Origin of the sequence: Staphylococcus sp. ACRSN (assembly GCF_022346615.1) — a bacterium.
Taxonomy (GTDB): Bacteria; Bacillota; Bacilli; order Staphylococcales; family Staphylococcaceae; genus Staphylococcus.
Genome location: NZ_JAKRNS010000002.1, coordinates 173,015 through 359,329, shown reverse-complemented (window position 1 = coordinate 359,329; position 186,315 = coordinate 173,015). Strand labels below are relative to the sequence as shown.

Sequence of the window (186,315 nt, the reverse complement as noted above, 5' to 3'; positions counted from 1 at the left end):
AAACTCTCCATAAAAAATTATGATGTTTGATTAGCTCATAAAATACTAATTTGTGTTATCATTAACACGTTTTTGAACCAACGAATTATCGTTGTGTTCGGAATTAACGTTGACATATTGCAATTCAGTTTTCAATGTTCATTTAAATAGTTGCTTTATTACTTTAACACAACCGTTAATGTCTTGTCAACAAAAGATTAATATTTTGTAACAATCAATTAACATTACTTTAATAATACTAAACTATTATTTAAAAGTTAACAAGTATATTTTTTACACTTTTTTTGAAAAGATATTAAATAATGTTTTTGTCGTTTTTTGCGACTTTTATATAATATCAATGATTTCAATGAAAGTCAATAACTAATTTATTATCTTTTTACTTGTACGCTATTGCGATTGTGGCACCTGTTCTCCAGGTCACAAGATATAATTCTAACACCATTTTCAATAAATGCAAGAAAAAAATGAAGAGAAATTAAATTAATTTCTCTTCATCACCAGAACACTTCTATTTCACTGTTTTTTTAATGATTTGTTTTGCTATAGATTGATATATTTCACCTAAACGATCATCAACTTGATATATTGAAGGCGCAAAATCTTTTGGATTCCACGATGGTTGTTCTAATGGAAGTTGTCCTAACAAATCAGTTTGCAATTCGTCTGCTAGTTTTTCTCCACCACCTGATCCAAATACATATTCTTTATTTCCCGTTTCTTTGCTTTCAAAATATGACATATTTTCAATAACACCTAATATAGAATGTTCAGTATGTTTTGCCATTGCACCTGCTCTTGCTGCTACAAAAGCTGCGGTTGGATGTGGTGTTGTTACAATTATCTCTTTACTTGATGGCAACATTGAATGAACATCTAATGCAACATCACCTGTACCAGGAGGTAAATCTAATAAAAGATAATCGAGCTCACCCCATTGTACTTCCATAAAGAAATTCGTTAACATTTTACCTAACATAGGGCCACGCCAAATAACAGGTGCATTTTCTTCTACAAAGAATGCCATTGAAATGACTTTGACACCATGACGTTCTACCGGAATAATTTCTTTTCCTTGAACACCTGGTTTTTCATCGATGCCCATCATATCCGGTACACTAAATCCATAAATATCTGCGTCAACCAATCCAACCTTCTTACCTTCCCTCGCTAGTGAAACTGCTAAATTAACTGCAACAGTTGACTTACCAACGCCACCTTTACCTGAGGCTATTGCAATAAATTCTACAGGATTATCTTTAGAAAGTAAGCCTTCGATAGTTTGTGGCTGATCATCACTAACACCTCTATAAGCTTCAACCTTTTCAGAAGGCAATTCTTCAAAACGGATACCAACAGTATTAGCACCATTTTCTTTAAGTGCTTCAACAATTGCCATTTGTAACTCTAATTGTGGTTGTCCACCTAACTGCGCAATTGCAATTTTTACACTAACATGTTCGATTTCTTCCTTAATCTTAATATCAACTATACCTTCAGATTCTTTTAATGGTACTCCAATAATAGGATCCTTAATCTCTCCAACTATTGATTTAACTTGCTCGATCGTTAACACAATGCGTCCCCCTTAAAGTTACATACTTTAATAATTAATATATTAATTCTAACAAACTAAACATACATTTGCTTTTAAATCGTTGTCTTAAGTATAAATATAAATTTAATAATAAAAAAGGAGTTAGCTCAATTTATTTTTATTAAACAAAAAATAAATCGAACTACTCCTAATTAGTTCATATCATAACGTGTTTATACTTCTCTGGTATTCCCCTTACTTTCCTCTTTATTTTCTTTAATGAAGAAAGCAATAATTAATCCGATAAATACCAATACACTAACAACTGCGAAAGATAGGTCAACGCCAGTAGCAATTGCTTGTCTTTGAATCATTTCTTGTGATTCATTTGCACTCGGCTTTGGTGCAAAGTTTTTTGAACCAATAGACATAATAGTTACCATTAAAGCAGTGCCTAATGAGCCAGCAGTCACACGACCAAAATTACTAATTGCTGTTCCGTGTGAGATATTTTTATTACTTAATGAATTAATGCCAGCAGTATTTAACGGCATCATTAACAGTGAAACAGAAAACATTCTTAACGCGTATACTACAATTAAGTATGCATAAGAAGTATCTGCTTTTAAAAAGCATAACATTATCGTAAACAGCGTTAGTAGTGAAAAACCTGTTAAAACCAATGGTCTTGCGCCATATTTATCATAAAATTTACCAGTAAAAATAGACATAATTCCATTTATTATTGCGCCTGGCATAATGACAAGACCAGACAACATTGCTGATAAACCTAAAGCATTTTGAACATATAATGGAATTAATAATGCAGGGCCTACCATAGATAACATTACAATCATTGATGATATTGTCGTCAAAGTAAATACTTTATTTTTAAATACAACCAAATTTAGTAGCGGGTTACTAATATTTAACTGTCTTCTAATAAATGCAGCAATTATAACTAAACTAATTACGAGAGATATTAGAACAATAGGATTATGAAATCCTAGGTTACCTGCACTACTAAATGCATAGAGCATCATACCAAAACCTAATGTTGAATATACAACAGAACGTTTATCTAGCTTAGTATCTTTTGTTTCATTATAACTTTTTAGAAATATTGCTCCAAAAATAAAACCTAGTAATGCAACTACTACCACGATTACGAAAGGCATTCTCCAACTCATACTATCAACGATTATACCTGAAAGCGTTGGACCAATGGCAGGAGCAAATTGAATTACTAGTCCTGCTAAACCCATTGCAAAACCACGCTCATCTTTTGGGAATAACATAAACAATGTAAATTGCATTAATGGCATAATCACTCCTGCACCAATCGCTTGGATTACACGGGCTAACATTAATACAGGAAATGATGGCGCTAAAGCAGCTACTATGGATCCAATTAAAAAGATACCCATTGCCATTAAGAAAAGTGGACGTGTTTTAATTTTGTCCATTAAAAATGCTGTTAGTGGAATCATAACACCATTAACCAGCATAAATCCTGTAACTAACCATTGCGACGTGTTCTCTGTAATATGAAGGCCTTTCATAATATGAGGCAATGCAGTATTCAATAAAGTTTGATTTAGTATTGCAACAAAAGCACTTACTATCATAACCGCAACAATCATATTTCTTTGTGACTTTGGTAAAGTAGTAGTTGTCATATCGTCACTCCTTCAATTTCAATAGTAAGGCAAATAGCATTTTAATTACTCGATAACTTATCATCATCGTTTCCTTACTTTTTTTGATTTAAATCCTCACTATCGGGATAAAATATTTCTTTACATATAAATAGTATTCCCATTATAAAAACAATCACCCAAAAATCAATATTAATATAGGTATAATGTATATGCACAATAAAGTAGAATAATAATGTAGTTACAGTAAATGTAATTAAATGATAGGTTATCCCCTGAAAATATGGATTGTCTGGTAATTTCTTTCTAAAATAATCCATTAAATTTTCAATAATAAATAGTGTGAAATAACCTAATACAATGTAACTACCATAATAGAACAAATTGTCATAAAAACTTTTATTGTAACCAAAATAAGCCAAATGAAAATATATTAATATTCTACTAAGGCCATATAAACCGAAGCCTAAAAATGCTAGAAATATGGCACCAGAAATAATAAATACAGAAAGTACAATAAGCGTTGTGATTAGGTATTTTATATATTTCATTGCTTACTGTCCTCCCTTTTAAATTGATTTAGCCTCTTAATACACATTTTAAAGTATTTAATAATATCAATATACTATCATTATAACAACTAGTACCCAAATTAAAAAAACAAGAGTTAAAAATCTCTATCCATTTTCAACTCTTGAATTAATACATGTGTACTATAAACGTTTTTACAATTAATATCTGGGATTATTTTCAGTCTTTGGTTTATAAATAAATGACCATAAAATAATTAAACCTATAAGTATCATACAAGCTACTAATAGTACATTATGAATATTTAATCCTAAAAAAACAATTGACATTGAATATACATATCCCATTATCGTTGATCCGAGGGAATTACCTAAACTTTTCGTTAATGTGTATAGTGACATCATCCGCTTCATATGTTCTGGCGAAGTTTCCTCTTGTGTAATTACGCTATTTTTTGTATAAACAGTACCAAAACTTACTCCAGCAAATAACAAACTAAATGCAATAAAAATTGGATAATCAGTTCCGATAAATATTAAAATGCTACTAATCATAAGTGATGTAAATGCTGCTAAGTATAATGTCTTTCTCGCAAAATGTGCTTCTATTTTACCTAAAGAGAAGTTTAATAATAACCAAGCAAGTGAAATCGGAAATATTACAAAACCACTTTGTAGTGGTGACAGTCCTAATTCTTCTTGTAAATAAACAGGCATATAAAGGTTATACCCCATTAACATAATCGCAAATAAAAAATCTGTAGCAAACACAAGTACAATCATTTTATTAAATTCTTTGACAGGTACAAATGGGTTATTGATTCTTTTTTCATTTTTATATAATACGATCGCAATCAAACATGCCACAATAAATGAAACGATATTTATAAATAAGTTTGTTGTATTCATAACAGTCAAAAGTAAAAATAATATAAAGATATAGAATAAAGTCAAACCTTTAACATCTAATTTATTATTAGTATCTTTCTCTGTTTGTTCATCATCAAAATGAAAAGTTATTAATACCAATATCATTGCTAGTATGGCAATTGGAATATTAACAAAAAACAACCAATGCCAAGTAGCGAACTCGAGAATACCTCCACCTAATACTGGTCCGATTATACTTGATATTCCCCAAACGCTACCTACAATTCCCATAATTTTATAACGCAACGGAATTTCAAATGCTAATTTAGGTACAATTTGGCAAAGTGCCATCATTATACCCGCGCCTAACCCTTGAATGAATCTCGAAACGATTAAAATAGTAAATGTTTCGCTTAATCCAGAAAACAAGCTTCCTATTAAAAAACACAATAGCCCAAATATTGTTATATAAATCATCTTCGTTCGTTCTAATAATTCACCAACAATTGGATTAGCGATTACAATTGCAATAAAGTATACTGCAAAAATTAACGAAATTGATGAAGTCACATTTAAATCATCTTTTATTGTAGGTAATGCCAATGAAACAATAGAAGTTTCTATTGCTGACATAAACATTATTAATAACAATGCAATTACAATACCAATTGATTTTATATTCATTACATCCCTCCGTTCATGTTGTTTTTCTTATATGTCTTTTATCAATAAACCATTAATTAAATATAAGTTCAATAGCTTCAAATTAAATTACATCATCTGACCGATAAATTTCGTGAATGATAATGTCAAATCAATCAGACGACTTTTATAGATTATAGTTTTTTTGATTTAAATAACTGTATTTGCAGTCTAAAATAAAAGCCTTTAAATGAAATTTAAATTCATTTAAAGGCTTTTCTCATCAATATCTTATTTAAATTCATTTTCTCATTTGAAAATGAATGATTATAAAATTTTATTAAATCAAAAATATAATTGCTATGAAATGGAAAGCCGAAGCAAATATAATAAATATGTGCCAAATCATATGAAAATATGGTCTCTCTTTTTGAGCATAAAACCAAGCACCTATCGTATAAGCTAATCCACCCAGTACTATAAATACCATAAATATAATAGATGATTTCATTATGATTAATGGAGAAAATAGAATCCCCATCCAACCCATTACTAAATACATTGTCAAACTTAATTTGTCGTTTACATATTTAGCTAGTGATTTATATAAAATCCCCCAAATCGTAATTGCCCACAATACTGCCATAGCTATCCAACCTAACCACCCACCAACTATAATTAAAAAAACAGGTGTATAAGTGCCTGCAATAGCAATAAAAATCATACTGTGATCAATAATACGTAATACATACTTGTGTGGAGAATCATTTTGCATTGCGTGATAAATCGTTGAAGATAAAAACATTAGAAATATACTTATAATATATACAGAAATACTCAAAGTACCTAATGTACCATTATTAATATAGCCTTGAACAGCTGCATACGGCAATGCAAATAAGACTAGCATTGCACCTACACCGTGAGAAATAGAATTTCCTAATTCTTCCCCAAAAGTTAAAGGTATGATTTCTTTAAAAGATTTTGTCATCTTTTTATTTACTTTAATTGTATCTGTCATATGAAGACCACCTTTTATTAAATCAAGTTCATGTTTTTTAAATCAGCTGTAGCTGTCTCAACACTGTCCTTACCTTCTTTATTCTTTAAGGGAGAGAACTCTTGATTTCGTTCCACTTGTAATGTGATAAAACTATTTGCATACTTAAATATATCAAAATAAAACAGTTCAAACTTTAATGTAGGTTGTTCAATAACACCAAAGTCTTCATCTAATTGTTTTAAATTTTTAATTGCCAGATGATATGGTAAATCATAGTCTACAACATCATTGATGAATAACAGTTTGAAGGCATGGATGCCAATATTAGCATTATTAAATTGATTAGCCGCTTGTTCATCTAACTCTGAATATTCATACACAGTATCTTTTTGATTCACATGTACTAGACGCCCAACGCTTTCTCCTTCTTTTGGTTGAATTGATTTTGTAGTAATTTCTTTGCCATTTTTATAAGTATAACCTGCAAATACTGGATCAAGTACTTTAACTAATACATTATCTATATTATTTAAGAAAATATATTCAACACCATTTTCTAACATTTCAGCTAAATAACCTGCTTTTTTAAGTGATTTGAATACGCCACCGTTACCATTCGGTGTTTCTAAAATATTGCCATCAGCATCTAAGACAAGTTTACCTTCTTCAGATAGCGCAATAATATTGTCTTGTTCAAAGAAATGAATGTGCTCTGCGTTATAACCAAAATAACTTTGATCCTCAAAATATAGTTGCGTTTCTCTATTATTAATCTTACTTGTCATAATATACCAGTCTACATAAACACCGGTCGCTTCGTATAATGCAATTAACTGTCGGGCTTGTAATTCAAATAAGCTGACACCTTCAATTTCAAATGAACCCTTAGGTCCTTTGTATCCTAAACGTGTCCCTTGACCACCAGCCATCAATAAAACAGCAAATTTACCATTTTTAATAGCTTCTAATCCAATGCTTTCATATTCATTTAATATATCATCAGAAAATGAAGGTTTAACTTCATATTTTACCTCTTCTACTTCAGTAACATCTTCTATAACTTTCTTATTAACATATAACGCTTCATACATATCTTGAATACTGGCTAAATTTAATGATTCAACTTTGTTTGCTAATTGTTCTTTTTCATTTGAACTCATCATTTTTTCAAACTCAATTAAATGTTCTTGATTATACTTTTCTAACCCTTTCTTGTCTAGCATATTTTCGCTCCTTATGGACTAAAGATTATATAAAAAAATATATTGTTTATACAGTAATTTTCTAAATACGGTATTTTCACTTTATATGATAACTAAAGTATATACAACAATTATCATAACAATTGGCTAATTAAATCATTAAAAAATGATTTGAAAAATAAGTAAAATGCACCGATTGATAAAGCACTAGCAAGAGATAAATCTACCATACCACCAGTCTTAAATACAATTGGGAACTTCACACTTATTGGTACTGGATAAAATAATTTAACTCCTCTAGGCGTTAACATATCTAGTATAACATGTGAAGTCATCCCACATACAATTGCAATCAAATAATGACTCGGTGTTTGGATAAAATATAATAAACATACCACTAACGAGATAAATAATATTGAATGGGTAAAGGTTCGATGACCAAATAACATTCTAATAATTAGACTTATTAATTTAAATCTTCTACCGACCTTACTTTGCGCATGACAAATATCAGGTAATAAGCTTGAAATAATGGCAAGCGTTATAACAGTAATAGATGTAAATAAATCAGTATTGTAATATTCTGTAGTTAAAGCGCCTACGAGTAAACCGCATGAGGCATGGGTTTTACCTGTCATATTTATCACTCCTTATTCCTCTTTATTTTATCACAATAGCTGACAAAACGCGAACATACTTTCGGTTATCATTAGTATAACCTATTGTAAATAAGTATCACCTAATCACTTGAAAACGATTTCAAATTATTGTATGATATAGCTACAAATTATTTAAAGGATGTGTTCATTTATGGCAATGACAGTAAAAAAAGATAATAATGAGGTACGTATTCAATGGAGAGTAGCAGATATTAAAATACCAACAAGCGAAATTACAAATATTTCACAAGATCAAAATATTCATGAAGTACCTAAATTAGACAGAGATAAAGTGTCTCGTATTGGATCAACATTCGGTAAAACTAACCGAGTAGTTATTGATACTAAAGACCATGAATACATTATTTATACGCAAAATGATCAAAAAGTTTATAATGAAGTAACAAAATAACAATTTTAAACTGCCTTTAAAATAATAATATCGTAACTATAAATTAAATATTAGTTTTACTAAGAAGACGCAATCTCAATTATTTGAAATTGCGTCTTTTTTAGTTGAATATTATTTTCAAACCTATTCTTTAAACTATTTAATGTACACAAAAAGTCGCTACGCAATAATGTTGGGTAGCGACTTTTATTAAATAATGATTTATATAGCTAAACTTGGTGGTAATTTTGAAAAACATCTGGTTAATACCATTAAATATCCAAAACCAATACAAGTCCAAGCTGTCCCTAATATCAATGCATGCGAATCCAAACTTACAAAAAGACTGATATCAAGAACAAAACCAATTGCAGGAATTATTAAGTAAAAAAGTAACTGCATTCCTTTTCTTTGCTTTAATTTAACAAAATAATATGCAATCACAGATATATTTACAAGGGCAAATGATATAAATGCGCCAAAGTTTATAAATGAAGTAGAAGTACTAATAGTCATAAATATTCCTATGATACCTATAATACCGATGAAGACCAAATTGAAAATAGGTGTATGATGTTTTTTTTCAACAAAACCAAAAATTTTCTTATTGAGTACGCCATCTCTCCCCATTGCATATAAGATTCGTGCCCCACTTGTTTGTGCAGAGAGACCAGATGCAAATTGAGCTAGAATTAATCCACTTAAAAATATTGCAGATAACAGATTTCCGCCTACAATTTTAGCAATTTCAAATGCTGCAGATTCAGTATTATGAATAACTCCAAAATTTGGTACAGTAATCGATAATATATAAGCTACAGATATAAAAATTAATCCGCCTATAATTGTAATCAGCATAATTGCTTTAGGTATAGTTTTACTCGGATTTTTAGTTTCTTCAGCAAGTGTCGTTACTGCATCGAAACCTAAAAAAGAGTAACAAGCGATGGAAGCACCAGCAAGTACTGGTGTTATATGATTTCCATCAAATGACAAAATACGGTGACTTACCAAACTGCCTTCTCCCATACCATGTTTCACATTCCAAATACATAAACCAATAAAGATAATAATAACTAGCAACTGAAATAGCATAATTAGTAAATTCATCGAAGTAGTTGTGTTAATGCCTATAATATTTATTAAAGTCGTTACTACTATAAAAATAATAATCCAAGACCAATTAGGCATGAATGGAAATGCTGTTGTTAAATACTCTGCACCAATTAACCAAATAACCAATGGTAGAAATAAGTAGTCTAACATAATAGTCCAACCTACCATAAATCCCAGTGAAGGGTGGATACTTTTCGAAACAAACGTATATGCAGAACCGGCTGACGGAAATGCTTTGGCCATTTTTCCATAACTAAATGCAGTAAATAGCATTGCAATCGTTGCAAATAAATATGCATAAGGTACAAATCCATTTGTAGTAGCATAAAGTGTGCCATAAGTACCGAATACAATCATTGGCGCCATATATGCTAATCCAAACATAACAACTTGATATAAAGATAGTGATTGCTTTAATTTACCTTGTTCCATTTAAATCACGCTCCCCTTTAGCATGACTTAGTTGTTGATAAATATTTTGATGTAACTGATTAATATAATCTAATTGTGGATCTCTATCTACATCTAATTCAAACTTAACGCGATCGACTGTGGCATTATCTTCTAGTTGTAATAAGCAATTAGCATTATGATCATACACTGCACTGTGTCCAAAAAATACGAATTCTCCATTACTACCATATTGATTTGCAATGGCAATCGGTATTTCATTTTCTAATGCCCTACTCGCAATATACACATCTTGATGTTTTGCGTATGGTTCCATATTTGCAGTAGAAATGAGAATAAATTCAGCACCTTTTAACTTCAATATACGTGCGACCTCGGGAAATTCTAAATCATAGCAAATCATTAAGCCAACATTTCCAAATCTTGATTCAACAATAGGATACGAATGACCTCTATGAAATAGATTTTGCTCATCAGAAAATAGATGTGTCTTTCTATATTTACCTAATATTTCACCTTTATGATCAATATAAAGAGAACTAATAAAATACAGTGTGCCCTCCACTTCAGGAAAAGATACAACAGTGTCAATATTATAATCAGCACAAGTAGTTTTTATTTTTTGAAGTATTCGTGAAGTATCTGTAAAAGCTACTCGATCTAATAATTCCGCTTCTTGTATGTAACCTGATATTGAAAGTTCTGGAAATAGTACTAAATCTGAATATAATTCACTTTCTTTAATTAAAATGTCGCAAATAGAATCAATATTGTGCTTTAAGTCTCCTAAATTCGGCTCAAATTGAGCTAATGAAATTATCATCGACATATCCCCTTTGTATTAAATTAATGAACCTCATGTTTTTACATAAATTTGGTTATTCCACCATTTCATAATAAAAACATATATTATTTAATTATCTGAATTTTACTACAATTCTGGTAAGTTAAGAAAGAACCAGTTCCCTTATTTTTAAGGTACCAGTTGAACTCATTATATTTTTACGATTAATGTTATAATGAGAAGACAATTATTGAAAGAAGGTGCATGTCATGTATGTAGTAACCAATCGAATCGATTTAAAAAAAGGATATGCTGAAACAATGGCTCCCCATTTTACTAAAGGTGGAAAAATCCAAGAACTAAATGGCTTCATTAAGATTGAAGTATGGCAAATTGAAGATGATGCAGATTACGATCAAATGTATGTGAATACTTGGTGGGAAACGGAAGAAGATTTCAAAGCTTGGTTAACTAGCGATGCATTTAAAGAAGCTCACAGTGGTAAATCTAAAAATTCTGAAGATTCACCAGTATTAAACAATAAAATAGTGAAAGCTAACGTATTATCAAAATTAAACTAAATACAATACTTAATACTTATTATTTAATAAAATAGGACTGATTTAAGACAAACCCATTATTATACTATCCGTGGTTTGTCTTTTTATTTTTCTTTAATTTTTAAATGAATCAAAAATATGCATAAAAAAACTGTCGACACACGCTAACATTGGTCGACAGTTTAAATAATGAAAAAGCAATATATTGTAATTAATTAAAATAAAGATGTGCCATCAATGCAATAATCGGCAACGAAATAATTGTTCTAATTAAAAAGATTATAAATAATTTAAAAATACTAACAGGTATCTTTGAACCTAGTATAACCCCACCTACTTCTGATAAGTAAATTAGCTGCGTTATACTTAAAGCACCTATCACAAATAAAGTGATATTATTGCCAACTCCTTCTATTAATATAGAAGGTAAAAACATATCGGCAAAACCAATCAAAACAGTTTCCGATGCTTTAGCCGCCTCAGGAATCTGTAGCAACTCTAAATAAGGGACAAATGGTTTTCCTATAATTGCAAATAATGAAGTATAGTTCGCAATAATTGTTGCAATCGTTCCTATGGCCATTACAACCGGTAAAATTACAAACCACATATCAATTACTGTTTTCAATCCAGCTTTAAAGAACGCTAAAAATCCAGGTGCTTTTATACCTACCTCAGTAGCCATATCAAAGCCATGGCCTAATGCAGTCTTATTTTCTGGTAATCGCTCAGTTCTTGTTTCTTCCGAGACTTCCTTTGCATATTCATCTTTAATTGTATTTAATGGCCAAATTCTAGGTAAAATAAATGCACAAACTAAACATGATATGATTACTGCTAAATAGAAATAGAAGAAATGTTTTTCCATGTGCACAGTTGAAGCAACTACAATTGCAAATGTAAGTGAAACAACACTAAAAGTTGTAGAGATCACTGTAGCTTCACGTCTCGAATAAAATCCTTCCTCATATTGTCTACTTGTAATCAAAACGCCAACTGTACCATCACCGATAAATGACGCTAAATTATCCACGGTTGAACGTCCTGGTAATGTAAATAATGGACGCATAATCGGTCTGAATACTGGACCAAGTAATTCTAACAATCCATATTCCATTAATAATGGTAAAAATAATGCTGCAAATAAAAATACCGTCACTAATGTTGGTAATAAGCTATCAAATACTAAACCACCAGTATCACTTGAATATATTACTTTACTTCCCACTTTTAAGTATGTCATCCACACAAATATAACTGCGACAACTCTTAACAAGAGCCAAACCCATCTTACATTAAATGCGTTATTCATTAGGCCATCAGGTTTTAATTTATTTTTTAGTATAGTAGAACAAATAACAGTTAAAATTCCAGATAATGTTATTATAATGACAATAATCGTTGGCATAGCCCCACCAATTAAATCTTTTAATACGCCTGCTAAAAATGCTACTGGCAACGTTTTTTGTTTTTCACCATCAACTGTTGCTGTAACAGGAACTAAGAAAAGGATAATTCCGATTAAAGACATAATTATAAATTTCATTCTTCCCCGAATGATTTGAGATTTATTATATTGATTCATTAAGTAACCTCCTTTTACATAATTTATAATTCGTACAAAAACAACAGCAATAATTATAACCTATAATGTATAATTATGTAAATGTAATTTCTATGACATTTTTTTATATTATATACAAAATAAAAAGTTGATACATCAATTTACTAACATAGTAAATCAACGACCAACTTTTATTGTTTTATTTGAATTTTGTTATCGCTAAATATTGTAATTAGATTTTTCTCAATAAGAATAAAAAGTATGGTACACCTACAATTGCGACAACAACACCTACAGGAATATCAATCGGCGGATGAATACCTCTAGCTAGTCCATCACTAATAACTAAGATAAGCGCCCCAATCAAACCTGACATTGTTGTAATATGAATATGTTTATGACCTACCATTCTTCGTGCTATATGAGGTGCAATTAATCCTAAGAAACTTAATCCACCTACTACAGAAATTGATGCACCGGCCAATGTTACAGCTAAGAATAATAAGATCATTTTTATCATTTTAACTTTGGTACCGAGTGCAATAGCAATGTCATCACCCAAACTTAAAATATCGAGTTGATGACAGAAATAAAAAATAATTGGTAATGATAAAATAAACCAAGGTAATATAACATAAACATTAGACATATTATGACCATATAAACTACCTGTTAACCATACGAGTGCTGTATTAGCATCTTGTGGATTACGAATTAATAAAAACTGTACGATTGCCGTACATATCGCTCCTATAGCCAAACCAATTAATGCTAATTTTGAACCTTGTACATTAAATTTAGAAATTAATGTTGTAAGTATTAAACTTATAAATAACGCTCCAAGAAATGAACCAAAAGGCAAAACAAATAATGGCGCAGATGGAAATAACATTATAATTGTAACCGCTGATAAACTTGCACCTTTAGTAATACCTATAACATCTGGTGAAGCCAATGGATTTCTAACAACACCTTGTATTAAAGCACCTGATATGGCTATACTACAACCCACAATTAATGCCAGTAACATTCTTGGTGTTCGATATTCATTTAAAATAAAATTATCATGTAACCATAAACTTTTTATAACATTGATAGGATTTATAAATACTGCACCAACTGATAATGAAACAATAGAAGCAACAATTAACAATATAATAACGATTGTATATTTAAAAGATAAACGTTGAATCATATTCGGTCCACCCCTTTAATCGTTATAGCTAAGAAATATAATGCCCCTATGAAAGATGTCACAATACCAACTGGAGACTCAAATGGATATGTAATGAGTCTAGAAAGAACATCTGATAACAATAATAAGTCAGCACCAATTATCATAGTTAATGGCACCATTAATTTATAATCTGTACGGATATAATGTTTAACAATATGTGGAACGATTAATCCAACAAAACCTATAGGTCCTGCAATTGAGACTGATGTACCCGCTAAAATAATAACCAATAACCCTGTAACAATTCTAATCAGTTTAACATTTTGTCCCAAAGCAGTAGCAAGATCTTCTCCCAACTCCATGATTGTCAATTGTCTAGATATAATAATCGTACCTACAAATGCCATTATTAACCATGGCAAAATCCCAATAATTTGTGCCCATTTTATACTTGATAATGAACCAACTAACCAGAACATAACAGTTGTTGTTGAATCTTCATTTAGTAATATAATGCCTTGCGTCAAACTAGAGAAAAATAGATGTATTGCCATACCTGCTAATGCTAATTTTACAGGGGTCATTCCTCTAGAAGACCCTGATAACATATAAACAGTCAAACCTCCGATAAAAGCACCAACAAAAGCTAGAATTGTTGAATATGCAGTTAACGCTGGGATTACCATCGTTATTGTAACAATAACAAAAGATGCACCTGCATTAACGCCAAAAATTTGAGGAGATGCTAATGGATTTCTAGTCATTGCTTGCATGAGTAGTCCAGCTAAACCAAGTGCAGCTCCAATTAATAAACCCGCTAACATTCTTGGCATTCTCACATTATGTATTAAAAATGTTTGCTTTGTATCAATATGATCAATAAAATAGTTTTTAAAATCTCCCAATTCTATGTGCGACGAGCCAACACTGAGATTAAAATAAATAATGACAAAAAGCGCACATACACTCACTAAAAAAGTGAATGTTGTGCGTTTTTGCATTTTATTATCTTTTGTGTTGGTCTGACTAACATCTGTTAATTTAGTCATTTACCATTCACCTTACTTTTGTTGTTTATCTTCTTTTTGCTCTTTAGAAATTTCTACTAATTCTTTAGCAATTTGTTCCGAAGAAATAATACCACGTGCTCTTGCCCATGTATTTCTATCTACAACTGATACTCTGTTATTTTTAACTGCATCTAAATCTTGCCAAACAGGGTCTTTTTCTTGCTTTTTCAAGTTAGGATCATTTTCACCTTTGTCAGCCATAATAAACATACGACCAGGATTTATATCTGAAAGTACTTCAGAATTTAATTGTAAGTATGGTCCTTTAAGATATTTAGAAAGATGATCTGTTTTTGTTTTGTTTAATGCATTATTAAAACCTAATTCTTTTAATAATTGACCAACGTAAGTATTATCAGGATGTGCTAATAAACCAGATTTAGCAATAACTGCAGGTAGTACTGGTTCTTTTTTATCCATCGTAATTTCTTTACTGTATTTGTCCATTAATTCATTATGTTCTTTTAATCTTTCTTTACCTTTATCTTCTTTACCTACCGCTTTAGCTATTGTTTTAAACGCTTCAAGATTATCTTTGTAATCACTGTCAAAACTTGGAAGCATAATCGTTGGCGCTATTTTTTCAAGATCTTTCTTGATACCTTTATGTCTATTGCTATCAGCGATAATTAAATCCGGTTTCTGGTTACTGATTTCTTCTAAGTTTGGTTGCTTACGTGCACCAACTGAAGTATAGTCACCAATTTTGTTTCTGATTGGTTTTAAAATTCTATTTTTATCTCCATCATCAGCAACACCGACAGGTTTAATATCTAAAGCTGCTAGTGCATCAACAAATGAAAATTCTAATGCCACAACACGTTTTGGATTTTTTCCAACTTTTGTTGTTCCACCGTCATTTTTAATTGAAACGGTTTCTTTGTCAGATTTGTCGCTTTTAGATTTTCCAGAATCATTATTGCTAACACTACCACAAGCTGCTAACAAAGCAACAGTTAATGTTAATAATAAGATTCCCATAATCTTATAGCTATGTTTCATTGTCTTCACTCCTTAAATATGTATCATTACATATTTATTTTATTGATAATAATTATCACTGTCAATAAGAAATTGAATGAATATTAAGATATTTAATACTCATTTAATTTTTGAGCACAAATCTGATGATTGACACTTTGAACGACTTCATCATAAACATAAGTCTTATGGAGATTTGGCATATACATACTATGTGATAATGCCTTATAACCAAGACTAAATTGAATTTTATCGCCTACTTGATAATGATCATGGTTTTCTAAATCTAACATGACATGATCACTCGTTGAACCTAGTACTTTAATCTGATGATGCAATGGTTTGATTTCAGAAATATGCGTATCTAAACTTCCTATGTCTACAATTGCTTGTAAATAATGTTTTCCAGTAGCAATATTTACACGTGGTTTAATTTCTACTATTTCCGTTTCTAATATAATTGCATCTTGATACAACGATGCAATAGGTTGGTTTGTAGTTGTTTCTACACCTCTAAACAGTGTTTCACCAACTCTTAATTCATTTATTTTCCCCAAATCTGCATAAAGCATTTGGGGAATTAAACTAGAATTCCCACCAGAAATAATTCTGAAACGGACTTGTGTTTCCATTTCAACTGAACCTACAAATTGGTTAATCATTTCAACATCTAAATCAGTTGGCACAATCGATTGAAAGCACATGAAATTAAATGAAAGCCCAACAATACTTACATGGTGCATTTTTATTATTTCATTTATATAATCCACAACATCATAGGTAAGCACACCCTCTCTTGCATCTTTCCAATCAACCATCAATAAAATTTTATGCTTTACTTGTTGCTTTTTAGCGATATCATTGATTCGTCGTATCGTTTCTAATTCTGTCTGAATACTTATTTCTGTAAAACGAACAATGTCTTCTAATTCTTGTTGATTTCCAGTACGAATCATCATATAAGTTAAATCTTCATCTATTGCTTTAGTGATATTATCAATTCTTGCGTCTGCAAAATGCGTAATACCTATATCCTTTAATGTTTCAACTATACGTTTATCGCCACCGACACATTTTACAACGGGTGTGAATCGAATATTGTGACTTGTAAACATTGATTGCAATACACTTGCATTATATTGAATTTTAGATAGATTGATTTTTACTTGTGCCATTTTTTACACCTCTTTAAATATCGGGTTACGTAAATCTATAGTGACATATTGTTTAACCTTGCTCTCCATTCTCATTCGAAGTAATGCCTTTACAGTTATTTTCTCTCCAAATAATACTTCTTTCAAAGCTTGTGCATGTGGTTTGTTTGGATCAATTGCTTCATATAAAATGTCACCGACAATTTTATACATTCTTGATTCTTCAACTTGTTCGTAATTTGAAAAATGATGTATCAATTCAGCAATTTGATTTTGAATAACTGCATGTTGGAATTTTCCTATAACCGCTTCAATGTTGTCTGACAGTAAACTAGTATTCGTTACATCGATACCCGGTTTAATACTTTGTAATGTTGCTAAATCTATTCGTGAACCACCTAAATCTCTAACAATAAATTTCATTTGATAATTTGGTCCTAAATTTACAATTGTATTTTGCATATGTGCTTCTAATGCAATACCGTAATCTTGTATATAAGCAATTAATGGTTCGATGAGTGTACGAGCATAGCTTTCTATAAATTTTTCAATGGATGATACATTTAAACCTTCTCCTAACCAATCTAAATAACTATCAACGATTACACTATTATCTACTGGATTTTTATTGACTAAACTTGCAGTGACAAGTGTAGTACCATTATCTGCTAGTACCGGTTGATAACGTACAATACAACCTAGTTGACGCGCAATGTCTTGTTCTGTTTTGGCATGAATACCGTATGGTTCCATAGAAACCTGTAACTGTGGATATATATCTAACATATCTTGAAGTTCATAACTTAACTTTGGACCATCTACAGTTGTTACTGGAGATACAGTTCTAATTGCGCTAGTTGCTTGAACATTGATTGGCAATTTAATATGAAATGGTTTGTGTATAAGTTCCATTGTTCTAAATGATAATGTTGCTTTTGATTCTATTTCAAATGGCGTTGGAAGTAATTGTCTATTTTTAATCCAATCAGAAAATTGCTTCACTATTACATTTTCATATTGCCATGGATGAACTAATACTACGTTGTAATCTTTCAATTCTAATTGATAAGGTTCTAAAAAAGCTTTGAGCTTGTATCGATACTCTGGAATGATAAAATCTAAAATAAATTGTTCATCATCTTCCATTGATGTTGCCACACTGTCATTTTTATGAATAAGCATTACCTTTAAAGGAATTATTTTTTCAAATTCAGGTGCATATAATTTCACTTCATCATCCGTTAAAGGTAACTTTGTTTTAGACAATGGATGCGTTGGATGACCTTCAACAACTAAGCTTTCAGAATAACTCAAGTCATTCATTTGACCTGAATCTATCATATGTTGAATCCATGAAAAGAAATTAATTGTTTCAGGCATTCTTGAAAATTTTAATGTAGCATCAATCAAAGATTGTCTATTGCAAAAATGTTCATATGTCATTACGAAACCATCACGACATGAAATCAACTCTTCAGTTAGTCTTGAACTGACAGGAATATCAAATTTTCCAGCTAGTACTTCCAACAATTGTTCCACTGAATTAATTTCAAAAGCTTCCTCGCCTTTGATATAACTTAATGGTCCTTTAAAATCATAGCGTGCCAAAGAACACTTTCTAATTTTTCGAACCTTTAACAATTGCCCTTTATACTGTAACTCTAGTAAATCCTGATATTCATTTAAACGCATGCCTTCGGGAAAAATTTGTTCTTTAATAATCGCATTGATAATACGATATTGCACATTTTTATCTGCACATTTCCATGTTTGATGCTTCATACGACTTTGCCTCCGTCTTTCCTTTGTCTGTTAACAATACCGAATAATAATGAAATGACTAATGTACAGATTCCCATAGTAATAAAAGTTTCTATAACCCCTATTAATTCAGCTGAAAAACTCATTAACATTGCTCCTAATGGAATCATACCTCTATCCATCATTATTACACTCAATATTTTACCTCGGTGTTGAGGTTCAACCCTATGTTGGAAATATATTCTATTAGTAGTCCGTGCCCACTGGCTAAACAGACCAATAAAAAATATAGCTATAAACAATAATATTGTATTACTTGTAATTGTTCCAATTAATGAAACGCCAAATAATGCTGAACTTAGGTAATACATTTTTACCATTGAAATTTTTTCTAATATATTCGGTAAAATCATAGTTGCGATAATACCACCTATTGCACAACATGTCATAGCACTACCAAAAATTGCTACTTGATTAGGAAATGTTTTATCAGTTAATACTGGTAGCAATGTTGTATATGAAAAACCAGTAGCCATAATCAATAATGACGTAATAAAAATGCGTGCACCGACATTGTTTTCTTTGAAATAATCACGTACAAATTTAAAGCTCACTTGTGTATCGGCTTTATCCATTTTATGTGTTTCAAAAGTTAATGGTAAACATAATAATAATGAGATAAAATAACACAGTGCCTGTAACCCAAAACTTATTTCTGAGTTATATGTAGCAACCACAAATCCAGCAATTGCCGGACCAATTGATCGACAAATATTTATGATAAATGAGTGATATGACACAGCTTGCGTAGTTGTTAATCTATTTGTTAAATCAGGTAATACCGCCTGTCTAACTGGTGTTTCAATTGCACTCATAATTCCTCTACCTAAAGCATAAATTAAGAATACAATAATTGGTAACTCTTTACTTTGAAACGTTAAAATACAAAGTATGGTAGTTAATATAAAGGATGCTGAAATGGAAATACGTAATAGCTTTCCTCTATTACATCGATCAGCCAATGCTCCGGCCCATACACTTATTAATAATATAGGTACTAAACGAAAAAAATTAATTAAACCTAGGTAAATTGCATTATGATAAATGCTAAATACATACCAGTTTAATGTAATTTGTCCAATCCAATTTCCTAAAAACAATAAGAAAGAGCTTGGAAAAAAATACTTTGCCATGAAATTTCACCCGACTTTTTAATTGATAATAATTATCATTATCGTTATTATAGATTATACAAATATCTTATGCTTTTGTAAAATAATTTTTTAGAGGTGCTTTTATGTATTTAAAAAGAAATAGACACAACTTAATTGAGAATCTTACTATTGATGAACAAAATGCTTTTGATTACTTAAGCACAATACATAATGACTGGGCTACTCACTTTAAGTCAGTGCTATTAGACAGTAGAGACAAAATCTCACAACGTTTAATCACTTCTTTACACAGAGAAAATCTAGTGAAAAGTCGTGATTTCAGTCAAATTATTGCTACACATTCAATACATAATGATTTGAGTATTGAAACTTCAGAAATATTAAGCATTGATTTTCCTGCATCATCATGCTCATTATTAGCGCCAATAACTGGACATCATGCCTTTGACCGCATTGATGTAGCAGGGCCTTTTTATTTTAAAAAAAATGATATGTTTGAAAGAGTCTTACATCCTAGCGCTATATTAGAATGTATATTAAAAGAAGCACCTGAATTAAATAATGCAGCAAGTGCTCAATTTTTAGAGGATATTAACAACAGTGCAGCAAATATGGCTATTGCATTAAGTTTTCAGCATTACACATTATCTGAAACATACACACCTTTATGGGATTTGATTGAAACACACAATGATAGCTACTTACGTTCTGAACAAGCCGTTGTTGAAGGTCACCCGCTTCATCCAGGTGCAAAGCTAAGAAAAGGTATGACACCTGAAACCGCAATAAACTATTCATCTGAATTTGCACAACCCATTGGTATGAAATTTATATTAATTGACAAAAATATTGCTAATATTAGCGCATTAACTGAAACATTTAACGAAACAGTATTCAAATTGTTTGATGGTTTATATGACAAAGCAATTGAATCTGTTGGCTCTCAAGCGTTAAATAATTATTATGTAATGGTTGTTCATCCTTGGCAATTCAATGAAATAATCATTAATGACTATGCTCATGAACTTAAGACTAAAGAAATAATCCCACTTAATTATCAATTAAACTACTTTGCTGGATTATCTTTTAGAACCCTTATGCCAAAATTTCCTGTAACGTCACCACATATCAAATTATCAACAAATGTACACATTACTGGAGAGATTAGAACATTATCCGAACAGACTACTACTAATGGTCCAAAAGTGACAAAAATACTAAATGATATAAAACGGAATGATTCATTATTCGAAAATATCAATGCCAACACTATTGATGAGTTGGCTGGTATCCACTTCCATAAGCAAAGTGATTCAGAGGAAGCCAAAACATTGAGAAGTGAACAATTGGGCACTTTATTTAGAAAAAATATCTATGAAATTATTGATGATCAATCAATACCTATCATCCCTTCCAGTTTGGTCGCACATTATCCAAACAATAAAGAAACACCTATTATTTCGCTGATAAATAAACTATCAACTTCATATAAGATTGATAATTTTAACAGTGCCAGTTTGGAATGGTTTAAACAATATAGTCAGGCGCTTATCGATATAGCAATACCGCTATTAGTTAAATATGGCATTGCATTAGAAGCACATTTGCAAAATTCAATCGTTTCATTTAATAAAGACGGTTCACTCAATACATTGTATGTAAGGGATTTTGAAGGGTTGCGAATTGACGAAGCATTCTTAAATCAAGCAGGTTACAGCACAAGTGATTTCCACGAAAAATCACTAATATTAACAGATAAATCACAGACAGTATTTAATAAAGTTTTCTATTCAAGCATTCAAAACCACCTTGGAGAGTTAATAGTTAACGTTGCAAAACATAGTGACTCAAGTGATTTAGAACAAACTATATGGCATATGATAAGTGATATTATCGATGAAAAATTATCAGATATTGAAAATACAATGTCTGATCGTAACAGAATAGCTGAATTTAGAAAAATAATCTTCTCAGAGAAAATTGATTATAAATGCGTAACAACAATGCGACTTGAAGATGAAGCTGATTATTATACTTATATACAAGTAAATAACCCGCTTTACAAAAAATAAAATGATATAGAATTACTAGCTAATTGGTAAATAGTTACATTCAGTTAATAAAAATTATCAACAAAAAAGATTCGATTGAAATGTAAATTTCAATCGAATCTTTTTAAGTAAATAGCTTAATATAATTAATTTCAGTTAATAACATTCAGCTAATAGTAATTTAGTTTATTGTAACCCTTTTTGTTCTTTGTTTGAACTCTCACTTTTTTCATTTTTTTGAGCCCATTCTTTCTTAGTCATTACATCTTCAACTCGCATGTTAACTTCTACAACATCTAAACCAGTGATATATTTAACTTGTTCTTTAACTAAGTCCGTTACTTTACGGAAAATTTTAGGAGCTGACTCACCATATTCTAACACTACTTTTAAATCGACAGCTGCTTGTTTTTCGCCTACTTCAACACTCACACCTTGAGTAACGTTATTGTTACTACCGAATGAACTTGAAATATTGTCAACGAAGCCGCCTTTCATTTCTAAGATACCGTGCACTTCACGTGCTGCAATACCTGCAATTTTTTCTACTACTTCATCTGAAAACGATAATTTATTTGAAAATTGAGGTTCTTGGTTTTGTTGTTGTTGCTCTTTTTGTTGTTCTCTTTCTTTTTCGTTAACTCCTGTTTGGTTGTCATATGCTTGTTTTGCTTTATTGTTATCTACTGCCATAATAAATTCTCCTTTATTATTTAAGTTTTTTGTATTTCAATTCACTAACACATTATAAAAATTTTTAACTCCATCGATTTAAGAAATTTAAAAAATCTTGCTTACGGTCTTTGGTATACCCTATACCTACGCCAATCAAACATAATATTATAATAAGTATTGTACTCCAGAAACCTAAAGTTAAAAATAAAATAGCAATTATTAAAAATGCTAAAAATCCAATGATTCTCCATTTAAAAGTTTTGAAGAAATCAATAACTTGTTGCGTTGAATCTTGACTATTTTGGTTATTATTTTGAGCCATAATTACCCTCCCTTACAACACGCGTTTGCCTGAGGTTTTTTGATCTCTAACATTAACCTCTAATTTTGATACTGGTAATTCTGTAAAATGTTCAACATTTTCTTTAATGTCATTTCGAATTTGTTCGGTAAGTGTTTTAACTTGCACGTCACCTGGAACAAAGAAATCTGCTTTCAATGTAATATGCGATTTTTTCTTTTTATTATATAATTTAGCAATTACATTAGGTTGGCGAACTTCATCATACTTCACAATCGTATCGTATGCTGATTTTTCAACTGCTTTTCGTGTCACAAAAATGTGACCATCTTCGAAATCTTTATAAAGTCCAGGTTTTCTATACGTAGGTTTAAACAAACTAAATACTAAGATTAGACCTATTAATAATAGTAGTGCTGCTAAGCCAATTAATGTCGGTACGAACCAATTAAATTGCATGAAGTAATCTTGATATTTCGTAATGCGAGAATCTTTAATAAACATGAATAATAAAAATCCTACTATAACTACGATTAACAGACCTAAAATAAAATTCTTTATGCGTTTCACCTCGTATGACACCTCCTATGCTTGTGTATTTATGTACTTGTCATACAAAAAAGATACCCTTAATTTTTAATTAGAAACATTTTATTATATTAATTTTTAATTGCCTATGATAAAACTTGTTCACACTAAATATTTTAATAACATCATTAGCTATTCTCTTTTTTCAATTTCATTTTTTGTCTGCCAAATCGTTTGTTTTACTACTATGAAATGAGTGATTTCCTCTTGGTTTTTCCTCAGAGATCGCTTTAAACAGTGAAAATATCATAACAATTATTACTATTGAAAACGGCAATGCAGCAATAATTAATAAATTTTGTATTGACTGTGTACCACCTGTATAGATCATTATCATTGCAAATAATGCTAAAATGACACCCCAACTTACTTTGATGAAACCTGTAGGATTTATACTGCCTTTTGCACTTAACATGCCCAAAACATACGTTGCCGAATCTGCAGACGTAACAAAGAAAATCATAATTACTACTAAGGTCACTATACTTAATATAAAGCCTAAAGGATAATGTTGTAATGTACTAAAGGTTGCAGTTTCAGTAGCTTCTTTTGCAATATTAGCTATATTATGTTGCTGTAAGTAAATCGCTGAAGTGCCAAATACTGCAAAAAATAAAAAACATACAACAGCTGGTACAAATAACACACCCAGTATGAATTCCTTTATTGTTCTACCTCGTGAAACTCTCGCAATAAATATACCTACAAATGGTGCCCATGAGATCCACCATGCCCAATAAAATATTGTCCATTGTTGTAACCATTGATATTTTTCTCCTCCATTTTGAGGAATACGTAAACTCATTTTAAAGAAATTAGCAATATAATCACCTAATGAATTTGTAAAAGTATTTAAAATACTTAAAGTAGGTCCAACACAAAATAAAGTAATTAAAACAATAAATGCAAGTAGCATATTTATATTACTTAAACTTTTAATTCCCTTATCAATACCTGACCAGGCAGACCATGTAAAAAGTATGGTAGCAATAATAATGATAATCACCTGTGTTCCAAAACTAGAAGGTATATTAAATAAAAAATTAAGACCTTCATTTATTTGTAATGCTCCAAAACCAAGCGTTGCTGCCACACCTGTAACAGTTGCTATAATTGCTAACACATCTATTGCTCCACCTAATGGTCCTCGCATTGCTTTGCTACCTAAAATTGGTGTTAACGTTGCACTTACTAACCCTGGATAGCCTTTATGAAAATTAAAATAAGCAAATACTAATCCAACAATGCCATATACTGCCCATGCGTGAATTCCCCAATGGAAAAATGAAAATTGCATTGCTTCATTTATAGCAGTTTGTGTACCTGCTTTATGTAAAGGCGTTAACGTAAACGCATGGCTGATTGGTTCGGCAGTAGTCCAAAAAACTAATCCAATTCCCATACCAGCACTGAATAACATTGCAAACCACGATTTCAATGAAAATTCTGGTTCTTCATTTTCATCGCCTAGCGTGATCGTTGCAAATCTTGAAAAAAGTAAATAAATACATACAATTAAAATGAATAATACAAGTAATAGATAATACCAACCAAAGTGTACAGCAATAAAATTTGTAATTGTCTGTGTTACTTTTTCTAATTGCTTTGGTAAGATTGCACCATAAACGACAAATAGTGTACAAATCGTCAGTGCGCACCAAAATACAATAGTGAATTTCTTACCATTCATTGAATGATTCCCCTCCTTTTAATCTATAATTTTATTACCCTATCTGATATTTGTTATGCGCAACTTACTGTCACTATATTTTCATTCAAAAAAATACCATCTACTTGACTATAAACTTTAGTCAAGTAGATGGTATTTGTATTATCAATTATGTTTTATCTGAAACTTCAATCACCAACTTGCCAATCATTGAATGACTTTCAAGTAATTTATGCGCCTCATATAAGTTTTCCACGGTTAATCCATGTAACACTTTATTGCTCGTTGGTTTATACTTTCCAGATTCAATTTTTTCAGTGATGTCTAATAATAACTCTTGATGTCGTTGCATATCTTCAGTTTCATGTAAAGGGCGTGTATACATATATTCGTGTGTAAAGGTAACACTTTTATTTTTTAGTAAATTCAGATCTTGATTTTCTTTAAATGCTACTATTGTAGCAACTTTCCCTCGTGGTTTTACTAATTCAATCATTTTCTCAAAATAATAATCTGTATCAAAGGTACAAAATATATAATCTACTTCTGATATTTCATATTTCTCAAATTCTGAACTTAAATCATTTTTATGATTAAGGACAATTTCTGCCCCCATCTCTTTGGACCATTGATATGTTTCTTCACGAGATGCTGTAGTTATGACATGTAAGCCATGCTGTTTAGCAATTTGCGTTGCAATACTTCCAACACCACCTGCACCATTGATAATTAAGATTGACTTACCTTTATTATCATCCGGGTTATGTGAAATATTGAATACATCAAATAGTGTTTCTGAAGCCGTTAAACCAGTGAGTGGAATACTTGCCGCTTCAATCGCAGTTAAATTTTTGGGTTTTCTTGCTACCAGACGACTATCTACAAGTTGGTGTGTCTGATTTGAACCTTGATAAGTTGGTGAACCAGAGTAATAGACCTCGTCACCAACTTGGAAATTTTTAACTTTGTCACCTATTGCTTCTACGACACCTACAGCATCAAAGCCTAACACACGTGGTGCATGAGTCACCGATGATTGTCTAATTTTAGTGTCCACCGGATTTATACTAATTGCATCTATTTTCACCAATAACTCGTATTGCTTTGGTTCCATTGATGTTACTTCAAATTCGTAAAATTGATTACCATCAGATAAATTAAAAGCATTATCCGCTCCAATTGCTCTCATTACATGCACTCCTTCAATATTGTTTAGTTAATCTTTAATCTTAACTACTTGTTTACCGAAATTATCACCTGTAAATAAATTGCGAAATGCTTGTGGTAAATTTTCAAAGCCTTCTTCAACAGTCGTCTTAGTTTTAATTTTATCTTCAGCAATCCATTGGGCCAAATCTTGACTTGCTTGTTTATAATCATCTGAGTAATTTGCTACCACAAACCCTTTCATAAGTGCTTGAGCTTTAATTAACGTCGGTTGAATTCGAGGTCCATATTCAATTTCAGTATCATTATAACCAGAAATTGCACCACAAACTGGAATTCTAGCAAATTGATTTAAATGTTTAAATACTTCATCTGCTATTTCACCACCAACATTTTCAAAATAAACATCGATACCATTTGGCACTGCTTCACTTAATGCAGAAGCAAAATTTTCATCTTTATAATCTAGTCCAACATCAAAACCTAGCGTTTCAGTTAAATAAGTTGTTTTTTCCGATCCACCTGCTATGCCGATGACATGAGCACCTTTTAATTTAGCAATCTGACCTACTACTGAACCAACAGCACCTGATGCCGCAGATACGACTACAGTTTCACCTTCTTTAGGTTCACCAATTTTAAGTAAACCATGATAAGCTGTCTGCCCTGGCATACCTAAGACACTTAAATAAAGATAAAGTGGTACATCGGTATTTGATACTTTAATTACCTTATCACCTGGAATATTTGCAACTTTTTGCCAAGGTAATCCACCTGTGACGATGTCTCCTTTTGTAAATTTACTATGATTGGACTCCGTTACTCGTGCTACCACATGGCCGTTTAGAGCTTCATCTAATTGGAATGGTTGAACATAAGATTCACTATCACTCATTCTACCTCGCATATAAGGATCTACTGAAATATAAAGTGATTCAACTTGAATCTCACTTTCACTTGGCTGATCTATTTCAACAGTTTCATATCGAAAAACCTCATCTGTAGGTAAACCTACGGGTCTTTTAGCTAATACAATTCTTTCTGTTTTCATTTTATAGCCTCCATTCATTTATTTTATATTGATTATCTAACTCAAGCAATCAAATCGCTTATAATCTATTTTATGTTCATGTTATGATTTACTGGATTAGTTAGTGGCTGTAAAACAGATATAAAGGGGGATAACTCGTGAAACTGAGCATCTTGGACTATGTACCCATCTTTCAAGATTGCAATGCTACAGAAGCATTTAACCATGCAATTGAACTCGTACAATTAGCAGAACAATTAAACTTTGAAAGATATTGGGTTGCAGAACATCATCAAGTATATTCAGTGGCCTCAAGTGCACCTGAAATAGTCATGATGTCACTCTTAGAACAAACTCGTTCAATACAAATTGGCAGCGGTGGCGTAATGTTAGGACATTATAGTCCTTATAAAATCGCAGAGCAATTTAAAATCATGGAAGCACGTCATCCAGAAAGAGTAAATATTGGTACTGGTCATTCACCTAGTTTTAAAAATGTAAATCAGGCTTTAAACGAGCATAAATTACAACGCGCCGATTATGAAACACAAATTGAAGATTTAATTCAATATTTTAATGGTGACACAGAACATCATCGGTTTAAAAATATCGCTGTAACGCCTATAGTTGAAACTAAACCTCCAATGTTCATTTTAGGAATGAGTAAAAATAGTGCCTCACTTGCAGCGGAAAAAGGATTACCTTTTGTCATTGCTTTAATGGGACAATCCACTGATCAAATCAAAAATGTAATTGCACATTATCGGCAACAGTTTGAAGCATTACATCCTAATAATCAAGGTTATGTGATTGTTTCCACCTTTGTAGTGACCGCCGATAATCAAGAAACTATTAATGATTTAGAGTTAGCATTACATTTTTGGTTATTACGTATTAATTATATTGACCAACCGCAATTCTATGCTTCACCACAATTTGTAAAAGAAAGACACTTATCAGATAGAGAAATAAATAAAATGAAGCAAAATAAAAAGCGTGTTATTTCAGGTTCACCTAATGATGTATACCAACAACTGCAACAAATTGAATCACTATATGGCGCTGATGAAATCATGATTCAACCTCATGTTTATGGTGAAATAAATCGAAAACAATTACTTCAACTTATTGCAAAAGAAAATAAAAAATCAACGTAACCTATGTGTTAGTTACGTTGATTTTAACTTCTATGCTATTTATTCCAAATAAATGCATTAATTTCATCCGCGACAACTTTATAATCATGTAAAGCACTATGCTCCCCATTTTCCCCTTCTACTTTAAATGTTCTATAAGAATTTACATAACCATTTAAAAGAGATTTAAGAGATAATGAAGATTGATTTGTCACCTTTCCATCTGAATGTGTTCCGTCTTGTAGATCTCCATAAACATTTAACACATCCACTGACTTTTTAGGATAGTTATATTTCATCTGTTGTAAATCTTTATATTCTTTTTTCATTTTATCAGGCTTGCTATTTTCATCTAATTTCACTTGATTAGGTTCATCATTTCTACCTAAAATACCATTATATGGAGCACCTGTATTTACTTGTTTATTTAGTTTTGGTAATGATTTATCGTCACCATAATTTAACATATAGTAGCCTAATGTTAAATTCCCCATGGAATGCGCAACCATATTGAATTTACTATAATTTATCTGATTATTTGTTTCAGTAATTACATTCTTAAACCATTCGGCATTTTTATTATAATCCCAATTTTTATTGTCTTCTAATATAATTTGAACAATAGGATGTGGATCATTTTTATCAAACTTTCCATCAAATGTAACTTCTCCATTTGAAGATACATGTGCCTTTATAACCTTATCTGTCACACCTTTATCAATTGCAGAATTTACTAAGTATCGTTCTGACTTTTCAGAGCCTGAATAGCCATGCAAATAGAAAGTGGGCTCTGGTTTTTTTTGAGCTTCTTGTACTTCAGCTTTAGCTTGGTTATGTGTTGTTAACAAATATAATAGTGACATTATAATAAGTATGACAATAAAGCCACATATAAATAATCTTCTAAACATACTATTTTTTTGCAATATCAACTTTAAAACACCTCTTATAAAAATATTAGTATATAATTATGCTATACACTATTTATTTCATACCCGAGAATGTTGTGATTACCCTTTTCATATAGAATATTTAAACTAACTACATATCATATTAAAAAAGTTTACAAAAAAAGCCCCCAACAAAGTTGAGAGCTTCTGGAAACATCGTTGTTCGTATGAACCAACAATTAACGTTTTGAGAATTGTGGAGAACGACGTGCTTTTTTAAGACCTGGTTTTTTACGTTCTTTCATACGTGGGTCACGAGTAAGTAATCCAGCGCGTTTTAAAGAACCTCTGTATTCAGGATCTGCTTCTAATAATGCACGAGCAATACCATGACGGATTGCTTGAGCTTGTCCAGTGAATCCACCGCCAGAAACGTTAACTAATACATCATAGTTACCTTTAGTTTCTGTAACATCAAAAGCTTGGTTTATATCTAAAATTAATGATTCGAATGGTAAGTAGCTACGTACATCACGGCCATTAACTGTAATGTTACCTTCACCTGGTACTAAACGTACACGTGCTACTGAGTTTTTACGACGGCCTGTGCCTTTATATTCAACTTGTGCCAATGTAATTTCCTCCTTTTAATTAACCACGTAACTCGTAGTTTTCTGGTTGTTGTGCAGCGTGTGGATGTTCAGCGCCACCATATACAAATAATTTTTTACCTTGTTTTTCGCCTAAACGAGTACTTGGTAACATACCTTTAATTGAGTTTTCAATTAAACGTTCTGGGTTTGATGCTTTTAACTCACCAGCAGTGATTGATTTAATACCGCCTGGGTGGTTTGAGTGACGGTAATAAACTTTATCTTGTTCTTTATTACCTGTAAAATGAATTTTTGAAGCGTTAACGATGATTACATAATCACCAGTATCAACGTGTGGTGTATAAGTTACTTTATTTTTACCGCGTAAAATAGATGCTACTTCTGATGATAAACGACCAAGTGTTTGACCTTCAGCATCAATAACATACCATTTGCGCTCAATGTTTGATTCATTTGCCATAAATGTTTGACGCATTATATTGTCCTCCTAGAGTAAATAAACAAGATTTTTTGTTTAATAGTAGTATACTTTTAAATCATAAATTTCATTTATTTTATTAATTTTGTTCTACGTGCTTCTATATCTTGTGACACAATAAGATTCCGGGGCTTATCGTGGGTGATATAAAACAATACCGTTAGTAATCGTATAATTTTTAAGTCATTTTGTCAATGTAAATTAGGAATTTTCTAAAGAAAAATTTTATAGCATTTTCATGCTAAACCTCATATGTCTCAATGAGTTCATCCAATGTGAGATAGATGCGCTCTAAGTACAACCCTTCCGGGGGTGCGGTGAAAGGAATTTTATTTCTATCCTTAGCTTCTAAAAGGTGTGGAATTTCTTCAGGTTCCCTTTTGCCTTTCCCAACTTCAATTAAAAATGCTACTAACACTCTCACCATATTATAAAGAAAACCTGAACCAGTTACAACGTAATCAAAACCATCTGTAGTTTTAATTATTTTGCTACCGAATAAAGTACGAACTCTACTTTCAGTTTCTGTTTTTTGTGAACAAAAACCAGTAAAATCATGTGTACCTATAAAATATTGTGCTGCTTTGTTCATTTTTTCAATATCCAAATCTGCAGGTATATGTGTTTTTAATCCACTTTGAAACGGATCTTTAGTTTCAGATTGATAAATCTTATAGCGATAAGATTTTCCTACACAGTCATATCGACAATGAAAATGATCATTCACTATACGTACATCATTAACTAAAACATCATCTGGCAAGGCACGGTTCATTGCATATTTCCATTGATGTGTTGGGATTTGAAGCTCTGTATCAAAATGAAAATACTGTTCGAGTGCATGAACGCCACGATCAGTTCTACTTGTTGCATGAATTCTTATATGGCGTTTATGAATTCGTTTTAGAATTTTTTCAAATAATTGCTGTACCGTTCTACCATTTTGTTGAATTTGAAATCCTAAAAATTGGCTTCCTTGATATGAAATATTTACCAAAACACGCATGCTTTTACACTCCTAAAATTTTCAATGCAAATAGTATTATAGCAATTGGAATTAACAGTAATAACACTACTGTATCTTTCCATTGCCAGTGTAATCTTCTATAACTAGTACGTTGCTTTGTTGTGTCATAACCTCTCACTTCCATAGCAATCGCTAAGTCTTCAGCTCTTTGAAAAGCTGAAACAAACAATGGTATTAATAAAGGTAGAAACGCCTTAATACGATTTACAATTCCTCCAGAACTAATCTCAGATCCTCTCGATTTTTGCGATAAGATAATCTTGTCTAATTCATTCATTAAAGTTGGTATAAATCGTAAAGCAATAGACATCATCATACTGAGCTGATGAACTGGTACTTTAATCCATTTTAATGGTGTTAATAACTTTTCAAAAGCATCTGTTAAATCGATAGGACTCGTAGTTAACGTCATCACTGTAGATATCATAATGATAAACATTAATCTTAAAACGATGTAAATACCTTCTAAGACCCCATGCGTATCAATTGAAATAAAACCAATTTCTATAAGGCGCGTACCACCTTTAGTCAAAAAGAGATGCATAGCAAAAGTAAAAATTAAAAATATCCAAATTGGCGTTAAACCTTTAACTAAAAACCATAGCTTAATTCTAGAAAGACGTACAAATATCAAAATTAATAGTAATAACCATAGATATGTAGAAAAGCTATGTGCCATAAATATCAAAATAATAAATACCATTACAAAAATTAATTTAGCTCTTGGGTCTAAACGATGTACCAACGTATCAAGTGGAAGATAACGGCCTATAATAAATTTATCTTTCATTTTGAGCCCACTCCTTATACATCTCTACAAATTCGTCTTCAGTTAAAGATACTTTATTAAATTTGATTTGATGTTTTGCTTCAATATCACGTTGTAATTTCACGATATTTGGCACATCCAAATTTAATGACTCAACATAATTTGAATTACTAAACAGTTTTCTCGGTGAGCATGATTCAACGATTTGTCCGTCTCTCATAATCTTTACTTCATCAGAATAACGTGCAACATCATTCATTTCATGCGTTACTAAAATTATTGTTTTGTTGTGTCTCATTTGCAAATTTTTAATCATTTGCATAATTTGTTTTTGACTCTTTGGGTCTAAACCTGCAGTAGGCTCATCAAGAATCACAATATCTGGATTCATTGCCAAAATAGATGTTATCGCAATCTTTCGCATCTGCCCGCCCGACATCTGAAATGGGGACTGTTGTAGCACATCTCGACTAAAGCCAAATTCTAACAACAATCGAAATGCTCTTTCTTTCACTTCTGAAAGTGGCATATTGAAATTGTTAGGACCAAATAAAATCTCTCTTTCAACTGTATCTTCAAATAGTTGTGCTTCAGGAAATTGAAATACAACACCTACACGCTTACGTAAAGGCATCAAATACTTATCTTTTGTCTTTGGCGTAATCTTTATATCATTAATAGACATTGTCCCTTGAGAGGGCTTTAAAAGGCCATTAAAATGTTGTATTAAAGTTGACTTTCCAGAACCTGTTTGACCAATAATTGCATAATATTTACCTTGCTCAAATTCGGTCACAATGTCTCTAAGCGCACGATGTTCAAATGGAGTTCCTTTTTGGTAGACATAACTCACTTTATTAAAATTAACTGTCATAGTTCACTTAACAACCCTTCATAAGTGATATACTCAGATTCTTCTCTTAACATTTGGTTCATTCTCATTGAAAATGGCAAATCGAGTCCTATTTTAGTTAGTTCTTCTCCATGGCTAAATACTTCTTTTGGTTTACCAATTTTAAAGATACTACCCTCATTTAATACAATCATTTGATCCGAATCTGCGGCTTCTGATAAATCATGAGTTACTGATATAATCGTTACATCTTTTTCAATGTTTAAATGTCTTATTAAATTGAGCAATTCAGTTCTACCCGCTGGATCAAGCATTGAAGTTGCTTCATCCAATACAATTACTTTGGTATTCAGTGCTAAAACACCAGCAATGGCGACACGTTGCTTTTGACCTCCAGATAAAGATTGTGGCTCATAATCTAATCGATCTAACATATCCACATCCTTTAATACTTTGGGAACAATCTCACGCATCACATCATGTTCTATTGCATGATTTTCTAAACCAAATGCAACATCGTATTCTACAGTTGCACCTACAAATTGATTTTCCGGATTTTGAAAAACAATGCCAATATGCTCTCTTAAATTATTCAAATGCTCAGGCTCCATACGTTGGTGGTCAAAATATATATCACCCTCTAATGGTTTTTGAATACCTATCATCAATTTAGCAATCGTAGATTTTCCAGAACCATTGTGACCGACAATCGATGTCCATTTACCTTTAGGTATATCAAAGGATACATCATTTAATGCGAGCGGTTCATCACTATTATATTTAAAAGATACATGATTAAATTTAATAATATTATCCTGTGATTCCATATCGATTGCCTCCTTAACATTTAAATTTTATATACTCCATCTATTTTACATGAAAATGATACATATTGCATATAACAATATTGGAATCTCCAATCCCTAAGTACTTCTTATGCATGCAAATTGTGCATGCATTCCTTTTTCACTCTAAAGAGTTAAGGTTCTATGGTTCGCTATTGCTTCGCAATTGCATAAGTCCCCCTAAACTCTAAAGAGTTAAGGGGGACTAAACAAAAAAAGCGCGCACCCCATCATTTATTTTTTGAGTTCACGCTTTAAAATTTATTAAGTTTGATGGGGTACTCTGAGCTAGACAATATTTGTATGTGGCAAACATTATCGTTGCACTCATTTGCTTTATATATAGTAGTACGTATATTTAAATTAAACTAATTCGATAATTACTGATTCAGCACCGTCTCCGCGACGAGGACCTACTTTAAGAATACGAGTGTAACCGCCTTGACGTTCGTTATAACGTTCAGCAATTTCACCAAATAATTTTTGAAGTGCAGTTTGCGTAGTTTCATCTTCATTTAGGATTTCAACGTTACGTAAAGTTTTAGCTGCTTGACGGCGTGAAGCTAAATCTCCGCGTTTACCTAAAGTGATTAATTTTTCAACAACACTACGTAATTCTTTCGCACGAGCTTCTGTAGTTTCAACACGCTCACTAACGATAAGTGAAGTAGCTAAGTCGCGTAACATAGCTTTACGTTGATCAGAAGTACGACCTAATTTTCTGTAACCCATGAGTTAACCTCCTTTATATTAATCTTCTTTTCTTAAGCCTAAACCTAAGTCTTCAAGTTTATATTTAACTTCTTCTAATGATTTACGTCCTAAGTTACGAACTTTCATCATATCTGCTTCAGATTTATCAGCTAATTCTTGAACAGAGTTTATGCCAGCACGTTTTAAACAATTATAAGAACGAACAGATAAGTCTAATTCTTCAATTGACATTTCAAGCACTTTTTCTTTTTGATCTTCTTCTTTTTCAATCATGATTTCAGCATTTTGTGCTTCATCAGTCAATCCAACAAAGATATTTAAGTGTTCTGTTAAGATTTTTGCTGCTAAAGATACAGACTCTTGTGGTGTGATTGAACCATTAGTCCAAACATCCAAAGTTAATTTATCAAAATCACTACTTTGACCTACACGTGTATTCTCAACTGTATAGTTTACACGTTCAACAGGTGAATAAAGTGAATCCACTGGAATTACACCAATTGGTAAATCACTAGTGTTATTTTGTTCTGCTAATGCGTAACCTCTACCCTTGTTAGCAACAAGACGGATTTTTAAATGTCCACCTTTAGATACAGTTGCAATTTTAAGTTCAGGATTTAGAATTTCAACATCACTGTCATGAGTAATGTCGCTTGCAGTAACTTCGCCTTCATCTTTTACATCAATTTCTAAAGTTTTATCTTCTTCTGAATAGATTTTTAACGCTAAGTTTTTGATGTTCATAATGATTGTTGAAACATCTTCAACCACATTGTCTATTGCTGAGAACTCGTGTAATACTCCTTCGATTTCAATGTACTTGACGGCTGCACCTGGTAATGAAGATAGTAGGATACGACGTAAGGAGTTTCCTAGTGTAGTACCGTAGCCACGTTCTAGTGGTTCAACAACGAACTTACCGAATTTAGCATCATCACTAATTTCAATTGTTTCAATTCTAGGTTTTTCGATTTCAATCATTTACAAATATCCTCCTTGATTACGTCGACTTGATTTGTACTGTATTTCTCAGTGACCTGCGACAATAACAATAAAATTAAACGCGACGACGTTTTGGTGGACGACAACCATTATGTGGTACTGGAGTAACGTCACGGATCGCAGTTACTTCTAAACCAGCTGATTGTAATGCACGGATAGCTGATTCACGACCAGGACCAGGACCTTTAACAGTAACTTCTACAGATTTCAAACCATGCTCCATAGCTGATTTTGAAGCTGTTTCTGAAGCCATTTGAGCCGCAAATGGTGTTGATTTTTTTGATCCTTTGAATCCAAGTGCACCTGCTGATGACCATGATAAAGCATTACCAAATTCATCAGTAATAGTTACGATTGTATTATTGAATGTTGAACGAATGTGTGCCACACCGTTTTCAATATTCTTTTTCACTTTACGTTTACGAGATACTTGTTTACGTGCCATTTAAATTTTGCCTCCTTTACCTATTATTTTTTCTTGTTAGCTACAGTTTTAACTGGGCCTTTACGAGTACGAGCATTGTTTTTAGTTTTTTGTCCGCGTACTGGTAAACCACGACGGTGACGGATACCACGGTATGATGAGATTTCCATTAAACGTTTGATGTTTAAGTTTTGCTCACGACGTAAGTCACCTTCTACTTTATAGCTGTCTACTACTTCACGGATACGACCTAATTCGTCGTCAGTTAAATCTTTAGTACGAGTATCTGCTGATACATTAGCTTGCTCAACAATTTTGTTAGCTGTAGTTGTACCGATACCGTATACATATGTTAATGAGATAACAATACGTTTTTCACGTGGAATATCTACTCCTGCAATACGTGCCATAATTATTTACACCTCTCTTTATTAGCCTTGTCTTTGTTTGTGCTTAGGATTGCTACAGATTACCATTACTTTACCTTTACGTTTAATGACTTTACATTTTTCGCAAATAGGTTTTACTGATGGTCTTACTTTCATTTTAATACCTCCCTATATTATGGAGTGACGATTATTTATAACGATAAGTAATTCTTCCGCGTGTTAAATCATACGGAGACATTTCTACTGTTACTTTGTCGCCAGGTAGAATACGAATATAATTCATTCTGATTTTACCACTTACGTGTGCAAGAATCTCATGACCATTTTCTAATTCTACTTTAAACATTGCATTTGGTAAAGTATCTAATACAGTACCTTCTAATTCAATTACATCTTGTTTAGCCATTTATTAACTTCCCCCTTTTTGCGGTAGTTGGTTATCGTCAATAATCAACTCTAACCATACGAGTCTATTAGTGTTGTTAATAAGTTTAACAAAATCAAAATGAATTACTTAATCGCATTGTCACTCTTATTTAATTATACTTTTGGCATTTCATAGACCGTACAAAGTTGAATTTGATTATAGTTGCTCTAAAATATTAATAACGTCTTCAGTAACTACATTAATATCTCTAGAGCCATCAATGTTCTTCAATACGTCTTTATTATCATAGAATTCTAAGATAGGTTTAGATTGCTTAACATTGACGTTTAAACGATTAGCAACTGTTTCTGGGTTGTCATCTTCACGTTGATATAATTTACCACCGTCTAGATCACAAATGCCCTCAACTTTTGGAGGATTAAATACAAGATGATAAGTCGTTCCGCATTTTTCACAGATTCTACGACCAGTAAGGCGGTTCATTAGTTCTTCTTCAGGTACCTCTATATTGATAACAGCATCAATTTTTCTATCTAATTCTTGCATGATTTCACTTAATGCTTCAGCTTGTTCAATAGTACGAGGAAAGCCATCTAACAAGAACCCTTTTTTCGCATCGTCTTCAGAAATTCTTTCTTTAACGATACCCACAGTAACTTCATCAGGGACTAATTCTCCACGATCCATGTATGATTTAGCTTCTTTACCTAAATCAGTTTCATCTTTAATCGCTTTTCTGAACATGTCGCCAGTAGATATGTGTGGAATTGGGAATTTCTTTACAATTTCACTCGCTTGAGTTCCTTTACCTGCTCCAGGTAAACCCATTAAAATGATATTCATAAGTGCCCTCCTACAATTTATCTACCACCAAAGCCTTTATAATCTTTCTGACTTACTTGTGCTTCAAGACTCTTCATTGTTTCAATTGCAACACCAATTACAATTAGTAAACTTGTACCACCAACTTGAATGGTTTGCGGTAAGCTCATTACTTTTGTAGCAATGATTGGAAGAATTGCAATAACAGCTAAGAATATAGAACCAACAAACGTCAAACGATATAGAACTTTAGTAATATATTTTTTAGTTTGCTCGCCAGGTCTAATGCCTGGGACATAACTTCCTTGTTTCTTCAGGTTGTCTGCCATCTTTTCAGGATTAACTTGAATAAATGCATAGAAATAAGTAAATGCTATGATTAATATCACATATACAACCATACCATAATTATTTGACGGGTTAGCGACGTCTGCCACTTTTTGAGCCCAACTAGCATCAGGGAAGAACAATGTTAATGTTCTTGGTAACAAGAAAAACGCCATTGAAAAGATAACTGGTATTACCCCTGCAGAGTTAACTTTTAAAGGTAAATAAGTTGCTTGTGAACCTAAACGCTGTGTTGATTGTTTTTTAGCATATTGTATCGGAATTTTACGAACAGCTTGTAAGACGTAAATCGCTCCAACTGTTAATAATATCATTCCAACGATTAATCCAATTACTTTCAACCAAGCCATTGTAACATCATCTTGTCCAACAAATGCTTGTTGATAGAACTGAATTAATGCTGAAGGTATTGACGATAATATACCTGCAAAGATAATTATTGAAATACCATTACCAACACCGAATTGAGTTATTTGTTCACCTAACCAAATTAAGAATGCTGTTCCAGCTGTTAAAACAATAGCAATTAATAAATAACTCATTATCGATTGATCCATGATCAATTGACCTTTAAGATAATTATTAAATTGGAAAGCCATTCCTATTGATTGGATAAAAGCAAGTACAATCGCAAAATAACGTGTGACGTTATTTAGTTTCTTTCTACCTGCATCACCTTGTTTCGCCCACTCTGAAAACTTCGGAACAATATCCATTTGTAATAACTGCATAACGATTGACGCAGTAATGTAAGGCATTATACCCATAGCAAAGATAGAAAAGTTCTTCAAGGCTCCGCCACCAAATGTGTTTAACAAATCAGTGACACCTTGAGAACCTTGTTGACTGTCAAAGGCAGCTGGGTTAACCCCAGGTGCTGGAATATAAGTACCTATTTTAAAAATCACTAACATTGCGAGTGTAAAAAAGATCTTGTTACGAACTTCTTTAGTTTTAAAGAAGCTCACAAGCGTTTCTAACATTAGATCACCTCGTGTGCTCCACCTTTAGCTTCGATAGCTTCTGCTGCAGTTGCAGAGAATTTGTGAGCTTTCACTGTTAACTTTTTGTCTAGTGAACCTTTACCAAGTATTTTAATACCTGATTTTTCACTCTTAACTACACCAGATTCTACTAATAAAGCAGGAGTTACTTCAGTACCATCCTCAAATTTATTAAGTTGGTCTAAGTTAACAATAGCATATTCTTTACGGTTAATGTTAGTAAAACCTCGTTTTGGTAAACGACGGAATAATGGTAATTGACCACCTTCGAAACCTGGTCTTACACTTCCACCTGAACGAGCTTTTTGACCTTTTTGTCCACGACCACTTGTTTTACCATTACCTGTAGCTGCACCACGACCTACGCGGTTACGAACTTTACGAGAACCTTCTGCTGGTTTTAACTCATGTAATTTCATTTCGGCACCTCCTTAATTATTTTTCTTCTACTGTCACTAAGTGACTTACTTTGTTGATTTGCCCACGAATAGCAGGGTTATCTTCAACAACTACTGAAGAGTTTGTTTTTTTCAAACCTAAAGCTTCAACAGTTTTACGTTGTGTTTCTGGACGACCTATAACACTACGAGTGAGGGTAATTTGTAATTTAGCCATAACTTATTTTCCCTCCTTAATTGTATAATTCTTCTACTGATTTGCCACGTAATTTCGCAACTTCTTCAGCATTTTTAAGGTTTTTTAATCCATTGATTGTAGCACGAACCATGTTGATTGGCGTATTTGAACCTAGAGATTTACTTAAGATATCAGTGATACCAGCTAATTCTAATACGGCACGAACAGGGCCACCTGCAATAACACCAGTACCAGGTGCAGCTGGTTTCATAAATACGCTTCCTGAACTGAATCGTCCAGTGATAGTGTGAGGTGTAGTACCTTCAACACGTGGAACTACAACTAAATCTTTTTTAGCTGCTTCTACAGCTTTTTTGATTGCTTCAGGTACCTCTTGTGCTTTACCAGTACCGAATCCGACGCGACCATTTTTATCTCCAACTACTACTAAAGCAGTGAAACGGAAACGACGACCACCTTTTACAACTTTTGCAACACGATTAATCGTTACTACGCGTTCTTCAAATTCTTTCGCTTCTTCTTCTCTACGAGCCATGTAAATGTCCCTCCTTTAAATTAAAATTCTAAACCATTTTCACGAGCTGCATCTGCTAAGGCTTTAACACGGCCATGGTATAAATATCCTCCACGGTCAAATACGATTGTTTTAACGCCTTTTTCGATAGCTCTTTTTGCTACAGTTTCGCCGACTTTAGCTGACAATTCAACTTTTGATCCATTTTCACTAGCTAAGTCTTTATCTTGTGTAGAAGCTTGAGCTAATGTTTGGCCGTTTACATCATCGATTACTTGAGCATAGATATGCTTGTTTGAACGATAAATGTTTAAACGAGGTTTTTCAGCTGTGCCAGATAATTTAGTACGGACACGTGCATGTCTTTTTAAACGCACTTTGTTTTTATCAATTTTGCTGATCATTTTATTACTCCTTTCTTTTGAAAGTTATTTATTATTTACCAGTTTTACCTTCTTTACGGCGAACGTATTCACCTTGGTAACGAATTCCTTTACCTTTATAAGGCTCTGGAGGTCTTACTGAACGGATGTTTGAAGCGATTGCTCCAACTTGTTCTTTAGAAATACCAGCTACTGTAACTGTTGTGTTTTTCTCAACAGAGAAAGTAATACCTTCATCAGCTTTCATCTCAACAGGGTGAGAGTAACCAACGTTAAGTATTAAGTCATTACCTTGCATTTGAGCACGGTAACCAACACCAACTAGTTCAAGTGTTTTTTGGTATCCTTCAGATACGCCTTGTATCATATTACTGATTAAAGCACGAGTTGTACCATGCACTGTTCTATCATCTTTAGAATCAGTAGGTCTTACAACTTCTAATGTACTTTCGTCTTGTTTATATGTCATTCTTTCGTTAAATGTTCTTGATAATTCGCCTTTAGCACCTTTAACAGTAATTGAATTTCCTTCAATAGTTACTGTTACGTCGCTAGGGATGTCAATAATTTTTTTACCAACACGACTCATGTTATCGCACCTCCTTATTTATTATTACCAAACGTAAGCTAAGATTTCTCCGCCAACATTACGTTTTCTTGCTTCTTTGTCAGTGATAACACCTTCTGAAGTTGATACTAACGCAATACCTAAACCGTTAAGTACTTTTGGTACTTCGTTTGCTTTAGCATAAACACGTAAACCTGGTTTAGAAATACGTTTCAATCCAGTGATAACGCGTTCGTTGCTTTGACCATATTTAAGGAATAAACGAATTACACCTTGTTTATCGTCTTCAACGTATTCTACGTTTTTAATGAAACCTTCACTCTTTAAAATTTCAGCAATTTCTTTTTTAATGTTTGATGCAGGTAATTCTAATTTATCGTGACGCACCATGTTTGCGTTTCTTACACGAGTTAGCATATCTGCAATTGGATCGTTGATTGTCATTGATTGTTGCCTCCTTTCAGACTTTTATATATTACCAGCTAGCTTTACGAACGCCAGGGATTTGGCCTTTATAAGCTAATTCACGGAAACAAATACGGCATAATTTGAATTTACGGTAAACTGAATGTGGACGTCCACAACGTTCACAACGTGTATATTCACGTACTTGGAACTTTTGTTTTTTTTGTTGCTTAGCAACCATTGAAGTTTTAGCCACTTAATTAGCCTCCTTTAGAGATTATTTTTGAAATGGCATACCGAATTGTGATAACAATTCACGAGCTTCCTCGTCAGTGTTAGCAGTCGTTACGATAACGATATCCATTCCTCTAACTTTATTTACTCGGTCATAGTCGATTTCAGGGAAAATCAATTGTTCTTTAACACCTAGTGTATAGTTACCTCTACCGTCGAATGCTTTTTTAGATATTCCACGGAAATCACGTACACGTGGTAATGAAACAGAGATTAGTTTATCTAAGAAATCATACATTCTTTCTCCGCGAAGTGTTACTTTCGCACCGATTGGCATACCTTCACGTAAACGGAATGTTGCAACTGATTTTTTAGCTTTTGTAACAAGTGCTTTTTGACCAGTGATTGCTTCTAATTCTTCTACAGCATCATCTAATACTTTAGAGTTTTGAACAGCATCACCAACACCCATATTTACAACGATTTTTTCTATTTTTGGAACTTCCATTACTGAGCTATAGTCAAATTGTTTAACTAAGTTTTGAGTAACTTCAGAGCTATATTTTTCTTTTAAACGGTTCACAGTGGATCCTCCTTTCGATTAATTATTAATTATTAGATTTGATTTCTTCGCCAGATTTTTTAGCGATACGAACTTTTTTACCATCTACGAATTTGTAACCTACGCGAGTTGGTTCATTCGTTTTAGGGTCTAATAATTGTACGTTAGAAACATGGATTGCTGCCTCTGTTTCTAAGATTCCACCTTCAGGATTAAATTGAGTTGGTTTTTGGTGTTTTTTAATAACATTAACACCTTCCACAACGACACGGTCTTTTTTAGGTTCAGTTGAAACAACTTTACCTTCTTTACCTTTGTCTTTACCTGCGATAACTTTTACGTTGTCACCTTTTTTGATATGCATGCGTGGCACCTCCTTAAATTTATATATTTATAAATGATTTATTAAAGTACTTCTGGAGCTAATGATACAATCTTCATGAAGTTGCCTTCACGTAATTCACGAGCAACCGGTCCAAAAATACGAGTACCACGTGGGCCTTTGTCGTCACGAATGATGACACATGCATTTTCATCAAATTTGATATATGAACCGTCGTTACGACGTACGCCTGATTTAGTACGTACAACAACAGCTTTAACTACTTCACCTTTTTTGACAACGCCACCTGGTGTAGCATTTTTAACAGTAACTACGATTACGTCACCAATATTCGCTGTTTTACGACCAGATCCACCTAATACTTTGATTGTAAGAACTTCACGTGCACCAGAGTTGTCTGCTACTTTCAAACGTGTTTCTTGTTGGATCATGAGTTAAACCTCCTTTATCTTCACTATTTCTTAAATAATAACTGATTCTTCAACAATTTCTACCAAACGGAAACGTTTAGTTGCTGATAAAGGACGTGTTTCTGCAATCTTAACGATGTCCCCTAATTTAGCTGAGTTGTTTTCATCATGAGTTTTGTATTTTTTAGAGTATTTTACTCGTTTACCATATAATTTGTGCGTTTTGTATGTTTCAACAAGTACAGTTACAGTTTTGTCCATTTTATCGGAAACGACTCTACCTACATAAACTTTACGATCATTTCTTTCGCTCACTTTTGTAACCTCCTCTTTCAATTAATTATTGATTCGCTTTACCTTGTTCAATTTCTCTTTCACGAGCAACAGTTTTTAGACGTGCAATCGTTTTTCTTACTGTGCGAATACGTGCAGTCTCTTCTAATTGACCTGTAGCTAACTGAAAGCGTAGGTTAAAAAGCTCTTCTTTTGAAGATTTGATTTGTTCTTCGATTTCTGAAGTGGTTAAGTCTCTAATTTCCTTAGCTTTCATTTGTTTCACCACCCAATTCTTCACGTTTTACAAACTTAGTTTTAACTGGAAGTTTGTGACTTGCTAAACGTAATGCTTCACGCGCAACTTCTTCGTTAACGCCTGCGATTTCAAATAAAATTCTACCTGGTTTTGCTACTGCAATCCAGCCTTCAACTGCACCTTTACCAGCACCCATACGTACTTCTAAAGGTTTTTTAGTGTAAGGCGTATGTGGGAAGATTTTGATCCAAACTTTCCCGCCACGTTTCATGTAACGTGTCATTGCAATACGAGCTGATTCGATTTGACGAGATGTGATCCAAGAAGTTGTAGTTGCTTGTAAACCATACTCACCAAATGTTACATAGTTACCGCCTTTTGAACGACCAGTTGTTTTAGGACGATGTTGACGACGATATTTTACACGTTTTGGTAGTAACATTATTATTTTCCTCCTTCACTAGTGTTCTTAGTAGGAAGAACTTCTCCACGATAAATCCATACTTTGACACCTAATTTACCGTAAGTAGTGTCAGCTTCTGCATGTGCATAACCAATGTCAGCACGTAATGTATGAAGTGGAACAGTTCCTTCTGAATATTGTTCAGCACGAGCGATGTCAGCTCCGCCTAAACGGCCTGATACTTGAGTCTTAATACCTTTAGCTCCAAGTTTCATTGCTCTTGTAATAGCTTGTTTTTGTACACGACGGAATGATGCACGGTTTTCTAATTGACGTGCAATGTTTTCTGCAACTAATTTAGCATCTAAATCAACTTTTTTGATTTCGATTACGTTGATGTGTACTTTTTTGTTTGTTAATGAGTTTAATTTGTTACGTAATTTCTCAATTTCTGAACCGCCTTTACCGATTACCATACCTGGTTTACCAGTATGAATAGCGATGTTGATACGATTCGCAGCACGTTCGATATCTACGTGAGAAACTGATGCTTCTTTTAATGCGTTATCAATAAACTTACGGATTTTTAAATCTTCGTGTAATAATGATGCGAAGTCTTTTTCTGCATACCATTTAGCTTCCCAATCACGGATTACACCAACACGAAGTCCGATTGGATTAATTTTTTGACCCACAGTGTTCCCTCCTTAAAAATTGATTAAGCTTCTTTAGCTTCTTCTTTACCGTCACTTACGACGATTGTAATGTGGCTTGTACGTTTGTTAATCGCACTTGCACGACCTTGTGCACGTGGACGGAAACGTTTTAATGTTGGTCCTTCATTAGCGTAAGCTTCTTTAACTATTAACTCATCAGTGTTCATGTCATAGTTATGTTCAGCATTAGCTAGAGCGGACATTAATAATTTTTCTACTACAGGTGATGAAGCTTTGTTTTTTAATTTTAAAATCGCAATCGCTTCACCAGCGCTCTTGCCTCTAATTAGATCTAATACTAATCTAACTTTACGAGGTGCGATTCTTATTGTTTTAGCAACCGCTTTTGCTTCCATTCGGATTTCCTCCTCTACTTGTTAGAAATTATCTTCTAGTTTTTTTGTCGTCAGCTACGTGACCTTTAAATGTACGTGTAGGTGCAAATTCTCCTAATTTATGTCCAACCATATCTTCAGTTACGAATACAGGTACGTGTTTACGTCCATCGTATACTGCGAATGTATGACCTATGAAATCTGGGAAAATCGTTGAACGACGTGACCAAGTTTTGATCACTTGTTTTTTCTCGCTTTCGCTTTGAGCTTCTACTTTTTTCATAAGATGATCATCAACGAAAGGTCCTTTTTTAATACTACGAGCCATAGTGGCGCCTCCCTTCTTATTGTGTGCGTGCAGCGATTACGCCGCACACCCAAATAAGTTATTTTTATTTTTTCTTACGTCCACGAACGATAAGCTTGTCAGATGATTTTTTACCACGACGAGTTTTCTTACCAAGCGTAGGTTTACCCCATGGTGACATTGGAGATGGTCTACCGATAGGAGCACGACCTTCACCACCACCGTGTGGGTGATCGTTAGGGTTCATTACAGAACCACGAACTGTTGGGCGGATGCCTTTCCATCTAGAACGACCTGCTTTACCAACGTTAACTAATTCGTGTTGGATATTACCAACTTGACCAATAGTAGCACGGCAAGTTGAAAGAATCATACGTACTTCACCAGAACGTAATCTGATTAAAACGTATTTACCTTCTTTACCAAGTACTTGTGCACTAGCACCAGCTGAACGAGCGATTTGTCCACCTTTACCAGGTTTCAATTCGATATTGTGAACAACTGTACCTACTGGAATGAATTGTAATGGCAATGCATTACCTACTTTAATGTCAGCATTTTCTCCACTTTCAAGAACTTGACCTACTTGTAAGTTCTTTGGAGCAATGATATAGCGTTTTTCTCCATCAGCGTAAACAAGTAAAGCGATGTTTGCTGAACGGTTTGGATCATATTGGATTGAATCAACTTTAGCGTTGATACCATCTTTATTACGTTTGAAGTCAATAACACGGTATTGACGTTTATGTCCTCCACCATGATGGCGAACTGTCAATTTACCTTGGTTATTTCGTCCCGCTTTTTTCGGTAGCGGTTGTAATAATGACTTTTCAGGAGTCGTTTTAGTGATTTCAGCGAAATCTAAAGAAGTCATATTACGACGACCATTAGTAATTGGCTTATATTTTTTTAGAGCCATTGTCGTTTACCTCCTTATTGGTAATTTTTTTTAGTTGAATAGATCGATTGATCCTTCTTTTAATTTAACAATTGCTACGCGTCGTTTGTTTGTATAGCCTTGGTAACGGCCCATACGTTTTTTCTTTGGTTTATAGTTAATGATATTTACTTTATCAACTTTTACATCAAAGATTTCTTCAACTGCGATTTTAACTTGTGTTTTGTTTGCACGAGTATCTACATCAAATGTGTATTTATCTTCTGCCATAGCTACTGAAGATTTCTCAGTGATTACGGGGCGCTTAAGAACGTCTCTTGCTTCCATTATCCGAGCACCTCCTCAACTTTTTTAGCAGCTGTTTCTGTAATTAATACACTGTCAGCGCTTGTGATATCTAGAACGTTTAAACCTTGAGCAGTAGTAACTTGTAAACCAGGGATGTTACGTGCTGATAATTCAACATTTACATCTTCAGATTCAGTAACTACTAAAACTTTTTTAGGTTGTTCTAAATTAGAAAGAATTGATTTGAATTCTTTTGTTTTTGGAGCTTCTAAGTTAAATGAATCAACAACAGTTAAGTTGCTTTCTTGAACTTTGAAAGATAATGCTGAGCGTAATGCTAAACGGCGCATTTTCTTAGGCATTTTGTAAGCATAACTTCTTGGTGTTGGTCCGAATACGATACCACCACCACGCCATTGTGGAGCACGGATTGTACCTTGACGCGCACGTCCTGTACCTTTTTGTCTCCATGGTTTGCGTCCACCACCACGTACTGCTGAACGATTCTTAACAGCATGTGTACCTTGGCGTAATGAAGCACGTTGTAAGTTAATTGCTTCAAAAAGAACATCATTATTTGGTTCGATTGCAAATACTGAATCATTTAATTCAACTGAACCTGCTTTAGATCCGTCTACTTTTAATACATCATAATTAGCCATTATGCATTTTCCTCCTTTCGCTTTTATTATTTATTACCTTTAATTGATGAAGTGATTTCTAAAAGACCTTTTTTAGCTCCAGGTACGTTACCTTTTACTAAAATAACATTGTTTTCAGCGTCAACTTGAACTACTTCTAAGTTTTGAACTGTTACAGTATTACCACCCATACGTCCAGGCATTTTTTGTCCTTTAAAGACTCTTGAAGCATCTGACGCCATACCTACTGAACCAGGTGCTCTGTGGAAATGAGAACCGTGAGACATTGGTCCACGTGCTTGATTATGACGTTTAATGGCACCTTGGAAACCTTTACCTTTTGAAACGCCTGTTACATCAATTACGTCGCCAGCTTCAAATGTATCAACTGAGACTTCTTGACCTACTTCGTATTCATCAACGTTAACGTTTTTGAATTCACGAATGAAGCGCTTAGGTGCTGTGCCTGCTTTTTTAGCATGTCCTTCAGCTGGTTTGTTAGCATATTTACTTGTTCTGCTATCTTTTTTGTAAGCTTTTTTATCTTCATAGCCTACTTGAATTGCGTTGTAACCGTCAACTTCTTCAGTTTTCTTTTGTAATACAACGTTTTGGCTTGCTTCTACTACTGTTACAGGGATTAAATCACCGTTTTCTCCGAAAACTTGTGTCATCCCGATTTTTCTTCCTAAGATTCCTTTGGTCATCGAAAGTCCACCTCCTAAATTTTCTATTATAATTTGATTTCGATGTCTACACCAGATGGTAAGTTTAAGCCCATAAGTGCATCAACTGTTTTTGGTGTTGGGTTAACAATATCAATTAAACGTTTATGTGTACGTTGTTCGAATTGTTCACGTGAATCTTTATACTTATGCACGGCACGAATGATCGTGTAAACTGATTTCTCAGTTGGTAACGGAATTGGTCCAGAAACATCTGCACCAGAACGTTTTGCAGTTTCAACAATTTTCTCTGCTGATTGATCGATTACTCTGTGATCATAAGCTTTTAATCTGATTCTGATTTTTTGTTTTGCCATAATTTTCCCTCCTTATTCGTCTACATTTAAGTGATAGACTTCTCCACGAAAACTATCTCACACAGCGCCATGGCAAAGCGGCCGGGTGTGTCAGTAACCTTTCGCTTCATCGCGTGTTCTTAAAGTCCAACATTAGATATGTTACATGAAAAATCGTGATTTATCAAGCTTTTTCATAAAAGTTTTTCAACTTTTTGTCTAACACATACTTTGTTATTGTACTTTAATTGTATTGACAGTTCAACCTATTTCGTAAATTTTTTCATTTTTTTAATTCTATCCAATGTGATACTTAACCTTTTTATTATATATATGGTTTATTATGTTTTATAATATCATTGTTAGGTGGTGACTATTTTATAATGAAACATGGGATTAGAACGATTTTACTTGTTATAAGTTTACTATTAATTATTGCAGAATTTGTTTATGGTATTCCATTTCTTGGGGGAAGTATAATTTTAAGCTTTGGTTGGCAACCGTTACTTATTAATATCGTATTATATTTAATTATAATGATAATATTAATAGTAGATAAACAAAACAGCATTCGACCTATGTCCATAATTCCACTGTTAGGTATTATTGGAACGGTTATTGCTTTTATTCCTGTATTAGGTATGATTATTCACTGGATTTTATTCTTTTTATTATTATTTTTTATATTTATATTGTTATCAACACCCATTTATGTACCCAATAAAAATGCAAAAGTTGTATACACCCAATATAAAGATGAAGATAAATAATTTTCTAAAAGTACATTACTGCTATATTAGAAGCTATCTCTTCACATTATAAATAATTAGTTCAAATAGGATCAAAATTCTATATAATGAAGAAACTAGAAAACACCCTAAGACATCTGTGATGTCTTAGGGAGTTTTTCTTTGTACAGAAATTAGATTGCTTTTACAATTTAAACCCATACTATTTAATAATTAACCATGAACGAATATAAAGTATAAAATGAATAATACCATTAATCCATACATAATAGGATGTACTTCTTTGTGTCTTTTAGAAATTAACATTGTAATTGGATAGAAGATGAAGCCACATGCAATACCTGTTGCAATAGAATAAGATAAAGGCATCATAATAATTGTAACAAATGCTGGTACTGCTACTTCAAATTTTTTCCAATCTATTTCAGCAAAATTCGCTGCCATTAATACACCTACGACCACTAACGCTGGTGTCGTAACTGCACTTGTAACTATTTCCATTAGCGGGCTAAAGAATATAGCCAACAAGAAACAAAATCCTGTTACAATGCTGGCAAATCCCGTTCTCGCGCCTACCGCTACTCCTGAAGTCGATTCAATATATGATGTAGTGGTTGTTGTACCAAATATTGCACCGACAATGGTAGCTAAAGAATCAGAAAATAATGCACGACCTGCACGTGGCAATTTATTATCCTTCATAATACCAGCTTGAGATGCAACCGCGACTAATGTACCAGCCGTGTCAAAGAAATCTATAAATAAGAAAGTCAAAATAACAATTAAAAATTGGACAGTTAATAATTGACTTGGATCTTTAAACGCTTCAAATGCTGCACCAAATGTTGGTTCGATACTTGGTACATGACCAATAATACCACTTGGCGCATGAATTAAACCAGTAATCATTCCCAAAACAGAAGTAATAACCATTCCTATAAATATAGCGCCTGGTACTCGAACTGCATATAATATCACCGTTACAATAATACCAATAATAGTTAATAATACTGGTCCATCTGTGATATGTCCTAATGTCACTAATGTTGATTTATCTTTAACTATTATTCCCGAACTTTGTAAACCTACAAATGTTATAAATAATCCAATACCAGCAGAAACTGCCATTTTCATCTGGTAAGGAATAGCATTAATTATCGTTTCCCGCAAACCTGTCATTGTAAGTATTGCAAAGACAATGCCGGAAAATAGAACACCTGTCAAACCAATTTGCCATGGAATACCCATCGTTAATACTACTGTAAATGCGAAAAATGCATTTAATCCCATTCCTGGAGCTAGTGCAATTGGATACCTAGCTATTAGTCCCATAAATAGCGAACCAACAAACGCTGCAAGTGCTGTAGCTACAAAAATTGCGCCTTGGTCCATCTTCATATCATCAGAAACACCATTCACACCAGCTAAACTTAGTACTTGAGGGTTAACAGCTAAAATGTATGCCATTGACAAGAAAGTTGTAAGCCCACCAAGTATCTCTTTCTTATAGTTTGTGCCATGCTTATCAAACTTGAAATACTTTTTCACGGTTAGTTCTCCTTTTTTTGAAAATACCTTAATATTTTAATACCATTTGTAGTATTTTACAATAGCAAACACGAACTTTGTTAATTAAGTTTTGCGTTATATTCAATAAAACTAGAACTTTAGTCCTTTTAAAGCATCTTGGAACGGGTTATTCTCGATTGTTTCTTTTTGATTCATATATTTCTTCATGTCTTTCTTATTTACTTTATCTGATTTTTTATGCTTGTGACGTTTATCCATTTGAGCTTGTGTTTCCGTATGACCACATGAGCAACGATAAACAGCTTCTTTTCCTCTGCCAAATAATGTCATCTTTTTAAGACAATTTGGGCATCTGGCGTTTGTTTTTCTCTGTACATTTTTCTTTGTTTTGCAACTTGGGTCCTGACAAACAAGCATTTGTCCATTTTTTGTTTTAACTTTGATCATAAATTTACCGCAAGTTGGGCATTCTGTTGCTGTTAAATTATCATGTTTATATTTTTTTTCATTGTCTTTGATTTCGTTGACTACATCATTCGTAAATTGTTTCATCTCAGATATAAATTTATGTGAATCATATTTACCTTGTTCTATAAGTGATAGTTTTTCTTCCCATTCAGCTGTCAGTAATGGAGAAGTTAATTGTTGTGGTGCTAATTCAAGTATCTGCTTTCCTTTTGAAGTTACTTTGATTTTACTATCTCTCACTTCGATTGCATTCATATTAAATAACTTTTCAATGATATCAGCTCTTGTAGCAACAGTGCCAATTCCACCAGTTTCTTTTAATGTATTTTGATGTTTTTTATCATTTAAATTAAAGAATTTCTGCGGACTTTCCATCGCTTTTAATAATGTTCCTTCATTAAAATACGCTGGTGGTGTTGTTTCATGTTCTTCTATAGAAACTTGATCAACTTTGATGCTACCACCTTGTTTTAAACCATCTATAAGTTCTACAGATTTTGTGTTGTCATTTGCTATTGCTTTATAGCCCAATTTAGTAGTCACTTTATCTTTAAATAGAAATACTGCGTCTTTAACTCTTACTTCCATCGATAAAGCTTCATATTCATGTGCTGGCATTAAGTTTTCAAGGAACCTTTCTGCAATTAACATATACAATTTACTTTCACGCGGACTCAATGCATCCAAATCTGGACGTACTTCAGTCGGTATAATCGCGTGATGGTCCGATACTTTATTGTTATTGATGAATCGTTGTTTTGGTGAAAATGTCTGAGTCATTTGCTGTTTCGCAACATCTTTTAACGATGTTCCCATAATTGCTCTCAATCTATCTTTTAGCGTGTCTACCATATCATCTGTTAAATAATTAGAATCAGTTCTTGGATAGGTAACAACTTTATGTCTCTCATAAAGAGCTTGTAATGTATTTAATGTTTCTTTTGGACCTATATGAAAACGTCTATAAGCCTCTTGTTGTAAATCTGTTAAACTGAATAATTGATGTGGGTAAGATTTTTTGTGAGCACGCTTAATTGATTCAATTGTGCCTGTTTGACCTACCACGTTTTTCTTTATATCTTCGAATACATTTTTATCTTTGTGAGATTGTGGTTTAACAGAATGGAGTGTTAATCCATTTGCTCTGATAGACATTGTATAATAAGTTTCTGGTTTAAATTGATTTATTTCATTTTGTCTCATTTGTACAAGTTGTATTGTTGGGGTTTGAACACGACCTAATGATAGCTGTGCATCATATTTTGTTGTTAACGCTCTTGTTGCATTGATACCTACAATCCAATCAGCTTCACTTCGTGCAAGTGCAGCTTGATATAAATGATTATATTTACGTCCGTCTTGTAATTTATTAAAACCCGCTTTGATTGCTTTTGTTGTAACCGAACTAATCCATAAACGTTTAATCGGCTTTTTATTATGTGCTTTATCTAATATTAATCGCGCAACAAGCTCCCCTTCTCTACCTGCATCTGTTGCGATAATAATGTCACTTACTTTATTATTATTTATTAAAGACTGAATTATTGAAAATTGTTTTCTTGTTTTAGATATAACAACAGTTTTCATTTTATTTGGTATAATAGGTAAAACATCTAATTTCCATTCTTTATATTTTGCATCATATTGTTCTGGTGTTGCATTAGTAACTAAATGACCAAGTGCCCAAGTCACAATATATTTATTATTTTCAAAATAGCCATTACGTTTTTCGTTTATATTTAAGCTATTTGCTATGTCTCTTCCAACTGAAGGTTTTTCAGCGATTATCAGTGATTTCATAATAACGTCCTTTCAAAAATCGATATCTTTTCTAATTGTAACACGTATATATTACATCATAACTTCCATTTATCCTAAAAAGTTCTTATAATTAAGGAAATAGTTCATCTGACGGAGGTAGCTATATGAAAACTATCAAAATAAATGATTATGACCAAATTAAAAGTTTTATAAATGATGCCGATTATCACTCGTCTTCTTATTTATATAAACTCCCTCAAGCAAGAGATGCAATTAAATCTAAAATTGAAGATGCAATTATAGATCCAGGAGTATTCGCTTATATTGATGCGTCTAATCAAATCACGATGCTTATAATGGCTTTTAAGTATGAGGAAAATAAATACAAAGTACTTGGGCCGTTTATAAAGAAAAATACATCGCCAGATATTCAAATATATAAAGATTTATTCAATGCTCTCGCAGAAAGCAAACCAAATACGGCGAATTTTAATTTTTCATTTGAAGAAAATGAACAAAATTATAGTAAATTCATGAAACAAATACAAGCGTCTTATAGTTTTACAGACTATCATCTGATTACAACTCAAGATATCGGTGAGATTGAACACGCGCAAAACATTACAGAATATAAACCGGCTTATTATCGTGCATTTGCTAAATTGCATCAACGAACATTTAAGCACGATGTCATGACAGCTGATGAAATTATTGAGTCTTTAAATAAAAATAATCGCCTCTTTATTTTCATGTCAGAGGGTTTATTGAAAGGTTATTTATATTTACAAGTATTCGAAGAAAATCGTAATGCTGAAATAAAATACTTTTCATCGCACAGTGACTACAGATTAATGGGAATCGCCTTTGATTTATTATCACATGCATTACATTATGCATTTACGCATTATGACGTAAGTAAAATATATTTCAAGATACGTAGTAAAAATAATACATTAGTAGAACGATTTAACGAACTTGGATTTAATATTAATTACGAATATAGAAAATTCAAATACGTAGCTAGCCATTTAGATTAATATTTTCACTAAGAATGAGATCACTTTTAAATCTCATTCTTTTTTTGTGTGTTTTTACTCTTCAGAAAAGAAACTTATATAAATTAAAATGTAATTTTACTTTTATTTTTGAACACATGTTTTTACTATCTTAAAGATTTGATTTAGAATGTATTCTTGGAGACAATTTTAATGGTTGTTTTTATTGGGGAAGGAAGTAAAAAATAAATATAGAAAGAGTGAGTGTAGTATGGATTTATTAATTGCCTTATTACCTGCACTATTTTGGGGTAGTGTAGTATTAATTAATGTATTTGTCGGTGGAGGTCCTTATAACCAAATTAGAGGTACCACATTCGGTGCATTAATTATTGGTGTTATCTTATTACTAACTGGTAATGCAAAATTTGACGACATTACCGTTATTATTGTCGGTTTGATCTCTGGTGCTTTTTGGGCTTTAGGTCAAGGTTACCAATTGAAATCGGTAAGTTTAATTGGTGTTTCGAAAACAATGCCGATTTCAACAGGTTTACAATTGGTTGGTACAACGTTATTTAGTGCAATATTCTTAGGAGAATGGAGCACAAGTACGCAAGTCATTTTAGGTCTTGTCGCTATGGTTTTACTTGTAGTAGGTATCACATTAACATCTATTAAAGGTAAAAACGAAGCTTCAGAAAATAACAGCAACTTTGGTAAAGCAATGCCAATCCTATTAATTTCAACGGTTGGTTATGTCGTATATGTTGTTATTGCACAAATTTTTGGCGTAGATGGTACGAGTGCATTATTCTTCCAATCAATCGGTATGGCGATTGGTGGACTAATCTTATCAATGAAACACGAAACATCAATTAAAAGTACTGTATGGAACTTAATCCCTGGTGTCGTTTGGGGTATCGGTAATCTATTTATGTTCTATTCACAACCAAAAGTTGGTGTAGCAACAAGTTTCTCATTCTCACAATTACTTGTTATTGTCTCAACACTCGGAGGTATCTTCTTATTAGGCGAGCGTAAAGACAAACGTCAAATGATTGGTATTTGGGCAGGTATCGTATTAATTATCGTTGCTGCCTTTGTACTAGGTAATTTAAAAGGTTAAGTTTAATCACTAGACTTACAAATTAAAACAGGCGTATGATGTCTCATTGGGACGAATTCAATTATCTTTAGATAAGAGAATGACAATATACTAGGAGGAGTCAAAATTATGTTCACAGATTTAAAAGATAAAGTCGTTGTAATCACTGGTGCAGGTAGCGGAATTGGTAAATCATTCGCTGAAGCATTCGGAAAAGCAGAAGCAAAAGTAGTAATGAACTATCGTTCAGAACACCATGTTGAAGATGTAGATCAATCTATCAAATTAATTGAAGAAGCTGGTGGTCAAGCTATAAAAGTACAAGCTGACGTTTCAGTAGAAGCCGATGTTAATCTTTTAGTACAAACAGCTGTAGAAACTTTTGGTACATTAGATATCATGATTAACAATGCAGGATTTGAAAAACCAATTCCAACACACGAAATGCCTTTAGAAGAATGGCAAAAAGTTATTGATATCAACTTAACTGGTGCTTTCATTGGTTCAAAAGCAGCTGTTAATCAATTCTTCAAAGAAGATAAAAAAGGTGTAATTTTAAATACTTCAAGTGTTCATGACACTATTCCATGGCCAAACTATGCTAACTATGCAGCTAGTAAAGGCGGATTAAAATTAATGATGGAAACAATGTCAATGGAATACGCGCAATACGGTATTAGAATTAATAACATTTCACCAGGGGCAATTGTTACTGAACATACAAGAGAAAAATTCTCAGACCCAACTACACGTGCAGAAACATTAGAAATGATTCCTGCAAAAGAAATTGGCGAAGCTGATCAAGTAGCAAATGTAGCATTATTCTTAGCATCAGATTTAGCTAGTTACATTCACGGAACAACAATTTATGTTGATGGTGGTATGACTAATTATCCAGCATTCATGGGTGGTAAAGGTTAATCGCTATTAACTTTAAATACAACTATGACGTTTACTTTTTCTATATTTGATTAAATCAAAAATTTAAAAAGTGAGCAGACTAAAAAGGCGAGTGAGATTTTAATTATCTCACTCGCCTTTTATTATCATCGTGTGATTTATTTTACCTTTTACAAAATTGAATTTAAAATAAAACAAAGATTTAGTGATGTATGTCTAAACACATCACTAGATCTCATATACGCTTAACTATAATGTTTTCTAATCGTTAATTTCATATCCTACTATATTTCTAAACAAATATAGCTTGATAAATATAGAGTATAATAATACTAATCACTATTGTTAAATTAGTAACCATACCAACTAACGGTAGCGTCTTATATTTAAACTGTATGGAGTATGGTATAATCGCGACACCAACTGGTAACAACCATGCTACTTGTAATGTTGTTTTCACCATATTATCGCTAACAGGTAAGAAATAGTGAACTAATAAACCAGCTACAATACCTAAACCATAATGTATAGCGATATATTTAAGTGCTATAGGTAAGAAGCGCTTATCTATACTAAAATTCAGCATTAATCCCAGTAAAATCATAGATAGTGGCATATTTGCACCTGAAAGCACTGTAAAAAAATCGATGACAGGTTTTGGAAAATGAATATTAGCCATATTAAGTATAAACATAATGATATAGGTCATTAATGGTACAGAACGCAATAAATTTTTTCCTAAATATTTGAAGTCAAAACTGTCACCGCCACTGCTAAAGTAACTACCGACAAAGTAAGTTACGCCAAACATAATAATAGCCCCACCTATATCAGCCATACCAAAATAAATCATTCCAGAATTTGGCCATATTGCCTCGACAAGAGGATACGCAAATAAACCAATATTCAAGGAAGCCATCATCATACCTGTAGCGCCTCTTACGTGGTTATCATATTTAACAAAAAACCAGATAACTATGATTTTAGCAATGACCCCATATGCTATCATCATAATTGGTAAAATTGATAACGACACATCCAAATCTGCTTTATTTAAATTTACGATAACCAAAGAAGGAAGCGTGACATTTAGAACGAGTGTAGAGAAAACTTGACTATCATTTGCCTTAAAATAATTAATTCTTTTAAGCGAATAGCCTAAAGCAATCAGTAAAATGATAATGATAAATTGTTGCGTCACAATAATCCTTCTTTCATTTTATTTTTTCAAATTAATTAACAATCTATTTTCATACTTTAACATATAATTTGGTGATTTTAGAAGCTTTCAGTTTCATGTTATACTAACTATGAATTTAAAATTTTATTTATTTAAACATAAAGGAGCACATATATATGGACTTAAACCAAAAATTAATTGAGCTCAAGCATGATTATGTAAGATTACAAGGTGACCTAGAAAAGAGAGAGTCTGTAAATCAGCAAACAGATCCCCTATTGAAGCAATTGGAAGAAATAGAACAAGAAATTGCTACTATACGTTCAGAAATTAGTCAAAAAGAACATAAATAATATCCTAGTAAATCTATTTTTTACATGCTAAGATTAAGAGCGAATTATAGAAAGGATGTTCTTTAATGCAACTCTATCTAATATTTTTACCCGTACTATATTTAATAGTTAGTTACATAAGTATTTTTAAAATGGATACGATAATTACACGTATATTGCGTATAATTATGGCTCTCTTATTATTATTTGTAGTTGCTATCACAACATTATCTTTCCCAGCTGTAAACTGGTGGGTATTTATTATACTCTTACTAATTGTTGGTAATGTTGAAATCACAGCGTTTAAACATATCAAACAAGATAAAAAAGCAGTACAAATATTAAATATGATTAGCGTAGGTCTATTGATTATTTATATTATCTTAACTCTTGTACTTTATTAGTACTTACATGATTTATAAAATGAGACTGGATATAAATTGCCATTCTCAAAAATAAGAGAGCAAATCCGTAATAGATTTGCTCTCTTTTTATATTTAAAATTTTACGATTTTGACCGTACATGTTTCCCCTGGAGTATGGCTCGATCCTGTAGTCCCTCACTCTTACTATTCTCCCCCTAATGTAATACGTACAGAATCGGTACAATAACTTTATTAATATAGAGAAAGTAAGTGCGTTTCGTATTATTTTAATGTAAAAACACATACATTTGCGAAATAATTTGACGATACTTTCTAAGGAAGTAATGTCAGTCGAAGACTAAGGCTAAAAAGTATCCTAAGCAAACAATCAAACAATAAATAAAAGACCAGTAAATGAGTGATATAATCCCTTCAAAGTAGACATTTAAAAGCTCATTTACTGGTTGTTTTTCTAGGATTTATATTTCCCCAGACTTATTTTTTATAATTATATTTTATTTTGATGTTTTATTTTGATGTTTTATTTTTACGTTTAAACAACTTACTTTTCAATGTGAATAATACTTCATAAATTACTGGAACCACGATTAATGTCAATATTGTTGATGATATAAGCCCGCCAATTACCGTTGCAGCCATAGCTTTTGAAATTAAAATGGAACTATTTTCCCCAAATAACATAGGTAAAAGTGCTGCTATTGTTGCTAGAGCAGTCATCAATATCGGTCTTATACGTGTCACCCCTGCTTCTTGTAAAGCAGATTGCATATCTAATCCTTGTTTCTCTTTATTAATAACTCTATCAATGAGTACGATTGCATTGGTCACTACAATACCGATTAACATTAACATACCTATCATACTCGGTACAGATATTGTTTCTCCCGAAATAACAAGTGCGATCACAACACCAATAATCGTGTAAGGTAATGAAAATAGTATTGCAAATGGAGCTAAACCACCTTTAAATGTTAATACAAGTACTAAATAAACAATAATAATCGCCGCTAACATGGCAACAGAAAGTTGTACAATTGCATTAGAAATATCTTCATTTGCACCACCAACGCTTGCCTTCACATTATGTGGTTTGTCTAGTTTATCTACTTTAGTAAGTACATTTTTCGATACAGAACCAACATCATTTTGTGTGACTTTAGCAGAAACTTTTGTGGTATAGTCCCCTGCTTTGGTTTCTATTTTATTCGGTGTGGATGATTTTTCTAATTTTGCAATGTCACTTAAGCGAATTGATTTTCCTGTAGGTGCTTGTAATTTTGTATTTTCTAATTTTTCTTTTGTCCAATGTGTTTCTTTTTCTTTTTTCACTTTCACATCGATTGATTTACCGTCTTCTTTAACCTTAGTAACGGACTGTTCTGGTGTGTTTTGACTTAATGTCATCGCAACTTGTGATGCTGATAAGCCATTATCACTCGCTTTATTTTGATTAACTTTTACATTGTATTGTTCATATGTTTCAGTTAAATCTGATTTCACATTCGCTAGACCTTTTGTATGTTCCATTTCGTGTTCAATGGATTTAACAGTTCCTTTAATCGCTTCTAGTGATGGGCCTGTTACTGTGATTTCTAATTTATTATTTGATCCACCCGTGCCCATGTCTTGATTAGACCATTCGCCTGGATGGTGATAATGCTTAATATGTTTCAATACTTTATCCGGTTCTTTATCGAAATTCGGAGTATTCGAATCATATTCAACCATTAAAGCTAAACTATTTGAACTTCCTGTTGGATCTGTCGGGGTTTCTCCACCTACAGAATATTGTACAGTTCTGACTTTATCTTTTTTATTTAAATAGTCTTGTACTTTTTCTGCATGCCTTAAAACACTTTGCTTTGTCTCTCCTGGTTTCGGTGTATATGTTAATGCCATGTATTTATCTTCACCTGTAGAAATAAAACTTGTGCCTAATTTAGCAGCACCAAGTCCAATACTTAAGACAAGTAACAATGTACTTAGTATCAACACAATCCATTTATGATTAAGTGACCAATGTAATATTTTTTTATATTGTTTACTTATAAAGCCTAATTTTTCTGCTTTCTGTTGCTTTATTCCATTTTTAAATAAACTAGCACTTAACGCTGGTACAATTGTTATAGAAACTAATAAAGATGCAAGCAAACTAAATGCAATTGCTAATGCAAATGGTCTAAACATTTGTCCTACTGAGCCTGATACAAATGCCAGTGGTAAAAAGACGATTATTGTAACAATCGTAGATGACATAATTGGTTTAAACACTTCTTTAGTAGCGTCAATAATTAAATTATCACCCCTAAGTGTTTCTCCTCTATCTGATAGTCTTCGATAGATGTTTTCCACTACTACAATCGAATCGTCAATCACACGTCCTATTGCGACCGTTAATGCACCTAATGTTAATATATTTAATGAAACATCACAAAGCTTTAGCGCAATCATAGCTATTAATATCGACATTGGGATAGACACAATAGAAATTGCCGTTGTTCTAATATTTTTTAAAAACAGTAAAATAATAATAATCGCAAAAATTGTACCCAATATTGCTTTTTCTATCATTGTATTTATAGCGTCTTCAATTGGTTTAGCCGTATCCATAACTTTGGTATCTTTTAAATCTGGATTTTCTTTAACAAATTGATCTATTTCTCTTTTTGTATCTTTGGCAACTTGTACAGTGTTCGCATCCTGTGCTTTGATGATTTGTACATTGATTGCATCATTACCATTCGTTTTTGAAATAGATTTTCTTTCGTCTCCAATTGTTACATTAGCAACATCAGCCAACTTAACAGATGACATTTGACTCGTTTGTTTCATTCCAGAAGTGCTAGACATTCCACTTCCTTCATTTTCTGATTGTTGTGATGTTGTCCCTTGTTGACCACTGTTTCCAGCTGACGATGTCCCTGATGCGGATAAGGGAATTTCCAAATTACGTAGGCCCTCTACAGAACTAAATTGACCATCAATCACTACTGATTTTTCTTTATTATTAAACTGGAATAATCCCAATGGTGTTTCACTTGTAGCATTTTTTATGTATTGCTGTGCGCTATCTACAGTTAAACCATTTTTTTCTAATGCCTTTTGTTTAAATTGTATAGAAACTTCACGTGAAGTTTGTCCATTGAGTTGTGCGTTTTGCACACCATCGATTGTCTGTAACTTTGGCAATAATTGTTTTTCTAATTTTTGAGTTGTCTTTTTTAAATCGTCATTATTTGATGTAAATGAATATGCAACGATTGGAAAAGCGTTCATAGTACTACGCTTCAATTCTGGTTCTTCAATATTTTCACTAAATTTAATTTTATCTAATTCTTTTTTCAGCTTATTTTCTGCGTTGTCTAAATTTGTGCCTTCTCTATACTCTACAGACACTATTGATGCATTTTGAATTGACTGAGCACTTACATTTTTAACATCGGCCATTGATCGAATTTGCTCATCAATTTTATCACTTATCTCAGTTTTTGTAGTGTTCGGTGTAGCACCAGGCATCGTTGTTTGAACAGTTATCATTGGTGTTTCAACGTCTGGCAGTAATTCTAATTTCATTTTAAAACTTGAGTATATTCCACCTAATATAACTAATAATACCATTAAAAAAATTGCAAATTTATTCCCTAACGAGAATTGTAGCATTCTCTTTATCATTCCCATATCTCCTCTCAATTTCCCTAACAACATCAATTTACCACAATTTCAAATTGTACAATATAGCTTTATTGAATTATTTTATAATTATGATTATTAGTGTCAAATTCATTTGCTTTTATTAAATGATTAAGAAAAATTAAAAATCCCTAACGTTACAGTTAAACTCAAATTTAGCATGTAATTTCACCATGCTAATAATAAACTTGAATTTAACACGTCAGGGATAATGACTAGATATTTTCTTTACTATTTTCTTTTTAGTTTTCTAGATATATTAATTTTAGCTTTTGTTAACTTCGGTTTTACATTTTCAATCACTTGATACAATGGCTTGTTTAGCACATAATCAAATTCACCAACTTTTTCACTTAAGTATGTTCCCCATACCTTTTTAAAAGTCCATAAACCATAATGTGATGAATCTTTATCCGGATTATTGTCTGTTCCACCAAAATCATATGTTGTTGCACCGTGTTCTCTAGCATATTGCATCATAGAAAATTGCATATGGTGATTTGGTAAAAAATCTCTGTAATCATTTGAAGATGCACCATATAAGTAATATGATTTCTTACCAGCAAACATAAGTAATGCACCTGATAAGTATATACCATCTGGATGCTTCGCTTCTAAAGCTTCCATTTCTTCAATTAATTCATTCGTTTTTGTCATTTTATTTTCAACATCGTTGATTTTATTTAATGTTTTCTTATCTTGTTTCTTTTCTGCTAATTTTAACTTCTCAGCTTCTAAATCTGCTAAATCTTTACGTAAATCTTTTAATACTGGTTTGGGTTCCAATTTCACAAGAAATAATTCAGCATCACCATCAGGATGTAAAGCATCATAGATATTTTCAAAGTAACTGATATCACGTGTTAAAAACCCATCGCGTTCACCAGTAATTTTCATTAAATTACTGAATGTTTTTAATCCTTCACGATTTGATCGTTCTACTGTAGTCCCACGTTTAAGTGCTAATCTTACTTTAGAACGATTTCTTCTTTCAAAACTTTGAATCAATTCTTCATCAGTTTTATCAATCGGTGTAATCATCGTCATTCGTGGTTGTATATAATCTTTTGATAAACCTTCTTTGAATCCTTTATGTTTAAAACCTAACGCTTTTAAATTTGTTAATGCATCTGTTCCATGTTCAACTTCAACATCTGGATCAATTTTTATGGCATAAGCCTTTTCTTCTTTTGCAATTTGCATCGTGTATTCTAGAAGTGATTCTAAAGCAAGTTTATTGCTGTAATCTGTTACAAAACCTCTAGAAATATAACATAAAGTATAAGGTAGTTTAGGCACTTTCTTAAATAAAAGTTGTGCTACTCCAACGATTTGTCCAGCTTCCCCAACTGCGACTCGTTTTGAATACCAACCCGTTAGTCGTTTTGTTTCTGCCCATTTTGTCAATTGTAATAAATCACCTTGGGGATGCGATTTTACAAATGCATCATGTTCTTGATTTGTGATATTCATCTTTTCCATAAAACTGATGTCTCCTTTATCATTACAGTACATTAAGTATTATACATTGCTTCAAACATTCTTTCACATATTTACCATTCATTTGCTATACTATATTAAAAATTAAAAAAGAGGTATAAACTATGCGTATTATTATTTTAAGTTTATTGCTAATCATTAATATTATTTTTATTTTTCACGATGTAACTCAGTCACTAACCGTTTCTTTCTTAAGTTTAAGAATTATATTAGCATTTTTAACGTTCGTTCTTTCTATTTTTCTTTTGTTGCTAAGAGTTAATAAATACATTACCTTACTAACATTCATTACATTAATCATATCACTTATTCATATTTGCTTTATAGCACATAGCGTATACATGTATATTTATTAATTCGCTTCAAATTGATAATTAGCACCTCTAATAATTAACGTATACGAAGAAGTTGTCTTTTTATCTGTTAATTGTATCGTTTTATATCCCGAATGATCAGCATCACATATTCTATAAATAATGGCATCTTGGTCCAATTTCAAATCGGTATACGTACTCGTCTCATTTACAATCGTCATATCAAACCATTTTTGCCATTTTTCAACAGTATGTGTGCGCTCAGTACTATTAATAATCATCCATTTAACTAAAAATTCCTTTTGCTTAAAGGGTTCAATCTTTTTATTCCTAACTTCATCTGGATCATCCCATTGAATAAAGAATGGTGGTTTCACTCTATAATCAGGATCTGCAATATATAATAGCCTCCATGATGTTTTATTCCCTTTTTTATTCTCTCGTTGCATATTTACTGGTCCAATCACTTCGACGTGCTTCTTTTCTAGCGTTTCTTTCACTTTATCAATATCAGATGTACTAAATGCGATTGTTTTCAAACCTTGTTTATAGTCATCTTGCACAATTTTTGAGGGGAATGCAACACGCCCTTCTTCAGTTTTTATTACTTTTTGTAAAACTTCCGGCTTATAAACATCTAACAACTCAATATATGTATTATCGAGATACGCTAATCGATTAAATGTACCTAAACGATCGTGTTGGCCACCTGGATTTAATTTTAAAATATGTCCAGGAAATTTAAAGTCATCAAGTTGCTGTATATAATGAATAATATGGTCTAGTTTCAATTCCCTCATAAACAATCCCCTTACATTTTAATATCTTATTAATTTTAACAAATTCTCTCTTTCATTACTCGTCAGAACAATATAAATCAATGCTTTAATTTCACGTAATCTTTATTTCTAATCAATTACCCTTCTTCTAGATTGAATAATCGAGTGTTGCTTTATTTTAAAAATAGGTATACAATATTATTTGTTATAAAAAGTTAGCTAAGCTAACTATTAGGAGAGGATCTTATGGATACAAAATTACTATTTAATCAATTAACTGGGGTATATAGACCTTATATAAAATTATTTCAACCTGTATTTGATGAATTTGAACTCTTTCCTGCACAATGGCTTGTACTAAAAGATATAGCTCAAAACACACCAACAACATTGGTCCAAATTTCTAAACGACGAGCAATTGAAAAGCCAACAACACGAAAAATCCTTAAAGCACTCTCTGAAAAATCTTTGCTCACTATCGAACAAGGACAGGATAAACGAGAAAAGATACTGTCTTTATCAAATGAGGGTGAATTACTATTTTCACAAATGAATACTCGTATTGAAGGTATTCAAGATGAAATTGTCAAAGACGCTGGTATCTCACTAGAACAACTTTCCGAAACATATCATACAATTCGTCTCATTCACGAACAAATCAATAAAATGGAGGAATCTTAAAATGTCTCATAGTTCAAATTTAAAAACACCAATTTGGACAAAAAGCTTTAATATCAACTTTATTACTAACTTTTTAGTCTACTTATGTATGTATTTACTTATCGTTATTGTGGCTAGTTATACTAAAGAACAATATCACGCTTCAGATAGTGTTGCTGGTCTTGTATCAGGGTTATTTATCATTGGATCGCTTATAGGACGTTTTGCCACAGGAAAATATGTCAATAAAATAGGACCTAAACGTATTTTACTTATAGGGCTTGCGTTTTTACTTATTACTCAGCTTTGTTATTTTATAGAAGGCTCACTTTCATTCTTAATGTTCACAAGATTAATTAACGGTATCGCTACCGGTATTACAACTACTGCGACAGGTACTATTGCCGCTTATGTCACACCTTCTGAAAGAAAAAGTGAAGGTATCAGCCTATTCTCTTTAAGTTTAGTTATTGGTGCTGCTATTGGTCCATTCTTCGGTTTACTTTTAATAAACAGCTTTCCTATTAAATTATTATTTTTAATCTGTTTAATCTGTGGGATTGTAAGTTTTGTAATTTCATTTTTTGTTAATTTAAAATTTGAAATCACACCAGAAGATAGCGCAAACACTACATCTAGTACAAATCGTAAAAAATTCAACATTAGTAATTATATTGCAAAAGAAGCAGTACCAGTTGCTATTATTATGTTGATTTCTGGTTTAACTTATTCATCTATATTGACGTTCCTACAATTTTTCGCAAAAGAAATCAATTTAGTTTCACTGGCTAGTTATTTCTTTATATTTTATGCAATTGCCTCTCTAATTACGAGACCTATTGCGGGTCGTTTAATGGACCAAAAAGGTGAAAATGTCATTGCTTATCCAGCATTTATATTTTTATTCTTTACATTCTTAGTACTTAGTTTAACTCATAGTGGATGGATGTTAATTTTAGCTGGACTGTTATTAGGTGCTGGATACGGTAATATTTCATCTTGTATGCAAGCCATTGCTATTAAAGTATCACCACCAACCAAATACGGCATTGCTACATCGACTTACTTTATTGGTTTGGATTTAGGTCTTGGTTTTGGTCCTTATGTACTTGGTTTTGCTACATCGTCCGTAACTTATGCTCAACTTTATGGCATTATGGCTGTGATTGTAGCCATTACATTATTCATTTACTACTTGGTACATGGAAGAAAAGTTAAAGCGATGCAATCCTTTTAGTTTTATGTAAAAAAAAACAGATTATGACATTATCATTGTCATAATCTGTTTTTTATTTTAATCCACAATATATCCCGCATATAAAGTGAATGACTTTAATTTAAAGTGATACATTTCAATTATCCCTATTATGGAATATTGATATGTTCAATTTCTTTAATGATCTCATGTAATGCCTCATGTTGCGGCTCATTATAATAATAGAATACTTGACGCTCATCTGTCTCAGAACGTACTTTTGATAATAATTCTTTCTTATAAATCTTTCTAATAATCACATCAATTTTACTTGTGTCCCATAACATTTCAAAATGTAATGTATCTCGTAACTCCTTACCACTGATTTTTGTAGCCTCATAAACTTTATATAACACTACAAATTCCTCAATAGACAAGCCATGCACCGACTTTAGCCAGTGTTTTAATTGACTTAACGCCCTTTCAGAAGTTATAAAATAGGATACTTTACTTTCCATAATAAGTGCCTCCTCATTGTCTACTCTAGTTGTATTATTGGCTGATTTTAATGAATAAGCTTTTTAAATATTATATAACACTTTCTTCAATAAATCTATTATTTTAATTCAAACAAATAATTAAATTCTACTATTGGATTCTATTTATATACCCTGTTATTCATATCACAATATTTTTGTATTACTTAAAATCTTTAAATTTTATGATAAACTATTACAAATTATGTATACATATATTCTTAGGATTCTTTAATTTTAATGTCTATCAATATAATAGGTGAATAGAACAATACTAATCACTCATTTACATATTATTTACTTTTTAAAATCACTATTTAATAAGTAATCCATAAAAATAAAATGGAACATCTCGCGTTTCATGAGATGTTCCTTATTTAAGTTATAATCTTATTTTACCAATTCAATATTTATCGTGATTATATCGGAGATTGATTATTAGTCAACCTCCGATATAATTCATATTTATTTTATTCCGCTTACGATTAGCAACTGTTTGTTCAGTGCGTTCATCTGAATAACGGTTATCTCGTAATTTCCATAATGATTTAAATTGCTCTAACAATACCTGATTTGAAGCACCTGAGCGCATAAGTGATTTCACATCAAAGCCATCTACTTCACTGAACAAGCAACCATAAAATTTACCATCAGAGGAAAGTCTTGCCCTTGTACATGAACTACAAAATGATTGCGATACACTTGTAATTAAACCAAATTGGACACCATTATCCTTGTGTTTATAATATTTCGCTACTTCCCCATAGTATTTGGGTTCTACAGGTTCTATATCGAATTCATGGTTAATCATCGCTAACATTTCATCTTTGGTCACTACCTTACTAAAGTCCCAACCATTGTCATTACCAACATCCATAAACTCTATAAATCTAATTTCAATGTTTCGTTGTTTAAAATAATCAATCATCGGTAGAATTTGATCATCATTAACTCCTTTTTGAATAACCACATTCACCTTAATTTTGAATCCTATTGAAATTGCATAATCAATTTGTTCCAAAATAGTTGATGCTTTAATATTTCTATTATTTATACTTTGGAATACTTTATCGTCAATCGCATCTAAACTGATATTTAGTCGTCTTAACCCTGCATTGTATAAGTTTAATCCGTGTTTTTTTAATAATAAACCATTGGTAGTCAAACCAATATCTTCTATGCCATCAATTTCCATAAGTTTAGCTATTAATTTATACAAATCACGTCTTAACAGTGGCTCACCACCTGTGATTCTAATTTTTTTCACACCTAATTTTGTATAAAGTGATGCAATTCGTACCATTTCATCGAAAGTTAATAGTTCATCCTTAGGTAAAAACACAAAATCATCACCAAATATTTCTTTTGGCATGCAGTAATCACATCTAAAATTACAACGGTCAGTAACTGACAACCTTAAATCTCGAATGGGACGACCGAGTTTATCAGTGATTTGTTCAACCATATTTATAGGCCTCCTTACCTATTCAGTATACGAAATTTTAAAGAGTCCAAATCTTGTTGATAGTTTATATTTTTATACCAATAATCTGTAGAATTAATCTTTTTAACATCCAACCAGTCAGAAACAACTCGTTTATATACATGCTTTAAACTATAATCATCAGAAGCTAATGCCGCTTCAATATGTTCAAATGTGCGTGGATGATAAAAAGCCATCGTAGGAATTGGATAATTTTCTTCCTTAAATCCAGCAATATCCAGTTGATCCTCTATTAGATGTTCAACCATAAATTGATATAGTTTGCTAATTGCTTTTTGAGTAATCATTGGCGTATCAACTGAGATTACGAAAAATAATTCCTCATCTCGATATGTTTTCATCACAGCATGAATACCTGCCAAAGGGCCTTTATTTTTATGCTTTGTTTCATCAACTACGATGTGTGGATAATCAAACTGACTCCTAAGCGTTTCATTCGTACTGATAATTATTTGATTAAACATATTAGTCGCTTCCAATACATCGATAATTCTTTGATAAAATGATTGTGAATCTATCTTTGCAAAAGCTTTAGGTTCACCGAATCTTTCTGATTGTCCTCCGGCAAGTATTATTGCTTTCATCTCTCTCTTAACCTCCGCTAACTGGTGGAATTAATGCGACTGTATCATTTGAACGTACAATGTCGTCATCTTTTACAAATTCTTCATTTACTGCGATTTGAAACTTTATATTAGCTATTGATGGATAACGTTCTATTATATGTTGTACAAACGATTCAACAGTTATATCATAACTTAAATCAATTTCTTCAGAGTCTTTATTTAAAAGCTCCTTTATTTCTGCAAAATAGAGCACTCTCATCAGTTTAACCCCTTTCAATTACATCTTGATAATTCCCACGTTGATCGCCTTGCCATTTTGAACCATCTTCCCAAATCTCTTTCTTCCAAATCGGAACAATAGCTTTAATTCGTTCAATAGCATACTCATTAGCTTCATATGCATCTTTCCTATGTGGTGAAGATACGCTAATTAACACTGCAATGTCTGAAATGTTTAAAGGGCCAATTCTATGCACAATCGCCGTATTAGTTCCAGGCCATTGTTGTTCAATTTCGTCACCGATTTGTTTTAATTTTTTCTCTGCCATCGGTATGTACGCTTCATATTCAAGATATTCAGTTTTAATACCTTTCGTCCATTCACGAACATGGCCCGTAAATACAACGACAGCACCTTGATTTTCATTTAATACAAAGTCACGATATTGTTCTGTCTTAATAGGTTGAGTTACAATTTCGAATTGCTTCATTCTATTTCATTCCTTCTTGTATAAAAGCTAATAACCACTGATTGTATCGATCTAAAGCATTTTGTTCATGTAAATTGATACGGTATTTAATATTTGATAAATGATTCAATTGCTTTAATTCTTCTTTATCTTTATAGACTAATACTTTAGAAAAATCTGCATCTTTATATCCCTCTACCAATATAATGTTAGTGTCTATTGTAACAGATTTTTGAATAATTTCAGTTAAAGTTTGCTTAGGACTTCGACTTACCGATTGTTGATAATTTAAACCTTGAACAATACTTTGGTCTGCACCTGCTTTAAAGTGTTTCATATGGTCTACATCGGCGTTTTGTAGTTCTATATCCTGTACTTGATCATTACATACATCACCATGATGTTTAATTGTTGCAACTTTATAATTGTTTAACTTTAACTGTTTAATTGTATGAGCCATCAATGTTGTCTTACCTGATTTTTTATATCCAACTATTTGTAATATCATAATGTTAAATCATGCTCTCTACTATTCGTTTCCGTCAATAAGACATCAACAGTAAAACCTTTTTGGTAACCTCTTGTTCCTCCTGGTAACATAATCATTGCGTTACTATGCGCAATTGCAACAACAGCACCAGATTTATTAAATCCTGAAGGCGTAACTGTCATTTGATTTCCATCGAATGTCGTAATCGCGCGTATAAATCGTGTGAATGGATTTGCTTTTGTGAAATCCTCCATCAATGTTGCTTGTACAACTTGAGGATAAACAGCTTGTGCCCCCGTCATCTTCAAAACGGCTGTCCTTACAAATAATTCAAAGCCTGTATAACAAGCGGATGGGTTCCCTGAGAGGCCGAATAAGTATTTTCCTTCGGCTACTGCAACAGTTGTTACACTACCGGGTCTCATTGCAACTTTGTTAAATAGAACATTCGCATTTAAATATTCATAAATCTGAGGTAAATAATCGAAATCACCCACAGATACACCGCCCGTAGTGATAATAATATCGTGCTCCTTCAAGGCAGTTGAAACGGTTTTGATACTTGTGTCTAAATCATCCTGTTGAATTTTATACGTTTCTATTGTTAAGCCAAGACTTTGTGACAATGCACTTATCATTGGACCATTTGAATTTCTAATCTTACCTGGCTCTAGTTCATCCGCTACATCTAACAATTCACTACCTGTAGCAATAATTGCCACACTCGGTTTATTATAAACAGACACCTCTGTATAACCATACGTTGCTAGTACTGCGATTGCGCCGGCATTGATACGTTGACCTTGTTGTAAGACAATATCACCAGTCTTCGTTTCCTCTCCCTTTAAAGAAATATTTTCTAATGGAGAAAAATGCTTACGAATCGTAAATCCAGACGCATGCTCCTTAGTTTGTTCTAACATAACAACGGCGTCTGCACCCTTTGGAATAGCTGCACCAGTCATTATACGTACAGCTTCATACTCTCCTACCGTTACGTTAGATACTGATCCGGCCCCAATATGATCTATCACTTTAAAATCAACTCTATAATCACCTGATGCCTCAATTGTGTCTTTACTTCTAATTGCAAAACCATCGTAAGGAGATTTGTCGAACCTCGGTATATCGTATGTAGCAACAATATCTTTTGCAAGTATATAATCCAAGCTTTCAGTTAAATCTACTGTTTTGATATCCATTATAATATCCTCATTAACAATGCGCTCTATCGCCTCACGAACAGGGATAGGCGTTCTTTTTTCTACTGGCATACAATCTACTCCTTATACTTTATAATTTCATGGTATACTAAAAATGTTTAGGAGGGATAACAGTGTCTCAATTTACACATATAAACGAACAAGGTAATGCTAGAATGGTAGACGTATCAGACAAAACAATTACAAAACGTACTGCTACCGCACACTCTAGTATCACAGTAAACGAAGCAATCTATACACAAATTGTAGAACACACGAACGATAAAGGGAATGTCTTAAACACTGCACAAATCGCAGGTGTCATGGCAGCAAAACAAACTTCAACTATCATTCCGATGTGTCATCCTCTACCTTTGACTGGCATCGATATTCAATTTGATTGGCAAAAAAACCAAGCAGATTATACATTAAATATTCAAGCTACCGTTTCTACTACTGGTAAAACTGGCGTAGAAATGGAAGCACTCACTGCTGCCTCTGTAGCGGCTTTAACGATTTATGATATGACTAAAGCGCTAGACAAAGCTATGGTTATTGGTGAAACTTACTTGTTAACCAAGACAGGTGGTAAGTCCGGTGACTTTCAACGTAATCAATAACTTAATATAAATATTTATACCCCGACAATATTAATCGGGGTATTTTATTTCGTCACTTCTTTAATTAAATGAGTGAGTTCAGGTTTGATTAGTTCCTCGATGGCCAATTTCACAGCTCCAGTAGAACCCGGCAAGCAAAAAATCAACTTGTCCTTATGTGTTCCGGCAATCGCCCTTGATAACATCGCTCTCGTACCGACATCTTTGGTATAACTTAGATACCTAAATAATTCTCCAAAACCTTCAATTTCCTTCGTGATATAAGGTGCAACAGCTTCAATTGTTACATCTCTTTGTGCAATTCCTGTCCCACCCGTAATCACGATAACGTCTAAATCATTGTCCAACCAGTCCTCTATTTGTGTCGCTATAGCATTTTTGTCATCTTTGACAATTTTGTAACTATTTGTAGGAATCGTTACATCTATTTCACTTAGCAATATTTGAACTAATTTTCCACCTTTATCTGTATCATAATTTCTCGTATCCGATACTGTTAATACACCGCATTTAATTACCCTATTTAACTTTACATTTGTATGCATAAGCCTATTCCTCCTATGTTAGCCGAACAGCTGATTAATGAGGGTTTTCGCATCGTTTGGATTTGTCATTCCATGAATGAGCATACGACCACCCTTAAAGCTCACTATTTGATGCCCGTTATATTTAAACCGTATCATATATGGATTGCTTTGATAGCTAATATGATTTTTTATTAAAAATGACTCTAATATTTCCTGGGTAATATCACTATTTTGATATTGTATAGTATCTCTACCACACAACGTTGCAAAATTGCGGTTGTTAGCATGTAAATATGGATATGTTGGTCTTTCACCACAAGTTGGACAGGTAGCGCGCCTCATTTTCGAAAAGCCAAATGAATGATGCGAACCTTCCCATAAATCACCATAAGTTAATTTGGTTGGTAATTCGGAAGTTAACATAATCTTTAAAGCATCTTTCATCTGCAAACTCGTCGTCATAGTGACCGCTGGTTGTATAACGCCTACTGTATCACAGGTCATATTTATAGTCGGTATGTTCGGAACAAGGCAATTAAAGCATGGTGTTTCTCCGGGTATAAAAGCAGCTTCAACATATGTACTTTGTACCACGCCCCCATAAATCCACGGCACTTTATTTGCATATGCAAAGTCATTGATTAGCTGTCGTGTCTCAAAGTTATCTGTAGCATCTAAAATCAAATCTATATTTTTTGCATTCGTTTCTAAAAAATACGCATCAACATGATCGATGTGTTGATGAATCACAATATCCGACCGAATTGCTTTAAGGTGTTCACTTGCGGCCACTACTTTAGGCATATATGACATAGCATCCTGTTCAGTGAACAATGTCTGTCGTTGCAAATTACTAGGCTCGATATAGTCCCTATCTACAATTGTTATTTCACCAACACCAGTACGTACTAAACTTTCCGCTAAATGTGTTCCTAATGCGCCCATCCCTATGATCAATACATGTTTGTTCAATATCTGAGCTTGGCCTTGTTGGCCAATATGCTTATATAAAATTTGCCTAGAATATCGCTCTAAATCCACTATTATAAACTCCTCTATACATCAATTGTATCTATTATAAATCTTGCACTTCAATGTAACAATGTTTAGCAATAATATGTTAGAAAAATCAGTGAATTCCCTAATAAAAGTGATACAGAATTTCCTTATACATCTATGATTCAGCAAAATAATAGATGTCGCTATATTTACATCGTCTATTACCATTTATTTTATATAACAAAAGTAAAAATGTATTAAATTGTTCGCTTTAAAGAATATCTTTTGAATAACTGTTCATGGTACAATATATTAGATTTGATATGGAGGTGGATAAATGGCACGTTCAAAGGGCTATGAAGAACAACTAGAAAAAGCAAAAGATATTGTTATTAATTCTATTGGTGAAACAATGGATTTATATGGTGTAAACAGAAGTGTTGGCAATTTATATGGAACAATGGTTTTTGAACAAAAAAGTATGACATTGGATGAAATGCGTTACGAATTGCAAATGAGTAAACCAAGCATGAGTGCTGGAGTCAAACGTTTGCAAGAATTTGACGGCGTGAAACAAGAATTTATTAGAGGAAGTAGAAAACAACATTTTACTGCCGAAAAAGATTTCTTTACCTTTTTTGGAAATTTCTTTTCTCAAAAATGGAAACGAGAAATCAAGCTAAATTTAGAAGCAATACATAAAGCCGAAGCCATTCTTAATCCAATCATTCATTCAGAAACAGTTGCGGTAGAAGTAAAAGAAGAAGCACTTGAAGTTTTAGAACAAATTGAACATTCAAAGGTTTACTATGACTGGCTTTCAACGCTTAGCCAAGCACTAGCATCAGGTAAAATATTCGATTATTTTCCAATTCCTGAGAGCGATCAAGAATAAACACTCACTACCTTACAAATATAATTTCAGCACAATTAATATATGCTAACAACTGTATCACTATCTTTTTAGTTACATTGATTTCAAGAGATAGTAAATACAAAAAAGCCCTTGAAATGAAACTTTGAATTCATTTCAAGGGCTTTTTATTCACATGTTTAAGAAGTTAGATATCAGTACATGCCGGATCATGATTTAACTTAATCATTTCATCAGCCAATGTTTCTGCTTCATAATTTGAATGTGTAACAAAGATAATTGGTATTTGCCATAGTTTAAAAATTTGTTTGACTAAAGCAATGCTTTCTTCTTTTGTATTATCATCTAAACTTGAAAAAGGTTCGTCTAATAAAATCAAATCTGGTTTCGTACTTAAGGCGCGTGCAAGTGCCACTCTTTGTGCTTCTCCGCCCGACAATCTACGAGGAAATTGATCTTTTAGATGTTCAATATTTAATTGCGCAAATAATTCTGATATATGCGTTGAATACTGAGACATAAATGTTATATTTTGTGCTACTGTCATGTTTGGAAATAACTGATAATCTTGGAACAAATATGCAATGTTTCTTTGTTGAATTTTCACTTGTATACCATGTTTAACATCCGTTAAAACCCGACCATTAATTTTAATATAACCATCTTCTGGTCGTGTTAGTCCGGCTATGATATTTAAAATTGTTGTTTTACCAATACCAGATGGACCCTTTAGTGCATATATTCGCGGCTTGTCATCACACCTATGAACTTTCAATGTATTGCCTCTTATCGTCTGTGTTATACGAATATCTAACAATTAGGTTTCCTCCCTATAACGCTCTCTATGCATAAGATTTATCGTCCCAATTACAGTAATGGCGAAGGCTACTAATACAATGACCCATAACCATGCTTGATTTTCCTTCCCTTGTTCTACTAAAAAGTATATTTCAAGAGGCAATGTATTGGTCTTATTAGGAATATATCCAGCAACCATGAGCGTTGCACCAAATTCACCAATCGCACGTGCAAAGCTCATCATAATACCTGATAATAATGCACGTTTAGACAATGGTAAAATCAATCTAAAAAAAATTTTCAATTCACTTGCGCCCATTGTCCTAGCTGTATTTATCATCTTAGTATCTATATTACGGAATCCTTGCACCGTATGCTGATACATCAATGGTAAACTGACAATCGTAGATGCTATGATTGCCCCTGTTAATGTAAAAACGACAGGTATATGTAGTACTTGTGAAAAAAAATGACCAATTGGATACTTTGGCGAAAAAATAATGAGTAACATAAATCCCATAACTGTTGGAGGTAAAACGATTGGTAACACTATCAAACTTTCGATTAATCGAGCCATCACACCATGTCTTTGATATAGCCACCTAGCAATTATAATACCTAGTATCGTAACAATCAGTGTACTAAATATAGCTACTTTTAAGGATATCCAAAATGGAGTAATGTCTAGCATCTCGTTGACCTCCCATACTATACTTCAAATTTATATTTCTTCAAAATCGATTTTGCTTTCTCTGTTTTTAAGAAATCTACCCATTCTTTTGCCATTTTGTTATTTGATGTGGTAGCCGCTTTATAGATAATTGGATTTTTTAGCGGTGCATCTTCAATCTCTTTCACTTTATCATTACCATTTTTTTGGTTTTGATATAAATCTGTTTTATAAACATAACCTAGCTGTGCATTTCCTTTATCAACATAATTTAATACTTGTCTCACGTCTTTTGCATAAACAATATGATCCTGAATTTTTTTATATAAACCTTGATCTTTTAAATATTGTTCAGCATATTTTCCAGCAGGTACAGACTTCACTTCACCAAGTGCCAGTTTATCGTCTTGCTTCAAATCACTAACTTGCTGATATTGTTGCTTGTCATCTCCTATTAGAATTAACTTGTTTTTAGCATAATTATATGTATGGTGCGCTTTGTTTTTTTCAGTTAAAGCATCGACATCTTTTGTATTAGCAGACATAAGCACATCAGCTGGAGCACCTTTTTCTATTTGTTGTCTTAATGCGCCAGATCCACCATAGTTAAAACTTACATTTACATTTTTATGTTGCTTCTCAAAAGCTTCCTCTAAATCTTTCGTAACATCCGTTAAACTGGCAGCAGCAGATATTTGTAATGCTTGTTTTTTAGTTGCTTTCCCCTTTGAATCACTACTTTTTTGTTCCGTTGAATTTGAACAGCCAGCCACTATAACACTTAGTATGATGACCATTAACAAAAATGGTTTACAATATTTATTCATCTTGAATTACACCTTCCTTTGTAAATTATTATATTCCTGTTTATAAAAAAACAAAAGGGTAACTAAATTGTTAATATATATATAAATTGTAACTAAATTTATTTTTTAATAAAACATAAAATACCAGCTCATACGAAAATGATACACAAAAAGCTTGTCAAAACACGTTTCGACAAGCTTTTTGTGTATCATAATTAATTTTTTTCTAAAGTTAGAATAAACCGTTTAAATGCATTTTGCCCTTCTTCTGATTGCTTAAATACACCAGCATCTTCTAATACTCGTTTAAATTTATAGCCTACTTCGTTATCTACTATTTCATCAACATTTGTCTTATTCACTGTATATTTTTCTAGCATTTCATCTGCCCAATGTTGATGTACTCCTAACTCAACGGCTTGTTTACCTAACAGATAATTTTTAACATCTTGAATCTCTTGTTTCAATCTACCTGGAAGTATAGCCGTTCCCATAACTTCAATCAGTCCAATGTTCTCTTTCTTAATATGTTGGACATCTTGATGTGGATGAAAGATACCATCTGGATATTCATCAGAAGTTTGATTATCTCTTAATACAACGTCAAGTTCATAAAGATTATTACGATATCTAGCAATTGGTGTTATCGTATGATGTCTTTCTCCGTCATCACTAAATGCTTTAATTTGAACAGACTCATCGGAATAATGATTCCATCTATCCATAACGAACGTAGCCGCTTCAACAATATCATCTTTGTTTGAACCTTTTAATCTTATAACACTCATTGGCCATTTTAAAATACTGGCATTCACACTTGGGAATTGCTGAATCTTAAAATCATCAATTTCTATTGCGTTATCCATCGGAAATATATGCTTTCCAGTTTGATAATGGTTATGTGACAATATTGAACCACCAACTAATGGAATATCTGCGTTAGAGCCTATAAAATAATGAGGAAATTGATCGATAAATGCTAATAAATTTATAAAAGTTTGTTTATTAATCTTCATCGGTTCATGCTTTTCAGATAATACGATACTATGCTCTTGAAAATAAGCATATGGTGAATACTGAAAGCCAAACGGCTCATTATCTAATGTTATTCTAATTATGCGATGATTCGTCCGTGCTGCTTGTAACACAGAACCTTTATAACCTTCGTTCTCTATACATAGTGCACACTGTGGATATTCTGAACTTTTCGCTTCTTTCGCTAAAGCAATTTGTTTAGCATCTTTTTCCGGTTTCGAAAGATTAATCGTCACTTCTATATTGCCGTATTCCGTTGTTACTTCATAATTAATGTTATTCGCTATAGCATCTTCTTTAACATAATGATTAAGTTTTGATATTTCATAAAAATAATCTGTAGCTTTATCGGCTGATTGGTTATATGCATCAAAAAATTGTCTATTAATAGCTGAAGGTCTTGGTGTTATTAAATCTAATATTTGCGCTTCAATAATTTCTTTATTATATAAGGTATCTTCAATCACATTATGTTTTATTCCTTGTTGAATCCAATATTGCGTTATGTCATTAGGAGTCGGATTATTTTTAAAGTCTATAGGAATTTCGGTAGTATGTTCAAGCCCATCAGCATTTAAAATTGCCAACAAACGATTTTGTAGATAAATCGTATCTTCAATTTCGAAATCACCATACTTCATTGCAAATGATACAAAGCGTTCAACAAGTTGTTGTTCTAATAACATCATTTATCCCTCCGTATCTTCTTGATAACCATTAGGGTTTGCGTTATGCCAAGTCCATGCTGAACTAATAATTTCATTAATGTCATCATGTTGAGGCTTCCAACCAAGTAATGTCTGAGCTTTATCACTTGAAGCAATTAACTTACTAGGATCACCTGCTCTTCTTTGACCTACTACTGCTTTAATTGGTTGTTTTGTTACCTCTCTAGCCGCTTTTAAAATTTCAAATACTGAATATCCTTGACTGCTACCTAAATTAAATGCACCTGATTCCCCACCATTTTGTAAATATTTGAATGCTAATATATGTGCGTCAATTAAGTCCACTACATGTAGATAATCTCTTATACATGAACCATCAGGTGTATCATAATCATCACCAAAAATAGTCAGATGCTCTCTTTGACCAAGTGCCGTTTCAAGAACAATTGGAATAAGGTGTGTCTCAGGACGATGGTCTTCACCAATTGATCCATCTGCTTTAGCTCCTGCAACATTGAAATAACGAAGTGCTGCATAATTGACACCATATGCTTCATGACTCCAGCGCATCATTTTTTCCATCATCAATTTACTTTCACCGTATGGACTTGTAGGTGTTTTTGAATCATTTTCAGTTATCGGTACATTATCAGGTTCTCCGTATACTGCTGCAGTAGATGAAAACACAATATTTTCTACTTGATAATCATACATTACTTCTAACAGCACTTGTAAACCTTGTACATTATTATTGAAATAAGCTAACGGCTTTTGTACGGATTCTCCCACTAAAGAATATGCACAGAAATGAAATACACCTTCTATTTTATGTTGTGAAAAGACATTATCTAAAAATGGTTTATCTCTAATATCTCCTTCATAAAATTGAGCATCATCGTGAACAGCTGCTCTATGCCCAGTTCCTAAGTTATCTACTACAATGACTTCATATCCTTGTGAAATTAGCTGATCAACAGCATGACTACCAATATAACCAGCACCACCCAATACTAATACAGACATAATAAAAATCCTCCTATTTATATAGTTAGTTCCTTAACACCTTCGCTAATTCCTACATGATAAAACGATGGTAAATATCCAATCTCATCTTGGTATTGCTTTGATACTTCTGCTTCAAGTTGCTTAATACTATCTTTATGTACAAGCGCAATCGCACAGCCAGCAAATCCTGCACCAGTCATTCTCGCTCCTAATACGCCTTCGACTTGTTGCGCAGTTTCAGCTAAAGTATCTAATTCTTTACCAGTTACTTCATAGTCATTTTTAAGTGATGCATGAGATGCATTAAGTAATTGACCAAAGGAAACGAAATCACTCTGTTCTAATGTTTTAAAAGCTTTTTTAGTTCGCTCATTTTCTGTAACTGCATGTCTAGCTCGTTTCAATTCAACATCATTTTCAATTAAATGTTGATATACTTTAAATTGGTCTGTCGACAATTCACCCAATGCCTCAATATCCAATTCTTTTTGTAATGCCTTAAGCGCCGATTCACATTCAGCACGGCGTTCATTATACTTACTTTCTGTTAAATTTCTACGCTTATTCGTATTCATAATTGATATAACATAATCCCCAAATTTTGCTGGTACAAAATCGTAATTTAATGTTGCTGTATCTAGCATAATCGCATGTTCTGCTTTACCCATACCTATAATAAATTGATCCATAATCCCTGAATTTACACCCATAAATTCATTTTCTACTTGTTGACCTATCTTTATTAATTCTAACCTTGCTAAATCTAAATTAAATAATTCTTTAAGCAACCAACCTGTTAATAATTCAATCGAAGCAGATGAAGATAAACTTGCTCCATTTGGTATGTTACCTTCGACTAGGATATTAAAACCATTAGTGATGTTAGAATATTTTTCCTTTAAATACTTAATAATTCCTTTTGGATAATTCGCCCAATCATGCGCTTGGTTAAACTGTAATTCATTAAGCGTAAAGCGTATGATTCCATTTTCTTCGAAATTATTTGAATATAACTGGACAATATCATCTGAACGCTTTGACACTAAACCATAAGTACCTAACTCAATTGCAGCAGGAAATACATAACCACCATTGTAATCTGTATGTTCACCGATCAAATTAATTCGACCAGGTGCAAAAGCAGCTTTATCTGCCGACGTATCAAATAGCTGTTCAAATTGTTTATGCATTGCTTGTAACATCATTCATCCGCTCCTTGTTTTATTACACACATTCGTCTGTAACCATTATTTAATCTTCACCTTTAGTAAACATAATAAAAGTTTACTTGTTTACTAAATGTTTTGTCAATTAACTTCATTCACTCGTTTTAAATGTTGTACGCTCAATTAATTGAGCCTCTACTACAACATGAATTGCAATTTTACGTGTCTTATTAATACGTTCTTCAGCCATACGTACAGCAGTTCTCCCAAATTCATCAACCGGTATATGTACACTACTAACTGAAGGGACAGTGTATTGTATAATTTCTAAATCATTAAAACTTACTAATTTTACTTCATCTGGAATCCGAATATTTTCACTTTGTAATTGTTGTAACATCCCTATTGCAACCATATCGTTACCAGCAACCAACACATCAGGCAATTTATCATTTTCTATAAAGTGTTGAATTGCTGATTTACCATCTTCTTGCTCCCATCCACTCATAATCGCTATATTCTCAACTTGATGCGTTTCGCACCATAGTTTGTATGCTTCAAACCTGGGATCCGTATTATATAATTTTGCAGCGCCTGTAAGATTTCTTACCGTATGATTACCACCTATGTATGCAACTTGTTTCAATTTTAATTTTTCAATTTCATTTAATAGCTTTGTCATAGCATAGTGTAAATCAGAATATACTGCATCTATAGATTTCGGCGTATTAGGATTATTTATGACTACAATATTATTATTGTGTGCTTTTAATTCAACGATTGCTTCCTCTGAAAAGTTTCCTACAACAATAATGGCCCCTGCTTTTTCAACTTTGTCGAAATCTACATCACCACTATTTCCATCAATTCGAATTGTACGTTTTAATGATAGGTTTAACCTTGTTGTTTCCGCTTCTATAGCCAATCTAATTTCTCTATAATATGGATCTGACATTTCTTTAGCTCTAGATGCATATGTAATAATTTGAATTGTTTTATTTTTACGCGATACCTTTTGATATTGCATACGTGTTGCAACTTCATGTATTCTTTCTCTTGTTGCAGAGGCAACAGAAAGTGTTGGATCATTATTTAATACTCTGGATACTGTTCCTGGACTAACATTTGCTTCTCTTGCAATATCTCTAATACTTGCCATTTGATCACCTCTATTGTTTACCATGAGTTTACTTGTTTACAATTTGGATATCAACTTATTTAATGATTGTTTATTTACTTATTAATTTTTCTTTAATCTGTTTAATTTTTTTACCATGAAAAATAAGTTACACTAAGTAAGTGAAATAGAAATGAGGTGTGCTTATGCATGAGGATATACTTACCAATCAACCTATTGTTCGCTACGAGCAAGGAACACTAAAAGAGACGACTGATCAGTATGTAACAGAATTCCCTTTGACAATTATGGTAAATGGCGAAGAATTTGCTACTGTCATATGTAGTCCAAATCATTTAGAAGAACTTGTACTAGGATTTTTAGCATCAGAAGGTGCTGTTTTTAAGCGAACAGATCTAAAATCAATTCAAATCGATGATAGTAAAGGCTTCGCTCATGTCCAATTAAATAAAGAACTTGGTGAACGTTTCGAATATTCAACCAAAAGAATGATTGCCTCATGTTGTGGAAAAAGTCGCGCGTTTTATTTTCAAAATGATATGGCTGTGGCCAAGACCTCACTCTCAGATATTACATTAACACCTAAACAAGTATTAAATATGATGACAAGACTTCAAAGTGCAAGTAAAGTCTTTATGCAAACTGGCGGATTACACAATGCCGCAATTAGCGATGGAGCGGAATTTTTTGAGCATCGCCAGGATATTGGCAGACATAACGCATTGGATAAACTTTATGGATATTGCATGCAGAGGCATATACCTGTACGCAATAAGGTTTTGATATTTAGTGGTAGAATTTCTTCAGAAATATTAATTAAGGCTGCTAAAATTGGTGTAGGCATCATACTTTCTAAATCAGCTCCTACAACATTAGCTATTACATTAGCTCAGGATTTAAACATAACAGCAATTGGCTTCATTAGAGATGGTAATTTTAATGTATATAGCCATCCTGAACGCATAAAAGCTGTAGATTCAAGTGAAATATAATTTCTACTCGTTTCTACAGCTTTCTTCATGCTCAAAGTTGACATTTTCTTTTAATATTTGATATTTAAAACTTATAAACTGATAGCCTTGCTTTATGTACATATCTTTAGCTGTATCTTCACCATCTGCAACCAAGATTATCGTTTTTCCGTCTGCATAACGTGCCACAAAACTTTGCATCACTTTTCCAATTCCTTGCTGCTGATATTCTGGCAATACACCAAAACCATCAATTTCGACTACACTTTCTGAAACAATTAAATCCAATATACCTATAGGCTTTTCTAATTTGTAAGCAATAATTCTCTCTTTATTATCCGATATGTAACTGTTTCTTAAAGTTTGTATAATTTCATTTGCATATGCTTCACCATAAGGTAAAGCAAACGTTCTATAAATTTGTATATAATCCTCTAACGACTGAGACGTTACAAACTGAATATCAATAGCCTCGTTATAAAATTGAGGAAAATCACTAGCTTCAATAGCATACAACTCCATTATACCTAGCTCAAAATGATAACTTTCTAATAAATCTAGCCAATTTTTAGAAAGCAAAATATTTTCTGGAAAAACAAATGCTAGATGTTGTGAACTTTGGGATCTATGCAATTGACTTTGTTCTACTATGTCGTGCTTAAATTGTGTAATTGTAGGTAAATATTTATATTCCCATTTATTAGTATCATAGACTAGCGGTTCATTCGGAGTTAAATAAATTGTTTTGTAAATATCATTTATAAATATTGTACCTTGCTGAAATACATTATCCATTGAGATTTCCAACTCCGTCACCCACCTATCGATTAAACATTTATTTTTAATAATTGTTGGAAGCGACTATGATTTAACAATATATTTCCAATCAAACTTGCAATAATTGCTTTTATTATATCACCAGGCATAAATGCAAATGATAAAAGTATAGATTTAGTAATAGGTATATTCGTAATCATCCCCATTATAATAGTTCCAACTATATCTAATAATACTACCCCAAATAAAATAGTTATAACTAATAATAAAATGAAATTAATCTTTTTAAAATATATGTCTCTTACTAGACCAATGAGAAATGCAATAATTGGATACATAACTAAGAAACCAGCAGAAGGACCAGCGAAAACACCTATACCTCCTCTACCACCAGATAATAATGGAAGACCTGCAGCAACTAATAATAATAAGACAACAACACTTAACGTTCCATACTTTCGACCTAAAATAATAGCTGCTAAAAATATACCGATGTTCTGCAAGACAATAGGTACAGGCATAATCGGTAATGGTACAGCCGGGACAAAACCTAATACAGCTATAATTGCAGTCATTAATGCAGTATATACTAAATATTTTGTAGACATTTTGCTTCCTCCTTGATTTCGAAAAAATACAACAATGTAAACATGTTTGATTAAATAGTTTACATTAATGAATGATATAGTTACTTTTAAAAAATTGCAATATCTTTTTAAAATTCATAATTTAAAATAAAAAACCTAGCAGATATAATTTCATCTACTAGGTCAAAAATAATAATAGGTATAATTGTCATGTGAATACGTATATTCAGTCTATGATACTAATTGAAATTCCCTATATGTGTTACTGATAATACATTTCCTACTATTATATTATTTTAATAATTTTTCTTTTAAATCTTTTCTCATGTATTCTAATGTGTACGGATCATTATACCAATATGTTTCAGCTTGAACTTTAATTACATTATCGTTCTTAACTGCTGGAATATTTTTCCATAAATCTGTTTTTGCATATGATGGCGTAGCTTTACCTTCACTTGTTGAAACTATATAATCACCAGCGTAATCAGCAAGTTTTTCTTGCTTAACTTCAGCCCAACCTTCTTTTTTAACAAGTTCATCTAATTTTTCAGGCATTTTCAGACCGAAAGCTTGATATAATACTTCACCGCCGCGTCCCCAGTTTGGACCATAACTGTATAACTTTTTGTCATATTCATCAAAGATTGAAACTGTTGAATCAGATCCAATTTTTTCTTTGATTTCTTTACCATCTTTTTTAGTTTTAGCTTTCCATTTTTCTTCCCAAGTTTTAACTTTATCTTCTTTACCTAATAGTTTACCTAATTCTTGTTGTTGATCTAAATATTTATGTTTACCGTAGTCAAATACAACTGTAGGTGCAATTTTTTTGTACTTTTTGATATTTTTATCAGTAGAATACACAACAATTAAATCTGGTTTTGATTTTGCAATCTTTTCGACATCATTGTCTCCAACTTTTGTAACACCTTTGAATTTATCTTTTAATAATTTACTACTATCTACTTGCTTGTTAACAGCAACAATATTCCCACCAAGGTATTTAATCCCCCCAGCATATGTTGGTGCAACTACAGCAATACGTTTCGGTGATTTAGGTACATCGATTTTTTTACCACTGTCTAATTTAAAAGACTTGGTTTCTTCTTTCTTTGAATCGCTATCCGATTTATTACCGCAAGCTGCCAAAATCAAGACTAAGGCAATTAGCGGGAACAATAATTTCTTCATGTATTTCCCTCCATTGAAAACGATTATCAGTTACAAAGTAATTATATAGCTTCTAAAGTAATTTTACAATAGCAATATTTACAAGTATTGGGTTAATTAATAACTTTAAAAAGTAACTATAAAATATCTATTGTAGTTTAAAAATAATGTTAATAAATATATTTTAAATTGCAAAGACAATTCCGAAATGCTCACAAATTATATTACACTTCCAAATTTATGAAGCATCAAAATAATATAGTGTTATCGAAAACTAAATATAAAAAACTGTCGATAACTTCAAAAATATTACCGACAGTTTTACTAATTATTTTGTAAATACAACTTTTTCCGTTTTAATATTTCAGGCAAATATATCTATAATTTAAAATACTACCAGTTATTTAAACAAATCTAATACTGATTTTGCGATATTAGTATAAGCCATATCTTCCATTGGTGGGTTATGCAAGCCAGCGCGCATATCTCGATAATAGCGCTGTAATGGTCGTTCCATTTCAAGGCTTTTGGCACCTACTATTCTCATAGCTATATCAATAACTTCAAGTCCTTGATTCATCACTAAAACTTTTGATGCAGCAGTTTCATTCCAAACTGTAGGTTCGTCATCTAATGTATAGAGACGTGCTGTACTCCATAAAAAATGTCTAGCAGACAATAATAAGGATTCCATTTTCCCAATATTTTGTTGTACAGTTGGTAATTCTCCAATACTTCCATCTATACTATTTGGACTATGCGTTTTAGCAAAATCAACTGCATAATCTCTAGCAGCTTGTGCAATACCAAGATAAACACTAGGTATATGTAAAATCCATCCATTAGGTTGTTTACCGCCAGTACTTCTTGTTTCCACAAAATTTTCTTTAGGTATTTGCACATCATTTAATACTAAATCATGACTTTCAGTCGAACGCATACCTACCATATTCCAATTATCTGCAATTTCTACGCCGTCCATATCTTTAGTTACTAAATAATATCCTACTTGTTCAAGTGTTTCACTATAAGCGCTTACTACAAAATGTGTCAGCCCCTTACTCATTGAAGTAAACGTTTTTACACCATTTAATACATAACCATCTTTTGTTTCAACAGCATTTGAAGATGGTCTACCACCACGTGTAGGACTCCCTGTTTCTGCCTCACTTATCGCTCTATTTACTAGCGCACCATTTTTAATAGCTTCAGCAAAGTCTTCTAACATAGATGTTTCCCATAATTCATGTTCATACAGTTGCCCTACGACACTCAAATGCCATCCAATTGACAACGCAGTGGCACCATCTATTGCACCTAGATGACTTTGTAATATCACCATATCTTCAATTGTGGCACCTTCACCACCATAACGTTTAGGCAAGGTTAGCTTCGAATAACCTTCTTTAACTAACCAATCAATGTTTTCATAAGGAAAGCGGGAATTAATATCATTATATGCCGCTCTTGACTGAAATTCATTTTTTATACTTTCAAATTTATGAATCCACTTTTTTTGTATATCTGAATGTATTAATGCGGAATCATTCACCTTTATCACCTCATAATTGATCTCATACTCTGGATAAACTTAGTTTAACACTCGACATTATGTAAATAAAGCCATTAAAAATTTTAATCCTTACTTTACCGATAAGATATATTGTGATAGTTTTTAATTATTACATATATGGAGGACAACAAAATGATTTCGGTAAATAATCTCAAACTTCAATATAAAGATCATAAAGTATTAAATGATGTTAGCTTTTCCCAAAATAAAGGAACGGTTACAGCTATTATTGGTCCCAGTGGTTCAGGTAAAACAACATTACTTCGTACACTTAATGCACTTGCTATACCTAAATCTGGAACAATTAAAATAAATAATACTATGTTTGATGCTGGTCAATTTACCAAAAAAGATATAAAAAATTTACGTAATAAATCCGCGATGGTATTTCAAAACTATAATTTATTTAAAAACAAAACAATATTAGAAAATATTACTGAAGGTTTAATATATGGTCAAAAATTCAATGTAAAAAAAGCAAATGAAATTGCAGAATCCTACCTTTCTCAAGTTAATTTATTAGAACATAAAGATAAATATCCTATACAACTTTCAGGCGGGCAGAGCCAACGTATCGGAATCATTCGTGCGCTTGCGTTAAATCCAGAAGTATTATTACTTGATGAACCAACCTCAGCCTTAGATCCAGAATCAATTAGAAGCATTTTGTCACTGATTAAATCTATTGCTGATCAAGGTATGACTATGGTATTAGTCACTCATGAAATTAGCTTTGCAAAAGCCATTGCTGATCAAATATTATTTATTGATGAGGGAAAAATCATACATCGTGGTTCACCTACAGAAGTATTAGAACAAGCAAATTCGGATAGAATACATAAGTTTTTAAATAAAGTTAGAACTGAAGGTGATAATATATGACATTTAGAAAATGTTTCTATCTAACTACAATATTCATCTTTATTTTAACTTTAATTGGCTGCGAAAAAACCCATACATCGAAAGTTAATTCGGCTAAAAAAGAAGTAAAGGTAGCACTATCAGCAGAAGTAAATCCACCATATTTATATACAAGCGAGAACAATCATTTTATAGGTTTAGATATGGATTATATGAAATTGTTAGAAAAAAAATTACCTCAATATGATTTTAAATATGAAGTCGGTGAAGAGGAATCTAATTTAGTTGGTATTGGTTCAGGTAAATTTGATATGGGTATTAATTGGTTCTTTAAAACACCTGAACGTGAAAAACAATTTCTCTACCAAGATGTACCATACAGTTATGCATTACCATTATTAGTTGTTAACAAAAATGAACAAAAAATTCATACCTTGGATGATTTACCAGGTAAACATTTAACACCAATGGCACCAAGTGGCGGTTTATTCTCAATTCTCACACAGTATAATAAAGTACATAAAAAACAAATTGATATCGACACTATACAAGAGCCTTCTAACGGAGATAACTTAAAAATGGTAAGCCAACAGAGAAGAGATGCAATGTTTTTAAATTGGAATACTTATAAGGCTATACAAGAACAAATTCATGCTGATGTAAAAATAGGAGGTATCGTAAAAAAAGAGCCCCTCCATATTGTATATAATAAAAAGCAACAAAAATTGCATGATGATATTGATAAAGCAACAGAAGAATTAAAACGTGAAGGTAAATTACAAACACTATCAAAAAAATATTTTGACTTAAATGTCTTTGACAATTTAAACGAAATTAATAAAGACAAAGATAAATTGGAGGTGAATAAATGATTGCTTCAGTTAATTGGATTAACTTATTTTCACAAGTTATACAGAGATTACCCATAACTTTAAGTATTATACTTTTATCGCTATTATTTTCCATTATTATCGGATTTATACTTTCCTTAATAAGAATTAAAAAGATTTCTATACTATCACCATTAGTAAGAGTATATTTATCATTTATTCGAAGTACACCTTTACTGGTTCAGCTCTTTTTAGTTTATTTTGCATTACCACAATTATTGTTATTGATTCATATCGATATCAATCATTTTAGCAGAATGTTTTTTGTAATACTGGCATTTTCATTACATACAGGTGCCTATCTATCAGAAATCATTCGCGCAGGGTACCAATCCGTTGATTATGATCAAATTGAAGCGGGTTTAACAGTCGGATTATCTTATCCAAGAATATTGAAATCAATCATTATTCCACAAGCATTACGTAACAGTATACCTAACTTAACGACACAAATTTTAGAATTAGTTAAAGATACATCGTTAGCTTTTACCATAGGTATTATAGATATGATGGGTCAAGTAAAGCTGATTATTGGTAATAATTATGGTCTGGGCATGTTAGAAGTTTACATTGTTATTTCCATTATTTACTGGATGATTGCCTTAATTATCCAAGGCTTTTTCACTGTAATCCATAATAAAACACAAAAACCATATCAAATATAAGGAGTTTAAAGATGTCATTTATTCTATATACGATACTTGAAGTATTAAAAGGCGTCCCAAACACATTAATTATAACCCTTGTTGCAATCATATTTGGATTGTTAATCGGTACTTTTTTTGCCATTATACGTTTAAAAAAGATTCCCGTGTTATCACAACTCATCATTGTTTATAATTCATTTTTCAGAAGCACACCACTAATTGTGCAATTATTTATTGTCTACTATGGTTTACCGTCATTTATTTTACTTTTGAATGATCAATTTCATTTTTCTATTAATCCAGATATGTTCTCGCCTTTAATCATTTCACTTATTGTTTTTTCTTTACATGCCGTTGCATATTTAAGTGAGTCAATTAAAGGTGGATTACAATCTGTCTCGTATAGTCAAATTGAATCAGCAGAAACAGTTGGTTTATCTAAAATTAATATTTATAGACGAATTGTTTTACCGCAAGCATTTGGTTATGCGTTGCCTAATATTGAAAATCAATTCATAATGTTACTAAAAGGTACATCTTTAGCATTTGCAGTTCAAGTAACTGAAATAATGGCAGTAAGTCATGTAATAGCAAACGAAGGTTATCGCTTTATACCTGTATACTCTGTTGCTGCAGCTTTTTATTGGTTACTCGCAATCTGCTTTGAAATCATATTTGCTAAATTGGAAAATAAAACTACAAGACATTTGCAAATTTCATCAAAATAAAAACAAACTGTTGCTGAAATAATTTTCAGATCAACAGTTTGTTTTTTATAAAGTAAGTATTTCGGGGTTTATTTCAAATTAAAAACAAGATTGTATCATCTATTTAGCTATTTGAATCAAGTTTTATTAATTGAACGACCAACATATTAGAAATACTATCTTAGTATTTCCAATGATTAAAGTTGTGTTTGAAGTATTTCAATAATATTCGTAATACTCTTACGTTGCTTCTCATCAATAAATACAACTACAGTTCTTTCATCGATTTCACTTCTCTTTTTGCTCAAATATTCCAATTTTATAAGTTTTTGCAATGCTTTTGTTAAATAGTATGGTTTAAGATCAGAAGATTGTGCGATTTCTTTAGCAGTTATTTCATTTGAATCACAATTATATATATAATTCAAAATATAAATTTCTTCATAATTTAACTTAAACTGCTTTTTAGAACCCTTAAAGAATTTCTTACCTTGTTGGTAAGTCGCTATGAGTTCATTTAATGATTTGAATTTTTGCTCTTTCATATAACCACTCCTTGTGTTCATTCTGGATGTTAATATATATCAAAGTGATTCTTATATATTAATATAATAATTTTATACTATTTCACACTTTTTATTCAATATAAGCAGCTATAAAAAATGTGAAGAATACCTACTATTATTTTAATATTTACTTTTAAAAATTAAACTTTAGTAGTTAAAGTAACATTTTATTAATAAAAAGTGCTTTAATTTGGTTTTAGTTAATAATCGCAACTCTTTTAATGTTCAATCCCCTTCTTAATATCCTTTTATTCTTAGCACTCTAAAATAAAATTAAGCTAACTTGTATATGTATAATAAACTATAGATTGAAACCTTCCACTCAAGATAATAAAAAAACTGCCAACAAAGTTAAATACTTCGCTAGCAGTTTAAATCATTCCTTAAAATTTATCGAAAAACTTATTATTTAAATTATTTCTTTTTACAGTCTACTGTATCTAAAAGACTTAATGTTGCTAATCCAGTAAGATCTAACGCATGTTTAGCCCCTGCTTTACCGTGTCCAGCTTCAAAATGTTTATAAGCTGCTACACCTAACACTGAAATAGCTAATAATGAACCAATACGAGAAATCTTTTTACTACCAAAGCTTAACACAAAGAAAATTGCGCTTAACGCTTCTACAGCTCCAGCTAAAGGTACTGCACTTGAAGGCAAGTTAAATACTTCTTCAAAAGTATCTTTCATTGATTGGTCACCTTTTAATTTAGGCTTTGCAGCACCATATAATTCTTTTGCTAATTTTAAATTTGTTAAATAACGTAATATCATTAAAAACGCTCCTTCTATTTATTTTCAAAATATTTATTTACAATAGGTTTCACACGATTTGCCAACAATTCAATTGTATTAAGCGTTCTTTCATGTGGCATCGAACCTACAGGGGTATGCAGCATGAAACGTGTTATGCCTAGTGTTTCTATAGTATCAATAATTTTTTGTGCAACCGTTTCAGGACTACCTACATAAAGTGCACCATTCGGACCAGCCTCTCTATCAAAACTGTTTTCGTCGTATGGTGGCCATCCACGTTCTTTTGCTAATACATCATGGCTCGCCTTTACAGACGGGAAAAATTCTCTTTTTGCTTGTTCATCTGTTTCGGCTATATATCCCCATGAATGTGTTGCAATTTGCAATTCATCTACTTTATGTCCGTAAGATTCAGCTATAGACTTATACATATCTATATTTCTAGCAAATCTTTTTGGATCTCCACCAATTATAGCATAAGTTATAGGTAAACCTAATGCTCCTGCTTTTAAAGATGATTCGGGTGTACCACCAGTAGCAATAGAAATTGGTATTGGGTTAAATTCAGCTCTAGGATATACACCTAAATTTTGTATGGAAGGTCTTAAATTTCCTTCCCAATTTACAAGTTCATTCTGGTTGATATTCATTAATAAATCTATTTTTTCATTAAATAGTTGCTCATAATCGTCAAGTTTATATCCAAATAATGGAAATGATTCTATAAATGAACCTCTTCCAACCATAATTTCTGCACGTCCATCTGAGACTGCATTTAATGTAGAAAATCGTTCATAAACTCTAACAGGATCATCGGAAGACAATACTGTAACAGCACTACTTAACTTTATATTTTTCGTATTGCGAGCAGCAGTTGCTAATACAGTAACAGGATCTGATACTGCATAATCTGGTCTATGATGTTCTCCTAAACCATAAACATCTAAACCATGGCGATCAGCAGTTTCTATTTCTTCTACTATATTACGTATTCTCTGTGCATTACTAATAGCAGACTCTTTTCCCCGTTCCGTATAAATATCACCATTATCTGCAAATGATGTTAATCCAATCTCTATTTTCAATATGACACCTCCACATCTAGTATAATTTTTATACCTAAATATTAAAACTTTCCTATTAATGTGTCAATACCTATGCTCACTATCTAAATTTTATGTATAAGGTGACATACTTTTGCACGATAAAAGTTTTGTTATTTTGTATTTATATTTTTTTATTTTACCTAATTATTTATGTTTTGTAATTTTCTGTTATTTTACAGCGCTGTAATAATTGATGTTGTAACAATACACTAAACAAATCGAAAACCTTATAAATCAAGTGTTTTCAATGACATAATACGTATTTGTTTTGTTACACATAAGGTAAAATTATTAGAACTAAATTACAAAACGATAACAATGCACACAAAGGTGGTTTTTTCTGATAAAGTATTTCTTGTCGTTGAAACAGCGAAACATAAAAAATAAAACTTATTGTCGTTAGAGACTGGGAATAGCATTACGAATAAATAATAAATAGAAAGAAATTCTAGGAGGATATTTTATAATGAAGAAAATCGCTACAGCTACAATCGCAACTGCAGGAATCGCTACATTTGGTTTTGCACACCACGATGCAGATGCAGCAGAAAATAACAATGGTGGATACAATCCAAACGATCCATCATCATACGAGTACTCTTATACAATCGATCAACAAGGTGCATACCACTACGATTGGAAAGGTAACTGGAACCCTAGTGAAGCTGACCAAGGTCACAGTAACTATAGTAACTCTAATCAAAATGCTTCATATGCTACTGGGAATAGCTATGGTAAGCAATCATATACAGCAAACAATCAATCAACAGGTGGAAAAGGCGCTTCAGTTTCAAGCTCAACTTCTAGCCATAACATAAAAGTATCAACTACAAGCGCACCATCAAGTTCATCTAAATCATCAAGTTCATCAATTTCAATTTCTAGCACTTCAGGTTCATCAAGCAACCTATACACTGCTGGTCAATGTACATACTATGTATACGACAAAGTTGGCGGTAAAATTGGTTCAACTTGGGGCAATGCTAACAACTGGGCAAGCGCTGCTGCTTCTTCAGGTTACACTGTAAACAACTCACCTTCACAAGGTGCAATCTTACAAAGTTCAGCTGGAGCATACGGTCACGTTGCTTACGTTGAAAATGTAAACAGTGACGGTTCAATCACAGTTTCTGAAATGAACTATGGTCAAGGTCCTGGTGTAGTTACTTCACGTACAATTTCATCAAGTGAAGCTTCAAGTTACAATTACATCCACTAATTATAATATGAACAAGGCAATCCTAATTAAGGATTGTCTTTTTTTATTTTGTCTTATTTTTAAAATACGAGAACCGGTCTTATATTGCACCATCGCTACAATATACAATATAAAACCGATTAAAATAGATTATAGAAGGATATTTTAAATCTTTACCTACATTGAATTATCGATGAATATCTAGATAATTAAAGTAATATCGCTACAATTATCACTTTACTCAAATTCATATCATCTCATTCATATTAATTTATATCCCAAATATAACTGTTTAAACTTCTATTTAGAAATTTATTAATTTTACATTCACCTTAAAGTGTAATAACTGTTCTTTTAAATCATAAAAATACCCTCATCACTCAATCAATTCACTATCGAATTAAAAAATTCTCACACGCTTAGTAATTGAATCGTAAATTGGGTATTTATAATCTATCTTGATTGCTTAACTTTTTTTATTCCTATGCCAGTAAAACCATAAAACAATGCAAAACAAATACATAGATAACATGGTACAGTCCAAATAAAGAATTGATCAACTGTTACACCTAACTGCTGTGTGTAATAAATTCCAGATGTTCCCCACGGAATAAGCGGAATTATCATCGTCCCTGAATCCTCTAGTGTTCTTGATAAATTTGTTCGATCCAAATCCATTTTATTATACATTTCTAACATTAATACACCGACCATAATAATTACGACTGAAGCGACACCTGCAGCTAATACCATAATCAATCCACCAATGATTGTTGTAAGTATCAATTGTCCTACGGAATTGATATTTTTAGAAATTTTTTGCAAGATGACATCTAAACATCCTGCCTTTTCTACAATTCCTGCAAATGCATAACCACAAAATATTGTAACGACAATTTCAGTCATACTCATCATACCGCCTTGTTCAATTAACGTAATTGTTTTATCCGATAAATGATCGGATGTTGGAATCATAGACTGATTAAACCCATTAAATGAAGTTTTAAAACCATCAATTATATTGAATTTATTATTAATACTTCCTACGATTATTGCGCTTAAACTAGATATTAACATGGATGGCACAGTCGCCATTTTTAATGCTAAGCATAATATAATAACAATAATAGGTATCCACACCCAAATATTAATTGTATAAATATGTGTCAATTCATCTAATAATTGATTGATTTTTGCCGAGTTTGTATTTCCTTTAAATTGAAGACCTACAAAGTACCATACAACTATACCAACAATTGAAGCAGGTACAGTTGTCCATATCATCGCTCTTATATGACTAAATATATTAACTTTTGTAACGAGCGCGGCTAAATTCGTCGTATCTGAAAGTGGTGACATCTTATCTCCAAATACGGAACCTGCTATAATAGCACCTGCTGCCATACCTTGTGGAATATGTAATTGACTGGCAATTGCCATGAGTGCAATACCTGCCGTCGATGCCGATCCCCATGCTGTGCCTGTTGCAACTGATGTAATTGCACATATAATAAAAGCAGACACTAAAAATAAATTTGGATTCAAAAATTCTAATCCATAATAAATTAATGCAGGTACAGTTCCAGAATACATCCAACTCCCTACGATAATACCAACTGCTAATATTATAAATATCGCAGGCATCGCAGTTGCCAATCTATGCGTTATACCTTCTTCTAAATCATTCCATTTCAATCCAACTCTTCTTGCTATCCATGCTGCATAAGCAGATGCTAAAATCAACAATGCTTGTATTGGTATATCAAATCCTACAAAACCTGTTATTACTATAAAAATCATAACTAATATTGTAGAAATTGCTTCAATAAATGTTGGTTGCCTCGTCATTGCTTGTGCCCCCTTTTAAAAACTATGTTCATAAACTAATCTAAACCTAATTTATCAATGCCTAATTCTGATAATGTTAACCCTTCTTCAAAGAAATCTCTTTCAAGTATCGTAGAGGCTATTGTTATAATTGCATCAATGTTAGGCGTTGGAACACCGATATGGCTACCCAAGCTTGACCATAAAACTAATCCAAATGCGATATCCTCAGTTAAATAGCGATTTTTAACTTGGTTTGGTCCTTTTATTTGAGAAAATACTGGACTATTATTAAATAAACGGTTGAGTGGTTCATCTTCATCAACACGTTCTAAATTTCCACGCTCTATTCTTGCTTCTTTCGCAGTTGATAATTCAAACCCAAGTTTACGTCCTAATGTCAGTCGTTCTAATTCAACTGCATGTAATAATCTAACTGTATGTGTTGTTATACCTTCAGCGTATAACGAAAAATCTTCAGAATAATCAATTCTTCCAACATTTAATAAAGTTGGCCCAGGATGCACTTCTGGATTTCCATTTTCTAGATTTGTCTTCCATAAACTTTCCTCTTTAACAATATAAGGATATAGCTTCTCTATTTTTTCAAAACTTTCACTTAAATTTGCTTTATTATATGTTGAAAAATGAACTTTTCTAACATTTAAAGATAAATTCACAGTAGCTTCGTCAAAATTAACTCTAGTACCATATGTTAAAGTATTAACTTCTGCAAATTTTGGTTTTGTATCAATATGCATATCTTCTAAAACATTTAAAAGTCTAATTGACCCCATTGCTGCTGCCATATTAAAAAATATAAGTTGTTCAGTTTTTAAAAATGGTGCCATGGTATGAGCATAATGTTCAATAAAGGATGATGGAATAATTATTTGAACCACTTCTGCTTCATTTAATACATAAGACATATCATCACTAATATCTGTAAATTCAACAAAATGTGATTCTCCTTCATTGTTAAAAGTGAAACCACCCTGTTCAATTGCTTTATCAAATTTATGTATGGATTGATTTCTACAATATAGTTTCACCTCATGCCCCTTACTTTTCATATCTAATGCTGCTGTGACAGCACCATTACCAGATCCTACAATAGCGATTTTCATATTCAACCTTCTCTCTTTATTTTGATATATACACATTACTTTAATGTATAACCTGTAATAAACAGCTATAAACAATTGCACTCAATCAAAATATTTCTATTAAACTTGATTTAAATAACAAAATTTTTATCGATTCAACTGTATGCTTTTTAAATAATAATTTAAAATAGGATATGAAATTTTTAGGATCTATTCGATAAGATTATTATAATTGTAGAGACATTTGATTTTGATTTCTAAATGTTTCGTTTTATACATACTATTTTATTAGAAATGTTGATTCGAATTGACTATAAGACATCCTTTTAATTTTCATAAATGCTATATGGTTAATTTTATTAAACTGGATGTTTTTAATATTTTGTCTAACAAACAAAGTAATCTTATATTATAATCTAAACTAAGCTAGATAATATATGCTTCGATATAAAAGCACTATTTATAATAATAAGGTTGAAATTTAGCTATTTTTTAAACATATGAGAAATTAGTAATGACTATTTCTGATATTCCATAGTTTAATGTGTGTTAATATTTATATTTAAGTCTTATTTAGGTATAAATAAATTAAAAAGGAGGAAATATTATGTCAGAATTTGATAAGAACGGCCATTCGACAATTATAGAAGAAACAGACAATGAAGCACGATTGATGGCAATGTTAATTTACATCTTAAGTTTTTTCACTTCAATTATCGGGCCACTAATTATTTGGTTAATCAAACGTGATGAATCGCCCTTTGTAGATCGTGCTGGGAAAAATTATTTTAATTTCTTTTTATCCTACTTTATTTGGACGATTGTTGGAACACTATCTCTATTTATATTAGTTGGCTTTATTATTTTACCAATAATCTCTATATTAATAATCGTATTCACAATAATTGCTGCAGTAAAATCATATAATGGAGAAGATTATTTAGCACCTTTGTCTATTAGATTTATTAAATAAAAGTAATCTAAATATTAAGACTTTTTACAAGTCGTGTAATAATCCATTGTATTTCTTAGTTTCGAAATACACTAAATACCTTTAGTGCCAACATAATTAGAGAATATTTCATAATGTAACCTCACTATTCATTTATTACAATGACATGTGAGGTTTTTTTAATTGGTTTACAAAGACGTAACATTGCACACAAAAGCAAATTCATCTGTTAGAGTGTTATTTGTCGTTAAAAAGCACAGACGAAAAAACATTCAACTTAAATTAATTATAGATAAAAGTTATTTTATGAATGATGACTTTTGGGAGGACTTTTTAAAATGAAAAAATTATTAACAGCTACAACATTAACAGCAGGTATCGGAGCAGCAATGTTAGGATTAGATCAAGGACATGAAGCTGACGCTGCAGAACAAACTCAAACTCAATCTACTAACGAAAGCACAACACAGTCTACTTCAAGTGGTAATTTATATACAGCAGGTCAATGTACTTGGTACGTTTATGATCAAGTAAACGGAGAAATTGGTTCTACATGGGGAAATGCAAACAACTGGGCTTCAGCTGCATCTTCAGCTGGTTACACAGTAAATAACTCACCAGAACAAGGTTCAATCTTACAATCAAACTCTGGACCATATGGCCACGTTGCATATGTAAAAAACGTTTCAAGTGATGGTTCAGTAACAGTTTCTGAAATGAACTATGGTGGTGGACCATACTCAGTAAGCGAACGTACAATTTCATCAAGTGAAGCTAGTTCTTACAACTATATCCACTTAAACTAATTACTAAACATTTAAATATATCGCTACAACTTTATTAAAACTATAGAGACTGGGATATAAATCTCTATTCTCAAAAAAAGAGCGCTAATCTCATGGATTAGCGCTCTTTTTTATATATTATTTTGCGATTTTGAACATGTATGCTCCCTATAGCATCATTAAGCTCCTTTATCTTCTTTTTATATTGCATAATTATAGTAAAATCATATTTTAAACTTGTTTTTATAAAGTAGCTTATTGCAGTTTACGTATAACTTTGAGAAAATGGTTACGTTTCTTATATTTTAGGAGGTTGTATCATGCAGTGGTTAAAAGTAATATTGGCTGGATTAATAGAAGTATTATGGGTTACTGGTTTAAATATTGCGGATTCAATTTGGAGTTGGACCATAGTCGTTATTATAATTGGTCTTAGCTTCTTTTTAGTCATATCAGCGTGTAAATCCTTACCCGTAGGAACTGTTTATGCTGTTTTCGTCGGTATAGGGTCGGTTGGTACAGTTATTGTAGATATGCTCATTTTTGGTGACCCATTGAATATAATTAAACTGATGCTCATATGTCTATTAGTTATTGGTATTATTGGTCTCAAATTATCAACTTCGGAGGTAGAAAGCCAATGAGTTGGATTATCTTATTAATTGCAGGTTTATTAGAAGTTGTTGGTGTCATTATCCTTAATGAAATCACAAGAACAAAGAAAAAATCACTTATCATAGTTTTAGGTATCGCCTTTATTTGCAGTTTTAGCACCTTGAAATTAGCGATGAATTCTATTCCTATGGGTACTGCATATGCAATTTGGAGTGGTATTGGAACTGGTGGTGGTACATTAGTAGGTATGCTCGTTTATAATGAAGCCAAAAATACTAAACGTATATTTTTCATCTGTCTAATCATACTTTCGATTGTTGGACTTAAATTAACAAGTTAATATTAATGTTTCAAATTTCGTGATAGCTATTTTGTAGTGGATACATGCATAAAATGAAAGCGAATACAAATCATTTATTTTCTCTCAAATTTCAATAATAAAAATTTGTTTAGACTTTGTTTATTTACTATACTTTATATTAAAGGAAGTGATTATTCATGGTAAAAGTATATATCGCAGGACCAATACCTGATGCAGGACTGAAAGTATTAGAAAATGCAGGCGTTGAAGTTGAAATGTATGATGGTAAAGGGATTATTGATCAAGATACATTAAAAGAAGGCGTCAAAGATGCTGATGCATTAATTAGCCTTTTATCTACAAATGTTAATCAAGCAATTATTGATGCGGGTTCCAATTTGAAAATCATAGCGAATTATGGTGCTGGCTTTAACAATGTTGATACAGATTACGCGCGTCAAAAAAACATCGATGTTACAAACACGCCAAAAGCATCTACAAATTCGACTGCAGAGTTAACTTTTGGACTTGTCTTGGCAGCCGCACGTCGTATTGTTGAAGGTGATAAGCTATGTAGAGCAGAAGGTTTTGATGGATGGGCCCCTTTATTTTTCAGAGGTAGAGAGGTTTCGGGCAAAACTATCGGTATCATCGGTTTAGGTGAAATTGGTGGTGCAGTAGCTAAAAGAGCAAAAGCTTTTGATATGAATATCTTATACACTGGGCCAAATCAAAAAATTGATAAAGAACGTGAAATTGGAGCAAAATATGTGGATTTAGATACATTATTAAAGCATGCTGATTTCGTAACAATTAATGCTGCTTATTCTACTGATTTACATCACTTGATCGATGTAGAACAATTTAAGCTAATGAAATCAACTGGGTATTTAATCAATGCATCGAGAGGACCTATCGTACATGAAGAAGCATTAGTTTCAGCACTACAAAATAAAGAAATCGAAGGTGCTGCGTTAGATGTTTTTGAATTTGAACCAGAAATAAATGAAAAATTAAAGTCACTAAACAATGTAGTTATTACACCTCATATAGGGAATGCCACATTTGAATCAAGAGATATGATGGCAAAGATTGTTGCAAATGACACTTTGTCTAAATTAAATGATAAGTCGCCAAAATTTTTAGTTAATTAATCATTATCATATATTATTTCAACTATAAAATGTATTTTCAAAGTTATATCATTTATCTAATAAAAAGAGCCGATTGAACTTTTAAAAATTCAATCGGCTCTTTGCTATAATTATTCAATCGTTAAAATACAAATCTTTATTATTAATATTTATTTGATTTTTGTCTTAAATAAGAACTTTGTCTGAGCACTTGCAAATTGATTTGGTAATATTTTCGTGATTAGATTACGTATAGCAATAATCAATTTATTTGATTTTTGTGCTATTTTACCGATTCTACGAGAACGTTTAATCACTTTTTTGGCATGTTTTACGCGTAACTTATCATACCTTTGCAGTGCCTCTTCAAAATCATAACTCGCTATACAATTTGCTAAAACAATAGCATCTTCCATGGCTTGTCCAGCGCCTTGCCCCATATTAGGCGTTGTAGCATGCGCTGCGTCACCTAATAAGATTATACGTTGATGGATAAACGTCTTCAGTGGCTGTAGGTCAAAAATATCATGTAACAGTATGTCCGTTTCACTTTGTTTATCCAACATTGCCCTTACTTCATTAGGAAAATGATTAAATCTAGCTTGTAGGTGTGGCTTACCGTATGTCTTAAATTTCTCATCATTTTCTTTAGCATTAATAGAAATAAACCAATAAGCTTGGTGGTTCAATAACGGTACGATCCCCACTCTACCTTTCGATGACCAGTATTCCTTTGCAATATGCGTAGATTTAATATTGATGTCTTCTATCAATCCTCTAAATACAGTATAACCTCTATATATAGGTTTACTATTAGGTACAATTGATTGTCTAATAGTAGAATGAATGCCATCAGCTGCAATGCATAAATCAAAAGCCTCATCTGTTTGTGTTTCAAACTTCAAGGTTACCTTAAGTGCTTCATTTTCGATTGCAACCACATGATGTCCTAAAAATATTTGCTTTTCTGGCACATATGACTGAATTACATCAACAAGATCTTGTCTTTTAACAGTTAAATTTGTAGTTTTCTTTTTAAACTTCACATTAGACAACACGGTTCCTTTATCATCTAACACTTCCATTTGTTCTATTTCTTGCCCAATATTTCTAATACCTTTTACTAAATCATGATCACCTAATTTTTCTAGTACATTACCACCAATGCCAATACCTGCACCAATTTCAGATATCTTTTGATTCTTTTCAAATATCTTTACTTCATGCCCTTGCTCACTGAGTAATGCTGCGGTAGTTAAACCACCTATACCTGCACCTACTATAGCTATCTTCATCATTTTCACTCCAAATTTCCCTGAACTTTTTATTACAATATAACCTTTTGCTTTAATTCATTTTGATGGTTCATTTTCACAGAAAAAAAGATAACTACTGTAGCTAATACTACGTTATCCTTTAAATTGCTATAAATATCGTCTTATAAATAATAATCTTTATAGATATGATCCTTTTTAATACCAAACTTATCATAGTATCGTTGCATAAATTGAGCGATGTTGCCATCCCAGGCAATATCTGATGCATATTGGTGCTCTCCTGGAGACTTCGGATTCCATCGCATTTGATATAACGTAATTTGTTCTTTATCGAAATAATTTTTACGCACAAATTTGGCACCACCCATTATTGCTTGACCCGGTGTTGTCCAAGATTGTTTCTTCGCATAACTACTACCAGTATGCACTGCATTTTCATCAAATGCACCAATACCGAAAAAGTTATAATACTTTTTCCCATCATCTTTAATACCTTGTGCCAATTCTGAACGACCATGCCCTGTTTCTACTAAAGCATGACTAATAAGATATAACACGTTTACGTCATATTTTTCTTGTGCTTTAAGAAAGGATTTAGCTTGACCTTTTAAAACGCCTTTATCCTTTAATATCTGGTTTATTTCTTGTTCAGACATAGGTACTTTTTCAGAAATATCCATATAATTAAAATTTTCAAATTCATCATCAATACCCATGGCTTGTTTAACATCAGCTCTTGAAGCATCAACAAATTGGCCTTGTTCTTCTTTCATATTCAATGCATTACCATCAATTTGTTTACTAACAGCATCATTGAATGAAGTTGTTTTTTGATTATCAAACAAACTTGTCTCATTTATCACAAGTAATATTACAAAAATCACTAAAATTACCATTAACAATACAAACGAAAACCTATTTTTGATAAATTGGTTCATATTTAGAAAAACTCCCTAACTTACACAATTATTTGGTTAGCGTTATATAAATAAAAATAATCGCTATAAGTACGATTGCAAATGATACATTGATAGCAATCTTCATACCTCTTTTATCTCTAAATAATGTATTAAAAATAGTGAGGCTTATTGCCAATGAAACAACAAACATCGTTATTGCCATCATAATATTCATCGTAATCAAAAACACAATTCCCAAGACCAACATAATATTGGAAATAATTGCCATGATTTTTATCATTTTCGGATTAATACGTCTTCCTCTCCTCATCATTCAAACTTAAATAAAACTCTAATATTAGAAATTGTATCATATTTAAGTACTTTGCAATATGTCATTTTACAAACAAAAAATTAGGTCAAGACTGAATATTTCTTAACTCAAGTCTTGACCTAACTAGTTTAATTTTATTATTCATATACTATCTCGACATACCTCGGAGCATATTAAGCATATATGTTAAACTGCGATTCATTTCATCATCTTTTAATATACTCATTAAGCCAGTAATAGATGTTTTTTGATTAGGATTTGCTTGATTTGCAACATGCAATCCTTTATTTACTTTATTCAACATTGAAGATAAATCATTTACATTTAAATCTCCTAATAAAAATACGAGCGAAGCCATATTTGAAATAAGCCCTGTATATTGTTCCTTATTTAATTCCACTGCAAATTTATTAGCAATCACACCTCTACTCTTAACTGCTCCAGACAATGCATCTAAGATCTTAGCATCATCTAATGCACTAATAAGGTTTATAGCCTTTAGTATGCTATCCTTATTTGCTGCAATTGCCTCAGTCACTTCTTCCATACTTTCTTGTTTAATTTGCGCTTCGGTTTTTTCCATGCGTTTGATTTTTGTTATTCTTTCAGCCATTATCTGTCCACCTGACTTCCTGGGAATGTATAGTCATCACGTTTCCACTTGTCTTCAACTTTCACGCTAAATTGAGGTTGTCTTTGTTTATTCACTCGGAAATTTGTAGGGTTAAGTGGCGATTTCCCTCTACGTGTTTTCACTTCCATTCGACAACTCGTACGTTTATATGAAGGTGTATCTGTATCTTTATCAACATCACTGTTTGTCAATAAATTAATTGCACCTTTATCTCCGTGAATCATCGCATTGTTGTTTAATGGAATATAAATTTCTTTTCCTTTTACTCTATCGGTAACATGTGCCACTAATTCCGCTTCTCCCGTTTCGGAGATAAGTTTGATTTCTGCCCCTTCATGTATACCTCTATCTTTAGCTAATTCTGGTGAGATTTCTACAAAAGTATTAGGCATTTTATATTCTAAACCTGGTACTTTGTATGTCATATTACCCTCATGGAAGTGTTCTAGCAGTCTGCCATTATTCACATGTAAATCATAAACTTCATTCACTTTAAAGAAATTATCAAATGACAATGGATAGAAATTAGCCTTCCCATCTGCAAAATTAAATCTTTCTAAATACAATGTTGGTTCATCTGTACCATCCTCTGCAACTGGCCACTGTAAACTGTTATAGCCTTCTAAACGATCATAGTTCACCCCTGAGTATAATGGCGTCACACGTGCAACTTCGTCCATAATTTGACTTGGATGCGTATATCCCCAATCATAGCCTAATGATTTTGCAACAGATTGTATAATTTGCCAATCCGGTTTAGAATCACCTTTAGGTTCTAATGCTTGATATATACGTTGTATGCGTCGCTCAGTATTTGTAAACGTTCCTGTTTTTTCAAGTGATGGACTAGCTGGTAATACAACATCTGCATATGAAGCAGTGAATGTGAAAAATTCGTCTTGCACTACAAGAAAACCAACTTTTTCCAAGGCTGCTTGCACAAAGTTAATATTAGAATCAACAATACCTGTATCTTCACCATACAAATACAACGAGTCTATCTCACCTTCGTGAATACCTTCCATCATTTGATGGTTATCTCGTCCTGGTTTATTCGGTAAAGACTCTCCATATTCTTTTTCGAATTTTGCTCTCACTACTTCATTATCAACTAATTGATAACCAGGATATTGGTCTGGCATACTTCCCATATCACTACATCCTTGTACATTGTTATGTCCTCTCAATGGATATGCACCTGATCCTGGTTTTCTATAATTACCTGTAGCCAATAATAAGTTAGAAATCGCAGTCGATGTATCACTACCAATATCTTGTTGCGTTACACCCATTGCCCAACATATAGATACTGACTTAGCTTCAACAACTTGGTGTGCAAAGTCTATCAATGCCTCTTTAGATATACCTGTAGTTTCTTCAGCAAATTCCATAGTAAATGGTTCAAGAGATAGCTTATATTCATCAAACGCATTTACCCATTCTTCAATAAACGCTTTGTCGTGTAAGTCATTATCGATGATATATTTTGTTACCGCAGATAGCCATACTAAATCTGTGCCTGGCTTTGGTTGATAAAAATTATCTGCTCGCTCAGCCATTTCATGCTTTCTAATATCAAAAACATTAAGTGTATTTTGATAAAGTTTATGCCCTCGTTTAATTCTCGAAGCAATTACAGGGTGTGCTTCTGCTGTATTTGTACCAATAAGGACAACCATATCTGCAATTTCAAGATCTTCAATTGAACCAGAGTCACCGCCATGGCCAACTGTTCTAAATAACCCTTTAGTCGCCGGTGCTTGACAATATCTTGAACAATTATCGACGTTATTTGTACCAATGACTTGTCGTGCTAGCTTTTGCATTAAATACGATTCTTCATTAGTAGCTTTGGAAGATGAGATAAATGCTAAACCATCTGGTCCTAATTTTTCTTTTACTTTAATAAAATTATCAGAAATTACTTTTAATGCTTCTTCCCATTCTACCTCTTCGAATTGGCCATTTTTTCTAACTAATGGTTTTGTTAATCGTTCCTCTGAATCAACATAATCCCACCCGAATTTCCCTTTCACACATGATGAAATTTTGTTCGCAGGTGATTCATGTTGTGGTTGTACTTTTAATACCTCTCGATCTTTTGTCCACACATCGAAAGAACATCCAACGCCACAATAAGTACAGACTGTTTTTGTTTTTTCAATTCTTTCATCTCTCATCGCCGCTTCTGAATCCGAAACGGCAAACAACGGGCCGTAACCTGGTTCTGCTTTTTTAGTTAAATCAATCATTGCTTCTAATGAACCTGGTTCAAGATCTGTCATATAACCAGCATTGCCTTCCATGTTAACCTCAAGCATTGCATTACAAGGACAGACTGTTGCACACTGACCACAGCCTACACATGATGAGTCATTAATTGTTGTATCATTATCCCAAATAACACGTGGTTGTTGACGTTCCCAGTCTATCGTTAATGTTTCATTAACTTGTACATCTTGGCATACTTCTACACAACGCCCACACAATATACATTGATTAGGATCATAGCGGTAAAATGGACCATAATCTTTTTCATATGGCTTCTCTTTATATTCGTATGTCTGATGTTCGAGTCCCCATTGGTCCATTGTATTGTGAATTTCACAGTCTCCATTGTTATAATCACAAACTGTACAATACAACATATGTTTTTCTAAAATTCGATCTAATGCTTCCTTTTGACTTGTTTGTACATTATCTGTTTGTGTATTTACAACCATTGGTTTATCAATTGTCGTGCTACAAGCACGTGCAATTTGTCCATCAATTTCCACTGTACAAGTATCACATGTTTGAATTGGTCCAAGTGATTCGTTGTAACAAATTGAAGGAACAAATGTATCTTGTGATTTTATAAATTGTAAAAGATTTGTACCTGGCTCAACAAGATAATCTTTTCCATCTAACGAAACGATTAAATGTTCCTGCATTCGCTTCACCCCTATTTAATATTTATATTCTGCCTGTATGACTTCGTTGTTACTCAACAACATTCCATAGCAAAAGCCCCACACTTTTTGGTAATGTTACTTATATTGTAAACGTATTTAATAGGAATGTTAAGGCTTTCCCTTTTCTATTCCCTATTTAATATTATTAAAAAAGATGCCATTCCAATTAATAATATTACTTTGCATATATTATTAATTTTAAAAATTTTGTTTATATTAACTTTGCTATTGATCATAAGCAATAGCATCATTTTTGATTTTAAAAGTGTGAAACTATTTAAATAGTTCTAATATTTATACATACTATGATATTTCATCATATCATCAGTGATTTGATACAACTCTTGTGAGCATAACACTAACCAAATAATACAGACTAAAGTACTTCTTATGAAAAAGACATAAAAAAAATTGCCGACAAAGCTATAAACTTTGTCGGCAATTTAAGTTGAGACATTTATGACAACTCAACCTTTACCTTTAATCAAAATGATTTTAATAAATACCCAAATTATCTTTAATACTAGATTCAATCTCACTTAATGAACTTTGACTAGGCACGAAATAATATAGTCCATCATCTTGAATGCCACCTTGTCCATCTAACTGATGTTTATTTACTGTCTTGTCAGCATCTTTATAATTGCTTCTAACTGTATTTAATTCACCTATTGATAAGTCTGTTTTCACATTTTCTTTAATATGATTCATTATAGAATTAAAGTGCGTAATTGAATTTACACTAGATAATTTACTAGCTAATCCTTGAATTACAAGCTGTTGACGCTCTTGTCGACCAAAGTCTCCGCCAGCACCACTTTCCTTCCTACTTCTAATGAATGCCATTGCTGCATCTCCATCAAGGTGTGTCTTTTCACCATTATTAAACTGATGATTTTTATACGAGAATGTTGCGTTACTTGTTACATCAATGCCACCGACCGTATCAATCATATCTTTCATTCCATCCATATCAATTGTCGCATAGTGATCAATTGGCACATTCAGTAATTTTTCAACGGATTTCACTGCCATATCTGGACCACCATATGCATAAGCATGATTAATTTTCTCTGTTGTACCTTTACCGACAATCTTTGCTTGCGTATCTCTAGGAATACTTACAATCTCTGTTGTTTTCTTTTTAGGATTTATAGATAACACCATGATTGTATCACTGCGTTGTCCATCACCTTCTGAAGCTCTCTTCGCATCAGAATCTACACCAAATAGTGCGATTGTAAATGCATCTCCATCATCTAAACTGACATTTTTATCTCTTAATGATGATTTATCTCTATCTAATGGATTATGGATTGATCCACCTACTGAAAAAATCTTATATCCTAAATATATAACTGCTACTAACGCTAACAGTACTAAAATACCCAATAGCCATAAAAATACTTTTTTACCTAGTCCCATTTTCTTTTTTTCATTCAATCTAGAGCGATTCACGCTTATCATTCCCCATTCTATATTCAGTTTTCAACTTAAATTAATAAGTACATTATAAATGAATTTATTCAAATTGACATAGTGCTTAAGACCTAAAAAATTCAAAAAATTTCTTATTTAAAAATAATAAATCCTTATTTTTTATAACCTTCACCTGAATTTAAAATAGCCAACATTTCTTCGTGACATCCCGGATTGCTAATTATAAACGGACCAGCAGTTGCATAATCTAACGTTTCATTATCCAGTGTAGTCATTTTAAGTCCTAATTCACTAGCAAATAAAAATTGTGCTGCTATATCCCAAGGTTTTGGATTTGTATTTATATGTAGTCCAAATTGACCATTAATCACTCGAACCGAATCTAATCCACATGAACCTATATAACGATGACTGAAAGATGCGTCAAAGAGTTCTTGCATTTTTTTAGCGTTAATCACTAATGAATTAAATGAAATGACTGCATCCTTAAGTTCAATTGCTTCTGGTTTTTTTAAAGGTGTATCATTCACATAAGCGCCGTAACCTTTGACCGCCTTATATAACTTTCCATGAGGATAATCATAAATATAAGATAGCATCGGTTCACCATTCACAAAATAACCTAGAATAATACAATAGTCTTCTTGCTGTTTTACTAAATTTGCAGTCCCATCGATCGGATCCATTATCCAGACATGCCCTTCATTTGGATGAACTTCAACGTTAGATTTTTCTTCTGCAAATAATTGATGTTCAGGGAATTTATCATTTAAAAATTGTTGAAACCTTTGTTGAATCGTCTTATCAACATTTGTAACTAAATCAAATCTATTTTTCTTAGTGCTTGTATCCATTTCCTCAATTAATGCTGGAATAATATCATCCAATGAAGCGAGCCACGCTCTTACAGAATCATCTATATAAATCAATTGTTCTTTTTTCATGTCTACACCTCTTATTATAATCAAATCTAAATTTTGTTTATTTGTGCTTTATCTATGTATAATTTCGTTTCATTTTATCATAATTCACTCACTAAAATATATGGTACTAGTTTATTATTCAGTAAATTTTCTTGTATGCTAATGAAACAAAAAAGAAAACCGGCTAGTGACACTAGCCGGCTAAATAGAAAGGAAAGTAAGTAATAAATATTGAAGATGTTTGTTTAGTAACTCGTACGAATAATTGTTTACAAAACTATTATGTAAATAGCCTACCCCTTTGTTAATTATTCGTTACCCCCTTGTTACTATATACAATACTAACATAAGACCTGAAAAAATGTAAGCGTTTTCTAAAAGTTTTTTTAATAATTTTTATAAATGTCGTCATTGTCACTTTTATGGTATAATAATTGTAATATGTAATCATATTGGGAGGTGACTTTCTTAAATGAATAAACGCGAGCGGCAAAATAAATTGGTTCAAGCTATTCAAGAAAACAGACAAGTTACTGCTTCAGAATTAGCATCTGATTTAAATGTTTCAAAACGTACTATATTAAGGGATATTCAAGATTTAGAAGATCAAGGTGTTAAAATATTAGCTAAACACGGTAAGTTGGGTGGCTATCAATTGCAAGAAACACCAAATAGTTATGATATTGAATTAACTGAAAATCAACTTTCTGCATTATTTCTTGTACTTAATGAAAGTCAATCTTATACTACCCTTCCTTATAAAGAGGAAATTCAAGCAATAATAAAGAAATGCTTGAACTTACCTTATACTAAAATGAGACGCACACTTAAAAAATTAGACCGCTATATTAAATTTGATCGTCCACAACATGTGACCTTGCCCTCACTTTTTTCCGATGTACTCATCTATTGCACGGAACGCAATGTAATGGCAGTGGAACACGACCATGATGCAACGACCAGTACAGAAAATGTTATATTCATTGGTTTACTATGTGAAGAGGGTTTGTGGAAAGCAGTTGTTTTTGAAATCGGATTAGGTAAAACTAATATAATTCCTATAGAAGCAATTCAAGATATCTCTTATTCATTTGAAAAAACGATTAAGACACAAGATATAACGATTAATAACTTTCAACAGTTTTCGAATCCAACTGAACTTTAATTCAGTTGGATTTTTAATAATATAATGTAATCATCGTAATAATAAATGAAACGAAATTATTTAGCATATGTAAGCTAAAACTAACGATTAATTTATTATTTGCATTAATATAACTATATACTAATGCTGTTGCTAAGATAATATAGCTACCAAACTCAAATGGAGACGTAGCTCCACTTACATGCATCAAAGAGAATAACACTGCAGATACAATCCCCATAACTTTAAAATTTAACAATTTACCTAATTCACCAATCAGTAAATGTCTGAAAATGATCTCCTCAATGAGCGGTGCTGCAATTACAATAAGTAAAAATGCAAAAGGTAAAAACTTTGGATTTTCAAATAATACTTGTAATTGTAATTCATTTTGCGTTTCGCTAAATCCTAAATCTCCAGGTAGATATTGGACTGCAAAATTATAAAAATAAGAAGTTACAAACATCAATACAAAAACACTCATTAACCATACACTATGACGCTTAATAAAATGTAATCCTCTTGTTAATTTCAAATAGAAATCATCAATATGTAAAATATAAATTAAAAAAATACTCGCAGTATAAGCCAATAATTGAACTAATGAACTAAGCAATATTTCTTTTCCGTCACTTAAAGACCCAAATAGACTACTACCAAACTTCAGTATAACTACTGATAAAATTTCTAATATTAAAAATAGCGATATAATTATCAAGAAATCTTTCCATACTATGCTTTTACACCGTAAAAAAATTTGTTTCATCGTGTTCATACCTCTCTTGCTAAAATATCATTTCATTCAAAGCGATCATTCCCCTATTAAATATCTTTAGTATGAACCTCACCCTTTTAAATTAAAATCAGTATATCATTTTCAACAAATCAGAAAAAACGTTACCCTCATAAACTTATTTTTAAGGAGGATTTAAAATGCAATTAGAAGAATTATTAACCCTATCCAAAAGTGTACAACAGCTATTAAATTTAATTGAAGTTTATAAATTTGGTATTGTCACTGAACATAAGAAAAAAATTTCATTCCAACACGAATTAAATGCTTTCATAGAAAATGAATATTTCAATTTAAAAAACAATCCACTTCGTCATACTTCCCTCATTCACTATAATTATTATCGCTTTCTTGAAGATTATAAGACCCAACCTATCGATGAACTCACTGTAGGTAATACAATCAAATATATTTCTGGAATTCAACAAAGACTACTTAAAATACTTCACTTCATCAATTTATATTTGTAATAAAATTTCAAATAATATGATGTTAAAACCAAAAATTGTAATTACATTACAGTTATTGTACAATGAAAACGATTACAAACGGGAGGTGTAACTTTAAAATGGCTGGTTTTTCAATATATCTGGGTGAACCCCTTAATGAAGCATATATTAAGCAAATGGTCGATTTAGGTTATAACACAATTTTCACATCTGTACAGATACCAGAAGAAGATGAACATCAAAAATACCAAACATTAGAACTACTGTTAGATTTTTTAGACACATATACGATTCAATTTATCATTGATATCAATCCAGATTTAATTACACAATCTTTTTTCAAAATGTTACATCGTTATAGTAATTCACAATTCATTATTCGCATTGATCACAGTACTTCCATAGATATTGTAAATTCAATTATAAATGCTAATTTTAAATGTTGTCTAAATGCAAGTATCATTACACCAAAACTATTAACTAACCTTAAGGAAAAAGTTACTGATTTTAATCATATTATTTACTGTCATAATTATTACCCAAGACCAGATACAGGATTATCACAAAACTTTGTTTTAAAACAAAATAACATCATTAAGACATATAATAATTCATCTGAAATCTATGCTTTTATAGCGGGCACCAATAAAAGAGGCCCGATTTACAGAGGATTACCAACGATTGAATCAACACGATATCAACCTCTTATTATAAGTGCAACAACTTTATTAGATACAAATACTTCAGATTTTATAATCGGAGATCCTTACATTTCAACATATGATGCCAATCAACTTTACCAAGCAATAAATCAAAGACACTTTACTTTACGTGTTCAACCTTCTTATACAAGAAGTTTTAATCAGTATTCAATATTACATCATCATCATACTGTTCGACTCGATAATCCAGAAAAAGTAATACGCTCACAAGAAGCACGACAATATCATGACAGTCAAGTATTACCAGATAATTCAATTGAGCGTGAACCTGGTCATATCACATTAGATAACACACTTAACGGGCGTTACGAAGGCGAATTACAAATAATAAAGCAACAGTTACCTCAGCACCCCAACATTAATATTATAGCTAAACTTATAGATGCTGATTTATTACTTCTGAACTGCATAAAACCTGGTGATACATTTTCATTTATCAAACAAACAAAGGAGCCAAAATAATGAAACATTTATCTACTGAGTCACGAAATGAGGCATCCATGCACTTAGATGAAATGACAATAGAAGAAGCATTAATAACAATGAACAGAGAAGATCAAAAAGTACCTCAAGAAATCAGTAAAATTATCCCAAAACTTTCTGAAGTAATCGAAGTTACAATAAATCGATTTAAAAACGGTGGCAGAATTATTTATCTTGGTGCTGGTACTAGTGGCAGATTAGGTGTTTTAGATGCCGCAGAATGTGTCCCAACTTTTAACACATCTATAAACGAAGTTATCGGTCTGATTGCTGGTGGACAACGTGCACTAACAGTAGCTGTCGAAGGTGCTGAAGATAATCTTTCACTTGCTAGACAAGACCTAACTCATATTCATGTATCAGATAAAGATGTTGTTATTGGTATTGCAGCAAGTGGTTCTACGCCATATGTAAAAGGCGGACTTCAATGCGCAAATGAATCGGGCGCTCATACAGTGGCGATTTCATGTAATACAGATACAGAAATTAGTAAATTAGCTAATCATGCGATAGAAGTTGATGTTGGACCAGAAATACTTACAGGTTCAACACGTTTAAAGGCTGGCACTGCGCAAAAACTCATCTTAAACATGATTTCCACACTCACTATGGTTGGTGTAGGTAAAGTTTATGATAATTTAATGATTGACGTAAAAGCGACAAACAAAAAATTAATTGATCGCTCAATTCGTATTATTCAGGACATTTGCGATATTTCATACTCTGAAGCACAACAACAATTTGAAGCATCTGGAGAAAATGTAAAAGTAGCAGTTGTTATGCAACTTTGCACTCTTTCAAAACAAGCCGCCGAAGAAAAACTCTTGGCTAACGATTCATTTGTTAAACGTGCGATTCAGTCATAATACTGATATATATGTTAACCCTACCCTCATACAAAACGATGATTTAATCAAGATGTATACAAGGAGGTCTTTATATGAAAAAAGAACAAAAATTAGCACAACAAATTACTGAAGCTGTTGGATCAATGGATAATATAGAAAGTATAATCCATTGTATGACACGCGTACGTATTAAAGTTATAGACGAAGAAAAAGTGGATTATGCTAAATTAAAAGCAATTGAAGGTGTTATGGGCGTCGTAAAAGATGAACGTGTTCAAGTTGTAGTTGGTCCTGGCACTGTAAATAAAGTTGCTGATTATATGGTACAAAGTAGTGGCGTAAAACTAGGTGAAACCATACCACATGACACCTCAAATTATAAACAAGTCGCAAAAGAAAAAGCAGTTCAAAATAAATCCAACTATAAATCAAAGCAAAAAAACGGTAAATTCAACAAAATACTTAAGACAATTGCTAATATTTTCATCCCATTAATTCCAGCATTTATAGGAGCTGGTTTAATTGGTGGTATAGCTGCTGTTTTAAGTAATTTACTTGCTGGTGGACAAATATCAGGCGCATGGTTAACACAGCTTGTAACTGTATTCAATGTAATCAAAGATGGTATGTTGGCTTACTTGGCTATTTTTACTGGAATTAATGCCGCAAAGGAATTTGGTGCAACACCTGGACTTGGTGGTGTTATAGGTGGTACTACCCTTTTAACAGGGCTCACTGATAAAAATATGATTACGAATATATTTACTGGTGAACCTCTGCAAGCTGGTCAAGGTGGTATCATAGGCGTTATATTAGCTGTTTGGTTATTAAGTATAGTTGAAAAAAGACTGCACAAAATTGTTCCAAATGCGATTGATATTATCGTTACACCTACAATTACATTATTTATTATTGGATTATTAACTATTTTCATCTTTATGCCATTAGCAGGATTTGTTTCAGATGGTTTAGTTCACATTATAAATGGCATCATTGATATAGGAGGCGTATTTAGTGGATTTATTATTGGCGCTTTCTTCCTACCTTTGGTAATGTTAGGTTTACATCATATATTTACCCCAATTCATATTGAAATGATAAATCAAACGGGTGCAACTTACCTATTACCTATCGCCGCTATGGCAGGTGCCGGACAAGTAGGCGCTGCTTTAGCATTATGGGTAAGATGTCGTAAAAATACAACGCTAAGAAATACACTTAAAGGTGCACTTCCCGTTGGTTTCTTAGGTATCGGTGAACCATTGATATACGGTGTCACATTACCTCTTGGCAAACCATTCTTTACAGCATGTATCGGTGGTGGTATCGGTGGTGCAGTCATCGGTGGTATAGGCCATATTGGTGCTACTGCTATAGGACCTAGTGGCATTTCATTATTACCTTTAATTTCAGATCATATGTATTTAGGTTATATAGGAGGACTGCTCTCAGCTTATGCAGGTGGTTTTATTTTCACCTACTTATTTGGTACAACAAAAGCTATGAGAGAAACTGATAGTTTAGGTGATTTATAATGACAAATTTACTTTATAAAATTGATAAGCAATACGACACTTATACAAAAAGCGAGAAAAAAATAGCTGATTTTATTCTGAATACACCTCATAAAATAATAGATATGTCAGTACAAGACCTGGCATTAGCAATCAATACAAGCACCGCTTCTATTGTTAGGTTTAGTAAAAAAGTAACTAACAAGGGGTTTCAAGAATTAAAAATTGCGCTCTCTCGTTATTTACCAGAAGACACAACTAATAACACACATTTAGAAATTGTCGCAAACGAGTCTGTTGATATCTTGAAATCAAAAATGCTTTCACGTGCAACTGATACAATGAATTATGTTGCATCTACAATTGATGCAACAAGTATAGACGAAATATGTGGTGTCTTAAAGCAAGCACGAAATATTTTCATTTTTGGATATGGTGCATCATTTGTTATAGCTACAGATTTGTTTCAAAAATTATCTAGAATTGGTCTTAACGTACGTTTGGTTCAAGAAACACATTTATTTATTACTACACTGGCAACACATGATCAACAGGATTGTATTATTTTTATTACTAATCAAGGTAGTCACAGTGAATTGCGATCGATGGCTAGTGTAGCAAGTGATTACAATATTCCTATCATCACCATTTCTAGTACATCTGAAAATGCTATTGCTCAAGTTTCTGATTATAAACTTATCTATGGAGCAACTGATGAAAACGAATTACGAATGGCTGCAACAACATCTTTATTTGCACAATTATTCTCCGTTGATGTATTATATTACCGCTATATCGCTTTGAACTACCAAACATCACTGGATTCAATAACGCAATCAAAAATGGCACTAAATAATTATCGAAAACATTTATCGCTTATAAAATTTAAACATTAAACAGATTATTACACATATAAATGTAAAGCACCTAATACTAGGAATTCAATTCTGGTATTAGGTGCTTTAATATTTGAATTATAAGCTTTAATTCAATTTCGTATTATTTATTAACGTCACTTTTAAAGAAATCGAAGATATTTTTTGCATTATCTGTATTATCAATATTACCTTTAAATCTATCACTACCTGGTCCAAAGCTATATGTGTTTACATCTTCTCCAGTATGTCCATTTGTTGTCCATCCTGTATGTGATTCATCGTTAATTGGTTTTTGAATTGCATCTTGAAGTTTTTGGAATTGTGTTTCGTATGCTTTATCTTCTTCATCATATTTTTTCAATGCTTTGGCTTCATCTTTAATCTTACTAATTTGTGATTTTGAAACTTCAAAGCCATAGCCTTCATTAATTACTTTTTCAGGATCTTTACCATCAGCAATTGCTTTAGTCATATATGAACCAGAATGTTTCATTTGATGGATTGCTTTAGGATTCCATACATAATCTTTACCTTTAGCGATTGTCATACCACCTGTAGAGTGATCTGCAGTAGCTACAACTAATGTATCAGAATGTTGTTTGGCATAATTCATCGCGTAGTCAAAAGATTTTTCAAAGCCACCCATTTCGGACATAACGCCTGTAACATCATTTGGATGACCAGATTTATCGATTGAAGCCCCTTCTACCATTAAGAAAAAGCCTTTATTATTTGTTTCTAATTTTTTGATTGCACTATCTTCCATCTCTACAAGTTTGGGATTTTTTTCAGGCGCATCAATTTGCAATGGCATATCATTGTCTGCGAATAGACCCAATACTTGTTTATTTGTTGAGTTTTGTAAATCTGTTTTATTATCTACTACGTCATATCCATCCTTTTTAAATTTATCTGCTAAATTACCATTTTTATCGCCAAAATATTCTGCACCACCACCTAATAACACATCAACTTTATGTTTACCATTGATTTTATCATTATAGAATTGTTGCGCAATTTCATCTTTTTTATCGCGATCATCAACATGTGCGGCATAAGCTGCAGGTGTAGCATCCGTTAATTCTGCTGTTGAAACAAGACCTGTTGATTTACCATTCTCTTTTGCTTGCTCTAAAACAGTTTTAACTTTTTGTTTATTTGAATCTACGCCTATCGCACCATTAAAAGTTTTATGACCTGAACTAAATGCCGTTGCACCAGCTGCTGAATCAGTAACATTTTCTTTCGGGTCATCAGGATTCGTACGTTGTGTTCCAGTAAGGTAGTTATCAAATGCTGTTTTATCCATTTCTTTTGTTTCTGGGTTATCTGCAAAGTATCTATAAGCACTGTTATATGAAGGCCCCATACCATCACCTACTAAGAAAATGACATTCTTAGGATTTTTTGTATTTCCCATATAAGATACATCTGCTGATTTGTCTGATGCTTTCCCATTACTTGAAGCGAATGATGTATGTGTATTCCCTAGGACAGATCCAATAACAATTGCACTTGTCATTGATACTGTTGCTAACTTATTATAGAATTTCATAATTAATAACTCCTTTAATATGTAATTTGAAGCTTGTAATATAAGTGTAAGCAAAGATTATTGAGTTATTGTTTTTACGATGTAAAATTTATGTAAATAAAACACATTATATATAACTTTTATTAATACTTATACGTTATTTTATGTCTTTGATATTAAACATTTGTTTTAACATATTGGAATTATACGAACTGTAAAAAACTAGAATGAAATTTGAATTACAGAGTCAAAGACTTCATTAGTTCATTTCACTATAGCTGAAAATAAAAACAGGCTGAAACATAATTCATGCTCCAACCTGTTTGTTTATTACTTATTCAATTGATGAGACCAAAGCTTCTATAGTTAAAAATCAATAAGCTCTGATTATTTTTTAATAAGTCTGATAATTTTATATTTGCTCTTTGTCGCTTAATTTATGATAACCTTTTATAAAATAGAATGCAGTCATAAGTAATAAGAAAACAATACCAATAACAACTGAAACAACTGTTTCTTTATTAAATAACATACCGATTAGAACAATAATAAAGAATGCCATTGTTACATAGTTTGTAACTGCGCCTCCTGGCATTTTAAAAGGATGCCCTTCAAGTTCTTCAGGATGTTTTTTTCTAAATCTTAAATGACTGATTAGAATCATAAACCATGGCACCATACCTGGTAATATCGACGCACTATAAACATAAACAAAAATACTGTCTGCTCCCTTTATAAATAAAGGTAAAATAACATTTAATAACGCACCGATTAAGATACCGACAGCAATTGCTATGACTGTCCAGAAAGGCACACCATTTTTCATTACTTTTGTAAAGAATTTTGGTAACATTCCTTTTTGTGACAAGTTTAATGTCATACGACTCGCACTGAAGATACCTGAGTTACAACCTGACATTGCTGCAGTTAATACAACAAAATTGATTAAACCAGCTGCAAACGTAATACCCACTTTTGCGAAAGTAGCTACGAATGGGCTTCCTATATTTCCTAACTCATTCCATGGATAAACAGTAACGATTACGAAGATAGCACCAATATAGAAAATTAAAATACGCCAAATAACACCGTTCACAGCACTTTTAATGTTCTTTTGAGGATCTTTCGTTTCACCTGCAGTAATACCAATTAATTCCACACCTTGATATGAGCCAATAACAATTGATAATGCAAAGAAGAATCCAACCCAACCATTTGGCATAAAGCCACCATGTGACCATAAATTAGATAATCCAATTGCTTCTCCGCCATTTCCAATACCAAAGAAAATTAATCCAAATCCTGCTACAATCATTAAAATAATCGTTACAACTTTAATCATAGCAAACCAAAATTCAAATTCACCAAAAGCTTTCACTGAAACTAAGTTTGCACCCATCAATAAAGCTACAACAATGATACCTGGAATCCATTGTGGTAAATGTGGGAACCAAAAATTCATATATTCACCGACAGCAATAACTTCACTCATACCGACGACTACCCATTGAAATATGTTACTCCATGCAGTTAAATAACCTGCTACCGGATGTATGTAATCACTTGCAAAATTGGCAAAAGAACCAGAAGTAGGATGTAAATATACCATCTCTCCCATTGCTCTCATTACTAAAAATAAAAATATACCTGCTATTAAATAAGCAAATATAACAGAAGGTCCAGTCCACTTAATAGTACTTGTAGCACCCATAAACAGACCTACACCAATTGTACCGCCAAGCGCAATCATCCGCATTTGACGCGCGCCTAATCCCCTCTGCAGTTCATTATTGTCATTCATCATTCAAACCCCATCTCTCTCAAATATAAGTATAATTAATCACTTATCATGTCGCTATTATACTATAAATTGGCAAAATTAAAATACCAAAGTAAAAATATGTAAGCCCTTACATTTCCGTTTTTTATTGTACGCGATTTTACTACATATTGTAAAGAAGAATTTTAAACCAACATACCTTAAAAAATTCCACATCAATTATATAGCAATACAATGCCCCTAAATAGAAAAATATTTATTGTGAATTATTTCACAAAAACAGTGCTGTCATAGTATACTAACTTTAAATATAATGAAAGTGAGGACATGATATTGAACGAAAAAAATGTGCGATGGGATAAAGTTTTTTACGGAAGAGTTTGGGTCAATCACGTAGTTGAAACGATTAAGACAAAAGATGTTTTGCAAAGTTTCTATTTGAAGCGTTATTTACTACGTGCTATTATGGCTGGATTTATCTTAGGTACAATTATTGTTTTTGTGTTATCGCTTAAAGCTAATTTTGGAATTGATATGTCTCCCAGCATTTCAAATTTAATTGCATCGATTGCATTTAGTTTTGCTCTTGTATTAATTTTATTCACCAATTCTGAATTATTAACTAGCAACTTTATGTATTTTACAGTCGGCTTATACTACCGTGTAATTGCACCAACACGCGTTTTGAAAATTTTCACTTTGTGTTTTATTGGTAATACCTTAGGTGGATTACTTTTATTTTTAATGATGAAAGCTTCTGATGTTATGACACCAGATATGATGATACATCTCAACACAATCATTGAGCACAAAACATTAACCGCTAGTTGGCTCGCCATGTTAATTAAAGGCATATTCGCGAATTTTTTTATTAATATTTCGCTAGTAATTGCCATGCAAATCGATGATATTTTAGCAAAAATGTTTGTAATGATGTTTGGTGTATCAATTTTTGCATTTATGGGTTATGAACATGTAGTTTATAATTCGGTATTATTTGCAGCAGGCTGGGTTTATCAAAGTTCAATTATTGAAATCATTCCCGTTGTCATCAACTTAATAAGTGCAGCAATTGGTAATTACATCGGTGGTGGACTCATTATCGGACTATTCTATGCTTACTTGAATGATCATCAACAATTTGTAAAATAAAATAACCTTAATAGTCTTAAGTTCTTCATCTATATTATTTTATGCTATAATTTTTATAAGATTTTATTATAAAAGGAGCACGTTATGACTTCAAATACTATTAAACGCACACTCATTAGTGCAGCAGTTTTCGGTGTTCTATTCTTTCTATTAAACTATTTTAGTGGTACACATCATTCAATCACTTCAATGGTTTTCAAGTCACTGTTGTCTGCACTCGTATTTGGAATACTATATCTAGTACTTTTTTCAATCGTAAACTCTCCAGAACGAAAATATAAATTTGGTATCACCATACCTATTGCATTATTAATAACAATTATCGTGAGTGCAATATTTTCAGCCCTAAAGGTTGGTATTGTTGTAGGACTAATCTTAGGTGTAGTTGCAGGTTATATATGGGAGTATATTGAAAAGAAGAATGGGAGCAGTGATAAATAGTGAGTCTTATTTTAGGTATCATAATAATGATATTGTTGATTGTTAGTCTAATTCCGAATTTAAAAGCTGTAAAAAGCACGAAATCTAAAGGTGAAAAAAACCCACGTTTCGCAATTATGGTTGGAATCGATTCTATATTGTTAGTATTAGTTATCGTTACACTTATTTTCCAATTTTCCAAATAAAAAAAGCTGTTCGCTACTTTCAAATGAAATTAGCGAACAGCTTTTTTAAAATTTATCTTGCAACACTAAAAAATACAATACTGTAGCACCTATTAAATAGAGTAATGTTGCTACAATAAACGAACGTAAGTGAATGGCAAAAGGAATCTGACGATTAAATATTGGACCTAAAATCAAATTACCTATTGCTAATACGATAGGACCACCTAAAAAAAATAAGATTAAATAACCATTCATATTAACGACGCTCATTACTTTCAAATAATTTAGTTATCATTTCACTTGCAGTAATATCACGAGCAATATAATTCACTGTTTCAAATGGTTGTTCTTCAGTCATCTTATTTGTATTAACAATGACATCAAGTCCAGCTTGAACCGCTGCAGTAGCGCCATTTACTGAATCTTCTATTGCTAAACAATTTACAGGGTTATAATTTAATTGTTGAACCGCTGTTAAATATAATTCTGGGTTTGGTTTAACTGCTTCTACATCTTCTCTACCGACGATAACATCCATATATTCGCCTAGTCCTAATCGTTGGAACGTCGGTGTAATATCTTTTCTATAACTACTCGTAGCAATTGCCATGGGTATGTGTCGTTGCTTACAATATTTCATGATCTTTTCGATTTCTTCGTTGATCGGCAAGTCTACACTGGTTGCATTATGCTCTTGATAAATTGCCGCTTTATTTTCTGTTCCTAGTTGTCTCTCTAAATATTCATGTAATTCTGTTGCAGCACCACCAATAGATTGACGATAATAATCTACTGATATCCCCTCTAAACCATTATTTAATAAATGCTTATTTATAATTTGAAATAAATGTTGTTCAGTATCTATAATCGTTCCATCAAAATCAAATATTACTGCCCTATACATATATATACCTCCCAAAATATTTTTTAAAAATACTACATTAATATTGATAGTTATCTTATCATATTTTATTATAAATCACGTGTATATCGACAACCAATCATATCATTAGTAAGTTATTATTTTTTAAATAATTTAAAGTAATGCAAGTAAAAAAACCTATTAACCAATTAGAAAACTGGTTAATAGGTTTAAATATTTTTATCTTTTATGCCAATATTTGGCTAATATCGGTCCTGTGATATTGTGTACTAAACTAAATACAGCACCTGGTACCGCAGCTAACGGACTAAAATGTACTGTTGCTAATGAAACGGCTAAACCAGAGTTTTGCATACCCACTTCAATTGAAACTGCCTTCTTATCCGAACGATCTAATTTAAACACTTTTGCCAACGTATAACCTAATGTATAACCAACTACATTATGTAGAATGACTACTGCAAAAATTAAAAGACCTGTTTGTAGTATTTGTGCCTTACTTCCACCTACCACAGAAGCTAAGATCAAAGATATTGCAACGACTGATACAATGGGTAAAGCTGTAGACGTTTTAGCAGCAAGATTTTTAAATAATTTTTGTAAAATAAAGCCAATAATTATTGGAATTAATATTACTTGTATCACTGACCAAAACATACTCATAAATGATACTTGCAACCATTGGTGTGCAAATAAATAAATTAACGCCGGGGTCATGATAGGAGCAAGTATCGTTGAAACACTTGTAATGGCAACTGATAATGCAACATTCGCATTAGCTAAGTAACTCATCACATTACTTGATGTACCACCTGGACAACAGCCGACTAATATGACACCAATCGCTACTTCAGCTGGTAAATGAAATAATTTAGCGATTAAAAATGCTGTTGTAGGCATGATTGTAAATTGTAAAATAACTCCTATAATGACTGACCTTGGTTGTTGAAATACGATTTTAAAATCTTTTGGATCTATAGTTAAACCCATACCGAGCATGACAATACCAAGTAAGTATGGGACAAAGCCACTAAGTGTAGCAAGTTGATTTGGGAATATAAACCCAATAATTGCAGCAACCAACATCCATAATAAGAATGTATTTGTCGCAAATCTGCTCACTCTTGATAACATGTTAAACACTTCCTCTATGTATTAATAAAGAAAAATGTACCATACTTTTATAGTCTAAACAATGGAATTTTCAAAATATTCTAATATTTGTAAATGGCGTTTAACACCTTTGTAATCAACTTTAATTTAACTTAGTTCTTAAGACCTAGTGATTATGAGAAAAAAGAGTGGTACAATTTAATAGAAATTAAAACTGGTAAAAATTAAAGTACAATTGAATATTATATATTGTATTCAAGTTCATTTTATATAGATGTGGAGGTATTATATGTTTTTAGATAAAACAGAAACATTTGTGTTGAATATTGGTGGACTTAATAAACGTAAGACACGTAAAAATTTAGCCAAAGTGTGTAAGCAAATCAATTTTTGTAATTCGTTTAAATTTTCAATTTTCAGAGATAAGCATTTATTTGGTTTAAAGATTAATTTACCAAAACAGCAATTGCCTTATGTCATTAGCTTTTTAAGTTTCCATAAATTTGATATTTATCAAATTTTAGAAGCATCCGTCTCAGAGCAATTAATTGATTCAGAGCGTCTTTTATTAGCTTCGAAGCGTTTTGTCTTAACTATAGATGGATTACGCGATGCATTTATTAAAGATAAAATTATCGACATTATCAATTTAATTAATAATACCGAAGATATCTCATACACGTTTAATAAGAATAAAGTGAATGTTAATTGTTCTGCTGCTGTATTTTCAAGATTAATTAATGAAATTGCAACGCATAATATTGATATTTTGTGTGCCATAGCGCAGCAACGTGTTGTACATAAAGCACGTATTTCTTAACACCTTATTTTGGGTGAAACGGATCACATATATTATTGTCCTCCTCTCTATAAAGTGATAGAGAGGCCTTTTTATATCTTTTAGTATTCGTTGTTCTAGCTCACCATTTTTTCATATAAAATACCCTAAAATGATTAAAACTCATTTTAGGGTTATTATTATGTTTTATTTATTTTTCACTTTACTATTTCAGTAACGATTAATTAATCATTCACAATGTTTTCAAAAGCTTCTCTCACTTGTGGTACTGACATACCAACAACAACTTGTACATTTTTTCCACTTTTTACTAATCCATGTGCCATTTGATCATGTGTGAAATAGTCACTTTCTTCAACTTTATTGATATCATCTACTGTTAATCTTAGACGAGTCGTACAATTAGTAACATCTTTGATGTTTTCTTTCCCACCTAAACCTTCTAGATAATATAAAGCTTTTTCTTCATATTCATTTCCTGCTACTTGTTGTGATGCTTCACTTCCATTTTTATTCTTATAGTCTTTTTTATTATATAATTTAATATCCTCTGCTTCCTTCTTACGCCCTGGAAGAGGTATATCAAATTTTAAAATTAAAAATCTGAACAATACAAAATAGATTCCTGTAAAAGCAAAACCAATTATAATTTGTATGACGTAAGTTAACCAGTGATTTTGAGCAAGTGGTATCCAGTTTGTTGCAAAGAAATCTATCAAACCGCCACCAAAGTTACCTACTAAACCAAAACCATACATCAATGTATCCATTGTCGCAGATAATATAGCATGTAAGACAAATAGATATGGTGCTATAAATAAAAATGTGAATTCTAATGGTTCTGTTATACCTACTACTACTGCAGTTAATGTTGCTGGTATCAGTAGTGCAGCAATTTTCTTTTTATTTTCTTTCGGTGTAGTAGAATACATTGCAAGGGCAATACCTATCGCTCCGAATACTTTCCCATTACCTTGTAGCATAAAACCATAAGGGAATTGTTCTTTTAAAGGTTTCGTACTTCTCGCAAAATCATTAACATGCTCAAACCACTCTGCCTTTAAACCATGATTTACTACTACCGGACCTACTTCAATCGGAGCATAAATGAAGTGATGTAAGCCTGTTGGTATTAGTACTCTTTCTAAGAAATGATAAAGCCAAACACCAATATATCCAGAACCAACGATAAACCCTTGTAACGATGATATGCCCCCTTGAACAGTTGGCCAAACAATACAAGTAACCAAAGCAACTGGTAACATAACAAAAAATGAAATTGTTACTACAAATGTCAATCCTTGGAATACCCCCAACATCTCTGGTAACTTCTTACTATAGTATCTATTATGTATCCACGTAATAATACTGGATATAACTATACCACCAAGAATATTCGTATCTAATGTTTCAATTCCAGCAATTGCTTTAAGCCCTGTAACATTCTCAACACCCTTTTCTAAATTAGCACCAAAAGTATGTGGCCATTGCGTTAAAATAGCATTGATAAAAGTATTAAACATTAAATAGCCCATCAGTGCTGCAAGCGCCGCATGACCTGGTGCTTTTTTAGCTAAAGAAAGTGGTAATCCAACCACGAAAACGACTTCCATATGATTGAAAATAGTCCATCCACCAGCTTCAATAACTGACCATATTTTAAACCAAGTCGTACCATCCTCAGCAATACTTCCCATAATGGATGGATTTTTAAATAATGTAGCAAATCCTAAAACAATACCAAAAAATGCAAACATCAAAACTGGTACAATCATGGCACTACCAAATCGCTTGATTGTATTCATGAACATCCCTCCTGTCGTCAAAACAAAATATACTGAATCTTTTATTTTGACTTACTCACCTTTAATATTATCGCTTTCTTATATCATATAGTAACCGCTTACATACAAACAATAGTTTGACGTTAAAGCGAATAATTTTATATAATCAGATTATATTTTCATAGCTTGAAAATATTTTCAATAATTGAGGTGATATTATTTTTCTAGATGACCGTGTAAATACTAACTTTAGTAAACTGAATGACAACGACCTACATATCGCACAATATATTAATACCCATATCGAAGTATGTAAGACCATGAAAATTCAAGAACTCGCTCAAGCAACACATACTTCGAATGCAACAATCCATAGATTTGCTAGAAAATTAGGTTTCGATGGCTTTAGTGATTTTAAATCTTATTTAAAATTTGAAAGCGAGCAAACCCACGCGCTTACTACGGATTCAATCGAAAACTTCAAACAAGAAATAACTAATACATTTAATTATTTAGATCGTATTGATTTTAAACTTGTTACTAATAAAATCAACCAATCTGAAACCATATATTTATATGGAACTGGATTGGCACAAATGAATGTCGCTCAAGAAGCGCAACGTATATTATTAACAATTCATAAGAATATTATCGTTTTACATGATCCACATGAATTTAAAATGATATTAAATAAGGTTACTGGCAAAGACTTATTTTTCATCATTTCATTGTCTGGTGAATCGACTCAATTAGAAGACATAACCAATCTTTTACAATTACGTAATAACTACTTTATTTCTATAACTAATTTAAAGGATAATACTCTAGCTCAAAAAGCAAATTACAATATCTATGTATCTAGCAACACGTTCTTTTTAAAAGATGGTACCGACTATTCAAGTTTTATTAGTTATCATATTTTTTTCGAAACACTATTACGCAAATATAATGAACGTATTGAACTTGGAGAATTAACACATAACTAATATCAATTTTAATGTTTATTTTGTTTCGCTATCAAATTTTCATTCGATATAACAATAAAAAAAGAGAGCGAATTGAAATTTTACAAATTCAATTCGCTCTCTTTATTATTAGATATTTCTGTCATTGTTATTTTATAAATTAAAAATAAAAGTATTATTTCCTACACTTTACAATTCTGCTTCAAAATCCTCTAAGGCGCTTTGTAATCTATCAAACAACATCTCAAAGCCATGTGCAGTAGAATCATGATACTCTTTTTTCTTTTGTTTGTATTCTAAAGTTGTATATCTTCTTTCTCTAGGCACAACAGCATTGTACGTAAATACCATTTGTGTAATTCCCGGTTCTCTTTCGAATATTTCAATTTCAATTGTATCTTCAGATTCACTCAATTCAGGCATGCCTATTGTCATTACGATATATTCGTAAGGTGTTAATGTAATAAAATTACCTTGTACTACATTTTCTTTACCTTTTCTTACATCTACAATTTTATATACACCATTTTGTTTCGCATCAACTTGAATTATTTTATTTGTTCGTTCTGAAGTCATAAACCATTGCTTTAAAAAGCGTTGATCTGTCCATGCTTGATACAATAATTCAGGATCAACTTTAAATAATCGTTCAAGTTGTATCTCAACATTTTCATTTTCGATATTATACCTAGCCACGATTGCTCACCTACTTTCACTCTTAAGTATAGTTTAACTCATTCTAAGTAAGTTCTAAACAATAATCCTATTTATTCTAATAAGTTGTAAAAATTGCGTTATAAAAGTTTATTATTACATTCATATACTTGAATTTTTAGATTTATAGTTAATCTATTTTTAATCATATCAATTCATTTCTATTTGCTTATTATACACCATTTTAAAATTAATAAATTCTTTTAAGCACTTGTTTTCTTTTGATCCAATCTAGGTAATCTAAGGAATATTGCAAACAAACCACAAATTCCAAGTAATATTGGATAAATTGCATATGGAACAAGTTCGAATGGTGATATTGAAGCAACACCAGCTGCAGCAATTACTTGTGGACTATACGGTAATATACCTTGAAAACAACTAGCAAAGATATCTAATATACTTGCTGATTTCCTAGGATCAACGTCATATTCATCTGCAATATCTTTGGCAAGTGGACCAGCCATTAAAATTGAAATTGTATTATTAGCTGTAGCTATATCAGCGGCACTTACAAGACCTGCAATCCCAAGTTCTGCACCACGTTTAGATTTTACCTTACTACGCACAAAATTCAATAACCAAGTAATACCACCATTATGCTGTATCAATGCTACTAAACCACCAATTAGCAATGCGATAATTGCGATATCTTCCATACCAACAATCCCTTTAGAAATTGAAGACAATAAACCTTTCCAATCAAACGAATGATCAGCTAAACCAATAATGGCTGACAGCAAAGTACCACCAATTAAAACAACAATCACATTTACTCCTATTAAAGCTAAAATCAATACTAATAAATATGGTATGACTTTGATAATATCATAGTCATAATTCTTTGTAGTATCTATATGTGCTCCATTTGTTAAAAACCATAAGGCAATAATGGTTAAAATTGCACCTGGTAAAACAATTTTTATATTCACCTTAAATTTATCATTCATCTTAGTTTTTTGTGTTCGAACTGCAGCAATGGTTGTATCAGAAATCATTGATAAATTATCACCGAACATCGCTCCACCTACAACTGTCGCCATCGTAATCGCAGCTGAAACATCGGTAGCCTGACTAAGTCCAAAACCGACTGGTGCTATGGCTGCTACTGTACCCACAGAAGTTCCCATAGAAACAGATACGAACATACAAATTATAAATAACCCAACAATTATTAAATTCTCTGGAATAATTGATAACCCTAAATTAACAGTTGATTTAACGCCACCCATATCTTCAGTAGTCTTTGAAAATGCACCCGCTAATAAAAAGATAAGCATCATCAATACAATGTTAGAATGACCTGCACCTTTCGTGAATATATCTACTTTTTGATTAAATGATTCTTTTCTATTTAATAAAAGTCCAACAATTGATGCAACAATAATAGCTACATTTAAAGGCATAGTTGTAAAATCACCTGTCGCTATTCCTACACCTAAAAACATGCCTACAAAAACGATTAAAGGGATCAATGCCCACGCATTTCCCTTATATTGTTCTTTCATATCCAACCTTCTTTCTATTTAAATCGTTAACAGCACTAAAATTTAACATACTAAAAAATACAAACGCTTTTCTCAAATTTTTGAAGAAAAGCGTTTGTATCCGCTCATTATCTTCTAGCAATCAATGCTACTGGAATTGGCACACGCTTTGTCATGTTGCCGAAGCATCTTAGGGCCAGTCCCTCCACTTCTCTCGATAAGTATTATTTATTTTTACACTTCAAGAGACATCGAACATAATGTCAAATACTGGTAAATATTAATATTTAATCCATGCTTTGTCAAACTTATTCATTTGTTTTATGCCACCGACAATAAATGAATAGTATATTCATCTTATTTACTTATTACTTTGTGGGACGCTCTATAATAAATGATTCACCCAGTTTTGCATAGTTATTTCCTGCCAGTCGACTCACTGCTTTCAAGTTATTAGCATCTACTTTATGTGGTTCAATATATACATTATCATCTATATGAAACATAACAACTTCTCCGATAATTAAATCCGAACCTTCATCTACATCACCTAATGCAATTATTCTATCTAATTTACATTCTAATCGTATTTTAGCTTGCTCAATTCCAGGGACTGATACTAAATCAGAGTCAATAATAGTCAGTTCTGTTCTTTCTAATTCATTTATATTTCTATCAATTGGGGCTGCTGTACGATTGATTTGTTCAACTGTTACTTCATCGGTAATATGCACTACAAATTCTTCTGTCGCTTCTATATTTAATGACGTATCCTTTCTTTTACCATCAGAACGTGTTGTCGAAATCATTATCATTGGTGGCTCACTGTTAACTACATTAAAAAAGCTAAATGGTGCTGCATTTAACGTGCCATTCGTATCTTGCGAGGTGATAAATGCGATTGGTCTAGGAATCACACTACCACTCAATAATTTATAATTTTGCTGTTTGGTTAACTTTGATGCTTCAAATTTCTTCATATTTTATCCCTCAATTTTCAAAAATAAAAGTTAGAAAATCCTACTATCAGATTTTCTAACTTTGACTTTTAATCTATTTGCGTACCACCTGTCACGCCGTATACTTGACCAGTTGTATAACTTGATTCTTCTGCTGCTAAATGCACATAAACACCTGCTAATTCAACAGGTTGTCCCGCACGTTCTAACACTGACTTTTGACCAAATGTCGGTATCTTGGACTGTGGTTGCCCGCCTGAAATCTGTAATGGTGACCAAAATGGTCCTGGTGCGACACAGTTCACACGTATTCCATGTGTTCCTAATTCTTCTGATAGACTCTTCGTTAATGATATAATCGCTGCTTTAGTTGCAGCATAATCATGTAAGATAGGGCTTGGATTATATCCTTGTACTGATGACGTTAATGTCACAGTAGCTCCAGCTTCTAAATAATCCACTGCTTTTTGCACAGTCCAAAAAATAGGATAAACATTTGTTTCAAATGTTTCAGTAAAGGAAGCAGTATCAAATCCTTTTATATCTTCATGATACTGTTGGTGTCCTGCAACTAAAGTGATATTATCGAGTCCACCAAGTTCGTTATATGCCTGTTCAACTAAATCAAAATTAAATTGTTCATTACGTATATCACCTGGAATCAAAACAGCCTTTCGTCCTGCTTTTTCAATCACCTGGCGTACTTCTTGTGCATCTGCTTCTTCCTCTGGCAGATAGTTAATAGCAACATCCGCACCTTCTTTTGCATAAGCAATAGCAGCTGCACGACCAATTGCCGAATCTCCACCTGTCACTAACATTTTATAATCTTTTAATCTTCCATAACCATTATATGACGTTTCACCACAATCCGGTTTAGGATCTAACCTTTGTTGTAATCCTGGAACTGGTTGTTCTTGTTTAGGAAAATCTTTATTTGAAAATTTTGTTCTTGGATCTTGAGATGACATAAGTAACACTCCTTACAACTTTTACTTATTTATTCAATACCCAATCCATTTCTACTTTAATACAAAATAAGCGCAATTTATATTATTACTCATTTAATAACCGCTTCACAAATGTAACAAAATAATCTGGAACTTTTTCTAAAATACGTTCATCTGGATTATACTTTGGATGATGTAGATCATATTCACTATTAGAACCTATAAATACAAATACACTTGGATACTGTTGCGAAAATCCTGAAAAATCTTCACCAATGGTTAAGGGTTCATCCATGATACTAACGTTATAACCTACTTCCCTCGCAACATCAATGGCATCATTTGTTAATTTTTCATCATTAACTACAGCACCAGGTAAACGGTGATATATAGTTTCTATTTCAACATCAAATGCTTTTGCCAGTCCCTCTCCAATCTCTACTAACCTTTGTTCAATGTAATTACGTTTTTCTTCATTAAAACTTCTAACTGTCCCTTGAACATATGCTTCATCTGCGATTACATTCCAAGTATTACCGCTCGATACTTCACCAATTGTTACAACAGCATTATCAAATGCTGATAAATTTCTACTAACTATAGACTGAATACTATTAATTAATTGACCGAGTACAATAACAGGGTCATTACCTTGTTCAGGTTTAGCAGCATGTGCGCCGGTCCCTTTTATTTTATATTCAAAACGGTCTACCGAAGAAGTAATCACACCTGGCTTCACTGCAAATTCACCAATGTCTAAAGTTGGATAATTGTGATAACCAAGCACTGCTTTTGCACCATCAATAGCTTTTGTATCCGTAATATAAAACGCTCCATAACCTAATTCTTCAGCAGGCTGGAAGATAAAACGAACGCGCCCATTCAACTCCGATTCAACCTCTTTTAATCGAATGGCAACGGCTAAAATACTTGCCATATGTATATCATGACCACATGCATGCATCACGCCATCGTTAGTAGATGAAAATTCATTTTCTACTTGTTCGTTAATCGGTAAAGCATCAATATCTGTTCGGACTGCTACAAACGTCTCGCCTTGTCCTATTTCCGCAACTAATCCTGTTTCTAAGGGTAAGTCTAAAATTGTAATATCATATGATTCTAAAATGCGGCGTAATCTCTTTGTTGTTTCATACTCATATTCCGATAATTCGGGATACTGATGAAATGTTCGTCTCCAATTAATATAATCTTCATATTGTGGCATAATATGTCACGTCCTTTCTTTCTTTATCATATATCGTATTAAATAATAGCAAAGTGTTACTAAAATAACGCCAATAGCAAGATTATTTGTAAGCAACATAATACACATCGTTAAAATAACAATACAACCGTTGCTGAGTGGTGACTTTTTTATAAAACCCATGGTATTCCTATCAAAGGTGCTAAAAGCAATGGTTACTAGCACTGTCGCTAACACTGCCATAGGTATTTTCATTAGTAAACCACCAAACAAATAAATACTAAGTAATAAGAAACCACCGGTAGTAAGCGTAGAAACTCTCGATGTTCCACCCATCGTTATATTGAACTGAGACTGTCCGATTAGAGCACTTCCACCATAACCACCTAAAAAACTAATAATTATATTAGCAGTTCCTTGTCCAATAGATTCTCTACTTACATCACTGTCCACATTAGTCATATTATCCAAAACCTTAGACGTCAAAGCATTCTGAATTGTAGCTACGATTGCCATAGCCAAACCATAAACGGATGCAATAAACCATAAATGACCATTAGCAATATCATCATAGGCAGTTAAAGGTGTTATATTGAAGTGGATTGCCGTAAAATCAGCCACTAACTTACTGTTCAATTGAAAAAGCCAAGTAACGGTTGTCATAACTATGATTGCTACCAAAGGAGATGGGATACGATTCGTAACCTTAGGAAACAACCATATTATCAAAAATGAAATAACTACAATACCATAAGTCGTTATTGTAGTAGGAATCATATATTTTATTTGAGATGTTAATAATAATATACCTAGGGCATTCATAAATCCAATAACAACACCTTGAGGCACTAAATGAATCAATTGATTCATTCGAAATATCCCAAAGATAATTTGAATAAGACCCATGATGAATGTTGCCATAATTAGTGCCACTAATCCATTATCAGCTACTAAAGGTGCAACAACCAGTGAAACACCACTACTTGGAGCGGAAATCATTAATGATCTATTTCCAACAATACTCATGACTACCATAATGATACCTGTACTCATCAAACCAATAGTTGGACTTACACCAGCAATTAGCGAAAAGGCAATAGCTCCTGGTATTAACGCCAATGCTAATAGGATTCCCACTAATAAATTGTGCCTTATATTACCTGTTCATTGTGTTAAATAGGCATTTCTCACCATTAATAACGCACCTCCAATCCCCCTTTCACTCATAGTATCATAATAGTCAAAATATTTAATCAACTTGGCTTTACAACTATCATCCCTAATGTTTTACACTTTATATGATTTTATTTAACATAATTCTCATAAAAATAGCTATGTACTTCATTCATCGAAGTACATAGCTACTTATTTATTATAAGATAAATGTATTATCCACTATCACTTTTCCATCTTTAATTACTTTTTGTGCATGGTTCACACCATAATGATAAGGAATATATTCATGATTAGGTGCATCCCAAATAACAATATTAGCCTTATCCCCTTGATTTATTGTACCAGCATCAACATCTATGGCTTTGGCAGCATTTACTGTTACAGCATTCCAAATTTCATTTGGTGATAATTTTAATTTTAATGCTGCAATAGACATGACTAACTGTAAGTTATTAGTGACACAGCTTCCAGGATTAAAGTCAGTTGCAATTGCAATTGCACCATTATTATTAATCATACCTCGAGCATCTGCATAGTGTTCTTTATCTAAATAGAACGTAGTTCCTGGTAATAATACTGCTACCGTTTCGCTATCTTTTAATTTAGCTTTTCCCTCTTCGCTTGTCGCTACAAGATGGTCTGCAGAAATGGCGCCTTCATCAATTGCTAATTCTAAACCACCTAATGGATCTATTTCATCAGCATGAATCTTCACAGCAAATCCTTGTTCTTTGGCTGCTTGCATATATGCTTTTGATTCTTCTACTGTAAATACGCCCGTTTCACAGAATATATCTGCGAAATCTGCATATTTTTTTACTTCAGGTAATAAATCAATCATTTCTTGTAAAAAATCTTGATTAGATTTCGCATCTTTTGGTACAGCATGAGGTCCAAGGAAAGTATGTTTCATATCTAAATTATATTTCTCAGCAAGACGGTTGGATACTTTTAATTGTTTTAACTCATTTTCTTTATCTAAACCATATCCACTTTTACTCTCAACTGCTAACACGCCATGTTGAATCATTGTTAAGAGATTTTTTTCAGCCTTTTCAAATAATTCCTCTTCCGTTGCATTACGAGTAGCTTCAACCGTTGATAAGATGCCCCCTCCTTGCTCTAAAATTTCTAAATAAGATACCCCTTGTCTTTTTAAAGACATCTCATGTTCTCTTGATCCACCATGAACTAAATGTGTATGTGCCTCTACTAATGCCGGTGACACAACCTTACCAGTAGCATCAATTATTTTATTAGCTTCATATAAATCTGTATGGGGACCAGAATAAACTACTTTGCCATCGTTGACTACGACAGTGGCATCTTCAACAATTTCTAATTCATTTAGTTCTTGTCCTTTTAAGGGTTTCTCCGTAGATTTCGGTAAAATTAATTGTTTTATATTTTGTATAATTAAATCGTTCATTATTTCTCACCTCTACCATTAATCATTGGAATTTTAATGCCTTTTTCATTTGCAACATCAATTGCTGATTGATAACCTGCATCAGCATGTCTCACTACTCCCATACCAGGATCTGTAGTTAATACGCGACCTAATCGCTTGTCAGCTCGTTCTGAACCATCTGCAACAACCACCATACCAGCATGTAATGAGTATCCCATACCAACGCCACCACCATGATGGAATGAAATCCAAGATCCACCAGCTGCTGTATTAATTAATGCATTTAACACTGCCCAATCTCCAACTGCATCAGATCCATCCTGCATACCCTCAGTTTCACGATTTGGACTAGCAACTGATCCAGAATCTAAATGATCACGTCCTATAACGATTGGTGCTGAAATTTCTCCTTCCCTTACGAGACGATTTAATGCTAAGCCCATTTTTGCTCGCTCCTCATAACCTAACCAAGCAATTCTTGAAGGTAAACCTTGAAATGCTATTTTTTCCTCTGCTAAGTCTAACCATCTGATTAGCTTTTCATTATCAGGGAATAATTTTCTCATTTCCTCATCTGCACGTTCAATGTCTTTAGGATCTCCACTCAATGCAGCAAAACGGAAAGGCCCTTTACCTTCACAGAATAATGGTCTAATATACGCTGGAACAAAACCTGGAAAATCGAATGCATTTTCTAAACCATTATTGAATGCAACCTGACGAATATTATTACCATAATCAAATGCAACTACACCTTTTTGTTGAAATGCTAACATTAATGATACGTGTGCTTTCATTGAAGCTTCAGACTTTTTAACATATTCTTTAGGATCTTTTTCTCTTAACGCTTTGGCTTCTTCTAATGAGAAACCTTGTGGTATATAACCATTTAACGGATCGTGAGCACTAGTTTGATCTGTAATGATGTCTATTTTAAATCCTTTATCTAAAATGGCTTTATGGGTATCTACTGCATTTCCAACAAGACCAATAGACAGTGGTTTACCCGCATCACGTGCTTCTGCTGCCAATTCTAATGCTTCATCTAAACTGTGTGTTTTCACATCGCAGTATTGTGTTTCGATACGCTTATCAATTCTAGTTTCATCTACATCTACACCAATTACAACGCCACCGTTCATTGTTACAGCAAGTGGTTGCGCACCACCCATACCGCCTAAACCTGCAGTTAATGTAACAGTACCATTTAATTTACCATTAAAGTGTTGATTTGCTAATTCACCAAAAGTTTCATAGGTACCTTGAACAATCCCTTGTGAACCAATGTAAATCCAACTACCGGCCGTCATTTGACCGTACATCATTAATCCTTTTTTATCTAAGTCATTAAAATGTTCCCAATTTGCCCATTCTGGAACTAATACTGAATTTGACAATAGAACGCGAGGCGCTTCTTCATGTGTTTTAAAAACGGCAACAGGTTTACCTGATTGGACTAACATGGTTTCATCGGCTTCTAACTCACGCAACGTATGCTCAATAGCTTCAAAAGCTTCCCAGTTTCTAGCCGCTTTTCCTATACCACCATATACAACTAAATCTTCTGGACGTTCTGCTACTTCAGGGTCTAAGTTGTTATATAACATTCTTAATACAGCTTCTTGTTCCCATCCTTTACATTCTATGTCTAGACCTTTTTTAGCTTCTATTTTTCGCATAATTCACTACCCCTTTGTTTAATAATATTATTTCATCAACTTACTCAAACTTACTGCGTTGATGCCCCTTATCACTTATCTGATTTTTAAAATAATACTGCAATATTAAGTACTTATAGTAGTTATATAATTCAGTATATTATGATAATATATAGACTACAAATATAAATAAACTACCTATTTATAGTTTAAACCTATAAATATTTTTGGATATTGGAGGCTTTTTAGTGAAAATCATTCAATTGGAATACTTTGTTGCTGTAGTAAAATATAATAGTTTTACAAAAGCAGCAAACTTTCTACATATTAGTCAACCTTCATTGACTGCAACAATTAAGAAGATGGAAGCCGATTTAGGTTATGACCTCTTTATTCGCACGACAAAAGAAATTCAAATTACTGAAAAAGGAATTCAATTTTATAATTATGCTCAAAGTTTGATTCACAATTATCATCAGACATTAGAAAAAATGTATGACCTAAACACCAGTCACGCACCTAAAATTAAATTATCTATTTTAGAATCATCAAATCAATGGATTTCACAAGTAATAGCTATGCATAGAAAAAATTATCGAGATCAAACTTATTTAGTATCTGAGGTACATGATCAATCTAAGATTATCGATCAGTTACTAAATTTTGAAAATCATATTGGTATTACAAATGAAATTATTAATCACGAAGCCATTTCCTCTATTGTTTTATATCATGAATCTTATGTATTGATTACTCCCAAAAATACATTTCCAAGCGCATCAGCAAAAGAAATTCAAACACTACCTTTGATTTTGCCTACAAAAGGTTCTCAAGTAAGAAAACATTTAGATGATTATTTTAACCGTATGAATATTCGTCCTAATGTAATCATGGAAGTAGACCGTTTTGAAGCTGCAACAAATTTTGTTCATAAAGGGTTAGGTTACGCCATAATACCTCAAGTTTATTATCAATCTTTTAGCACTAGAGACTTAGAAGTTATTCATATCAAACCCAATTTAGGTAGAACAATTTATATTAATTACTTAAAAAAAAGAAAGCACTCTGAAAGAGTACTTTCTCTAATCAATCAATGTATTAATTATTGGCAAATTACATAAGGAAATGATGTAAAAAATGTGCTGACAATTTAGCTGTGCGATTATCAATATCATATTTAGGATTCGTTTCCGCTATGCTAATTGTTGAAACCTTTTCATTTACAACTATACGTTTGGATAATTCTAAAACAATATGCGGAAATAATCCGAGCACAGCATTTGCACTTACACCCGGTGCAAATGCGCTATCAATTACATCCATACAAATTGTAAACATGATAACATCATGATCATGAATGAATCGTTCAATTTTATCTTTTATTGGAGGAGAAATTTGATGTAAAAGTTCCTCAGAATAAACATAACTAATATCATTTTCTTCTGCATAATCAAATAATCCTTGCGTATTACCACCTTGTTGAATACCTAACACTAAATAATCCGTATTTTCGTCTTGCTCAAGTATTTGTCTAAAACTTGTACCTGACGTCGATCCAGATTCTTTTCGTGTATCAAAATGCGCATCAATATTTATTACACCTATTGATGCATTTGGATACGCTTGCCGTGTACCTAAATATTGCGCATAAGCGATATCATGACCACCACCAAGTAAAAAAGTCTGTTGATGTTGACGGATGGAATTCGCAATATATTTTGCAAATTCTTGTTGTGTCTCTTCAAGCTGTGCATGATCATGCTCAACATTGCCATAATCAAATATAGGCGTTTCTCTAATCACTGGTAGATTAGCAAATGCTTGCTTTATTGCATTTGGTCCCTCTTTGGCGCCAATTCTTCCTTTATTTAATTCAACACCTTTATCAACTGCATAGCCTAGTATACCTATGCCCTGACGTGAACCATTTGAAGCTTCTGTAATATCTCCAAAATGGATGGTCTGAAAATGTCTAAATTGAGTTAAATCTTGCTCACTATCAATTCTACCTTTCCATAATTCACGTTGTGCTAACTTATACATAGTTCTCCTCCTTTTGAAACGCTATGAACAATTAAAGTATACGCTTACATTTTTTGCAATTCAATTTATAATTATATTTACCCACTTCTTAAACAAATAAAATTTAAAGCGTAAAATTTATTTCAATTACATTTTCAAAGGTTTAGAACTATTACATTTCAATGATATTTACCTAAATTTAATTTATTTCTGTACGATAAATATGTATAATTAACTACAAATGAATTAATTGAAACCCTATTGGAGGTTACATAATGAATACAAAACGTATACCTGGTTTTCAGTGGGCAATGAGCATTTTTATTTTCTATATTATTGCCTTTGTATTACCGCTTATACTTAAAGATTTTCAAAGCGCTATTCCATTCAAAACATTTGTCTTTGAAATGAGTGTACTTGCACCTTTTATCGCAGCGATTTTATGTTTGATAATATTCAAAAATAAACGTGCACAATTAGGTGGTTTAAAATTTTCAATCAGCATTAAAGTAATCGAGCGTTTAATATTAGCACTCATCTTACCCCTAGCAATTTTCATCATTGCCATGGTAAGCTTTAATGTCTTTGCAGATAGCTTTGTTTTATTGCAATCTGAAGATTTGTCAGTATCCATATTCTCAGTAATTATTGGACAATTAATTATGGCCTTTTTTGTAGAATTTGGGTTCCGTTCTTATTTACAACATATCGTTGAAACCAAAATTAGCACATTTTTCGCTTCTGTTTTAGTAGGTATGATGTATGCAATTTGGAATATCAATATAGCTTTTTCTTTTGAATATACACTTTATAATTTGTTATATTCATTTGCATTTTCTATGATTATTGGTGAATTGATTCGTGCAACTAAAGGGCGTACGATATTTATTGCAACGTTATTCCATGCTGCTATGTCATTCGGTTTAGTTTTCTTGTTTAACGAAGAACTCGGTTATGTATTCTCAATGAAAGTCATTGCACTTTCTACTACAGCAGTTGCGGCAATTTATATTATACTTAGCTATATTATTCGTATCTTTTTCTATTTCTTCACTAAACGTAACTTAGATGAGGTAGATGATAATAACTATCTAGATCACGTAAATGAGCATTCAGATAATGTCAATACAACTGACGATAACCAGAACGTAGAGCAACAAATTCATGACAACAATGAGAGTGAAAACAACAATTCTGATAACTACGACAATATGGAACAACATCAAGCGCAACAAGATTCTGATGGGCAAGAGACTGATCAAGACACAACTAATACTACAATTAATAATAAGGAACAAAATATGGAAGATAACTCAAAATCGCAATGTAGTGAGCAACGAGATGAACAAAATCATCCATCCAACCAAAAACAAGAAGAACAAACGACTCATTCATCTACAGTTTATAAAAATAATTATGACACGCTAAAGACATCTCATAGTTCAGAGTCAGAGCAAACAGTTAACACTGATTATGTAGAACATAACAATACTCAAAGTGCAGTTGAAACTTCAACAGAAAAAGCAAAGCATGATGAGCAAGATGTAGACACCGATGATGAATTAAGACAAAGTGCACGTTATAAATCAGACCGTAAGTCATCAGTTGTAAGTGATGTTCACGCGTCAATTGCTAATGATGAACAAACGACCGATTCAAAAATAAGCGATGATGAAAATGATAAACAAAATAACCATAAAGAGCGCTCATCATTTAAATTTAAAAATAATCGTGGACATAGACGCTAATTTTTAAGTCTATCCATTTTCTAAAGAATGAAAAAACCAGCCTTATGGCTGGTTTTTTTGTTAACAGACAAACTCTATGTAACATTTTATTACATAATCATTTGTACTTTTTTATTATTTAAGTTATCAATTAATGGAGATAGCAATGTTATTTTTCTATAAGCATTACATTATCCTATATAAGCTTTTCACTACATTTTATTTATTCATAATTTCTACGCCTGCTGATGTTCCTATAATCACTTGATCTGTAACATCTAAAAAATATCCTGTTTCTAGCACACCGATCATATGAATCAAGTACTCATGCATCACATATGGGTCTATATCTTGATTCAACTTTAAATCCAAAATGTAATTACCGTTATCTGTAATAAAAGGTACATCGTCAGCCATACGCCTTTTAGCTGAAACACCCTTCGTACGCTCGATTTCTTTAGCAATTAGTAACCAATTAAATTTATCAACTTCTACCGGCAATTTAAATGTCTCGCCTAAATAAGATACAAGTTTAGAATCATCAACTAATACTACAAATCTTTCCGACATGGCATCAATGACTTTCTCTCTAAACAGCGCACCGCCACCGCCTTTGATAAGATTTAATTGTGTATCAACTTCATCTGCACCGTCAATCGCTAAATCAATGTGTTCAACATCATTAACATCTACTACGTGCATGCCCAACTCTTTTGCAATAAATGCTGTTTTATTAGACGTGCACACGCCCGTTATATGTATGCTCTCACGTTCAAGCTTTTCTGCTATTTTTGGGACAAGCAGTTCAATCGTTGATCCTGAACCGATGCCTAAAACCATACCATCTTTAATTTGGACTAATGCATCATCAAATGTGCTTATTTTCAACTGTTTCTTATCCATAATGCTTCCCCTTTACTCGCAGTACTTTTAATATTATTGTACATGAGTTTAATAAAAATACCTAGTTAAAAAAATTATTTCAATATAATTAGAGCTTTACTTTTATTTATATTGCCATTACTTTAAAATTGTATTAATTAGTTAATTATTCGGGGGAGTGTATACTATGATTTATGCTTTAAATGCAATTTCTACAGGTAAAGTTCAAGATTTACCATACAGTAAGAAAAGACAAATGCGTTCGGCATTAGACAAAGATAAGTTTCAAGGGGAAATGTATTTAACAAAAACTGGCTTCCTTGAAGATGAGCAAGAATACAAGGACCATGGTGGTACTGAAAAAGCTGTTTGTTTATACAGTAAGAAAAATTATAGGTTATGGGAAAATGACTTAGAACAATTACCTAGTCATGCAATGTTTGGAGAAAATCTAACCGCTTTAGATTTAGATGAACATGATGTCTTTTTCGGCAATCAGTATCAATTAGGAGAAGCTATTTTAGAAGTATCAGAAATTAGAGAACCTTGTTGGAAAATTCAAGAAAAATACCAAATCAAAGATTTAGCGAAACGTATGTCACAATCATGTAAAACAGGATTCTATTTTAGAGTATTGCAAGAAGGATTCGTCCATGAATCATCCAATCTAAAATTAATAAAGTCTGCAGAACCAGAAACAGCGCTATCTGTATATGAATTAAATGATATTTATTATAATGATAAATCTAATATCAAACGTCTCCAACATGCTATAAAAAATCCTTATTTAACTGAAAACCGCATTTATAAATTGCAAAAGTTACTTAATAGAGCAGAGAAGAAAGCCAATCAATAAACGAAACAGACTATACATTTAAATGTAAAAACCACTGACATACATAAGTAAGTATATCAGTGGTTAATTTTTTATACATATATCATGTTATGAAGCCTAGTTTAAACAGTATATTTACTGTTCTTTTTCATAAATTTTATATGATGTCTTAGAATAATAAGGTTGACCCGCTTCTAAAATTGATGGCGCTTCATCACCAAGTAAATTGATATCATTTGGAATACACTGCGTTTCTAGTGTAAAACCAGAGTGAGCTTTATAAATATTAAAATCACTATTCCAGCTTGTTGTATCATTAAAAGTAAAAATAACGACATTAGGCATATCCGTTTGTACTTTTAATACAAAATGCTTATTCTCCACAGTCATTTCATTACTTCCAATATCAAATGGATGATCAATACCACCATAACGTGACATTTGTGATTTAATAGTTGAATCCTCACTATTGAATATATCTTTAAATTGAATTTTGGCAGTATCAAATTTTTCAATTAAATCGACAGGCTCTAAACTAGAAACAATATTTTCATCATTTAACAAAAACATATCTAATTTAGAACTGCTAATACAGTGATTATCAATCACATTATTATCTCTATTTAAATTGAAATATACATGATTCATTGGATTAAACAAGGTTTTTTCTGTCGCAGTTGCTTTATATTCTATCGTCCATTTATGGTCAATGTCATATGTATGTATAATTTCTAAATCAATATCACCAGGAAAATGATCATTCTCTGATTGAATTGTTGTTGAAAACACAATTTTAATCTGCCCTACTTGCTCTATTACTTCATAATCAAAAAATTGTGTATCTAACCCTTTCGGCCCACCATGAATGTTATGTTTACCGTTATTTGCGTCTAAGTGATACGTTTTGCCATCTAACTCAAAAGTTGCATTAGCTATTCTTCCACCATAGCGTCCAATTGTCGCACCGAAATTGAATGGATTTTCCTGATAAAATTCATCAGCTTCTACTACGTTACCTAATACGATATTATTATCATCAAATTTCCAAGAGACAATACGTGCACCATAATTCGTAAATACAATTTTGGTTTCCTCATTATCTATCTTGATTAAATCAATACCATTACTTTGGCTTTCTACTTTTGCAAACATCATCGATTACTCCCTTTCAAACCAAAGTCTATTCATTAAACTTTGGTTTTATCATGAATAAAAACATCAATTACAAATGTAGCCTTAAACGACACAATCACTATGGGGTATAGTGTGGACGTAGGCAATTAACAATCACTAATACAAGTTTCGATATATTCCTCTTAATAGTTGGTACTTTGTAAAACGATAAACTTTAAATTAGTCCCATTTAATAGATTACTTATACACTCATCACTCAGATTCGTATTTCCCGTTCGAATCACTACCCAAGCTTTTAGATCATATATTTTATCTTAGAGTGAAAAAGTGCACTCCTTTAAATTGAATACTTAATTACATTGTAACAATTTGTACATATATATATCTATACTAATCGTAAATTCTATTGAGATAATCTTCTATTCAACTTGAATTCTCTATTTATTCAATATCAATATTATATAAAGCACAATAATATAGGCTCTATAGGGGATTTGTATGTTGCTATAACAACATACCGCCCCATAGTATTTAATCACACAGTTCCCTTGAAATGTTATTTCACTTTTCTTCGTTCAAAAATTCTTTTTATTGAATTAAAGAACCCTTTATCAAAACTTAAAATCGTATCTTTATAACTACGTACAGCAATCCATAACAAAATAAATATTGTGACAATTGATAAAATAACACTGATTGCAATTTCCCACAATGTTACATCAGGTGTTGCAGCTCTTACAAACATTACAAAAGGAGAAACCAACGGCACAAAACTAGCAATTTTCACCATTAATGTATTGGGATTCATTACACTAAATAAAGCAATGTAAAAACCTATCAAACTCAGTAATGTCATAGGCATAAGTGCTTGGTTTATGTCTTCAATTCTTGAAGTTATTGAACCAAGTATTGCTGCAAGAATGATATAAGATAAAATACCAATGAGCAATGATATAACGCCTACAATGATTAATTGCATTGTTAGTTCATTTGGTTCCACTTTAAAACCTTTCAGCATATCTTGAATATCAAAAGCAAAGAAGCATATTAAACCTACAATAAAGAAGATAGCAATTTGTGATAGCGCAACTGCTATAACGCCTAATATTTTTGCTAAAATATGTGTCACCGGTGACACACTCGTTATAATCATCTCTATCACTCTTGAAGTTTTTTCAGTTGCAATCTCCATTGCCACTTGACCAGCATAATTAATAATAATAAAGAACATTAACATTACACCTGCATACACAATAATCATATTAAAACCTTTTTGTGCCTCAGTTAAATCAGAATGTTCTTTTGTACTATCTATCACTTCAGTAGTTACTTTGCTTTCTGATTGTAATTGTTTCAATTCACTTTGAGATAAATTAAAATTTGCTGCTGTAAGTTGCGTTTGAATGGTTGTGAGTAAAGTTGTTAATTTTTGTTTATCTTTAGCGTCAACGTTATCTTTACTAATAATTTTACCTTTGATTTTTTGTTTTTCTGTAACTGAAATCACAAAAGCTTTATCTAATTTATCTTTTTCTATCCCTGCTCTTGCAGCTTTTTCAGATACTTTGACATACTTTGCCCCATCGTCCAATTGTTCACTTTGTTCGTTAATCGCTTTGTATATTTGATTATTGTTAGTGACCACACCTACTTTATTCGTACTATGATCAAATAAATCAATAATTTTATTAATATTTGAAGCAGCCAAAATCAATACAATGACGATTATTGTAAATATCTGAAATGACTTTGTAGTTACTTTATTTATATAAGTTAACTTGAAAGTTGAGATGAATTTATCCATTTAAATCCCCCACTTTATCTATAAATATTTCGTTTAAAGAAGGTTCAACTACTTGAAATCGTCTGACATAGCCATATTGAATTACTTGATTATAAATTATTTCTGCTGTCGCTTCCTCATCAATCATAAGCTCTATATTTCTTTTAGTTTGATTATACTCAATTACACCATCTATATTTTTCAAATCGTCCATAGCTTTATCTGTTTCTATGATTACCTTTTTGTTACCATGATTCGCCTTAACTTCATCAATAGGTCCCGAGACAACTAGTTCACCTCTATTTAAAATACATACATCATCACATAATTCCTCGACATGTTCCATACGGTGAGAACTATAAATAATTGTCGTTCCTTCCTTGTTTAAATCATTAACTGCACTTTTTAATAATTCAACATTAACTGGATCTAATCCACTAAAAGGTTCATCTAATATCAATAATTCAGGTCTGTGCAACATACTCGCTAATAATTGAATTTTTTGCTGGTTGCCTTTTGATAAAGCTTCTATTTTCTTTTCTCTATTCTGTTCAATATCAAATCTTTCAAGCCAGTATGCGATTGCTTGATTGATTGATTTTGTTTTCATACCTTTTAAACGTGCTAAATAGCGCAACTCATCTTCCACTTTCATTTTTGGATGTAAACCTCTCTCTTCAGGTAAATAGCCAATTCGATCATATAGTGATTTATCTATTGTTTGATTATGGTATAAAATATTTCCTTCCGTCACAGGTGTAAGACCTAATATCATTCTAAATGTAGTCGTCTTACCTGCACCATTTCTCCCCAAGAAACCAAGCATTTTCCCTTCATCTAAGTTCAGAGAAATATCATTTACAGCAACAAAATCCTTATATCTTTTTGTCACATGATTAATCGATAACATGGTCGTTTCCCTCCCTCTAAATCATATATATCACGATCATACCACGACACAAATCAAATTACATAATAAACTTTTAATATCATTTTTATAATCTTGCTTTAGTTCGTTAAACCCTTGTTATTTGATTTGAAAAAATTATAAAATATACATCTTTTAATTAACCAAACTTTACAAGGCTGATTGTAATCGCTATCATTATTATAAATATAAATTCCGTTTAGGATTTAAGGAGGTAGTTCGGTTATGACATTCAGTATTGGTATTGATTATGGTACTTCATCAGGTCGTGTATTTTTAGTCGACACTTCAAATGGAAATATTATTTCTAGTTACATTAAAGAATATGAACATGGGACGATTTCTGAAACACTAAATGGTCAAGAACTCCCTCATCATTATTTTTTACAAAATGCAGATGATTATGTTGATATCTTAGAAAAAGGTGTTAAATATGTGCTTGAAGATAGTCAAGTTGCAGCAAATGATGTTATTGGTATTGGGATTGATTTTACAAGTTGTACAATTGTCTTTTTAGATAAAGAATTTAATCCATTACATAATCATAGTGATTTAATTGATAATCCGCATGCCTACGTTAAATTATGGAAACATCATGGTGCACAAGAAGAAGCTACTTATATGAAAAAAATTAGTGAAAAATATAATCAATCTTGGATTCAATATTACGGACACAACGTCAGTAGTGAGTGGATGATTCCAAAAATTTTAGAAGTAAAACGACTCGCACCAGAAATATTGACACGTTCTGCTTATATAATGGAAGCCGGTGATTATCTAGTCAGTCTTTTAACTGGTAAAAATACAAGATCAAATTGTGGTATTGGTTTTAAAGGATTTTACAATGAACAAGATGGTTTTAATTATGACTTTTTTAAAGCAGTAGATTCAGAATTACCTGACATTATTAAATCAAAATGCGAAGCACCAGTAGTTAAAATTGGTGAAAGCGCAGGAAAACTTACCAAACAATTTCAACAACTTTGGGGACTATCGAATAAAGTAGAGGTTTCTCCATTTATTATTGATGCACATTCAGGTGTATTAGGTGTAGGAGCAATCAAACAAGGTGAATTCACTTCTGTCATTGGTACAAGTACATGCCATTTACTTTTAGATTCAAAACAAGAACCCATTCCTGCTATCACTGGCTCGGTAAAGGATGCAATTATTCCTAATATGTACGCGTATGAAGCGGGACAGCCTGCTGTAGGTGATTTGTTTAACTATTCTGCTAAAATGGCACCTAAAGCAATTGTAGATAAAGCAAATGAGAAAAATATAAGTGTCTTAGAGTATCTTGAAGTACTTGCTTCTAATATTGACATTGAAAAGCAACATGTAACTGTGATGGACTGGCATAATGGTAACCGTAGTATTTTAAGTGATAGTCTTTTGACTGGAAGTATTATGGGTCTCACGTTGACAACGCCATATGAAATGATTCATAGAGCATATATTGAGGCAACTGCATTTGGAACTAAGATGATTCTACAACAGTTTGAGAATAACAATATAGATATACATACAGTTTATGCAGCTGGAGGTATACCAATGAAAAGTAAGTTACTTATTGATATTTACGCTAATGTCTTGAACAAACCGATCGTTGTAATAGATGCAAGTAATGCAACAGCATTAGGTGCTGCAATGCTAGGCGCATATGTTGGTGGTGCATATAAATCCGTAAAAGAAACCGTTATGACAATGAAACAGCCAGTTTATTATAGAAAGCAACCTGATCCAAACAAAGTTAAACAATATGAACGATTGTTTGAACGTTATCAAGCCATTCATGACTTACTTGGAAAATCATATCCTTCATATACTTATATATAGTACTAGAACAAAGTGTCTTGGACATAATTCCTAAAAAACCCAGTAAATGAATTTTTAAATTCACTTACTAGGTTTTTAATTACTATATTTTGTATTGTTAGCTCGTTTTTTGAGATTGGAGATTTATACCTCAGCCTTTTACGGATTAAATACTAGAATAAATTGAAAATAACGAATATATCTAGAAAACGTATGCCAACCTCTTAATATAAGTAAAAACTGCCAACAAGGCCATAGACATTGTCGACAGTTAGTGGCAATCTAATTAATGATTATCATTAAGTTATTAATTTAAAGATGACATTATTTATCTTCTTGCTCAGATAAACGTTTAAAACGTTGCTCTGAATTTGAATCTTCAACTATAAAATTATCATTTGAAGATGTGTTACCATTCCCTTTACTTTGGTTCGTTTGATAGAAACTACCATACTTATGACTTTGTCCATATTTATTCATCTTTCTCTCACTATCCAAACAACAAATAACAAGATTATAAATACCCATAACAAAATATAAAACATATATAATTATAATAGTTATAATAGTAGAACCATTTATGTAATCGGGATCTGTAAAGTTAAATACTAGAATAAAACTGTATGTAACAATATATATACCTAAAAAGATTAAAGGTATTAACATAGATCTGCCTGTGTCGTGGAATCGACGTATGTATATTGCATAATTAGGAATAAGTGTTGCTAAACCATAAATAAAAATATAAATACTGCTAACAAATATTATAATCAAACCAGTGGCACTAGTAACATTAGAACTTACAGAAATTCCAAAAATCATTATAAATAACCCAATGATGTTCACTATAAAAGCAGGTACCATAAAGATAAGGTGCCACAAAGTCATAAACCAATATTCACTTCGTCGAGATCTGCCTTTAAAGTTTACATATTGTTTCCAAAACAACTTAAATGCTTCAACGAAACCTATTTTTCTCTCCATATGCTTCTCCCTCCTATTTACTAAAATCTCATTTAAGGCTTTGTTTGAATATAAAATTTTGATACATTTATAATTATCAAACACACAGCCCTTTCAATATATAGTGTATCAAAATATTTTGTTTTTGATAACATAATTTTTTATATATACTAAATTTTAAATTATTATATAAATAGCACATAATGGAGGTATAGTTGCATGGATTTTTTACATAGAGATACCGTCACAATCGCAAAAGATTTATTAGGTGTACGTATTATTTATCACGATGACAATCAATTATTCACAGGATATATAGTTGAAACAGAAGCTTATGTCGGAACTAAAGATCAAGCAGCACATGGATACAAAGGCAAAAGGACACCTAAAGTAGAATCATTATATAAAAACGGTGGTACAATATATGCACATGTCATGCATACACATTTATTAATAAACTTTGTTACACAAAAAGATGGCGTTCCTGAAGGTGTATTAATCAGAGCCATAGAGCCTGAAGAAGGCATCGAAACAATGGCGCGTCACCGAGGTAAATCTGGTTTTGAATTGACTAATGGTCCTGGTAAATGGACAAAAGCATTCAATATTCCACGATTTTTAGACGGCTCAAAATTGAATGAAGGCCGTCTATCTATTGATACTAAAAATCGGAAGTATCCAGTACAAATAGAAGCAAGTCCTCGTATTGGTATACCAAATAAAGGGGAATGGACGAGTAAACCCTTAAGATATACTGTTCAAGGGAATCCTTATGTTTCTAGAATGAAAAAATCTGAGATGAAAAATCCTGATTCAACGTGGCGCATGTAGTAAAATTTAAAACTTAGCTAGACTTTATTTTTTAAGCCGTTGGCTTGAAACATTCAAATTTTTTCAATCTGTATCATTATTTTAATTAATAACAGCTAAAATAAAAAAGCCTTGGGTACAAGGCTTTTTTATTTATTAGTCATCCTTAGATAAAGTGTTCTTTTTCGTACAACAAGCATTCTAATACACTTAAAAACTATATTGATTATTTAATATCTAAGTTTCTTTGTTCAATCCAAGATTGAAGCCTTGGTCCATAGACAATTTGTGCATGTCTCAAATCTTCTATAGACTTTGCATTTAGCATTGTCATTATTTTTTTCATGTGATTAGTAAACTGCTCTGCGTAATCTAACGTTGCAGTTATACCATTGTTTTCAACTTGATTTAAAAACGGACGTGACATACCTACTGCATTTGCTCCAAGTGCTAAACACTTCACTGCATCTAATGGCGTTCTTACACCGCCACTTGCAAAGAAATTCATATCCTGTTGGAAAGATGAGGATTCTAATAATGATTCAACTGTAGTTTGTCCCCATTGACCAAGGTAGTCCATGTCTTTATATTCACGACGTTCATTTTCGATATCAACAAAATTCGTTCCGCCTCTACCACTAACATCGATATAACGGACGCCTATTTCATTTAAACTTTTAATCATTTCTTTACTCATGCCAAAACCAACTTCTTTAACAATAACCGGAACATTGACACGTTTTACAATTAGGGCTAAATTATCCATCCATGTCGAAAATACTCTGTTCCCTTCTGGCATGACTAATTCTTGTGGTGAATTTACATGTACTTGTAATGCTTGGGCATCCAATAACTTCACTGCTTCTTCTGCCTTATCAACTGGCACATCTGCGCCGACATTACTAAATATCATACCTTCTGGATTAGCCTCTCTAACCACGCTAAATGATGAGCTCATCTTAGCATTTCTTAATGCTGCATGTGTTGATCCCACAGCCATAGCCATTCCTGTTTCTCTTGCTATAATCGCCAATTTTTCATTGATGTTTTTTGTCCATTCACTACCACCTGTCATCGCATTGATATAGATAGGTTGTTGTAAAGTGAAATCTGCTAATTCACTTTCTAAGCTAACATCCGCAACATCTATATTAGGTATTGAATGATGGACGAATCTCATTTCATCAAAATCTGAAATTGTAGCATCTTGTTGTGCCATCGCTATTTCAACATGCTCATTTTTTCGTTGTTCTCTTTTAAAATCGCTCATTATTTTACTCCTACTCTTAATCCTTATTATAAGTTATCTATTACAGGGCACTTCATTCAACTTATGATCCCAAATTAAAACCATTTTTTTCTTTTAAAATATATAATGCAAGCTATGCTTATCAACAACATTAAGCTAAGTACAATATAATAACCATAATGCCATTTGAGTTCTGGCATATTTGTAAAATTCATCCCATATATACCGGTTACTAATGTTAAAGGTAAAAATATAACAGATACTAAAGTCAATACTTGCATTACACTATTCATCTTATATGAAGTGTAGGATGAATAATTATCTCTTATCTCATTAGTCATTTCTTGTGTGAGTTTCAATATATTTTCTTGTTTAATCAAATGATCATCTATATGTTGAATATACATATGATTTTTATTATCTACAAGTAAAATGGGGCTTTCTTTCAAATCATCCACAAGCTCACGCATCGGATAAATAACACGCTTTATTTTAATAATTTGAGATCGAATTTTATAGATTATATCCATCACTGCTTTATTTGCACTTTCATCCACTTGTTGATCTTCAAAAGTGTATATCTTTTCTTCTATTTCTGTTATTGGTTCGAAATAACTATCTACGATTTTATCTAAAATATGTAACACTAAATCTGATACATCTAAATCTGACACAAAGTGGTCTGTTATCAATTGCTCAACATCAGTTAAAATCGGAAAGTATTTATGATGGTACGTTATTAACATATTATCTTTAATAAATAAGTTAAGCGCCTTAACTGTATAATTGTAATCTATATTGTGAAATACTAAGTACTGATAGGTTTCGTACACTTTGTACTTAGCACGCGGTGTACCATTAACTGTATCATCAATTTCTAGTTTATTAAAGTTAAAATGGGACTCAAGCACTTCGTTTTCCGATGTAGTAGGTTCATTAAAATCACACCAAACGATTGTTGCCTCTTCCGGCACGTCTTCAATTTGATTTACTTGCTTGAGTTTTTGATTAGTAGTTTGATATTTAATAGTAATACTCATATCATCACACCCCAAAGTATTTTCTTTATTTTATCATGAAATACAATACGTGTAAGTTAATATTAAATTTAGTAAACTAATATTAACTATTTCGTAATCAGTTCATATTTGAGGAGTTTTAAAATGAATATACCTTTTACATTTAAATCAACTGTTTCGGTAGAAATGATTGATCATAACGGTCATGTTCACGATGCCAATTATAATATTGTTTTTAGCGAGGCCATCAACCAATTTAATTATCAATATGGTTTACCATTGGAGATGCGTGCTCAATTAGGGTACACATTATTTACAGTCGAAGAACATACTAGCTATTTATCAGAATTACATGAAGGAGAAGCATTCAATATTGCAATTTATATATATAATTACGATGCTAAAAGAATTCACTTCTTTTCTATTATGACAAATTCCAAGGGCACAACGGTAGCGACCAATGAAGCCCTGATGATAGGTATAGATAAACACACAAAGAAAACGGCACCTTTCCCTGATAACTACGCTAATCAAATCAAATACATTTATCAACGGCAACCAAATATTACCTGGCCTAAACAATTAGGACATCGAATAGACATTCCAAACTAAGGAGGCAACATGTATGACTCAATCTTTACATGAAAAAGTACAGATTCAAATATACGATTTACTCGACACTACAAAATTTGAATTAAGTGAGCTCAACCAAAATAAATCTCTTGTCATCAATGGACCTGACACAAAATTAATTCAACGCGGCTTTGATATAAGTTATTACCAAGGGCAAAAGAAGGCAATAGATGCAATTGATACACTCTTAAAATCATATAATGATACGCAATCATTTATGGAGCATTATAAAACATACGCAATAAATTACACTAACGAATTTCAATCAATTGTTTCAGAATTTGACGCCTTAACTGAACCACAAGATGAATTCGAACAATTGATTGCTAATTATTATCAACTTAAAGGACAAATACATGTTATCAATACAATTAATACTACAGTGAATCAATAAAACATTTCTAATTGCACAGTCATATTAAATATATATTGTTTCCTAAATTTAAAATTATTATACAAATCGTCAGATATACTTCCTATAATAATAGCCCTAAAATGAAATTGATCCTTTCATTTTAGGGCTTATTTTATACTTACTGATTAATTGTATTAACAATTTGTTTTACGACTTTATGAGATTCTCTAATTGGTAGCAACGGAAATGCATTTACCATTCTTTTATATTCATAAAAATGAATTGGTCGTGATGCATCTTCTAAAATATGAGCAAATCTAGCCATATCAGGCAAGTAAATTTCTCGTGATCCTCCAAACATGTAGATAGGTGGTAAATGGTTTAGATTACCATTTATTGGTGAAACACGTTTATCTTGAAGTGTTTCATCTCCGCTCCACTCTGTTAATATGCGTCTTACACCCTGTTTATCAACGATTACATCTTTACTTGCTAATTCTTCTGTAATTGCTTCATTGCTAAGTGTCGCATCTAATAATGGTGAAAATAAATACAATTTATTTGGAAGCGGACGACCTTCTGCTTCAAGTTGTTGGACAAAACTTAAAGCTAACGATCCACCTGTACCGTCTCCCATTATTACAATGTCTTCATGATTACTTTCTGTCAATAATTGTTCATACACCTGCCGTATCGCTTTAAATGTATCATCAATATGATATTCAGGGGCTTTAGGATATATAGGTAACACAACTTCATTTAGAGTGCTCAAAGTGAGTTTATCCATAAAGCGCCAATGAAAGGCTGAGGGTTGAAAAACATTATAACCACCATGAATATATAAAATTTTCTTTTTATGACTATGTCTAAATCTAAATCTAAATAATTGAATATCACCTAAATACTGTTTATCTAAATCAGATTTTACATTTAAAGTTTCAGGCTGCTTATGTTTTTTTTGATTTTGATTCTTTCTATTTTCTAAAAATCGTTGGTATTCTTCATCATTTTCAAAAATGATTGAACGAAATGGTAGTAAATATTTATTAATAAATTTCGTTGTTATTCCTGATTTCATATTTAATCAATCCAATCTCAGTTTATTACTCGTTCCAATGAATTTTTTTATATTATTTGGAATATCAAATAAATGTTGTGGTAAAATTAATTCAATGACATTTAATTCTAGCCATACTATAGTGTGAATAAGCAATTAATATTATGCCTAAACGAATTAATATTTTAAATATACTATCCAAAATTTCAAAATATATTAATCAATCACATTATAACAAAACTAACATAAAAATCACAAAATAGTAGTAAGCTATTCTACTGAGAAAGGAGCAAACTCATGACAGAAAAAAAACGTCAATTCGAAGATTTTGAACATACTTTAACGAGTGAACCTATGCATAGAGGTTCTCACTACGGTAGAAAAAAGAAATCATGGATTAATATCGTCATACAAGTCATTGTCTTTATATTAGTCGCTATTACCGGTTATAGTATGTTTAAAGAACCGATACTCAACTTAACCTTCGTAAACGAACCAATTACTTTCCATCAAATTACAAACTTGCAAGATACTGTTAATCAAATGGGTAATTTGAATATTAATATTGAAAATATTGATAATTTACAAACACATATTGATAGTTTGATTCTAGTGTTTTATGTATTCTTTATTGCTTGTATTTTAAGTTTAATCTTAACATGCTTCACATTGATATTTAATCGCACTGCATTAAAAATTGTGAACTTATTTATATTGGCAGTAATGTTTGTAATTACTTTTGGCTTTTCATTTTTAATAGAAAATATTGCGAAAAGTATCTCTGATTCCATGAGTCAACATTATATTAGTCTGAGTCCTGAGCAAATTCTGACTGAAGCTGATGCTATTCACAATGCATTTATCTTACTAACATGTAGTCTTGCATTATTATTAATTAGCCTTTTCTTTAGAAATCGAAAAGCAAAAATTTAATATAACAAAAAACAGGAAGCACTCAAAAATTGAGTCTTCCTGTTTTTTTATTACTTAGTCTTCATTAGACATGTAATGTGATTTACCTTTTAAGAATAAACTTAAGATAAAGGCTAATGCACTTAATCCAGTTGCTATTAAGAAGGCACTATTAACACCATTAATTGATGCTAATTTTTGTACAAATTGTAACACACTTTGTGTCGCCATTTGTTCTCCACCTAATGATTGAGCCATTTCTTGAAGGCGATCTTTGATAAATGGATTTGTTTTATCTAATGCTTCACTATATGAAGCGATATGTTGTGTCGTTTGTGTTGACATTACTGTTACTAATAACGCTGTCCCGATTGAACCTGCTAATTGACGTAACGTATTAGTTAATGCGTTACCATGCGCAATCAAGCGTTGTGGTAATGAGTTCATACCTGCTGTCATAATAGGCATCATGATAAAACTCATACCAAATGATCGAACGATATAAATTAACATTAAATGACCATAAGTCGTGTTCATGTTTAATTTTGTTAACTCCCATGTAGCATAGGTCATTATTGCTGTACCTACTAAGGCTAATGGTTTAATACCTATAGAATCTAATAGTCTACCAGCTATAGGTCCCATAACACCCATAATCAATGCACCTGGTAGTAATAATAGTCCTGATTGAACTGGGCTAAACCCACGTAAGTTTTGTAAATATAAAGGTAGTAAAATCATACCACCAAATAAACTCATTGTAACAATCATGTTAATCACAGTCGTAAGCGTGAAACCAGAATATTTTAATACTGACATATCTAACATAGGTACACGCATCGTTACTTCACGAATTACAAAGGCAGCAATAAACACAACGCCTGCAATTAAGGAAATAACAACTACTGGTGAACTCCATGAATTATTACCCGCTTCACTGAATCCGTATAATAATGCGCCAAATCCAATAGTACTAAAAATAATACCTGGAACGTCTGCTTTTGGATTTGTAGTAACTTGGTACACTCTAAACCAAATATAAGCGATTGCGAGTGAAACAAGTCCAATGATAAACATACCATAGAACATAACATTCCAATGATAGTTTTCTACGATATAACCTGATAATGTAGGTCCAATAGCTGGAGCTAAAATCATCGCTATACCTAACATACCCATTGCTGCCCCACGTCTTTCAGGTGGGAAAATAGTCATGAATACGTTAGTTCCTAATGGCATTAACACACCGGCACCAATGGCTTGTAATACTCGTCCAACCATCATCATTGTAAATGAGCCAGACAGTCCACAAACTAATGAACCTATTGTGAAAAGTGCCATGGACACTAAGAATAATTTTCTATAAGAATACTTATTAAATAAAAACGCACTTATAGGAATTAATATACCATTTACTAACATAAACCCTGTCATTAACCACTGCCCTGTGTTAGCAGAAATATTAAAATCAGTATTGATTTTAGGTAATGCAACATTTAGTAGTGTTTGGTTTAAGATCGCAATAAACATACCAAATATCATTGCGACTAATACTTTACCTTGAGAAGTTCCTTTACCAAACATAAATGAACTGTGTTTTTGTTTTAACTGTTCATTTACTTTAGCTTCTTCTGAGTTCGGATTAATACTCTCATGATCAGCATCTTCTGTCGTTTGTGTATTGTCTTCAGTTGACTCCGTTGATTTAACCGGTTGTGCTTCAACTTCATCTTGTACATCCGCTTCATCACGTTGATTTGACGTAGATGAAGTTATACTTGATTTGCTCGCATCTTGGTCGTCATTCACTTTAAATTTAGATTGATAACTTTCATTTGAAGCATGTTTACTATGCTTTGGTTGTTCCATTTGTCGTTTTGATTTTCTTTTACTCTTTTTAACTACGAGTAAATTAATCAGTCCAACAAGAATGAGCGCTATGACTACGTAAATAATAATGAAGGCCATTGTCATTTATAGACCCCCCTTAGTTTTTATGAATTTTGACTTCAGCGTTCATTCCTGGAACAACATTTTTAGATGGTTTTGAATCTAGTGCAATTTTCACTGGTACTACTTGTGATACTTTTGTATAGTTACCATCACTGTTTGATGAAGGCATTAATGAGAAGCTAGAAGCTGTTGCTTTACCTACTTCTTCAACTTTACCTTTAAGTTTAGCATCTTCACCATCAAGTTTTACATCAACATCTTTACCTTCTTCAACATCTGCAATATCTTTTTCATCAACATTTGCAGTAATGTAAGAATCATCTAAATTATAAGCATATGCTATTGGAGATCCTGCTTGTACCATTGAACCTTCTACAGCATCCGTTTTTACGATTGTACCATTTTGAGGCATTTTGATAGTCATTGTTTGTGCTTGACCATCGTCACCTTTTACTGCGATTTTAGCGACTTTGTCACCTTTATCTACTTTATCGTCATTTTTTACGTCAAAAGATTTAATCTCACCAGAAGCTGGGGCAGAAACTTTAATTTGTTCGCCATCAACTTTGGCATTATCTGTACTTACATAACTTGTAGCTTGATTATAAAAATGGAAACCTACTACTCCTAAAATTACAAGAACTACAATGGTAATGACATTTATTAATACCATTTTCTTCATTACTCTTTCCTCCTATTTGCTTTTAAAATTCACTTTATATATTATAGAGTCATGTAAATTAAAAAAACACCAACAGTTAATTCAAATGTGTTGGGTAAGCATTACTTTGTTCTTTTTAGAGGGAGGAAAAATGAAAAGAAACGCCAAATATAAAATAATAAAAAATATGATTATCCTCTTAGAAGAGCAACCTTTTGAAAGCATTACCATCAAGATGATATGTGCATATAGTGGTATCAATCGTACTACTTTTTATGATTATTTCTTAGATAAATATGATTTAATGTCTACAATACAAACCTATCATTTAGATAAATATTCAAAACTATTAGATGCTTTTTATGATAGTTTTAAAAATGTAGAAATTGACCACTTTAAGCTATATAAATTTTTTAAAGTCATCCTTACTTATATAAAGAGACATTATGGATTTTTTCATGCCATATTAGTAACACATCCAAACAGAGATTTATTCTCCGACTATGTTCATAAGACAAAAGAAACATATACACAATTGCTTGATAATTACACGAATGTATTAAATAAAAAGCAATTTGTAATTTATGCAGTTGGTGGTCAAATTGGTATCATATATTACTGGATTAGAGAAGGATGTACAGAATCCCCAGATGAACTTGCACAAATCTTGTTAGCAAATGCTATTAAACTAAGACGATAACATAACTATCCAACAATACTTTTAAACATTTTAAATGTGAACTGTAAATTCTAATATTTTGATAAGTATTTTAAAAAACAAGAAAGACTAAAAATATTAAACTGAACTTATAAACTATCGAAACTTAGCTTATTATAAAATATTAGTAAAAGCCCTTAATGAATTTCTCGAATTCATTAAGGGCTTTTATAATAAGTAAGATATCTATTATTCATTTTCTACTAAATTAATTTAGTTGTTTAGTTTTAAAAACAAAATAATTAGCTATTTGAAGTATGATGAGTAATATACCAGCTATAATGATTATACTTACATAAGGTATAAAATTCTTTTCACCTAATAAACCTACTAATGGTGAAACAATACCTCCTAATAATGATTGGACTAAACCTAATAAGCTAGAGGCACTACCATTTCCTCCTGTACGTTCTTCCATAGCAATTGAAAATCCTAAAGTAGCTACACCTGTTACAGGTGCGACGAGAATAATAAATCCTATAAATAATAACCAAATACTTAAATATGCTGTCAACGTAATCGTTACCCACAATACGCCGATTAACTGTACGATTGTTAACAAGCGCAACAATGTAAGTCGATCAATGTAATCTACTAATTTACCTGTAGCCTGACTTGAAATAATCAAACTGATACCAACACTAGCAAACATGCAACTAAATTGAAGCGCCGATAAACCATAAATTTTTTGTGTGAGAAAAGGAGAAGCTGATATGTAACTAAATAACATAATAAAAGTAACACCCTGTATCAACATAGGTAATACAAAGCGTGGTGTAACTAGTAAATCTTTGAAATTCTTAAAAATGCTTAACAAATGAGGACTGTCTCTATGTTCTACTGGCAAAGATTCAGTCACTTTAAATAGTGAGCCTGCAAGCATTAATAAGCCAAATACTGTCAATATCACAAACACCATGCGCCACGTCGTAAATGACAGTATGACACCACCTAGTGCAGGTGCAATAACAGGTGCAACACCATTAACTAACATGAGTAATGCTAAAAATTTTGTAAGTTGTTTCCCACTATATAAATCACTGGAAATTGCTCTTGAAATAACTGCAGCAGCACCACCACAAAAACCTTGAACAAACCTTAAACTCACCATGATCCATATATTATCGACAAAGATAATACCGATACTCGCTATCGTAAATAAAAGCATTGCTATTGCTAAAGGCATCTTTCTGCCTACCCCATCAGAAATAGGACCGATAAACAAATTTCCTAATGCCAAACCAATCATAAAGAATGAAAGTGTAAGTTGTGCATTAGATGTCGTCGTATCGAAATCTGACTGAATTTGGGGCAATCCTGGTAAAAACATATCAATAGATAATGCCCCGATTGCAGTCAAAGCACCAAGTATAATTATAAACAATTTCGATTGTTTTTGAGTTACTTCTGATTTATTCATCTAAACGCTCCTATCATTAAACTTAGGCTATAATAAAAACTATCGCCGTTATATATAATTCTCAATTTATTTTACTAATATTAATATTTTTGGATAACATTGACTGATTGCTATTAATTATATCTGTTGGAAGGTACTTTTTAAATACCTTAATATCATTATTGCGTACTCTTTATAAAAATAAAAATTGACGACACAGTAGAACTGTATCGTCAACGTATATATTTATGATTCTGTATAATCAACGACTTTCAAATCATCAGCATCTTTACTACCCTCTAACTTGTAGTTTACTTTGCCATATTCACCATCAGTCTTTAAAGTTTGGCCAGTTACATAAAATGTTTTTCCGATACGTACAATATCTGTAATCTGTGGTTGTTGAATATATAAAGCATTTTGAGCTGATATGTCTTTTTTCGTTTCTTTATAGTTAACCGAGTTTTTCTTCAAATAATCTGAAATGACACTAAAATCATTTTGACTACTCGCACTATTTAAAGCTGTTGTGTATTTACCGAAAAAATTAACAACCTTATTTTTAAAACTGCTTTCTTCTTTTTCTTTCTTCTCAACATACTTTTCTATTTCATCTTTATCAAAATTCAATGAAACATGAGTATTATCACGTAAGTTATCTGTTTTAACTGTAGTTGCAGAAGATTTAAATGTTTTCTTTTTCGCTTGTCCTTCTGCTGAAATTGTTACTTCTTGTGTTTTTGGATATGGTCCATATGATTTATCTTTTTTGTATTTAAGTGTCTTATCATTGATTTTCACTTTAACAGTATTTTTATCTATGTTACTCGCACCATTTAAATCAACTTGGATATAAGCTTCATTGAAATCTTCTGAAACATCGATTGTTTCATTATTACTGTCATTAAAATTGAATTTCAATTGACCACTAAATTGACCATTTTCCATCTCTTTCTTAGCATCAAGTACATAATCACCAGGAATAAATTTGCCAAGTGAAGTTGTTTTATTTTTATCTGCAACAACTGTTTTTTGTTTATCTTCTGATTTAAATTTATAAGTTGTATCATCTTTAGGCTTTACAATTGCTTCTTTAGTCGGTGCCGTAAAACTCATATTATCAAATAAGAAATAGCGACGCCCATTTTTACTAATTCTCAATACTTTTTCGCCATTTTTTGCTGTAACAAATCCCGCTTCTTTAGTTGAACTCTTATTTAAATTAGTGATTTTATTATTAACATCTGTAACAAATTTTTTCATGCCAACTTCTTTTTTTATATATTTAATGTAAGCGGTAGCTTCATTTTCATCAACACTATTATTTTGGGAACTTAATAATGTAGAAAGTTTCTGTGTGTCATTATTATCTATTGCATTGATTAATATTTCGGATTGCGCTTCAGGAGAATTGTAATTCCTTACTAAAAAGAAAATAATAATTAATAAAACAATGATAAAAAATGCAATTCCCAAGGGTATGATTTTTCTTATATTTAAGTTTGATGTTGAATTACTTTCTTTAGTTGCTCTTGTCATTGTTTTTTCTTGTTCTTGCCTTTCAATTCGATGGCCACAATGACGACATTTTCTTTGTCCATCTCTCATGTTTCCCCCACACTCAGGACATTTTTGCATTTTATCACCTCTGTAATCCTGAAATTTTCGCACTATCTTGTTATTTTAACATAACATGCATTGAAACTATATTATTCTATGTATTGATACTGATAGTTTATTTAACCTATTTAAGTAAACATTTTTAATTATCCCATTATATTATAAGTTTATCGCTATTAAAATGAAATACATATTTAGTCTAATATCGAAACATTAATAGCAAAAACGATTGTTTCTATGCTATGGACTAGAAGCAATCGTTTTACAAACTTACTGTATAGTTACGATATCGTTTTCATTCATAATCAGTAATACATTATATTAAAAATTGTTTTCAGAATTCACCTTTTTAATTCTTTGATCAATAATTTCCAGTACATTACGCGCTTGTTCAATTTGTTGTTCTGATAAATCACCAGAAATATCTCTGACTATATCACTAATCCCCCTTTTACTTTCAATATTAAATTGCTTGCCTAAATCCGTGAGCTTAATATACTTTATTCTTTTATCCATTCCCTCTTCAGATTTGTTCCACTGAACTAATCCAGCATTAATTAACTTTTTAATTCTCCTACTTACAGCCGCTTTATTGACCCCTTGCCTTTCAGTAATTTCTGTTAATGACATCGCCTTCTCATGTTCAAGCATTCTAATAACGCTCGCTTGCTCTTTAGAAACATGATACTCTTCTCGTACTTTTATAGATAAATTTGCAAGTAATGTGTTGATATCATTCATAAAACCCTTCATAAAATCAATATGATTATTTATATCTTTAACCATCCGTATCCACCCCTATGCCCCTCTGTATTGCTTAATTATAATTTATTCAAATATACATTTATACAACCATTATTGTAAACCCTTTCATAAATTATAATTTATAACTCTTATTTTTCCAGAATTTCAAAGTACTTTTGAAATTCATTTGCTTATTTCATTGGGATAAATTACATTAAATATACAATTGAAATTCGAGGTGTTAAATGAACATACTACCATTAACTATTTGCTTACTTATAAGTGTCATTTACATTGGCATGACTTTTAATATAAAATTTTTCGTTCATATAAACGTATTTATTTCCCAGGTAATATTAGGCTATATCGTAATTATTTTTTATATAGGTAGCCATACTTATCCAGTAGAATTAATAATAGCTATGTGCATTGGATTATCTACACTTTATGTTAGTCATGCGCATCTATTACAGAATTCTAATTCTAAATTATTTTTAAAACGACTTGCTTTAATTATTTTAAAAGTTGTTTTATTCGGAGCATCTTGTGCTTATATATCACTCATACCGATAGCTTTTAATGCTATATTTTATTGGTTAGCTGCAATCACATTTAGTACACTCTACACCTTTATTTGTTATGCAGTCTGCTCATCAAGTTATGCACGTAATATGAATCGAGTATCTTATGACAAAATTCTAGTATTAGGTGCTGGTATTTTCACAGAAGAAGTCACACCAATGTTAGCTGAGCGATTAAATAAAGCGCTCGATTTATATGCTCAAAATCCTAAATCAGAAATCATTGTCAGTGGCGGTCAGGGTAAAGATGAACCTATATCTGAAGCCCTTGCAATGACTAGATATTTAGTGAAGTATGGCGTACCACTGAATAAAATAACTATGGAAAACCATTCCACAAGCACTTATGAAAATATTAAATACACAAAATCACTATTACCCGATCACTTACTTATAAATTCAAAAATTGTTTGTGTTACTAGCCAATTTCATATCATGCGCGCATTACGTTTTGGTCAAAAATTGCAGTTGAAATTAACAGGCGTTGGTAGCCATACACCTTACCATTTTCTCGAAGTTGCCTTAATCCGTGATTTCTTAGCACTTATGTATCAATATAAATTGATTTTAACAATTTATTTCGCATCATTATTTTTTATTTGTATTATTGCCTTATGGCATATACCAACTTTTTAAAACAAACGTACAAATGAGGCTAAGACATACTTGTTAGATTAGGAAGATAATTTCTTCCCAAAATATCAAATATAATATGTCTTAACCTCATTTTTTATCTTAATTTATCTATTGTGCTTGAATAACTTTCCCCTCATCTAACTCAATCACTTTATCAGCATATGAAAATAATCGCTTATCATGTGTTATCATAATACCAATGAGACCTGATTGCTTAACCTTAGAATCAATCATTTCAACTACTTCAGTCGCACGTGTAGCATCTAAACTTGCAGTTGGTTCATCTGCTAAAATTATCTTAGGTTGATTCATAAACGCTCTCATAATTGCGACTCTTTGTTTTTCACCACCTGATAACATACTTGGATATGCATTCAAACGATGCGACAATCCTATACTAGATAATAATGTTTCAGCTCTATTTTTCGCCTCTTTTTTATCCATACCTGCCTCAACACCTATTGTAATTAATTGCTCTGCTACATTTAAATATGGGATTAAATGTGAAGATTGAAAGATAAAACCAATTTCATGTAATCGCATTTTTGCTGCATGATTCAAATCACTATACATTGGTTTTCCATTATATAATATTTCACCACTACTCTGAGATAATAGGCCACCTAATATCGTTAACAGTGTCGTTTTGCCTGAACCTGATGCTCCTTTAATAATAATAAATTCTCCTTGGTTCACAGTAAAATCAATACCATTTAATACTTTCGTTTCTGATGTACCTTCCCCGAATATCTTATAAATGTTTTTAATATCTAAGCTCATTATTCCATACCTCCTATAGCATCAATTGGATCGACTTTAAACACTTTAATTAACGATAGCAATGCACCAATAATAGCAACAATAACAAATATAGCTAAGACGATAATTAAATTGAATGCGTTGATATGAAATGGCATTGATACAGGCATAACCATTGATAATGATAAAATTAAGCCAATCGCCACGATAACACCAATTAAAGTTGTTACAATAATTTGTGTAAGCAAAGCACTTATTAAATGACTTGTTCGTATTCCAATTGCTTTTAATATTCCAATTTCAGATATTTTTTGAATTGTCATTACATAGAAAAAGGCACTTAAGACAATTGCTGAAATAACTAATAAACTAACAACCATTAAATTTAATGGAGATTGCTCTGCTTGATAACTTGGAATAGCATTTTTTATGTCATCTTTATTTGTTATTGTAATTCCAGAAATATTATTAATCTCATTTTTTTCTTTCTTTGTAATGTGATTCACAGGATAAATGGTGCTGCTACTATGATTCAATTTGTCAAAACCTTGATGGTTCATCATTACAACGGAACTATGTGCATACATTGTATCTTTAAGTACACCACTTACAGTCAACTTTTCTCCTGACTTCAATTTAACTTTATCTCCTACATCAATACCTTGTGCTACTAATTTTTCGTTTATTACCATCTCCGTATTATTTTTAGGATAATGGCCTTGCTTTAATTTTGGATTATCATGATTCAGCATATCAATCATAGTGACTGTTTCTTCACTTTTCTTTAAATCCAATGTCTGAGAAGCAATATTTAGTGGTTTTTGAGAAACAATATTTTCAATTTGATCTTTTTGTGTTTTATTAATTGTCGACTGTTCTATTTGTGGTTTCTTATTATTTTCCATAATAAAGTTTGTTGCTTTCATATTATCCAACATCGAAACATTTTCTCGACCTAATCCTTGTGCTAAACCACTGATAAACAATACCATTGTAGCCAATAATAATATGATCAGCGTGATTAAAATAAATCGAAATTTATAGTATTTCATTTCACTCCATGCTAGTTTCATAATATAACTTCACTCCCTATCTCTTGATTACTGTTTATACCTTAATACAGTTATATGAACTCAATATGAACTATTGTTATTTTATTTACTTAAAGTTGTTCAGAATAATAGTTATGTTTATAATGACAATAAACTGATAGAGGAGACGTTATATATGCCAACTTGTTTAATCGTAGATGATGATATACAAATATTAGATTATGTAGCCAAGCATGTTAAAAACGAAGGACTTACAACGGTAACGAAAGAAAGTGCTGAATCTGCTTTAACATATTTAGAGCACAATTCCGTTGATATTGCAGTTGTTGATATTATGATGAATGGCATAAACGGCTTTGAGTTATGTAAATATCTGAAAGATGATTATAACTTACCTGTCATCATGTTAACGGCACGTGATGCATTAAGCGATAAAGAACAGGCTTATTTAACTGGAACTGATGACTATGTAACTAAACCCTTTGAGGTTAAAGAACTTATATTTAGAATCAAAGCTGTACTAAAACGATACAATATCAATGCAAACAATGAATTGACTATCGGAAATTTAACACTTAATTTATCTTTTTTAGAAATTGAAGCTAACTCTAAAACAATGAACTTACCAAACAAAGAATTTCAATTACTATTTTTATTAGCTTCTCATCCAAAGCAAGTATTTAATCGCGATGACTTAATTGCAAAGATTTGGGGTTTTGAGTATGAAGGTGATGAAAGAACTGTGGATGTACATATAAAAAGACTTAGGAAACGTTTAGAAAAACTTGATACGACTATTACTATTGAAACCGTTCGTGGCCTAGGATACAAGGTGGATGACTATGTTTAAATCACTTTATTTTCGAATCGCAATCTATACAATTATCGTAATGTTATTCAGTGCAATCATAAGTTTCTTTTTCACAAATATAATCTATCATAATGCACTAAAAACAAATAATGATGCTAAAATCATGAGAACATTAAAAGACGCACGCGCTTTTCAACAATCATCGCACATTACTAATTTAACACCCTACTTCAAACACTTAGGTGAAATGAATTACCAAATAATGACTGTAACAAAAACTGGAACGAAAACATTTTACGGTCAAAAATTCAGAAAAGATGATGTATCAAAGCAAGCCATTAAGCAAGTTTTGTCTGGCAAACCTTATCATGGAATCAAACATCTTCCATACAATCCTATCGTTACTGGTTTTTTTGATAATACTACAAAAAATACTGTCGGATTAGCATTTCAGACTAATAATAAAGCTTTAGCTGTATTTATAAGACCCGATATAGGAAAAACCTTTAGTGAATTCAGAATCTTTTTAGCAATTCTCATATCATTATTATTGGCAATATCTATTTTCCTAACCATTGCCTCTACGTATTCAATCATTAAGCCTGTACAACAATTAAAGCGTGCAACGGAATACTTAATGAATGGGGATTTTGATAAACCAATTAAAATTACTAGAAACGATGAATTAGGCACACTACAATACCGTTTTGATAATATGCGCCAATCATTGAAACAATTAGATGATATGCGTCAAAATTTTGTTCAAAATGTCTCGCATGAAATCAAAACACCACTTACACATATCCATCACTTATTAGATCAGTTAAAAAATAGCAAAGACGTTGAGTCATCCTCACACTATATCGATGAAATATACCAAATCACAACTCGATTAAGTGATTTAACAAAAGCGCTATTATTACTATCAGAATTAGATAATGCTGAACATTTGTCATTTAATGATACGATTGATTTAAAAGAATTACTTCAAAATATTGTGAGACATGAACAATACGCGGCTAACCAAAAAGAATTAATGATACTATCTGATTTATCAGAAACCAATTATATTGGTAATGAACGCCTATTACATCAAGCATTTCAAAACATTGTTACAAATGCTATAAAGTATTCTCCATCTCATGGATTGATTGAAATTAATTTGTTTTCACAAAATAATTATATTATTTGTCGTATTTCTGATGAAGGAGAAGGTATAGACAAAGAAACGCAAAAAAAATTATTTGACCGATTCTTTAAATTACACAGTAACGCTAATAGTAACGGACTTGGACTTGCTATTACCAAATCCATAATTGAATTACATGACGGATTGATTGAGGTAGAAAGTCAATTAGATGATGGTACAACCTTTACTATAAAGTTAAAACAAAATACATGATAAAAATAATAAGGAATCGCTTGAATTGTAAATCATTCAAGCGGTTCCTTATTGTTATAAATTAATCAATTTTTAAATTTTTCTTAATTTCTTCGTTTACTTCTCTATATAATATTTCATTTTCTGATAAACGCTGTCCAAATGAAGGAATTATTTCTTTAATCTTAACTTCCCAATTTGAGAATTCATCATTAAAGCAACGTTTTAATAAATCTAACATAATATCTACTGCAGTTGACGCCCCAGGTGAAGCACCTAGTAATGCAGATAACGATCCATCTTCTGACGTTATAACTTCAGTACCAAATTGTAATGTGCCTTTTCCAGATTCAGTATCTTTAATAACTTGAACACGTTGTCCTGCAACAACAACTTCCCAATCTTCACTTTTCGCATTTGGTACAAATGTTCTTAAATCTTCCATTCGCTCTTCATTTGAAAGTGTTAATTGAGAGATGAGATATTTAGTTAAATTAATTTCTTTAACGCCAGCTGAAAGCATTGTAATAATATTGTTTGGTTTTACAGATTTAATCAAGTCCATATTAGAACCGGTCTTCATAAATTTAGGTGAAAATCCTGCAAATGGTCCAAACAATAAGGTTCTCTTACCATCTATATATCGCGTATCTAAATGAGGTACAGACATAGGTGGTGCTCCTACAGATGCTTTACCATATACTTTTGCTAAATGTTGCTTTGTGATTGCTTCGTCTCTACATACTAAGAATAGTCCACTTACTGGGAAACCACCAACATGCTTAGATTCTTTAATACCTGTTTTTTGTAATAATGGTAAGCTTGCACCACCAGCACCAATAAAGACAAAATCACTTTCATAAACTTTTGTTTCATTTGAATTTAAATCTTTGACTTTAACTTCCCACACGCCATCTTTTCGTTGCTTTAAATCTTCAACTTGATGTTTATAATTTAACTCAACTTGCTTTTCAGCTAAATTATGGAAAAGTTTTTTAGTTAACTCGCTAAAATTCACATCTGTACCAGTTTTATCATATGTAATTGCCATAGGAACATGTGACGTACGACCTTCCATAATTAATGGTGTCCAGTTAGCAATTTTTTCTTTATCATCAGTTATTTCCATGTTGCTAAATAACACATTTTTATTAAGTTGTTCTACTCTTCTTTTTAAGAAATCAACATTCTTCACGCCTTGGACAAAACTCATGTGTGGTACTGGTTTAATAAATGATTCTGGATGATCAAGTTGACCTTCCTTAACGAGATGGCTCCAAAATTGTTTTGAGATTTGGAATTGCTCATTTATTTTAATCGCCTTTTCAATATCTATAGATCCATCTTTGTTTTCTTTAGTATAGTTCAATTCGCATAATGCAGAATGACCTGTGCCCGCATTATTCCAAGCATTGGTACTTTCCTCTGCTGGTGTAGACAATCTTTCAAACATCTTAATTTCTTTTTCAGGTGCTAGTTCTTTTAATAAAGTTCCTAATGTTGCACTCATAATTCCGCCACCAATTAAGATGACATCTGTTTTGCTATGTATTGTACTCATAACAAACACAGTCCCCCTTTTATATATGATTATAGAACGTTATCTATTTCTAAAACTTAGAAAACAAATAATTTCACTAGCTGAATAAAGCGTTTTCTATAGATAAAAAATAAAAAAGCACATATCGTTATTATATATAATAAAAAGAACATCGCCAGACGATATTCTCTTTCATACTCTTCTAATTATATACGTTATTGTCGTATGAAAAAAGAGATTTCGGTAATTCTACACATTTTTTGTTGATAAGTGTAAACTTTAAATTATTAATTAACGATATAAAACACTGTCACAAAAGGATTAAACCTAAATAATTTTTGAAATTATTTTCAAAATTTTCAATAGCCATAAATGCGATATTGTTACTAAAATAAGCTCTACTATATATCATAAAATATAACATTCAACATTTTCCAATTACATTATGTTAAATGTGCACATTACAATATCCACTTTATTCAATTTAAAATGTAATTCATGCTATAATTAATTTTAATTTAAGAAAAGTAATTTTGGAGGTTTTCTTATGAAATCAATCACTTTTTTTATGCATAACGTTTATGCAATGGGTGGTACAGTTAAGTCTATTTCACAATTAGCCAACACTTTAGCTGAAAAGGGACATGAAGTGACAATAATTTCAGTTTTCAAATCTAATGATCGCCCTTATTTTCAACTACATGATTCTATTAAGATTAAACCTTTAATTAATTATCAGTTACACCCATTAAACTTTAAAGATATTTTATTTAATCGAATTAATAAGTTCACTAATTTAAACAAACCAAAAGAATTATCACAATTTGAACCTGGACTAAATCAATTTTCAAACTATATTGAAAAAAAAATGATCCATGCCTTAAAACATGTAACTACAGATACAATTATTGGTACACGCGCAAGTTTCAATATTTTAATTTCTAAATATGCGCCCACTCATGTAGAAAAGATTGGGATGGAGCACATGAATTTTGATGCACATCCTGAACCATATCAACTTGAAATAATCGAAGCTTATCAACATTTAGACAAGGTTACTACCTTAACATCTAAAGATCGTGATAAATATCAATCTCGTTTGCAAACACCCGTTTTTGTGGTTCCAAATATCATTGATGAGCAACGCCTGTATACATCTAAATCTAAAATCATTACAGCTGCTGGTCGTTTAGAATATGAAAAAGGATTTGACTTACTTATCGAAAGTATCAACCCGATTCAACATACGATGAGACAATTTGATTACCAAGTCTTTATTTATGGTGAAGGGCAAGAAAAAGGTCAATTACAAAAATCAATCAATCAATTTGGAATGACTGATATTATTAAATTAAAAGGCCCCACTCAAAATTTAAATAAAAAACTGGCTATGAGTGAAATCACTGTCATACCATCACGGAATGAAGGATTTGGCATGGTAATTCTCGAAGCGATGAATCAAAGTAATATCGTTGTTAGTTTTGATGGCAATACTGGCCCCGATTCAATTATTGAAAATAATGTAAATGGTTATTTAATAGAGCACGGAAACACCGAAGCATTATCAAATAAATTACGTCGCTTAATTAATCAGGAATTCAAAGAGCATGTCATATTAAAAAATGCTCATCGCACGGTTGAACAATATTCACCTCAAGCTATATACATTAATTTCCTAAATATGCTCAATTAGTATCACTACCCTTTTCAAGTCAATAATGCAGATATAAAAATATGCCCAGACAGTTATAATGTCTGGGCATATTTTATATTATACAGTGCTAAACAAAGAGACCATGAATTCATTTAATCAGAATTTCATCAATACTTTCATTTTTAACTCATCGTCTGATTATCATGATTTATTAAAATCTGTACTTATAGTATTAAATTTAAAATATAAGTCCAAACGCAAATGAATACTAACATCGCAACACTATATTTTAATGTCATTTTTAATAATTCTGATTCTTTACCTACTTGCTTAACAGAAGCAGTTGCAATCGCAATAGATTGTGGTGAAATTAATTTTGCTGCGACACCACCAACTGTATTTGCAGAAACTAATAGAGAACCACTTGTGCCAATATTTTGTGCAACTGAAGCTTGGATTGGTGCAAAGAGTGAATTGTTATTAACAACAGATCCAGTCATAAACACACCTAACCATCCTAATATTGGTGATAGTAATGGGAACATTGCCCCTGTTTTAGCAATACTTTCACCTAACGCCATACTAAGTCCTGCATAAGTCATTAATTTTGAAATAATTAAGATAAAACAAATTGTAAGAATAGATAACCATAATTCTAAAAAAGTAACTTTAAATAAGCGCAATGCATCTCCAAAATTCACTTTGCTAGACATTAAAACTGTAATGATAATAACAATCAAAATTGCAGTTCCTGTTTGTCCAATAAAATTAAATGGTAGAATGATACTTTTCTTAGCGAACTCACTATACGTACCTGGAATTGTAATATTTGCAACTAATGAAGCTAAAGCGCCATCTGGTAAAAATAAACCTTTAAATTGTGGTGAACTCCAAATCATCACGATGATTGTTAAAATATAGAATGGACTCCATGCATATGCAATTGATTTCATACTATGTTTAATTGGCATTGTCGGTTTAACATCTTTTTGTATTCTAAAAATATGTTTAGGTTGGAATTTTTTAGAAAATAATGCCAATGACACCATAGCAACCAATGGAGGTATAATATCAGCTAATTCAGGACCAATAAAGATTGTAATAAGTGCTTGCGTAATTGTATAACTAACGCCAACTACTAATATTGCTGGTAAGGTTTCTTTGATTCCTTTAAAACCATCCACTATCCAAATTAATAAAAATGGAATAAACATATTTATTATCACTAAAGTAAATACTGAAATTTGTGAAACTTCCATACTTGTTACATTACCTGATAAGTTTAGCGTATCTATAACTTGTACAGGTATCCCAATTGCTCCAAATGCACCAGCTGAGGCATTAGCTATTAAGCATAACATCGCTGCTTGTAACGGTTGAAAACCAAGTTGCGTTAATAGCAACGCACAAATTGCAATTGGAACACCGAAACCAGCTGCACCTTCTAAGAATCCATTAAAAGCAAATGCAATTAATAAAATTTGAATGCGTTGATCTTGCGAAATACTAGCGATACTATCTTGAATCGTCTTAAATTGTCCACTTTCGTTGGTTATTTTATATAACAAAACAGCCATGATGACAATATAACCAATTGGTATGATGCCTTGATAAAAACCTTCAATCATCGCACCTGACGCAATCGGTATAGGTAATTTGAATAAACCAATTGCGATTATCAAAGTCACAACTACTGTAGTAATCGCTGCGTATATACCTTTCATTTTAAAAACAGTTAAACATAATAAAAATAAGACAATAGGAATGGCAGCAACAATGCTTGAGACCACGATATTGTTAAATGGATTAAAATTCTCTACAAACATTTTGACTCACTTCTTCTTTCTATATAAATTTAATATAATTTGCTTTGTAAACCTTTTGGAATTTATTGTGATTTTTTTCACAAATTCATTATATCACTTCTTTAAATGAATACAACTGTTTTTTTAATTTTTATAATGTTTAATATTAAATAATTTACTACAACCCAAAAATTATGTTTATTCTTTTGTTTAAATAAAATAATTACATTTAACAACCTTGTTTCCTGAAGTGTAAGGGGATGATTTTGTCTAATCTAGCCTACGTGGTAAAATAGGCACAATAACATTTATGTAGAGGGATTTATCATGATAAAACAAATTGAATTAGAGAAATGGGACATTTTACCCCAACAATTAAATAAAGCAATGCAAGAAGGTTATACACATTTTATAATCTTGGATAAGCACATTAAAACATATAAAAACATGTTAAAAGCTGTCGACATTAAACAATGTACAATTGTTGTAGATTACACAGTAGATCAGCACTATGTTAATGACTGTCGGTATTTTGGTAAATCACAAATTAATTTTGATGATTGGATAGAAAACATTAATCATTATCCGAATATTATTTTCCATATTGAGACAAGTTTAAAATTGCTAGAACAATATAAAGTCGAAAAATTATTTGATCTTGCTTTGTTATCTTTACTTCAAGAAGAAATTGTTACAGATAGTCATGTTGTTTTTGATTTTGCAAGATCATTTACCACAAGTAACACTGTGTGGAATAGTGTGCATCATTTTGAACCATTAAATACAACAGCATTTAATCTAAATAAATTGGCATATCTGCATTCGCATAGCATTCCTTTTAAAGCACATGAAACACTTGCGCCTGATGATATGCGTTTCACAGATAAATTATTAAATTCACTAAATTTCAAAATACCTCATTGGATTTTCAGTCCAATCCAACGTCATTTCGTAAAAAAACATCGTGCCCAAAGCTATATATATTCAAAAGATAGTTCTAAATTGAAAAATCACATTGTATTTTTAGGTTTCGATTATGGATTTAGAGGAAATTCTCGTTATTTATTCAACCACTTTGCGAAACATTTTAATAAATTACCAATCTATTTTGTTACAGACGACGTAAACGGTCCAAATTTTATAAAGCCAAACGATCCAAAGACAAAGGATATTATTGAAACAGCTCAAGTTGTCATATTAGAAAGTTATATTCCAGACGACATTAAACCAAATGGTACAATTATCCAATTATGGCATGGTACACCTATTAAAAAGTTGTTTTTAGATAGTACAGAGCCTTATCAAAATTTAAATATCTATAATTATCGTGCTCGTAAATATAATAAATGGTTACAACAAGACTACTTTGTCTGTGATTGTGAAGAAATAATCGATTATTTCAAAACTGCATTTCCACAACAACAAACAAATTTATTAAACTGTGGTTATCCTAGAGTAAGGTATTTATTAGACAAACAGAGTGACCACCCCTATTTGTCATTTATAAAAAAAGAACTGAAATTGGATTCAGCCAAACCAACATTACTATATGCTCCTACTTGGAAAGCAGAAAATGACCAATCTGATTTACTACCTATCAGTGATGGCCTATTAAATAAATATAATGTTGTTTTTAAAGGTCATATTGAGGATTCATCTACAGACATACCGGAAAATGCAATTATCGCACCGAATAATATTGAAATTCAGGATTTATTACTTGTTTCAGACATTGTATTAACTGACTATTCATCAATCATCTTTGATGCACTAACTTTAGATAAGGTAGTTTGTCAGTACACACCAAATCACGCAAAATATGTTGCTGAACGAGGTGTGTATGATGATGTAATGCATTCACTTGCTACCGTTCGTTACAGTGATGCCAAAGCGTTATTAAATGATTTAATTAGTCATCAAATGACTGAAATTCAAATGAATGCTTTTGTTAATAAAGATAATCATGCATTTGAAACGTTGTCACATATTATTCAAAAAGCAACTAAAAAATCATAATCATTAAATGAAAAAGATGTTTTCCTAAATTAGGAAAACATCTTTTTATCTTAAGAAAATATAAAGTTATAACTTTATATTACTATTTTTATTGTTGATATGCTGGATCTACAATTCTAACAACACCTTGTTGGTCGACTGTAACAATTGAATAAGTACCAGGTTGTGCTTGATTTTGGAAGCTAAAGATATAGCTATAGTTACCATCACTACCTTCAATACTATAATCATTGTATGGGTTATTCTGTCCGTTTTGTCCATTAATTTCGGCAGTTGCTTGTTCTAATGAATTTTGGAAATTTGGTAGATTTTGTAATGCTGCTTGTGAGTCTACATTACCAGATGAAATGTTTTGTGATACTGGTACTGCATTTTGTCCTTGATAAGGTACAACATACTGTGATTGCGAACCACTGTTGCCATTATTTGAGTTAGACGCTGATGAAGCACTATCATTAGCGTTGGCATTACTACTTGCGTCATCGTTTGCAGCATCGCCATTTTGATTATTACTAGAAGTATCATTATTTGAGTTTGAGCTAGAACCGGATGCTGATCCGCTATCGTTTGAATTTGCATCACTATTTGAATTATCATTACTTGATTGACTATCTGAGCTATTATTACCATCATTAGAACTATCTGAGCTATTTGAACTGTCTGAACTGTCGCTGTCACTATCTTTGTTTGAATCTTTGTCACTATCTTTGCTTGAATCTTTGTCACTATCTTTGCTTGAATCTTTGTCAGAGCTATCATTACTCTTTTTGTCATCGTTTTTGGAATCTTTTGATTTATCGTCCGATGATTGCTTATCTTTCGAACTATCATCCTTTTTACTACCATCGTCACTGCCATTTGAACATGCAGCTAATGCTAAAGATAAAGTTAAGAAACCTGCTAATAGTTTTTTCATGATTGAAAGACCACCTTTGTTTTATTGTTTAACACTTGATGAAGATAAAGTAGTTGGAGCCAATAAGCCCCAACTACTCCATTAAGCAATTCTATAATTATGATTCAGTACCACCTGAGCCACTATCACTTGATTGGCTACTTGTTGAACCTTCACCTGAATTGCTCGAACCGCTGTCACTTGATTGACTACTTGTAGAGTTATCACCTGAATCGCTTGAACCGCTATCACTTGATTGACTATTTGTAGAGTCATCACCTGAATTGCTTGAACTGCTGTCACTTGATTGACTACTTGATGTATCACCCGATTTGCTTGAACTACTATCGCTTGTTGAACTATCTGAACTGCTAGAACTGTCATTTGTTGATTTACTATCTGAGCTATCTTTTGATTTTTCAGTTTTTTCTTTAGCTTTGTCTTTTGCTTTCTCTTCAGTTTTTGCTTTTTCGGAACTCTCATCCTTTTTGCTACCTTCATCACTACCATTTGAACAAGCTGCAAGTGCTAAAGATAAAGTAAGAAAACCAGCTAAAAATTTTTTCATTTTTTTGAAAAACCTCCTAAGATTTTAATACTCATTTATAGATATGTATTTAATTCATTTGTTTAAGCATATCTAGATGAGTATAGTTACGTTATTCACTCAAAAAATAATAAATAAACGCTTTTATTGGAAGTTTCTACATTTTTTATAAAAAAATGATATAAGCTAAATAAACTTTAACTAACAGTTACAATAAATTAATTTTTCAAGTTAAGGATGGCAAAATCAAACTATCGGTGTATTTTTACTATACTATATTTTGAAAACGCTTTACAATATTTTCTCCATTACCAAATCAGAATCTACAACTTCACCAGTTTGGAATTCATGTCTACCTATCACTTTCAAACCATGTTTGGTATAAAATTTCAACGCCGGTTCATTATATTCCCATACACCTAACCAAATTTTTGTTTTATTTAATTCTTTTGCTTTCGATTCTGCAAAATCAATAATATATTTACCTCTTCCTCCACCTTGAGCATGAGGTAAAAAGTAAATACGTTGGATTTCTAAATATTCTTCACCCATAGCTTCTGTTTGGGCATCTAAAATGTTCAATTTAAAATATCCTGTCACTTCTCCATCTTCTCTAAAAAAGTAAGTAAATGAATGCTTATTGTCTAATTCTTTTAGTAAAGTATCTATATCATAAGCTTCATTGAAATATTGATTGAAATCTTCCTCTGAATATCCACCATTTTCAAAAGTGGTTCTAAATGTGGTAATACTAATATCTCTTAATTTATGTACCTCAGAACTTTTAACGCTATCAATTTGAAATGTCAATTTGCTATCCCCTTTATTAAATTACTTTCTACCATAATAAAACAAAAGTAGCTTTTTGATAAATGAATATCATAATTATAAAATGTTAAATTACTATTAAAGTGTTAAAATATTTGTTATAGTCTGTAATAATATTGTTTAGAAATTAATTTTAAAATAAAAGCGCTTACCTAAAAACATTGCTATTTAGCCATATTGTGTAATATTCAATTACGTGATAAAGTGGTTAGTGTTTTTTAATTGTTCATATAAAAATTACATATAAAAGGGAGTGCCATAAGGCAATGACTGAAACATTTAAAGCCTTTGTAGTCGATGAACAAGACGGCAAAGTTACTAACCAAATTAAAAATTTAACTATAGATGATTTACCTGAAGGTGAAGTATTGATTAAGGTCAAATACTCAGGTATTAATTATAAAGATGCATTAGCTACAGTCGCTAATTCTAAAATAGTTCAATCTTATCCAATGATTCCAGGCATCGATTTAGCAGGTGTTGTGGAAAAATCTGATACACCATCATTTAACCAAGGAGACGAAGTTATTGTAACTGGATACGAATTAGGTACAAGTCGATTTGGTGGTTTTAGCGAATACGCTCGTGTGAAAGAAGAACAAATTGTTCAATTACCAAAAGATCTCACTTTAGAAGAAGCCATGATTTATGGTACAGCAGGCTATACTGCTGGTCTTGCAATTGAAAAACTGGAGCATAATGGCTTATCTGTTGAAAATAAAGAAGTTCTAGTACGAGGTGCAACTGGTGGCGTTGGTACATTATCAGTAATGATGTTAAATGCTATCGGATATAAAGTCATTGCAAGTACTGGAAAGACAAATGCTGAAGCACAATTAAAAGCCTTAGGTGCACGTGAAGTCATTTCACGTATAACAAAAACAGATGATAAACCACTAGGTAGTCGTAAATGGCAAGCTGTTATTGATCCAATTGGTGGGGATACACTTTCTCAAATCATCAAACACTTAGACTACAATGGTAGCGTTGCTGTAATCGGTATGACTGGTGGTCATCATTTCGACAGTTCTATCTTCCCATTCATTTTAAGAGGAACGAATATTATTGGTATTGATTCTGTCTATACAGAAATGAAAGTTCGTAAACACATTTGGAGAAGATTGGCTAGAGATTTAAAACCCGCACAACTACATGACATTAAACAAACAATTAAATTTGATGATATTGAAACACATATTAATAATGTACTTGAACATAAAAATTCTGGACGCATTATTATTGATTTCGAAGCATAATATAATAACCTTTTCTAACCAGGCTATGACTTCACTAGAGTTATAGCCTGGTTTCATAATTTGAATAATATCTTTAGTAAATATTTAAATTCATCTTGTTATGCATGTCAATTTATCCATTACTAACAACCCAATTCCTCTATTCCTTACTATTTCAAAATAAATCTTCCAAATTGTTATTTTATAAATCAAATCAAATTGACTATGAATTGCATATAAATACCTCGCAATAAATAAATTTCTTATTCTTTAATATTTACAACCTTTTTATGAAAGCGTATACTTATCCTTGTCTAAAACAATCAGGAGGTTCTATATGGGAATAAAAGTAAATAAAAAGCTCATCTTTTTCCTAGGTGCCTTGGGAGGATTACTCTATGGCTATGACATGGGAGTAATATCAGGTGCATTATTATTTATAAAAGATGACATACCATTAAACAGTGTTACAGAAGGTTTAGTCGTATCATCCATGCTCGTTGGTGCGATATTTGGATCAGGGGCAAGTGGTCCACTGTCAGATAGGCTTGGTCGTCGACGCGTAGTATTTATTGTTGCAATTGTTTATATCGTCGGGGCACTTATTTTAGCTTTAGCACCATCAATGCCAATACTAGTCATTGGTCGTTTGGTTATTGGTTTAGCCGTAGGTGGTTCTACCGCTATTGTACCAGTGTATTTATCTGAAATGGCTCCAACTGAACAAAGGGGATCATTAAGTTCATTAAACCAATTAATGATTACAATCGGTATTCTTTCATCATACTTAATAAACTATGCATTTACACCAATCGAAGGTTGGAGATGGATGTTAGGTTTAGCTGTTTTACCATCACTTATATTGTTAATAGGTGTTGCATTTATGCCAGAAAGTCCTAGATGGCTACTTGAGCATAGAAGTGAAAAAGCAGCACGTGATGTGATGCGATTGACATTTAGTGATAGTGAGATAGACAAAGAAATCGCTGATATGAAAGAAATTAATAGAATTTCTGAAAGCACTTGGAAAGTATTGAAATCACCTTGGCTAAGACCAACTTTAATTATAGGTAGTATTTTTGCCTTATTCCAACAAATTATAGGTATTAATGCAATAATTTACTATGCACCTTCAATTTTTAGTAAGGCAGGTCTTGGGGATGCAACTTCAATTTTAGGAACAGTGGGAATTGGTACAGTTAATGTACTCATAACTATCGTTGCAATTATGATTATAGATAAAGTTGATCGTAAACGTTTACTAGTCATAGGTAATATTGGTATGGTTGCATCATTATTAATTATGGCAATTTTAATTTGGACAATCGGTATCCATGCCTCAGCTTGGATTATCATCATTTGTTTAACGTTGTTTATTATTTTCTTCGGTTTCACATGGGGACCAGTATTATGGGTAATGTTACCTGAATTATTCCCTATGCGTGCACGTGGTGCTGCTACAGGTGTTGCTGCACTTGTATTATCTATCGGTAGTTTATTAGTAGCTCAACTCTTCCCTATATTGACTGACGTTTTATCAGTTGAACAAGTATTCTTAATATTTGCGATTATAGGTATAGGCGCGTTAATCTTTGTAGTTAAATACTTACCTGAAACAAGAGGTCGTAGTTTAGAAGAAATCGAAGCTGACTTACGTTCAAGAACGAATGCTACAAATGCACAAATTGAAGAAAACAAATAGTTAAAAGTATAGGTTTAAGTATTCATCTTTATGAATACTATCAATAAATAAAAGCAGTAATCCTACATCATTGTGTAGGATTACTGCTTTTTAATTATTAAAGTATCTATTAGTAAATTAAGCTATATAATTATATATTACTTTAAAATAAATAACATATTTGAATAATAGTTAGCATAAAGTAACGAGAGAAAAATCTATAAACTTCCACAACCTTCCCTTTTCCACCCACATATAATGAAAATATATTATGCTTTAATTTTATCTATTACATAATTAACAAATTCATTTAATCGCGTTTCTTCAATATCGTTCATTTTAAATGTTCCAATACTAAATTTAATGTTTAATGTGCTCGCTTCAGTACCAATCTCTTGAATGTCATCATACCCAATACTTCTATAATAAAATTCACCATCCATATCTACATTTAAAATGAGACGCTCATTCGTTGCAATATAGGCCGCTTCGAAAATCTTTATTTCACCTTCTACAGGATATGGCATATTTCCTAAAACGGAAGGGCCTTGTTTTTCTGTAGGAAATAGATCTGACGGATTTACATTATCTAAAATCATTTTACATTCTCCTCTACTATTTACTATAAAGTTAAGTCAACTTCTTTAATATCTATACCTAAAGCCTCTGCTACACCTTCACCATATTTAGGATCTGCATGATAACAATGCTTAATATGTCTATGTTTAATTTTTTCACTGACTGGTGCCATTTCATTAGCAGTGTTATTAAATAAAGTGTTTTGTTCTTCAGCACTAAGTAATCTGAATAATTTACCTGGTTGCTCAAAATAGTTATCATCGTCTTCTCTATAATCATATTCATACGCTTGTCCGTTTACTGGTAATCCAGGTTTTTTAAATTGTGGTTGGTCTTCTAAAGCACCTTTACTATTAGGATAATAATGTGTCTGACTACCTTGATTACCATCTAATATACGCATTTGTCCGTCTCGACTAAATGGACAAATGTTATCCACGCCCACACCTTTTGGTTGATTGACAGGTATTTGCCAATGATTAACACCTAGTCGATATCTTTGTGTATCGCCATAAGAAAACAATCTACCCTGTAACATCTTGTCTGGAGAAAAATCAATTCCAGGAACAATATTAGTTGGTGCAAAAGCAGCTTGTTCAACATCTTGGAAATAGTTTTCCGGATTTCTATTTAATTCAAATTCTCCAACTTCTATTAATGGATATTCATTTTTATACCATACTTTAGTTAAATCAAATGGATTATCTTTGTGATTGCGTGCTTCTTCTTCAGTCATAACTTGAATATACATCTTCCACTTAGGGTAATCTTCTGCTTCTATATGATTAAATAAGTCTCGTTGTGATGAATCTCTATCCTTAGCAATCACTTGTTCCGCTTCGGCAGCTGTGTAATTTTCAATACCTTGTTGGCAGCGATGATGGAATTTAACCCACACGCGTTCGCCTTGGGCATTATACATAGAGTATGTATGTGAACCAAAACCATGCATATTTCGGTATCCTGTTGGTATACCTCTATCGGTCATCAAAATGGTTACTTGATGTAATGCTTCAGGTAATAACGTCCAAAAATCCCAATTTGCTTCAGGATCTTTCATATTTGTTTTAGGATTACGCTTTACAACATGGTTCAAACTCGCAAATAATTTTGGGTCTCTAAAGAAGAAAACTGGCGTATTATTTCCAACCAAATCCCAGTTGCCTTCGTCTGTGTAAAATTTAAGTGCAAATCCACGTATATCACGCTCAGCATCTCCAGCACCTCTCTCACCTGCTACAGTAGAAAATCTTGCAAACATTTCCGTTTGTTTACCGACTTCAGAAAAGATACTAGCCGAAGTATATTGCGTAATGTCATTAGTTACTGTAAACGTACCAAATGCACCAGAACCTTTTGCATGCATTCTTCTTTCTGGAATTACTTCACGATCAAAGTGTGCCATTTGTTCTAAAAAGTATATATCTTGCATTACCATAGGACCTCTTGGACCAGCAGTCATACTATTCTCTCTATCAGAAACAGGTGCGCCAAAAAGACCAGTTAATTTATTATTCATTATTAATCCTCCAATTATTCATACATCTATTACACTTGATATCAAGTATCTTTTTATAATTATTACTAATTTATAATTATTATAATCTATTATACATTAGTAGAAGTAAAAATCTACCTAATTTTTAAATTTAATGATAATCATTACTTATAATTGATAATTTCTTTTGATTTCAATTTTCAATTAAAAATACTAATGACTTGTATTTAATAATAAAAAAGAATTTCAATATAAAGCTACATTTTAGTATGACGTATTATAGCGAGACACTTGAGGGAACAGGATAAGTTGAAAACTACAGGCTAAAGATATCTCCTAACAAAGCAAGCTAACAATACGAATTATTGAATTAAAAAAAGCACTTAGATAAATTGGATTAATTCATCTAAGTACTTTTTTCTGGGATTTATATCCCTCTTATTTTAATAATGAAGATTTATATTACCATCTCTTTTTAGAACTCTGTTAATAACGAAATGAATTGAAAAACTTTTAAATAAAGATGGTTCAATTCCCTCTATCTTTAGCAAACTATTACATTTTTATCATACTGTAGTTATTTGATTTAAAATTTTAGATACATGCCACCAGAATATGGCTCAGTCATTTTAAATCCAAATTTTTCGTATAGTTTATCTGCTGGGTAATCTGCGATTAAACTTACATACGTTCCTGACTCAGCAATTGACTTAATATAATCCATAATATCTTTCATTATTGTTTTACCAAACCCTTTTCCCTGATAATCCTTAGCCACTGCTACATCAATCACTTGAAATGCTGTACCGCCATCACCTATGACTCTTCCCATACCAATTAACTGACTGTTATCATAAATTGTTACATTAAACAATGCATTAGGCAGACCCTTTTCTGCTGCTGCATAAGATTTTCCGCTCATTCCAGCTTCTAATCTTAAATTGCAATATGCTTCTACCTCAGGTCGTTCATGTTTTATTTCTATCACTATCATCACCTCATACATTAAATTACAGTAATAAAACCATACATGCTACTTATAGGTATTTTTTCATTACAACTTGATTAGAAGATTTAAACACTTCATTATGGCTCGATACAAATCCTTCTGGTTTCGCTTCTGGTTCAATATATACCTTAGCTAAATTGGCAGCATTAGCAGCATCACTAAATGCACTTGCTATAAGATGTGCTTTTGCATCATGATAAATAATATCTCCACAAGCAAATAAACCATCAATACTTGTAGCAGTATTACCAAATCCTTTAATTCTATACTCATTGAACATATCTACTTTAGCAGATGATTGCTTTAATAAAGTATTTTCAACATCAAAGCCATGACTAATGATCACTTCATCAAACGTTTCTATAGTTTTTTCATTTGTTTCAATATCTTCAAGTACAACTTTATCAATTCTTGTACGCGTCTCATCACCAATCAATTGATGAATGTGTGTGTTAGGCATTTTTCGAACTTCTAATTCTTCGAGGACAGATTTCATTGCTTCATATCCCCTAATATCTGATTTTCTATAAATCAATGTAACACTTTTGGCATAACCACTTAAATCATTAGCCCAATCTAATGCAGAATTTCCTGCACCTGATATTAAAATATTTTTATCTTTAAATCGTTTAAGCGACTGCACAACATAATTCAAATTTGTTAGTTTATAGCGTTCAGCGTCTTTAATTTCTAATTGCTTAGGATTAATAATTCCGCCACCAATAGCTATAATAACTGACTTACTTTCAAAAATATGCCCTTTATCTGTTTCAACTTCAAAGTGTTGTTCAGCAATTTTTCGTATATCGACAACACGCGCTTCTAAATTAACTTCAGGATTAAAATATAAACCTTGTTTAATTGTATCTTGAATTACTTCATAACATGGTTTAGGTGCTAATCCCCCAATATCCCAAATAATTTTTTCTGGATATACATGCATCTTTCCACCTAATTTATCTTGAATATCTATAATTCTTACATTCATCCCTCTTAAACCAGAGTAAAAGCTCGCAAATAAGCCTGCAGGTCCACCGCCAATAATTATCACGTCATCCATTAAAATTGCCTCCCAAATTCTTCTACTATATTTATTCTATTATCCTACAATTGATAATGATTATCAATGTTTAGACTTTTATTCAATTATTTTTTCATAATATTACTTGTCTAATGCATATGAAAAGCGTCTAGGATTTATGTCGCGAAAAAACCCATTTTCTATATTTAATACAGAAAATGGGTTAATCTATCGTACAACCTATTTTAACTTTGTAATTAATCTCTTGGATCCTTAACAATTGCATTTCTTAATAGGAAAAATAATAATATAAAGCCAGCAGTTAATGTCGTATGACCAATACCCGTATAACCAGCGAAAGTTTCAGGTACCTTTAAACCAATAACTTGGTATGTACCTTTCATAAACATCATCCCTATTGTCGCGAAAACACCAATATTATAAATAATAAAAAACCAATTAAATAAATAATAACTACTTAATTTAAAAACTTTTTCAATCGGTAAAAGTATAAGATGCATAAACATCCCTAAAATTAATGTATGTGTATGTACTACAACGAGTTGGGTGTCTCCTGTAAAATGATGGGCCACTGTAAGCTCTCTATAATAGAATCCACTTAATAAACCTAAAATAGTATAAACCAAAAATGCATACAATATTCTGCGCATCTTTACGCCTCCTTATGTACATTATAGGACATGTCACTCTAAAATAAAGTGACAATTCAACAAACATGTACAAATATTTAAACTAGCTTAGCTGTTAGATTTTAATTAACTTCAATACTCTTATTGTATAATGATAAAGACTTATTTAAAACACCTTTTAACTTTGTCTGTAAGCATCATTTTTTCTAAAATAGTTACTAAAATTAAAAAATGACTTCACTTCTAATCCAAATGCTAATACTTGGAAAGTAAAGTCACCTTTTTAACAACATAGGTTTATTATTCAATTAAATTTACAATATCATGCTATCTTTAAATAATTAAGTCTTAAATTACGTATTTTCTTGTACTTCAATTTTATCAATCTTATCCACTTTTCTTTGAGAACCACCTTGCCAACTCACATTTAAATATGCTTCAACATTCTTCTTAGCAACTTCTATACCAATAATTTGTGCACCCATAGTTAATATTTGCGCATTATTACTTAACTGGGCGCGCTCTGCCGAATAGAAATCATGAGCCAAGGCAGCACGAATCCCATTTAATTTATTTGCTGTAATTGCGACTCCAATACCTGTACCACATATTAAAATACCACGCTCATTATTACCTTTTTGTATACTCTTACCAACTTCTAATGCAACATCTGGATAATCTGCTTCTGTACAATAATCACAACCAAAATCTTCAACTTCATGTCCAAGTTGTTCCACATGATATTTTACTGCTTCTTTCATATCATACCCATTGTGATCTGCACCTATTGCTATTTTCATGCTTCATTCCTCCTTAAAATTTTTAGACAACGAATGGCTTAAAGGTTTCTAACATGAGATAAGATGACATTGCCCCTGGGTCAATATGACCTTGAGATCGATAACCTAATCGTTTCGATCTACCTTTATTTGAAATAATTTCTTTTGTACTCTCCATACCATGCTTTGCTGCTTCTAATGCTTTTGAAAAGCCGCTATTAAAAGAATCTCCTTTACTTTGAGATTGCTCTAAAGTATCAAAAAATGGCTCTAACGTATCTATCATTGTTTTATCTCCGATTTCAGCCTTACCTCTTGCTTTAATACCTTTACTAAATGCAATCCAAAAATCAAATAAACTTTTATCGTCTAAAGTTTCTTTATTTTTTACAGCTACGGCAGCCTTTAAATAACCTGAAGCATAGAGTGGTCCTACAGAAGATCCGACTGCGTCTAAAAATGTTTTACCTACTGCGACACTTATTTTCGCAATATCATTTTGCTCTTGGAGTTCATTATTGATTACTTGTTTTACGGCTTGATAGCCTATATCCATTGTCACACCATGATCACCATCTCCAATTTTCCTATCAAGTTCACATAGCGTATCTTTTTCTTGTTCAAATAAATGGGTTAACGCTAATATATATTGTTTAAAGTCTTTTCCTGATACTGTCATAACACCTACCTCCTATATTTCTTTATAGTTAGGGCAATCAACTGGGTGTGAAATACATTCTTTTAATGTTTGATCCACTTTCATCAAGGTAATTGAAAATCCTCCCATTTCCATCGATGTAATAAAGTTGCCCACATAACTTTTATATGTGTTTATTTGATATTCATTGAGAATAGCTGCTACTTCTTTATTGATAATATATAATTCCATTTGAGATGTTGCACCTAAGCCATTAATTAATACGACGACATCATCATTTTCATGATAAATACCTTCTTTTAATATATTCTGCATAATAACTTGGACTGTTTCTTTTGCCGTTCTAATTGTTGTCTTTTCTATACCTGGTTCACCATGATGTCCTAAACCAATTTCCATTTCATTGTCTTCTAAGTCAAAACTTGGTTTCCCTGTCTGAGGTAAGTAACATGGACTGAGTCCAATTCCCATAGAACGTGTATTATCATTTGCAATTTGTGCTAAATGTCTGACCTTCTCTAAATCATAACCAAAATCAGCTGCTGCACCTGCAATTTTATATACGAGAAATTCTCCAGCAATACCTCTACGGTCATTGAGATCTTTAGAAGATGCAACATCATCATTGCCAATAACAACTGCAGTTTTAATATCATCTTCAACTTCGGTCATTTCACTCGCCATTTCAAAATTCATTAAATCGCCGGCATAATTTCCATATATATATAAAACACCATGTCCAGCATGTATCTCTTTCGTCACTGCTTGTATTGGAATAGGTGAAGGAGATGCAAAAATATTACCTACTGCTACGCCATCTGCCATACCAGATCCTACATATCCCAAAAATCCCGGTTCATGACCAGAGCCACCTCCAATTAATATACTTACCTTACGATCAGGGTGACGTTTTTTACCAATTAATGCTCTTTTGTGTAGTTCTGAACGTCTAATATAATCAGGATAAGCTATGACATATCCAGTCATTAACTCATCGATTACCTCGTTTGGATTGTTAATCATTTTTTTCATTTTCTTACCGCTCCTTTAATGTTGGGGTAATATTCATATGACTTAAGGGACAAGCACAATTTTCAATGAGTTGTCACCTTTTTTCATAAGCTCAAATCCTTCTTCAAATGATTCAAGTGGTAATTGATGTGTTACGACACCTTCTGTAGGAAAATCCCTCTTTTGAATACCATCAATAACTAATGGATAACAATAAGGTCCCAAATGGCTACCCAATAAATCCAATTCTTTGCGGTCAGAAATAATACTCCAGTCTACCGTAACGGGTTCTCCAAACACTGAGAACTCAACGAAACGACCTAATTTTCTAATTGCACTTAAACCCTGTTCTACAGATTTTGGATGTCCGGTTGCTTCAATATATATGTCACAACCATAGCCTTCAGTCATTTCTTTAATTTCTTTTACTACATCGACCTTGGCTGGATTCATAACGATATCTGCCCCAAATTGTTTCGCTAATTCTAGCCTTTCATCTTTCATATCTAATACAACAAGTGTCTCTGCACCTGATTTTTTTGCGGCTCCTACCATTCCTAAACCTAATGTTCCAGCACCAGATAATACTACAAAATCGCCTAGTTTAATATTTGCTCGCTGTACCGCATGTAAACTACAAGCATATGGTTCAATTAAAATTGCTTTTTCAATAGGTAAATCCTCAGGAACTTTATAGTTAATGGCTTCTTTGGTAAATTTCATATATTCTGCCATTCCTCCATTAACATTATTTTGAAAGCCATATAAATCATGTTTTTCACACATCCAATATTCTCCACGATTACAGAATCTACAATCCCAACAAGGTACAATTTGTTCAGATATAACTCGATCACCAATTTCAAAGTCAGTAACTTCCTTACCTTTATCAACTATACGAGCAATAAATTCATGTCCTGGAATCATAGGTGCTTTGATATAAGATGGTTGCGTCTCGTCTCCCCAAAAACTAGGTGCACCACCGTAAGCTTTTATATCTCCTGCACATATACCACATGCTTCAACTTTAACGATAAT

Annotated in this window: 192 protein-coding genes, 1 pseudogene and 1 riboswitch (1 of these 194 running past the window's edge); of the genes and pseudogenes, 52 read left to right on the top strand and 141 right to left on the bottom strand. The window is 32.0% G+C overall.

Translation table 11 applies throughout. The features are described 5' to 3' along the window. Positions 1–511: 511 nt before the first annotated feature. The 7 genes from MHZ36_RS03500 to MHZ36_RS03470 form a co-directional block, all read right to left on the bottom strand. Positions 512–1,576: an Mrp/NBP35 family ATP-binding protein gene (locus tag MHZ36_RS03500; protein WP_239229631.1), complete on the bottom strand. Its 1,065-nt coding sequence runs from the start codon at positions 1,574–1,576 to the stop codon at positions 512–514. A gap of 194 nt (positions 1,577–1,770) precedes the next feature. Then, positions 1,771–3,216, bottom strand: coding sequence for an MDR family MFS transporter (locus MHZ36_RS03495; RefSeq protein WP_239229630.1), 1,446 nt, complete (start codon positions 3,214–3,216; stop codon positions 1,771–1,773). Positions 3,217–3,290: 74 nt separating this feature from the next. After that, positions 3,291–3,746 (bottom strand): SepA family multidrug efflux transporter, encoded by a 456-nt coding sequence (locus MHZ36_RS03490; RefSeq protein ID WP_239229629.1) that lies wholly within the window; start codon positions 3,744–3,746, stop codon positions 3,291–3,293. 180 nt (positions 3,747–3,926) lie between these two features. Then, positions 3,927–5,279 (bottom strand): multidrug efflux MFS transporter SdrM, encoded by a 1,353-nt coding sequence (gene sdrM / locus MHZ36_RS03485; RefSeq protein WP_239229628.1) that lies wholly within the window; start codon positions 5,277–5,279, stop codon positions 3,927–3,929. 298 nt (positions 5,280–5,577) lie between these two features. Next, positions 5,578–6,258, bottom strand: coding sequence for a PAQR family membrane homeostasis protein TrhA (trhA, locus tag MHZ36_RS03480; RefSeq protein WP_239229626.1), 681 nt, complete (start codon positions 6,256–6,258; stop codon positions 5,578–5,580). A gap of 17 nt (positions 6,259–6,275) precedes the next feature. Then, entirely contained in the window at positions 6,276–7,463 is a 1,188-nt protein-coding gene (locus MHZ36_RS03475) for a UTP--glucose-1-phosphate uridylyltransferase (RefSeq protein WP_239229624.1), read from the bottom strand. A 113-nt stretch (positions 7,464–7,576) separates the two neighbouring features. Then, a complete protein-coding gene (locus MHZ36_RS03470; protein WP_239229622.1) occupies positions 7,577–8,080 on the bottom strand; it encodes a metal-dependent hydrolase in 504 nt (167 codons plus the stop codon). Between the two features lie 172 nt (positions 8,081–8,252). On the opposite strand from MHZ36_RS03470, the gene MHZ36_RS03465 reads away from it, so the two are divergent. Further along, positions 8,253–8,513, top strand: coding sequence for a SunI/YnzG family protein (locus MHZ36_RS03465; RefSeq protein WP_239229621.1), 261 nt, complete (start codon positions 8,253–8,255; stop codon positions 8,511–8,513). 201 nt (positions 8,514–8,714) lie between these two features. Here the strand turns inward: MHZ36_RS03465 and MHZ36_RS03460 are convergent, their stop codons facing one another. Then, positions 8,715–10,040 (bottom strand): APC family permease, encoded by a 1,326-nt coding sequence (locus tag MHZ36_RS03460; RefSeq protein WP_239229620.1) that lies wholly within the window; start codon positions 10,038–10,040, stop codon positions 8,715–8,717. Further along, the gene (locus MHZ36_RS03455) at positions 10,027–10,842 is read right to left on the bottom strand and encodes a carbon-nitrogen hydrolase family protein (RefSeq protein WP_239229619.1); all 816 of its coding nucleotides are present in this window, start codon (positions 10,840–10,842) and stop codon (positions 10,027–10,029) included. The genes MHZ36_RS03460 and MHZ36_RS03455 overlap by 14 nt, the downstream gene beginning before the upstream one ends. 230 nt (positions 10,843–11,072) lie before the next feature. Here MHZ36_RS03455 and MHZ36_RS03450 point away from each other — a divergent pair, with 230 nt between their 5' ends. Continuing rightward, the gene (locus MHZ36_RS03450) at positions 11,073–11,384 is read left to right on the top strand and encodes a heme oxygenase (RefSeq protein ID WP_239229618.1); all 312 of its coding nucleotides are present in this window, start codon (positions 11,073–11,075) and stop codon (positions 11,382–11,384) included. A 190-nt stretch (positions 11,385–11,574) separates the two neighbouring features. Here the strand turns inward: MHZ36_RS03450 and MHZ36_RS03445 are convergent, their stop codons facing one another. The 7 genes from MHZ36_RS03445 to MHZ36_RS03415 form a co-directional block, all read right to left on the bottom strand. Further along, positions 11,575–12,948: a YjiH family protein gene (locus MHZ36_RS03445; protein ID WP_239229617.1), complete on the bottom strand. Its 1,374-nt coding sequence runs from the start codon at positions 12,946–12,948 to the stop codon at positions 11,575–11,577. Positions 12,949–13,159: 211 nt separating this feature from the next. Beyond that, entirely contained in the window at positions 13,160–14,122 is a 963-nt protein-coding gene (locus MHZ36_RS03440; RefSeq protein WP_239229616.1) for an iron chelate uptake ABC transporter family permease subunit, read from the bottom strand. After that, the gene (locus MHZ36_RS03435) at positions 14,119–15,153 is read right to left on the bottom strand and encodes a FecCD family ABC transporter permease (protein ID WP_239229615.1); all 1,035 of its coding nucleotides are present in this window, start codon (positions 15,151–15,153) and stop codon (positions 14,119–14,121) included. The genes MHZ36_RS03440 and MHZ36_RS03435 overlap by 4 nt, the downstream gene beginning before the upstream one ends. 12 nt (positions 15,154–15,165) lie before the next feature. Further along, positions 15,166–16,176 carry an ABC transporter substrate-binding protein gene (locus MHZ36_RS03430; RefSeq protein WP_239229614.1) on the bottom strand — a complete coding sequence of 337 codons (1,011 nt, stop codon included), beginning with the start codon at positions 16,174–16,176 and terminating at the stop codon, positions 15,166–15,168. Between the two features lie 92 nt (positions 16,177–16,268). Then, positions 16,269–17,330: an alanine/ornithine racemase family PLP-dependent enzyme gene (locus MHZ36_RS03425; RefSeq protein ID WP_239229613.1), complete on the bottom strand. Its 1,062-nt coding sequence runs from the start codon at positions 17,328–17,330 to the stop codon at positions 16,269–16,271. Between the two features lie 3 nt (positions 17,331–17,333). After that, entirely contained in the window at positions 17,334–19,091 is a 1,758-nt protein-coding gene (locus tag MHZ36_RS03420) for an IucA/IucC family protein (protein WP_239229612.1), read from the bottom strand. Beyond that, positions 19,088–20,263 carry an MFS transporter gene (locus MHZ36_RS03415; RefSeq protein ID WP_239229611.1) on the bottom strand — a complete coding sequence of 392 codons (1,176 nt, stop codon included), beginning with the start codon at positions 20,261–20,263 and terminating at the stop codon, positions 19,088–19,090. The genes MHZ36_RS03420 and MHZ36_RS03415 overlap by 4 nt, the downstream gene beginning before the upstream one ends. Positions 20,264–20,367: 104 nt before the next feature. Between MHZ36_RS03415 and MHZ36_RS03410 the strand changes: the two genes are divergently transcribed. Beyond that, entirely contained in the window at positions 20,368–22,317 is a 1,950-nt protein-coding gene (locus tag MHZ36_RS03410) for an IucA/IucC family protein (protein ID WP_239229610.1), read from the top strand. Positions 22,318–22,482: 165 nt separating this feature from the next. Here the strand turns inward: MHZ36_RS03410 and MHZ36_RS03405 are convergent, their stop codons facing one another. The 6 genes from MHZ36_RS03405 to MHZ36_RS03380 form a co-directional block, all read right to left on the bottom strand. Beyond that, positions 22,483–22,989 (bottom strand): Asp23/Gls24 family envelope stress response protein, encoded by a 507-nt coding sequence (locus tag MHZ36_RS03405; protein WP_239229609.1) that lies wholly within the window; start codon positions 22,987–22,989, stop codon positions 22,483–22,485. Positions 22,990–23,053: 64 nt separating this feature from the next. Continuing rightward, on the bottom strand, positions 23,054–23,293 hold the full coding sequence (locus MHZ36_RS03400) for a DUF2273 domain-containing protein (RefSeq protein ID WP_239229608.1): 240 nt from the start codon (positions 23,291–23,293) through the stop codon (positions 23,054–23,056). A gap of 12 nt (positions 23,294–23,305) precedes the next feature. Beyond that, positions 23,306–23,842: an alkaline shock response membrane anchor protein AmaP gene (gene amaP, locus MHZ36_RS03395; protein ID WP_239229607.1), complete on the bottom strand. Its 537-nt coding sequence runs from the start codon at positions 23,840–23,842 to the stop codon at positions 23,306–23,308. Between the two features lie 169 nt (positions 23,843–24,011). Beyond that, on the bottom strand, positions 24,012–25,550 hold the full coding sequence (locus MHZ36_RS03390) for a BCCT family transporter (RefSeq protein WP_239229606.1): 1,539 nt from the start codon (positions 25,548–25,550) through the stop codon (positions 24,012–24,014). A 148-nt stretch (positions 25,551–25,698) separates the two neighbouring features. Beyond that, the gene (locus MHZ36_RS03385; RefSeq protein WP_239229605.1) at positions 25,699–26,718 is read right to left on the bottom strand and encodes a zinc-binding alcohol dehydrogenase family protein; all 1,020 of its coding nucleotides are present in this window, start codon (positions 26,716–26,718) and stop codon (positions 25,699–25,701) included. A 27-nt stretch (positions 26,719–26,745) separates the two neighbouring features. Further along, positions 26,746–27,747: an NADP-dependent oxidoreductase gene (locus tag MHZ36_RS03380; RefSeq protein WP_239229604.1), complete on the bottom strand. Its 1,002-nt coding sequence runs from the start codon at positions 27,745–27,747 to the stop codon at positions 26,746–26,748. A gap of 137 nt (positions 27,748–27,884) precedes the next feature. Here MHZ36_RS03380 and MHZ36_RS03375 point away from each other — a divergent pair, with 137 nt between their 5' ends. After that, a complete protein-coding gene (locus tag MHZ36_RS03375; protein ID WP_239229603.1) occupies positions 27,885–28,883 on the top strand; it encodes an LLM class flavin-dependent oxidoreductase in 999 nt (332 codons plus the stop codon). A gap of 35 nt (positions 28,884–28,918) precedes the next feature. Here MHZ36_RS03375 and MHZ36_RS03370 read toward each other — a convergent pair whose 3' ends face one another. From MHZ36_RS03370 to rpsJ, 36 genes are all read right to left on the bottom strand, one after another. Beyond that, entirely contained in the window at positions 28,919–29,794 is an 876-nt protein-coding gene (locus MHZ36_RS03370; protein WP_239229602.1) for an alpha/beta hydrolase, read from the bottom strand. Positions 29,795–29,991: 197 nt separating this feature from the next. After that, entirely contained in the window at positions 29,992–30,384 is a 393-nt protein-coding gene (gene rpsI / locus MHZ36_RS03365; protein ID WP_239229601.1) for a 30S ribosomal protein S9, read from the bottom strand. Between the two features lie 19 nt (positions 30,385–30,403). Continuing rightward, positions 30,404–30,841, bottom strand: a complete 438-nt coding sequence (gene rplM / locus MHZ36_RS03360; RefSeq protein WP_239229600.1) for a 50S ribosomal protein L13 — start codon at positions 30,839–30,841, stop codon at positions 30,404–30,406. 244 nt (positions 30,842–31,085) lie between these two features. After that, positions 31,086–31,850, bottom strand: a complete 765-nt coding sequence (truA, locus tag MHZ36_RS03355) for a tRNA pseudouridine(38-40) synthase TruA (RefSeq protein WP_239229599.1) — start codon at positions 31,848–31,850, stop codon at positions 31,086–31,088. Positions 31,851–31,854: 4 nt separating this feature from the next. Beyond that, complete coding sequence (locus MHZ36_RS03350) at positions 31,855–32,661, bottom strand: energy-coupling factor transporter transmembrane component T family protein (protein WP_239229598.1); 807 nt, start codon at positions 32,659–32,661, stop codon at positions 31,855–31,857. Further along, positions 32,651–33,514 carry an energy-coupling factor transporter ATPase gene (locus MHZ36_RS03345; protein WP_239229597.1) on the bottom strand — a complete coding sequence of 288 codons (864 nt, stop codon included), beginning with the start codon at positions 33,512–33,514 and terminating at the stop codon, positions 32,651–32,653. Before MHZ36_RS03345 ends, MHZ36_RS03350 begins: the two co-directional genes overlap by 11 nt. Further along, the gene (locus MHZ36_RS03340) at positions 33,511–34,320 is read right to left on the bottom strand and encodes an energy-coupling factor transporter ATPase (protein ID WP_239229596.1); all 810 of its coding nucleotides are present in this window, start codon (positions 34,318–34,320) and stop codon (positions 33,511–33,513) included. The genes MHZ36_RS03345 and MHZ36_RS03340 overlap by 4 nt, the downstream gene beginning before the upstream one ends. A gap of 381 nt (positions 34,321–34,701) precedes the next feature. Beyond that, positions 34,702–35,070: a 50S ribosomal protein L17 gene (gene rplQ / locus MHZ36_RS03335; RefSeq protein WP_042739069.1), complete on the bottom strand. Its 369-nt coding sequence runs from the start codon at positions 35,068–35,070 to the stop codon at positions 34,702–34,704. 18 nt (positions 35,071–35,088) lie between these two features. Then, a complete protein-coding gene (locus tag MHZ36_RS03330) occupies positions 35,089–36,033 on the bottom strand; it encodes a DNA-directed RNA polymerase subunit alpha (RefSeq protein ID WP_042739070.1) in 945 nt (314 codons plus the stop codon). Positions 36,034–36,109: 76 nt separating this feature from the next. Beyond that, a complete protein-coding gene (gene rpsK, locus MHZ36_RS03325; protein ID WP_239229595.1) occupies positions 36,110–36,499 on the bottom strand; it encodes a 30S ribosomal protein S11 in 390 nt (129 codons plus the stop codon). Positions 36,500–36,522: 23 nt separating this feature from the next. Beyond that, positions 36,523–36,888: a 30S ribosomal protein S13 gene (rpsM, locus tag MHZ36_RS03320; protein ID WP_042739071.1), complete on the bottom strand. Its 366-nt coding sequence runs from the start codon at positions 36,886–36,888 to the stop codon at positions 36,523–36,525. A gap of 21 nt (positions 36,889–36,909) precedes the next feature. Next, positions 36,910–37,023, bottom strand: a complete 114-nt coding sequence (rpmJ, locus tag MHZ36_RS03315) for a 50S ribosomal protein L36 (protein WP_002482634.1) — start codon at positions 37,021–37,023, stop codon at positions 36,910–36,912. A 31-nt stretch (positions 37,024–37,054) separates the two neighbouring features. Further along, a complete protein-coding gene (gene infA, locus MHZ36_RS03310; protein WP_001118443.1) occupies positions 37,055–37,273 on the bottom strand; it encodes a translation initiation factor IF-1 in 219 nt (72 codons plus the stop codon). A 177-nt stretch (positions 37,274–37,450) separates the two neighbouring features. Then, entirely contained in the window at positions 37,451–38,098 is a 648-nt protein-coding gene (locus MHZ36_RS03305; protein ID WP_119484361.1) for an adenylate kinase, read from the bottom strand. A gap of 17 nt (positions 38,099–38,115) precedes the next feature. After that, positions 38,116–39,408 (bottom strand): preprotein translocase subunit SecY, encoded by a 1,293-nt coding sequence (gene secY, locus MHZ36_RS03300; RefSeq protein WP_239229594.1) that lies wholly within the window; start codon positions 39,406–39,408, stop codon positions 38,116–38,118. Continuing rightward, entirely contained in the window at positions 39,408–39,848 is a 441-nt protein-coding gene (rplO, locus tag MHZ36_RS03295; RefSeq protein ID WP_239229593.1) for a 50S ribosomal protein L15, read from the bottom strand. The genes secY and rplO overlap by 1 nt, the downstream gene beginning before the upstream one ends. 16 nt (positions 39,849–39,864) lie before the next feature. Beyond that, entirely contained in the window at positions 39,865–40,044 is a 180-nt protein-coding gene (rpmD, locus tag MHZ36_RS03290) for a 50S ribosomal protein L30 (protein ID WP_002482630.1), read from the bottom strand. Positions 40,045–40,060: 16 nt separating this feature from the next. Continuing rightward, positions 40,061–40,561, bottom strand: a complete 501-nt coding sequence (rpsE, locus tag MHZ36_RS03285) for a 30S ribosomal protein S5 (RefSeq protein ID WP_239229592.1) — start codon at positions 40,559–40,561, stop codon at positions 40,061–40,063. A gap of 20 nt (positions 40,562–40,581) precedes the next feature. Beyond that, positions 40,582–40,944, bottom strand: coding sequence for a 50S ribosomal protein L18 (gene rplR / locus MHZ36_RS03280; RefSeq protein ID WP_239229591.1), 363 nt, complete (start codon positions 40,942–40,944; stop codon positions 40,582–40,584). Between the two features lie 31 nt (positions 40,945–40,975). Continuing rightward, a complete protein-coding gene (rplF, locus tag MHZ36_RS03275; RefSeq protein WP_239229590.1) occupies positions 40,976–41,512 on the bottom strand; it encodes a 50S ribosomal protein L6 in 537 nt (178 codons plus the stop codon). Between the two features lie 24 nt (positions 41,513–41,536). Then, on the bottom strand, positions 41,537–41,935 hold the full coding sequence (gene rpsH / locus MHZ36_RS03270; protein WP_239229589.1) for a 30S ribosomal protein S8: 399 nt from the start codon (positions 41,933–41,935) through the stop codon (positions 41,537–41,539). Between the two features lie 31 nt (positions 41,936–41,966). Beyond that, the gene (locus MHZ36_RS03265) at positions 41,967–42,152 is read right to left on the bottom strand and encodes a type Z 30S ribosomal protein S14 (RefSeq protein WP_002482625.1); all 186 of its coding nucleotides are present in this window, start codon (positions 42,150–42,152) and stop codon (positions 41,967–41,969) included. Positions 42,153–42,173: 21 nt separating this feature from the next. Then, the gene (gene rplE, locus MHZ36_RS03260) at positions 42,174–42,713 is read right to left on the bottom strand and encodes a 50S ribosomal protein L5 (protein WP_239229588.1); all 540 of its coding nucleotides are present in this window, start codon (positions 42,711–42,713) and stop codon (positions 42,174–42,176) included. A 25-nt stretch (positions 42,714–42,738) separates the two neighbouring features. Next, the gene (gene rplX, locus MHZ36_RS03255) at positions 42,739–43,056 is read right to left on the bottom strand and encodes a 50S ribosomal protein L24 (protein WP_239229587.1); all 318 of its coding nucleotides are present in this window, start codon (positions 43,054–43,056) and stop codon (positions 42,739–42,741) included. A gap of 41 nt (positions 43,057–43,097) precedes the next feature. Further along, the gene (gene rplN, locus MHZ36_RS03250; RefSeq protein ID WP_239229585.1) at positions 43,098–43,466 is read right to left on the bottom strand and encodes a 50S ribosomal protein L14; all 369 of its coding nucleotides are present in this window, start codon (positions 43,464–43,466) and stop codon (positions 43,098–43,100) included. Between the two features lie 30 nt (positions 43,467–43,496). Further along, positions 43,497–43,760 carry a 30S ribosomal protein S17 gene (gene rpsQ, locus MHZ36_RS03245; protein WP_239229583.1) on the bottom strand — a complete coding sequence of 88 codons (264 nt, stop codon included), beginning with the start codon at positions 43,758–43,760 and terminating at the stop codon, positions 43,497–43,499. Between the two features lie 25 nt (positions 43,761–43,785). After that, positions 43,786–43,995 carry a 50S ribosomal protein L29 gene (rpmC, locus tag MHZ36_RS03240; protein ID WP_002482620.1) on the bottom strand — a complete coding sequence of 70 codons (210 nt, stop codon included), beginning with the start codon at positions 43,993–43,995 and terminating at the stop codon, positions 43,786–43,788. Continuing rightward, positions 43,985–44,419 (bottom strand): 50S ribosomal protein L16, encoded by a 435-nt coding sequence (rplP, locus tag MHZ36_RS03235; RefSeq protein WP_017722929.1) that lies wholly within the window; start codon positions 44,417–44,419, stop codon positions 43,985–43,987. The genes rpmC and rplP overlap by 11 nt, the downstream gene beginning before the upstream one ends. Positions 44,420–44,421: 2 nt before the next feature. Then, positions 44,422–45,075 (bottom strand): 30S ribosomal protein S3, encoded by a 654-nt coding sequence (gene rpsC / locus MHZ36_RS03230; protein ID WP_042739081.1) that lies wholly within the window; start codon positions 45,073–45,075, stop codon positions 44,422–44,424. 23 nt (positions 45,076–45,098) lie between these two features. Further along, positions 45,099–45,452, bottom strand: a complete 354-nt coding sequence (gene rplV / locus MHZ36_RS03225; RefSeq protein WP_002482617.1) for a 50S ribosomal protein L22 — start codon at positions 45,450–45,452, stop codon at positions 45,099–45,101. Between the two features lie 28 nt (positions 45,453–45,480). Further along, the gene (gene rpsS, locus MHZ36_RS03220; RefSeq protein WP_239229581.1) at positions 45,481–45,759 is read right to left on the bottom strand and encodes a 30S ribosomal protein S19; all 279 of its coding nucleotides are present in this window, start codon (positions 45,757–45,759) and stop codon (positions 45,481–45,483) included. 64 nt (positions 45,760–45,823) lie between these two features. Beyond that, complete coding sequence (gene rplB / locus MHZ36_RS03215) at positions 45,824–46,657, bottom strand: 50S ribosomal protein L2 (protein WP_042739082.1); 834 nt, start codon at positions 46,655–46,657, stop codon at positions 45,824–45,826. Positions 46,658–46,687: 30 nt separating this feature from the next. After that, positions 46,688–46,963 carry a 50S ribosomal protein L23 gene (gene rplW / locus MHZ36_RS03210; RefSeq protein ID WP_042739083.1) on the bottom strand — a complete coding sequence of 92 codons (276 nt, stop codon included), beginning with the start codon at positions 46,961–46,963 and terminating at the stop codon, positions 46,688–46,690. Next, complete coding sequence (gene rplD / locus MHZ36_RS03205) at positions 46,963–47,586, bottom strand: 50S ribosomal protein L4 (RefSeq protein WP_239229579.1); 624 nt, start codon at positions 47,584–47,586, stop codon at positions 46,963–46,965. Before rplD ends, rplW begins: the two co-directional genes overlap by 1 nt. Positions 47,587–47,612: 26 nt before the next feature. Continuing rightward, the gene (gene rplC, locus MHZ36_RS03200) at positions 47,613–48,272 is read right to left on the bottom strand and encodes a 50S ribosomal protein L3 (protein WP_239229577.1); all 660 of its coding nucleotides are present in this window, start codon (positions 48,270–48,272) and stop codon (positions 47,613–47,615) included. Between the two features lie 26 nt (positions 48,273–48,298). Then, on the bottom strand, positions 48,299–48,607 hold the full coding sequence (gene rpsJ, locus MHZ36_RS03195) for a 30S ribosomal protein S10 (RefSeq protein WP_001118667.1): 309 nt from the start codon (positions 48,605–48,607) through the stop codon (positions 48,299–48,301). A gap of 362 nt (positions 48,608–48,969) precedes the next feature. Here rpsJ and MHZ36_RS03190 point away from each other — a divergent pair, with 362 nt between their 5' ends. Then, entirely contained in the window at positions 48,970–49,356 is a 387-nt protein-coding gene (locus MHZ36_RS03190; RefSeq protein ID WP_239229576.1) for a hypothetical protein, read from the top strand. 192 nt (positions 49,357–49,548) lie between these two features. Here the strand turns inward: MHZ36_RS03190 and MHZ36_RS03185 are convergent, their stop codons facing one another. Both MHZ36_RS03185 and MHZ36_RS03180 read right to left on the bottom strand, forming a co-directional pair. Further along, on the bottom strand, positions 49,549–50,883 hold the full coding sequence (locus MHZ36_RS03185) for an NCS2 family permease (protein ID WP_239229575.1): 1,335 nt from the start codon (positions 50,881–50,883) through the stop codon (positions 49,549–49,551). A 111-nt stretch (positions 50,884–50,994) separates the two neighbouring features. Then, entirely contained in the window at positions 50,995–53,133 is a 2,139-nt protein-coding gene (locus MHZ36_RS03180; RefSeq protein ID WP_239229574.1) for a DNA topoisomerase III, read from the bottom strand. Between the two features lie 125 nt (positions 53,134–53,258). Here MHZ36_RS03180 and MHZ36_RS03175 point away from each other — a divergent pair, with 125 nt between their 5' ends. From MHZ36_RS03175 to MHZ36_RS03165, 3 genes are all read left to right on the top strand, one after another. Further along, complete coding sequence (locus MHZ36_RS03175; protein WP_239229572.1) at positions 53,259–54,131, top strand: GNAT family N-acetyltransferase; 873 nt, start codon at positions 53,259–53,261, stop codon at positions 54,129–54,131. 229 nt (positions 54,132–54,360) lie between these two features. Then, complete coding sequence (locus tag MHZ36_RS03170; RefSeq protein ID WP_239229571.1) at positions 54,361–55,218, top strand: RhaT/GlcU family sugar-proton symporter; 858 nt, start codon at positions 54,361–54,363, stop codon at positions 55,216–55,218. 108 nt (positions 55,219–55,326) lie between these two features. After that, entirely contained in the window at positions 55,327–56,118 is a 792-nt protein-coding gene (locus MHZ36_RS03165; protein ID WP_239229570.1) for a glucose 1-dehydrogenase, read from the top strand. A gap of 271 nt (positions 56,119–56,389) precedes the next feature. Here the strand turns inward: MHZ36_RS03165 and MHZ36_RS03160 are convergent, their stop codons facing one another. Beyond that, positions 56,390–57,298, bottom strand: coding sequence for an AEC family transporter (locus MHZ36_RS03160; protein ID WP_239229569.1), 909 nt, complete (start codon positions 57,296–57,298; stop codon positions 56,390–56,392). Positions 57,299–57,453: 155 nt separating this feature from the next. Here MHZ36_RS03160 and MHZ36_RS03155 point away from each other — a divergent pair, with 155 nt between their 5' ends. After that, the gene (locus MHZ36_RS03155) at positions 57,454–57,630 is read left to right on the top strand and encodes an SE1832 family protein (protein WP_239229568.1); all 177 of its coding nucleotides are present in this window, start codon (positions 57,454–57,456) and stop codon (positions 57,628–57,630) included. A gap of 65 nt (positions 57,631–57,695) precedes the next feature. Beyond that, positions 57,696–58,013, top strand: a complete 318-nt coding sequence (gene mspA / locus MHZ36_RS03150; RefSeq protein WP_239229567.1) for a membrane stabilizing protein MspA — start codon at positions 57,696–57,698, stop codon at positions 58,011–58,013. A 489-nt stretch (positions 58,014–58,502) separates the two neighbouring features. Here the strand turns inward: mspA and MHZ36_RS03145 are convergent, their stop codons facing one another. From MHZ36_RS03145 to MHZ36_RS03135, 3 genes are all read right to left on the bottom strand, one after another. Next, complete coding sequence (locus MHZ36_RS03145) at positions 58,503–61,667, bottom strand: efflux RND transporter permease subunit (protein WP_239229566.1); 3,165 nt, start codon at positions 61,665–61,667, stop codon at positions 58,503–58,505. A gap of 249 nt (positions 61,668–61,916) precedes the next feature. Further along, the gene (locus MHZ36_RS03140) at positions 61,917–63,167 is read right to left on the bottom strand and encodes a lipid II:glycine glycyltransferase FemX (protein WP_239229565.1); all 1,251 of its coding nucleotides are present in this window, start codon (positions 63,165–63,167) and stop codon (positions 61,917–61,919) included. Positions 63,168–63,537: 370 nt separating this feature from the next. Further along, complete coding sequence (locus tag MHZ36_RS03135) at positions 63,538–64,299, bottom strand: VOC family protein (protein WP_239229564.1); 762 nt, start codon at positions 64,297–64,299, stop codon at positions 63,538–63,540. A 225-nt stretch (positions 64,300–64,524) separates the two neighbouring features. Between MHZ36_RS03135 and MHZ36_RS03130 the strand changes: the two genes are divergently transcribed. Together MHZ36_RS03130 and MHZ36_RS03125 are read left to right on the top strand one after the other, a co-directional pair. Continuing rightward, the gene (locus MHZ36_RS03130; RefSeq protein ID WP_239229563.1) at positions 64,525–64,959 is read left to right on the top strand and encodes a MarR family winged helix-turn-helix transcriptional regulator; all 435 of its coding nucleotides are present in this window, start codon (positions 64,525–64,527) and stop codon (positions 64,957–64,959) included. A 1-nt stretch (position 64,960) separates the two neighbouring features. Continuing rightward, a complete protein-coding gene (locus tag MHZ36_RS03125) occupies positions 64,961–66,175 on the top strand; it encodes an MFS transporter (protein ID WP_239229561.1) in 1,215 nt (404 codons plus the stop codon). Between the two features lie 128 nt (positions 66,176–66,303). Here MHZ36_RS03125 and MHZ36_RS03120 read toward each other — a convergent pair whose 3' ends face one another. The 7 genes from MHZ36_RS03120 to MHZ36_RS03090 all read right to left on the bottom strand — a co-directional run bounded on the left by MHZ36_RS03120 (position 66,304) and on the right by MHZ36_RS03090 (position 71,192). Beyond that, positions 66,304–66,651, bottom strand: coding sequence for a SarA family transcriptional regulator (locus tag MHZ36_RS03120; protein ID WP_239229559.1), 348 nt, complete (start codon positions 66,649–66,651; stop codon positions 66,304–66,306). A gap of 460 nt (positions 66,652–67,111) precedes the next feature. Beyond that, entirely contained in the window at positions 67,112–68,134 is a 1,023-nt protein-coding gene (gene moaA, locus MHZ36_RS03115; RefSeq protein ID WP_239229558.1) for a GTP 3',8-cyclase MoaA, read from the bottom strand. Between the two features lie 14 nt (positions 68,135–68,148). After that, entirely contained in the window at positions 68,149–68,757 is a 609-nt protein-coding gene (gene mobA / locus MHZ36_RS03110) for a molybdenum cofactor guanylyltransferase MobA (protein WP_239229557.1), read from the bottom strand. Positions 68,758–68,764: 7 nt separating this feature from the next. Further along, positions 68,765–68,998, bottom strand: coding sequence for a molybdopterin converting factor subunit 1 (gene moaD / locus MHZ36_RS03105; protein WP_239229556.1), 234 nt, complete (start codon positions 68,996–68,998; stop codon positions 68,765–68,767). A 4-nt stretch (positions 68,999–69,002) separates the two neighbouring features. Continuing rightward, entirely contained in the window at positions 69,003–69,449 is a 447-nt protein-coding gene (locus MHZ36_RS03100) for a molybdenum cofactor biosynthesis protein MoaE (protein ID WP_239229555.1), read from the bottom strand. 1 nt (position 69,450) lies between these two features. Next, positions 69,451–69,936, bottom strand: coding sequence for a molybdopterin-guanine dinucleotide biosynthesis protein B (mobB, locus tag MHZ36_RS03095; RefSeq protein ID WP_239229554.1), 486 nt, complete (start codon positions 69,934–69,936; stop codon positions 69,451–69,453). Continuing rightward, on the bottom strand, positions 69,933–71,192 hold the full coding sequence (locus MHZ36_RS03090) for a molybdopterin molybdotransferase MoeA (RefSeq protein ID WP_239229553.1): 1,260 nt from the start codon (positions 71,190–71,192) through the stop codon (positions 69,933–69,935). Before MHZ36_RS03090 ends, mobB begins: the two co-directional genes overlap by 4 nt. A 62-nt stretch (positions 71,193–71,254) precedes the next feature. Here MHZ36_RS03090 and moaC point away from each other — a divergent pair, with 62 nt between their 5' ends. Further along, positions 71,255–71,740 carry a cyclic pyranopterin monophosphate synthase MoaC gene (gene moaC, locus MHZ36_RS03085; protein WP_239229552.1) on the top strand — a complete coding sequence of 162 codons (486 nt, stop codon included), beginning with the start codon at positions 71,255–71,257 and terminating at the stop codon, positions 71,738–71,740. A 44-nt stretch (positions 71,741–71,784) separates the two neighbouring features. On the opposite strand, the gene MHZ36_RS03080 is transcribed toward moaC, so the two are convergent. Together MHZ36_RS03080 and MHZ36_RS03075 are read right to left on the bottom strand one after the other, a co-directional pair. Continuing rightward, positions 71,785–72,285 (bottom strand): MogA/MoaB family molybdenum cofactor biosynthesis protein, encoded by a 501-nt coding sequence (locus MHZ36_RS03080; protein WP_239229551.1) that lies wholly within the window; start codon positions 72,283–72,285, stop codon positions 71,785–71,787. A gap of 18 nt (positions 72,286–72,303) precedes the next feature. Continuing rightward, on the bottom strand, positions 72,304–73,308 hold the full coding sequence (locus tag MHZ36_RS03075; RefSeq protein ID WP_239229549.1) for a ThiF family adenylyltransferase: 1,005 nt from the start codon (positions 73,306–73,308) through the stop codon (positions 72,304–72,306). A gap of 295 nt (positions 73,309–73,603) precedes the next feature. Here MHZ36_RS03075 and cudC point away from each other — a divergent pair, with 295 nt between their 5' ends. Then, a complete protein-coding gene (gene cudC, locus MHZ36_RS03070; protein WP_239229547.1) occupies positions 73,604–74,161 on the top strand; it encodes a choline uptake/conversion transcriptional regulator CudC in 558 nt (185 codons plus the stop codon). Positions 74,162–74,327: 166 nt separating this feature from the next. Here cudC and MHZ36_RS03065 read toward each other — a convergent pair whose 3' ends face one another. The 7 genes from MHZ36_RS03065 to MHZ36_RS03035 all read right to left on the bottom strand — a co-directional run bounded on the left by MHZ36_RS03065 (position 74,328) and on the right by MHZ36_RS03035 (position 81,447). Beyond that, positions 74,328–74,957: an ATP-binding cassette domain-containing protein gene (locus MHZ36_RS03065; RefSeq protein WP_239229545.1), complete on the bottom strand. Its 630-nt coding sequence runs from the start codon at positions 74,955–74,957 to the stop codon at positions 74,328–74,330. Continuing rightward, the gene (modB, locus tag MHZ36_RS03060) at positions 74,958–75,629 is read right to left on the bottom strand and encodes a molybdate ABC transporter permease subunit (protein WP_239229544.1); all 672 of its coding nucleotides are present in this window, start codon (positions 75,627–75,629) and stop codon (positions 74,958–74,960) included. A gap of 17 nt (positions 75,630–75,646) precedes the next feature. After that, the gene (modA, locus tag MHZ36_RS03055) at positions 75,647–76,435 is read right to left on the bottom strand and encodes a molybdate ABC transporter substrate-binding protein (RefSeq protein WP_239229543.1); all 789 of its coding nucleotides are present in this window, start codon (positions 76,433–76,435) and stop codon (positions 75,647–75,649) included. Between the two features lie 194 nt (positions 76,436–76,629). Further along, positions 76,630–78,135, bottom strand: a complete 1,506-nt coding sequence (gene galT / locus MHZ36_RS03050) for a UDP-glucose--hexose-1-phosphate uridylyltransferase (RefSeq protein ID WP_239229646.1) — start codon at positions 78,133–78,135, stop codon at positions 76,630–76,632. A gap of 3 nt (positions 78,136–78,138) precedes the next feature. Next, positions 78,139–79,140 (bottom strand): UDP-glucose 4-epimerase GalE, encoded by a 1,002-nt coding sequence (gene galE / locus MHZ36_RS03045; protein ID WP_239229542.1) that lies wholly within the window; start codon positions 79,138–79,140, stop codon positions 78,139–78,141. Positions 79,141–79,157: 17 nt separating this feature from the next. Next, the gene (locus MHZ36_RS03040) at positions 79,158–80,324 is read right to left on the bottom strand and encodes a galactokinase (RefSeq protein WP_239229645.1); all 1,167 of its coding nucleotides are present in this window, start codon (positions 80,322–80,324) and stop codon (positions 79,158–79,160) included. Between the two features lie 115 nt (positions 80,325–80,439). Next, complete coding sequence (locus tag MHZ36_RS03035; protein WP_239229541.1) at positions 80,440–81,447, bottom strand: LacI family DNA-binding transcriptional regulator; 1,008 nt, start codon at positions 81,445–81,447, stop codon at positions 80,440–80,442. A gap of 164 nt (positions 81,448–81,611) precedes the next feature. Between MHZ36_RS03035 and fdhD the strand changes: the two genes are divergently transcribed. Next, positions 81,612–82,418, top strand: a complete 807-nt coding sequence (gene fdhD, locus MHZ36_RS03030) for a formate dehydrogenase accessory sulfurtransferase FdhD (RefSeq protein WP_239229540.1) — start codon at positions 81,612–81,614, stop codon at positions 82,416–82,418. Between the two features lie 3 nt (positions 82,419–82,421). On the opposite strand, the gene MHZ36_RS03025 is transcribed toward fdhD, so the two are convergent. The 4 genes from MHZ36_RS03025 to MHZ36_RS03010 all read right to left on the bottom strand — a co-directional run bounded on the left by MHZ36_RS03025 (position 82,422) and on the right by MHZ36_RS03010 (position 86,486). Then, complete coding sequence (locus tag MHZ36_RS03025; RefSeq protein ID WP_343237197.1) at positions 82,422–83,204, bottom strand: GNAT family N-acetyltransferase; 783 nt, start codon at positions 83,202–83,204, stop codon at positions 82,422–82,424. 20 nt (positions 83,205–83,224) lie between these two features. Continuing rightward, positions 83,225–83,782, bottom strand: a complete 558-nt coding sequence (locus tag MHZ36_RS03020) for a biotin transporter BioY (protein WP_239229539.1) — start codon at positions 83,780–83,782, stop codon at positions 83,225–83,227. A 270-nt stretch (positions 83,783–84,052) separates the two neighbouring features. Beyond that, positions 84,053–84,955, bottom strand: a complete 903-nt coding sequence (locus tag MHZ36_RS03015) for an ABC transporter substrate-binding protein (protein ID WP_239229538.1) — start codon at positions 84,953–84,955, stop codon at positions 84,053–84,055. A 379-nt stretch (positions 84,956–85,334) separates the two neighbouring features. Further along, the gene (locus tag MHZ36_RS03010; protein WP_239229537.1) at positions 85,335–86,486 is read right to left on the bottom strand and encodes an acyl-CoA dehydrogenase family protein; all 1,152 of its coding nucleotides are present in this window, start codon (positions 86,484–86,486) and stop codon (positions 85,335–85,337) included. A gap of 153 nt (positions 86,487–86,639) precedes the next feature. On the opposite strand from MHZ36_RS03010, the gene MHZ36_RS03005 reads away from it, so the two are divergent. Genes MHZ36_RS03005 through MHZ36_RS02990 form a run of 4 tightly spaced genes read left to right on the top strand, consistent with a single transcriptional unit; the run spans position 86,640 to position 89,633 of the window. Further along, positions 86,640–87,389 carry an amino acid ABC transporter ATP-binding protein gene (locus MHZ36_RS03005; protein WP_239229535.1) on the top strand — a complete coding sequence of 250 codons (750 nt, stop codon included), beginning with the start codon at positions 86,640–86,642 and terminating at the stop codon, positions 87,387–87,389. Beyond that, positions 87,386–88,240 (top strand): amino acid ABC transporter substrate-binding protein, encoded by an 855-nt coding sequence (locus MHZ36_RS03000; RefSeq protein WP_239229533.1) that lies wholly within the window; start codon positions 87,386–87,388, stop codon positions 88,238–88,240. Before MHZ36_RS03005 ends, MHZ36_RS03000 begins: the two co-directional genes overlap by 4 nt. Continuing rightward, positions 88,240–88,923, top strand: a complete 684-nt coding sequence (locus MHZ36_RS02995; RefSeq protein ID WP_239229643.1) for an amino acid ABC transporter permease — start codon at positions 88,240–88,242, stop codon at positions 88,921–88,923. The genes MHZ36_RS03000 and MHZ36_RS02995 overlap by 1 nt, the downstream gene beginning before the upstream one ends. 11 nt (positions 88,924–88,934) lie before the next feature. After that, on the top strand, positions 88,935–89,633 hold the full coding sequence (locus MHZ36_RS02990) for an amino acid ABC transporter permease (protein WP_239229531.1): 699 nt from the start codon (positions 88,935–88,937) through the stop codon (positions 89,631–89,633). A 176-nt stretch (positions 89,634–89,809) separates the two neighbouring features. Here MHZ36_RS02990 and MHZ36_RS02985 read toward each other — a convergent pair whose 3' ends face one another. The 3 genes from MHZ36_RS02985 to MHZ36_RS02975 all read right to left on the bottom strand — a co-directional run bounded on the left by MHZ36_RS02985 (position 89,810) and on the right by MHZ36_RS02975 (position 92,019). Continuing rightward, positions 89,810–90,157, bottom strand: coding sequence for a transcriptional regulator, SarA/Rot family (locus tag MHZ36_RS02985; protein ID WP_239229530.1), 348 nt, complete (start codon positions 90,155–90,157; stop codon positions 89,810–89,812). A gap of 435 nt (positions 90,158–90,592) precedes the next feature. Further along, positions 90,593–90,952, bottom strand: coding sequence for a hypothetical protein (locus tag MHZ36_RS02980; RefSeq protein ID WP_239229529.1), 360 nt, complete (start codon positions 90,950–90,952; stop codon positions 90,593–90,595). Between the two features lie 14 nt (positions 90,953–90,966). Next, positions 90,967–92,019 (bottom strand): LLM class flavin-dependent oxidoreductase, encoded by a 1,053-nt coding sequence (locus MHZ36_RS02975; RefSeq protein WP_239229528.1) that lies wholly within the window; start codon positions 92,017–92,019, stop codon positions 90,967–90,969. Between the two features lie 919 nt (positions 92,020–92,938). Here MHZ36_RS02975 and MHZ36_RS14410 point away from each other — a divergent pair. Beyond that, positions 92,939–93,259, top strand: a pseudogene (locus MHZ36_RS14410) (CHAP domain-containing protein); the annotation flags it as partial. Positions 93,260–93,691: 432 nt separating this feature from the next. Here the strand turns inward: MHZ36_RS14410 and nhaC are convergent. Both nhaC and MHZ36_RS02960 read right to left on the bottom strand, forming a co-directional pair. Beyond that, positions 93,692–95,086 carry a Na+/H+ antiporter NhaC gene (nhaC, locus tag MHZ36_RS02965; protein ID WP_239229526.1) on the bottom strand — a complete coding sequence of 465 codons (1,395 nt, stop codon included), beginning with the start codon at positions 95,084–95,086 and terminating at the stop codon, positions 93,692–93,694. Between the two features lie 35 nt (positions 95,087–95,121). Further along, entirely contained in the window at positions 95,122–96,192 is a 1,071-nt protein-coding gene (locus MHZ36_RS02960; protein WP_239229525.1) for an NAD/NADP-dependent octopine/nopaline dehydrogenase family protein, read from the bottom strand. Between the two features lie 586 nt (positions 96,193–96,778). Here MHZ36_RS02960 and MHZ36_RS02955 point away from each other — a divergent pair. The 5 genes from MHZ36_RS02955 to MHZ36_RS02935 all read left to right on the top strand — a co-directional run bounded on the left by MHZ36_RS02955 (position 96,779) and on the right by MHZ36_RS02935 (position 99,978). Then, positions 96,779–97,144, top strand: a complete 366-nt coding sequence (locus MHZ36_RS02955; RefSeq protein WP_239229524.1) for a DUF4870 domain-containing protein — start codon at positions 96,779–96,781, stop codon at positions 97,142–97,144. 317 nt (positions 97,145–97,461) lie between these two features. Next, positions 97,462–97,929 carry a CHAP domain-containing protein gene (locus MHZ36_RS02950; RefSeq protein WP_239229522.1) on the top strand — a complete coding sequence of 156 codons (468 nt, stop codon included), beginning with the start codon at positions 97,462–97,464 and terminating at the stop codon, positions 97,927–97,929. Between the two features lie 299 nt (positions 97,930–98,228). After that, positions 98,229–98,552 (top strand): DMT family transporter, encoded by a 324-nt coding sequence (locus MHZ36_RS02945; protein WP_239229520.1) that lies wholly within the window; start codon positions 98,229–98,231, stop codon positions 98,550–98,552. After that, a complete protein-coding gene (locus tag MHZ36_RS02940; protein ID WP_239229518.1) occupies positions 98,549–98,863 on the top strand; it encodes a DMT family transporter in 315 nt (104 codons plus the stop codon). Before MHZ36_RS02945 ends, MHZ36_RS02940 begins: the two co-directional genes overlap by 4 nt. 158 nt (positions 98,864–99,021) lie before the next feature. Beyond that, positions 99,022–99,978: an NAD(P)-dependent oxidoreductase gene (locus tag MHZ36_RS02935; RefSeq protein ID WP_239229516.1), complete on the top strand. Its 957-nt coding sequence runs from the start codon at positions 99,022–99,024 to the stop codon at positions 99,976–99,978. A gap of 149 nt (positions 99,979–100,127) precedes the next feature. Here MHZ36_RS02935 and MHZ36_RS02930 read toward each other — a convergent pair whose 3' ends face one another. The 7 genes from MHZ36_RS02930 to MHZ36_RS02900 form a co-directional block, all read right to left on the bottom strand. After that, the gene (locus MHZ36_RS02930) at positions 100,128–101,252 is read right to left on the bottom strand and encodes an FAD-dependent monooxygenase (RefSeq protein WP_239229514.1); all 1,125 of its coding nucleotides are present in this window, start codon (positions 101,250–101,252) and stop codon (positions 100,128–100,130) included. A 143-nt stretch (positions 101,253–101,395) separates the two neighbouring features. Then, positions 101,396–102,172, bottom strand: a complete 777-nt coding sequence (locus MHZ36_RS02925) for an N-acetylglucosaminidase (protein WP_239229513.1) — start codon at positions 102,170–102,172, stop codon at positions 101,396–101,398. A gap of 28 nt (positions 102,173–102,200) precedes the next feature. Beyond that, on the bottom strand, positions 102,201–102,467 hold the full coding sequence (locus MHZ36_RS02920; RefSeq protein WP_239229512.1) for a hypothetical protein: 267 nt from the start codon (positions 102,465–102,467) through the stop codon (positions 102,201–102,203). A 148-nt stretch (positions 102,468–102,615) separates the two neighbouring features. Then, positions 102,616–103,080: a helical membrane plugin domain-containing protein gene (locus MHZ36_RS02915; protein ID WP_239229511.1), complete on the bottom strand. Its 465-nt coding sequence runs from the start codon at positions 103,078–103,080 to the stop codon at positions 102,616–102,618. Further along, the gene (gene fdhF, locus MHZ36_RS02910) at positions 103,080–106,034 is read right to left on the bottom strand and encodes a formate dehydrogenase subunit alpha (protein ID WP_239229510.1); all 2,955 of its coding nucleotides are present in this window, start codon (positions 106,032–106,034) and stop codon (positions 103,080–103,082) included. The genes MHZ36_RS02915 and fdhF overlap by 1 nt, the downstream gene beginning before the upstream one ends. Before the next feature lie 516 nt (positions 106,035–106,550). Beyond that, on the bottom strand, positions 106,551–107,522 hold the full coding sequence (locus tag MHZ36_RS02905; protein WP_239229509.1) for an LCP family glycopolymer transferase: 972 nt from the start codon (positions 107,520–107,522) through the stop codon (positions 106,551–106,553). A gap of 125 nt (positions 107,523–107,647) precedes the next feature. After that, positions 107,648–108,439 carry an inositol monophosphatase family protein gene (locus MHZ36_RS02900; RefSeq protein WP_239229508.1) on the bottom strand — a complete coding sequence of 264 codons (792 nt, stop codon included), beginning with the start codon at positions 108,437–108,439 and terminating at the stop codon, positions 107,648–107,650. A gap of 451 nt (positions 108,440–108,890) precedes the next feature. Here MHZ36_RS02900 and MHZ36_RS02895 point away from each other — a divergent pair, with 451 nt between their 5' ends. Beyond that, on the top strand, positions 108,891–109,583 hold the full coding sequence (locus MHZ36_RS02895) for a helix-turn-helix transcriptional regulator (RefSeq protein WP_239229507.1): 693 nt from the start codon (positions 108,891–108,893) through the stop codon (positions 109,581–109,583). A gap of 13 nt (positions 109,584–109,596) precedes the next feature. Here the strand turns inward: MHZ36_RS02895 and MHZ36_RS02890 are convergent, their stop codons facing one another. Further along, positions 109,597–110,328, bottom strand: a complete 732-nt coding sequence (locus MHZ36_RS02890; protein WP_239229506.1) for a CPBP family intramembrane glutamic endopeptidase — start codon at positions 110,326–110,328, stop codon at positions 109,597–109,599. A 167-nt stretch (positions 110,329–110,495) separates the two neighbouring features. On the opposite strand from MHZ36_RS02890, the gene MHZ36_RS02885 reads away from it, so the two are divergent. The 5 genes from MHZ36_RS02885 to MHZ36_RS02865 all read left to right on the top strand — a co-directional run bounded on the left by MHZ36_RS02885 (position 110,496) and on the right by MHZ36_RS02865 (position 115,267). Continuing rightward, on the top strand, positions 110,496–110,825 hold the full coding sequence (locus tag MHZ36_RS02885; RefSeq protein WP_239229505.1) for a hypothetical protein: 330 nt from the start codon (positions 110,496–110,498) through the stop codon (positions 110,823–110,825). A 98-nt stretch (positions 110,826–110,923) separates the two neighbouring features. After that, a complete protein-coding gene (locus MHZ36_RS02880; protein ID WP_239229504.1) occupies positions 110,924–111,988 on the top strand; it encodes a MupG family TIM beta-alpha barrel fold protein in 1,065 nt (354 codons plus the stop codon). Beyond that, a complete protein-coding gene (gene murQ, locus MHZ36_RS02875) occupies positions 111,988–112,875 on the top strand; it encodes an N-acetylmuramic acid 6-phosphate etherase (protein WP_239229503.1) in 888 nt (295 codons plus the stop codon). Before MHZ36_RS02880 ends, murQ begins: the two co-directional genes overlap by 1 nt. Before the next feature lie 74 nt (positions 112,876–112,949). Next, entirely contained in the window at positions 112,950–114,392 is a 1,443-nt protein-coding gene (locus MHZ36_RS02870; RefSeq protein WP_239229502.1) for a PTS transporter subunit EIIC, read from the top strand. Then, complete coding sequence (locus MHZ36_RS02865; RefSeq protein ID WP_239229501.1) at positions 114,392–115,267, top strand: MurR/RpiR family transcriptional regulator; 876 nt, start codon at positions 114,392–114,394, stop codon at positions 115,265–115,267. Before MHZ36_RS02870 ends, MHZ36_RS02865 begins: the two co-directional genes overlap by 1 nt. Before the next feature lie 103 nt (positions 115,268–115,370). Here the strand turns inward: MHZ36_RS02865 and MHZ36_RS02860 are convergent, their stop codons facing one another. Together MHZ36_RS02860 and MHZ36_RS02855 are read right to left on the bottom strand one after the other, a co-directional pair. Further along, a complete protein-coding gene (locus MHZ36_RS02860; protein WP_239229500.1) occupies positions 115,371–116,804 on the bottom strand; it encodes an alkaline phosphatase in 1,434 nt (477 codons plus the stop codon). 391 nt (positions 116,805–117,195) lie between these two features. Further along, positions 117,196–118,584 carry an amino acid permease gene (locus MHZ36_RS02855; protein WP_239229499.1) on the bottom strand — a complete coding sequence of 463 codons (1,389 nt, stop codon included), beginning with the start codon at positions 118,582–118,584 and terminating at the stop codon, positions 117,196–117,198. 312 nt (positions 118,585–118,896) lie between these two features. Between MHZ36_RS02855 and MHZ36_RS02850 the strand changes: the two genes are divergently transcribed. The 3 genes from MHZ36_RS02850 to MHZ36_RS02840 all read left to right on the top strand — a co-directional run bounded on the left by MHZ36_RS02850 (position 118,897) and on the right by MHZ36_RS02840 (position 120,341). Then, positions 118,897–119,715 carry a formate/nitrite transporter family protein gene (locus MHZ36_RS02850; protein WP_239229498.1) on the top strand — a complete coding sequence of 273 codons (819 nt, stop codon included), beginning with the start codon at positions 118,897–118,899 and terminating at the stop codon, positions 119,713–119,715. 84 nt (positions 119,716–119,799) lie between these two features. Next, on the top strand, positions 119,800–120,156 hold the full coding sequence (locus MHZ36_RS02845; RefSeq protein ID WP_239229497.1) for a hypothetical protein: 357 nt from the start codon (positions 119,800–119,802) through the stop codon (positions 120,154–120,156). After that, positions 120,156–120,341, top strand: a complete 186-nt coding sequence (locus tag MHZ36_RS02840) for a hypothetical protein (RefSeq protein WP_239229495.1) — start codon at positions 120,156–120,158, stop codon at positions 120,339–120,341. Before MHZ36_RS02845 ends, MHZ36_RS02840 begins: the two co-directional genes overlap by 1 nt. Positions 120,342–120,386: 45 nt before the next feature. On the opposite strand, the gene MHZ36_RS02835 is transcribed toward MHZ36_RS02840, so the two are convergent. The 3 genes from MHZ36_RS02835 to MHZ36_RS02825 form a co-directional block, all read right to left on the bottom strand. Beyond that, complete coding sequence (locus MHZ36_RS02835; RefSeq protein ID WP_239229494.1) at positions 120,387–120,578, bottom strand: hypothetical protein; 192 nt, start codon at positions 120,576–120,578, stop codon at positions 120,387–120,389. 1 nt (position 120,579) lies between these two features. Continuing rightward, positions 120,580–121,227, bottom strand: a complete 648-nt coding sequence (locus tag MHZ36_RS02830; protein ID WP_239229493.1) for an HAD family hydrolase — start codon at positions 121,225–121,227, stop codon at positions 120,580–120,582. A 198-nt stretch (positions 121,228–121,425) separates the two neighbouring features. Next, positions 121,426–122,340, bottom strand: a complete 915-nt coding sequence (locus MHZ36_RS02825; RefSeq protein ID WP_239229492.1) for a bile acid:sodium symporter family protein — start codon at positions 122,338–122,340, stop codon at positions 121,426–121,428. Positions 122,341–122,608: 268 nt separating this feature from the next. Here MHZ36_RS02825 and MHZ36_RS02820 point away from each other — a divergent pair, with 268 nt between their 5' ends. After that, complete coding sequence (locus tag MHZ36_RS02820; RefSeq protein ID WP_239229491.1) at positions 122,609–123,139, top strand: hypothetical protein; 531 nt, start codon at positions 122,609–122,611, stop codon at positions 123,137–123,139. Positions 123,140–123,342: 203 nt separating this feature from the next. Here MHZ36_RS02820 and MHZ36_RS02815 read toward each other — a convergent pair whose 3' ends face one another. Beyond that, on the bottom strand, positions 123,343–124,923 hold the full coding sequence (locus tag MHZ36_RS02815) for an alpha-glucoside-specific PTS transporter subunit IIBC (protein ID WP_239229490.1): 1,581 nt from the start codon (positions 124,921–124,923) through the stop codon (positions 123,343–123,345). 197 nt (positions 124,924–125,120) lie between these two features. Between MHZ36_RS02815 and MHZ36_RS02810 the strand changes: the two genes are divergently transcribed. After that, entirely contained in the window at positions 125,121–125,888 is a 768-nt protein-coding gene (locus MHZ36_RS02810) for a MurR/RpiR family transcriptional regulator (RefSeq protein WP_239229642.1), read from the top strand. Positions 125,889–126,056: 168 nt separating this feature from the next. On the opposite strand, the gene MHZ36_RS02805 is transcribed toward MHZ36_RS02810, so the two are convergent. From MHZ36_RS02805 to hutU, 8 genes are all read right to left on the bottom strand, one after another. Next, positions 126,057–126,563: an SRPBCC family protein gene (locus MHZ36_RS02805; protein ID WP_239229489.1), complete on the bottom strand. Its 507-nt coding sequence runs from the start codon at positions 126,561–126,563 to the stop codon at positions 126,057–126,059. A 221-nt stretch (positions 126,564–126,784) separates the two neighbouring features. Next, positions 126,785–128,089, bottom strand: a complete 1,305-nt coding sequence (locus tag MHZ36_RS02800; RefSeq protein ID WP_239229488.1) for a Na+/H+ antiporter NhaC family protein — start codon at positions 128,087–128,089, stop codon at positions 126,785–126,787. 104 nt (positions 128,090–128,193) lie between these two features. Further along, a riboswitch (SAM riboswitch) is annotated at positions 128,194–128,292 on the bottom strand. A gap of 144 nt (positions 128,293–128,436) precedes the next feature. Continuing rightward, positions 128,437–129,048: a flavin reductase family protein gene (locus MHZ36_RS02795; protein WP_239229487.1), complete on the bottom strand. Its 612-nt coding sequence runs from the start codon at positions 129,046–129,048 to the stop codon at positions 128,437–128,439. 68 nt (positions 129,049–129,116) lie between these two features. Continuing rightward, complete coding sequence (locus MHZ36_RS02790; protein WP_239229485.1) at positions 129,117–129,998, bottom strand: SDR family oxidoreductase; 882 nt, start codon at positions 129,996–129,998, stop codon at positions 129,117–129,119. Between the two features lie 85 nt (positions 129,999–130,083). Continuing rightward, positions 130,084–131,205: an amidohydrolase gene (locus tag MHZ36_RS02785; RefSeq protein WP_239229484.1), complete on the bottom strand. Its 1,122-nt coding sequence runs from the start codon at positions 131,203–131,205 to the stop codon at positions 130,084–130,086. A gap of 6 nt (positions 131,206–131,211) precedes the next feature. After that, the gene (locus tag MHZ36_RS02780; protein ID WP_239229483.1) at positions 131,212–132,321 is read right to left on the bottom strand and encodes a SulP family inorganic anion transporter; all 1,110 of its coding nucleotides are present in this window, start codon (positions 132,319–132,321) and stop codon (positions 131,212–131,214) included. A gap of 235 nt (positions 132,322–132,556) precedes the next feature. Further along, the gene (hutI, locus tag MHZ36_RS02775) at positions 132,557–133,789 is read right to left on the bottom strand and encodes an imidazolonepropionase (protein WP_239229482.1); all 1,233 of its coding nucleotides are present in this window, start codon (positions 133,787–133,789) and stop codon (positions 132,557–132,559) included. Continuing rightward, positions 133,789–135,450 carry a urocanate hydratase gene (gene hutU / locus MHZ36_RS02770; RefSeq protein WP_239229481.1) on the bottom strand — a complete coding sequence of 554 codons (1,662 nt, stop codon included), beginning with the start codon at positions 135,448–135,450 and terminating at the stop codon, positions 133,789–133,791. Before hutU ends, hutI begins: the two co-directional genes overlap by 1 nt. A gap of 227 nt (positions 135,451–135,677) precedes the next feature. Between hutU and MHZ36_RS02765 the strand changes: the two genes are divergently transcribed. Beyond that, complete coding sequence (locus MHZ36_RS02765) at positions 135,678–136,550, top strand: LysR substrate-binding domain-containing protein (RefSeq protein WP_239229480.1); 873 nt, start codon at positions 135,678–135,680, stop codon at positions 136,548–136,550. Here MHZ36_RS02765 and hutG read toward each other — a convergent pair. Next, the gene (hutG, locus tag MHZ36_RS02760; RefSeq protein WP_239229479.1) at positions 136,543–137,472 is read right to left on the bottom strand and encodes a formimidoylglutamase; all 930 of its coding nucleotides are present in this window, start codon (positions 137,470–137,472) and stop codon (positions 136,543–136,545) included. The two genes, MHZ36_RS02765 and hutG, sit on opposite strands and share 8 nt — an antisense overlap. Positions 137,473–137,726: 254 nt before the next feature. Between hutG and sdpC the strand changes: the two genes are divergently transcribed. After that, positions 137,727–139,199 carry a peptidoglycan release complex CPBP-like subunit SdpC gene (gene sdpC / locus MHZ36_RS02755; protein ID WP_239229478.1) on the top strand — a complete coding sequence of 491 codons (1,473 nt, stop codon included), beginning with the start codon at positions 137,727–137,729 and terminating at the stop codon, positions 139,197–139,199. A gap of 198 nt (positions 139,200–139,397) precedes the next feature. On the opposite strand, the gene MHZ36_RS02750 is transcribed toward sdpC, so the two are convergent. Then, on the bottom strand, positions 139,398–140,084 hold the full coding sequence (locus tag MHZ36_RS02750; RefSeq protein WP_239229641.1) for a ribose 5-phosphate isomerase A: 687 nt from the start codon (positions 140,082–140,084) through the stop codon (positions 139,398–139,400). Between the two features lie 163 nt (positions 140,085–140,247). Here MHZ36_RS02750 and MHZ36_RS02745 point away from each other — a divergent pair, with 163 nt between their 5' ends. Next, positions 140,248–140,916 (top strand): MOSC domain-containing protein, encoded by a 669-nt coding sequence (locus tag MHZ36_RS02745; RefSeq protein WP_239229477.1) that lies wholly within the window; start codon positions 140,248–140,250, stop codon positions 140,914–140,916. Positions 140,917–141,030: 114 nt separating this feature from the next. On the opposite strand, the gene MHZ36_RS02740 is transcribed toward MHZ36_RS02745, so the two are convergent. The 3 genes from MHZ36_RS02740 to MHZ36_RS02730 all read right to left on the bottom strand — a co-directional run bounded on the left by MHZ36_RS02740 (position 141,031) and on the right by MHZ36_RS02730 (position 144,722). Continuing rightward, positions 141,031–142,047, bottom strand: coding sequence for an aldose epimerase family protein (locus MHZ36_RS02740; protein WP_239229640.1), 1,017 nt, complete (start codon positions 142,045–142,047; stop codon positions 141,031–141,033). Positions 142,048–142,585: 538 nt separating this feature from the next. Further along, positions 142,586–143,833 (bottom strand): ABC transporter permease, encoded by a 1,248-nt coding sequence (locus tag MHZ36_RS02735; RefSeq protein WP_239229475.1) that lies wholly within the window; start codon positions 143,831–143,833, stop codon positions 142,586–142,588. Then, positions 143,826–144,722 (bottom strand): ABC transporter ATP-binding protein, encoded by an 897-nt coding sequence (locus MHZ36_RS02730; protein ID WP_239229474.1) that lies wholly within the window; start codon positions 144,720–144,722, stop codon positions 143,826–143,828. The genes MHZ36_RS02735 and MHZ36_RS02730 overlap by 8 nt, the downstream gene beginning before the upstream one ends. Before the next feature lie 243 nt (positions 144,723–144,965). Here MHZ36_RS02730 and MHZ36_RS02725 point away from each other — a divergent pair, with 243 nt between their 5' ends. Then, complete coding sequence (locus tag MHZ36_RS02725; RefSeq protein ID WP_239229473.1) at positions 144,966–146,579, top strand: ribulokinase; 1,614 nt, start codon at positions 144,966–144,968, stop codon at positions 146,577–146,579. Between the two features lie 303 nt (positions 146,580–146,882). Here the strand turns inward: MHZ36_RS02725 and MHZ36_RS02720 are convergent, their stop codons facing one another. Beyond that, complete coding sequence (locus tag MHZ36_RS02720) at positions 146,883–147,542, bottom strand: DUF805 domain-containing protein (RefSeq protein WP_239229472.1); 660 nt, start codon at positions 147,540–147,542, stop codon at positions 146,883–146,885. Between the two features lie 198 nt (positions 147,543–147,740). On the opposite strand from MHZ36_RS02720, the gene MHZ36_RS02715 reads away from it, so the two are divergent. After that, complete coding sequence (locus MHZ36_RS02715; protein WP_239229471.1) at positions 147,741–148,352, top strand: DNA-3-methyladenine glycosylase; 612 nt, start codon at positions 147,741–147,743, stop codon at positions 148,350–148,352. A 205-nt stretch (positions 148,353–148,557) separates the two neighbouring features. On the opposite strand, the gene fni is transcribed toward MHZ36_RS02715, so the two are convergent. Beyond that, the gene (fni, locus tag MHZ36_RS02710) at positions 148,558–149,601 is read right to left on the bottom strand and encodes a type 2 isopentenyl-diphosphate Delta-isomerase (RefSeq protein WP_239229470.1); all 1,044 of its coding nucleotides are present in this window, start codon (positions 149,599–149,601) and stop codon (positions 148,558–148,560) included. A 74-nt stretch (positions 149,602–149,675) separates the two neighbouring features. Then, on the bottom strand, positions 149,676–150,620 hold the full coding sequence (corA, locus tag MHZ36_RS02705; protein WP_239229469.1) for a magnesium/cobalt transporter CorA: 945 nt from the start codon (positions 150,618–150,620) through the stop codon (positions 149,676–149,678). Positions 150,621–150,743: 123 nt separating this feature from the next. Here corA and MHZ36_RS02700 point away from each other — a divergent pair, with 123 nt between their 5' ends. Together MHZ36_RS02700 and MHZ36_RS02695 are read left to right on the top strand one after the other, a co-directional pair. Then, on the top strand, positions 150,744–151,211 hold the full coding sequence (locus MHZ36_RS02700; protein WP_239229468.1) for a thioesterase family protein: 468 nt from the start codon (positions 150,744–150,746) through the stop codon (positions 151,209–151,211). A 13-nt stretch (positions 151,212–151,224) separates the two neighbouring features. Then, positions 151,225–151,626: a hypothetical protein gene (locus tag MHZ36_RS02695; protein WP_239229467.1), complete on the top strand. Its 402-nt coding sequence runs from the start codon at positions 151,225–151,227 to the stop codon at positions 151,624–151,626. Between the two features lie 139 nt (positions 151,627–151,765). Here the strand turns inward: MHZ36_RS02695 and MHZ36_RS02690 are convergent, their stop codons facing one another. Further along, positions 151,766–152,665: an alpha/beta hydrolase fold domain-containing protein gene (locus tag MHZ36_RS02690; RefSeq protein WP_239229465.1), complete on the bottom strand. Its 900-nt coding sequence runs from the start codon at positions 152,663–152,665 to the stop codon at positions 151,766–151,768. Positions 152,666–152,941: 276 nt separating this feature from the next. On the opposite strand from MHZ36_RS02690, the gene MHZ36_RS02685 reads away from it, so the two are divergent. Continuing rightward, positions 152,942–153,577, top strand: a complete 636-nt coding sequence (locus tag MHZ36_RS02685; RefSeq protein WP_239229463.1) for a hypothetical protein — start codon at positions 152,942–152,944, stop codon at positions 153,575–153,577. Between the two features lie 54 nt (positions 153,578–153,631). Here the strand turns inward: MHZ36_RS02685 and MHZ36_RS02680 are convergent, their stop codons facing one another. After that, positions 153,632–155,530 carry a DHA2 family efflux MFS transporter permease subunit gene (locus tag MHZ36_RS02680; RefSeq protein WP_239229461.1) on the bottom strand — a complete coding sequence of 633 codons (1,899 nt, stop codon included), beginning with the start codon at positions 155,528–155,530 and terminating at the stop codon, positions 153,632–153,634. Between the two features lie 13 nt (positions 155,531–155,543). Beyond that, complete coding sequence (locus tag MHZ36_RS02675; RefSeq protein ID WP_239229460.1) at positions 155,544–156,191, bottom strand: HlyD family secretion protein; 648 nt, start codon at positions 156,189–156,191, stop codon at positions 155,544–155,546. Between the two features lie 130 nt (positions 156,192–156,321). Between MHZ36_RS02675 and MHZ36_RS02670 the strand changes: the two genes are divergently transcribed. Then, positions 156,322–156,870 (top strand): TetR/AcrR family transcriptional regulator, encoded by a 549-nt coding sequence (locus MHZ36_RS02670; protein WP_239229459.1) that lies wholly within the window; start codon positions 156,322–156,324, stop codon positions 156,868–156,870. A 226-nt stretch (positions 156,871–157,096) separates the two neighbouring features. Here the strand turns inward: MHZ36_RS02670 and MHZ36_RS02665 are convergent, their stop codons facing one another. The 3 genes from MHZ36_RS02665 to MHZ36_RS02655 all read right to left on the bottom strand — a co-directional run bounded on the left by MHZ36_RS02665 (position 157,097) and on the right by MHZ36_RS02655 (position 160,693). Next, positions 157,097–158,308: a putative multidrug effflux MFS transporter TcaB gene (locus MHZ36_RS02665; protein WP_239229458.1), complete on the bottom strand. Its 1,212-nt coding sequence runs from the start codon at positions 158,306–158,308 to the stop codon at positions 157,097–157,099. Positions 158,309–158,533: 225 nt separating this feature from the next. Further along, the gene (locus tag MHZ36_RS02660) at positions 158,534–159,925 is read right to left on the bottom strand and encodes a TcaA second domain-containing protein (RefSeq protein ID WP_481867120.1); all 1,392 of its coding nucleotides are present in this window, start codon (positions 159,923–159,925) and stop codon (positions 158,534–158,536) included. 303 nt (positions 159,926–160,228) lie between these two features. Then, on the bottom strand, positions 160,229–160,693 hold the full coding sequence (locus tag MHZ36_RS02655) for a MarR family transcriptional regulator TcaR (RefSeq protein WP_239229456.1): 465 nt from the start codon (positions 160,691–160,693) through the stop codon (positions 160,229–160,231). 203 nt (positions 160,694–160,896) lie between these two features. Between MHZ36_RS02655 and MHZ36_RS02650 the strand changes: the two genes are divergently transcribed. Then, a complete protein-coding gene (locus MHZ36_RS02650) occupies positions 160,897–161,868 on the top strand; it encodes a YdcF family protein (protein WP_239229455.1) in 972 nt (323 codons plus the stop codon). A 108-nt stretch (positions 161,869–161,976) separates the two neighbouring features. Here MHZ36_RS02650 and MHZ36_RS02645 read toward each other — a convergent pair whose 3' ends face one another. Next, positions 161,977–162,648, bottom strand: coding sequence for an ABC transporter ATP-binding protein (locus tag MHZ36_RS02645; protein ID WP_239229454.1), 672 nt, complete (start codon positions 162,646–162,648; stop codon positions 161,977–161,979). Then, positions 162,648–163,700, bottom strand: coding sequence for an ABC transporter permease (locus MHZ36_RS02640; protein ID WP_239229453.1), 1,053 nt, complete (start codon positions 163,698–163,700; stop codon positions 162,648–162,650). Before MHZ36_RS02640 ends, MHZ36_RS02645 begins: the two co-directional genes overlap by 1 nt. Positions 163,701–163,854: 154 nt before the next feature. On the opposite strand from MHZ36_RS02640, the gene MHZ36_RS02635 reads away from it, so the two are divergent. Both MHZ36_RS02635 and MHZ36_RS02630 read left to right on the top strand, forming a co-directional pair. Continuing rightward, on the top strand, positions 163,855–164,529 hold the full coding sequence (locus MHZ36_RS02635; protein ID WP_239229452.1) for a response regulator transcription factor: 675 nt from the start codon (positions 163,855–163,857) through the stop codon (positions 164,527–164,529). Beyond that, positions 164,522–165,892, top strand: coding sequence for a sensor histidine kinase (locus tag MHZ36_RS02630; RefSeq protein ID WP_239229450.1), 1,371 nt, complete (start codon positions 164,522–164,524; stop codon positions 165,890–165,892). Before MHZ36_RS02635 ends, MHZ36_RS02630 begins: the two co-directional genes overlap by 8 nt. A gap of 61 nt (positions 165,893–165,953) precedes the next feature. On the opposite strand, the gene mqo is transcribed toward MHZ36_RS02630, so the two are convergent. Then, positions 165,954–167,432 carry a malate dehydrogenase (quinone) gene (gene mqo, locus MHZ36_RS02625; RefSeq protein ID WP_239229448.1) on the bottom strand — a complete coding sequence of 493 codons (1,479 nt, stop codon included), beginning with the start codon at positions 167,430–167,432 and terminating at the stop codon, positions 165,954–165,956. Between the two features lie 526 nt (positions 167,433–167,958). Between mqo and MHZ36_RS02620 the strand changes: the two genes are divergently transcribed. Next, positions 167,959–169,104, top strand: a complete 1,146-nt coding sequence (locus MHZ36_RS02620; protein ID WP_239229447.1) for a glycosyltransferase family 4 protein — start codon at positions 167,959–167,961, stop codon at positions 169,102–169,104. Positions 169,105–169,289: 185 nt separating this feature from the next. Here the strand turns inward: MHZ36_RS02620 and MHZ36_RS02615 are convergent, their stop codons facing one another. Further along, the gene (locus MHZ36_RS02615; protein ID WP_239229446.1) at positions 169,290–170,891 is read right to left on the bottom strand and encodes an L-lactate permease; all 1,602 of its coding nucleotides are present in this window, start codon (positions 170,889–170,891) and stop codon (positions 169,290–169,292) included. A gap of 306 nt (positions 170,892–171,197) precedes the next feature. Here MHZ36_RS02615 and MHZ36_RS02610 point away from each other — a divergent pair, with 306 nt between their 5' ends. After that, positions 171,198–172,886 (top strand): CDP-glycerol glycerophosphotransferase family protein, encoded by a 1,689-nt coding sequence (locus MHZ36_RS02610; RefSeq protein ID WP_239229445.1) that lies wholly within the window; start codon positions 171,198–171,200, stop codon positions 172,884–172,886. Between the two features lie 88 nt (positions 172,887–172,974). Here the strand turns inward: MHZ36_RS02610 and MHZ36_RS02605 are convergent, their stop codons facing one another. The 3 genes from MHZ36_RS02605 to MHZ36_RS02595 all read right to left on the bottom strand — a co-directional run bounded on the left by MHZ36_RS02605 (position 172,975) and on the right by MHZ36_RS02595 (position 175,138). After that, complete coding sequence (locus MHZ36_RS02605) at positions 172,975–173,802, bottom strand: hypothetical protein (protein ID WP_239229444.1); 828 nt, start codon at positions 173,800–173,802, stop codon at positions 172,975–172,977. A gap of 97 nt (positions 173,803–173,899) precedes the next feature. Further along, positions 173,900–174,349, bottom strand: coding sequence for a hypothetical protein (locus MHZ36_RS02600; protein ID WP_239229443.1), 450 nt, complete (start codon positions 174,347–174,349; stop codon positions 173,900–173,902). A gap of 270 nt (positions 174,350–174,619) precedes the next feature. Next, the gene (locus tag MHZ36_RS02595; RefSeq protein WP_239229442.1) at positions 174,620–175,138 is read right to left on the bottom strand and encodes a GNAT family N-acetyltransferase; all 519 of its coding nucleotides are present in this window, start codon (positions 175,136–175,138) and stop codon (positions 174,620–174,622) included. 284 nt (positions 175,139–175,422) lie between these two features. Here MHZ36_RS02595 and MHZ36_RS02590 point away from each other — a divergent pair, with 284 nt between their 5' ends. Together MHZ36_RS02590 and glcP are read left to right on the top strand one after the other, a co-directional pair. Next, entirely contained in the window at positions 175,423–176,412 is a 990-nt protein-coding gene (locus MHZ36_RS02590; protein WP_239229441.1) for an acrylyl-CoA reductase family protein, read from the top strand. Positions 176,413–176,728: 316 nt separating this feature from the next. Beyond that, positions 176,729–178,093, top strand: coding sequence for a glucose transporter GlcP (glcP, locus tag MHZ36_RS02585; protein ID WP_239229439.1), 1,365 nt, complete (start codon positions 176,729–176,731; stop codon positions 178,091–178,093). 248 nt (positions 178,094–178,341) lie between these two features. Here glcP and MHZ36_RS02580 read toward each other — a convergent pair whose 3' ends face one another. From MHZ36_RS02580 to MHZ36_RS02540, 9 genes are all read right to left on the bottom strand, one after another. Beyond that, on the bottom strand, positions 178,342–178,671 hold the full coding sequence (locus MHZ36_RS02580; RefSeq protein WP_239229437.1) for a hypothetical protein: 330 nt from the start codon (positions 178,669–178,671) through the stop codon (positions 178,342–178,344). Between the two features lie 23 nt (positions 178,672–178,694). Then, positions 178,695–180,170 (bottom strand): catalase, encoded by a 1,476-nt coding sequence (locus MHZ36_RS02575; RefSeq protein ID WP_239229435.1) that lies wholly within the window; start codon positions 180,168–180,170, stop codon positions 178,695–178,697. Between the two features lie 565 nt (positions 180,171–180,735). Then, positions 180,736–181,143, bottom strand: a complete 408-nt coding sequence (locus tag MHZ36_RS02570) for a GNAT family N-acetyltransferase (RefSeq protein ID WP_239229433.1) — start codon at positions 181,141–181,143, stop codon at positions 180,736–180,738. Between the two features lie 43 nt (positions 181,144–181,186). Continuing rightward, entirely contained in the window at positions 181,187–182,218 is a 1,032-nt protein-coding gene (locus MHZ36_RS02565) for an NAD(P)/FAD-dependent oxidoreductase (protein WP_239229431.1), read from the bottom strand. Between the two features lie 218 nt (positions 182,219–182,436). Beyond that, positions 182,437–182,850, bottom strand: coding sequence for a DUF2871 domain-containing protein (locus tag MHZ36_RS02560; protein WP_239229429.1), 414 nt, complete (start codon positions 182,848–182,850; stop codon positions 182,437–182,439). A 332-nt stretch (positions 182,851–183,182) separates the two neighbouring features. After that, positions 183,183–183,629 carry a ribose 5-phosphate isomerase B gene (rpiB, locus tag MHZ36_RS02555; protein WP_239229427.1) on the bottom strand — a complete coding sequence of 149 codons (447 nt, stop codon included), beginning with the start codon at positions 183,627–183,629 and terminating at the stop codon, positions 183,183–183,185. A gap of 22 nt (positions 183,630–183,651) precedes the next feature. Continuing rightward, positions 183,652–184,287, bottom strand: coding sequence for a dihydroxyacetone kinase subunit DhaL (gene dhaL / locus MHZ36_RS02550; protein WP_239229425.1), 636 nt, complete (start codon positions 184,285–184,287; stop codon positions 183,652–183,654). 12 nt (positions 184,288–184,299) lie between these two features. Beyond that, positions 184,300–185,298 carry a dihydroxyacetone kinase subunit DhaK gene (locus MHZ36_RS02545; RefSeq protein ID WP_239229423.1) on the bottom strand — a complete coding sequence of 333 codons (999 nt, stop codon included), beginning with the start codon at positions 185,296–185,298 and terminating at the stop codon, positions 184,300–184,302. A gap of 42 nt (positions 185,299–185,340) precedes the next feature. Continuing rightward, on the bottom strand, positions 185,341–186,315 hold the 3' portion of the coding sequence (locus tag MHZ36_RS02540) for an MDR/zinc-dependent alcohol dehydrogenase-like family protein (RefSeq protein ID WP_239229421.1). 108 nt of this gene lie beyond the right edge of the window; 975 of the gene's 1,083 nt are visible here — the last part of the coding sequence; its start codon lies off the right edge, out of view; its stop codon occupies positions 185,341–185,343.

Coding starts and splice junctions, on each gene's coding strand:
- MHZ36_RS03495 (WP_239229630.1), bottom strand. CDS start 3,216: ATGACAACTACTACTTTACCAAAGTCACAAAGAAATATGATTGTTGCG.
- MHZ36_RS03490 (WP_239229629.1), bottom strand. CDS start 3,746: ATGAAATATATAAAATACCTAATCACAACGCTTATTGTACTTTCTGTA.
- sdrM (WP_239229628.1), bottom strand. CDS start 5,279: ATGAATATAAAATCAATTGGTATTGTAATTGCATTGTTATTAATAATG.
- trhA (WP_239229626.1), bottom strand. CDS start 6,258: ATGACAGATACAATTAAAGTAAATAAAAAGATGACAAAATCTTTTAAA.
- MHZ36_RS03475 (WP_239229624.1), bottom strand. CDS start 7,463: ATGCTAGACAAGAAAGGGTTAGAAAAGTATAATCAAGAACATTTAATT.
- MHZ36_RS03470 (WP_239229622.1), bottom strand. CDS start 8,080: ATGACAGGTAAAACCCATGCCTCATGCGGTTTACTCGTAGGCGCTTTA.
- MHZ36_RS03465 (WP_239229621.1), top strand. CDS start 8,253: ATGGCAATGACAGTAAAAAAAGATAATAATGAGGTACGTATTCAATGG.
- MHZ36_RS03460 (WP_239229620.1), bottom strand. CDS start 10,040: ATGGAACAAGGTAAATTAAAGCAATCACTATCTTTATATCAAGTTGTT.
- MHZ36_RS03455 (WP_239229619.1), bottom strand. CDS start 10,842: ATGATAATTTCATTAGCTCAATTTGAGCCGAATTTAGGAGACTTAAAG.
- MHZ36_RS03450 (WP_239229618.1), top strand. CDS start 11,073: ATGTATGTAGTAACCAATCGAATCGATTTAAAAAAAGGATATGCTGAA.
- MHZ36_RS03445 (WP_239229617.1), bottom strand. CDS start 12,948: ATGAATCAATATAATAAATCTCAAATCATTCGGGGAAGAATGAAATTT.
- MHZ36_RS03440 (WP_239229616.1), bottom strand. CDS start 14,122: ATGATTCAACGTTTATCTTTTAAATATACAATCGTTATTATATTGTTA.
- MHZ36_RS03435 (WP_239229615.1), bottom strand. CDS start 15,153: ATGACTAAATTAACAGATGTTAGTCAGACCAACACAAAAGATAATAAA.
- MHZ36_RS03430 (WP_239229614.1), bottom strand. CDS start 16,176: ATGAAACATAGCTATAAGATTATGGGAATCTTATTATTAACATTAACT.
- MHZ36_RS03425 (WP_239229613.1), bottom strand. CDS start 17,330: ATGGCACAAGTAAAAATCAATCTATCTAAAATTCAATATAATGCAAGT.
- MHZ36_RS03420 (WP_239229612.1), bottom strand. CDS start 19,091: ATGAAGCATCAAACATGGAAATGTGCAGATAAAAATGTGCAATATCGT.
- MHZ36_RS03415 (WP_239229611.1), bottom strand. CDS start 20,263: ATGGCAAAGTATTTTTTTCCAAGCTCTTTCTTATTGTTTTTAGGAAAT.
- MHZ36_RS03410 (WP_239229610.1), top strand. CDS start 20,368: ATGTATTTAAAAAGAAATAGACACAACTTAATTGAGAATCTTACTATT.
- MHZ36_RS03405 (WP_239229609.1), bottom strand. CDS start 22,989: ATGGCAGTAGATAACAATAAAGCAAAACAAGCATATGACAACCAAACA.
- MHZ36_RS03400 (WP_239229608.1), bottom strand. CDS start 23,293: ATGGCTCAAAATAATAACCAAAATAGTCAAGATTCAACGCAACAAGTT.
- MHZ36_RS03390 (WP_239229606.1), bottom strand. CDS start 25,550: ATGAATGGTAAGAAATTCACTATTGTATTTTGGTGCGCACTGACGATT.
- MHZ36_RS03385 (WP_239229605.1), bottom strand. CDS start 26,718: ATGAGAGCAATTGGAGCGGATAATGCTTTTAATTTATCTGATGGTAAT.
- MHZ36_RS03380 (WP_239229604.1), bottom strand. CDS start 27,747: ATGAAAACAGAAAGAATTGTATTAGCTAAAAGACCCGTAGGTTTACCT.
- rplM (WP_239229600.1), bottom strand. CDS start 30,841: ATGCGTCAAACATTTATGGCAAATGAATCAAACATTGAGCGCAAATGG.
- truA (WP_239229599.1), bottom strand. CDS start 31,850: ATGCGTGTTTTGGTAAATATTTCATATCAAGGAAGCCAATTTTTAGGA.
- MHZ36_RS03350 (WP_239229598.1), bottom strand. CDS start 32,661: ATGAAAGATAAATTTATTATAGGCCGTTATCTTCCACTTGATACGTTG.
- MHZ36_RS03345 (WP_239229597.1), bottom strand. CDS start 33,514: ATGACAGTTAATTTTAATAAAGTGAGTTATGTCTACCAAAAAGGAACT.
- MHZ36_RS03340 (WP_239229596.1), bottom strand. CDS start 34,320: ATGGAATCACAGGATAATATTATTAAATTTAATCATGTATCTTTTAAA.
- rplQ (WP_042739069.1), bottom strand. CDS start 35,070: ATGGGTTACAGAAAATTAGGTCGTACTTCTGATCAACGTAAAGCTATG.
- MHZ36_RS03330 (WP_042739070.1), bottom strand. CDS start 36,033: ATGATTGAAATCGAAAAACCTAGAATTGAAACAATTGAAATTAGTGAT.
- rpsK (WP_239229595.1), bottom strand. CDS start 36,499: ATGGCACGTAAACAAGTATCTCGTAAACGTAAAGTGAAAAAGAATATT.
- rpsM (WP_042739071.1), bottom strand. CDS start 36,888: ATGGCACGTATTGCAGGAGTAGATATTCCACGTGAAAAACGTATTGTT.
- rpmJ (WP_002482634.1), bottom strand. CDS start 37,023: ATGAAAGTAAGACCATCAGTAAAACCTATTTGCGAAAAATGTAAAGTC.
- infA (WP_001118443.1), bottom strand. CDS start 37,273: ATGGCTAAACAAGATGTAATTGAATTAGAAGGTACTGTATTAGATACT.
- MHZ36_RS03305 (WP_119484361.1), bottom strand. CDS start 38,098: ATGAATATCATTTTAATGGGTTTACCTGGAGCAGGTAAAGGAACTCAA.
- secY (WP_239229594.1), bottom strand. CDS start 39,408: ATGTTAGAAACGCTTGTGAGCTTCTTTAAAACTAAAGAAGTTCGTAAC.
- rplO (WP_239229593.1), bottom strand. CDS start 39,848: ATGAAATTACATGAGTTAAAACCAGCAGAAGGTTCTCGTAAAGTTCGT.
- rpmD (WP_002482630.1), bottom strand. CDS start 40,044: ATGGCTAAATTACAAATTACCCTCACTCGTAGTGTTATAGGTCGTCCA.
- rpsE (WP_239229592.1), bottom strand. CDS start 40,561: ATGGCTCGTAGAGAAGAAGAAGCGAAAGAATTTGAAGAACGCGTAGTA.
- rplR (WP_239229591.1), bottom strand. CDS start 40,944: ATGATCAGCAAAATTGATAAAAACAAAGTGCGTTTAAAAAGACATGCA.
- rplF (WP_239229590.1), bottom strand. CDS start 41,512: ATGAGTCGTGTTGGTAAAAAAATTATTGACATCCCTAGCGACGTAACA.
- rpsH (WP_239229589.1), bottom strand. CDS start 41,935: ATGACAATCAACGATCCAATTGCAGATATGCTAACTCGTGTAAGAAAC.
- rplX (WP_239229587.1), bottom strand. CDS start 43,056: ATGCATATCAAAAAAGGTGACAACGTAAAAGTTATCGCAGGTAAAGAC.
- rplN (WP_239229585.1), bottom strand. CDS start 43,466: ATGATCCAACAAGAAACACGTTTGAAAGTAGCAGACAACTCTGGTGCA.
- rpmC (WP_002482620.1), bottom strand. CDS start 43,995: ATGAAAGCTAAGGAAATTAGAGACTTAACCACTTCAGAAATCGAAGAA.
- rplP (WP_017722929.1), bottom strand. CDS start 44,419: ATGTTACTACCAAAACGTGTAAAATATCGTCGTCAACATCGTCCTAAA.
- rplV (WP_002482617.1), bottom strand. CDS start 45,452: ATGGAAGCAAAAGCGGTTGCTAAAACAATAAGAATCGCACCTCGTAAA.
- rpsS (WP_239229581.1), bottom strand. CDS start 45,759: ATGGCTCGTAGTATTAAAAAAGGACCTTTCGTTGATGATCATCTTATG.
- rplB (WP_042739082.1), bottom strand. CDS start 46,657: ATGGCTCTAAAAAAATATAAGCCAATTACTAATGGTCGTCGTAATATG.
- rplW (WP_042739083.1), bottom strand. CDS start 46,963: ATGGAAGCAAGAGACGTTCTTAAGCGCCCCGTAATCACTGAGAAATCT.
- rplD (WP_239229579.1), bottom strand. CDS start 47,586: ATGGCTAATTATGATGTATTAAAAGTAGACGGATCTAAAGCAGGTTCA.
- rplC (WP_239229577.1), bottom strand. CDS start 48,272: ATGACCAAAGGAATCTTAGGAAGAAAAATCGGGATGACACAAGTTTTC.
- rpsJ (WP_001118667.1), bottom strand. CDS start 48,607: ATGGCAAAACAAAAAATCAGAATCAGATTAAAAGCTTATGATCACAGA.
- MHZ36_RS03190 (WP_239229576.1), top strand. CDS start 48,970: ATGAAACATGGGATTAGAACGATTTTACTTGTTATAAGTTTACTATTA.
- MHZ36_RS03180 (WP_239229574.1), bottom strand. CDS start 53,133: ATGAAATCACTGATAATCGCTGAAAAACCTTCAGTTGGAAGAGACATA.
- MHZ36_RS03175 (WP_239229572.1), top strand. CDS start 53,259: ATGAAAACTATCAAAATAAATGATTATGACCAAATTAAAAGTTTTATA.
- MHZ36_RS03170 (WP_239229571.1), top strand. CDS start 54,361: ATGGATTTATTAATTGCCTTATTACCTGCACTATTTTGGGGTAGTGTA.
- MHZ36_RS03165 (WP_239229570.1), top strand. CDS start 55,327: ATGTTCACAGATTTAAAAGATAAAGTCGTTGTAATCACTGGTGCAGGT.
- MHZ36_RS03155 (WP_239229568.1), top strand. CDS start 57,454: ATGGACTTAAACCAAAAATTAATTGAGCTCAAGCATGATTATGTAAGA.
- mspA (WP_239229567.1), top strand. CDS start 57,696: ATGCAACTCTATCTAATATTTTTACCCGTACTATATTTAATAGTTAGT.
- MHZ36_RS03145 (WP_239229566.1), bottom strand. CDS start 61,667: ATGATAAAGAGAATGCTACAATTCTCGTTAGGGAATAAATTTGCAATT.
- MHZ36_RS03140 (WP_239229565.1), bottom strand. CDS start 63,167: ATGGAAAAGATGAATATCACAAATCAAGAACATGATGCATTTGTAAAA.
- MHZ36_RS03135 (WP_239229564.1), bottom strand. CDS start 64,299: ATGAGGGAATTGAAACTAGACCATATTATTCATTATATACAGCAACTT.
- MHZ36_RS03130 (WP_239229563.1), top strand. CDS start 64,525: ATGGATACAAAATTACTATTTAATCAATTAACTGGGGTATATAGACCT.
- MHZ36_RS03125 (WP_239229561.1), top strand. CDS start 64,961: ATGTCTCATAGTTCAAATTTAAAAACACCAATTTGGACAAAAAGCTTT.
- MHZ36_RS03120 (WP_239229559.1), bottom strand. CDS start 66,651: ATGGAAAGTAAAGTATCCTATTTTATAACTTCTGAAAGGGCGTTAAGT.
- moaA (WP_239229558.1), bottom strand. CDS start 68,134: ATGGTTGAACAAATCACTGATAAACTCGGTCGTCCCATTCGAGATTTA.
- mobA (WP_239229557.1), bottom strand. CDS start 68,757: ATGAAAGCAATAATACTTGCCGGAGGACAATCAGAAAGATTCGGTGAA.
- moaD (WP_239229556.1), bottom strand. CDS start 68,998: ATGAGAGTGCTCTATTTTGCAGAAATAAAGGAGCTTTTAAATAAAGAC.
- MHZ36_RS03100 (WP_239229555.1), bottom strand. CDS start 69,449: ATGAAGCAATTCGAAATTGTAACTCAACCTATTAAGACAGAACAATAT.
- mobB (WP_239229554.1), bottom strand. CDS start 69,936: ATGATATTACAAATAGTTGGATATAAAAAATCAGGTAAGACAACATTG.
- MHZ36_RS03090 (WP_239229553.1), bottom strand. CDS start 71,192: ATGCCAGTAGAAAAAAGAACGCCTATCCCTGTTCGTGAGGCGATAGAG.
- MHZ36_RS03080 (WP_239229551.1), bottom strand. CDS start 72,285: ATGCATACAAATGTAAAGTTAAATAGGGTAATTAAATGCGGTGTATTA.
- cudC (WP_239229547.1), top strand. CDS start 73,604: ATGGCACGTTCAAAGGGCTATGAAGAACAACTAGAAAAAGCAAAAGAT.
- modB (WP_239229544.1), bottom strand. CDS start 75,629: ATGCTAGACATTACTCCATTTTGGATATCCTTAAAAGTAGCTATATTT.
- modA (WP_239229543.1), bottom strand. CDS start 76,435: ATGAATAAATATTGTAAACCATTTTTGTTAATGGTCATCATACTAAGT.
- galT (WP_239229646.1), bottom strand. CDS start 78,135: ATGTTATTAGAACAACAACTTGTTGAACGCTTTGTATCATTTGCAATG.
- galE (WP_239229542.1), bottom strand. CDS start 79,140: ATGTCTGTATTAGTATTGGGTGGTGCTGGTTATATTGGTAGTCATGCT.
- MHZ36_RS03040 (WP_239229645.1), bottom strand. CDS start 80,324: ATGTTACAAGCAATGCATAAACAATTTGAACAGCTATTTGATACGTCG.
- MHZ36_RS03035 (WP_239229541.1), bottom strand. CDS start 81,447: ATGGCAAGTATTAGAGATATTGCAAGAGAAGCAAATGTTAGTCCAGGA.
- fdhD (WP_239229540.1), top strand. CDS start 81,612: ATGCATGAGGATATACTTACCAATCAACCTATTGTTCGCTACGAGCAA.
- MHZ36_RS03020 (WP_239229539.1), bottom strand. CDS start 83,782: ATGTCTACAAAATATTTAGTATATACTGCATTAATGACTGCAATTATA.
- MHZ36_RS03015 (WP_239229538.1), bottom strand. CDS start 84,955: ATGAAGAAATTATTGTTCCCGCTAATTGCCTTAGTCTTGATTTTGGCA.
- MHZ36_RS03005 (WP_239229535.1), top strand. CDS start 86,640: ATGATTTCGGTAAATAATCTCAAACTTCAATATAAAGATCATAAAGTA.
- MHZ36_RS03000 (WP_239229533.1), top strand. CDS start 87,386: ATGACATTTAGAAAATGTTTCTATCTAACTACAATATTCATCTTTATT.
- MHZ36_RS02990 (WP_239229531.1), top strand. CDS start 88,935: ATGTCATTTATTCTATATACGATACTTGAAGTATTAAAAGGCGTCCCA.
- MHZ36_RS02985 (WP_239229530.1), bottom strand. CDS start 90,157: ATGAAAGAGCAAAAATTCAAATCATTAAATGAACTCATAGCGACTTAC.
- MHZ36_RS02980 (WP_239229529.1), bottom strand. CDS start 90,952: ATGATATTACGTTATTTAACAAATTTAAAATTAGCAAAAGAATTATAT.
- nhaC (WP_239229526.1), bottom strand. CDS start 95,086: ATGACGAGGCAACCAACATTTATTGAAGCAATTTCTACAATATTAGTT.
- MHZ36_RS02960 (WP_239229525.1), bottom strand. CDS start 96,192: ATGAAAATCGCTATTGTAGGATCTGGTAATGGTGCTGTCACAGCAGCA.
- MHZ36_RS02955 (WP_239229524.1), top strand. CDS start 96,779: ATGTCAGAATTTGATAAGAACGGCCATTCGACAATTATAGAAGAAACA.
- MHZ36_RS02950 (WP_239229522.1), top strand. CDS start 97,462: ATGAAAAAATTATTAACAGCTACAACATTAACAGCAGGTATCGGAGCA.
- MHZ36_RS02945 (WP_239229520.1), top strand. CDS start 98,229: ATGCAGTGGTTAAAAGTAATATTGGCTGGATTAATAGAAGTATTATGG.
- MHZ36_RS02940 (WP_239229518.1), top strand. CDS start 98,549: ATGAGTTGGATTATCTTATTAATTGCAGGTTTATTAGAAGTTGTTGGT.
- MHZ36_RS02935 (WP_239229516.1), top strand. CDS start 99,022: ATGGTAAAAGTATATATCGCAGGACCAATACCTGATGCAGGACTGAAA.
- MHZ36_RS02930 (WP_239229514.1), bottom strand. CDS start 101,252: ATGAAGATAGCTATAGTAGGTGCAGGTATAGGTGGTTTAACTACCGCA.
- MHZ36_RS02925 (WP_239229513.1), bottom strand. CDS start 102,172: ATGAACCAATTTATCAAAAATAGGTTTTCGTTTGTATTGTTAATGGTA.
- MHZ36_RS02920 (WP_239229512.1), bottom strand. CDS start 102,467: ATGATGAGGAGAGGAAGACGTATTAATCCGAAAATGATAAAAATCATG.
- MHZ36_RS02915 (WP_239229511.1), bottom strand. CDS start 103,080: ATGGCTGAAAGAATAACAAAAATCAAACGCATGGAAAAAACCGAAGCG.
- fdhF (WP_239229510.1), bottom strand. CDS start 106,034: ATGCAGGAACATTTAATCGTTTCGTTAGATGGAAAAGATTATCTTGTT.
- MHZ36_RS02905 (WP_239229509.1), bottom strand. CDS start 107,522: ATGATAAGCGTGAATCGCTCTAGATTGAATGAAAAAAAGAAAATGGGA.
- MHZ36_RS02900 (WP_239229508.1), bottom strand. CDS start 108,439: ATGAAAAAAGAACAATTGATTTATATAGATGATTCTGTAAGAGCGTGG.
- MHZ36_RS02895 (WP_239229507.1), top strand. CDS start 108,891: ATGAATAAACGCGAGCGGCAAAATAAATTGGTTCAAGCTATTCAAGAA.
- MHZ36_RS02890 (WP_239229506.1), bottom strand. CDS start 110,328: ATGAAACAAATTTTTTTACGGTGTAAAAGCATAGTATGGAAAGATTTC.
- MHZ36_RS02885 (WP_239229505.1), top strand. CDS start 110,496: ATGCAATTAGAAGAATTATTAACCCTATCCAAAAGTGTACAACAGCTA.
- MHZ36_RS02880 (WP_239229504.1), top strand. CDS start 110,924: ATGGCTGGTTTTTCAATATATCTGGGTGAACCCCTTAATGAAGCATAT.
- murQ (WP_239229503.1), top strand. CDS start 111,988: ATGAAACATTTATCTACTGAGTCACGAAATGAGGCATCCATGCACTTA.
- MHZ36_RS02870 (WP_239229502.1), top strand. CDS start 112,950: ATGAAAAAAGAACAAAAATTAGCACAACAAATTACTGAAGCTGTTGGA.
- MHZ36_RS02865 (WP_239229501.1), top strand. CDS start 114,392: ATGACAAATTTACTTTATAAAATTGATAAGCAATACGACACTTATACA.
- MHZ36_RS02860 (WP_239229500.1), bottom strand. CDS start 116,804: ATGAAATTCTATAATAAGTTAGCAACAGTATCAATGACAAGTGCAATT.
- MHZ36_RS02855 (WP_239229499.1), bottom strand. CDS start 118,584: ATGAATGACAATAATGAACTGCAGAGGGGATTAGGCGCGCGTCAAATG.
- MHZ36_RS02845 (WP_239229497.1), top strand. CDS start 119,800: ATGACTTCAAATACTATTAAACGCACACTCATTAGTGCAGCAGTTTTC.
- MHZ36_RS02835 (WP_239229494.1), bottom strand. CDS start 120,578: ATGAATGGTTATTTAATCTTATTTTTTTTAGGTGGTCCTATCGTATTA.
- MHZ36_RS02830 (WP_239229493.1), bottom strand. CDS start 121,227: ATGTATAGGGCAGTAATATTTGATTTTGATGGAACGATTATAGATACT.
- MHZ36_RS02825 (WP_239229492.1), bottom strand. CDS start 122,340: ATGTTATCAAGAGTGAGCAGATTTGCGACAAATACATTCTTATTATGG.
- MHZ36_RS02820 (WP_239229491.1), top strand. CDS start 122,609: ATGTTTTTAGATAAAACAGAAACATTTGTGTTGAATATTGGTGGACTT.
- MHZ36_RS02815 (WP_239229490.1), bottom strand. CDS start 124,923: ATGAATACAATCAAGCGATTTGGTAGTGCCATGATTGTACCAGTTTTG.
- MHZ36_RS02800 (WP_239229488.1), bottom strand. CDS start 128,089: ATGAAAGAACAATATAAGGGAAATGCGTGGGCATTGATCCCTTTAATC.
- MHZ36_RS02795 (WP_239229487.1), bottom strand. CDS start 129,048: ATGAAGAAATTTGAAGCATCAAAGTTAACCAAACAGCAAAATTATAAA.
- MHZ36_RS02790 (WP_239229485.1), bottom strand. CDS start 129,998: ATGTCATCTCAAGATCCAAGAACAAAATTTTCAAATAAAGATTTTCCT.
- MHZ36_RS02785 (WP_239229484.1), bottom strand. CDS start 131,205: ATGCCACAATATGAAGATTATATTAATTGGAGACGAACATTTCATCAG.
- hutI (WP_239229482.1), bottom strand. CDS start 133,789: ATGAACGATTTAATTATACAAAATATAAAACAATTAATTTTACCGAAA.
- hutU (WP_239229481.1), bottom strand. CDS start 135,450: ATGCGAAAAATAGAAGCTAAAAAAGGTCTAGACATAGAATGTAAAGGA.
- hutG (WP_239229479.1), bottom strand. CDS start 137,472: ATGTATAAGTTAGCACAACGTGAATTATGGAAAGGTAGAATTGATAGT.
- sdpC (WP_239229478.1), top strand. CDS start 137,727: ATGAATACAAAACGTATACCTGGTTTTCAGTGGGCAATGAGCATTTTT.
- MHZ36_RS02745 (WP_239229477.1), top strand. CDS start 140,248: ATGATTTATGCTTTAAATGCAATTTCTACAGGTAAAGTTCAAGATTTA.
- MHZ36_RS02740 (WP_239229640.1), bottom strand. CDS start 142,047: ATGTTTGCAAAAGTAGAAAGCCAAAGTAATGGTATTGATTTAATCAAG.
- MHZ36_RS02735 (WP_239229475.1), bottom strand. CDS start 143,833: ATGGATAAATTCATCTCAACTTTCAAGTTAACTTATATAAATAAAGTA.
- MHZ36_RS02730 (WP_239229474.1), bottom strand. CDS start 144,722: ATGTTATCGATTAATCATGTGACAAAAAGATATAAGGATTTTGTTGCT.
- MHZ36_RS02725 (WP_239229473.1), top strand. CDS start 144,966: ATGACATTCAGTATTGGTATTGATTATGGTACTTCATCAGGTCGTGTA.
- MHZ36_RS02720 (WP_239229472.1), bottom strand. CDS start 147,542: ATGGAGAGAAAAATAGGTTTCGTTGAAGCATTTAAGTTGTTTTGGAAA.
- MHZ36_RS02715 (WP_239229471.1), top strand. CDS start 147,741: ATGGATTTTTTACATAGAGATACCGTCACAATCGCAAAAGATTTATTA.
- fni (WP_239229470.1), bottom strand. CDS start 149,601: ATGAGCGATTTTAAAAGAGAACAACGAAAAAATGAGCATGTTGAAATA.
- corA (WP_239229469.1), bottom strand. CDS start 150,620: ATGAGTATTACTATTAAATATCAAACTACTAATCAAAAACTCAAGCAA.
- MHZ36_RS02700 (WP_239229468.1), top strand. CDS start 150,744: ATGAATATACCTTTTACATTTAAATCAACTGTTTCGGTAGAAATGATT.
- MHZ36_RS02695 (WP_239229467.1), top strand. CDS start 151,225: ATGACTCAATCTTTACATGAAAAAGTACAGATTCAAATATACGATTTA.
- MHZ36_RS02690 (WP_239229465.1), bottom strand. CDS start 152,665: ATGAAATCAGGAATAACAACGAAATTTATTAATAAATATTTACTACCA.
- MHZ36_RS02685 (WP_239229463.1), top strand. CDS start 152,942: ATGACAGAAAAAAAACGTCAATTCGAAGATTTTGAACATACTTTAACG.
- MHZ36_RS02680 (WP_239229461.1), bottom strand. CDS start 155,530: ATGACAATGGCCTTCATTATTATTTACGTAGTCATAGCGCTCATTCTT.
- MHZ36_RS02675 (WP_239229460.1), bottom strand. CDS start 156,191: ATGAAGAAAATGGTATTAATAAATGTCATTACCATTGTAGTTCTTGTA.
- MHZ36_RS02670 (WP_239229459.1), top strand. CDS start 156,322: ATGAAAAGAAACGCCAAATATAAAATAATAAAAAATATGATTATCCTC.
- MHZ36_RS02665 (WP_239229458.1), bottom strand. CDS start 158,308: ATGAATAAATCAGAAGTAACTCAAAAACAATCGAAATTGTTTATAATT.
- MHZ36_RS02660 (WP_481867120.1), bottom strand. CDS start 159,925: ATGCAAAAATGTCCTGAGTGTGGGGGAAACATGAGAGATGGACAAAGA.
- MHZ36_RS02655 (WP_239229456.1), bottom strand. CDS start 160,693: ATGGTTAAAGATATAAATAATCATATTGATTTTATGAAGGGTTTTATG.
- MHZ36_RS02650 (WP_239229455.1), top strand. CDS start 160,897: ATGAACATACTACCATTAACTATTTGCTTACTTATAAGTGTCATTTAC.
- MHZ36_RS02645 (WP_239229454.1), bottom strand. CDS start 162,648: ATGAGCTTAGATATTAAAAACATTTATAAGATATTCGGGGAAGGTACA.
- MHZ36_RS02640 (WP_239229453.1), bottom strand. CDS start 163,700: ATGAAACTAGCATGGAGTGAAATGAAATACTATAAATTTCGATTTATT.
- MHZ36_RS02635 (WP_239229452.1), top strand. CDS start 163,855: ATGCCAACTTGTTTAATCGTAGATGATGATATACAAATATTAGATTAT.
- MHZ36_RS02630 (WP_239229450.1), top strand. CDS start 164,522: ATGTTTAAATCACTTTATTTTCGAATCGCAATCTATACAATTATCGTA.
- mqo (WP_239229448.1), bottom strand. CDS start 167,432: ATGAGTACAATACATAGCAAAACAGATGTCATCTTAATTGGTGGCGGA.
- MHZ36_RS02620 (WP_239229447.1), top strand. CDS start 167,959: ATGAAATCAATCACTTTTTTTATGCATAACGTTTATGCAATGGGTGGT.
- MHZ36_RS02615 (WP_239229446.1), bottom strand. CDS start 170,891: ATGTTTGTAGAGAATTTTAATCCATTTAACAATATCGTGGTCTCAAGC.
- MHZ36_RS02610 (WP_239229445.1), top strand. CDS start 171,198: ATGATAAAACAAATTGAATTAGAGAAATGGGACATTTTACCCCAACAA.
- MHZ36_RS02605 (WP_239229444.1), bottom strand. CDS start 173,802: ATGAAAAAACTATTAGCAGGTTTCTTAACTTTATCTTTAGCATTAGCT.
- MHZ36_RS02600 (WP_239229443.1), bottom strand. CDS start 174,349: ATGAAAAAATTTTTAGCTGGTTTTCTTACTTTATCTTTAGCACTTGCA.
- MHZ36_RS02590 (WP_239229441.1), top strand. CDS start 175,423: ATGACTGAAACATTTAAAGCCTTTGTAGTCGATGAACAAGACGGCAAA.
- glcP (WP_239229439.1), top strand. CDS start 176,729: ATGGGAATAAAAGTAAATAAAAAGCTCATCTTTTTCCTAGGTGCCTTG.
- MHZ36_RS02580 (WP_239229437.1), bottom strand. CDS start 178,671: ATGATTTTAGATAATGTAAATCCGTCAGATCTATTTCCTACAGAAAAA.
- MHZ36_RS02575 (WP_239229435.1), bottom strand. CDS start 180,170: ATGAATAATAAATTAACTGGTCTTTTTGGCGCACCTGTTTCTGATAGA.
- MHZ36_RS02570 (WP_239229433.1), bottom strand. CDS start 181,143: ATGATAGTGATAGAAATAAAACATGAACGACCTGAGGTAGAAGCATAT.
- MHZ36_RS02565 (WP_239229431.1), bottom strand. CDS start 182,218: ATGGATGACGTGATAATTATTGGCGGTGGACCTGCAGGCTTATTTGCG.
- MHZ36_RS02560 (WP_239229429.1), bottom strand. CDS start 182,850: ATGCGCAGAATATTGTATGCATTTTTGGTTTATACTATTTTAGGTTTA.
- rpiB (WP_239229427.1), bottom strand. CDS start 183,629: ATGAAAATAGCAATAGGTGCAGATCACAATGGGTATGATATGAAAGAA.
- dhaL (WP_239229425.1), bottom strand. CDS start 184,287: ATGACAGTATCAGGAAAAGACTTTAAACAATATATATTAGCGTTAACC.
- MHZ36_RS02545 (WP_239229423.1), bottom strand. CDS start 185,298: ATGAAAAAAATGATTAACAATCCAAACGAGGTAATCGATGAGTTAATG.